211 protein-coding genes, 2 tRNA genes, 4 pseudogenes, 2 riboswitches and 3 other annotated features (2 of these 222 running past the window's edge) are annotated in these 230686 nt (G+C 35.5%); of the genes and pseudogenes, 165 read left to right on the top strand and 52 right to left on the bottom strand.

Annotation, left to right across the window (positions count from 1 at the left end; all coding sequences use genetic code 11):
* The 8 genes from K412_RS0102215 to K412_RS0102180 all read left to right on the top strand — a co-directional run.
* Positions 1-626: the 3' portion of a glycine-rich domain-containing protein gene (locus K412_RS0102215; RefSeq protein WP_024831592.1), read on the top strand. Its footprint begins 244 nt before the window's first position; the window shows 626 of its 870 coding nt (coding positions 245-870); the start codon falls outside the window, past its left edge; its stop codon occupies positions 624-626.
* A gap of 11 nt (positions 627-637) precedes the next feature.
* On the top strand, positions 638-931 hold the full coding sequence (locus tag K412_RS0102210) for a hypothetical protein (RefSeq protein ID WP_024831591.1): 294 nt from the start codon (positions 638-640) through the stop codon (positions 929-931).
* Positions 932-934: 3 nt separating this feature from the next.
* On the top strand, positions 935-1051 hold the full coding sequence (locus K412_RS21630; RefSeq protein WP_081741717.1) for an XkdX family protein: 117 nt from the start codon (positions 935-937) through the stop codon (positions 1049-1051).
* Between the two features lie 94 nt (positions 1052-1145).
* The gene (locus tag K412_RS0102200) at positions 1146-1850 is read left to right on the top strand and encodes a hypothetical protein (RefSeq protein ID WP_024831590.1); all 705 of its coding nucleotides are present in this window, start codon (positions 1146-1148) and stop codon (positions 1848-1850) included.
* A gap of 211 nt (positions 1851-2061) precedes the next feature.
* Positions 2062-2427, top strand: coding sequence for a hypothetical protein (locus K412_RS0102195; protein WP_024831589.1), 366 nt, complete (start codon positions 2062-2064; stop codon positions 2425-2427).
* On the top strand, positions 2408-3103 hold the full coding sequence (locus K412_RS0102190) for a peptidoglycan-binding protein (protein ID WP_024831588.1): 696 nt from the start codon (positions 2408-2410) through the stop codon (positions 3101-3103). The genes K412_RS0102195 and K412_RS0102190 overlap by 20 nt, the downstream gene beginning before the upstream one ends.
* Positions 3103-3429, top strand: coding sequence for a hypothetical protein (locus tag K412_RS20295; protein WP_034847086.1), 327 nt, complete (start codon positions 3103-3105; stop codon positions 3427-3429). The genes K412_RS0102190 and K412_RS20295 overlap by 1 nt, the downstream gene beginning before the upstream one ends.
* Positions 3430-3550: 121 nt before the next feature.
* Positions 3551-4306, top strand: coding sequence for a DNA adenine methylase (locus K412_RS0102180; protein WP_024831587.1), 756 nt, complete (start codon positions 3551-3553; stop codon positions 4304-4306).
* 285 nt (positions 4307-4591) lie between these two features.
* Here the strand turns inward: K412_RS0102180 and K412_RS0102175 are convergent, their stop codons facing one another.
* Entirely contained in the window at positions 4592-5305 is a 714-nt protein-coding gene (locus K412_RS0102175; protein ID WP_024831586.1) for a toll/interleukin-1 receptor domain-containing protein, read from the bottom strand.
* Between the two features lie 447 nt (positions 5306-5752).
* The gene (locus K412_RS0102170; RefSeq protein WP_024831585.1) at positions 5753-7432 is read right to left on the bottom strand and encodes a hypothetical protein; all 1680 of its coding nucleotides are present in this window, start codon (positions 7430-7432) and stop codon (positions 5753-5755) included.
* A gap of 347 nt (positions 7433-7779) precedes the next feature.
* On the opposite strand from K412_RS0102170, the gene K412_RS0102165 reads away from it, so the two are divergent.
* From K412_RS0102165 to K412_RS21625, 4 genes are all read left to right on the top strand, one after another.
* Positions 7780-8607, top strand: a complete 828-nt coding sequence (locus K412_RS0102165) for a hypothetical protein (protein WP_157833805.1) — start codon at positions 7780-7782, stop codon at positions 8605-8607.
* 338 nt (positions 8608-8945) lie between these two features.
* A complete protein-coding gene (locus K412_RS0102160) occupies positions 8946-9164 on the top strand; it encodes a hypothetical protein (RefSeq protein ID WP_024831583.1) in 219 nt (72 codons plus the stop codon).
* A gap of 149 nt (positions 9165-9313) precedes the next feature.
* The gene (locus K412_RS0102150; protein WP_024831582.1) at positions 9314-9919 is read left to right on the top strand and encodes an accessory gene regulator ArgB-like protein; all 606 of its coding nucleotides are present in this window, start codon (positions 9314-9316) and stop codon (positions 9917-9919) included.
* Positions 9900-10043, top strand: a complete 144-nt coding sequence (locus K412_RS21625; protein WP_081741716.1) for an AgrD family cyclic lactone autoinducer peptide — start codon at positions 9900-9902, stop codon at positions 10041-10043. The genes K412_RS0102150 and K412_RS21625 overlap by 20 nt, the downstream gene beginning before the upstream one ends.
* A 32-nt stretch (positions 10044-10075) precedes the next feature.
* On the opposite strand, the gene K412_RS0102140 is transcribed toward K412_RS21625, so the two are convergent.
* The gene (locus tag K412_RS0102140) at positions 10076-11371 is read right to left on the bottom strand and encodes a sensor histidine kinase (protein WP_024831581.1); all 1296 of its coding nucleotides are present in this window, start codon (positions 11369-11371) and stop codon (positions 10076-10078) included.
* On the bottom strand, positions 11362-12075 hold the full coding sequence (locus tag K412_RS0102135) for a LytR/AlgR family response regulator transcription factor (protein WP_024831580.1): 714 nt from the start codon (positions 12073-12075) through the stop codon (positions 11362-11364). The genes K412_RS0102140 and K412_RS0102135 overlap by 10 nt, the downstream gene beginning before the upstream one ends.
* 488 nt (positions 12076-12563) lie before the next feature.
* On the opposite strand from K412_RS0102135, the gene K412_RS0102130 reads away from it, so the two are divergent.
* On the top strand, positions 12564-12746 hold the full coding sequence (locus K412_RS0102130) for a hypothetical protein (protein ID WP_024831579.1): 183 nt from the start codon (positions 12564-12566) through the stop codon (positions 12744-12746).
* 374 nt (positions 12747-13120) lie between these two features.
* Here K412_RS0102130 and K412_RS0102125 read toward each other — a convergent pair whose 3' ends face one another.
* The 5 genes from K412_RS0102125 to K412_RS0102105 form a co-directional block, all read right to left on the bottom strand.
* Complete coding sequence (locus K412_RS0102125) at positions 13121-13915, bottom strand: DUF2971 domain-containing protein (protein ID WP_024831578.1); 795 nt, start codon at positions 13913-13915, stop codon at positions 13121-13123.
* Between the two features lie 161 nt (positions 13916-14076).
* Positions 14077-14559 (bottom strand): hypothetical protein, encoded by a 483-nt coding sequence (locus K412_RS0102120; RefSeq protein ID WP_024831577.1) that lies wholly within the window; start codon positions 14557-14559, stop codon positions 14077-14079.
* Between the two features lie 35 nt (positions 14560-14594).
* Positions 14595-15038 carry a cell wall hydrolase gene (locus tag K412_RS0102115; protein ID WP_024831576.1) on the bottom strand — a complete coding sequence of 148 codons (444 nt, stop codon included), beginning with the start codon at positions 15036-15038 and terminating at the stop codon, positions 14595-14597.
* A gap of 218 nt (positions 15039-15256) precedes the next feature.
* Positions 15257-16018 carry a 5'-methylthioadenosine/adenosylhomocysteine nucleosidase gene (locus tag K412_RS0102110; RefSeq protein ID WP_024831575.1) on the bottom strand — a complete coding sequence of 254 codons (762 nt, stop codon included), beginning with the start codon at positions 16016-16018 and terminating at the stop codon, positions 15257-15259.
* Between the two features lie 105 nt (positions 16019-16123).
* Positions 16124-16855 carry an ATP-binding protein gene (locus K412_RS0102105; RefSeq protein WP_024831574.1) on the bottom strand — a complete coding sequence of 244 codons (732 nt, stop codon included), beginning with the start codon at positions 16853-16855 and terminating at the stop codon, positions 16124-16126.
* 115 nt (positions 16856-16970) lie between these two features.
* Between K412_RS0102105 and K412_RS0102100 the strand changes: the two genes are divergently transcribed.
* The 9 genes from K412_RS0102100 to K412_RS20290 all read left to right on the top strand — a co-directional run bounded on the left by K412_RS0102100 (position 16971) and on the right by K412_RS20290 (position 23690).
* Positions 16971-17684, top strand: a complete 714-nt coding sequence (locus K412_RS0102100; RefSeq protein WP_024831573.1) for a Crp/Fnr family transcriptional regulator — start codon at positions 16971-16973, stop codon at positions 17682-17684.
* A 98-nt stretch (positions 17685-17782) separates the two neighbouring features.
* On the top strand, positions 17783-18652 hold the full coding sequence (locus K412_RS0102095) for an SPFH domain-containing protein (RefSeq protein WP_024831572.1): 870 nt from the start codon (positions 17783-17785) through the stop codon (positions 18650-18652).
* Positions 18653-18668: 16 nt separating this feature from the next.
* Entirely contained in the window at positions 18669-18854 is a 186-nt protein-coding gene (locus K412_RS0102090; RefSeq protein WP_024831571.1) for a type II toxin-antitoxin system antitoxin, read from the top strand.
* A gap of 176 nt (positions 18855-19030) precedes the next feature.
* Positions 19031-19645 carry a nicotinate-nucleotide adenylyltransferase gene (nadD, locus tag K412_RS0102085; protein ID WP_024831570.1) on the top strand — a complete coding sequence of 205 codons (615 nt, stop codon included), beginning with the start codon at positions 19031-19033 and terminating at the stop codon, positions 19643-19645.
* A gap of 11 nt (positions 19646-19656) precedes the next feature.
* A complete protein-coding gene (yqeK, locus tag K412_RS0102080) occupies positions 19657-20232 on the top strand; it encodes a bis(5'-nucleosyl)-tetraphosphatase (symmetrical) YqeK (RefSeq protein ID WP_024831569.1) in 576 nt (191 codons plus the stop codon).
* 20 nt (positions 20233-20252) lie between these two features.
* The gene (locus K412_RS0102075) at positions 20253-20756 is read left to right on the top strand and encodes a LytR C-terminal domain-containing protein (protein ID WP_024831568.1); all 504 of its coding nucleotides are present in this window, start codon (positions 20253-20255) and stop codon (positions 20754-20756) included.
* Between the two features lie 32 nt (positions 20757-20788).
* Positions 20789-21133, top strand: coding sequence for a ribosome silencing factor (gene rsfS, locus K412_RS0102070; protein ID WP_024831567.1), 345 nt, complete (start codon positions 20789-20791; stop codon positions 21131-21133).
* 161 nt (positions 21134-21294) lie between these two features.
* Positions 21295-22911 carry an ABC-F family ATP-binding cassette domain-containing protein gene (locus K412_RS0102065; RefSeq protein ID WP_024831566.1) on the top strand — a complete coding sequence of 539 codons (1617 nt, stop codon included), beginning with the start codon at positions 21295-21297 and terminating at the stop codon, positions 22909-22911.
* Positions 22912-23141: 230 nt separating this feature from the next.
* Positions 23142-23690, top strand: coding sequence for a GerMN domain-containing protein (locus K412_RS20290; protein WP_034847084.1), 549 nt, complete (start codon positions 23142-23144; stop codon positions 23688-23690).
* A gap of 78 nt (positions 23691-23768) precedes the next feature.
* Here K412_RS20290 and glgP read toward each other — a convergent pair whose 3' ends face one another.
* The gene (gene glgP, locus K412_RS0102055; protein ID WP_024831565.1) at positions 23769-26330 is read right to left on the bottom strand and encodes an alpha-glucan family phosphorylase; all 2562 of its coding nucleotides are present in this window, start codon (positions 26328-26330) and stop codon (positions 23769-23771) included.
* Positions 26331-26508: 178 nt separating this feature from the next.
* Between glgP and K412_RS0102050 the strand changes: the two genes are divergently transcribed.
* From K412_RS0102050 to guaA, 13 genes are all read left to right on the top strand, one after another.
* Entirely contained in the window at positions 26509-26925 is a 417-nt protein-coding gene (locus tag K412_RS0102050) for a putative ABC transporter permease (RefSeq protein ID WP_024831564.1), read from the top strand.
* Between the two features lie 178 nt (positions 26926-27103).
* Complete coding sequence (locus K412_RS0102045) at positions 27104-28144, top strand: phosphodiester glycosidase family protein (RefSeq protein WP_024831563.1); 1041 nt, start codon at positions 27104-27106, stop codon at positions 28142-28144.
* 15 nt (positions 28145-28159) lie between these two features.
* Positions 28160-29206, top strand: coding sequence for a hypothetical protein (locus K412_RS0102040; RefSeq protein WP_024831562.1), 1047 nt, complete (start codon positions 28160-28162; stop codon positions 29204-29206).
* Between the two features lie 80 nt (positions 29207-29286).
* Complete coding sequence (trxA, locus tag K412_RS0102035) at positions 29287-29613, top strand: thioredoxin (RefSeq protein WP_024831561.1); 327 nt, start codon at positions 29287-29289, stop codon at positions 29611-29613.
* Between the two features lie 158 nt (positions 29614-29771).
* The gene (locus K412_RS0102030) at positions 29772-30212 is read left to right on the top strand and encodes a DivIVA domain-containing protein (RefSeq protein ID WP_024831560.1); all 441 of its coding nucleotides are present in this window, start codon (positions 29772-29774) and stop codon (positions 30210-30212) included.
* A gap of 88 nt (positions 30213-30300) precedes the next feature.
* Positions 30301-30581: a binding site (T-box leader), on the top strand.
* Positions 30582-30662: 81 nt separating this feature from the next.
* The gene (locus K412_RS0102025) at positions 30663-31142 is read left to right on the top strand and encodes an Lrp/AsnC family transcriptional regulator (RefSeq protein WP_024831559.1); all 480 of its coding nucleotides are present in this window, start codon (positions 30663-30665) and stop codon (positions 31140-31142) included.
* Positions 31139-32302: an aminotransferase class I/II-fold pyridoxal phosphate-dependent enzyme gene (locus tag K412_RS0102020; protein WP_024831558.1), complete on the top strand. Its 1164-nt coding sequence runs from the start codon at positions 31139-31141 to the stop codon at positions 32300-32302. Before K412_RS0102025 ends, K412_RS0102020 begins: the two co-directional genes overlap by 4 nt.
* On the top strand, positions 32286-33158 hold the full coding sequence (locus K412_RS0102015; RefSeq protein WP_242835501.1) for a Cof-type HAD-IIB family hydrolase: 873 nt from the start codon (positions 32286-32288) through the stop codon (positions 33156-33158). The genes K412_RS0102020 and K412_RS0102015 overlap by 17 nt, the downstream gene beginning before the upstream one ends.
* A 68-nt stretch (positions 33159-33226) precedes the next feature.
* Positions 33227-34349 (top strand): peptide chain release factor 2 gene (prfB, locus tag K412_RS0102010; RefSeq protein WP_117385186.1). Its coding sequence is split into 2 segments (ribosomal slippage): positions 33227-33301 and positions 33303-34349, totalling 1122 coding nucleotides; the frame shifts between segments, so codons are not numbered across the junction.
* 16 nt (positions 34350-34365) lie between these two features.
* Positions 34366-35112, top strand: coding sequence for a nickel pincer cofactor biosynthesis protein LarB (gene larB, locus K412_RS0102005; protein ID WP_024831555.1), 747 nt, complete (start codon positions 34366-34368; stop codon positions 35110-35112).
* A 69-nt stretch (positions 35113-35181) separates the two neighbouring features.
* Entirely contained in the window at positions 35182-36516 is a 1335-nt protein-coding gene (gene larC, locus K412_RS0102000; protein WP_024831554.1) for a nickel pincer cofactor biosynthesis protein LarC, read from the top strand.
* Positions 36503-37447, top strand: a complete 945-nt coding sequence (gene mnmL, locus K412_RS0101995; protein ID WP_024831553.1) for a tRNA modification radical SAM protein MnmL/YtqA — start codon at positions 36503-36505, stop codon at positions 37445-37447. Before larC ends, mnmL begins: the two co-directional genes overlap by 14 nt.
* A 128-nt stretch (positions 37448-37575) precedes the next feature.
* Positions 37576-39099, top strand: coding sequence for a glutamine-hydrolyzing GMP synthase (gene guaA, locus K412_RS0101990; RefSeq protein WP_479691920.1), 1524 nt, complete (start codon positions 37576-37578; stop codon positions 39097-39099).
* A 392-nt stretch (positions 39100-39491) separates the two neighbouring features.
* Here guaA and K412_RS22270 read toward each other — a convergent pair whose 3' ends face one another.
* From K412_RS22270 to K412_RS0101975, 3 genes are read right to left on the bottom strand one after another with little or no spacing between them, the layout of a single operon-like run.
* Entirely contained in the window at positions 39492-39650 is a 159-nt protein-coding gene (locus K412_RS22270) for a hypothetical protein (protein WP_157833804.1), read from the bottom strand.
* Entirely contained in the window at positions 39610-40494 is an 885-nt protein-coding gene (locus K412_RS20285; protein WP_024831551.1) for an IS3 family transposase, read from the bottom strand. Before K412_RS20285 ends, K412_RS22270 begins: the two co-directional genes overlap by 41 nt.
* Positions 40494-40787 carry a helix-turn-helix domain-containing protein gene (locus K412_RS0101975; protein ID WP_024831550.1) on the bottom strand — a complete coding sequence of 98 codons (294 nt, stop codon included), beginning with the start codon at positions 40785-40787 and terminating at the stop codon, positions 40494-40496. Before K412_RS0101975 ends, K412_RS20285 begins: the two co-directional genes overlap by 1 nt.
* Positions 40788-40882: 95 nt before the next feature.
* Here K412_RS0101975 and istB point away from each other — a divergent pair, with 95 nt between their 5' ends.
* Entirely contained in the window at positions 40883-41926 is a 1044-nt protein-coding gene (gene istB / locus K412_RS20280) for an IS21-like element helper ATPase IstB (RefSeq protein ID WP_024831549.1), read from the top strand.
* Positions 41901-42284, top strand: a complete 384-nt coding sequence (locus K412_RS21620) for a transposase (protein ID WP_278244545.1) — start codon at positions 41901-41903, stop codon at positions 42282-42284. The genes istB and K412_RS21620 overlap by 26 nt, the downstream gene beginning before the upstream one ends.
* A gap of 362 nt (positions 42285-42646) precedes the next feature.
* Here the strand turns inward: K412_RS21620 and K412_RS0101965 are convergent, their stop codons facing one another.
* On the bottom strand, positions 42647-43864 hold the full coding sequence (locus tag K412_RS0101965; RefSeq protein ID WP_024831548.1) for an IS256 family transposase: 1218 nt from the start codon (positions 43862-43864) through the stop codon (positions 42647-42649).
* 483 nt (positions 43865-44347) lie between these two features.
* On the opposite strand from K412_RS0101965, the gene K412_RS22265 reads away from it, so the two are divergent.
* Both K412_RS22265 and K412_RS22260 read left to right on the top strand, forming a co-directional pair.
* Positions 44348-44671 (top strand): hypothetical protein, encoded by a 324-nt coding sequence (locus tag K412_RS22265; protein ID WP_082394901.1) that lies wholly within the window; start codon positions 44348-44350, stop codon positions 44669-44671.
* 80 nt (positions 44672-44751) lie between these two features.
* Positions 44752-44988, top strand: coding sequence for a hypothetical protein (locus tag K412_RS22260; protein ID WP_054749829.1), 237 nt, complete (start codon positions 44752-44754; stop codon positions 44986-44988).
* A 115-nt stretch (positions 44989-45103) separates the two neighbouring features.
* Here K412_RS22260 and K412_RS0101950 read toward each other — a convergent pair whose 3' ends face one another.
* The 3 genes from K412_RS0101950 to K412_RS0101940 all read right to left on the bottom strand — a co-directional run bounded on the left by K412_RS0101950 (position 45104) and on the right by K412_RS0101940 (position 48468).
* Complete coding sequence (locus K412_RS0101950) at positions 45104-45481, bottom strand: S8 family serine peptidase (protein ID WP_024831547.1); 378 nt, start codon at positions 45479-45481, stop codon at positions 45104-45106.
* A 149-nt stretch (positions 45482-45630) separates the two neighbouring features.
* On the bottom strand, positions 45631-46389 hold the full coding sequence (locus tag K412_RS0101945; protein WP_024831546.1) for a CPBP family intramembrane glutamic endopeptidase: 759 nt from the start codon (positions 46387-46389) through the stop codon (positions 45631-45633).
* A 159-nt stretch (positions 46390-46548) separates the two neighbouring features.
* The gene (locus K412_RS0101940; RefSeq protein ID WP_024831545.1) at positions 46549-48468 is read right to left on the bottom strand and encodes a glycosyl hydrolase family 28 protein; all 1920 of its coding nucleotides are present in this window, start codon (positions 48466-48468) and stop codon (positions 46549-46551) included.
* A gap of 149 nt (positions 48469-48617) precedes the next feature.
* On the opposite strand from K412_RS0101940, the gene K412_RS0101935 reads away from it, so the two are divergent.
* From K412_RS0101935 to K412_RS0101925, 3 genes are all read left to right on the top strand, one after another.
* The gene (locus K412_RS0101935; protein WP_024831544.1) at positions 48618-49463 is read left to right on the top strand and encodes a helix-turn-helix domain-containing protein; all 846 of its coding nucleotides are present in this window, start codon (positions 48618-48620) and stop codon (positions 49461-49463) included.
* A gap of 73 nt (positions 49464-49536) precedes the next feature.
* A complete protein-coding gene (locus K412_RS0101930; protein ID WP_024831543.1) occupies positions 49537-50337 on the top strand; it encodes a GNAT family N-acetyltransferase in 801 nt (266 codons plus the stop codon).
* A 369-nt stretch (positions 50338-50706) separates the two neighbouring features.
* Positions 50707-51477, top strand: coding sequence for a DpnI domain-containing protein (locus K412_RS0101925; RefSeq protein ID WP_024831542.1), 771 nt, complete (start codon positions 50707-50709; stop codon positions 51475-51477).
* A gap of 101 nt (positions 51478-51578) precedes the next feature.
* On the opposite strand, the gene K412_RS0101920 is transcribed toward K412_RS0101925, so the two are convergent.
* Positions 51579-52292, bottom strand: a complete 714-nt coding sequence (locus tag K412_RS0101920; RefSeq protein WP_024831541.1) for a Pr6Pr family membrane protein — start codon at positions 52290-52292, stop codon at positions 51579-51581.
* Positions 52293-52567: 275 nt separating this feature from the next.
* On the opposite strand from K412_RS0101920, the gene K412_RS0101915 reads away from it, so the two are divergent.
* From K412_RS0101915 to K412_RS0101885, 7 genes are all read left to right on the top strand, one after another.
* The gene (locus K412_RS0101915) at positions 52568-53692 is read left to right on the top strand and encodes an ROK family transcriptional regulator (protein ID WP_024831540.1); all 1125 of its coding nucleotides are present in this window, start codon (positions 52568-52570) and stop codon (positions 53690-53692) included.
* A 260-nt stretch (positions 53693-53952) separates the two neighbouring features.
* Positions 53953-55464, top strand: a complete 1512-nt coding sequence (locus K412_RS0101910; protein WP_024831539.1) for a sugar ABC transporter ATP-binding protein — start codon at positions 53953-53955, stop codon at positions 55462-55464.
* Position 55465: 1 nt separating this feature from the next.
* Complete coding sequence (locus tag K412_RS0101905) at positions 55466-56479, top strand: ABC transporter permease (protein WP_024831538.1); 1014 nt, start codon at positions 55466-55468, stop codon at positions 56477-56479.
* 78 nt (positions 56480-56557) lie between these two features.
* Positions 56558-57556, top strand: a complete 999-nt coding sequence (locus K412_RS0101900; RefSeq protein ID WP_024831537.1) for a sugar ABC transporter substrate-binding protein — start codon at positions 56558-56560, stop codon at positions 57554-57556.
* 190 nt (positions 57557-57746) lie between these two features.
* Positions 57747-58787 carry an NAD(P)-dependent alcohol dehydrogenase gene (locus K412_RS0101895; RefSeq protein WP_024831536.1) on the top strand — a complete coding sequence of 347 codons (1041 nt, stop codon included), beginning with the start codon at positions 57747-57749 and terminating at the stop codon, positions 58785-58787.
* A 256-nt stretch (positions 58788-59043) separates the two neighbouring features.
* Positions 59044-60378, top strand: coding sequence for an AAA family ATPase (locus K412_RS0101890; protein ID WP_024831535.1), 1335 nt, complete (start codon positions 59044-59046; stop codon positions 60376-60378).
* On the top strand, positions 60378-61136 hold the full coding sequence (locus K412_RS0101885) for an RloB family protein (RefSeq protein ID WP_024831534.1): 759 nt from the start codon (positions 60378-60380) through the stop codon (positions 61134-61136). Before K412_RS0101890 ends, K412_RS0101885 begins: the two co-directional genes overlap by 1 nt.
* 142 nt (positions 61137-61278) lie before the next feature.
* Here K412_RS0101885 and K412_RS0101880 read toward each other — a convergent pair whose 3' ends face one another.
* Positions 61279-62910, bottom strand: a complete 1632-nt coding sequence (locus K412_RS0101880) for a C40 family peptidase (protein WP_024831533.1) — start codon at positions 62908-62910, stop codon at positions 61279-61281.
* A 475-nt stretch (positions 62911-63385) separates the two neighbouring features.
* Between K412_RS0101880 and K412_RS0101875 the strand changes: the two genes are divergently transcribed.
* The 5 genes from K412_RS0101875 (at position 63386) to K412_RS0101855 (ending at position 69130) form a co-directional block, all read left to right on the top strand.
* On the top strand, positions 63386-64561 hold the full coding sequence (locus K412_RS0101875) for a Gfo/Idh/MocA family protein (protein ID WP_024831532.1): 1176 nt from the start codon (positions 63386-63388) through the stop codon (positions 64559-64561).
* A 13-nt stretch (positions 64562-64574) separates the two neighbouring features.
* Positions 64575-65858, top strand: coding sequence for an MFS transporter (locus tag K412_RS0101870; protein ID WP_024831531.1), 1284 nt, complete (start codon positions 64575-64577; stop codon positions 65856-65858).
* A 2-nt stretch (positions 65859-65860) separates the two neighbouring features.
* Positions 65861-66880, top strand: a complete 1020-nt coding sequence (locus K412_RS0101865) for a Gfo/Idh/MocA family protein (protein ID WP_024831530.1) — start codon at positions 65861-65863, stop codon at positions 66878-66880.
* Between the two features lie 246 nt (positions 66881-67126).
* Positions 67127-68506, top strand: a complete 1380-nt coding sequence (locus tag K412_RS0101860; protein ID WP_024831529.1) for a sensor histidine kinase — start codon at positions 67127-67129, stop codon at positions 68504-68506.
* On the top strand, positions 68507-69130 hold the full coding sequence (locus K412_RS0101855; RefSeq protein WP_024831528.1) for a response regulator transcription factor: 624 nt from the start codon (positions 68507-68509) through the stop codon (positions 69128-69130).
* Here the strand turns inward: K412_RS0101855 and K412_RS0101850 are convergent.
* A complete protein-coding gene (locus tag K412_RS0101850) occupies positions 69122-69763 on the bottom strand; it encodes an AAA family ATPase (protein ID WP_024831527.1) in 642 nt (213 codons plus the stop codon). The genes K412_RS0101855 and K412_RS0101850 overlap by 9 nt on opposite strands.
* A gap of 63 nt (positions 69764-69826) precedes the next feature.
* The gene (locus K412_RS0101845) at positions 69827-70828 is read right to left on the bottom strand and encodes an AvrD family protein (protein WP_024831526.1); all 1002 of its coding nucleotides are present in this window, start codon (positions 70826-70828) and stop codon (positions 69827-69829) included.
* Positions 70829-71059: 231 nt separating this feature from the next.
* On the opposite strand from K412_RS0101845, the gene deoC reads away from it, so the two are divergent.
* Positions 71060-71758: a deoxyribose-phosphate aldolase gene (gene deoC, locus K412_RS0101840; protein WP_340139732.1), complete on the top strand. Its 699-nt coding sequence runs from the start codon at positions 71060-71062 to the stop codon at positions 71756-71758.
* Between the two features lie 144 nt (positions 71759-71902).
* Here the strand turns inward: deoC and K412_RS0101835 are convergent, their stop codons facing one another.
* Positions 71903-72871, bottom strand: coding sequence for a hypothetical protein (locus tag K412_RS0101835; RefSeq protein WP_024831524.1), 969 nt, complete (start codon positions 72869-72871; stop codon positions 71903-71905).
* A 29-nt stretch (positions 72872-72900) separates the two neighbouring features.
* Positions 72901-73530 carry a Fe-only nitrogenase accessory AnfO family protein gene (locus K412_RS0101830; RefSeq protein ID WP_024831523.1) on the bottom strand — a complete coding sequence of 210 codons (630 nt, stop codon included), beginning with the start codon at positions 73528-73530 and terminating at the stop codon, positions 72901-72903.
* 439 nt (positions 73531-73969) lie between these two features.
* Here K412_RS0101830 and nifH point away from each other — a divergent pair, with 439 nt between their 5' ends.
* From nifH to purD, 21 genes are all read left to right on the top strand, one after another.
* On the top strand, positions 73970-74791 hold the full coding sequence (gene nifH, locus K412_RS0101825) for a nitrogenase iron protein (RefSeq protein WP_024831522.1): 822 nt from the start codon (positions 73970-73972) through the stop codon (positions 74789-74791).
* Positions 74792-74939: 148 nt separating this feature from the next.
* Positions 74940-75266 (top strand): P-II family nitrogen regulator, encoded by a 327-nt coding sequence (locus tag K412_RS0101820; protein WP_024831521.1) that lies wholly within the window; start codon positions 74940-74942, stop codon positions 75264-75266.
* Positions 75267-75278: 12 nt separating this feature from the next.
* Positions 75279-75653, top strand: coding sequence for a P-II family nitrogen regulator (locus tag K412_RS0101815; RefSeq protein WP_024831520.1), 375 nt, complete (start codon positions 75279-75281; stop codon positions 75651-75653).
* Between the two features lie 20 nt (positions 75654-75673).
* Positions 75674-77266: a nitrogenase component I subunit alpha gene (locus tag K412_RS0101810; protein ID WP_024831519.1), complete on the top strand. Its 1593-nt coding sequence runs from the start codon at positions 75674-75676 to the stop codon at positions 77264-77266.
* Positions 77266-78630, top strand: coding sequence for a nitrogenase component 1 (locus K412_RS0101805; protein ID WP_024831518.1), 1365 nt, complete (start codon positions 77266-77268; stop codon positions 78628-78630). The genes K412_RS0101810 and K412_RS0101805 overlap by 1 nt, the downstream gene beginning before the upstream one ends.
* Positions 78631-78670: 40 nt before the next feature.
* Positions 78671-80023: a nitrogenase iron-molybdenum cofactor biosynthesis protein NifE gene (gene nifE, locus K412_RS0101800; RefSeq protein WP_024831517.1), complete on the top strand. Its 1353-nt coding sequence runs from the start codon at positions 78671-78673 to the stop codon at positions 80021-80023.
* A gap of 20 nt (positions 80024-80043) precedes the next feature.
* On the top strand, positions 80044-82698 hold the full coding sequence (locus K412_RS0101795; RefSeq protein WP_024831516.1) for a nitrogenase component 1: 2655 nt from the start codon (positions 80044-80046) through the stop codon (positions 82696-82698).
* A gap of 21 nt (positions 82699-82719) precedes the next feature.
* Positions 82720-83028, top strand: a complete 309-nt coding sequence (locus tag K412_RS0101790) for a 2Fe-2S ferredoxin (protein WP_024831515.1) — start codon at positions 82720-82722, stop codon at positions 83026-83028.
* 34 nt (positions 83029-83062) lie between these two features.
* Complete coding sequence (locus K412_RS0101785) at positions 83063-84019, top strand: homocitrate synthase/isopropylmalate synthase family protein (protein ID WP_024831514.1); 957 nt, start codon at positions 83063-83065, stop codon at positions 84017-84019.
* 20 nt (positions 84020-84039) lie between these two features.
* A complete protein-coding gene (locus K412_RS0101780; protein WP_024831513.1) occupies positions 84040-84864 on the top strand; it encodes a beta/alpha barrel domain-containing protein in 825 nt (274 codons plus the stop codon).
* A gap of 1 nt (position 84865) precedes the next feature.
* A complete protein-coding gene (gene modA, locus K412_RS0101775; protein WP_024831512.1) occupies positions 84866-85681 on the top strand; it encodes a molybdate ABC transporter substrate-binding protein in 816 nt (271 codons plus the stop codon).
* A 338-nt stretch (positions 85682-86019) separates the two neighbouring features.
* Positions 86020-86697: a molybdate ABC transporter permease subunit gene (modB, locus tag K412_RS0101765; RefSeq protein ID WP_024831511.1), complete on the top strand. Its 678-nt coding sequence runs from the start codon at positions 86020-86022 to the stop codon at positions 86695-86697.
* Complete coding sequence (locus K412_RS0101760; RefSeq protein WP_024831510.1) at positions 86697-87761, top strand: sulfate/molybdate ABC transporter ATP-binding protein; 1065 nt, start codon at positions 86697-86699, stop codon at positions 87759-87761. The genes modB and K412_RS0101760 overlap by 1 nt, the downstream gene beginning before the upstream one ends.
* 71 nt (positions 87762-87832) lie before the next feature.
* Positions 87833-88120 carry a zinc ribbon domain-containing protein gene (locus tag K412_RS0101755; protein WP_024831509.1) on the top strand — a complete coding sequence of 96 codons (288 nt, stop codon included), beginning with the start codon at positions 87833-87835 and terminating at the stop codon, positions 88118-88120.
* 182 nt (positions 88121-88302) lie between these two features.
* Positions 88303-89280, top strand: coding sequence for an AEC family transporter (locus tag K412_RS0101750; protein ID WP_024831508.1), 978 nt, complete (start codon positions 88303-88305; stop codon positions 89278-89280).
* A gap of 173 nt (positions 89281-89453) precedes the next feature.
* The gene (gene purE, locus K412_RS0101745) at positions 89454-89966 is read left to right on the top strand and encodes a 5-(carboxyamino)imidazole ribonucleotide mutase (RefSeq protein ID WP_024831507.1); all 513 of its coding nucleotides are present in this window, start codon (positions 89454-89456) and stop codon (positions 89964-89966) included.
* Positions 89967-90053: 87 nt separating this feature from the next.
* Positions 90054-91517: an amidophosphoribosyltransferase gene (purF, locus tag K412_RS0101740; RefSeq protein WP_024831506.1), complete on the top strand. Its 1464-nt coding sequence runs from the start codon at positions 90054-90056 to the stop codon at positions 91515-91517.
* 35 nt (positions 91518-91552) lie between these two features.
* Positions 91553-92575, top strand: a complete 1023-nt coding sequence (purM, locus tag K412_RS0101735) for a phosphoribosylformylglycinamidine cyclo-ligase (RefSeq protein WP_024831505.1) — start codon at positions 91553-91555, stop codon at positions 92573-92575.
* On the top strand, positions 92569-93192 hold the full coding sequence (gene purN / locus K412_RS0101730) for a phosphoribosylglycinamide formyltransferase (RefSeq protein WP_024831504.1): 624 nt from the start codon (positions 92569-92571) through the stop codon (positions 93190-93192). Before purM ends, purN begins: the two co-directional genes overlap by 7 nt.
* A 30-nt stretch (positions 93193-93222) precedes the next feature.
* Positions 93223-94767: a bifunctional phosphoribosylaminoimidazolecarboxamide formyltransferase/IMP cyclohydrolase gene (purH, locus tag K412_RS0101725; RefSeq protein ID WP_024831503.1), complete on the top strand. Its 1545-nt coding sequence runs from the start codon at positions 93223-93225 to the stop codon at positions 94765-94767.
* A 71-nt stretch (positions 94768-94838) separates the two neighbouring features.
* Positions 94839-96098 carry a phosphoribosylamine--glycine ligase gene (gene purD / locus K412_RS0101720; RefSeq protein ID WP_024831502.1) on the top strand — a complete coding sequence of 420 codons (1260 nt, stop codon included), beginning with the start codon at positions 94839-94841 and terminating at the stop codon, positions 96096-96098.
* An 85-nt stretch (positions 96099-96183) separates the two neighbouring features.
* Here purD and K412_RS0101715 read toward each other — a convergent pair whose 3' ends face one another.
* Complete coding sequence (locus K412_RS0101715; protein WP_024831501.1) at positions 96184-97434, bottom strand: methyl-accepting chemotaxis protein; 1251 nt, start codon at positions 97432-97434, stop codon at positions 96184-96186.
* Positions 97435-97676: 242 nt separating this feature from the next.
* Here K412_RS0101715 and K412_RS0101710 point away from each other — a divergent pair, with 242 nt between their 5' ends.
* The 3 genes from K412_RS0101710 to K412_RS0101700 all read left to right on the top strand — a co-directional run bounded on the left by K412_RS0101710 (position 97677) and on the right by K412_RS0101700 (position 101791).
* Positions 97677-99050 carry a beta/alpha barrel domain-containing protein gene (locus K412_RS0101710; protein WP_024831500.1) on the top strand — a complete coding sequence of 458 codons (1374 nt, stop codon included), beginning with the start codon at positions 97677-97679 and terminating at the stop codon, positions 99048-99050.
* A 111-nt stretch (positions 99051-99161) separates the two neighbouring features.
* Positions 99162-101090, top strand: coding sequence for an aconitate hydratase (locus K412_RS0101705; RefSeq protein ID WP_024831499.1), 1929 nt, complete (start codon positions 99162-99164; stop codon positions 101088-101090).
* A gap of 29 nt (positions 101091-101119) precedes the next feature.
* Positions 101120-101791, top strand: a complete 672-nt coding sequence (locus tag K412_RS0101700; protein ID WP_024831498.1) for a GntR family transcriptional regulator — start codon at positions 101120-101122, stop codon at positions 101789-101791.
* A gap of 92 nt (positions 101792-101883) precedes the next feature.
* Here the strand turns inward: K412_RS0101700 and K412_RS0101695 are convergent, their stop codons facing one another.
* From K412_RS0101695 to K412_RS0101685, 3 genes are all read right to left on the bottom strand, one after another.
* Positions 101884-102981, bottom strand: a complete 1098-nt coding sequence (locus K412_RS0101695) for a hypothetical protein (protein WP_024831497.1) — start codon at positions 102979-102981, stop codon at positions 101884-101886.
* Positions 102969-103451 (bottom strand): RNA polymerase sigma factor, encoded by a 483-nt coding sequence (locus K412_RS0101690; protein WP_024831496.1) that lies wholly within the window; start codon positions 103449-103451, stop codon positions 102969-102971. Before K412_RS0101690 ends, K412_RS0101695 begins: the two co-directional genes overlap by 13 nt.
* A 199-nt stretch (positions 103452-103650) precedes the next feature.
* Positions 103651-103726, bottom strand: a tRNA-Glu gene (locus K412_RS0101685).
* A gap of 139 nt (positions 103727-103865) precedes the next feature.
* Here K412_RS0101685 and K412_RS0101680 point away from each other — a divergent pair.
* From K412_RS0101680 to K412_RS0101595, 17 genes are all read left to right on the top strand, one after another.
* Positions 103866-105272: an RsmF rRNA methyltransferase first C-terminal domain-containing protein gene (locus tag K412_RS0101680; RefSeq protein WP_024831495.1), complete on the top strand. Its 1407-nt coding sequence runs from the start codon at positions 103866-103868 to the stop codon at positions 105270-105272.
* A 31-nt stretch (positions 105273-105303) separates the two neighbouring features.
* Entirely contained in the window at positions 105304-106044 is a 741-nt protein-coding gene (locus tag K412_RS0101675; protein WP_422784873.1) for a pseudouridine synthase, read from the top strand.
* A gap of 14 nt (positions 106045-106058) precedes the next feature.
* The gene (locus K412_RS0101670) at positions 106059-107228 is read left to right on the top strand and encodes a class I SAM-dependent methyltransferase (protein ID WP_024831493.1); all 1170 of its coding nucleotides are present in this window, start codon (positions 106059-106061) and stop codon (positions 107226-107228) included.
* Between the two features lie 101 nt (positions 107229-107329).
* Positions 107330-107701, top strand: coding sequence for a carbohydrate-binding protein (locus K412_RS0101665; protein ID WP_024831492.1), 372 nt, complete (start codon positions 107330-107332; stop codon positions 107699-107701).
* 212 nt (positions 107702-107913) lie between these two features.
* Positions 107914-109161, top strand: a complete 1248-nt coding sequence (locus K412_RS0101660) for an adenosylhomocysteinase (RefSeq protein WP_024831491.1) — start codon at positions 107914-107916, stop codon at positions 109159-109161.
* 129 nt (positions 109162-109290) lie between these two features.
* Complete coding sequence (locus K412_RS0101655; RefSeq protein WP_024831490.1) at positions 109291-110595, top strand: amidohydrolase; 1305 nt, start codon at positions 109291-109293, stop codon at positions 110593-110595.
* 99 nt (positions 110596-110694) lie between these two features.
* Positions 110695-110985 carry a hypothetical protein gene (locus tag K412_RS0101650; protein ID WP_024831489.1) on the top strand — a complete coding sequence of 97 codons (291 nt, stop codon included), beginning with the start codon at positions 110695-110697 and terminating at the stop codon, positions 110983-110985.
* Positions 110986-111062: 77 nt separating this feature from the next.
* The gene (locus K412_RS0101645) at positions 111063-111404 is read left to right on the top strand and encodes a hypothetical protein (RefSeq protein WP_024831488.1); all 342 of its coding nucleotides are present in this window, start codon (positions 111063-111065) and stop codon (positions 111402-111404) included.
* Complete coding sequence (locus tag K412_RS0101640; protein ID WP_024831487.1) at positions 111397-111966, top strand: 5-formyltetrahydrofolate cyclo-ligase; 570 nt, start codon at positions 111397-111399, stop codon at positions 111964-111966. The genes K412_RS0101645 and K412_RS0101640 overlap by 8 nt, the downstream gene beginning before the upstream one ends.
* Positions 111967-112575: 609 nt before the next feature.
* The gene (locus K412_RS0101630; protein ID WP_024831486.1) at positions 112576-113886 is read left to right on the top strand and encodes an SGNH/GDSL hydrolase family protein; all 1311 of its coding nucleotides are present in this window, start codon (positions 112576-112578) and stop codon (positions 113884-113886) included.
* 171 nt (positions 113887-114057) lie between these two features.
* Complete coding sequence (locus K412_RS0101625) at positions 114058-114669, top strand: TetR/AcrR family transcriptional regulator (RefSeq protein WP_024831485.1); 612 nt, start codon at positions 114058-114060, stop codon at positions 114667-114669.
* Positions 114666-115547 (top strand): ABC transporter ATP-binding protein, encoded by an 882-nt coding sequence (locus tag K412_RS0101620; protein WP_024831484.1) that lies wholly within the window; start codon positions 114666-114668, stop codon positions 115545-115547. The genes K412_RS0101625 and K412_RS0101620 overlap by 4 nt, the downstream gene beginning before the upstream one ends.
* A gap of 5 nt (positions 115548-115552) precedes the next feature.
* Positions 115553-116356, top strand: a complete 804-nt coding sequence (locus K412_RS0101615) for an ABC transporter permease subunit (RefSeq protein WP_024831483.1) — start codon at positions 115553-115555, stop codon at positions 116354-116356.
* A gap of 28 nt (positions 116357-116384) precedes the next feature.
* Positions 116385-117179 (top strand): ABC transporter permease subunit, encoded by a 795-nt coding sequence (locus tag K412_RS0101610; protein ID WP_024831482.1) that lies wholly within the window; start codon positions 116385-116387, stop codon positions 117177-117179.
* Positions 117180-117298: 119 nt separating this feature from the next.
* Complete coding sequence (locus tag K412_RS0101605; RefSeq protein WP_024831481.1) at positions 117299-118228, top strand: alpha/beta hydrolase; 930 nt, start codon at positions 117299-117301, stop codon at positions 118226-118228.
* 145 nt (positions 118229-118373) lie between these two features.
* The gene (locus tag K412_RS0101600) at positions 118374-118814 is read left to right on the top strand and encodes a recombinase family protein (RefSeq protein WP_024831480.1); all 441 of its coding nucleotides are present in this window, start codon (positions 118374-118376) and stop codon (positions 118812-118814) included.
* A gap of 158 nt (positions 118815-118972) precedes the next feature.
* A complete protein-coding gene (locus tag K412_RS0101595) occupies positions 118973-121495 on the top strand; it encodes a fibronectin type III domain-containing protein (RefSeq protein ID WP_024831479.1) in 2523 nt (840 codons plus the stop codon).
* Positions 121496-121680: 185 nt separating this feature from the next.
* Here the strand turns inward: K412_RS0101595 and K412_RS0101590 are convergent, their stop codons facing one another.
* A complete protein-coding gene (locus K412_RS0101590) occupies positions 121681-122982 on the bottom strand; it encodes an IS30 family transposase (RefSeq protein WP_024831370.1) in 1302 nt (433 codons plus the stop codon).
* A gap of 197 nt (positions 122983-123179) precedes the next feature.
* Here K412_RS0101590 and K412_RS0101585 point away from each other — a divergent pair, with 197 nt between their 5' ends.
* The 7 genes and pseudogenes from K412_RS0101585 to K412_RS23020 form a co-directional block, all read left to right on the top strand.
* Positions 123180-124793 (top strand): fibronectin type III domain-containing protein, encoded by a 1614-nt coding sequence (locus tag K412_RS0101585; RefSeq protein WP_024831478.1) that lies wholly within the window; start codon positions 123180-123182, stop codon positions 124791-124793.
* A 24-nt stretch (positions 124794-124817) separates the two neighbouring features.
* The gene (locus K412_RS20270; RefSeq protein ID WP_024831477.1) at positions 124818-132719 is read left to right on the top strand and encodes a S8 family serine peptidase; all 7902 of its coding nucleotides are present in this window, start codon (positions 124818-124820) and stop codon (positions 132717-132719) included.
* A 54-nt stretch (positions 132720-132773) separates the two neighbouring features.
* Positions 132774-133232, top strand: coding sequence for a DUF2691 family protein (locus K412_RS0101575; RefSeq protein WP_024831476.1), 459 nt, complete (start codon positions 132774-132776; stop codon positions 133230-133232).
* A gap of 989 nt (positions 133233-134221) precedes the next feature.
* On the top strand, positions 134222-135457 hold the full coding sequence (locus K412_RS0101570) for an IS110 family RNA-guided transposase (protein ID WP_034847062.1): 1236 nt from the start codon (positions 134222-134224) through the stop codon (positions 135455-135457).
* A gap of 109 nt (positions 135458-135566) precedes the next feature.
* Positions 135567-136232, top strand: a complete 666-nt coding sequence (locus K412_RS21615; RefSeq protein WP_081741712.1) for a DUF4474 domain-containing protein — start codon at positions 135567-135569, stop codon at positions 136230-136232.
* A gap of 28 nt (positions 136233-136260) precedes the next feature.
* Positions 136261-136506 (top strand): annotated as a pseudogene (locus K412_RS23025) (DUF5104 domain-containing protein); the annotation flags it as partial.
* Between the two features lie 107 nt (positions 136507-136613).
* Positions 136614-136766 (top strand): annotated as a pseudogene (locus tag K412_RS23020) (hypothetical protein); the annotation flags it as partial.
* A gap of 730 nt (positions 136767-137496) precedes the next feature.
* On the opposite strand, the gene K412_RS0101555 reads toward K412_RS23020, so the two are convergent.
* Both K412_RS0101555 and K412_RS0101550 read right to left on the bottom strand, forming a co-directional pair.
* Positions 137497-137919: a hypothetical protein gene (locus K412_RS0101555; RefSeq protein WP_014314080.1), complete on the bottom strand. Its 423-nt coding sequence runs from the start codon at positions 137917-137919 to the stop codon at positions 137497-137499.
* A gap of 29 nt (positions 137920-137948) precedes the next feature.
* Positions 137949-138374: a hypothetical protein gene (locus K412_RS0101550; RefSeq protein WP_024831472.1), complete on the bottom strand. Its 426-nt coding sequence runs from the start codon at positions 138372-138374 to the stop codon at positions 137949-137951.
* 336 nt (positions 138375-138710) lie between these two features.
* Between K412_RS0101550 and K412_RS0101545 the strand changes: the two genes are divergently transcribed.
* From K412_RS0101545 to K412_RS0101535, 3 genes are all read left to right on the top strand, one after another.
* Positions 138711-139331 carry a response regulator gene (locus tag K412_RS0101545; RefSeq protein ID WP_024831471.1) on the top strand — a complete coding sequence of 207 codons (621 nt, stop codon included), beginning with the start codon at positions 138711-138713 and terminating at the stop codon, positions 139329-139331.
* Positions 139332-139342: 11 nt separating this feature from the next.
* The gene (locus K412_RS0101540; protein ID WP_024831470.1) at positions 139343-141181 is read left to right on the top strand and encodes a sensor histidine kinase; all 1839 of its coding nucleotides are present in this window, start codon (positions 139343-139345) and stop codon (positions 141179-141181) included.
* A gap of 62 nt (positions 141182-141243) precedes the next feature.
* Complete coding sequence (locus K412_RS0101535; protein WP_024831469.1) at positions 141244-141645, top strand: fascin domain-containing protein; 402 nt, start codon at positions 141244-141246, stop codon at positions 141643-141645.
* An 89-nt stretch (positions 141646-141734) separates the two neighbouring features.
* Here K412_RS0101535 and K412_RS0101530 read toward each other — a convergent pair whose 3' ends face one another.
* Positions 141735-143249: a recombinase family protein gene (locus K412_RS0101530; protein WP_024831468.1), complete on the bottom strand. Its 1515-nt coding sequence runs from the start codon at positions 143247-143249 to the stop codon at positions 141735-141737.
* A gap of 122 nt (positions 143250-143371) precedes the next feature.
* Here K412_RS0101530 and K412_RS0101525 point away from each other — a divergent pair, with 122 nt between their 5' ends.
* A complete protein-coding gene (locus tag K412_RS0101525; protein WP_024831467.1) occupies positions 143372-143569 on the top strand; it encodes a hypothetical protein in 198 nt (65 codons plus the stop codon).
* 109 nt (positions 143570-143678) lie between these two features.
* On the top strand, positions 143679-144755 hold the full coding sequence (locus K412_RS0101520) for a recombinase family protein (RefSeq protein ID WP_024831466.1): 1077 nt from the start codon (positions 143679-143681) through the stop codon (positions 144753-144755).
* Between the two features lie 333 nt (positions 144756-145088).
* Here K412_RS0101520 and K412_RS0101510 read toward each other — a convergent pair whose 3' ends face one another.
* The 3 genes from K412_RS0101510 to K412_RS0101500 all read right to left on the bottom strand — a co-directional run bounded on the left by K412_RS0101510 (position 145089) and on the right by K412_RS0101500 (position 149540).
* A complete protein-coding gene (locus tag K412_RS0101510; RefSeq protein WP_024831465.1) occupies positions 145089-146300 on the bottom strand; it encodes a cofactor-independent phosphoglycerate mutase in 1212 nt (403 codons plus the stop codon).
* Between the two features lie 29 nt (positions 146301-146329).
* Entirely contained in the window at positions 146330-147799 is a 1470-nt protein-coding gene (gene gltX, locus K412_RS0101505; protein ID WP_024831464.1) for a glutamate--tRNA ligase, read from the bottom strand.
* A gap of 139 nt (positions 147800-147938) precedes the next feature.
* Positions 147939-149540 (bottom strand): spermidine synthase, encoded by a 1602-nt coding sequence (locus K412_RS0101500; RefSeq protein ID WP_024831463.1) that lies wholly within the window; start codon positions 149538-149540, stop codon positions 147939-147941.
* A 377-nt stretch (positions 149541-149917) separates the two neighbouring features.
* Here K412_RS0101500 and pta point away from each other — a divergent pair, with 377 nt between their 5' ends.
* The 8 genes from pta (at position 149918) to K412_RS0101460 (ending at position 157608) form a co-directional block, all read left to right on the top strand.
* Entirely contained in the window at positions 149918-150913 is a 996-nt protein-coding gene (gene pta / locus K412_RS0101495) for a phosphate acetyltransferase (RefSeq protein WP_024831462.1), read from the top strand.
* A 44-nt stretch (positions 150914-150957) separates the two neighbouring features.
* Complete coding sequence (locus K412_RS0101490; protein ID WP_024831461.1) at positions 150958-152151, top strand: acetate/propionate family kinase; 1194 nt, start codon at positions 150958-150960, stop codon at positions 152149-152151.
* Positions 152152-152296: 145 nt separating this feature from the next.
* On the top strand, positions 152297-152794 hold the full coding sequence (locus tag K412_RS0101485; protein WP_024831460.1) for a YceD family protein: 498 nt from the start codon (positions 152297-152299) through the stop codon (positions 152792-152794).
* 43 nt (positions 152795-152837) lie between these two features.
* Complete coding sequence (gene rpmF / locus K412_RS0101480) at positions 152838-153020, top strand: 50S ribosomal protein L32 (protein WP_004622625.1); 183 nt, start codon at positions 152838-152840, stop codon at positions 153018-153020.
* Between the two features lie 149 nt (positions 153021-153169).
* Entirely contained in the window at positions 153170-154486 is a 1317-nt protein-coding gene (locus K412_RS0101475) for a DUF512 domain-containing protein (protein WP_024831459.1), read from the top strand.
* Between the two features lie 56 nt (positions 154487-154542).
* Positions 154543-155868 (top strand): ribosome biogenesis GTPase Der, encoded by a 1326-nt coding sequence (gene der, locus K412_RS0101470; protein WP_024831458.1) that lies wholly within the window; start codon positions 154543-154545, stop codon positions 155866-155868.
* Between the two features lie 72 nt (positions 155869-155940).
* On the top strand, positions 155941-156582 hold the full coding sequence (gene plsY / locus K412_RS0101465; protein WP_024831457.1) for a glycerol-3-phosphate 1-O-acyltransferase PlsY: 642 nt from the start codon (positions 155941-155943) through the stop codon (positions 156580-156582).
* Positions 156583-156612: 30 nt separating this feature from the next.
* Positions 156613-157608: an NAD(P)H-dependent glycerol-3-phosphate dehydrogenase gene (locus K412_RS0101460; protein WP_024831456.1), complete on the top strand. Its 996-nt coding sequence runs from the start codon at positions 156613-156615 to the stop codon at positions 157606-157608.
* A gap of 89 nt (positions 157609-157697) precedes the next feature.
* Here the strand turns inward: K412_RS0101460 and K412_RS0101455 are convergent, their stop codons facing one another.
* Entirely contained in the window at positions 157698-158405 is a 708-nt protein-coding gene (locus K412_RS0101455) for a C40 family peptidase (RefSeq protein ID WP_024831455.1), read from the bottom strand.
* A gap of 2 nt (positions 158406-158407) precedes the next feature.
* A riboswitch (cyclic di-AMP (ydaO/yuaA leader) is annotated at positions 158408-158580 on the bottom strand.
* A gap of 224 nt (positions 158581-158804) precedes the next feature.
* Between K412_RS0101455 and spoIVA the strand changes: the two genes are divergently transcribed.
* The 3 genes from spoIVA to K412_RS22870 all read left to right on the top strand — a co-directional run bounded on the left by spoIVA (position 158805) and on the right by K412_RS22870 (position 161252).
* Positions 158805-160073, top strand: coding sequence for a stage IV sporulation protein A (gene spoIVA, locus K412_RS0101450; protein WP_024831454.1), 1269 nt, complete (start codon positions 158805-158807; stop codon positions 160071-160073).
* 463 nt (positions 160074-160536) lie between these two features.
* Positions 160537-161121 (top strand): accessory gene regulator ArgB-like protein, encoded by a 585-nt coding sequence (locus tag K412_RS0101445; RefSeq protein ID WP_024831453.1) that lies wholly within the window; start codon positions 160537-160539, stop codon positions 161119-161121.
* Positions 161118-161252: an AgrD family cyclic lactone autoinducer peptide gene (locus K412_RS22870; RefSeq protein WP_014314060.1), complete on the top strand. Its 135-nt coding sequence runs from the start codon at positions 161118-161120 to the stop codon at positions 161250-161252. Before K412_RS0101445 ends, K412_RS22870 begins: the two co-directional genes overlap by 4 nt.
* Before the next feature lie 14 nt (positions 161253-161266).
* Here the strand turns inward: K412_RS22870 and K412_RS0101435 are convergent, their stop codons facing one another.
* Entirely contained in the window at positions 161267-162559 is a 1293-nt protein-coding gene (locus K412_RS0101435) for a sensor histidine kinase (protein WP_024831452.1), read from the bottom strand.
* Positions 162560-162924: 365 nt separating this feature from the next.
* Between K412_RS0101435 and K412_RS22450 the strand changes: the two genes are divergently transcribed.
* From K412_RS22450 to K412_RS0101415, 4 genes and pseudogenes are all read left to right on the top strand, one after another.
* Positions 162925-163071, top strand: a complete 147-nt coding sequence (locus K412_RS22450; protein ID WP_198527695.1) for a hypothetical protein — start codon at positions 162925-162927, stop codon at positions 163069-163071.
* A gap of 199 nt (positions 163072-163270) precedes the next feature.
* Positions 163271-164542 carry a glycosyl hydrolase 53 family protein gene (locus K412_RS0101425; protein WP_024831451.1) on the top strand — a complete coding sequence of 424 codons (1272 nt, stop codon included), beginning with the start codon at positions 163271-163273 and terminating at the stop codon, positions 164540-164542.
* Between the two features lie 122 nt (positions 164543-164664).
* Positions 164665-166308: a recombinase family protein gene (locus tag K412_RS0101420; protein WP_024831450.1), complete on the top strand. Its 1644-nt coding sequence runs from the start codon at positions 164665-164667 to the stop codon at positions 166306-166308.
* Positions 166296-166580, top strand: a pseudogene (locus tag K412_RS0101415) (sporulation stage IV protein A); the annotation flags it as partial. The gene K412_RS0101420 and the pseudogene K412_RS0101415, both read left to right, overlap by 13 nt.
* 100 nt (positions 166581-166680) lie before the next feature.
* Here the strand turns inward: K412_RS0101415 and thiT are convergent.
* Entirely contained in the window at positions 166681-167214 is a 534-nt protein-coding gene (gene thiT / locus K412_RS0101410; protein WP_024831449.1) for an energy-coupled thiamine transporter ThiT, read from the bottom strand.
* 96 nt (positions 167215-167310) lie between these two features.
* A riboswitch (TPP riboswitch) is annotated at positions 167311-167421 on the bottom strand.
* A 206-nt stretch (positions 167422-167627) separates the two neighbouring features.
* Between thiT and uvrA the strand changes: the two genes are divergently transcribed.
* From uvrA to K412_RS0101355, 11 genes are all read left to right on the top strand, one after another.
* Positions 167628-170459 (top strand): excinuclease ABC subunit UvrA, encoded by a 2832-nt coding sequence (gene uvrA / locus K412_RS0101405; protein WP_024831448.1) that lies wholly within the window; start codon positions 167628-167630, stop codon positions 170457-170459.
* A 268-nt stretch (positions 170460-170727) separates the two neighbouring features.
* Positions 170728-171351, top strand: coding sequence for a DUF47 domain-containing protein (locus K412_RS0101400; protein WP_024831447.1), 624 nt, complete (start codon positions 170728-170730; stop codon positions 171349-171351).
* Positions 171344-172342, top strand: a complete 999-nt coding sequence (locus K412_RS0101395) for an inorganic phosphate transporter (RefSeq protein ID WP_024831446.1) — start codon at positions 171344-171346, stop codon at positions 172340-172342. The genes K412_RS0101400 and K412_RS0101395 overlap by 8 nt, the downstream gene beginning before the upstream one ends.
* 318 nt (positions 172343-172660) lie before the next feature.
* A complete protein-coding gene (locus tag K412_RS0101390; protein ID WP_024831445.1) occupies positions 172661-175003 on the top strand; it encodes an ATP-dependent Clp protease ATP-binding subunit in 2343 nt (780 codons plus the stop codon).
* A 198-nt stretch (positions 175004-175201) separates the two neighbouring features.
* The gene (locus K412_RS0101385) at positions 175202-176500 is read left to right on the top strand and encodes an ABC transporter substrate-binding protein (RefSeq protein WP_024831444.1); all 1299 of its coding nucleotides are present in this window, start codon (positions 175202-175204) and stop codon (positions 176498-176500) included.
* Between the two features lie 44 nt (positions 176501-176544).
* Positions 176545-178428 carry a sensor histidine kinase gene (locus K412_RS0101380; RefSeq protein WP_024831443.1) on the top strand — a complete coding sequence of 628 codons (1884 nt, stop codon included), beginning with the start codon at positions 176545-176547 and terminating at the stop codon, positions 178426-178428.
* Positions 178406-180022 (top strand): response regulator transcription factor, encoded by a 1617-nt coding sequence (locus tag K412_RS0101375; protein ID WP_024831442.1) that lies wholly within the window; start codon positions 178406-178408, stop codon positions 180020-180022. The genes K412_RS0101380 and K412_RS0101375 overlap by 23 nt, the downstream gene beginning before the upstream one ends.
* A gap of 333 nt (positions 180023-180355) precedes the next feature.
* Positions 180356-181705 (top strand): ABC transporter substrate-binding protein, encoded by a 1350-nt coding sequence (locus K412_RS0101370; RefSeq protein WP_024831441.1) that lies wholly within the window; start codon positions 180356-180358, stop codon positions 181703-181705.
* A 106-nt stretch (positions 181706-181811) separates the two neighbouring features.
* Positions 181812-182732, top strand: coding sequence for a carbohydrate ABC transporter permease (locus tag K412_RS0101365; protein ID WP_024831440.1), 921 nt, complete (start codon positions 181812-181814; stop codon positions 182730-182732).
* On the top strand, positions 182719-183546 hold the full coding sequence (locus K412_RS0101360) for a carbohydrate ABC transporter permease (RefSeq protein WP_024831439.1): 828 nt from the start codon (positions 182719-182721) through the stop codon (positions 183544-183546). The genes K412_RS0101365 and K412_RS0101360 overlap by 14 nt, the downstream gene beginning before the upstream one ends.
* Before the next feature lie 626 nt (positions 183547-184172).
* Positions 184173-186608, top strand: a complete 2436-nt coding sequence (locus K412_RS0101355; protein ID WP_024831438.1) for a glycoside hydrolase family 94 protein — start codon at positions 184173-184175, stop codon at positions 186606-186608.
* A 106-nt stretch (positions 186609-186714) separates the two neighbouring features.
* Here the strand turns inward: K412_RS0101355 and pnpS are convergent, their stop codons facing one another.
* Genes pnpS through pstB form a run of 4 tightly spaced genes read right to left on the bottom strand, consistent with a single transcriptional unit; the run spans position 186715 to position 190729 of the window.
* Positions 186715-188511 carry a two-component system histidine kinase PnpS gene (pnpS, locus tag K412_RS0101350; RefSeq protein WP_024831437.1) on the bottom strand — a complete coding sequence of 599 codons (1797 nt, stop codon included), beginning with the start codon at positions 188509-188511 and terminating at the stop codon, positions 186715-186717.
* Between the two features lie 39 nt (positions 188512-188550).
* Positions 188551-189267 (bottom strand): response regulator, encoded by a 717-nt coding sequence (locus K412_RS0101345; protein WP_024831436.1) that lies wholly within the window; start codon positions 189265-189267, stop codon positions 188551-188553.
* A 24-nt stretch (positions 189268-189291) separates the two neighbouring features.
* The gene (phoU, locus tag K412_RS0101340; RefSeq protein ID WP_024831435.1) at positions 189292-189957 is read right to left on the bottom strand and encodes a phosphate signaling complex protein PhoU; all 666 of its coding nucleotides are present in this window, start codon (positions 189955-189957) and stop codon (positions 189292-189294) included.
* A gap of 13 nt (positions 189958-189970) precedes the next feature.
* Positions 189971-190729, bottom strand: coding sequence for a phosphate ABC transporter ATP-binding protein PstB (gene pstB, locus K412_RS0101335; protein ID WP_024831434.1), 759 nt, complete (start codon positions 190727-190729; stop codon positions 189971-189973).
* A gap of 280 nt (positions 190730-191009) precedes the next feature.
* Here pstB and pstC point away from each other — a divergent pair, with 280 nt between their 5' ends.
* The 5 genes from pstC (at position 191010) to K412_RS0101310 (ending at position 196593) form a co-directional block, all read left to right on the top strand.
* A complete protein-coding gene (gene pstC, locus K412_RS0101330; protein WP_024831433.1) occupies positions 191010-191942 on the top strand; it encodes a phosphate ABC transporter permease subunit PstC in 933 nt (310 codons plus the stop codon).
* A gap of 24 nt (positions 191943-191966) precedes the next feature.
* On the top strand, positions 191967-192821 hold the full coding sequence (pstA, locus tag K412_RS0101325; protein WP_024831432.1) for a phosphate ABC transporter permease PstA: 855 nt from the start codon (positions 191967-191969) through the stop codon (positions 192819-192821).
* Between the two features lie 44 nt (positions 192822-192865).
* Positions 192866-193333 (top strand): pyridoxamine 5'-phosphate oxidase family protein, encoded by a 468-nt coding sequence (locus K412_RS0101320; protein WP_024831431.1) that lies wholly within the window; start codon positions 192866-192868, stop codon positions 193331-193333.
* 203 nt (positions 193334-193536) lie between these two features.
* A complete protein-coding gene (locus K412_RS0101315; protein WP_024831430.1) occupies positions 193537-194478 on the top strand; it encodes a PstS family phosphate ABC transporter substrate-binding protein in 942 nt (313 codons plus the stop codon).
* Between the two features lie 84 nt (positions 194479-194562).
* Positions 194563-196593 carry a methyl-accepting chemotaxis protein gene (locus K412_RS0101310; RefSeq protein WP_024831429.1) on the top strand — a complete coding sequence of 677 codons (2031 nt, stop codon included), beginning with the start codon at positions 194563-194565 and terminating at the stop codon, positions 196591-196593.
* A gap of 61 nt (positions 196594-196654) precedes the next feature.
* Here K412_RS0101310 and K412_RS0101305 read toward each other — a convergent pair whose 3' ends face one another.
* Positions 196655-197074: a chemotaxis protein CheW gene (locus K412_RS0101305; RefSeq protein ID WP_024831428.1), complete on the bottom strand. Its 420-nt coding sequence runs from the start codon at positions 197072-197074 to the stop codon at positions 196655-196657.
* 70 nt (positions 197075-197144) lie between these two features.
* Positions 197145-198347, bottom strand: coding sequence for a bifunctional glutamate N-acetyltransferase/amino-acid acetyltransferase ArgJ (gene argJ, locus K412_RS0101300; RefSeq protein WP_024831427.1), 1203 nt, complete (start codon positions 198345-198347; stop codon positions 197145-197147).
* Between the two features lie 190 nt (positions 198348-198537).
* On the opposite strand from argJ, the gene K412_RS0101295 reads away from it, so the two are divergent.
* The 12 genes from K412_RS0101295 (at position 198538) to K412_RS0101235 (ending at position 208201) form a co-directional block, all read left to right on the top strand.
* Entirely contained in the window at positions 198538-199203 is a 666-nt protein-coding gene (locus K412_RS0101295) for an HAD family hydrolase (protein WP_024831426.1), read from the top strand.
* Positions 199204-199254: 51 nt separating this feature from the next.
* Positions 199255-199469 (top strand) — a binding site (T-box leader).
* A 73-nt stretch (positions 199470-199542) separates the two neighbouring features.
* On the top strand, positions 199543-202182 hold the full coding sequence (alaS, locus tag K412_RS0101285; RefSeq protein WP_024831425.1) for an alanine--tRNA ligase: 2640 nt from the start codon (positions 199543-199545) through the stop codon (positions 202180-202182).
* Positions 202183-202216: 34 nt separating this feature from the next.
* Positions 202217-202561, top strand: coding sequence for a histidine triad nucleotide-binding protein (locus tag K412_RS0101280; protein WP_024831424.1), 345 nt, complete (start codon positions 202217-202219; stop codon positions 202559-202561).
* A 181-nt stretch (positions 202562-202742) separates the two neighbouring features.
* Positions 202743-202919 (top strand): 30S ribosomal protein S21, encoded by a 177-nt coding sequence (gene rpsU, locus K412_RS0101275; RefSeq protein WP_004622093.1) that lies wholly within the window; start codon positions 202743-202745, stop codon positions 202917-202919.
* A gap of 41 nt (positions 202920-202960) precedes the next feature.
* On the top strand, positions 202961-203404 hold the full coding sequence (locus K412_RS0101270) for a GatB/YqeY domain-containing protein (RefSeq protein WP_024831423.1): 444 nt from the start codon (positions 202961-202963) through the stop codon (positions 203402-203404).
* Positions 203405-203566: 162 nt separating this feature from the next.
* A complete protein-coding gene (locus tag K412_RS0101265) occupies positions 203567-204031 on the top strand; it encodes a CYTH domain-containing protein (RefSeq protein WP_024831422.1) in 465 nt (154 codons plus the stop codon).
* A 31-nt stretch (positions 204032-204062) separates the two neighbouring features.
* The gene (locus tag K412_RS22615; RefSeq protein ID WP_024831421.1) at positions 204063-204314 is read left to right on the top strand and encodes a YkgJ family cysteine cluster protein; all 252 of its coding nucleotides are present in this window, start codon (positions 204063-204065) and stop codon (positions 204312-204314) included.
* A gap of 12 nt (positions 204315-204326) precedes the next feature.
* Positions 204327-204905 (top strand): DJ-1/PfpI family protein, encoded by a 579-nt coding sequence (locus tag K412_RS0101255; RefSeq protein WP_024831420.1) that lies wholly within the window; start codon positions 204327-204329, stop codon positions 204903-204905.
* 48 nt (positions 204906-204953) lie between these two features.
* Positions 204954-205694: an elongation factor P 5-aminopentanone reductase gene (gene ymfI / locus K412_RS0101250; protein WP_024831419.1), complete on the top strand. Its 741-nt coding sequence runs from the start codon at positions 204954-204956 to the stop codon at positions 205692-205694.
* Between the two features lie 148 nt (positions 205695-205842).
* Positions 205843-206622 carry a hypothetical protein gene (locus K412_RS0101245; RefSeq protein ID WP_024831418.1) on the top strand — a complete coding sequence of 260 codons (780 nt, stop codon included), beginning with the start codon at positions 205843-205845 and terminating at the stop codon, positions 206620-206622.
* Between the two features lie 80 nt (positions 206623-206702).
* Positions 206703-208046 (top strand): MFS transporter, encoded by a 1344-nt coding sequence (locus tag K412_RS0101240; protein ID WP_024831417.1) that lies wholly within the window; start codon positions 206703-206705, stop codon positions 208044-208046.
* Positions 208047-208124: 78 nt separating this feature from the next.
* Positions 208125-208201: transfer RNA gene (locus tag K412_RS0101235), tRNA-Val, on the top strand.
* A 385-nt stretch (positions 208202-208586) separates the two neighbouring features.
* Here the strand turns inward: K412_RS0101235 and K412_RS0101230 are convergent.
* Complete coding sequence (locus K412_RS0101230) at positions 208587-209813, bottom strand: IS256 family transposase (RefSeq protein ID WP_024831416.1); 1227 nt, start codon at positions 209811-209813, stop codon at positions 208587-208589.
* A 108-nt stretch (positions 209814-209921) separates the two neighbouring features.
* Complete coding sequence (locus tag K412_RS0101225; protein WP_024831415.1) at positions 209922-211220, bottom strand: hemolysin family protein; 1299 nt, start codon at positions 211218-211220, stop codon at positions 209922-209924.
* A gap of 407 nt (positions 211221-211627) precedes the next feature.
* Between K412_RS0101225 and K412_RS0101215 the strand changes: the two genes are divergently transcribed.
* On the top strand, positions 211628-212635 hold the full coding sequence (locus K412_RS0101215) for a sodium:calcium antiporter (RefSeq protein WP_024831414.1): 1008 nt from the start codon (positions 211628-211630) through the stop codon (positions 212633-212635).
* A gap of 2 nt (positions 212636-212637) precedes the next feature.
* Here the strand turns inward: K412_RS0101215 and K412_RS0101210 are convergent, their stop codons facing one another.
* Entirely contained in the window at positions 212638-213030 is a 393-nt protein-coding gene (locus K412_RS0101210) for a DUF4363 family protein (RefSeq protein WP_024831413.1), read from the bottom strand.
* Positions 213031-213035: 5 nt separating this feature from the next.
* Positions 213036-213722, bottom strand: coding sequence for a DUF421 domain-containing protein (locus K412_RS0101205; protein ID WP_024831412.1), 687 nt, complete (start codon positions 213720-213722; stop codon positions 213036-213038).
* 320 nt (positions 213723-214042) lie between these two features.
* Here K412_RS0101205 and K412_RS0101200 point away from each other — a divergent pair, with 320 nt between their 5' ends.
* The 3 genes from K412_RS0101200 to tyrS all read left to right on the top strand — a co-directional run bounded on the left by K412_RS0101200 (position 214043) and on the right by tyrS (position 216890).
* The gene (locus K412_RS0101200; RefSeq protein WP_024831411.1) at positions 214043-214663 is read left to right on the top strand and encodes a potassium channel family protein; all 621 of its coding nucleotides are present in this window, start codon (positions 214043-214045) and stop codon (positions 214661-214663) included.
* A 12-nt stretch (positions 214664-214675) separates the two neighbouring features.
* Positions 214676-215332 carry a potassium channel family protein gene (locus K412_RS0101195; protein WP_024831410.1) on the top strand — a complete coding sequence of 219 codons (657 nt, stop codon included), beginning with the start codon at positions 214676-214678 and terminating at the stop codon, positions 215330-215332.
* A 331-nt stretch (positions 215333-215663) separates the two neighbouring features.
* Positions 215664-216890: a tyrosine--tRNA ligase gene (gene tyrS, locus K412_RS0101190; protein ID WP_024831409.1), complete on the top strand. Its 1227-nt coding sequence runs from the start codon at positions 215664-215666 to the stop codon at positions 216888-216890.
* An 83-nt stretch (positions 216891-216973) separates the two neighbouring features.
* On the opposite strand, the gene K412_RS0101185 is transcribed toward tyrS, so the two are convergent.
* On the bottom strand, positions 216974-218353 hold the full coding sequence (locus tag K412_RS0101185) for a TrkH family potassium uptake protein (protein WP_024831408.1): 1380 nt from the start codon (positions 218351-218353) through the stop codon (positions 216974-216976).
* A 220-nt stretch (positions 218354-218573) separates the two neighbouring features.
* On the opposite strand from K412_RS0101185, the gene K412_RS0101180 reads away from it, so the two are divergent.
* From K412_RS0101180 to K412_RS0101170, 3 genes are all read left to right on the top strand, one after another.
* Entirely contained in the window at positions 218574-218771 is a 198-nt protein-coding gene (locus K412_RS0101180; RefSeq protein WP_024831407.1) for a hypothetical protein, read from the top strand.
* Between the two features lie 12 nt (positions 218772-218783).
* Positions 218784-219053 carry a spore coat protein gene (locus tag K412_RS0101175; protein WP_024831406.1) on the top strand — a complete coding sequence of 90 codons (270 nt, stop codon included), beginning with the start codon at positions 218784-218786 and terminating at the stop codon, positions 219051-219053.
* Between the two features lie 260 nt (positions 219054-219313).
* Complete coding sequence (locus tag K412_RS0101170; RefSeq protein WP_024831405.1) at positions 219314-219691, top strand: UDP-N-acetylglucosamine 1-carboxyvinyltransferase; 378 nt, start codon at positions 219314-219316, stop codon at positions 219689-219691.
* Here the strand turns inward: K412_RS0101170 and K412_RS0101165 are convergent.
* A complete protein-coding gene (locus tag K412_RS0101165) occupies positions 219646-220077 on the bottom strand; it encodes a response regulator (RefSeq protein WP_024831404.1) in 432 nt (143 codons plus the stop codon). The genes K412_RS0101170 and K412_RS0101165 overlap by 46 nt on opposite strands.
* A 246-nt stretch (positions 220078-220323) precedes the next feature.
* Here K412_RS0101165 and K412_RS0101160 point away from each other — a divergent pair, with 246 nt between their 5' ends.
* Genes K412_RS0101160 through K412_RS0101135 form a run of 6 tightly spaced genes read left to right on the top strand, consistent with a single transcriptional unit; the run spans position 220324 to position 226373 of the window.
* Entirely contained in the window at positions 220324-220920 is a 597-nt protein-coding gene (locus K412_RS0101160; protein ID WP_024831403.1) for an RNA polymerase sigma factor, read from the top strand.
* Positions 220921-220940: 20 nt separating this feature from the next.
* Entirely contained in the window at positions 220941-222080 is a 1140-nt protein-coding gene (locus K412_RS0101155; RefSeq protein ID WP_024831402.1) for an anti-sigma factor family protein, read from the top strand.
* Between the two features lie 15 nt (positions 222081-222095).
* The gene (gene polA, locus K412_RS0101150; protein ID WP_024831401.1) at positions 222096-224786 is read left to right on the top strand and encodes a DNA polymerase I; all 2691 of its coding nucleotides are present in this window, start codon (positions 222096-222098) and stop codon (positions 224784-224786) included.
* The gene (gene coaE / locus K412_RS0101145; RefSeq protein ID WP_034847041.1) at positions 224773-225384 is read left to right on the top strand and encodes a dephospho-CoA kinase; all 612 of its coding nucleotides are present in this window, start codon (positions 224773-224775) and stop codon (positions 225382-225384) included. The genes polA and coaE overlap by 14 nt, the downstream gene beginning before the upstream one ends.
* Positions 225381-225968, top strand: a complete 588-nt coding sequence (locus tag K412_RS0101140) for a lytic transglycosylase domain-containing protein (RefSeq protein ID WP_034847038.1) — start codon at positions 225381-225383, stop codon at positions 225966-225968. The genes coaE and K412_RS0101140 overlap by 4 nt, the downstream gene beginning before the upstream one ends.
* 57 nt (positions 225969-226025) lie before the next feature.
* Positions 226026-226373, top strand: coding sequence for a hypothetical protein (locus tag K412_RS0101135; protein ID WP_024831398.1), 348 nt, complete (start codon positions 226026-226028; stop codon positions 226371-226373).
* Between the two features lie 70 nt (positions 226374-226443).
* On the opposite strand, the gene aroF is transcribed toward K412_RS0101135, so the two are convergent.
* The 3 genes from aroF to K412_RS0101120 form a co-directional block, all read right to left on the bottom strand.
* The gene (aroF, locus tag K412_RS0101130) at positions 226444-227457 is read right to left on the bottom strand and encodes a 3-deoxy-7-phosphoheptulonate synthase (RefSeq protein WP_024831397.1); all 1014 of its coding nucleotides are present in this window, start codon (positions 227455-227457) and stop codon (positions 226444-226446) included.
* Positions 227458-227556: 99 nt separating this feature from the next.
* Positions 227557-227812 (bottom strand) — a binding site (T-box leader).
* A 72-nt stretch (positions 227813-227884) separates the two neighbouring features.
* Positions 227885-228631, bottom strand: coding sequence for a type 1 glutamine amidotransferase (locus K412_RS0101125; protein ID WP_024831396.1), 747 nt, complete (start codon positions 228629-228631; stop codon positions 227885-227887).
* 2 nt (positions 228632-228633) lie between these two features.
* Entirely contained in the window at positions 228634-230037 is a 1404-nt protein-coding gene (locus K412_RS0101120) for a Mur ligase family protein (protein WP_024831395.1), read from the bottom strand.
* 171 nt (positions 230038-230208) lie between these two features.
* Between K412_RS0101120 and murA the strand changes: the two are divergent.
* Positions 230209-230686 (top strand): annotated as a pseudogene (gene murA, locus K412_RS20265) (UDP-N-acetylglucosamine 1-carboxyvinyltransferase); its annotated part runs 455 nt beyond the window's last position; the annotation flags it as partial.

Genomic DNA, 230686 nt, shown 5'->3' with positions numbered 1-230686 from the left:
CATATACAGGTGGCGGTGGTGGTGCAGGAGGATACACAAAAACATATACAAAAGTGTCTACTCCTGAAACCGCAAATATTTACATTGGTTCGGGAGGAACTGCAGGTCAGGCCGGAGGCTCAACCTCGTTTCCCGGACTTACTCCAGCTTCCGGCGGTAATGGTGCAAATAGCAGTAATGGAGCAAATGGTGGCAGTGCTGGTGGAGGTGGCATGATTTTATCATCTAGTACATGGTCTGCGGGTGGTGTAGCAGGTTCTAATGGTGGCAATGGTACTCCCGCATATTATATTAATGGTTCTTCTGGAGCAGGTTCCAATGGTACGGGACAAGGTACACCTACTACAGATTTTTGGGGTAGGATACATGCCGGAGGTGGAGCTGGTGGTGCAGGAGGTAATACTTCAACTGGTGTAGGAGCGTCTGGAGACCCCGGAACATCATCTTTTACAGCTGGGTCTGGAAATGCTGGTCAAACGGGTAGTGTAGGAGTTATGGGATGTTCTGGAGGTAATGGAGGAGGTGGCTACGGCGGCGGTGGAGGAGGCGGTGGCTATGGAAGTAGTACTAGAGGAACTGGTGGAACTGGTGGTTCAGGTATAGTTATCGTAAGATGGGGTTATTAGAGGAGGGTATCATGGAAAATTTAAGATGTGCGATACTAGCACAGGATGGAATAACTGTAGAAAATATAATAATAGCTGATCAATCTTTTGCTTACAGCATTGGTGCAATTATGTGCGGGAATACACCGGTTGGAATTGGTGATACATATCAAGACGGTTATTTCTATAGAGATGGAGTAAAACTTATTGCAGAGAAAACAGAAATTGAAAAGCTACAGAAAATGGTTGATACATTAATCTTGGATAATCTTAATATGCAGGCACAAATTGACACTCTCATCACATCAAATTTACAGGAGGGATAAAGTATGTTTGAAAGGTTGAGGTACTTATATAAGGAAAATGAACTAACTGAAAAGCAGCTGGATATTGCAGTAAGTAAAGGATGGATAACTGAAGGACAGAAGGCGAAGATTATAGGATAAATATGTAAAACTCTTCAACTACATGGAAATTAATGTTAAAATAGGGAGATAGAATATATATACGTTCTCTAGGTAGGAGGTCAATGGAGGAGAAATGAATCTTGTAAAGATATTCGGAAAAATAGCAAAAAGGTTTTTTGTGCATATAAAAAGCCTAGGACTGGTTACCTCAATACTTATTTTGTTTATATCTATACCACTTGTTATATGGAGGATACATAGTAGCAATGCTGATAATTATTTAGCTGAATTTTTAGGTGTTCTGGTTACAATATATTTTATAGATTTTTTGGCTTCAGAAAGATATAGAAGACAAGAAAGTAAAGTTAAAGATATAGCAATACAGTATATGGAAATGTACTGTGAGAATATGGAAGGACTATTAGAAAGGTTATTAGCAAAGGGTAATATAAGCAAGCCTAATGGAAGAATTAATATTTTAAGTATGAAAAATGGTGAAATAGGTAAAATCATAACTAAAGAGGGCTTTTGGGAATCAGACGTTGAAATTTCAGTAAGTGATATTACCTATACAATCAAGAGAAAAGAATTGTTTGATAAGATTATATATTATGCTAACGAAGGAAGTAATAAAATAATATCACACTATAACAATCAAATAGATGTGGAAATACGGGATCTACTACACCTAATAGAAAGCTCGCCGGAATATTATATATTAATTAATAATTTTGAAACAGCTAATATACCTTTATTAACAGCACACTATATTTGTTCGTTAATAGATATGGTAAAGGGGTTGAGAGTTATTAATGAAAAGAATCACGCTGAACTATAAGGCCTTTTTGTATTCTTAGTTAATACGATTGAGAAATATTAGATAGAATTAGGCGAACTGCTATAAAAATTTAAATGTAAAGTTATCATTTTTTTGTTACCTTGAACCAAATTTATATGGATGTATTAGCATGTTAATATGTACAAAGAGGATTACTCAGAAATGGGTAGTCCTTTTACTTTACTCAAAACATCTTTAAGGAGGACATAAAATGAAAGATTTTATTATCAAATATTGGATGCAAGTGCTGTTTGGAATTGCATCGGGAGGGTTGGGAGCGGCGTATAAAATATTGTCAAAACGTATACATAGGCAATCATGTGATCAAAAGGCTCTTAAAGAAGGTACACAATCACTTTTAAGAAGTGAAATAATAAGGTGCTATGACATGTATATTGACCGTGGACATATCTCTATACACGGTCTGGAAAGCGTTTTAGCAATGTATGATGCGTACCACAAGCTAGGGGGTAACGGAACAGTTACAAAGCTTGTAGATGAATTAAAAGAATTACCAGTGAAGACTAAAAGACAGATCGTTAAAGGAGATGAGAACTATGCCCCAAGTAAAATTTAAGTATCTTGATGAAACCTCGGTTTATCCAAAATTAATTGTAGCAGTCAACACGCTGTGTGTAGCAAAAGGCAGGGATTGTCTCTGTACATCAGGATTCAGGAGTGTGGAGAAGCAAAAGATTATAGCAAGGCAGGTACTTGCTGACAATCCAGGGAGCAAACAGCGGGCTGACGGCTCTGTGTACAGTAAAAACGGAGAGTGCCTTGCTGCAGCTTATGGTAAAAGTAATCATTGTTACTGCATTGCAATGGATATAGGAGACAGCTGGTTCAAGTCACTTGGAAACGATGAACTGAAGAAATATGGACTTGTTAAGCCGATGAGCTATGAGCCATGGCATGTGCAGTTGATTGAACATAACGGTATAAGTCTGTCCCAAAAGGAAGCAATCAGAAACAGTGTATTGAGAGGAGTGAATATAGGAATGAATATAAAAACATTTCAGAGCATGACAGGACTAAAAGCAGACGGCATTGCTGGCCCTATAACAAAGGCAAAAGCAATGGAAGTATTGATGTGTTGTCAGGATATCTTGGGAAACAATTTTAATACTGCTGAAGAAGTTATAAAGGCTACCCAAACTAAGCCTGAAGAGTGGACACCAAAACTTAAATCAGAGAAGTACTTTGCGGCCTTTGTGATGAACATAGTAAAAAGATTGGGAGGGATGGCATAATGCGAGAGTTTCTATTAAACAATTGGTTTATTATTGTGGTTGGCATTTGTCTAGTTGAATACATAGTCTATTTGGCTGTAAAACGCCGTTGGATAAAATTAAGGGAATTAGCATATAATTTAATTCTTCAAGCTGAAAAAGCCATCACAGGTACAAAAATGGGGCAAGAACGGTTTGGTTTTGTGTTATCTCAATTATACAGTATGATCCCGACTTGGCTTAGATTTTTTATACCTAGAAGTCTACTTGAGCGAAAGCTTCAGGAATGGTTTGACCTGATAAAAGACAGCTTGGATGATGGCAAAGTAAATGGTACAGGGCATTAATTCATTAAACCTTCAGGGTTAACTCCTGGGGGTGACTTTTTATAATAGGGTGTTAACAACTATAGTACTACGATAAATTTCCACGGCATCCCTAACAATAACTTTGGAGGGATTTTATTTTATGAATAGTTTTATTGGATGGATAGGCGGTAAGAAACTTTTAAGGAAGGAGATTGTAAAACGGTTTCCGGATAATTTTGATAGGTATATAGAGGTGTTCGGAGGAGCTGCCTGGGTGTTATTCTACAGCGACAAGCATGCTGAAATGGAAGTATATAATGACTACAACAGTGACCTGGTTAATTTATATCGGTGTATTAAATACCACTGTCAGGAGCTGCAGCGGGAGCTTTCCTGTATGCTTAATTCCAGGGAGCTCTTTGAGGATTTCAAGGCCCAGTATAATATCAGAGGCATGACGGATATACAAAGGGCAGCAAGATTTTTTATGCTTATAAAAACGAGCTATGGTTGTAACGTGAGCTCCTATGGATGTATAAAAAGAGATACTTCAACGTCTGTAGAGTATTTAAACCGGATTCAGGAACGACTGTCTAGGGTAGTTGTCGAAAACAAGGACTTCGAATCATTGATAAAGGTTTATGATAAGCCTTCAGCTCTTTTTTACTTGGACCCGCCTTACTACGGCACCGAAAAGTATTATCAGGCACAGTTTGCCCAGGAGGATCATGAGCGACTCTGTAAAGTACTTAAGAACCTGAAAGGCAAGTTCATATTATCATATAATGATTGTGGATTTGTCCGGGAGCTATACAAGGACTTTATAATAGAAGGTGTTGAAAGGAACCACAACCTTACTTCAAGGTATTCAGATGGAGATAGGCGGTATGGGGAAGTTATAATTAGGAATTATTAATTAGTTGAACTGCCCTCAGTATTTGAGGGCAGTTCAACTAATATCAAAACATATTTAGTTTTGTGATTATAAACATCATTGGCAGTTCATAAAATAGTTCGAACTGCTGAGTTTGCTTTTACTAAACTTGTCCATTGCCTACAACGTCCGGCGGCACTTCCTTTCAAGCGAGCTATAAACTCTCAATTTCAAACTACCTTTTCTGCAGGGTTAGTGCAGCCGTTATGCCAAACCGCTCGTTATCGGCAGTGCTATTCATCCATAGAGTTTGATTTTTTATATCGTTTATGTAGTAACCAATTCCGCTATTTTAGCCGCAACATCTACCATTGATTCTTCAATAGTACTTAAGCCACTTCGCGAGCCAAGTAACGGACTAACTTCACGTAAATTCTCAAAAGTCGTATTATGTACAATAGGGATAAGCAAATCACGAGCTAGCAAAGCTGAAAGTTCTTTATCTGCTATTCCTTCTCCCTCAATACGTTTAAGAAACGAAGGTGTAACCAATACAATACCGACACGAGATTTTGCCAACCCTTTATCAATTTCACGAAGTAAAGATGAACCTAAAGGAACATCCTTTTCACTAAACCAAATAGTTACACCTTTTGATTCAAGTAAATCGTGTAATTCTTTAGCTGCGCCTTTACGGTCATCCCAAGCGTGACAAAGAAAAACATCTCGTAAATCTGGTAATTTCGAACGCTTCTCAACATTTTCACGCACAGGGGTAAGTGTTCGAATTTCCGCAGGAGTATATAAAATAGTAGAACCAACTGAAGACCAACGTGCTTTAGTCTTAGTTTGTCCGCCATAACTACTACGACTTGTAGAAATGTTTGATGATGAAGAATACGGTGATGATGAAGAATACGGTCCAGAATATGATGGATAAGGGTTGTAACCTCCATAACGACCTCCCCCTCCACATACTGGGCAGTTTGCCCTTCCACTTGCTGTGCGATGACCGTTAACTGGTGCTGTACATCTTGACATAGTTTTATTCCCCCTATATTTTTTTATTGAAATAATTAATCTATAATAACTGATATAATCCAAAATAAGCACATAGAGCCACACATCCCACGTTTCAAAATATAAATAAACGGTACTCCGGTTCACAGTTGGTAACTTTCAGGTAATGCTCATTGCACAATTTAAAAAGCTTATTTAACCCCTTAAAAAGCTTATTTAACCCCTAGGCTTTTTATAGCTGGGTCTTTCTGAAATATGAGATCAAGTAATCGATTACTCAAAATAAATACATTGCTTTCTCATTGACCAAGATAATTACACGTTATGCAAATTTCGACAATTCCTATTCTACATAAAAATACGAGATTTCTTGTAGTGTAACCCCTAAATCAATTCTTTATATTATGCATCCGTTCTTATTTGCCATTTTTCCCTGAAATGGTTCAAAAGATATATTTGTTTATCAAATTACAAAATTTTTGCGTGGCTACAGTATTTTACGCCATCTATTTCAAGGGGAGTAAATTCAATTTGTTTACCGATTTTTAATCCCTTTTCAATATTTAATATATTATCTTTTAATAATAGATATTTTTCACCGTTTTCACATATAACATATGTTTTATCTTCAAGCAAAAAGTTTATAGTGCCTATTAATATTACGTCGGCCTCGAAAATATCATCTTTATTATCCTTTATTGTAACAAGTCTTGAAATCCACTCACCAGTTAAATAGCTTCTTTCTCGATCAATCTTTTGAGAATTCTTTTCGTAATGTGTAGCTATATTTTGTGAAACACAATATGCATAATCGAGAGAATATACTGTACCCTTTTTTTTAGAAGATGAGTCGACAGTTCTTATTATGCTCTGATTATTATTTTTATCAATGAATTTTTGTAGCTGAAGAGATTTATACAGATATCTAAATTTAAATGTTCCTTTATTTGCACGAAGTCTTTTTTCAATATTGTCTAAAAATTCTTGATCCCTATCGCCATAACGTCCTTTCGTTTCATTACCTGCTTCTGTTAAAGCAGCTATAGCATCTTGTTTATCAATTTTACTTTTATTTTTTGAGTCACATATTTTCATAGCTATATCTGCATAATAAACAAAGTATCTCATAACGCCATTGGATCCAAAGATTAATTGTTCAATAGAATCACCAAACTCATTCGATTCATGCATTTCAAAAATGTTGTTTGCATGTAACTTACAATTTATGGAATAATTCTCCAAATATCGGTCTACTAATTCTATTACTTTATTTCTAAACTTTTTGTAACCATCAATATTATATATGTTTTCTTTTAGAACTATAGGTTGTCCAAACTTAACATTTTTCAACTTATCAGAAGCAGTATGAGGGTAAACAGCAATTTTAATTTCGGATTCTTTTAAAGTTCTAAGTTGGTTCATTAAAATTTCAAAGTACGAATCCCCCTCTTCATTAAAAAACTTTGTAGACAAAGAACCAGCTTCATCAAACAGAAATAATATCCTATCTGTCCCTTCTCTTAAAATCCATTCGTATGCTTTTTCCAGATCAGCAAAACTAACATCTTTGCGTTCAGTAATTTCAACTAATTTTTCATTATGGTAAGAAGCAGATGCTTTAATAAGCTGATGCTCCAATCCACATTTAGTATCCAACTGTTTTAATATTTTCTCCTTATACTGCTCAACATCTAACTTCCGAACTTTTTCTTCAATTTTTGATAGAACACCATAATTAAAGTAGGTACTTGGCAAATTTACTATACCTTTATGTATATTCGCAAAATTCTCTTTATCCGCAAATTTCTTATACATTTTTGAGAGTTCTGAAATAAGCTTTTTAATTATATTTTGATATATTGTACGAGGGTCTTTGCTATCAGAAAAATCACTCAATTTAATATATATAGGAATGATTAAAGGTTCTCCATTTATCATTGATTGCAATAACTGATAATCATAAATAGCATGATTCGCACGTAAATACATTGTCTTGCCAGTTCCCATCTCACCTTTTATGATACTGCTTTCAAAACTAAATGGATCACCTAGTGCATCTAATGGATTAACAAACATTTTTATTACTTCTTCTAAATCAAACTTATCTGCATTTATAGTTTTAAAAGGCCTTTTATTAAATATATCCATTTTTACTCCTTAAATTATCAATAGTTCTAATTTACGTATTATTTCTAACATCCCATTATATGTCCATAATAAATATTTGTAATATTCTTAATATTCTACTATATTTTGTAAAAACCTTCTAATTTATATATTTATTCTAAGAATATTTACCAAAAAATTAGATCGCAATAGTCTAATATAAGTCATTTATATTCCATTTTTTAGCATTATATTATAAAATAAGTAGTAGTAAATAACAGTTTGAAATCTCGGTGCAATGTTAAATAGGAATTTATTGTTCTAAATAAACTGTTGGGGAGATAAATATGCAAAGTATATTAAATAAATTTCGTAGGAACATACGGAGAATGCAAGTTAAGTTGCACTATATTCGTTCTAAATTCGATGTGGTGATACAAGACAAAATGCCACATATAAAAGTAAACGAGAAGAATGAAAAAAGCGTAAAGTGGATATTGAGATTATTAACAATAATCGGTATCGCATCGTCTGTCATTGCTTTTTCAACTTGGTATCATTCAATGCTTTTCTCGATAGCTCTATTTTTTATAGATCAAATTTTTGAACAAATAATCTTTATACATACGATAATGTTGGTTCAGCCTTTGCCCCAAAATTGGGATGGTAACAAATGGACAGGGATGATAATGGCAACTAATGAGCGAGATTTATTTCTTGGGTTTGGTTTTTCTGATAAGTTGGTAGGAAACGATTTTTTTAATACCCTTTTTGCTTGGAATGAAAACGAAAATACAAATGATGATAATATTCAACTAAGTTTAGTACAAGAGGATAAAGAGAACTATTCAGTATATATATATCCAACTGTTCAACGAACATTTATAGAAAGAAACTATAAAGTATACGAAAGAAGTTTTGACAAAAGGAAGAATGCAGGTAAGGAATTAAATGTATTGGTGGCACAAATGTGCTTTTGCAAGGTGTTTCCTATGTCACCTACTTGTGCTTATAATTGCTTAAAAGGGAATAGTCAAAATATCTATGTACAATTGTTCGATACATCGCGTGTAAAGGAAGCTGATCCATTAACATATCATAATGTAATACTTGGAGACCAAAGATCAATTCTATTTAAGAACATATTGGTTTGTAGCCGTAGTAAGTTAGATAAAGAAAAAAATCCAATGGAATATTACTTTGTTCCTAAATACTAAATTCCAATTTTAGTTAAGATTATTTATATAAAACAACTTAAATTAGCTGCATATTTAAAAAGTATGCAGTATTTGTTTACTCGCAAATGTTAGTTCGCATAAGCCTGAAATAGCATGCAAACAAAAAACGAGCCGAAGCCCGTCTTTTGTGTAATCAAGAAATTTTCAAATTTTTGATGTGAATCAAGAAATGATAATAAAATTATACAATATATTACAAAATAATACAATACATATAACTTTATTGAATTTATCAATAGCCAATATATTAGTTGAATATTGTATTTAATTACATTTAATGTTAAATTATATATAAATATATATACGAGGATGATTTTATGATATGTAAAAAATGTGGGAGCCAAAATATTCAAGCTATTGCCAATACTCATGGTAAGATTAAAAAGAGAGGTTGCTTAATGACTCTAGTACATATTTTTCTTACAATTATGACACTTGGTTTATGGATAATAGTTCCACTGATCCGGGGAGGTTCAAAAGGGAAAATTACAACTACTACAGATTTTATATGCATGAATTGCGGGACTAAGCAGTAAGATTTTCTGATATTCCCCTGGCAGATTGTCAGGGGAGGTTGATGTTGAACATTGGTTGGAAAATGATTAACAAAATACAAAATAATGTTTTAAAAAACAATAATCGACAAATAATCCCTTATGGTATAAAATAATATAGGGTGATTTTAATGTTAGAAAGTATTACAAAAAGTATTACTAATGAAATTGTTCAAAGTTTACCTGAATATCAAGATAAGGCCGAACGTATTGAATACGGTCTTTATATGGCTTTGAGTGATACTCCTAAAGTATTAGCCTTGATACTTATCTCTTTGCCCCTTAATCTATTAACACATGTACTGGTAGCCATAGTTACCTTTGGGATGCTTCGAGTTTTTTTAGGAGGAATACATTCAAAAACTCAGATACAATGCATTATTACCTATCCTATTTTCATATATGGTAGCATTTATTTATCTTTAATGTTTAACATTCCGCATATCAATTTGGTAGGCTTTCCTATTGCTATAATTCTATCGTTTATATATGCTCCTGCTGATTTGCCATGCAAACCTGTTCGCTCTAAATATCACAGAAAGAAACTAAGGATTTTCGGACTGACATCATTATTGATACTATTTTCAATATCATTTTTTGTACCTAGTGAATTTAGCAATCTTATTTGTTTGAATTCTTTAATTGTATCCCTGATGTTGACACCAATTGTTTATAAAATAACGGGCAATACGTTGTCTAATCAAGGAGGTGGAAATCATGAAGATAAGACCACATAAAATCAAACTATTCGTTCTTTTAGGGATAACAATGATTAGTTTATTCTTTTCAACTGCTTCAGCAAACGGATGTTGGCTTTGGTCTATGCATCAAAGAAAATGCCCGGAGTCATTAATAAAATAATCAGAAAAAATGCTAAGAATCGGAAAAAGGCTTTATGAGCCTTTTTCAATCTTTAGCATTTGAACGAATTGCATTGCATTTTCATCAAAATTTATATTATTCAATACGTTTTTATATTTTTGAAGGATTTTATCTACTATAGATAGACCATGACCTCTATCAGTACCAGTTTTTGATGAATATCCATCTATTTTTATTTTGTGCATCACAGGAGACTGTTTACAACTATTTTTAATAGTTATGTCTATACTAGTATCAGAACTTATAACCAATACTTCAACCTGTTTCATATCACTTTCGGAGGCAGCTTCGATTGCATTGTCTAGATAAATACCGATAATTTCACACAGGTCGGATATCTTTATATTATCTATTGAGTCAATAACACCAATAGTATTTAATTTAAAATCTACTTCACATTTTTTTGCTCTATCCATCTTTGATGATATTATAGAAAAAAGTCCTGCATTCCTTAAGTTAAATATTGCTGTATTTATATTATTATCACTTGATGACGTTATCTCTTGTAAATAAGAATATGCTTCCTGACTTTTTCCCATCCTCAACATACCCTCGATGACAGACAAATGATTGTTCTGGTCATGCTTGAATCTTCGCAAATCTTGAAGGGAAGTAGACAGTGATTCATTATAAAATGCTTGTTGCTTTTGCTCTTCCATTTTAAGTTCATATTTACTAAACCTAGATATGTATATAAGCGTAGATAAAAAATAAGCAAGCGATGATATCAAAGCAGCAGTAAAAGTAATCGGATTAAAACTTGATACATAGTGGACACCAAAATTTAATGCCATTATTACAAAAGTAAGTAAAAGTAAAAATGCTATTGGATTAAGATTTTTGGCTTTACCAATGTTTTTTATGTAAGGAGTAAAAACTACAATTAGTGTAGTTAACAAGTTTATTAGTATATTAACTAATAAAAAAGTTTTAAAATCCGTTTGGGTATCTTCAACAGTAACTTTAATAATCGTTGGAACCAAAAAGTTTGATATGCCCATGATTAATGATATAAAGCAAAATGATAAAATTACCTGTAACCATTCTGCCTTTAAAAGAAATTTTATAAGCACAACACTTAAGACTAGTAATAAAATTGGTTTTATTAGCTGAATACTCTGTGAGAAGTTAATATATTTAGTCCATAAAGATGATACAGAACCGTTTAAAATACCAAAACTAAAAATAAAACAAATCAATTTTGATTGTGTAATGTTTATAACAAAGGTTGATTTAATAAAATAAAATATTAGCCATGCTGTGACCATAGCGAAAAAAGTATTAACTAATAAAACGCCTACAAACATAAAAAGTCCCTCCAATCTTTTAAATTATTATAGTATTTGGGGCCTATATTACAGTTAACTCCATTAGTTAGTGTCAGAATCTTACTTTTCATATCTAGACAATGAATATATTCGATATTGACAAAAATAGATCTATGACAACGTTTAATTCGGGGATCGTTTATTCTTGCGGCAAGTTCCTCTAACCCTTCATATGTGGAATAAATATCATTTTTAGTATATATATAAGTTTTTGTTTGAATTCGTTCTATATAATAAATATCGTTGATAGAAATAAAAAAAATTTGAGAATTACATTTTATATCTATACACGACCTTAGCCCCTTAGATTGCTCTCTTGATATTTTTACTAGTGTTGTTTCCAATGCTGACCAACCTGGCTTCGTTATAAAATTAAATGCTTTTACGCTAAAAGCCTGTTGCATATATTCCAGGTGACCGGTCATAAATATTATTTCACAATTTATTCCTTCTTCACGTATAAGTTCAGCAATGTGCATTCCAGTTGTGTTTGTTCGAAGATTGATATCAATTATACAGACGTTGACAATACTTTTTTTGACTTTATCAATAAATCTATCTGGTGAATCTGTTACAACAATCAATTCTCCTTCAATATTATTTTTTTCTAAAATACATGGCAGATTCTTTTCATAATCCGAAATAATTTTCGGATCATCTTCTAAAACGGCAATGTTTATCATGTTAACCTCCAGTTACTATCCCCATACAAGGTAATATAAGCACATAAAAAATAGAATTTTATATAATTTTGTAGAAATATATGTATGGAAAAATTTGTACCAATTGTTATAATATTATCGTAACATTTAATTATATACTTTGACAACAATATTTGGTAAATATTTTTATTAAATTACATTACTCTTTCATTAAAACATTCAAAACACAATTTTAATAAAAATTTATTAGGGGAGGTGATAACTTATCAGGAAAATTGCACTGGAAAGGGAGTTAAAAAAAGAGAGTTTACTACACGGCGAAGTATAGGATAAACTCTCTTTTAAGCACACCCCATATCGAGGTATGTGCAAGAAATGTACGAATAGACATACATTTCACATTTAATTTTACTGTAGAATTTTACCTATGTCAAAAACAATTTGGCACATTATTTATGTTATATTTTTGCACATTCCTCCAAATTTAAAATTTAGGAGAGAAAAGTATTATGAATGGCAATCAACAAAATACAGAAGCAATAAAAGCATGGGATGAATATTCATCTGCATATAATGAATTATCCGATAAAATGACAGATAAAGATATCGAAATAATTCATCTTAGAAATGTTGTTAACTCACTAGAAAGATACATGGTTTTATGCCGTGAAATTTGCCCATCCAAACTTTAAAATCGTATTTAATTACTTATTGAGTAATTTAAAAGTTGTCAAATACTCAACAAAATGGGTTAAAACAAATAATTATAAAGTGCAGTAGTATCAAGTGGTTCACAATAAATTGAGTAAAACGCGATTTTACGGCCTTCTAAGCCGTAGGTCTTGGGTTCGAATCCCCATGGGCACGCCACAATTTGTCTAAAAACTCGCTATGTTAGCGAGTTTTTTGGCGTTCTCAGGCTATTTTCAAAGAATATTTTTCGTACTTTTTTTAATTTTAGAAAAATCAAATCACAGGATGTGATTTTGAAAAAAATCATTGGTACAATTTTATACGGGAGTACAGGTATTAAATCAAAAAGCTTTATGTTTTGCAACAACCACTTTTACTTTGAATAATTTAAATTGTCATAAATGTTAGAATGGCGTATTGTGAAGTTCGTGTTATTGTGGCTGTTTATAATATCAAGAAGTCTTTTGATTTCTTTTACCTCGTAATTTTTCATATAGGGCGAAGCCAGTATCTCTAGAATGATTTTAGAAGGATCTACTTTAACTTTTATCCCTTCTGAGGGGAGATTTTCAAGCCCAAAATGAAACCTTTGCCTCACTTTGTCAGCAAGAATGGTTTTATCAGGGTAAGAGGAAACAGAGGTTGAGTCTTTACTTTCCTTATAAAGAATAATTCTGAACTCATTTTCGTAAATAAATTCTTTTCTTTTATTTTTAAAAGGAAGAAGTTCATTATAAATGTAGTCGGTATTGTTTTCCTTGTCAAAATCTATATAGTTTACTTGTGACATAATCATTTTATATCCCTCGGGAATAACCAATGAATTTGCCAGCTTTTCTATAGTAGTATTGACTGCAATTCCAAAGCCAGCTTTTGAATATAATTCCCACATTGCAGCAGATTCGGTATCATTGATATGCCAGCAGCTTATTGCAGCTTTTTTTCTTTTTTCATTGAAAATTTTTTGGAATTCAAGTATTATATCATCTTTGTTTTTGGCAGTGCTGTAATCTTTGAAATTTTCTATCATACTTTGAAAAGTTTGCTTGGGTATTGCACCTTCATATTTATCTTTAAAACTGTCTGCACGTGCAAAATATAACTCGCCGTTAATCAATGTCAGAAATTTTATCAAGTCATAGTATCTCCAGAGTTTTTGATCTTTCACTTTACCCTCCAAAAAACATTTATATATTCATATAATGCCAATAACAGTCATTATAGATACATAAAATATAAGGTACAAATTGAATATTGAGTATGTATTATCAATATACAATTTGTACCTTGCATTATTCTAATCAATGAAGTGGAGTATTTTACTTTAGATTAAAGGTAAAATGTAACAAATTTAATGGTAAAGAAATCACAAACAACGATATCATCGGTTTCAGCCTGCCTTAATACAAGATAGTTAGCACCAACAGCAAGCAATGTGCCGAATTTATCTATAAGCGTTCCTGTTCCGATAAGAAATTCTACCCTAACGGTTTTACCTATCTGTGTTCTTAAGAATCCGTTCATATACTCAATACTTTGAGTTGTCATCGGCTGGGCTTCGGTTGTAGGGGTAATGGGTGCTAATGGATTTAGCTGCTGATTTACAGTTGGAGGTTGTGTCATTGGTTGGTTTTGAGTATTCATAAATGGTATTGTCTGACTAGTCGATGTAGAGCCCATAGCTGTAGAGCCATAAGGGCCGCCTGTAGGTATTCCGGTAGGAAAACTTCCGGGGTTTATCATATTGTTATTCTGCCGGTCGTCAAAATAGCAATCCGGTATGTTGTAATATGGAGTATGTGAGCTTTTCATTTACTTTACTTCCTTTCTTTAAGATTCATTGAAATTTAGGTACGTGCATATTTTTGAGTTGGAATATAGTAACAGTGCTGTTTTATCCTAGTCAAAAACGTTCCGTTTTCACCGGGAGGGAAAAAGGAAGTACAAGAGGGCTTGAACGGATTGAAATACCATAAAGAGTTTACTACAGCACCAAGAGTGTTCCCTGCCATAGCCCAATCGGCTATATCGTAATGTATTTGCAATGGAGTCATATTATATATGTTTTGAGGGTTATATTGACCATTAACGACTTCCATTACACAAGTAAACTGGCGGGGCTGAAAAATAGCAGCTCTGATATTGCCATGAACTAGTCTGTAAAATTCGCCATAAGGGACAGTTACTCGGTTCATAACGACAGAGGCGACCCCTCTCATACCATCGTCTCCTTCGCCTTCAGCTTCACATCGTATTAATCTTGCAAGTAGTTCTCGGTCTGATAATGGCATATTAAATCACCTAAAAATAATTTTCTTAATTCACATTAGTATTATATTAAGATTATGTGATTGGTGTTACATAATATCTAGATATAATTTATTTCAAATCCAGATACTATACTGAAATGTGATATATTTAAAAGAAGTGGTATATATTATGTAAAACAAATACGTTAATTAATTTTATGAAAAAGAGAAAACAAAAGCCGGTTTAATCCGGCTTTAATTTATGCAATTTCTGAAACAAAGTGTTCTATAATTCCTCTGGTAAAATGAGAGGCTGCCTCTTCAATAAATCTGGGGAAGTTAATATTTGCATGCTCATCTGCTTTGTCGGAAATAACACGGAATATAATATAATCTACACCATGTTCGTAACAAACCTGAGCCACAGCTGCACCTTCCATTTCGATGCACTTTAGATTTTCTATTTCTTGTGTAAGGCTTAAAACCTTGCTGCTGTCAGCAATAAATTGGTCGCCACTCGCCACAGTACCTGTTACAATATTTGGAGTAGAGATATTAAACTCTTTTAATATGCTTTCATCTACATCTGTTTTTAAGCAAGTAGATACATAAAACTCAGCAGATTTTTTACCCAGCGACACCATATGAGAGGGAGCAATAAATGTTCCCACACCTAAAAGAGGTATTTCGAATTTGCTGAATCCAGGCAAGGAGCTTGCATCCATGTCATGCTGAACAAGCTTGTCCGCAACAACTATATCGCCAATTTTTAGATTTTTGTCTGCACCTCCGGCAACGCCAGTAAAAAGAACAACATCAACCTTAAAAGTTTCTATAAGTGTAGTAACGGTTGAACCTGCTGCGACCTTGCCGCACTTTGAGAAAACTAGAACAACGTCTTTACCAAATAGTTTACCGATATAATATTCACGCATGGCAATAATTTTTGTTTCGTTTATAAGCATGCTTTCTGCCAACAGCTTTATCTCCTGTTCCATAGCTCCAATTATTCCTATAAGCATAAATAATCCTCCTATTTATAAATTAAAAGGCCTGCAGGCATACAATTTGCCTACAGACCTATTATAATGGAAAAAATATTCAATTTAAACCACCAATTCCACTAATTAACTTTGCAGTACTTCTCCGTTAGTACCTATTGTTACAATACTCCAAGGAAGCATTTTTCCAGAATTAATCAAGGCAGTTTTAACCGCATTTACAATTCCTCCGCAGCAAGGGACTTCCATTCTGAGAACTTTCACACTGTTAATGTTATTATTTGCAATAATTGCTGTAAGTTTCTCGGAATAATCACCTTCGTCCAACTTAGGACATCCTATAAGAGTAATTCTGTTTTTCATAAAATCCTTGTGAATGTTTGCATATGCATATGCTGTACAGTCGGCTGCAATCAGCAGATCACAGTTGTCAAAGTATGGTGCGTTTACCGGAACCAGCTTGATTTGACATGGCCACTGCATAAGCTCTGATACTGCCGGAACTGAAGCTGCGTTTGTTACAGGTTCTGCTGCTGGAGTTTTCTTTATTGCCATGGCTCTTGAACCAGGACATCCCCCATGCATGTGGTGCTGTACCGAGGGAGTTTGTTTAGCAGCTTTCATTGCTATATTCTTTTTGACAAGTTCTTCATCGTAAGCATCTGCTTCACGTTCTTCAATGGTTATTGCATTTGTGGGACACTCGGGCAGGCAATTGCCAAGTCCGTCACAGTAACTGTCGGATATAAGCTTTGCTTTGCCGTTTTCTATAACCAGGGCACCTTCATGACATGCAGTGACACACAGCCCGCATCCGTTGCATTTTTCTTCATCTATCTTTATAATATTTCTCTTCATAATATAATCCTCCATAAATATAGATTTTATTTGATTGCCGTCTAAATGATTATGTAATGATTATAAGGTATAATTATACTATGTTCGGTATCTGGGGATACAAAAGGAGGAAGCTATGATATTAAACAAAGGTGAAATCGAAAATATAACGGAAGTTCTTCTCAATTGTGAGCTGTTTGAGAACTTTAGTAGTGAAAAAATTATATCAATCCTTGAATGCTTCAACCCTAAGATTTATAGCTATAATAAGGGGGATTATATTGTAATGGCAGGGAGTAGATATCATGGGATGGGTATACTTCTTGAGGGTAACGGAGTTGTGACAAAGGAAAATGCGGCAGGGAACCGTGTAATGATGAATCTTATCAAACCGGGAAGTATTTTTGGTGAGGTCATAGCATTTTCCGGTACGGAAAAGTGGCCTTCAAACGTTCAGGCTCAAACCAATTGCCGTGTAATGTTTATAGAAAATGAAATGATATTAAATCAATGCAGTGAAGCTTGTTCTCATCATTCACAGCTTATAAGGAACCTTTTGAAAAGCGTTTCTACAAGAGCAATTATGCTTAACAGAAGAGTAGAATATCTTTCAATGAAAGGAATTAACTCAAAAATTGCAAGCTTTTTACTTGAATACATGGAAAAGGCAGGCAGTAACACTTTTAGACTTCCCGTAAACAGAAATGAAATGGCGGAATTCTTAAATATATCAAGACCTTCCATGTCAAGAGAAATGGGAATAATGAGGGACAAGGGGATTATTGAATTTCATAAGGAAGCAATAAAAATAATTGATGTTGAAAAATTAATACGCATGATTGAAGAATAATTTTTGTATGGAAAATATTGAAATTATAATATTAATATGATATCATTTAGATATCATATTAATATTAATTTACTATTTTTTTAGGGGGTTTGATGATTATGAAAGAGATTGATGGAAAAACTGCTTCGGGAGGTCCCATTCTTCTGTTGTCCATTCTTATTCTTATTTTGAGCGTAGTGACTTTTGGAATAGGAGTAACTAAGACCACTACACTGTTAATTGCACTTAGCGTTGTACTGTTTACGGTATTTATATTTATACTCCCGGGATTTTTTACTATTCAGCCAAATCAAGCCATGGTTTTGATTCTTTTTGGAAAGTATGCGGGAACTATTAAAAAGGAAGGTTGGCACTGGGCTAATCCTTTTTATTCAAAGAAAAAGATTTCATTAAGGTCAAGAAACATAAACGGTGAAAAGATAAAGGTTAACGATGAAATGGGTAATCCTATTGAAATAGCGGCAGTAATCGTGTGGAGAGTTGAAAATACCGCTGAGGCTATATTTGACGTTGATAATTATGTTGACTATGTAAATGTTCAGAGTGAGTCTGCTTTGAGACATTTGGCAGGAATGTATCCATATGACAATACCGAAGATACTCACACAATTTCATTAAGAGGAAGTACTGATGAGGTTGCAGAAGCACTTAAAAACGAACTTCAGCAAAGACTTGGAAAAGCAGGTGTAATTGTAGAAGAAGCAAGGTTGTCTCATTTGGCATATGCACCGGAAATAGCTGCAGCAATGCTTCAAAGACAGCAGGCGGCTGCCATTATTGCAGCAAGACAGAAAATTGTTGAGGGTGCTGTTGGAATGGTTCAGATGGCGCTTAATAAGCTCAGTGAAAATGAAATAGTGGAACTTGACGAAGAAAGAAAAGCTGCAATGGTTAGCAACTTATTAGTGGTATTATGTGGAGAGAAAAATACGCAGCCGGTAATAAACACCGGAACATTGCATAATTAAAAAAGGCGATGGTACTATGGCGGAAAAAAAGACAATTTTGCTTAGGCTCAGTCCTAAAATGTGGGAAGAAATATCGAAGTGGGCTGATGATGAATTTCGCTCTGTAAATGGTCAAATAGAATATATAATCAGTGAAGCACTTCGTAAACGAAATAAATCAGCCTCGAAAAAAGATTCCGACAAGGAAGAAGCTGATGATTGATTAAGTTAAGAAAAGAAAAGGGCTGTTGAATTCTATTTGGTGACAGCTCCTTTTCTTGTGTAATATTTTCTAGATAAACTTTTACATTTGTAATAAACAGTTAAATATTTTATGCTATAATGTAGATTATATTGCAGCAAAATAATAACAATATATATTCTGAAAGGACGTTTAATTTGGATAATGGTAAGAAAATAGGTATTTGCGGAGGCACATTCGATCCTGTGCATGTTGGACATTTGGCAGTTGCTGAGATGGTACGATGCGAATTTGCACTTGATAAGGTATTATTTATACCATCGGGAAAACCGCCTCACAAAGATATTGCTTCAGTAACTGATCCTATTCACAGATTGAATATGGTACAATGTGCAATCAGTACCAATCCAAATTTTGAAGCTGTTTCTATTGAAATAGAACGTCCAGGGTACACGTATACGGTAGATACTCTTAAACAACTGCATGAACTTTATCCTAAGGGGACGGAGTTTTATTATATAATTGGTGCGGATGTTGTAATGGATCTTCTGAAGTGGAAAAGTCCGGAAGAGGTATTTAAACTAACAAGTTTTATAGCACTAATGCGGCCCGGTTTCCATGATGAAGAATTTAAGACCCGATTAAATTATTTAAAGAGTGAATATGGCGTTAATATTATAGGGTATGAAGCGCCCTTGATTGAAATTTCATCAACTTTTATAAGAGATAGAGTAAGAAATGGTAAATCTGTTAAATATTTTATAACCGAGTCCGTTGAGCGCTATATAAAAGAAAATAATTTGTACATTTAAGAGGATGAAAAATGAATTTTAGTGAAATGGATATGCTGCTTAAAAAGTCCCTGAAACCAGGCCGGTACATTCATTCTGTTAATACTATGAAAGTTGCTGTAGAATTGGCTCAACATTATGGTGAGGATGTAGAAAAGGCTAAAGTGGCAGGACTTTTGCATGATTGTGCAAAGAATCTTGAAGATAATGAAATAAAACAGTATTGTATTGAAAATCACATAGAACTTACTCCTATTGAGGAAAAGCAGTTATTCCTCATGCATGGAGCAGTAGGAGCTGTACTGGCAAGGGAAAAGTACGGTGTTGAAGACTCTGATGTATTAAATGCTATTAAGTATCATACTACCGGATTTGCGGAAATGAGTACAATGGATAAAATAATTTTTTTGGCCGATTACATTGAGCCGGGAAGAAATCACAGTGATGTAGAGGAAGCCCGGAATTTGGCATTCATTGATTTGGATCGTGCTTTGATTAGTGCTTTTAACAGTGTAATAAAATACGTTATTAGCCATAATGGCTTAATTCATCCATTTACTATTGAGGCAAGAAACAGTATATTATTATTGAAACAAAAAAACGAGTAAAAATAGTTTTGGAGATAAAAATGGGGAAATTTATTAAATTCGTATTTTATGCAGTAGGAACATTTTTACTACTATTTTCATCAATTATAGTAGGAGTAAATTTTTATAAAGATTCAGGTGTTTTTGATAAAAAGGTTGTTGAAGTAAAAAAGCAACCTGTTAATTCTACACCTGCATCAAAGACACCAGGGAAAATCGTAGTGGATAGTAAGCCTGTTGAGGGTTCTGCTAAAGATTCGGCAGAAACTACAAAGAAGAGCGGAAAAACCAGAGTACAGGTTGTTAACTGTACTGGTAAAAATGGTCTTGCAGGAGAGGTTAAGACTATGCTTGTGGCACAGGGATTTGAGGCAACTGCAGAAACGGGCAATATTCAAAGTACGTCTCAAATAATTGTAAGGAAGAAGGGCATAAAGACTGGTGCAATAAGCAACATGCTAAAAATATCAAAGGTTTCAGAAGAAATACAGGCTGAGCCTTATTTTGATATTACGATTATACTTGGAAATGATTATAATCCCTAATATAAAACAATCAGAAGATGAGGTGCAAAATATTGGATTCAAAAACATTGGTAGACAAAATCGTTGCGGTTATGGAAGATAAGAAGGCAAAGGATATAAGCATAATTGATATTCATGATATTACTATTATTGCCGATTATTTTGTTATATGCAGCGGTACATCCTCCACTCATATAAAGGCTATAGCCGATGAAATAGACTTCAAATTGGCTGAAATTGGGCTGGAGGCACACCACAAGGAAGGATATGATTCTGCAAGATGGATTCTGATGGACTATGCTGATGTTGTAATACATGTTTTCCATCAGGAAGACAGAGAATTTTACAATTTGGAAAGGTTATGGTCTGATGGAGAAATGACCAGCATTAGATATTGAACATTGTAAAAAATTGTGCTTTAATATTATTGGGAAAAGCACTAACTATGCTTTTCTTATTTTATGCTGTTTTTTACAAGTAAAATAAACCATTTAAAATTATTAATATTTATAATAAAAGGATGGGATATTTATTTATCCTGCCTGGAAACGGAGATAAAATGATTAGTGCAAACGGTGTCTCGCTAAGGTATGGGGGACGTGCTTTATTTGAAAATGTAAACATTAAATTCACCCAGGGAAACTGTTACGGATTGATTGGTGCCAATGGTGCAGGAAAATCAACCTTTTTAAAAATACTTTCCGGCGAAATTGAGCCTAATAAAGGTGAGGTTTCAATTACTCCAGGGGAAAGAATGGCTGTTTTAAAACAGGATCACTATGCATATGATGAATTTGAAGTGCTTAAAACAGTTATTATGGGTCACAAGCGGCTAATTGAAATTATGGATGAAAAAGAGGCCCTTTATGCAAAGTCTGATTTTACTGAAGAAGAGGGAATAAGGCTTTCTGAGCTTGAAGCAGAATTTGCTGAACTCAATGGATGGGAAGCAGAATCCGATGCTGCAACGTTATTAAACGGATTAAACATACCAGAAGAGTATCACTACAAACTAATGAAGGATCTTGACGGTAATCAGAAGGTAAGAGTTCTGTTAGCTCAGGCTCTTTTCGGAAATCCTGATATACTATTGCTGGACGAGCCTACAAACCATCTTGATGTAGCTTCAATTACTTGGTTGGAAAATTTTTTGGCTAACTTTGAAAACATAGTTATTGTAGTATCCCATGATAGACACTTTTTAAATCAGGTGTGTACACATATTGCAGATATTGATTTTGGCAAAATTCAGCTTTATGTAGGAAACTATGATTTCTGGTATCAGTCAAGCCAGTTGGCACTTCAGCAGGCAAAGGATGCAAACAAAAAAACTGAAGCAAGAATAAAGGAATTGCAGGAATTTATTCAAAGGTTTAGTGCAAATGCTTCTAAGTCAAAGCAGGCTACTTCACGTAAAAAGCTGTTGGAGAAACTTACTCTAGAAGATATAAAACCTTCATCAAGAAAGTATCCTTTCGTAGATTTCAAGCCGGATAGAGAAGCCGGAAACGATTTGCTTATGGTTAACGGTCTTTCAAAAGAGATTGAAGGGGAAAAGCTTCTTAATGATTTTAACCTTATAGTAAACAAGGGCGATAAGATAGCATTTGTAGGAACATATGGAAATGCAAAAACTGCATTGTTTAAAATTCTTATGGGTGAGATGGAACCGGATAGTGGTGACTTCAAATGGGGAGTTACAACCTCTCAGGCTTATTTTCCAAGGGATAATTCCGAATTTTTTGATGGTGTTGACCTGAATCTTGTGGAGTGGTTGAGACAATTTTCAAAGGATCAGACAGAGACATTCCTTAGAGGATGGCTTGGCAGGATGTTATTCTCGGGTGAAGAGGCTTTGAAAAAGGCTTCAGTTCTCTCAGGAGGAGAGAAAGTTCGGTGTATGCTGGCAAAGATGATGCTTTCTGGTGCAAATGTACTTATTCTTGATGAGCCTACAAACCATCTGGATTTGGAATCTATTACTGCACTGAACAACGGCCTGATTAACTATAAGGGAACAATTCTCTTTGCTTCTCATGACCATGAGTTTGTTCAGACAATAGCAAACAGAATAATTGAGATAACACCAAAAGGAATTATTGACAGACAAATGACATATGATGAATATCTTGAAAATGAAGATATTGCAGCACTAAGAAAAGAAATGTGGTCCTAAAAAATCAATTAGAAAATTCACATAAAAAATGTCCAAGGGTTAACTTAGCCTTTGGACATTTTTGACTCTATATGTATTCTTAAATTGTTCAATAGATAAAATATCCCATTGAAAAATAGTCCATAATTTTCATGAATTAAGTAAGGTAATATTTTGTTGTCAAATATACTTTTAAAAGTCCATAATTTGTTATAAAATAAAATTATTGACTTTAGAAAAAGGAGGATTATATGAAAATAAATAGTAAAAAGACATTGACCATACTTCTTACTGTGGTTACTTTTTGTATCTTTTTATTATCTGCCTGTTCGGAATCTCAGGATGCTAGCTCTTTGAATGACGGAAATAAAGTTGTAAAAGAAATGGCAGGTTCAGAACAGATTAATATCAGATTGTACAAATATGATGTAGGGGTTACAGATGAACCCGCTGAAACAGAGCTGTTAGTTTTTGAAAAGGATAGGTTAGAGAAAGACACGTTAAATGTTTTAAATGAAGTTTTTTCTTCGGATGAGCTGAGCTTGCTCAATGCTACAATTGACAAGGAAAACAAGTGTATAACTGCTGACCTTCCTGAAAAGGTGGCAACTTTGCTTGAATCAAGTAAACAAGTAGCAGATGCTTTAACCTATGAGTTTGTTGTTACTCTTCAAAATATTCCGGATATTGAAAAGGTAGTATTGACTATACAAGGTAAAAAAGATTGTGTAGGTAAATACTATGATTTTAAAGGGACATTTGTTAAAACAGGGGAAATTACTTTTAAAAAGGATACGTGAAAATAAAAATACATAACATAAAAACAGTCTGATGTAAGCTTAATAACTTATATCAGACTGTTTTTGTATAAAATCAGTTTATACAATCCATTTTATTAGTCCGGTATCAAATCTGTTTATTAAATGTTCATGCTTTGGCGTTATACGGAAGGTATAGCCATATTCTCCTCCGTCATCTATTTTAAGACTTATGGAATACCTATAGGTACCGTCACCTGTTTTTTCCTCACAGTGCATTTCTGCAGTTTGAGCATTTACTATTTTCCCATTTGAAAGGGTGCCATAGTATACCTCTAAAGTTACGTTTGATGGGTCTATATAGCCAAGGCAAACAGTTGATGAGAGATATATTTCATGACATGAATCAGTTTTGTAATATTTGAGGTCTCCAGCAGATTTTTCTGCAAAGATCTGTACGTTAGGCCAGTTTGAAGCTAAATGGCTCCTAAAGCCGCACATAGACCTTGCAAGACTATAATCATCCGCACATATTTTTAAACTTCCTGTTATCGCTGGGACATACATTTGTGTGGTATATTCCTTTACCATTCTGTCAGTGCTGTAATTCCATGCAAGTGAGCCTATTGAGTTTTTCATAATGCGTACCCACTCAGTAGGAATACCCTTTTCATTAACATTGTAGAAAAGGGGTATAATTTTCTGCTCAAGTGTATCATAAATAGATTCGCTGTCTGTATTGTCTTGTATGTGTTCATTGTCAAATTCGGATTCATCACCAATTACCCAACCGTTTTCACCGTTGTAGCCTTCACACCACCATCCGTCCAGTATACTAAAGTTTATAACTCCGTTGATACAAACCTTTTGGCCGCTGGTACCGCTGGCTTCAAGAGGCCTTCTGGGATTATTCATCCAAACGTCTACACCTTGCACCAGATTTCTGGCTACTGTCATATTATAGTTTTCAAGTAGGATTACCTTGCCGTAAAAGCCTTCCATTTTAGCAATATCATTTATATTCTTAATAACGTCATGGGCAGGACCGTCAGCAGGGTGAGCCTTTCCTGCAAAAATAATTTGAATTGGCCTTTCTGGGTCGTTTAGTATCTTCTGAATTCTTGCCAGATTTCTAAAAATCAAGTTGGCACGTTTGTATGTTGCAAATCTTCTGGCAAAACCAATGGTAAGTGCCTTTGGATCCAAAAAGTTGTCTACTTGTCTTACTGCTTCCATGGATTCTCCGTTGGCAAGTTTTTGCTTCTTCAATCTGTCCCTTATAAAGTTTATAAGCTTGTTTTTAAGTTCAACATGAGTAGCCCATAATTCTTCGTCAGGTATATTATTGATTCTGGCAAAGGTCTCTTCAGAATAAATTTTCTTTTGCCAGTCTTGCTCTAGATATTTATCATACAGAGCTTTTATTTTTGGAGAAAGCCATGTAAGGGTATGAATTCCATTTGTAACATAGGTTATTGGAACATCATCCTCAGGTACTTCAGGCCATACGTCACCGAATATTTTTCTTGATACTGCGCCATGAAGTCTGCTTACACCATTTTTTCTACCTGCAAGAGTAAGTGCCAGAACAGTCATGTTAAAATTCTGGTCTTCTGGATATTTAAGACCCAGCTCAAGAAAATCATATCTGCTTATACCCAGTTGTCCCCAGAAATCTCCAAAGTATTTATCCATCATAAATAGAGGAAAAACATCATTTCCTGCGGGAACTGGAGTGTGAGTGGTAAATATTGTGGAATTCGCCACTACCTCCTTTGCCTCGTTGAAATTAAGATGTTTTTCATTAATCAATTTTCTTATTAATTCAAGTCCCATAAAGGATGAGTGTCCTTCGTTCATATGATATACATTTGCCTGTATGCCAAGGGCATCAAGTACACGTATACCGCCTATACCAAGAAAAATTTCCTGCTGAATTCTTGTTTCCTGATCTCCGCCGTACAGTCTGGATGTCAATGACCTGTCAGCGGGACTGTTTTCAGCAACATCTGTATCCATAAGATAAAGGTTTATCCTGCCGATTTGTACTTTCCAAACAATCGCATACACAGTGCGGCCTGCAAAAGTTATACTTATGCGAACCTGTTCACCATTGGAGTTCAGGGCAGGCAGCATGGGAAGCTGAGATATATTTAAATCGTTAAAGCAGGTTTCCTGCCAACCGTCTTTATTGATTCTCTGTCTAAAGTAACCTTGTTTGTAAAACAGTCCTATTGCTGTAAATGGTATACCCAAATCGCTTGCCGACTTGCAATGGTCTCCTGACAAAACACCTAAACCGCCGGAATATATGGGAAGGACTTCGCTTAATCCATATTCGGCAGAAAAATATGCTACTTTTTTATCTGTATGTTCTGGATAATTTTGTGAAAACCAGGTATTACTTTCAGACATATAGCTGTCAAAGGAAGCAACTACTTTATCAAGGCGGCTCAAATATTCTTCATCAGAAAGTTTAGATTGAAGTTTTTTCTGACTTACTTCCTGTAAAAAACGGACAGGATTTTTGTCTACCTTTTCCCATAAATCCAAATCAATTTCTCTATAAAGGTCAATAGCCTCCGAATTCCATGTCCACCACAAATTATAAGCGATATCATTCAATCTCTTGAATTTTTCTGGTAGGGTAGATATTACGTTGATTTTACCGACTAGATACATACTCATCCTCCTAACCTAAGTACTGTTTTCCAGAAATGCTTTTTTGTAATCATAACATATTGAAAACCTTAATGGTAGTATTTACAAAAAATTAACCTTCAATTATATGGAAAATAATACATGTGCAAAAGTACCAAAAAGAGTAAATAAAATATCTGTTTGTGAAAATAATAATAGCATGATTAAGAGATTTTTTATTTATGGAATAGTTGGCTGGAGCATGGAAATAGTCTGGACAGGGCTTTATTCCTTAACACATGGCAATGCCAGTCTTGAAGCTTATACCAGCCTATGGATGTTTTTTATATATGGAAGTGCTGTTTTCCTGGAGCCTATACATGATATAATCCAAAGTTGGAATATATTTTTGAGAGGTATCATTTGGGTTGTCATAATATGGGGAATAGAATACTCTACAGGTAAAATATTGCTGAATATACTTCATGTATATCCATGGAGATATTATGGCAGATTTGCTGTAGAAGGACTTGTGCGAATCGACTATGCACCTGCATGGTTTATAGCTGGTCTGCTTTTTGAAAGGGTTCATAAAACCCTTGATAGAATCTTAATTAAGGAAAGAACTAAAAATTAATATTACATTTATATTAAATGTTTGAAAATATTACACTTGCACATTATAATATAAAATTAGTATAACTATAGTATACACAATATGTGTATACTTTTTTGTTGTGAGGGAAATTATTGGGAAAGTGGGGTTCTCAGGCTAGGAACATGATTTTTAGCTTGAGTTTATTCTAGGGGGACTAATGAATTACGATACTATTTCTTTAAATGAAAAGCAGGTAAAGACTATACAAAAAAAGTCTGCCAAAAAGAAGAAAAAGAAAAAAGGCAAGCTTAGAAGCCTTTTGGGTTTTCTAATTTTTGAGTTTATATTTCTGACAATAACAACACCGCTACTCATATTCTACGGACCCTTTGACAATGTAAAAAGAACAGCCACGGGAATGGTCTGGAATTCAATGACAAAACAGTTTATTGCAAAAACCTTTTTGTCCGACAATGCTATTGCAAAAATACTTGGTGACGGATATGCAATCTCAAATGTAAATACTGAAGATATAAAAATGTTGAACTTCGGTATAAAACATAACAATAACCTTGAATATTTTGATGTTGAGAGCAGAAATTTTAAGGGAAAAATGATTATAGTGGATGACCCTACACGAATCAAGGTAGGATATTCAAGTAAAATGCCTCGGGCTGGGGAAACAACCAGTAGTATTGCAAAGCGGAACGGTGCTGTAGCTGCCATTAATGGCGGAGGCTTTATTGATACTGGCTGGGCTGGTACAGGAGGCGTGGCACTTGGATTTGTAATAAGCAATGGTAAATATATAAGCGGAAAGCTGACAAATAACTATACAAAAAGGGATACCATCGCTTTTACTAAAGATGGTATGTTAATTGTAGGAAAACATTCACAAGCAGATTTGGCTAAATATAATGTTAAAGAGGGAATAAGTTTTGGTCCGCCGCTAATTGTAAACGGAAAGCCTACTATCAGTAAAGGTGATGGCGGCTGGGGAATTTCACCAAGAACTGCAATAGGCCAAAGAGAGGATGGCTCTGTAATGCTTCTGGTTATTGACGGAAGAAGCCTCAAGTCCTTTGGAGCAACTTTAAGAGAGGTTCAAGACATCATGCTTGAACATGGAGCTGTTAATGCTGCAAATCTTGATGGAGGTTCGTCAGCTACTATGTACTATGACGGAAAAGTTGTAAATACTCCATCGGATGCTTTAGGAGAAAGAACAGTAGCTACGGCATTTGTTGTAATGCCTTAGAAAAGGAGAAACTTTGTGAAAAATATAATTAAATGGTATAAATGGATACTCCTTGCAGTAATATTCCAGTTTGGAGTATTATTGTATATGAATAATGTTTTTTTAGCCACAGATATAAAAGTAAGTGTATCTGAGAACTCGGCTGTAAAGCAAAAACCTTCCACAGGTGAGTTTAAAGTTCCCGAAGGAGCACAAATGATTAGCTTGTCCTTTAATGCAAAGTTTGGCGCATATTTGGACGACGGGAAACTTCACATAGTCGATGTAGATAAAGGGAAGAGTAAAACTGTAGCAGGAACGGGAAAAGACAAGATTACCTATTTCCGCTGGCTCCCTGACAGAGATATGGTAATTTATTCTTCAGATACAAAAAACGGTCAGAAGGGTACAGTTCAGATTTCCACATATGAAGCTGATTCAGAAACATCGAGAGATTATCCTGAACTGTCAGGACTTCCTGCAAAAAGCCAGGTAAAAGATATTGAACTTTCACCTTACACAAATATGGTTTATGCAAAGATACAGACTTCAGACACCAGAGCAAGGATAATCAGGTTTAATGTAATGGGACAATACGCCCGCATAATGACTGTAGATTCCAGTATCATCATAAAAGAGTGTACCTATACAAATAAGCTTGTTTATCAGGAAAAGGGAAAACAGATAAATATATATGACGGAATAAAGAAAGCAAACAGCAGAGTTCCCATTAACTTAAATAACGTTACAGTTTTGGGAATCGATTTGAATGACACTTTATATATCGGTGCATTGGACGATAATGGTCTGGTAACTCAGATTTATTCACAAAAGATAGAGGACAATAGTGAGCTAACTGAAAACTGGACAAAAATAAGCATGAAGGAAGCCGCATATCCTGAAAATATTATTGTCACAGGAAATGGAAACCTATATATTAATAATAAAGACGAAAACAGGGTTATAAACCTGAAAAATGACCTCAAGGCTTCCTATAGAGGTGAGTTTATTGAGATATTAGAAGGTGTACTTGTATCAAAAGATGAAAATAAAGTAAATATTACTTCATTAAAGGAATACTAAAATAACTATGTTTATTTCCTGAAGAATAGGGTATTATTAAATTAAGTTTTAAGAATTATTTATTGATGGAGGAATAATTTATGTCAGATAAAATTATTAATATTTCCAAGGAATCATTTGAATCAGAAGTTTTAAAATCAGATAAACCGGTAGTTGTTGATTTTTGGGCATCATGGTGCGGCCCTTGCAGAATGGTTGCTCCCATTATGGAAGAACTAGCAAACGAATTTGATGGCAAAGCCCGTATAGCAAAGGTAAATGTTGATGAAGAGGGTGAGCTTGCGGCTCAGTTTAGAATAATGAGTATTCCTACTGTAATGGTATTCAAGGGTGGGGAAGCAGTTGAAAAGATAGTTGGTGCAAGGTCAAAAGACGAATTTGCAGAATTAATTAATAAACACTTATAAAAATTATAAATGCAGTCCATTGAAAACACGCTATTTTATTTTAGGGCGTGTTTTTTTGTTTTATAAAAAAATAGTAGATAATAAAGGATGTTTCATGTTATTATGGAATAAATACCAATATACACAGTATTTTCCATGAAGCAGGAGGGATAAAATCTATGTCAGGAGAAAAAATATTTTCAACTTCATTTTTTGGTTACAACAAAAAAGATGTTAATTCTTATCTTGAAAAAATAAACAAAGAATACGAAGATAAACTAAAGATAAAAGAAAGAGAAATTGTTGATATAAAGACTCAATACAGAGATATAAAGAATAAGTATGATGAAATCAGTACAAGTCTGTCTGAGATAAAAGAAAACCGTGAAAGAGTAGCAAATGCACTGATTACAGCACAGGAGCAGGCTAAAAATATAATTGAAGAAGCCAAGAAAAAAGCTATTAGTGAAAAGAAAAAGCTAGAGCAACAGGTAGAGAAGGAAAAAGAAAAGCTTGTAGATATTAAGAAGGAACTAAAGATTCTAAAAGTTGAGGTTGTTGACACTCTGAAAAAATATGAAGGTCAACTTTCGGATTTTATCAAAGAAGAAAAAGCTTGAATATTGAAATAAACTAAACTATAATTTATCTAATAGCTTTTATAAGAGTAAACTTTTTTAGTTTGATAAATATAATATATTAATAAATTAAAATACTGTGAATGGGAAGAGTAAGTATTCATCAGATTTAAGAGAGCCGGCGGTCGATTACTACGGCAGGTGAGAGTCCGGTACTGATATTACTGAAGGCAGCCCAGGAGTTGCTTTTCCAACGTAGAGTATATAAAATATTCTGTTAGTAGAAAAAGACGTTGAGGCCACGTTACAGGCTTATAGTGTAAGCAATAGATTTTTATGTTGCCGCACTTTATTGAGAGAATGCATTGTTGCATTAATTAGGGTGGTACCGCGGAAACCTTCGTCCCTGTTTATACAAGGACATAGGTTTTTTTTATTGCTAAAAATATTAAGCCGCTGGGCTTCTCAAAAAAAAGAAAAGGGGAGATTTTAATGGAAGAAATTTTAGAAATTTTAGAGCATAATAGTAAGGCTACTGCGGATGAGATAGCAGTTATGCTGGGTCTGCCTGTTGAAGAGGTAGAGGCGGCGATTAAGAAATATGAGACTGACAATGTAATAGTTGGTTACAGTACTTTGATAAATTGGGATAAAACTCAAAAGGAGAAGGTTACGGCTCTTATAGAAGTAAAGGTAACACCTCAGAGGGGACTTGGGTTTGATAAAATCGCCGACCGGATTTACAAGTATCCGGAGGTTACAGCCTGCTACCTGATGTCAGGAGGATTTGACCTTACAGTTATTATTGAGGGACGAACCATGAAAGAAGTGGCTTTGTTTGTATCAGAAAAGCTTGCACCTTTAGAATCAGTTCTTAGTACATCAACACACTTCGTTCTGAAAAAATTCAAGGATAAAGGTACAATTTTTGAGGAAAAGACTGTAGATAGAAGGGAGCAGATATTCCTATGATAATGAAGGACATGATTTTAGATAAAATTAAAAATGTGCCTCCTTCAGGAATCAGAAAATATTTTGATCTGATTAATGAAATGACAGACGTTATATCACTAGGGGTTGGAGAGCCGGATTTTATTACTCCATGGAATATAAGAGAGGCAGGCATATACTCTCTGGAAACAGGACATACACAGTATTCCTCCAATGCGGGCTTTATTGAACTAAGAGAGGAAATCAGTAAATATCTTAGCAGCAAATTTGAGCTCCACTATAACCCGGAAAACGAAATTTTAGTTACAGTAGGAGGAAGCGAAGGGATTGATGCTGCATTAAGGGCCCTTGTAGGCCCCGGTGATGAAGTAATAATTCCTGAGCCGAGTTTTGTAGCATATAAGGGATGTACTGGATTTACCGGAGCTACCCCAATTACCATAGAATTAAAGCAGGAAGATGACTTCAAATTAACAGCAAAACAACTAGAAGCAGCAATAACAGATAAAACAAAAGTTGTTATAATCCCGTTTCCCAATAACCCTACCGGGGCAATAATGGGTAAAGATGACCTTTATGAGCTTGTGCAGGTTCTGAAAGACAAGGATATAGTTGTTTTATCTGATGAAATTTACTGTGAACTAACTTATGAAGGGAAGCACACTTCCATTGCAAGTTTTCCCGAAATGAAAGATAGGACTCTTGTAATAAACGGATTTTCAAAGTCCTTTGCAATGACAGGATGGCGTCTGGGATATGCCTGCGGACATAAGGACTTGATTAATGAAATGAAGAAAATACACCAGTATGCCATTATGTGTGCTCCTACAACAGCTCAGGATGCGGCTATCGAAGCACTTCGGAACAGTGAAGATGATGTAATAATGATGGCAAAGGAATATAATAGGAGAAGAAGAGTTGCAATTGACGGTTTCAGAAAAGCCGGGTTTTCATGTTATGAGCCTAAAGGTGCATTTTACGTTTTTCCATGCATTAAGAAAACCGGACTTAGCTCAGAGGACTTCTGTGAAAAACTTCTTCTTGAGCAAAAAGTACTCGTAGTCCCGGGAACGGCTTTCGGAGAATGTGGAGAAGGCTATGTACGCGCATGTTATGCTTCGTCCATGGAGAATATAATTGAAGCAATGAGAAGAATTAAGGAGTTTGCTGACAAATATTGATTTGTGCAAAGATACAAAAGAGTCGGAGGATGAAATGTACAGGTTGGTGGCAATTGATTTGGACGGAACCTTGTTGAATACAAACAAGGAAATCTCAGAGAGAAATAAAACTGCTATACATATGGCAAAGGAAAGGGATGTAAAGATTGTAATATGTTCAGGAAGAGTATATTCAGGCGCAAGGATTTACGCTAAGCAGCTAGGCATTATGGATCCTATAATAGCATGCAACGGAGCAATTATTAGAGAGAATACAGATGGCAATGTGATTTACTCTGATTTTATGCATACAGAGGACTGCCTTAAAATACTTGATATTTTTCATGAGGACAACATTTATTTTCATGTATATGCCGGAGAAACCATGTTGACAGAGAGGCTGGATTATAATTCTCTAAAGTACTATGAAAAGAACAAAACTCTTCCACCAAAGGACAGGGTGGAAATTGACATAGTTACGGATATGGGGAAAAAGCTTAAAGAACTAGATGGCAAAGTACTTAAATTTGTTGCTGTTTCTGATGACTCTCAACTGTTAGCAACGGTAAGAAAGAAACTTTCTGTTGTTGAATCAGTTGACGTAACAAGTTCTAACTATAACAATTTTGAAGTTGTCAACAAGGGTGTAAACAAAGGAAAGGCTTTGGAACGTTTGGCTGAAGTTTTGAAAATTCCGTCTCAGGAAATGATTGCTATTGGGGATAATGAAAATGATATACCTATGTTTGATTTTGCCGGCCTTGGAATTGCAATGGGAAATGCTGAAGAATGTGCGAAAGAGGCGGCTGATTATATAACTGCATCAAATATCGAGGATGGTGTAGCCAAGGCAATAGAAAAATTCATACTTGGTTAAAAATAATAGCAGAAATTTGATATGTCGGATATAATAGAAGTATTACTTAATTTGAAAGGGATGATTAAATGCTTGAACTGGAAGAATACAAGCTTGAGCTTCAGGGCTTGAAAAGCAATTTAGAGGAAATGAGGGCTTCACTTTGACATCGCTAGAATAAGTGATGAGATAGCGGAGTTGGAGCATAAGGCTTCTGAGCCTGAATTTTGGAATGACATGGAGAATTCCCAAAAGGTACTTCAGAGGACAAAAAGTTTAAAAACTAAGATAGAAAGATTTAACAATATAACAACCCAGTGGGAGGATTTATTTACTCTTGCAGAACTGGGACTGGAAGAGCAGGATGAAAGCGTAATTCCTGAGGTAGGGGAAGGCCTTCAGCAACTAAAACACAATTTGGAATCGCTAAGACTTGAAACACTTCTCACAGGACCATATGACAAAAATAATGCCATACTTACATTGCATGCAGGAGCCGGGGGAACTGAAGCTCAGGACTGGGTGCAAATGCTTTTGAGAATGTTTACAAGATGGGGAGAAGCAAAGGGCTTCGAGGTAAAGATACTTGACTATCTTGACGGTGACGAAGCAGGTATAAAGAGCGTAACCATACACGTAATTGGGGAAAATGCCTATGGATACCTTAAATCTGAAAAAGGAGTCCACCGTTTAGTAAGAATTTCTCCTTTTGATGCATCAGGCAGAAGACATACTTCATTTGCATCTGCAGATGTAATGCCTGAACTGGATGATACCATAGAGATAAATATAAATCCGGATGACTTGAGAATTGATACCTATAGAGCCAGCGGTGCTGGAGGACAGCACATAAACAAGACTGATTCAGCTATAAGAATAACACATATACCTACAGGAGTTGTTGTTTCATGCCAAACAGAGCGTTCACAGTTCCAGAACAAGGATACTGCCATGAAAATGCTGAAAGCAAAGCTGTTTGAATTGAAAGAACGAGAGCAAAAAGAAAAGATAGAGGACTTAAAAGGAGTTCAGATGGAAATAGCATGGGGAAGCCAGATACGTTCCTATGTGTTCTGTCCGTATACTCTTGTAAAAGACCATAGAACCAATTATGAAGAAGGAAATGTTGATGCGGTCATGGATGGTGAACTGGATGGCTTTATCAATGCATATCTTTCAATGGAGAAATCTGATAATGTAGTGCAACCTTGATAGGAGACGTGAAAATATGAATTCAAATGATCTTAAAAAGTTGCTTGAAGATGTTAAAAACGGCTCTATTGATGTAGAACATGCGTATAAGGAAATTAAGAATTTGCCTTATGAGGACTTAGGCTTTGCAAAAGTCGATCACCATAGGGCTATAAGAAATGGATATCCTGAGGTAATTTACTGCGAAGGAAAAACCATTAATCAGATAGTGGAAATTGTTGAAAGGCTTATGGAGAAAAATAATAATATCCTTGCTACTCGTGCCTCTCGTGAGGTTTATGACGCTATCAGCGAAATCACATGTGATGCAGAATATCACAGAGATGCTAGGATTGTTGTTATTAAACGTAAAAAGATTATAGTTTCAGAAAAAGAAATTGCTGTAATCACAGCAGGAACTTCAGATATTCCTGTTGCAGAGGAAGCTGCAATTACAGCAGAAGTCCTTGGAAACAAGGTTAACAGGATTTATGATGTAGGTGTTGCGGGTATTCACAGACTTCTGTCTAAAATGGATGTGATTTCCCGAGCAAATGTAATCATTGTTGTGGCAGGAATGGAAGGTGCATTAGCTAGTGTTGTGGGAGGACTTGTTGACAAACCGGTTATTGCTGTTCCTACCAGCGTTGGTTATGGTGCAAACTTCGGGGGACTGTCAGCACTGCTAACTATGCTCAATAGTTGTGCCAGCGGAATCGGCGTAGTGAATATAGATAATGGATTCGGGGCAGGATATCTTGCAAGTAATATTAACAAACTTTAACTAATAACGGGACATATTCATGTGTCCCGTTTAACATATGATACTATTTATGTAAATTAGGAGGAACTAATGAAGGTTTTATATTTCGACTGCTTTTCAGGCATAAGCGGAGATATGACTTTAGGTGCGCTGCTTGACCTTGGAATTGACAAAACCGCATTTTTAACAGAGCTTAAGAAGCTAAAGGTTGATGGGTATTCTATTGAGATAAATAAGAAAGTTAAAAATGGAATAAGCGGTACTGATGTACATGTAATATTAGATAAAGCAGGGCATTATGAAAGGGATGAGGAGCATCAGTACGGAGAAATACATCATACAGACCACCATCACCACGGAGAGCATGAGCACAACCATGGGCACAACCATGAGCATAACCATGAGCATAACCATGAGCATAACCATAACCACCATTCAGAGAGAAATCTTGAAGACATTGAGCTTATTATAAATAAGAGTGAGCTGAGACCTAGAGTAAAGTCAATGAGTATAAAGATTTTCAGAGAGATAGCAAGGGCGGAAGCAAAGGTTCATGGCAAGGATATAAATGAAGTCCATTTTCATGAGGTTGGAGCTGTTGATTCTATTGTTGACATTGTAGGCTCATGTATATGCCTTGATATGCTGGGAATAGAAAGAATATTTGCCTCGGAGCTTCATGAAGGAAAGGGCTTTGTAAAGTGTGCCCACGGACTCCTGCCTATTCCTGTTCCTGCTGTAATGGAAATGCTGTGCAGTAGTAAAATCCCTCTTATCACAGAAGACATTCCCTTTGAATTGGTTACTCCAACGGGACTTGGTATTATAAAAATCATATCTTCGGGATTTGGTAAAATGCCTCCTATGTCTATTGAAAAAACCGGATATGGTATGGGCAAAAGGGAAACAGGCCGTTTTAATGCTCTGAGAGTAGTTATGGGAAGTCTGTACCAACAAGATATGATACCAAATGATGAAATAAGCATACTTGAAACAAATATAGACAATATGTCTCCCGAAATTATGGGTTATACAATGGAAAAGTTACTTGACAGCGGGGCTCTTGACGTTTATTACACTCCTATTTATATGAAAAAAGGCAGGCCTTCAGCAATGCTGACTGTACTTGTTAAATGCGGAGAAGAAAAAAAGATATCAGATATCATTTTCAGCGAAACTTCTACTCTTGGTATCAGGATAAGCCATTCACAAAGATTTTGTATGGACAGGGAGTTAGTAAAGGTTAATACTCAATATGGGGATGTTCGCGTAAAGGTTGCTAATCTTGGTGACATAATGAAGTTTGCACCTGAATATGAAGATTGCAGGAGCATTGCATTAAAAACAGGTATGCCCATAAAGGAAGTATATGAATTAGTAAGTGAAAAATACAGGCGGGAAGGTTACGACATTGCTGTACAATAAATTCTCTGATTACCTTAAAAAAAGATATGGCAAAAAGGTGTACAAGCTTCCGTTGAATCTTCCTGTTACCTGTCCTAACAGGGATGGAAGCCTCAGCTTATCCGGATGTATTTTCTGCGGTGAAGAGGGTGCTGGTTTCGAAAATCTTTCTAGTACTATGTCTGTATCACAGCAGCTATCACAAAATGCCAGGTACATAGGCAAAAACTATGGAAGTGATATTTTTATTGCATATTTTCAGAATTATTCAAACACATATCTCCCTTTTGAAGAATTCAAGAAAAATATCTCTGAGGCGTGTCAGGAAGGCATAGTAGCAATATATATTTCTACAAGGCCGGACTGTATTAACGATAGATATATGGAGTTTCTTGCAGAAATTAAAAAGGAAAAGGGTATTGATATTGTAATTGAACTGGGTCTTCAAACGGTTAATTACCATTCACTGAAATTTCTCCAAAGGGGGCATACTTTAGCACAATTTATAGATGCGGTTATAAGAATAAAGAAATATGACCTTGAAGCCTGTGCTCATTATATTACTGATTTGCCTACAGATAATATTGATGATGTTATAGAAGGTGCTAAAATTTTATCTGCTCTGGGGATTCAACAGGTGAAGTGCCATTCATTGTACATTTTGAAGGATACTGTTCTTGAAAAAATGTATGATAAAGGAGAAATAACTCCAGTTTCAATGGATGAATTCATTGACAGAACAATAGCTTTTCTTGAACACTTAAATCCTGAAATAGTTGTACAAAGGTTAATGGGACGGGCCCCGGAAGATAGGACTGTATTTTGCAACTGGTCAACAAGCTGGTGGAAAATTCATGATAAAATTGAAGAGAGAATGAAGGAAAACGGTAGTTATCAGGGAAGGTTGTTTAATTATTTGAACGGAAGTGCATTAGAAAGATTTAAGGACTAAATTTATCACTTTATGCTATGCATAAAAGATAAAATTCGATATAATATAAAAATACTGTGCCAAAAAAGTATTTTAATGTATAAAAAAATATTTTAAATAAAGAGGAGCGGTTAGTTTTGAACAATGAAATGGTCTTAGTTCTTGATTTCGGCGGACAGTACAATCAGCTGATTGCACGCCGGGTAAGGGAAGCAAATGTTTATTGCGAGGTAATTCCTTATAACGCATCTTTAGAACGTATAAAATCATACAATCCAAAAGGAATAATTTTTACAGGGGGACCTAATTCTGTTTTAGATGAAGGAGCACCAAAATGTGATCCCGGAGTGTTTGAACTGGGGATACCTGTTCTGGGTATATGTTATGGAATGCAGCTTATGAGCGTAATGCTGGGAGGTAGTGTAACTGCTGCAAATCAGCGTGAATATGGAAAAGTAGAAATTTGTGTAAATAATTCACAGCCATTATTCAAAGATGTGGAGGAAAACACAATTTGCTGGATGAGTCATACTTACTATGTTGATACTCCTCCTCAAGGGTTTGAAGTAATAGCAAAGTCAGCAAATTGTCCTACAGGTGCAATGCAGCATGTTGAGAAGAATCTCTATGCTGTTCAGTTCCATCCAGAGGTAATGCACACTCCTAAGGGAAAGGAAATGCTTAGAAACTTCCTTTACAATATATGTCATTGCAAAGGTGACTGGAAGATGTCTTCCTTTGTTGAAAACTCAATAAAAGCAATACGTGAGAAGGTTGGAGATAAAAAGGTATTGTGTGCATTGTCCGGCGGTGTTGATTCATCCGTTGCAGCAGTTTTGATTAATAAGGCCGTTGGAAAGCAGTTGACTTGTATATTTGTAGACCATGGACTTTTGAGAAAATATGAGGGAGACCAGGTTGAAGAGATATTCAGAAAGCAATATGATATCAATCTTATTCGTGTAAATTGCGAAGACAGATTTTTGCAGAAACTTAAAGGTGTTTCTGATCCTGAAACCAAGAGAAAGATTATTGGTGAGGAATTTATAAGGGTATTTGAAGATGAAGCTAAGAAAATAGGAAAGGTTGATTTCCTTGTTCAGGGAACAATTTATCCTGATGTTATAGAAAGCGGACTTGGTGATGCTGCCGTTATTAAGAGCCACCACAATGTAGGCGGTTTACCGGATCATGTTGATTTCAAGGAAATTATCGAACCTCTGAGAAATCTTTTTAAGGACGAAGTAAGAAAGGCCGGAGAGGAAATGGGAATTCCGGAAGATTTGGTTTGGAGGCAGCCATTCCCAGGCCCGGGACTTGCTATCAGAGTAATTGGTGATTTGACAAAAGAAAAGCTGGATATACTAAGAGATACTGACTACATTTTCCGTGAAGAAATAAAAGCAGCCGGACTGGGCAGAGAAATTAACCAGTATTTCACAGTTTTGACAAATATGAGAAGTGTTGGTGTAATGGGTGATGAAAGAACTTATGATTATACTTTGGCTCTTCGTGCGGTAACAACTACAGACTTTATGACAGCCGATTGGGCAAGAATTCCATATGATATTCTGGAAAAGGTTTCTACTCGTATTGTAAACGAAGTAAAACATATTAACAGAGTTGTGTATGATATAACTTCAAAGCCACCGGCTACTATTGAGTGGGAATAATCGCCGATGTCCAAGGGCAACCCACCTTTCCCTGAAAAGGGCAAAATGGGCTTCCCCCAAAAACAAAAGAAATAAATGAAGATGAGACCTTGAGATAAGTCATTTAGACTTGTTTCAGGGTCTTTTTTATTTATCTGTATGGAGTATCAAACCCTTGATATTAAAGCCGTTACGGCATTTTTGATAAGTGACCTGCCACCCGCCTTCCACAAAATGTGGAGAGCCTCTTGATTTTGGGAGCCTATTTTTGGGAGGGAAAGCGAGTTTGCCTTTTTTGATGGAAAAGAGGGAATGAGGGATTGGAGGGGGACAAAGAAAAAACCCCGAAGCCTTGGAATTACAAGGTTTTCGGGGTTCTTTTTTATTTCGTGATACATGAATGATACAAGTTTTTATTTTTCAGTAGTTTCAACCGTTTCATCTGATACCAATTTTTGAAGTTTATCAGCAACTTCACCATGCTTATTCGGATAAAGGTGCGAATAAGTCTGAAGGGTGGTTTTGTACTGGTCAACCTTTTTGGTAACACTTTGTTCGGAAATTATGCCCATATCGTACCTCCATTGGCGTCATATAATTATTAGCTGAATGAGGTCTTACATAGTTGTACCAGTTGATATATTGCTTAGTCATTTCATCTAATTGTTCAATGCTTTCAAAAGTATATCTATAGTAGAAGCAACTTTTGAAGGTATTATAGAGTCTTTCCATAGGTGCATTGTCATAAGGATAGCCAGCTTTGCTCATACTTTGAGTTACACCGTTATCCTTGCAAAAGTTTACAAACTCCCAAGAAGTATATTGTACCCCTTGGTCGCTGTGGAGAATTATTTCATTGCTAGGCTTTTCCTTTTTTAGAGCTTCTGTGAGTGTATCAATAGCAAGCTCTGTATTTATATAATCGCTATTGATTGATGCAATAGCTGATCTATCATATAAATCTATAATGGTACAGCTGTATCTAAACTTACCGTTAGGTTGGCGCATGTAAGTGAAATCAGTACACCAAATTCTATTCTTTTCATTGACAGTGAAATTTTGTTTTACGAGATTATCAAAGATTTTATGTTTCTTACAACTTTTATAGTCAGGCTTTTTTCTCATAATAATGGCAGACAAATTAAGGTCTTTATTCATATATTTATGGACAGTAGTAGTACTAAGATGTATGCCATATCTTTGCAAAAATATTTTCATAGTCCTGTAGCCGATGGTTCTATTATTGTTGTAATAGATATACTTTATCCTCTCGTTGATAATTGATTTTTGCTCGTAATAATCTCTTTTATTGTCTTTAAGATAGTTGTAGTAGCAATTAAGGCTTAGTTTGAATTGTCTGCATAACCATCTTAAACCAAATATTTCTTTATAATCGTCAATGAATCGATATACCACTAATCGATTTCCTTCGCGAAGAATGCCGCTGCTTTTTTTAAGAAATCTATTTCTTTTTCCTTCTCATGAAGAAGTTGATTAAGTCTTCTGATTTCCTTTGCGGATTCTGATTCTTCCTGTGATTTTTTAGTGGTAGTTTTATATTGGCATTCTTCACCATATTTTTTTATCCACCCGGTGATGGTGCTTTTTGCAATGTTGTAGTCAGCTGATAGTTCACTCATGGAACGATCACTAGCCATATAGGCTTTAACTACTTCAAGTTTAAAATCTTCATTGTAACGTATGGCCATAATTGGTCCTCCTTGTGATAATAGTTATTATATATTATCCGAACAAGGTGTTACAAATTTAGTTTACCACTACAATTGTCAGACTTTTTTCAAGCATGGCAGACAACATTCTTTCAATTATTGAAGGGATTGCATCAGCTATGGACACACTTTTCGGTTCAAACCTTGCTGATGCAGTCAGTGGGTGGCGTGGAACCCTTAAAACCATGACAACTGAATTGGTTGGTGATGCAAAGATCAAGATTGATCGCATGGATCCAAGCGCAGCGCATCTTGATCGCCTTGAATATGGCAAAGCGTTCAGCATGGGAAATGAGTTCGGCAAGAACCTTGAAAGCAAATTGAATTTTGGAAACATGTTCGGCGGCGCATCAGATGCTGTGGATCAACTCAAATATTCAAGTGAAACGGCTTCGAACACTGGTGCAATGAAAGACACCATGAAGTCATCTGAAGAAGATCTGAAATATCTGCGTGACATTGCAGAGCAGGAAGCCAAGTCAAAGAAATCAAGAGCTGTGGAAAATCAAATTAAAATGTCAGGATTTCCATATAAAAAGACACTTGACATGTTTGACTTTGATTTTCAACCTAGCATTAACAGAGAGCAGATCATGGAACTTGCGACCATGCGCTTTGTGGAAAATAAAGAAAATGTTGTTTTTCTAGGTACTCCTGGTGTTGGCAAAACACATCTTGCTGTAGCACTTGGAATGATTGCTGCAGAGCATAGATATTCCACTTATTATATTAACTGCCATAACTTAATTACGCAGTTGAATAAAGCCCATTATGAAAATAGACTTCAGGAACGATTGAAGAACTTTGCCAAATACAAGGTACTAATCATTGATGAAATTGGATATCTTCCAATGGATATTCAAGGTGCAAACTTATTTTTTCAATTAATAGCCAAACGATATGAAAGAAATACAACCATATTTACTTCAAATAAAGCTTTTTCAGCATGGAATGAAGTATTCTCAGATATAACTATTACCTCCGCTATTCTTGACAGAATTCTACATCATTGTCAAGTTGTAAGTATTAAAGGTGAAAGTTATCGTCTAAAGGAACGAAAGGAGATGATGACAGGAAGTACCACAATGGTAAATACATTATTTAAGACTAAGGAATAATTTTTTTGCCATAAAACAGCAAAATTTAAACGCTATAAAATTACAAAATCGAAACGTCATTGACAATCCTAACGCAATGAGAAGCTGGCAGAAAAACTGGGATGCCATCAGCCCTATATTCAAATTTTCTGCAGATGTCCGTAAGGTCATATACACTACAAATGCTATAGAAAGCCTAAATAGTACATATCGTCGTTTGAACAGCCAACGGAGTGTTTTCCCGAGCGGAACAGCCCTGCTGAAATCCCTGTATCTGGCAACCTTTGAGGCCACGAAAAAGTGGACAAATCAGCTCAGAAACTGGGGTAAGGTATATGGAGAACTGTCGATCATGTACGAAGGCAGATTACCAGAATAAACGATAAATGGCATATCAACAACCCAACAGAGGGTGTACTTGACATGCCATTCTTTAATTATTATATTTATTAATAAAGAGAACTCCATTTATATTATGGGTGACTCATCAAAAATTATCATAGAAAGCTGTATTTACAGAAAAACCTTCACACACTCTTTTCCAAAGTATTAACTCTCAAAAATTTAATACTATATTTCAAATTATTGCCAGATTATTCTATTTTTATGCATTATTTAGATTAAATCTGGCAATAATTATTTAATAATGGTATTTCTATGCTTATACCTGTATTTTGAAGGTCTAGCCCGTCCGGCAATGAGGACGAGCCCTTCAGGGCGGTGGGGGCTTTGCTCTATGTTTTAAATATAGTTATCCAGTCTCCCATCGTACATAATCATTAATTGACTCATGACCTGATCCCAATTCCGGTATCGTTGAGTCCATTTTTTTATTACATTCATTGATGCCAAATAAAGCATCTTTTCAAGAGAAGTATCAGAAGAAAAAACGGATTTTGTCTTAGTAACTTTTCTGAACTGCCGATGCAATCCTTCAATTATATTGGTTGTATATATTATTTTTCTTATCTGCTCTGGGAACTTGTAATATGGTGATAAAACTTCCCAATTGTTTTCCCAACTTTTAAATGCATATGGATAATCCTTGCCCCATTTGTTTTTCAGGTCTTCAAACCGGTTTAATGCTATTTCTTCACTGGGGCTTGTGTAGACAGTTTTAAAATCTTTTGAAAAAGCCTTCAAATCCTTATATGAAACATATTTAAATGAGTTTCTTAGTTGATGAATTATACACCCTTGAATTTCTGACTTTGGAAAAGCAGCTGCAATAGCTTCTTTGAGCCCTGTAAGTCCGTCCACACAGAATATGAGTACATCTTCTATACCTCTGTTTTTAAGGTCATTTAACACACCTAACCAGAACTTGGAGGATTCGTTCTCTCCAATCCATATTCCAAGGATATCTTTCTTACCTGAAATATCTACACCCATAACAACATAAGCAGCTCTATTTACTATTTGTCCATCAGTTCTTACCTTGTAATGGATAGCATCCATAAATACAAAAGGATAGATAGCCTCAAGGGGCCTACCTTGCCATTCTTTTATTTCAGGAAGGATTCTTTCAGTTATTTTACTAACCATTTCAGCAGAAATATCTATTCCATAAAGCTCTTTAACCTGATCGTGAATATCTCTGGTAGACATGCCTCGGGCATAAAGAGAAATCACCTTATCCTCAATTCCTGATACATCCCTTTTGTACTTGGGAACTATTTTAGGCTCAAATTCACCTTTTCTGTCCCTTGGAATATCAATCTGTACAGGACCGAATTCACTCTTTAGTTTTTTTGTTGAGTAACCGTTTCTACTGTTGTCGGTAATTTTATGTCTTGACTCATCTCGGGAATACCCAAGAGAAACATCCATTTCGGCTTCAAGCATTTCCTGAAGAACATCTTTAAATGCCTCCTTTAAAAAGGAGATTATTTCTCCGGGATTTTTAAAATCATTCTCCGCAATTATTTCCTGTACTAACTCTTTTGATAATACGCTCATAAAAAATACTCCTTTCTGGTTAATACTTAAATTCTTAACCAGAAAAGAGTATTTCCTATGTTTCATACACAAAATTATTTACAGCGTCCGTTTTATACATATGTTTGAGTTGTAACAGTTTCTTGATTCGCACATTAAGCCAATCTAATGTAATTGGTAAGCTTTTTTGCAAGTGAGCCGTTGCAACTGACGCATGTGTACAAGATGTGAGACTTTACTATTATTTCAAATGCATTTTTATGTCATGTTGCAACTGACGCATGTGTACAAGATGTGAGAAATTCATTTTTAATATCCATCATTTTTTTGAAGTTGCAACTGACGCATGTGTACAAGATGTGAGTTTTCATGTTTTCACGCTTTCCCTTGCCTATGCAGTTGCAACTGACGCATGTGTACAAGATGTGAGAAAGTCAGATTTTAAACATTTATAAATCTCTTTATGTTGCAACTGACGCATACTATGATTGTGTCTTTTACGGTATGTGGAACCTATTATCAGAAGTTATGTATCCTAACGATACTGCAATAGAATATCTGAGAACATTTATACACCAAAGGAGGCGGTTTCATGACCTCCCACATACAATAGGATACAGAGGACTAGATAAAAGGGTAAATAAACTAGCCGATGAAATGGGTGTGGAAATTTTCGGGCGTAAGCAGGCAGACAGCAGCAGTCCGTATTCTGCAATAGACAATAAAGGGAATCTCTTTCCACAGTTTCATTCGAAATCGATGACCCTTCCAGAACTCCAAATCCGGACTGTTCAGATTATTGGAATTGCTCATCAAAAGTTCAAATAGTAAAAAAAAGATTACTTACAAATTATCCGTTTGAAGTCGGAGATATAGGTAATACATATAATATTTCGTTACAGCACGGTTTGTCCGTATTCGGGAAAGGAGATGTATGGCTGACGTCTGTTAACCCGATTGGTGTTACAGGTGGTACTTTTAAAAACGGAGAATTCACTCTCTTGGATTTGGCAATAGTAGCAAGGCATTTGGGAGAAGAGCCTTTATCACTTCAACAGTATAATACGGATATAGTAATGACTCGAGCAATAGATGAAGATGATTTAACCGAAATCGCAAGATATATGCTCCTAAATCCTATTTAGATTCATGGCAGATATTCATGTAAGAAAAGTTTCTTAATTGATTTAAAAAGGAGTGTCTCGGGACTAATAAAAAGTAGTTTTGTGACACTCCTAACAATTACATTATCATATTCAATTAGCAAATGTGACAAATAAAGTTTGGTTCAGCATAAATGACATATGGGTGTTGAGTTAATTTCTTTATAGCATCATACACAGCCTGAACTGAGTTATTTTTCAGATGAAAAAGCCAGATGGATCCAAATGAATACTTTACAGAAGCAACTCCAAGTTCAGCAAGAGTAGCATCATTGATAAGTGTACTCTCATATCCGGTCTTTATTGATACAATTACTTGACCCGGTACTATTTCAGGACTGCTTGCGGTAACAGTACCTCCATAATTAATTGCTGAGGATGTGGTTAATCCACTTATTGCAAAGCAATTTTGACATAAAAGAACTACAAGCATAGTAACTAAAAGAACCATTGTGCAATATCTTCTCAAAGCCATTTACTTACACCTCCTTATGTTGTATTTGTCATAACCAAGTAGTTATTTATGTATCATATTTTAACATTAATACCACTCTATGTAAATTATTACTTTTATTCAAAAAATTAACAATATCAAACGACCCTAGTAATCATAATTGAATGCATCTAAATCCATGCCTTTCTTAAAAAATTAGTCCTAAGGATAATAAAAACAGCAATAACTATAGAAGCAATTACGAGATAAGCATAAATAGAATGATTTCTCGATTCACTGACAAAAAATAATTTTGAAAACAGGTTGTACGAAAAATGCAGCAAGGAAGCCGGCACGATATTGCCATTTGCCTTCTTGGTAATCCAGTAGTAAATATAGCTGTCAGCAAGACAGCCAATTAAAAACCAGTGTATTGGGTAAGTCATACTTCCAATTAGGTAAAAATGGTAATGCCAAAGGGACCAAATAATTCCTATGAATAAAGGAGTTAAAAATGGCGGAAAAAGACCATCTAAACGGGTTTGCATGAATCCACGCCAACCAATTTCTTCGGCGATGAGCGAATAGCCAACAATTAAAAATTGCAAAAAGCTAATTTCCCTAAACAAAGCAAATTGATTACCACTAAAACGTAAAAGAATCTGCATGATGACTATTTCAATGATAGGGATGATGAGTGCAAAAATGCAAAGTCTTCTATTATAATACGTGGTGAAGCAGCGTTTCAGAAATGCAACAAGTGAATCTTCACGCTCAAAAAAGGAAACGGTTAACAGTGCAGCTGATGTTGGAGATATAGCAGAGATGCCAAACAGTATGAAATATCCACTTCCAGAGTGTAAGGGGACAATACTCATGACTGCTAGACATATCAGCGGGATTGCAAAAGCAAAGATAATGTATATGAATATGGATTTATATTTATTCAAAACGCTCCTCCGCTTTCTTAAGTAGTGTTGGTACATGAGGATATTGCACCCTCCGCCTGTTACACATATTTTCACATAATCAACACGAGATAACAAGTTTTTTATGCGGTGTACTTGTTAGGTCATTAAAATTGAATCTCTTTAAGCTCGGAACCAAAATCAATCAATCTCAACTCCATTTACGACAATGCCTGTAGAATCCACTACTACGAATACTTGTCTTGCATCAGGAAGGGCAATTAAGGTTTGACAGTTATCAAAGACTATATCATCCGCATGACGAATAAAATAACCTGATGCTGGCAAAACCCCGAAACAGTTTGATTCTGGATATTGGTTGGCTAATTCATCGGGAATAGGTGGTACTTTTTTAACATTTCCTTGATAAATTACATTTACATTATTAAAGAAGATATTTTTTATAGAGTACCGTATTCCATCTTTTTCAAATCCTCCAAGATAAGTTCCGTAGCTTCGGCGTATATTTTCAGCTTCGATATTTTCAAAATAAATTTCATCAATACTTCCAATTCGGTGCTGACCCCAATCAGGAGTTCTTCCTTTGTCTCCAATTAATACAAAAAAGACACTTTCAACATTTTGGATAGTTATGCGCCTAAACCTCAAGTTTTTTATAAATCCACCATCAACACTTTGAATACAGATTGCACAGGTTCGTGTATCTTTTATAATGCAATCTTCACATAGACAGTTGGTAAATCCGCCATAACTGTAAGTTCCAAATTTGATACCATTTGCCATTGTACTAATGATGAATGTATTACGTACAACTACATTGTCACAACCGCTTTCATTTCCACTTTTAAAGCAAACGGTGTCATCATCTGACTTTAAATTGCAGTTTTCAATCAATACATTGTAACAGTCACAGATGTCAATACCATCACGATTCGGGTACCAACATGAATACACATTCAAATCACGAATATACAGATCATCACACTCGACAACTGGAATTGTCCACATACCGGCATCCGTCACATACAAATCACAAATAACGGCATTATCACATCCTACTAGCAGAATATTGCAGACCCGAAGACTTTCAGAACCATACGGCCCTGGAAAATCGCCACTTCCGTCAATGGTTCCTCCACCCATGATTCTGATATTTTCTTGAGTATCGCCATATATTAATGATTTCTGTGGCCCCTGTACCAGCATGTTCCAATTTGGATGGTCCTTACTAACCTTTGTGCTATATGCATCAATGTCCAGTACACCTTTTAAAACCGCATCTTTTTCAATATATAACGTTACATTCTTCTTCATTTCAATGCAGCCGGACAAATAAGTGCCACCCTTTAAATATACAACCCCTCCTCCAAGATTACTACATTGGTCTATTAACTTTTGCAATGATTCTGTCACTACTGTTTCACCGTCGGACTTTACTCCTAATTCTTTTGCATCAAATATGGGACAATCTTTTGCAGCTTCGTATACAGACTGAATAGGATTCCGATATATATGAATGCGATTTACATAAAGTACGCCACCGTGACTCCCCATAGATATGGAGTTGACATACCACAATTGCTGCATACACCTTGAATTATTTAATTGTCTTTCTCCATCAATGTATAAGGAAAAAGTTCCTGAAACAGTATCTACTGTAATGTATATACTGTACCAATTATCACTGCTATATTGACACAATTTCTTTTTTGTCATTCCATCATATGTATAGAAGAAAGCACCCTCTGTATCCAGTTGTATCAGTTTGGAGTTATTGTTCTTTGTATTGCTTCCGTACAATGTTACTATATTTACTCCACGAGTATTGTTATCCATCCTTACCCAAAGTGAAACCACAAGCTTTCCAGTAATGGGTTCAAAGCTTTTACTAATAAAGCTATTCTCTCCGTAAATTTTAACACTTTTATTGGCTTCATTGGGTAACGAAAAATTCTCTGAAAATCCCTCTATATTCCATTCTCTTTGTCCTTTACTACAATCGAAATTATTAAAATCATCCTGTAAGGAATAAGTGATATCAGACAACTTGGTGACATCTGTCTCTGGCACTTTGTATTTATTTCTAAACTTATGATCCATAAAGTATCTCCTTTTTATATTGATATATCAAATATACTATGTTTTTAACGAAATATCTTTGCATAAAATAGCTGATTTATTGCGTGAAGTGACTAATTTTGATAATATATTAAGTGAAATTGTTATATACATCGGAGAAGCAAATCTATATGCTCGAAAACTACTATTATGAACCAATTAGCTCTGAAGTATTATGTCAGCACAAAGTGACGACAGGGTGCCAAACTTTTCCTTATCACAGACATAACGGGTATGAGATATTCCTCTTTATCCAAGGAAACATTAAATACTACATCGAACATAATTGCTATCAATTGACTACTGGAGACTTATTTATTACACCTCCGTCAGAAATGCATCGTGTTGTCAGCCTTGATGATAATCTATATGAGCGTATTATTTTAAACATAAAACGACCTGTACTTGATAGACTTTCAACTCCAAAAACAGATCTATCCGCCAGCTTTAATACTACAAATTTGGCTCAAAACATTTTTGTTCGTTTAGAAAATGAGGATTTAAAGAAATTTATAAACCTGGCTAATGATTTATCTAGTGCTTTGGAATCAGACAACTATGGTTCTGATATACTAATCAATGTTTATTTAAGCCAACTTTTGCTGCTTGTAAATAATTGCTTTCGTCAATCATCCTTTTCACAACAAAGTATCATGCCTCCACTGATCAAAAATGTCATGCTGTATATTGAGCAGAATTTGACTACTGATATTTCATTAGAAAAATTAGCAAATAAATTTTATCATGATGGCACTTATATTAGCAGACAATTTAAGCACCACACAGGATTGACTCTTCGGGAATATATTCTTGACCGACGTATTGAGGAGGCGAAAAGACTGCTTTCCAATGGTGAAAATGTCTCTGAAGCCTGTTGCAAGTCCGGTTTTTCCAACTATTCTAATTTTATACGCAGCTTTACAAAGTTGGTTGGAATTTCGCCAGGAAAATACATGAGGCTTTCTAAAGCAATGTAAAGTACGAATATAGAAACCAGTAATACTTTAAAAAGGTGTGAAGTTTACATAATGAAAGTTGAGGAGTGTCCTAATGTATTATGTTTCTAAAGAAGATATGTATAAAATTGCTCCGATTTTTAATGGTTGGAGCAAAACAATGATATGGTCGTGTTTACAAGGGTATATGGGGAACGCATGGGCTGATGATATTCAAAAACCGAAATCAGCACAGATTATAATAGGTGATTTTTGCTTTTTTGCAGGTGTTCCCAATTTAGATTTGGTAAAAAATATTCCAGATTATTATACTACACCGAGTATTCTAATGGTTCCTGGCAGTAATGAATGGGGAATTCTTATTGAGGGTGAGTATAAAAATAAATGTCATAAATTTATGCGGTACTCATTCAAAAAGGAACCTGATGTATTTGATATAGACAAACTAAAAGCATACATTAATAGCCTATCGAAAGAATTTATCATTCAAAAGATAGATGAGGAACAATTTTATAATGTAAAGAGGGAAGAATGGTCAAAAGACTTATGCTCTCAATTTTCAAGCTATGAGCATTATGATAAGTTAGGACACGGTTTTGTTGTAACCCATAATTCAATTATTGTATGTGGTGCGTCCTCTTATACGGTATATGATAAGGGAATAGAAATTGAAATAGATACAAAAAAGGAATATCGTAGGAAAGGGCTTGCCATTGCATGTGCTTCAAAATTAATTCTAGAATGCTTAAACAATGGCATTTATCCGAGTTGGGATTCTGCGAATAGAGAGTCGGCAGCATTAGCTTTAAAATTAGGATATCATTTTGAAAGTGAATACGTTACCTACTCTGTAAAAAATGTAAAAATAGATAAAAGTTTGTATGAAATAACATAGGTAGGTAAAGGAAAGATGGCGTGATTCGCATTATTCACTACGTAGTACAGAATATAAAGAAGCTAAGCAAATTACCCCGGAATACTGGAGTAAAATTCCTGTAATACCTAAAAATAAATTGATTATTCGCGTGAACCTGTGTTAATTATAGGGAATACAAGTATTCTATTATTCAAATCTAATTAAAGGAAAGAATTTTATATTTATAAAATAATTTGATTCGAAACGCAAACCAAGGTGTTGTTATTGTTCAAAATGTGGAATATAATGTCAACATATCAAATGCAATAAGATATAAAGATGCAGAGAAACTGTTAACGATAAGAGCTTAAGATAAACTAATAAATAATGAAAGTGAGTTGAAAACATATAAATCTATATTTTGATACTACATTGGCTTCTGGATATATAAGTTCCTCTCAACGAATTAGACGAATGACCGAAGGATGGGTAAAAAGTAATATGTTTTGCCCACGGTGTGGCAATCAAAAAATTGAGCAATTTACAAATAATAAACCAGTTGCAGATTTTTATTGTCCAAATTGTAATAATCAATATGAGTTGAAAAGCAAAGGAAGCAGACTTGGCGATAGAGTAAATGATGGTGCATATAACACTATGATAGAACGCATAACCAGCAACACAAACCCTGATTTTTTCTTCCTTTGCTATGATCCTAAAAAGCATAAAGTTATATCGTTGGTTATTGTACCAAAACACTTTTTTGTTCCGGGCATTATTGAAAAGCGAAAACCACTTGCTGAAACTGCAAGGCGAGCCGGTTGGACGGGCTGTAACATTTTATTGAATGATATTCCTGAACAAGGACGTATTTTTATTATCCAAAACGGCGTTGTAGAAAACAGAGAAATTATTATTGATCAGCTAAATCGTACTCGTTCATTAGAAACAAGGGATGTTGAAGCAAGAGGATGGCTGTTTGATGTTTTAAATTGTGTTAATGCTATAGGTGATGATGTGTTTACAATTGATAAAGTTTATGAATTTGAGCCAATGTTATCAGCAAAACACCCTGAGAATAATAATATTAAGGCTAAAATTCGTCAGCAGCTCCAATTCTTAAGAGACAAAGGATATATTGAATTTTTAAATAATCGTGGACAGTATAGAAAAATATAATTTTTGAGGGTATAGTCAACCGCCAAAGACATTGACTAATTTTAAGCCATTTCTATGGCGGTTTTATATATCCATTGACCTATAGAGTTTGACTGTATAGGTTATAGGTTATTTGTAAAATAGCTAGTTGGTTTTATAAAATTAAATTTGATATTTTCGATGGAGATTTTGTCAACTAAATAAATAGCATATCCTAAAACAAGAAATCCCAGAATAAAAACGCCTGCATATTTTAACACATTAATCCATCCGAGAATGTCAACGTCAACAAAGAAATAAGGATATTTGCTTTGAACTATTGCAATCATTCCGCCTATTCTTGCTCTTACAATAAGAAATATGAAATAAGAGATTGGAATAGAAATCCAAAGCATGGGATCAAACCACCTGAAATTTTGTTTTTTGTCAAATAACAGCCAGTCCAAAACTGTCATTATAGGAACAAAATAATGTACCAGAATATTTTGCCAGTTAAGTACGCTATAGTTTACATCATGAGAAGTATACAAAGGAACCAGTACGAAGTGATAAATAATAAATGTCATTGAGATTGTCATGGTAACTGCACCCTTTAAGTGGGGAAAGACGCTGGTAGAACCTTTAATACCCTTAGTTTTGATATCAATCAGATTTTTTACTGCCAAAATGGAAAAGAACACGAAACACAAGGCATTACTCTGTATCGTATAGAAAATAAGCATGTAGGATGCAAACTTTCCACTGGGAATTCCAGAGTTCAAGTATAAACCTATTCCACAACCAAACAAAAACAAAATTCTAAAAAGTAATGCGAGCAATCGATTATGAATATACATAATTCTCACCTCTGCATTTCGACAAATTTTATTCTTTGACAGCGGTATTCATTTGTTTTTCTAAATTAATTATACCATAAAATGTACTAAAATCTATACAATATCTCATAAAAATACTAAATTCTTAATTTTTTATACCATTTACAGAAAATTACCAGTACAGAATGGTAAATTTTATGTTATAATCATGTTGACTACTATTGAAATTGAATAAAGTTTGTTATAATATTAACATTAATAAAAGACATTTATAAAAGTTGGGTGGTTAAAAAATTATGGCAACTAAGGTAAATAGCATTGAGGTAAAAAAAATAAACAGAAATGCCATATATAACTTTCTTTACAAACACGACCCCATATCTATTCAAGAGATTGCCTATACTTTAAATATGAGTCTGCCTACAGTAACTCAAAATATAAAGGAACTTCAGGAACGTGGGCTTGTAATAGAAACAGGTCTTTTTGAATCTACGGGGGGCAGAAAGGCTAAGGCTATTTCTTATAATAGTTCTGCAAAATACGCAGTAGGTTTAGATATAACACGTAATCATGTAAGTATTGTAATAATTGATCTTAGTGGTAAACTGCTAAAGAATTGTAGAATACAGTACCCTTTTAAAAATCAAAAAGAATATTTTAAGGGAGTAGGCGATCTTGTTACAAAACTGGTCAGTGAAACAGAAATTAATGAAGACAATATACTTGGAGTCGGTATAGCACTGCCTGCCATACTTTCCGATGACCGTCAGACTGTGAGCTACGCTACTGTAATAGACTTTCAGGGTGGTAGTATAAATGCTTTTCAGGAATTTATTCCATACCCTATTATTTTGAGTAACGATGCCAATGCAGGCGGTTTTGCAGAAATGTGGAGGGAAGATTCAAATGAGAATGTAGCATATCTTTCTTTAAACAATTCTGTGGGAGGCTCTATAATAATATCCAAAAATATTTATAACGGACAGAACCAAAGAGGCGGAGAGTTTGGGCATATGACTATAGTACCAAACGGAAGAGAGTGCTACTGTGGTCAAAAAGGTTGTGTGGATGCATATTGCTCTGCAAAGCTTTTATCAGATAGTACCAACGGAAATATTTCAGAGTTTTTTAGATTATTGAAGCTAAATAAAGAACCGCAAAGAAAGATATGGAATGAATATGTATCACATTTGATTATAGCAATAAATAATTTGAGAATGTTGTTTGACTGTAAAGTTATATTAGGCGGATATGCCGGAGCTTACATGGATGAATATATCGATGAATTAAGGCAAATGGTGGCAAAGTACAATACTTTTGAAGTGGACGGAAATTACCTTCATGCATGTAAGTACAAGCTTGAAGCAACCGCTGTAGGTGCTGCGCTTGCTCATGTTGATCAATTTATAAAGAACGTTTAAAAGCTATTCTTATAAGAGGCAGTAATATGTTTTTTGCATATTACTGCTTTCTTTTTTACATAAAATTCTGGCTTATTGTACACAATTACTAAATAGCAATAAAAAATATTTATAATTTTATGTTGACTTTTACTAAATATACGATATAATCTTATTAAAAGTAATTTATAAAAGTCTTATATAAATCGGTCGATGGAAGATGGGAATTGTAGTAATAAGTATTTAGGGTTTTTATACAAGAAAACTTATGGGGGAAGGAAATGAATAATAACATTAAGCTAAGAGTTTCGCAAATTGAAAAATCCTTTCCAGGGGTTAAAGCTCTTGATAAAATCGATTTTACTGTAAAAAAAGGTACTGTGCATGTATTATGTGGTGAAAACGGAGCAGGAAAATCAACATTGATGAAGATCATTAACGGGATATATCAGCCCGACAGCGGTGAGATATTCATTGATGAGAAACCTGTAAAAATCAATAACCCCATACAGGCCAGGAATCTTGGTATATCGATGATTTTTCAAGAAATGAACTACGTTCCAGAAATGACGGTAGAGGAAAACCTGTTTTTAGGCAACCTGCCAGTCAACAAATTTGGTAATGTAAACTGGAAAGAAGTTAGGACACGTACAAAGGAATTATTAAAAAGGGAAAATTTGCCTTATTTACCCACCACACTTTTAAAGGATCTGACGGTTTCAGATATCCAGATGTTAGAGATTTTAAAAGCTATATCATACAATTCTGATATTATTATCATGGATGAACCGACTTCGGCCATCACGCAAAAAGAAGTTGAAAAGCTCTTTAAAAAGATTGAAGAACTGAAATCCAGAGGAGTTTGTATCATCTACATTTCTCACAAACTGGATGAAATATTCCAGATAGCAGATGAAATAACAGTATTCAGAGACGGAACAGTTGTTGCGAGTCATCCTAAGGAAGAGCTTGACATTGAAACCGTAATTGCACTAATGGTTGGAAGAAAATTGACCAACACCTACCCAAAAGAAGAAATCGAAATCGGAGAAAAGTTACTTGAGGTTAAGAATTTAAGCAGCGGGAATGTCTACCATGACGTAAGCTTCCACTTAAATAAAGGTGAAATCATTGGTTTTGCCGGACTTATGGGAGCAGGAAGAACTGAAGTTATGAGATCTCTCTTCGGACTGGACCCTATTACATCAGGAACAGTTAATATCAAAGGCGAAGAAGTCAAAGTCAAAAATGTACGGCAGATTATTGAAAAAGGACTGGTAATGCTATCTGAAGACAGAAGAAGATACGGTATTATTCCGGTCAGGGCAGTAAGGGAAAATACAACATTGGCATTCCTTAAGAAAGTATTTTACGGATTCAGGTATCACAAGAAAGTCGAACAAAGCATTGTATCAGATATGTTCGAAAAAATGAGAGTAAAGACTCCTACTTTGGAAACACCTATTGCTTCATTAAGCGGTGGAAATCAACAAAAAGTCTTATTAGCAAAGTGGATGATAAGAAACCCTGACATTCTTATACTGGACGAACCTACTCGTGGTATAGATGTAGGTGCTAAATTTGAAATATACAAATTGATGACAAGTTTAGCAAAAGAAGGCAAAGGAGTAATAATGGTTTCATCCGAGCTTCCTGAGCTTATAGGTATGTGTGACAGGATTTATGTAATGTCAAAGGGTGCAGTTACAGGTGAAATAAAACGAAAAGATTTTTCCCAGGAGCTCATTATGAAATATGCTACTGGAACTTTAACATCAGATGAGGTGAGATAAAATGGATTTAAGAAGTAATAATCTATGGAATACGGCAAAAAAGAAATACAGTATTTTTATGGTACTGTTTGTATTATTCATAATTTGTTCATTTGCAAACCCAAACTTTTTAACAACCAGCAACCTGACAAATATCTCAAGACAGTTGGCAGTTACAACAATTCTTGCTTTTGGTCAGACAATATTGATAATTTCAGGAATGCTTGACTTGTCTCAAGGCTCCGTGTTAGCTCTTTCAGGTGTATTTGCCATATCAGCATATAAATCAACCGGTTCACTATTAATTGCTGTGTTGGTAGGTATAATTACAGGTGTTGTATGTAACTTTATTAATGCTATGATGATCAGTACTTTTAAGGCTCCCCCATTTATTGCAACATTGGCAATGTTGACAATGGCAAGAGGTGTAGCACTGCTTTATACAAAAGGACAAAACATTTTACAGCTTGATAAGTTTGTAGTATTCGGACAAGGTTCTATAGGTGTTATTCCAATACCTATAATATTCCTTGTAGCACTGGCCATAGTAACATGGTATATATTGAAACACACAAGGGTTGGACGTTCTCTTTATGCAGTTGGTGGAAACGAAGAAGCAGCTATTGCATCAGGTATCAACGTTCACAGAGTTAAGTATACTGCATTTATAATTAATGGTATTTTCGTTGGGTTGGCAGGAGTATTGTTCATGTCCCGTGTTAATGCAGGTCTTCCAAATGGTGCTGTAAACTATGAATTTACAGCCTTAACAGCGGCCATCATCGGTGGAACTAGCTTCTCAGGTGGTGTTGGAACTGCAACAGGTACATTGGCGGGTGCATTTATAGTAGGCTTCCTTGATAATATTATGAACCTCACCAGTGTAGATTCTTACATGCAGCAGATTGTAAGGGGTGCAATAATAGCCCTTGCTGTTATATATGATATTCAGTCAAAAAATCGTAGAACAAGAAGTACACTTGGAAGAATAGAAGACAAAGAAAATGCAAAAAACAATAAAGAAGCAAAGAAATAAACTTACTTCAAATTAAACAGCATTGCTGTTTAAATAATAAAAATTTATAAAAATCTATTAAAAAGGATGGAAGCACATATGAAGAAGAAATTAATTAGCGTACTATCAATGTCACTGGCAATTACTTTTCTGGCAGCATGTGGAACAGGTGCAAACAAGACTTCCGATTCAACATCTTCCGGCGGAGATGGTGGTTCAAAGAGCTATAAGGTAGCATATATAGCTCGTGCCCAATCTGACTCATTTGCAGCTTGGCTTGCAAATGCTGTAAAGGATGAAGCAAAGAAGTATCCTGATATTAAGCTTGATGTATTCGATGGTCAGGCAAATGACGATACTGAAAACTCAATGATTGAAAATGCTATTACAAACAAGTATGATCTGGTTATTGTTCAGCCAAATAATGGTGAAGCTCAAAGACCATATGTTGAAAAAGTAGTTAAGGCAGGTATACATGCAATAACAACTAATGCTCGTATTTCAGGAATTGAAGGAGCATCTTCAGTAGACGCAAATCCATATGAACAGGCTGCAGTAAATGCTCGTGCAGCATTAGAGCAGATTCCTCAAAATGCAAAAGTTGTAGTGCTAGATGGCCCTTCAGGAAACTTCCATGCTGATGAAAGACGTAAGAGCTGGCAGAAAGAATTCTTTGAAAAACGCCCAGATGTTAAAATTGTTGGTGAACAGATTGCAAACTGGAACAAAGACGAAGCTATGAAGTATATGGAAGACTGGATACAGTCAAATGACAAGATTGATGCAGTTATTTCAATGAATGATAACATGGCTGCTGGAGCACTTGAAGTAGTTAAAGATAACCCTAAGTTCAAAAACATGCTTGCATATGGTGTTGATGGAACAGCAGAAGCATTGCTCTTGATTCAGGAAGGCAGAATGACTTCAACTTGTATGCAGAGTGCATATGACCTTGCTACAAAATTACTTGATACAAGTAACAAACTCTTAACTGGTGCAGAAAAACAGATTGATACAGATATTGGAAACCCACTTGTAAATAAAGATAACGTACAGGAATATATAGAAATATTGAAGAAGTCAGGAGCTATTAAGTAATATTGTACTATTAAAAATGCAAAGGTACGTGAAAAAGTTTTTATTCACGTATCTTTGTATTGTATATTTAAATTATTAAGTGTGTAATTAAAAAAAAAAGAAAGTTAATTAAAGCATTTTATAAAAGTCGATAATAAAGTTGATTTAAAGATAAATTTAAGGGATAATTTATGGTATGGAGGTTTTTATTATGAAAAATAGAGCGGCTTATATGACCGGAATAAACAAAATAGAGATAAGGGACATCGAGGTTCCAAAACTCAGAGAAAAAGATGTGCTTGTAAAACTTGAGTATGTAGGAATCTGCGGTTCAGATGTACATTATCTTGAGCATGGAAAAATTGGTGATTTTATAGTAAACGGGGATTTCATACTTGGACATGAATGTGCCGGTACTGTTGTTGAAATTGGCAGCGGAGTGCAAAACTTACAGGTGGGAGATAAGGTTGCTTTGGAGCCGGGAATAACTTGCGGACAATGCGAGTTCTGTAAATCAGGAAGATATAATCTTTGCCCCGATGTTGAATTTTTGGCAACACCGCCATACCACGGTTCATTAATGAATTATATTGCTTTCCCGGAAAATATGTGCTTTAAGCTCCCTGAAAACATAACAACAAAAGAGGGAGCATTAGTTGAACCCTTGGCTGTTGGTATGCACGCAGCAAACCAGGGAGAAGTGAAGCTTGGAAGTTCAGTTGTTATTCTTGGAGCAGGTACAATAGGACTTGTTACATTGCTTGCATGTAAAGCAAACGGTGCAACTGACATTACTGTAGTTGACGTAATACCAAAGAGGCTGGAATATGCAAAAAAACTTGGGGCCACAAATACAATAAATGCAGCAGAAACTGACGTGTTCGCAGAGATAGACAAACTCACCAATAAAAAGGGAGTGGATATTGTTATAGAAACTGCAGGGTCTGCAAGGACTATTTCACAGACTCCATACATGATTAAAAATGGCGGTACAATTGTTCTTGTAGGTTTGGCTCCACAGGATATAATAGAATTCAACTTTGCAAAAATTATGGCAAAGGAAGCTACAATTAAATCCGTATTCCGTTACAAAAATATATACCCTACAGCTATAAAGGCTATATCAAAAGGTATTATTGACATAACAGGTATAGTAACACACGAATTTGATTTTGATGATGTTGCAAATGCATTTGATTATGTAATAAACAACAAGCAGGATGTTGTTAAGGCAGTAATTAAAATAGACTAATTTTAATCTTCTATAAATAATACTCCTAATTTATCCGTCGGCGAAAAACCGGCGGATTTTTTTGTAGAAAACTACTGTTACGTGGATATCACATCCTTGTATTTTTCGATTACTGGAAATATAATATAATAGATTAGTGTAAATTGAAAGTGTTTTTTGATTAAGTATTTACATTTAAATAAGCTTTCAACAGACTCACAAAAGAAACAAGTGCATTGGCTGGAAGGGCCGAATTCAATAAGAATGGAGGAAAATTATGCTATTAAAATATATTGTAAGCAATTATAAATCTATAGGTCACCCTGTTGAATTCAGTATGTTGCCTGTCCAAAGTATTAACGATGATAGATTTTTAAAAACAATAAAAACTAAAGCTGGCGATTGGAGAGTGCTCCGTAGAGGTGGGTTTTTTGGTCCTAATGCTTCAGGAAAGACGACATTTATCGAATCACTTAAATTTGCTAAAGATTTTATTGTTGAAGGTCAAAAAAGTGGGAAAAGTACAGGGATTGATCAGTTTAGAGGAAATTTTGAAGATTTAAAAAATATTTCTACATTTCAGTTTGTGTTTTATTTAAACGAGGAAGTGTATGAATATGGTTTTACATTAGACCGACGTCAAGTATACGAAGAATGGCTTATGGTGTTAACCGAAAAAGATTTTGCTCCTTTGTTTACTCGTGTCACTGAATTAAATGGAAAAACAGAGATCGATATAGGGCCGCAATTTGCACACAAAGACTTAAAGGAAAGAAAGCTAGCTGAAGCCTTAAAGGAAGGCATTCAGGAAAATCAAAAGAATCAGCTTTTTCTTTATAAGCTACATGATAACGGTATAAAAAAGGCGGAAGAAATAGTTAAATGGTTTAAAGGATTACAAATAATTTTTCCTCACACAAAAATACAAGGGTTGCCTATCAGAATGAAGGAAGATATTGATTTTAGAAGTTTCATTTCTGATAACTTAAAAAAATTAGATACAGGTGTATTTAATATTTCTGTGGTCAGTGATGAAATTGACTTTCCTGAACTATCTGAAAAATTAGATTTACCCAAAAAAATTATTGAGGACATAGAAGAAATTAAAAACGGAATCGTCAACTTAAATGGGAAATATTTCATTTTTTCAGAAAACAAAAACAAGAGAACTGTTTTTCTACAAATTAAGTTTGAACATCTTCTAAATGGTTCAACAGTAAAATTTGATATCGATGAAGAATCTGATGGAACTAAAAGATTGTTAGATTTGTTACCTATATTGTTTGCTATGGACAGAAAAAGTACAATGATTTACTTTGTTGATGAAATAGATCGTAGCCTCCACACTAAATTGTCTCAGCATTTGTTAAATGAATTTATTTGCAATTGCCAGGAAACATATAATCAGATTGTTTTTACAGCACATGATGTTAACTTGATAAATCTTAATGATTTTAGACAAGAAGAAATTTGGTTCATTCAAAAAAATGAATTCGGTGAATCTCATTTGAAACCTTTTTCAGATTTTGAAATCAAGCAAGGGCAAGATTATTTAAAGGGATATTTAAATGGTCGATTTGGTGCTGTTCCTATGATAAGGAGGGATTGTTAATGCTTAGTATTACGAGTCGAAAACCGCCTTTTAATGTTCAAAATCCTTATCGGGAAGTTCGGCCTACTACAAGTAAAATAATTTTTCTATCATTTGAAGGAAGTGTCACTGAAGAAGAGTATTTTGAAATTGTTTCAAAAATTTTTGATAAAATCAAAACTAAAATTCAGTTTATTTCAGTTGCTGAAGACGCTGTGAATACAAATTATAAATTCAGAACGCCTGAACAAAAATTGTTGCTCAGTAAGAGTCGTCCAAAGCAACTTTTGGAACGAATTGAACAATTCAAGGCTGAGAAAGAAGAAATATATCAATTTTCAAAGTATCCCGAAGATGAATTCTGGATTGTTACAGATGTTGATAATAACACTTCATCGATTTGGATTAATGAGTGGAATGATACTATAAAAAAGTGTGATGAAAAGCGCTATGGGTATGCGATTAGTAACCCTTTCTTTGAAATATGGTTGCTGCTGCACCATCTTGAAGCAACTGAGGAAGATAAATCATTTGCAGTCACGGACAACCAACCTTACAAGCCTACAAGTCATTTTCGTAACAGATTGCGAAGAGATGCTAAAGCACCAATGAAAAAAGATAAGCATATATCTTCGAAACATTACAATGAATTAAAAATCAGACAAGCTATTGAAAGAGCAAGAACACTACATATTAATTGCAATGACAAGTGGCCCAAGTACTTTGCTACAACAGTTTACATATTACTTGAAAAGATTATAGATATGATACCTGAATAAGGCTTATTGGTCTTTTGATAATTAGTAAACATACTTGATGGAAATTTGGTTAAAAATGCAATATATAACGTTGTATTAACTGAAAAAAATGACTAACCGGACCCATTTATTGTTGGTCTTAGGTTAGTCATTTTTAGGGTAATTAAAATATTCTAAATGCACAAATAAAATTCCTTGTCCAATAGGAAGAAGTTATATTTGTAATACGAACTCGTCCCTGACTTGACGATGCATCAATCATTTGGTTGCCGCCTAATGCAATACCCACATGTCCGTTGTATGTAATAATATCACCGCGTTTAATACTACTCATACTGGAAATCCTTCTATATCTACCATTTCCGGCCCATCCTCCCGAGGTCATATAACTTTGTTTGACTCCTGAATTCTTTAATACCCAGTAAACAAATCCCGAACAATCAAAGGTATTTGGCCCTTTTGCACCATATACATACCTGCTACCCAGTTTTGATTTTGCAACTGAAATAAGTCGCTCAACGCTAGGACTTACATAGCTTCCACCACTGTTTCCACCGGAATTGGTTCCTCCACCAGAATTACTTGAACCTTCTGAATTGTTACCGCTTGAGCTGCTTCCTGAACTGCCGGTCCATTTTCTTGCATTTGGAGATAAAAGTTTTGCTATAGTTTGTGAACCTACTTTACCGTCCTGTCCCAAACCATTTCTAGACTGGAAGTTAAGAACAGCATTATGTGTGTCGGAGCCGAAATAACCAGTTACACCTTTCAAATATCCAAGCTTTTTAAGGTATGTCTGAACTTTTGTTACATCCTCTCCGCTATCGCCTATATCCAGTGCATTTTCAGTTGCATCTGCAGACATAAGCAAATCTTTTGTAACCGGACCTATAAAACCATCAGAAATCAAACCGTTATTTTCCTGAAAACGCTTTACTGCAAGAACGGTATCATCGTCATACTTGCCGTTGGGTTTTGCAGTCAGATAACCAAGCTCGTATAATCTCTGTTTATATTGAAGTATTTCACTGTTTTCATCGCCCAAGTAAAAGGACATTGGAACTGCTTTTGCCGAATATAAAATTTCTCTTGTCTGCTTACCTACATTACCGTCATCGTAAAGACCGTTTCTTTTCTGAAACTCCTTTACAGCGGTGTCGGTATCTGTACCGAAATAACCAGTTGCTTTATTTATGTAGCCCAATTCATACAGACGTTCTTGAAGTTGCTGTACATCAGTACCTTCCGCCCCGAGATAAACTGTATACTCTTTTGCATCTTCTGAAAGCAAAAGCTCGTATGTTTTGGCATCAACTTCACCGGTTATAGGTAACTTATTTTTTCGTTGAAATAATTCTATTGCGAATTTCACCGGCTCTCCGAATTCTTCAGTTGGTTCATCAATTTCTAGATAATCCAACTCCATAAGTTTTTTTTGAATAACAGTTACAGTACTATCTTTAACTCCTAACTTTATAATATCTCCTTGTAAAGGATTCATAGGATTACTACCACGGGATGTTTTATTTAAAACAGTTGATTCAGACGTGGTTTTCGAATACTTCTGGGGTGTTGTTTTGTTAGGTACTGAAGCTGTGCTTTCCTGTTTACCTGTAGCAACGAATTTTGAGCTTGAGGTAGGCAGAGTAAAAGCAATTGCTGCCGTTAGTGCCAAGGCTGCTGCACCTGAACATGAAATAATTATATATTTATATTTTGAAGGATATTTATTTTTATAATTGCTAATTTTCTTAGGTATATCACTTATCAAACTTTTAATCTTCTTTAAGTTCATAATCTCTCCACTTCATTTTGAATTTACGAAATTTTCAAAAAAAGAAATGTATAAATAGGAACATAAAGATAAACAAAAGAATATCTGAAAGAATTAAAAAATAGAAGAATAGCCGTATATATGTATCAGCTGCATATATGTATCAAATATAAAGTTTTAATTTGCCCCTAAAAATACACGTCTTTTATTATGAATATTAATATTTTATCATAGTTTTAAAGAAATTTATATTAAAGTTACTTTACAATTACAAAAAGGTTACTTTCTTGTAGCTTTTTATATATAATTTCGTAAAATATGGCAGTTTGAATTGGATAAGGTTATATAAATGTTATAACTACCCAACTCAAATTGGTAACTTTATAATGATATACAATAACGGACCGTTATATTGCAAAATACACACAAACGCCGGTTACATTGAATTGGCCGTGATCAAACTAAGATACTATGAAGAATCGGAGGATTAACTATTATGAAAATTGGTATTGTAGGATGCGGTTATATCGCTAATTACTATGCAACAACACTACCGAACCACCCCGAGCTAGAGCTTGTAGGAGTAACGGATATTAATATCGACAGAGCAAAAAAGTTTGCAAAGTTTTATGGAGCTAAGCATTTCAGCACTGTTGAGGATTTACTGAAGGAGCAGGAGATAGCAATTGTTTTAAATTGCACAAATCCACACAGCCATTATGAAGTTTCAAGAGCAGTGCTTATGGCTAATAAACATGTATACACTGAAAAGCCTATGGGAATGGATTTTGATGAAGCATCAAAGCTGGTGAACTTGGCAAAAGAAAGAAAGTTATTTATTGCATCGGCACCGAGCATTCTTTTAGGAGAATATGCACAGGGAATAATGAAAGCCTTGAGAGACGAAGAAATCGGACATCCTATTCTTGCATACGCACAGCTTGACGACGGTGCTGTACATAATATGCGTTACTGGACTTGGATAAGCAGAACAGGAACTGAATGGCCATATGAAAACGAGTTTCGGGTAGGAAGTCTTTTGGAACATGCAGGGTATTGCCTTACATTACTTACTGCATTTTTCGGACCTGTTAAGGAAGTTCAGGCATACACTCGTTGCCTTGTACCAAATAAAATAAATAAAGACAGGATAGAAGACCTTGGGCCGGATTATAGCGAAGCATGCCTGGAATTCAGATCAGGTATGGTAGCAAGATTGACAATAGGCTCAGTTGCACCACATAATCATTCACTGATGATTGTAGGGGATGAGGGAGTAATTACTACTGATGATTTGTATTGGAATGTTCAACAAAAAGTATACATTCAGAAGAGGATAACTTCCGATTCCAAAAACCGTGAGAACTCACATGTATATTTAACGGAGAAGAAAGAATATGAATTTGAAAGACCCGAAGATTTTAAGTTCAGAAGCCAGGATGAAGTAAATGTGGACTGGGCAAAAGGAGTAGCAGAACTCGCGGATGCTATTTTACATAAAAGAAAATGCCGTTTGGATATGAGCCATGCACTTCATGTAATGGAAATAATTGATGTACTGGAAAATGCACGCAGCTTCAGTGGACCGCAGAAAATAAGGACTGTATTCGATCCTATAGAACCTGCAGACTGGATAAAAGAAGAAAAATTGCTAAAGGGCCTTACAGCTTAGAGAAGGGAGTGCTATGAAAAATACGAAAAATAATAATTTTATAAGATCAAGACTCTCTTTGCTAATGTTTTTACAATTCTTTATTTCAGGAATAACTTGTCCGATTATGAGTTTATACTTAATAAAATGCCTGAATTTTTCCGGGGATCAAACAGGAATTATACTTTCAGTATCGGGGATAACTACAATTTTATCATCTGTTATGGGAACGTTGATTGCAGATAAAATATTAACAGTAAATCGCCTTCTTGGAATTTGCCATTTGGTTGCTGCAGTATTTATGACTATACTTACGCTTCAGACAAGGTTTGAATTGGTGCTTGTTTCATATTTACTTTATACACTATCCTTTGGATGTACAAATGGATGCGTATCTGCAGTAGTATTCCATCATGAGGAGAATGCAAAGAAAAATTTTGGCGGTATCCAGATGTGGGGCTCTATCGGTTGGATAGCGGCCGGATGGCTATTTAGCTTTGTGTGGATAAGAGATCTCTCAGGTATTATGGCCATAAACAGGATGGCGGATGCATTAAAAATCTCAGCAGCCATTTCCTTTATACTATTTATGTATACCTTTTCTTTGCCTGTTAAAAAAATAAAGCCTGGCAGTCGAAAGTCTCTTGTACCGCGAGAAGCACTGGCCGTTTTTACAAAGCCACAAAATCTGTTTCTTGCGGCAATGGTTTTTATTACATTTACCTCATTTCAATACTATTTGTTTGGTATCGGACCTTATTTACAGCAGAGCAATTACGGAGAAGCTAATATTATGCCCTTGATGAGTGTGGCACAAATAGCTGAGGCTGTGGCACTTGGAGTTCTTGGATACTTTATAGTACGCAAGGACTTCAAAAAGGTGTTGATAATCGGTCTGGTAAGTAATTTGTGGAGATTTGTGGCACTGCTTATAAGTCCCGCTTTTCCGACTGTAGTATCTGCACTTGTTTGTCATGGTATGGCATCAGCCTTCTTTTTCACTGCATCGTGTATCTACCTTGACAGCCAATGCAAAGATAGTACGGCCCGGCCGGGAGTTCAGCAGATAATAATAATGCTTGCATATGGAGTAGGTGCGTCCTTAGGAAACTTGTCTGCTGGAAGGGCTGTAACAATGTTTGAAACAACTGTAGCGGGAGTTGTTAATTACTCCGCTTTCTGGAGTGTACCACTGATTGTCAATGCAGTTATGTTCCTGCCATTCATTTTAGTATTTAAAGATGGGTTAGAGGAAAAAGTATCAAAGAAAAAAGAAGTTGATGGTTTATCTAAAAAATTGTCTATAAAGGAGATATAAAAATGATTGGAGTAGGTATTGTAGGATGCGGAGCTATTGCAAGATATCGTCACGCTCCGGAATTTGCTACTAATCCATTATCTAAAATTATCGGTTATTTTAACCCTTCTAATGAAAAAGCAGAATTTCTTGCATTAAAATATGGAGGAAAGGTATATTCAGATTATGAAAAGATGCTGGAGGACCCGGCAGTGCAGGCAGTTTGTATATGCTCACCCAATAAATATCATGCAAAGATGAGCATTGCTGCCATGGAAGCAGGAAAACATGTTTTGTGCGAAAAGCCGATAGCTGTGACCATTGACGAAGGGAAAGAAATGTTGGAAGCTGCAGCCAGAACAAAAAAGTGTCTAATGATTGCCCATGACATGAAACTTGAGTTCGCCCACAAAAAAGCAAGAGAAATAGTTAAAAGCGGTGAAATGGGAAGAGTACTTAGTTTTCGAACCACTTTCGGACATAGAGGGCCGGAGTACTGGAGTGTAAATCAAAGCATGAATTCATGGTTTTTTGATGACGAAAGTTCATCGACAGGAGTTTTGGCAGATCTTGGTGTCCATAAATTAAACTTAATTGAATGGCTAATAGATGATCGTATAAATCAAATAAAAGCTTTCTCCGCTGTTAGGGATAAAAAGCGTGAAAATGGAGAATTAGTTGAAACTCCTGACAATAGTGTTTGTCTGTTGAGAACAAAATCCGGGATTATTGGTACATTGGCAGCAAGCTGGACTTATTATGGGGATATGGATAAAAGTACTGTACTTTATTGTTCTAAAGGCACCATAGAAATTTACAATAATCCTCGGTATCCATTGATTGTTACAAAGTCTGATAATGAGAAAATTTGTTATAATTTTAATAAACAGGAAACATCGGGTATTGCAGATAGTTTTTTGGACAGTATTGTAAACGGAACTATTCCGGCCATATCGGGAGAAGAAGGGTTGAGAGCGCTAAAGCTAGTTATGGCTTGTGCTGAAGCTCAAGCAAAGGATAAAACAGTGAATGTTTATGATTAGAAAATCAATCCAACAGAATAAGTTTTAATAGGTTAATGATATAATTAGTCTGCCCATCAGAAAATCACTTTATGATGGGTTGTTGTTTATAAAAAATAAAAAATACAATACAAAAAATGACAATTTTCATATATTATGCATGATATAATACTTTGACATAAAAAGCAAAAGATTTATATTTTAGAAGACACAGCTGCAATTAACACACTACATACTCCTTGCGGCTTTAAGCAAAGGGGGAATTAAATGACATTTATTATTTCATTGATTCTAATATGGATAATTTCAATTATTATATTAATTGTGGATTTTAAAAGTGAGTGTAACAGATGGCTCAGTTCTGCTGCCTTTTGTGTAGGGCTGCGTTATTTAGCAGACAGCATTAATGTACTTGCTGCACCTAATGTAAACAATCATGTTAAGCTAATTATTTGTATTCTTACGTCAATTTCTTTTGTATTTTACCCTTATACACTATTAATGTTCAGTTTAAGTTTAACATTAATATTCAAATGTAAGTATAATAAATTGCTGATGTGGATTTTACTTATTCCCGTTGTGTTGATTTACGTATTTCTTCCAATAAATGATTTTATGTATCCTACAATTAAGCCTTCATACAAGTATTTGACTCTATGGTCTACCTTTGGAATAATTTTGTCAAATATAATATTGCTTTTTGGATATTTTAAAACGGTTAGCATACTAAAAAAGAAAAACTTATTCCTAGTAGGTATTTTTATAATACCTACTACAATATTCGGATGGCTTATAAACTTTTTTCTTCCCATTCTTGGAATAAAAAATCTATGGAAATTTAATATAGTAGTAGTTTGTGTGGTAGCCGTTTTATACTGCCTGCTAGTTGTAAAATATGGTTTTCTGGGGATAAAAATAAAATTTGAAAAAAACCGTCTGGATAGCACTATGCAGTCAATCAGCTCAGGAACCCAAATTTTAACCCACGCAATAAAAAATGAGATATTAAAGATTTCTTTATGTACTAGGAATATAAATTCCTCGCAAACTTACTTTGATAAAGAGATATTCGATAGATATATCGGTGAAAATACGAAGAACATTACAGCATCAACAGATTACCTTATGACCTTAGTGACTAGGATTAAGGATTATATGCATGAGATAGAAATAAAAGAGGATTACCATAATTTAGCGGATATTATAGAGAACTCATTGAACCTCATGATAGTACATATTAAAGAAAAAAATATTTCAATTAAGCGTTATTATTCATATGGTCAATTTGGTACTGTACTATTGTGTGATGCCGTACATATACAGGAGGTTTTGAATAATATTTTGAAAAATGCAGTTGAAGCACTTCAACCCGGTGGAGAAATAGGTATTCATGTTGTTGAAAGCAAAAAAATCTTAACAGTTGAAGTTCGAGATAACGGACCTGGAATATCTCCAAGTAATCTTGCACGTATTTTTGATCCATTCTTTTCTACTAAGAAAAACAGCATGAATTTTGGTCTTGGGTTATCTTATTGCTACAACGTAATGCATAAGCACGGTGGAGATATAGAGGTAGAAAGTGATGGAAATAATGGAACAGCAGTGATTTTAAAGTTTTTATCAAAAAAGGTTAAAAAGGTGGTATAAATGAAAAAAATATCAGTCGCAATTGTTGAGGACGACCCTGTATGGGCAAGCTCTTTAAAAACTTTTTTGGACAATGAGGAAGACTTATGTGTTGTAGCTATTGCCTCCACTCAAAAAGATGCCATGGAAATGGCTGAAAACAAAGATGTGGATATTATTTTAATGGACATAAATTTAAGTGAAAACAACATGGATGGAGTATATGCTGCTGCAGAAATAAGTCAGACTAAAAATGTGAAAATAATCATGCTCACGTCCATTGAGTCTGAAGAGGTTATTAGAAATTCCTTTACTGCTGGCGCTGTAAACTATATACTTAAAAGCAATTATACGGAAATACCTTCGGCTATCCGTGCCGTTCACAATAAGGTATCACCCGTGGAGGTTTTATTAAAAGAGTACTCTAGAATGAAGGAGGAGGAACAGGTAGCTGCTTTGTCCAATGCGGAAAAAGAAATTCTTAATTTGGTACGGAAAGGTTACTCCCAATCAAAAATATCTGAAGTACTTTTTAAGTCACCGGGAACCATTAAAGCACAAATAAATAAACTTTTAAAAAAAATGAATGTTAGCAATTGTAAACAAGCTATTAAAAAAATTAATTCCAAGGGAATCTTAAAGTAATTGATTTTTAGGCTTGATACCGTAAATATTCATTATTTTTTTTAAACGTTCTTCCGTACTTCCGGTAATGATATAGTATTCTATCCCTATCTCCTCTAAGGCACTTATTATCATTTCATCACAAGTCTTACGGACTTTATCAGAATAATAATGATTGTCTTCTTGGGTAGCAGTTGATTCGACAGGCAAATGTATAAAGGAGTGATAGTTTCTTCGACAGTATTCCTTAAAAACATTACCAAGGCTTTTATAAAAGTTTTCATATATATTTTTATGAGTAATAATTCCTAAATTGTTTGCAAATAGATTGAAGCTAAAAGGTGTATAATTCAACGAATTAAGTTTAACTTGACCGTAAATGTAAGATTCTATTAATGTTCCGTCTACTATAAAGTTACCCTGTACTCGCTTTTCACTCATAACCTGCTCTAAAAAGCGATAGATACATATTTGGTAGTATTCAAATGGAGAGCATTGATCTATGGTTTTCCCGGGGAAATGTAAAGAAGTCACTTCTTCTAAACTTTTTACAGAAATCATAGGTACTGCCGTAAGTTCTCCCAAAGCTACAGCCAAGGTTGTTTTTCCTGTTGCAAATGTACCGGATATGGCTATACGCAAATCCTTGTTCATTTTATGACTATCCCCTTTGTAAATAAGATATCACACACATAATATTTTTAATGCACTGTAAAATCAGGACACTTTTTTATGTCCGGTATTATTAACTGATTCAGGAATTTCATGTGCAAGACTAACACTTACACTTAATGGATTCGAGGGGGAATCCACTACACATATAAAGTCGGCTATTCGCCAGATACTACCTTTCATACTGAGAATTTTCGATTTGCTGATAGAAACAGATTGCCTGAAGCTTTTAAGGGTGCTTATAGGCTTTTTATATTCAATGTTAACTTTTCTCATCCACAAGTTGTTGGAGCATTTACGTTCTATGTTATCAATCCGGTATATAAGTGCCTGCATCTGTTGAGATGCACAGGCAAACAGGTCTATGATAGAATAAATATTGTTGTCTGAAATTGCTTCCGTCTTTCTTATATTTACATTGGAATAAAGGGATTGGCTATTCTTATCAATGTAAATATTCGATAAATCATATATTTTATTCTTATCTACCAATTGTCTACAATAACCTGCAATAGTACTACCTGCACAGTTCATGCTGCTGTAGTAAATATCTTCCGTAGTTATACTGTTAATGAAATGTTCTATTTCAATGACAACATTAAATCCTGCAATTTCGTTTGAAAACACCGAGTTATAGCGGACATCATCGGTTTTGGAGGTGCCTAGGAAATTGGTGTGAATATCAATTTCTTCAAGGTTATATTCGGGATTACTGCCTGCTTTTATCGTAACTTTTTTTATCCACATATCATCAATTTGAGTGTTGTTTAGTTGATAAATATGGCTTACAAAGAGTGTATTTAAACAGAATGCAAACACCAAAATATCAAGTGTGCTTACATGTGGTTTTAAAACAGTTCCATTTTCTTTTATTGACCAGTTTTCAGGATATATGGCTGAACATTTAGCTGTTAATTCATTTCGGAAAAGACTAATTGAAATGTCATTGAAAAGGTGTTTGACATTCTTGAAGCCACTGCTGAAATATCTTTTGTCCTTGTCTCCTAAAAGTTCATCGATTGTTTCGTATACTTCGTTGGTTATCATGTTTTTCATCTCCTTACAATATAATGTTTGTAGATAAAATCGTGTTAGCTAAAAGCGATTTAGCAAGCATATTTTCATTATAATAGGTACAGGTTTTTTAGGTAGTTATAACTTTTTTATAACCCTTTGGTTTGAGAATTACGCAGGATTTTAGTTAGTTGTAACGAATATTAACATATATATAAAAATATACCAGTAATAAAAATTATTATATAATAGGAGGATTAAATGATTACTTCGAAGGAAATTGCAAAAATGATTGACCATTCCTTACTAAGGCCAGAGCTGAATGAATCTGAAGTTAGGCAAGGGTGCAGACTGGCAAAGGAGTATTCTACCGCCTCGGTTTGCGTAAAGCCATGTGATGTTAAAATAGCAAAGGAGGAGCTGAAAGGAAGTGATGTTCTGGTAACTACCGTAATAGGCTTTCCTCATGGTTCAAACAAGACATCTGTTAAAGTACAGGAAGCTATAGAAGCTATCAATGATGGGGCTGTGGAACTTGATATGGTACTTAACATTGGCAGACTTCTGTCAAAACAGTTTGATTATGTGGAAAAAGATATAAAAGCAGTAGTTGATGCAGCACATCAGAGGGGTGTGATTGTAAAGGTAATTCTGGAAAATTGCTATTTAAGTGATGAACTAAAAGAAATTGCATGTAAGATTTGCGAAGATGCAGGAGCTGATTTTGTTAAAACCTCCACTGGCTTTGGTAGTGGTGGGGCTACTCTAGAGGATCTTGAACTTATGCGAAGAACATGTAGTGAAAAGGTCAAAATAAAAGCTGCAGGAGGAGTGAGAACACTAGACGATGCTTTGTCAGTTAGAAGTAAAGGTACAGTAAGATTCGGTGCTACAGCAACCAAAGTTATAATGGATGAGGCGAAGCGGAGGGAGAAGGAAGGAACGCTGCAGGAAGCGAAATAAACTAGATCCCCAAAAAGTAATACAAAGGGGAGTGTCGCAAAACTACTGAGAATATTTATAAGCGAGCGTTCTATTGATACAATTTTACATGGTAAGAAAGATAAAACTAATTTTGTGACAGCTCCCTTTTAAGCAAATTTTTAATCAAATATAATTATTTTTTTTACATAGACTGCAACTAGAACAGTCTGTACATGAAAGTCCAGAATCGGGTTTCCCTCCGGAATTATTTATTATTGTAAATCTTGTTGTATTGATATCATATATTCGTGTTTTATCACTGCTAAATTTTACATAATGACCTTCAAAAGAAATTTCCAGAGGTATAAGAGAAAATACACCTTCTTCAAAAGGATCAGGTTTAACTAATGCTTTCATTGTTTCAAAGGAGCCGTCTTTTTCAAATATAGCTACATTGCTGTTGCTTGTGCAAAGTGCTTGTATATTTCCTCCTTCTGTGAAAACTAATGAATTGCAGTCGGCATTAATACCAAGAGTATTTTCATTGAAAGCTGTTAATTCTCCAATGCTAGTAGGTACAGTGATTTCATAGGCAGGCTCTACCGATTTCAGTTTTCCATTTTCATATAATGAAAATCCTATTCTTACCGGAAGAAGGCCGTGGTTAGTTTTTAGGATTATAGTTTCACCAGGCCAAAGGGTCATTGATTTTAGGTTTCCGCTTTCATAAAAGCAAAGACCAATTATTTTTGTCTTGAAGCTGCCAAAAGGAAAATGAAATTGGAACTCCTCACAAAGTTTTTCTTCATCCTCTTGGCTCCAGTATCCACTTAGCTTGCCATTCAACGGAAGAATCCGTTTCAGTTTTCCGCTTTCGTAAAAAGTAACAAGTTCTGCGGGAAAAGTACCTAAAGGAGTTTTTATTAAGGTTGAGGATTCTAAATAAATACTCTTAACTTTTCCGCTTTCATAAAAGGAAATGGATTGAGAGTATTTTTTACGCACTTCATCTTCACCATATTTAGGGATTAAATCGCCATATTCGGTTTTAATTACATTTTCTTCACAAAGTATACACTCTCTTATGCTTCCGTTTTCAAAACAAAAAGCACTGACAATACCTGAGAGATTTTCACGAATATTTGAGGACATGTTGACAACCTCCTTTTTATATGGAACATTTAATGTGAACAAACATTATTCAATATGGAAACCTTGTACTTGTTATCTTCGCTTACTTCTATTGAATAGCTAAGGTTCAATGTGGGAAGTGTGTTATCAAACCATGGTGGAACATGGGAGCATATCACATCAAGCCTGTAAAATGGGGTAGTTTCCAAAAAGGGCTTGAGAGCTTTTTTAGAAGAAACTTCAGGATGTTTGGCTTGCAGCTCCATTAGGTTTATGTAAAAAACTCCGTTTTCTTCTGTTTGAACAGGTGAAAGGGCAATATGCTTCAAATTGGCAGATTCAGATTTTAAGCTGCTGACTTCATTATATATATCATCCAGAACACTGCTTGTAATGTCTTTTGCCTCAAATATTGAAAAACCTTCCCTGTTAAATATGTTGTAGGCAAGACCTGACATTACTTTACCGACTATTATCTCACAGTCTTCCAGCCTTATAATAAGAACTTTGATATTTTTTCTAAGATCTGATAGGGACATATTTGTATTAATATAGTAGCGAACTTCATTAAGTAACTGCCATTGCGTATTATTCTTATGGTATATATTTATACAGGATCCTTTTTCAAAGGATGCCAGTTCTTCTTCTTCATTAACTATTACTGCAATTCTCTTTAACATATGTTTGAACCTCCTCAATTATTTTATTAGCAAATGCAAAAACGGGGCTGTCAAGCTTTTAGCTTGATACGCCCCGTTGCAGTTAGTATTATTATATGGTAAGAAGAAGAAATTATCAACTGTATCCTTGAACAATAAAAATGTGTTTGTAGAAAATATACAAAACAGTTTTAGAAATGTAGGCTAATATTGACGAATTCGTGTATTGTTAATATGAACATAAAGTTTTATACTCTTAGTAAGTTAAAAAAATTAATAAAAACGACGACGAAGTCTCATTAATTCACTATGAAGTGAATAATGGGACTTTTTTAGTAGAACTACATCAAAAAGTCAGACGATGAGGTCTTAAAACGTAGAGTGAAAGCTCAGTTTTGAGACCTTTTTTTTACAGTTTGAAATTAATGTACATCAGTACAGAAAAATGGGAGGTATTTATATGAGACAGGTAGCTATTTACGGAAAAGGCGGTATTGGAAAGTCAACTACAACTCAAAACCTGACAGCAGGTTTAGGGGAAATGGGAAAAAAGATTATGATTGTAGGCTGTGACCCAAAAGCTGATTCAACCAGATTGATTTTGGGAGGCCTAGCACAACAGACAGTTTTGGATACACTCCGAGAAGAGGGCGAAGATATTGATCTTGATTTAGTTATGAAGAAAGGGTTTTCCGACATTAGTTGTGTTGAATCAGGTGGTCCCGAGCCGGGAGTAGGTTGTGCAGGAAGAGGAATAATTACTTCTATAGGCTTGCTGGAAAGACTTGGTGCATACGAAGATAATCTTGATTACGTTTTCTATGATGTTCTTGGGGATGTTGTTTGCGGAGGGTTTGCAATGCCAATTCGTGAAGGGAAGGCACAGGAAATCTATATAGTTGCCAGCGGAGAAATGATGGCACTATACGCTGCAAACAATATATCAAAAGGAATTCAGAAGTACGCCAAGACAGGCGGTGTAAGACTTGGCGGTATCATATGTAACAGCCGTAAAGTAGACGGGGAGGCCGAGTTGGTGGAAGCTTTTGCAAAGGAGCTTGGCTCGCAAATGATACATTTTGTTCCCAGAGACAACATGGTTCAGAGAGCTGAAATCCATAAAAAGACAGTAATTGATTTTGATGCGGAATGTAATCAAGCGGATGAATACAGGTCTCTTGCCAAAAAGATAGACGAAAACAAGATGTTTGTAATTCCTAAGCCACTAAAGCAGGAAAGACTTGAGGAACTTTTGATGGAACACGGAATTATGGATATTTAATATTAATCACTAAGCATTATTTTTAATATGCTTGATGAGTTTAAAACTTTCCATGGTTCGTCTCCATTGAAAATTAAACTCATTATATCTCAAATTTGAAATGTTAGTGATTGAATTTAACAAACTAAAAAGAAAGGCGGATGAAATTATGATATTGGTAAGAGCAATTATCAGACCTGAAAGAACAGGTATAGTACTTTCAGAACTGCTGGCAGCAGGCTTTCCTGCAGTAACTAAAATGGATGTATACGGAAGAGGAAAGCAAAAGGGAATTGTCATAGGTGATATCCAGTATGATGAGATTCCAAAAGAAATGCTATTAATTGTTGTAAACGATGAAGACAAGGACGACGTTGTAAAAATAATTATGAGAAATGCCCGTACAGGAGAAAAAGGAAACTTTGGTGATGGAAGAATTTTTGTCAGTGAAGTTTTGGATGCATACACAATTAGTACTGCAAAACAAGGCTTATAGGAGGTGTTGCTTATGAAAGAGGTCATGGCTTTTATCCGTACCAACAAAGTAAACAGAACTAAGGAAGCACTTGCCAATGCCGGGTTTCCGGCCTTCTCCTGCAGGCCTTGCCTAGGGAGAGGTAAGAAAAGCCTTGATGCAACCGTTTTAAACTATATTATGGAATCTGGAGAATTGCCTGTATCAAAAGCAGGTGAGGCATTTACAGAGACAGCAAGACTTATTCCAAAAAGGTTCTTTTCATTGGTGGTAGAAGACGAACAAGTGGATTTGGCAGTTAAGACTATAATTAACGTAAATCAAACCGGGAATCCAGGAGACGGCAAAATATTCATAATACCTATTCAGGAAACTTATAAGGTAAGGACAGGTGAAAACCTACTTTAAATGACAAGGTGGTGAGACAAATGAATGTAAGAAATATTGTTTTGGATAAATATAGTGCAAAAGTCTATAAAAATAGAAAAGAACACATAATGGAGCTAACCGAGGAAACTAAAAATCAGCCTATAGCAGCAAATAGCCGTACTATTCCCGGAATCATAACAAACAGAGGGTGTTGTTATGCAGGTTGTAAAGGTGTTGTTCTCGGGCCATTAAAGGATGTTCTTGTATTAACACACGGGCCCATCGGTTGTGGATTTTATTCATGGGGAACCAGAAGAAACAAAGCAAAAACCGAAGACGGAAGAAATTTTATTGAATATTGCTTTTCTACGGATCTTCAAGAGCCTGATATAGTATTCGGAGGCGAAAAAAAGCTGAGACAGGCGATAAAAGAGGCAATTGATATTTTTAAACCAAAATGTATTATGATATGCTCTACCTGTCCCGTAGGACTTATAGGTGACGATATACATGCGGTTGCCGCAGAAACCGAGAAATTATACGGAATCACCTGTATGGCATTTAGTTGTGAAGGATACAAGGGCGTCAGCCAGAGCGGAGGCCACCATATTGCAAATAACACACTCATGAAAAAAATAATAGGAGTAAATGACACGCCTCCCAAAAACAAATATTCCGTAAACATTCTAGGGGAATATAACATAGGCGGAGATGGCTGGGAAGTTGAAAGGATACTTAAGCGTATCGGCTACAATGTAATATCAGTATTTACAGGAGACGGAAGTTTTGAAGCAATTCAAAATTCTCATATGGCAAACCTAAACCTGGTGCAATGTCACCGCTCAATTAACTATATAGCAGAAATGATGAAAACTAAATACGGTGTAGATTGGATTAAGGTAAACTTTGTTGGAATTAAATCAACCATACAATCTCTTAGGGATATGGCAACATATTTTGGAGACAAGGAACTTGCCGAACGTACTGAAGAGGTAATAGACGACGAACTTGCAAACATTGCAGAAGAAAAAGAATACTACTATTCGAAACTTAAAGGTAAAACTGCCGCACTATTTGTGGGTGGTTCAAGGTCACATCATTATCAACTGTTGCTTTCGGATTTTGGTGTTTCAACAGTTCTAGCGGGCTATGAATTTGCCCACAGGGATGACTATGAAGGAAGAGAAGTAATTCCTACAATAAAAGAAGATGCTGACAGCAAAAATATAGAACACCTCAATGTAGAAAAAGACGAAAAAAAATATCACGCATATCTTACTGACGAGCAATACCAACAGCTAAAATCAAAAATTCCCCTGGAAGACTATACAGGTATGATAAGACATATGGAAAACGGCAGTATCGTTGTTGACGATCTGAATCAGTTTGAGACTGATGAGTTCCTCAAACTGTTGAAGCCTGATATATTTTTCTCGGGAATAAAGGATAAATATTCACTCCAAAAGTCAGGAGTTCTGTCCAGGCAGCTTCATTCATATGATTACAGCGGCCCATATTCAGGCTTTAGAGGCTCCATTAATTTTGCAAGAGATATAACAATGGGATTGTATACCCCGGCATGGAGATTTGTTACACCACCTTGGAAAAACAGATCTACTCTTAAAGCTTCATTAGCAGGAGGTGAAGAATAATGCTTACAATGACTCCAAAAGAAATATCAGAACGCAGCAGTTTAAGAATAAACCCGTGTAAAACATGTCAGCCGGTTGGTGCAATGTATGCAGCACTTGGAGTACATAACTGTATGCCACACAGCCACGGCTCACAGGGATGTGCTTCATACCATAGAACATTTTTGTCAAGGCATTTCAAAGAACCTGCAATGGCTTCTACAAGTTCATTTACAGAAGGTGCTTCAGTATTTGGCGGCGGAAGCAATCTCAGAACAGGTGTCAAAAATGTATTTGATATATACAACCCTGACATTATTGCAATACACACCACATGTCTTAGTGAAACAATAGGAGATGACCTGACTGCTTTTATTCAGGATATGGATATACCGGAAGGGAAATATGTTGTCCATACAAACACCCCAAGTTATGTAGGTTCCCATATAAATGGATTTTATAATATGATGTCTGGATTTATAAACTATATGGCGGAATCCACAGGTAAATCTAACGGCAAAACTGCAATTTTCCCGGGGTTTGTAAATCCAGGTGACATCAGAGAGCTAAAAAGAATACTGAAGCTTATGAAAGTACCATTTACCATGTTCCCAGATCAAAGCGGGATAATGGATGCACCCATGACGGGAAATTACTCGATGTATCCTAAAGGTGGAACCACAATACCTGAAATAGTAGGTCTTGGCGATTGTGAAAAGGTACTTGCACTTGGGGAACTTACAAGTGAGGAGCCTGCAAATATATTGGAAAGAAAGTGCAAGGTTCCATATTCACTAATGCAACTGCCAATAGGAATTGAGGCCACTGACAAATTCGTTATGGAGCTTTCTCAGATAACAAATGAGGAAATTCCTTACGAACTTGAAGAGGAACGAGGACAATTAGTAGACATAATACTGGATGCACATTTCTATTTTCATGATAAAAAAGTTGCAATATTTGGTGATCCCGACACAGTACTTGGTCTTACTCGTCTGGTATTAGAAATGGGAATGATTCCTAAATACGTTCTGACAGGGACTCCAGGTGAAGCATTTGTAAAGTTGGCTAACAATCTTTTTGAGCAATATGGTGTAAGTGATTGTATTGCAAAAGCTTCAGGTGACTTGTTTGAACTCCATCAATGGATAAAGAATGAAAAGGTTGATCTGCTTCTTGGAACATCTTATGGTAAACAAATAGCAAAGGCTGAAGACATACCCTTTGTACGTGCAGGTTTTCCCATTCTTGACAGGTATGCTCATTCGTATTCACCAATACTAGGCTATAAAGGAGCATTGAGAATGGTGGAATTAATAGCAGGGGCCTTGATGGACAAACAGGACAGGGATGCAAGTGACGAGGAATTTGAAATAGTTATGTAAATCAAGACCAACTGAAACCTTTGAAGAGGGGGGCAAAAAAATGACAAAATCACTTATATTGGAAGAACGAAAAGACTTTATCAAATTCGGATTTGAAAAAACCGGGAAGACAGCTATCAAGTGTGAAAGCAACAGCGTATCGGGAGCCGTAAGCCAGAGGGCATGTGTATACTGCGGTGCAAGAGTAGTGCTGAACCCAATTACAGACGCATTTCATATTGTCCACGGTCCCATAGGATGTGCCAGCTATACATGGGATATCCGGGGAAGCCTTACAAGCGGAAGCGACCTTTACAGAAACAGCTTTTCAACAGACTTGACGGAACAGGACATTGTTTTCGGAGGAGAAAAAAAACTCAGTGCTGCCATTGATGAAGTTGTCAAAAAGCATAATCCAAAAGTGATTTTTGTCTATGCCACATGTATTGTGGGTGTAATAGGTGATGACGTGGAAGCCGTATGCAGACATGCAGAAAAGGAACACGGAACAAGGGTTATCCCTGTAAAGTCCCCCGGATTCTCAGGTAACAAATCCTATGGTTACAAAATGGCGTGTAATGCCATACTGGAGCTTTTGAAGCCTCATAACGATATTCCTAAAACTCATGGAGTCAATATCCTTGGAGATTTCAACCTTGCTGGTGAAATGTGGATAATCAAAAACTACCTTAATGAAATAGGTATTCCAGTAATATCAACAATTACTGGGGATGCCTGCTATGATAATATTATAAAGGCACCTTCGGCAAGGCTGAATCTTGTACAGTGTGCAGGTTCAATGACTTATCTGGCAAAAAAGATGGAAGAAAAAATGAATATTCCCTTTATAAAGGTCAGCTTTTTTGGAATAGAGGATACAACACAATCCTTAATCAGAATAGCAGAAGCAATAGGTACCGAAGAAAATATAAGAAAGGCTAAGCAATTTACACAATCACAAACTGACAGACTTATACCCATGTTAGAAAAATACAAAAGCCGACTCGAAGGTAAAAAAGCAGCAATATACGTAGGTGGAGGGTTTAAGGCAATTTCACTTATAAGACAATTTAATCAGATGGGAATTGAAACAGTTGTCGTTGGGACGCAAACAGGAAAACCTGAGGAATATGAGATTATTACTAATCTGGTTAGTGAAAATGCCGTGATTTTGGATGATGCAAATCCTGCTGAACTTGAAGCTTTTATGAAGGAAAAGGATGCAGATATTTTGGTAGGTGGTGTTAAGGAAAGACCCCTTGCCTATAAACTTGGAATTGCTTTTTGCGATCACAACCATGAAAGAAAACACGCACTTGCCGGATATGAGGGAGTAATTAATTTTACAAAAGAAATAAATCAATCAATAAATAGTCCCGTATGGGATTACATTAAGCAGAAAACTGAATTTTAAAATGGAAGGGGTGAATAAGTATGAGCAAAAACCTGGTAAACCTAACTGTAAATCCATGTAAAATGTGTATGCCTATGGGAAGTGTAAGTGCTTTCTACGGAATAAAGAAATGCATGACAATACTTCATGGTTCCCAAGGCTGCAGCACTTATATAAGAAGGCATATGGCAACACACTACAATGAACCGGTAGATATTGCTTCTTCATCTCTTACAGAGGAAGGAACTGTTTTTGGCGGTGAAGGTAATCTTGTAAAAGGACTTGAAAACATGATAGCCTTGTATAATCCAGAAATAGTGGGAGTAGCAACAACCTGCCTTGCAGAAACCATTGGAGAAGATATCAATAGAATAATAAATGAATTTTATGAAAAACATCCTGAAGCAAATGTCAGAATAATTCCAGTATCATCAGCAGGTTATTCGGGAACACAGTACGAGGGATTTTTCAAAGCACTTAGAGCTATTGTTGAAAATGTAGAAATGGATGTTAAAAAGAATAACAAGGTGAATATTATAACAGGTCTTATTTCTCCGGCAGACACTAGATATTTGAAGAATTTACTTGATTCCATGAAAATAGATTATATATTACTTCCTGACATATCTGATAATCTTGACGGAGAGTATAAAAAGGTATATAACAGACTGCCTGAGGGAGGAACCTCCATAGAGGAAATTTCGCTTATGGCCGGCGCAAAGCTGACAATAGAGCTTTCTACCTTTATTACAGGAGAAGACTCTCCAGCACAATACTTATATGAAACCTATGGGGTACCATTTGTGAGATGCAGTCTCCCTGTTGGACTACGGGATACAGATATGTTTATCCGCCAGCTTGTAAAGGCGGGAGGCACAATGAGTACTGAAATCAAAAGAGAGCGGGGAAGATATCTGGATTCAATAATTGATTCACATAAATACAATAGTGAAGGCAGAGCAGTGATTTTCGGAGAGCCGGATTTTGTATACTCCACAGTAAGATTGTGTACTGAAAACGGAATTATGCCTGTAGTAGTTGCCACTGGAGGGAAGTGCAGCTCACTTAGTAATCTATTAATAGAAGAAATTCAAAAAGCATCTGATTACGCATTTGTTGAAAAATTCAAAATAATTGATGATTGTGATTTCGATACTATTGAAAAATATGCTTTAGAATTTGGTGCTAACATAATGATAGGAAGCTCAGACGGCAGACGAATCGAAGAAAAACACAAACTACCACTTGTGAGGTGTACATTCCCCATTCATGACAATATCGGAGGACAGAGGGTAAGAATACTGGGTTATGAAGGCTCAATCACCCTTCTTGACAGAATTACAAATACTCTGCTGACGCAAAAAGAACACAGCTTCCGCAGCACTCTATACAAAAAGTATTACAAGTCAAACCTTGAATCAAAGTCCAATGTAAGCGAAGCTGTCTTACCTGCTGAAACCTCTTTAGAGGACATGAAAACTGTAAATCTAAAAAAATCAGCTGTTCATCCATGCTTTAACGGCTGTGGCAGCGGATACGCCAGAATACATCTTCCCGTAGCCCCAAAATGCAATATACAATGCAATTATTGTGTTAGAAAATATGACTGTCCCAATGAAAGTAGACCCGGAGTTACAACTGAAATCCTATCACCTGAACAAGCACTGGAAAAATATAAAATCGTAAAACAAAAGATGCCAAACCTTACTGTAGTAGGAATTGCAGGGCCGGGGGATTCGCTTGCGGACTTTGAAAATACCAGAAAAACATTGATACTCATAAGAGAATTTGATCCACAAGTAACCTTTTGCCTTTCTACAAACGGACTAATGCTGCCAATATATGCAGAAGAACTTGCAAAGTTAGGAGTATCACACGTAACAGTTACAATGAATGCTGTAAATGCAACAATAGGAGCAAAAATATATAAACACATTGATTATATGGGCAACAGGTATTTTGGAGAGGTTGGAGCTGCAATTCTTATGGCAAACCAGATGGCAGGATTAAAAAAGCTTTCGGCTCTTGGTGTGGTATGCAAGGTGAATGTTGTTATGCTCAAAGGAATTAACGAGTACCATGTTCGGCAGGTAGTAAAAAAAGCCAAAGAACTTGGGTGTGATATATCCAACATAATGCAATTGATTCCTGTAGCCGGAAGTGTGTTTGAAAACATGCCCCTAACAAGTAACAAGGAAATTATGGAGATGCGAAAAATCTGCGGAAAGATAATGCCGCAAATGTATCATTGTCGTCAGTGCAGGGCCGATGCTGTTGGTACTCTGGACAATGACCAATCAATAGAATTCAGAGGATGTACATCAGCAGAGAATCAAAAAAGTATGCTATTTGCAGTTTCTTCAAAGAGTGGCATACTTGTAGATCAGCATTTTGGCCATGCGACGGATTTTTATATATATGAATACACAAATAAAAGCATACGGTTCAGGGAAAAGAGAAGTGTTTCAAAATATTGCGATGGCTCCGAAAGTTGTGATGGAATGGGCAGCGGCAATAAAGAAGGAAAAATGGATGCCATTCTTGAGACAGTCAAGGACTGTAACGGAGTAGTGGCAATGAGAATAGGAGAAGTGCCTAAACGGAAACTTAAAGAAAAATCAATTGAGATATTTACAACCTACGACAGAATTGAAGATGCGGTAAAAAAGGCGGCTGAACAGTTATGTGTCCAGTAGGTTTCAGAAAGAGAGGTTTTTATGGTAAATCCGAAATATCATGTGTTTGTATGTGCAAGCTGTAGAATTAACGGAACTCAGAAGGGGTTTTGCCACACAAAAGGAAGTGTTGCACTGATTCAAAAATTTATGGAAGAAATAGATGATAAAGATTTATCAGGTGAGGTTATGGTAACAAATACAGGCTGCTTTGGAATATGCGATAAGGGGCCTGTTGTGGTAATCTATCCCGAAGGTACCTGGTACGGAAATGTTACAGAGGATGATGTTGAAGTTATAGTGGAACAGCACCTTGTTGGGGGAGATAAGGTTAAAGAATTAGTAATATAAGCGATATTAAATTAAAATCAGGGGGGAGCAAAATATGATAAAAATAACGGATATAACATTATGTACGTTTAATTTTAAGGCTGCCCCGGAACATAAAGTTTCTCAGCTTTACAGTCTGCTTCTGCAAACAGGAATCAGCTATATCGAAATTGATATTCCTTTATTTGAATTAATAGAAGAAACAGTAGACAAATCAAAAACTGTTCTCAGGATACATTATCCTACTCAAATAAATACATTTCCAGGGTTTGCAGGCTACGTATGCCGTTTAGGAAGTCTTGAAACACCCCTGAATTTAATATCGGAAATCCAAATAAATGATGTCAGAGAATTAAATCAAATATCAAAATACTCAGAAAATAAAAATGTCAGAATTATTGGGCTTGATGACCTTCTGATACATGATTATGTAAATACATTTGCAAAAATTAAAGAAATATTCAGTGGCAGGGTGGAGTTTTGCCCCCAGAACAGGTATTATTGCGCAACGTCACTTGCAGCTGAATGGGTTTTAAATAAAGGAGAAAACATTGCAGTAAGCTTTTGTGGATCTGGTGGATTTGCAGCACTTGAAGAATTAATAATGATACTGCGTATTGCAAAACGTCACAAGCCCAATATGGATTTATCGGTTTTCCGTAAAATAAAGGAACTTTATCAGGAATTAACCGGATATCAGATTGCCGGAAACAAGGCTGTTATTGGGGACCACATATTTGATGTTGAATCTGGAATACATGTGGATGGCATACTTAAAAAAAGCTCAAATTATGAGCCTTTCGAGCCAACTGTTGTAGGTATGTCAAGAAACATAGTAATAGGCAAGCACTCAGGAAAATCCGCTGTGGAAATGAAATTGAAAGAATACGGTGTTATTCCAAAGAGTGAAATAATATCAATATTGTTAACCCGAATAAGGGAGGAAAGCATACGTCTCGGTAGAGGCCTTAACGACAGAGAATTTATTTCTATTGCAAGAAAGTTTTCATAGACTGATTGGAGTTGATATATATGAAGGAAAAGAGATATATAATCGACACAACTCTCCGTGACGGAGAACAGACTCCCGGGTATGCATTCACTAAAGCTCAGAAGGTAAATCTGGCAAAGTTAATGGATGATGCGGGAATTTATCAGATAGAAGCAGGCATACCTGCAATGGGTAATTATGAAAAAGAAACAATATTAGAAATCATGAGTCATAGAAAAAATGCTTTGATTTCAACATGGAACCGAATGAGCAAAGAGGATGTAAATAATTCCTTTGACTGTAGTCCAGATATTATTCACATAACTGCCCCTATCTCATATATTCACATATATTCTAAACTGAACAAAAATAAAGCATGGTTAAGAAAGACATTGCAGGAATGTGTCTTTATGGCCAAAGACAAAGGCTATGAAGTAACAGTAGGATTTGAAGATGCTTCACGAGCCGATATTACATTCATAATAAGCATGGCAAACCTGCTGTCAGATATGGGAGTAAAAAGTATAAGATTCGCAGATACGGTAGGGGTCCTTACGCCAACAAGAACTTATCAGTGTATACGTGAACTAATAGAAAATGTTGATATTCCGGTGGGAATACATGCACATAATGATTTGGGAATGGCTTTGGCCAATTCGCTGATAGCAGCTAAAGCCGGTGCTTTATACGTAGATACCACAATTGGAGGTATTGGAGAGAGAGCAGGAAACTGTGATTTATATCAGTTCATAACAGCTGCCGGAGGGAGTTTTAACATTATGCCCAGTTATTTTGATGCTGCAAATGTAATTAAAGAAGCACAAAACTTGTTGTTTTCAGGGCTTAATAAAACGGAGGCGATTTGATATGCTAAAGAGCCAAAAAACCCTTAGTTTTTATATATGTATTTTCATATTGATATCAATTATCACAGGTTGTGGTACACAGAAGGTAAATGATACTGAAAAAAAGAGTGCTAGTACGGCAAATAAAGTAGAACTTCTTGTGTCTGCTGCTGCAAGTCTGGCAGGTGTTGCAAAGGATTTGACAGAGTTATATAAAATTGAAAAACCAAATGTAAATATAAAGTTTACCTTTGGTTCATCAGGTGCATTACAAACACAAATAGAAGAAGGAGCACCGTCGGATATTTTTATTTCTGCGTCCCTGAAACAAATGAATGCACTTGAGCAAAAAGGGTTACTCCTTGAAGACTCAAAAAAAGAACTTCTGGTTAACAAAGTGGTACTGATTTTGCCAAAAGACAGCAAGATAAAACTGACAAAGTTTCAAGACGTTGTATCTGACAGCGTATCCATGATTGCACTGGGTGAACCTGACAGTGTTCCGGTAGGCCAGTACGCACAGGAAGTATTCAAAACCTTGGGCATTTGGATGGAAGTAAAAGGCAAAGCTGTATTTGGAAGTGATGTAAGACAGGTACTTACATGGGTGGAGAACGGAGACGTGGACTGTGGAGTGGTGTATCAAACAGATACTATAGAATCTGAAAAAATAAAGGTTATTTGTGAGGCTCCAGAGGGTACTCATAAGCCTGTTATATATCCGGTAGCTGTTCTAAAAAACAGTAAAAACCAACAGGAAGCCGGTGAATTTATAGATTTTTTGACTACTGAAAAGGCGGCTGCTGTATTTAAAAAGAATGGGTTTGAAATAAAATAAGATTTGTATATGGGGCTGTTGAAAAAACTAGAAGTTTTTTGCTTTAATACCTGTACACCCGTATAAAATTGTATCAATGATTGCTTCCAAGATATTTGCAAGTGTTTCTAGCCGCTCATCATAGGATATTTTACCGTCGCTCACATTCATCGTCCATGATTCATTGTGTCGCTAAAACCTACATCGTGTAGGTTTTCCGGTAAAATAACCATGCTTCGCTGATAAACATATGCAAATATCTTTAACCAAGCTTCCATTGATACAATTTATACTCACGTACAGCTAGAAAAGATAAAAATTAAGTTTTGCAACAACCCTATATAAAGGAGGTGGAAACCATGGATTTAGCTCCTCTTTACATTTCACTTAAAGTTGCTGTTATTGCAACAGTCATAACTGTTTTTACGGGAATATTTTCAGCATATCATGTACTTAAATTAAAGAAATTTAAAGGATTAATAGACGGATTATTTACTCTACCCATGGTTTTACCCCCCACGGTTGTGGGCTTTTTTTTATTAATCCTTTTTGGAAGAAACAGTTTCATTGGTGGAGTATTGAGGCAGATAAACATAAGTGTGGTATTTTCGTGGACAGGAGCAGTTATTGCTTCTTCGATAGTTTCATTTCCGCTGATGTACCGTACCGCAAGAGGTGCATTTGAACAGTTTGATGCGAATCTTGTAAATGCGGCAAGAACTCTTGGAATGACAGAGTTGAAAATATTTTTTAGAGTTATTGTCCCAAATGTTTATCCTGGGCTAATAGCAGGAACTGTTCTTGCATTTGCCAGAGCATTAGGAGAATTCGGAGCTACCATAATGCTTGCAGGTAATATTCCGGGAAAAACTCGTACCATGGCTGTTGCAGTATATACGGCAGTTCAGGCAGGAGATAGGGAGCAAGCATACAAGTGGGTCTTAATAATATGTGTCATGTCCTTTGGGGCAATGGTACTCATGAATTTCTGGAATACCAGACAGGTCGGTAAAAAAGCTAAGAAGGAGGAATATTAATGGCACTCTTGGTGGATATAAAAAAAAGGCTTGGAAAATTCAATCTTAATGTTCAATTCACTTCACAGCAAGGCATATTGTCTCTCCTTGGTTCTTCCGGCTCTGGTAAAAGTATGACTTTAAAATGCATAGCGGGAATTGAAACTCCTGATGAAGGTCGAATAGTTCTTGATGATCGTGTTTTATTTGATTCTGAAGAGAAAATTAATTTGCCTCCTCAGAAGAGAAGGGTGGGATATTTGTTTCAGAACTATGCACTTTTTCCTAATATGACAGTAGAAGAAAACATCGGGGCAGGGGTAAAGTTACCCAAAAAAGAAAAAGAAAAATACATACAGGATAAAATCAAGATGTTTTTCTTGGAGGGTATGGAAAAAAAGCGCCCGTCACAGTTATCCGGAGGGCAGCAGCAGAGAGTTGCTTTAGCGAGGATACTTGCTTCCGAGCCGGATATAATCATGTTGGATGAGCCATTTTCTGCCTTGGACAGCTTTTTGAAATGGCAGCTAGAGCAGGAAATCATGGGGATTTTATCAAAATTCAACGGGAATGTGCTGCTGGTTTCCCATAACAGAAATGAGGTGTACCGTTTTTCCACTGATATAGCAGTAATTTCTGAGGGAAAAATAGAAACCGTAAATAAAAAGGAGGATTTATTTAAAAACCCAAAAACTGTTGCTGCAGCGCTTATGACAGGCTGTAAAAATATTTCTGCCATAAAGCGGTTATCAGATAATTCTTTAATGGCTATTGACTGGAACATGACATTGTTTCTTAACCGAAAAATACCTGATAAGATTAAATATGTGGGAATGAGAGCTCATTATTTCAAGTACTCGGAAAAAAGAGAAGGTACAAATATAATGTCCTGTGAAGTAGTAAAAGTTATTGAAAATCCTTTTTCCTATATTATAATGCTTAAAAATCTGAACAGAAGTTCTAATGAAAGCAATTCGTCAATCAGATGGGAAGTTGATAAAGATATATGGGAGGAAATTATTGAAAAGGGTTTGCCCATTAATTTGCTCTTCCCGGAGGAATGTATTTTACTTCTTACACCGTAGTTCTAAAATATATTAGTTATTAATTGTAATATATGGTATATTCTACTATAGAGTCTTATTTGGAGGTTACTATGGAGATTATATTATACTTATTCTTTGTTATTTTGTTTTTTGGCATACTGTATTGTGTAATCCAATCAGCAATAGATGGCTCGAAAACAGCCGAAGAAATCAGGATGATAAGAATGATATTGCAAAAACAGTATGAAAAATCATCAGAGCAGAATATACAATCGGATAATAATTATGAGGTTATGGATATTCCGTATAATGTCTGTCCGGCATGTGGAGCAACGTTGGCCTCGGAGGATAGTACTTGTCCGTCCTGCGGATTGAATCTGAACGGCAAAAACGGCTAGACAATATTAAATCAAAATTATATGATAACATAGGGCTAGTTGATAATTAAATTTTATCTTTTTAGCCTGTACTAAAGGGTATAAATTGTATCAGTGAAAGCAACATTGATACAATTTTATACGGAAGTGCAGTGCGGAATAGTAAACACCCCTATATATCATAATTTTGGAGGCACATTGCCGTGGAACAGATACAGATAATAACAAACCAGATTATAATTCTGACTCTTTTGGGATTAATAGGTTTTGCAGCAGGAAAAACCGGGTTTTTGCCTGAAAATTCTCACAAATATATATCTGCCTTGATACTGAAAATAACCATGCCGTTTTTGATATTTACGACCATGGGTAATTATACTTTTACCAGAGAAACACTGACAAATGGTCTATATATATTTATTTTCGGTGTTATTTTTATCCTTATTGCAGGATTGATTGCCTTAGGCCAATGTAAAATATTGAAAATAAAGGAAAAGACAAAAAACATATATATTGCCCAATCAATGTTCGGAAATGTTATATTTATGGCATACCCGTTATTAAAAGCAATGTACGGGGATATTGGAATTGTTTATGCTATATTTTTTAATATAGCTAATGATGCCATCCTTTGGACATTGGGAATCTATCTGTTTAACAAACATAACACTCGAAATTGGAGAGGTAATCTCCTTCACCTTATAAATCCCAATACACTTGCCTTTTTATGCGGATTAGTAATGATATTTTTAAAATTCCAGTTTAAAATAGAAAAAACATTTGCATTCCAAAAAATCTGGAGTGTATTCTATGAGGCCTTCAATGGACTGGGACACACTACTATTTACCTGTCCATGGTATTTATCGGATTGATACTTTCGGGCATAAGAATAACTGGCTTGGGTGACATAGTATCAAAGCTTAAATATTTTATATTATCACTGTTTAAGCTGCTTTTAATTCCTTTTTTAGCAATACTGATTTTTGCTATTACAAAGGGAGTTTTCAATCCATTTGTTGTCAGGATAGTTGTATTGCAACTGGCTATGCCTGCTTCAACAATTGTTTCGGCATTGGCACTTCAATATGATTCAGATTATAACGCAGCTACAGAAGGAATATTTGTTTCAACTATTCTCTCAATTTTTACACTTCCGTTAATAGTTTATCTGCTTGGATAAAAGATATTCCGAATATTAAAAGTGAACGTTAAAAAAACGTTCGCTTTTTTTGTTTAGATTAATTGACAATACAGTCTCTTTATTGGTAATATAAAAGCATAAAAAGACGAATTATTTTTACAAAAATATAAAAAATGTTCATAAAAATAAATAAAATGCAGGGGGCAGATGTTATGTGTATTTCCAAAGATGCAAAGGTAGCTGTTATCATGGGAAGTGATTCAGACCTTTCAGTTATGAAAAACTGTATTAAAATTTTAAAGGATTTTGAAATAGACTGTGAGGTAATGGTTTGTTCCGCGCACAGGACACCAGATAAAGCGTCAGAGTTTGCGAAAAATGCAGAGGCTAACGGTTTTGATGTTATCATTGCAGCAGCAGGAAAAGCAGCACATCTTCCGGGCGTATTGGCAGCTTACACACCGCTTCCGGTTATTGGAGTGCCGGTAAAATCCTCTACTTTAGATGGATTGGATTCACTGCTGTCCATTGTTCAGATGCCTTCGGGAATTCCAGTTGCAACAGTTGCGGTAGATGGTGCGGAAAATGCTGCATTGCTGGCAATACAGATTCTTTCAGTTGCATATCATGAATTAAGACATAAAATGATCGATTATAAAAAATCCCTCCAAGAAAAAGTAGAAAAGAAAAATGCAGAGCTTCAAAAAAAGCTTCTTGAAATATAATTCTAAAAATTTATAACCAAATAAAAATAGGAAAAGCGGTTTTGTCATAGGCAGCCGCTCATATATCTGGATAAAAAGGAGTTACCCATGTGTAATTTTGGTGATTGTTTGAAATGCAGTAATCCTGACTGCTTTGATGAAAGAATAGATAAGATGCATGAAGAATGTGGCGTATTTGGCGTATATTCAACGGATGCCAATGAAGTAGACGTGGCCGGGTTAACGTACTACGGTCTTTATTCACTCCAGCACAGAGGTCAGGAGAGTGCGGGAATAGCAGTAAGTGACAGAGAGACAATAGTTTTTCACAAAGACATGGGACTTGTTCCCGAAATATTTGACAAGGTAATGTTAAACCACTTGAAAGGTACCATGGCAGTCGGACATGTTCGTTATTCCACTACAGGAGCAAGTAGAAGAGAAAATGCCCAGCCTATAGTAGTAAGATCAAGGAACGGACAATTGGCACTGGCTCACAACGGCAATATAGTAAATGCATCTATACTCAGAGAACAGATGGAAAATAGTGGTACAATATTTCAAACAACCAATGATACCGAAGTACTTATAAATCTTATAACTAAACACAGTATTACATCAGAAACATTGGAAGAAGCTGTGGAAAAAATGATGATGGATGTAAAGGGTTCATACGGACTTATACTTATGGCTGCTTCTAAAATATTAGGAGTAAGGGACCCTTACGGAATAAGACCTTTATGTATTGGAAAAACTCCCACAGCCTATGTACTGGCTTCCGAATCATGTGCATTGGACGCAGTAAATGCTGAATTTATAAGAGATGTTGAGCCCGGTGAAATAGTAATAATTGAAAATAATGAAATCAGGTCCGTAAGACCGTTTAATAACAAGGATACAAAACTTTGTATATTTGAATTTGTATACTTTGCAAGACCAGACAGTGTTATAGACGGAGCAAGTGTTCAGCAGTCCAGGTATGAAGCCGGAAAACGACTGGCAATTGAACACCCTGTAGAAGCTGATGTGGTAATTGGGGTACCAGATTCTGGTATTTCTGCAGCGATTGGTTTTTCAAACCAAACAGGGATACCTTACGGAGAGGGTCTTGTTAAAAATAGATACGTAGGCAGAACATTTATTCAGCCAAGTCAAGGTATGCGAGAAGTAGCTGTCAGGATAAAGCACAATCCCATAAAAAAATCAGTTGAAGGAAAAAGGGTTGTTATCATTGATGATTCTATTGTAAGAGGAACAACAACCAGAAGAATTGTGCAGATTCTTAAAAAAGCTGGTGCAAAGGAAGTTCACATGCGAGTGAGTTCACCACCTATTAAATTCCCATGTTATTTCGGAATTGATATATCTTCCAGAAAGGAACTTGTGGCGGATAAACTTTCAGTTGAAGAAATCAGAGAAATGATATGTGCCGATACTTTGGGTTACTTGAGTTTGGATGGTCTTCTCAAAACACCTATTGGTTCAAAATTAGGCTTTTGTTCAGCATGTCTAGACGGAAATTATCCCATTGATGTTCCAGAAGAAGGAGATAAGTTCAGCTGCGGCTGTTAAATAGATATTAACAAATTTCTTTGGAGGTAAATTGCATGACCACTTATAGAGAAGCAGGTGTAGATGTTGAGGCAGGTTATGAAGCTGTAAGATTAATGAAAAATCATGTAAAGCGTACATTCAGGCCTGAGGTTATGACAGAACTGGGGGGCTTCGGAGGGCTTTTCAGTTTGGATAAATCTAAGTACGAACAGCCGGTATTGGTTTCAGGAACTGATGGAGTAGGAACAAAGCTAAAAATTGCGTTTTTGACAGATAAGCATGATACTGTTGGTATTGACTGTGTTGCAATGTGTGTTAACGATGTAGTATGTAGCGGAGCGGAGCCGCTGTTTTTTCTGGATTATGTTGCAGTTGGCAAGAATTATCCAGAAAAGGTTGCACAAATTGTAAAAGGGGTAGCCGATGGCTGCGAAATGTCAGGCTGTTCTCTTATTGGAGGAGAAACCGCTGAAATGCCGGGTTTTTATCCTGTTGATGAATATGATTTAGCAGGTTTTACAGTAGGAATTGTTGATAAAAACAAAATAATAGACGGTAAAAAAATCAAAGCAGGGGATAAATTAATCGGACTTCCGTCATCAGGAATTCACAGTAATGGGTATTCTTTAGTAAGAAAGCTTATAAACCCTACTGAAAACAACCTTAAAGAATATGTTGAAAAGCTTGGCTGTACTTTAGGCGAAGAACTTTTAAAGCCAACAAAAATATATGTAAAAGTAATTCTTGACCTAATTGAAAAATATGAGATAAAGGGAATATCCCATATTACAGGCGGAGGATTCATAGAGAATATTCCGAGAATGATTCCGAAAGGGTTGCGTGTTAAAATTCAAAAAGGTTCATGGCCTGTGCTTCCAATATTTGATTTACTCAGAGACCTTGGCAATATGGCTGATAAAGATAATTTTAACACTTTTAATATGGGAATCGGAATGGTTCTGGCTGTTGATGAACAAAAAGCGGATGAAATCATCAGTTATCTTGATTCCAAAGGCGAAAAGGCTTACCTTATCGGTTCAGTAACTGAAGGCGAAGCAGGGGTGGATATATGTTAAATATAGGAGTACTGGTATCAGGAGGAGGTTCTAACCTTCAGGCCATTATAGACAAAATAGAAAGCGGCTACATAAAAAATGTCAGTATAGTTACAGTAGTTTCTAGCAAGCCTGATGCATATGCTCTGGAAAGGGCTAAAAAGCACGGTATAAAAGGTATATGTATATCCAGAAAAACTTTTAACAACATAGATGAATATGACGAAGCACTGATAAGTCATTTTAAAGCACATGAGGTTGATTTGGTTGTAATGGCAGGGTTTCTTTCAATACTGGGAGAACGCTTTACAAAGGCTTATGAAGGTAGGGTAATTAACATTCATCCGGCTTTGATTCCCTCATTTTGTGGAAAAGGTTTTTATGGAATCATACCTCATCAGAAAGTAATTGAGTCCGGTGTCAAAGTTACAGGAGCCACAGTACATTTTGTTGAGCTGGAGGCTGATGCAGGCCCTATAATACTTCAAAAAGCAGTTTATGTTCAAGATGATGATACACCTGAAATTTTGCAAAAGAGAGTAATGGAACAAGCTGAGTGGGAAATATTACCAGAAGCAATACGTCTTTTTGCGGAAAACAGGTTGGTAATTGAAGGAAGACGAGTTAAGATAATTTAGTTTAAATAAATGGATTGGAGGATTTTTTTAATGATTAAGCGTGCATTAATAAGTGTTTCAGACAAAACAGGTATTGTTGAGTTTGCATCTGCCTTGGCTTCAAAGGGTGTAGAGATAATTTCCACTGGAGGTACTGCAAAAACTCTTTCAGAAGCAGGGCTAAAAGTTATAAACATATCTGATATAACAGGTTTTCCTGAATGTCTCGACGGAAGAGTAAAAACTCTTCATCCAAAGGTACACGCAGGACTTCTTGCAATAAGAAGCAATGAAGAACATATGAAGCAGATAAAAGATTTGGGCGTTGAAACAATTGACATGGTAATAATAAATCTTTATCCATTCAAACAGACAATTTTAAAAGGTAATGTTGAGCTGGAAGAAGCTATAGAGAACATAGATATAGGTGGGCCTACAATGCTTAGAGCAGCTGCAAAGAACTATCAGGATGTTACAGTTATTGTTGACCCTGCTGATTATGAAAAAGTACTTAGCGAAATGAATCAATCAGGAGATGTAAGTGTTAATACAAAATTCAGATTGGCATACAAGGTTTTTGAACATACAAGTCATTATGATACTTTGATAGCAAAATATCTGAGAGACACTCTTGGAGATATTGATTTCCCTGAAACTTTATCACTTACATATGAAAAGGTTCAGGATATGCGTTACGGCGAGAATCCACATCAAAAAGCAGTATTCTACAAAGAAGTTGGAGCAAACAAAGGACTTCTCCCAAGTGCAGTACAACTTCACGGTAAAGAACTATCCTTTAATAATATAAATGATACAAACGGAGCTATTGAACTGGTAAAGGAATTCGACGAGCCTACTGTTGTTGCAGTAAAGCACACAAACCCTTGTGGTGTTGGCAGTGCAGACAATATATATGATGCTTATATGAGAGCTTATGAATCCGACCCTGTTTCTATTTTTGGAGGAATTATTGCTGCAAATAGGGAAATTGATAAGAAAACTGCAGAAGAAATCAATAAGATATTTGTAGAAATAGTTGTTGCACCATCATTTACAGATGAAGCATTGGCAATTCTTACTCAAAAGAAAAACATTAGAATATTGAAGCTTGAGAATATTACTGACAAGATATCACCTGATTCTTACGATATGAAAAAGGTTGCGGGCGGTTTACTTGTGCAAAAATATAACAGTGAGCTGTTAAATCCGGATGAATTAAAATGTGTGACTAATGTACAACCTACAAAGGAACAGATGGAAGACTTAATTTTTGCAATGAAGGTTGTAAAACATACTAAGTCAAATGCAATAACTCTTGCAAAGGGCAAAATGACAATAGGCGTTGGCCCTGGTCAGACAAATAGAATTGTACCTACAAAGGTAGCTATCGAATATGCGGGAGATAGGTCACAGGGAGCTGTAATGGCATCAGATGCATTCTTCCCGTTCTCAGATTGTGTTGAAGCTGCTGCGGCTGCCGGTATTAAGGCTATTATACAGCCCGGTGGTTCAGTAAGAGACCAGGAATCCATTGATGCATGTAATAAATACGGAATTGCAATGGTGTTTACAGGAATGAGACACTTTAAACACTAAAAAAGCCTGTCACTTGTGCTGCAAAGGATGATTAACTCGTAGAACAAGAGGAAAGATACGTGGAGGTATATATGAAGGTTCTTGTAGTTGGAGGGGGAGGAAGAGAGCATACCATTGTGTGGAAGCTCGCACAAAGCCCTAGAATAACTAAATTATACTGTGCACCTGGTAACGGTGGAATTTCCAGGATTGCAGAGTGTGTTCCCATAAAAGCAATGGATTTAGACGGAATAGTAACGTTCTCTAAAGAAAATAATATAGATATGGTAGTAGTAGCACCCGATGACCCACTTGCAGCAGGCTTGGTTGACAAGCTGACAGAAGCAGGAATAAGGGCTTTCGGGCCTGTTAAGGCAGCAGCTATAATCGAAGGAAGCAAGGCATTTTCAAAGGATTTAATGAAAAAATACAACATACCTACAGCCGGCTATATGGTATTTGACAACTGCTCAGATGCATTGCAATATCTGGATACCTGTTCGGCTCCTATTGTAGTAAAGGCTGATGGACTTGCTTTAGGTAAGGGCGTTATAATTGCTCAGACCATACAGGAAGCTAAGGATGCCGTAAATGGTATGATGAATGATAAGATTTTCGGCGATGCCGGAAACAGGGTGGTAATAGAAGAATTTATTCAGGGACCTGAAGTTTCTATATTAGCATTTACAGACGGGAATACAATTGTCCCTATGGTTTCTTCTCAGGACCACAAGCGAGTTTTTGACAAGGACCAGGGACCGAATACAGGGGGAATGGGTACTTTTTCTCCAAGCCCTCTATATGATAAAAAGTTGGCTGAATACTGCATGAATGAAATATTCATACCTACGGTAGAGGCTATGAAAAAAGAAGGACGTAAATTCAAAGGAGTTCTATATTTTGGTTTAATGATAACTAAAGATGGTCCTAAGGTTTTGGAATATAATGCCCGTTTTGGTGATCCTGAAACACAGGTTGTTCTACCTAGATTAAAAACTGACCTTTTAGATATTTTTGAAGCAATCATTGACGAAAGACTAAATGATGTAAAAATTGAATGGGATGACAATTCAGCTGTATGCGTAATAGCTGCTTCCGGAGGTTATCCTGGCAAGTATGCTACAGGAATAGAAATAAAAGGCATTAGCGAAGCTGAAGCAAATGGTGAGACCATAGTGTTTCACGCTGGTACAACCTTCAAAGATGGTAAGTACTATACTGCCGGCGGGCGTGTACTGGGCGTTACGGCGGTAGAATCAACAATGGATAAGGCAATTGAAAAGGCATATGCAGGAATTGCAAAAATACAGTTTGAGGGTATGCACTACAGAAAAGATATTGGAAGAAAGTAGTCTTAGAGATACAACTTTATATATAAAAAATGGAGATTAAAAAGTATCATCTTTTTAATCTCCATTTTTATATTGATTTTTAAAATTATCTCAATTTATATTTCTTTAGCTTGTTATCCAACTGCTTAACCAACTGATTTAAGCTTTCTGATGCAACCTTCATATCATCAATAATTTTAAGCTGATTTTCGGTAGTAGCAGCAACTTCCTCGCTTGACGCTGCTGTTTGCTGAGACACAGATGATATATTTTCTATTGCACTGATAACTTCGCTCTTATCTGTTTGCATTTTAATAACTGCTTCGTTTACATCATTTATTTTAGAAACTATAAAATCAATAGCATTTGCAATATCGCTGAAAGAGCTGTTTGTCTTATCAACGGCAATATTTTGCTCCTGTGATACTTTTTTCATTATTTCCATTGAAGATATAGCCAAAGCAGATTCTTCCTGAATACTTTCCATCATGTTGTTTATCTCTTCTGTAGACTTTCTGCTCTGGTCAGCAAGCTTACGTACTTCATCGGCAACTACGGCAAAACCTTTTCCAGCTTCACCAGCTCTTGCAGCCTCAATTGCAGCGTTTAGAGCAAGGAGGTTGGTTTGCTCAGCTATGTTTTCAATTGATTCAACAAATAGGCCGATATCTTTTGTTGTATTTGTAAGCTTTTCAACAACAGCAAATATTTTTTCAGAAGTCTCATATGTTTCTTTTGACTTATCTCTCAATGTAGTAACTGCTTTGAGACCAACGGTATTCAAATCAATGATTTTGTTGGTTTCGTTTGTGATTCCGCTGTAGCTTTCATATACGAAATTAATCTGGTCAGAAAGCTTATCAACAACCTGAACACCCATTTGAGCTTCTGCAGCTTGTGCTGAAGCGCCTTTTGCTATTTCATCAATAGTCTTTGATATTTCTTCAATAGCGTTTGATGCATTTTCGGCAGTAGAAGTTACTTTTCTAGACGCCTGAGTTATAGATAAGGAGAGATTAAAAAAACTTTCTATCAATGAACGTATATCACTGATTACAATATTTACTACAGACGCTACAAATCCTAAAATACCATATTGTTTAGGCTCAATCATTCGTGAAAAATCTCCTGACTTGAAGCCATCAATATCTTTAGAAAATCTTTTTATAGTTTTTTTGTATTGTAATCCTGACAGAACTATAAAAGTTATACAAGATACAAGACATGCAAAGAAGGTATATACAGCAAATGCCGGTTTGCCACTGATAATACCGCCAATAATGCACAAAACAATACTAATTATAGCACCGATACCATATAAATTGGTGGAGCTATTTCTTTCCTCAGTTTTTTTCATAACATGAATCCCCCCGATTTAGGTAAATGTATTAAATTTTAAGTATATATTTTATTATACAACAATAATTATGAATTGAAAATTAAATTCCTACCTATATACAAAATACTTCACAAATAAACAAAATTAACCAACTTGACATGCGATGTATTATTGTATACAATTATACACATATACAAATATTCATTAATACATAAAAGCAATATCGTTGATTTTATATTTTTTTGCAGGAGGTTTGATAAATGATAGAGTTCAACAAAAAATCCAATACATTGGAACAAACTCAGTATAAGTATTCACTTCAGGACGTTTCAGAGCCCAATTTATATAGAGAGATATATAACTATGATGATGTTCCAAAGTGTGCTTTTAATCACAGAAAAGTACCTATGTACCCTGCCGATGAGATTTGGATAACAGATACTACTTTCAGAGATGGACAGCAGTCGCGTGCCCCTTATACTGTAGAACAGATTGTTAAGCTTTACCAATATCTTCATCAGTTGGGAGGACCAAAGGGCTTAATCCGTCAGACTGAGTTTTTTCTTTACAGCGACAAGGATAAGGAAGCTGTATACAAATGTATGGAATTAGGTTATGATTTCCCGGAAATAACCAGTTGGATAAGGGCTTCAAAAAATGATTTCAAACTTGCTAAAGAGATGGGAATGAAAGAGACCGGCTTCTTGGTAAGCTGTTCTGATTATCATATTTTCAGAAAACTTAAAATGACCAGAAAACAAGCTATGGAGAGTTATCTGAGTGTTATAAAGGAAGCTATAAGCGTTGGCATTAAACCAAGATGCCATCTTGAAGATATAACAAGAGCTGATTTCTATGGATTTGTTATTCCTTTTGCATTAGAACTTAGAAAATTAATGGATGAAAGTGGAGTTCCTATAAAGATTAGGGCTTGCGATACAATGGGATATGGTGTTTCATACCCTGGTACTGCACTGCCAAGGAGTGTTCCAGGAATAATTTATGGTTTAAGACATCATGCCGGTTTCCCAAGTGAATTGCTTGAATGGCATGGTCATAATGATTTTTATAAAGCAGTAAGCAATTCTTCAACAGCTTGGTTATATGGCTGCTCATCAGTTAACTGTTCTCTTTTAGGTATTGGGGAGAGGACAGGTAATACTCCTCTTGAAGCAATGGTATTTGAATATGCATCTCTCAGGGGAACAACTGATGGTATGGATACAAGAATTATTACTGAGATTGCAGAATACTATGAAAAAGAACTTGATTATGAAATTCCGCCTAGAACACCTTTCGTAGGAAGACACTTCAACGTTACACAGGCAGGTATTCATGCAGACGGACTTTTGAAGGATGAGGAGATATACAATATTTTCAATACCGACAAGCTGCTTAACAGGCCAATAGGGGTTGCAATAAATCAAACATCTGGTCTTGCAGGTATTGCATTATGGATTAATAATTATTTCAGATTCAGAGGAAACGATTTAATTGACAAAAAAGATGAACGAGTTGGAAAAATAAAAGAATGGGTAGATGCTCAGTACAAAGCGGGCAGAATTACCTCTATAAGCGATAAGGAAATGCTTAATGGCATTAAGGAAATTGCACCTGATATTATTCCTTCTTGAAAATATGATATATAACATATGCTTTTTTACGTAAAAATGATATTATATTAAACGGATGCAATTATTTGAAAAACGTATTGATTAACATTGAATTAGGGGGTATTTTTTATAATGGGTTTGAACTTGGCACAAAAAATTATAAAGAACCATCTTGTTAGTGGAGATATGGTTGCAGGAAGTGAAATTTCCATTAAAATTGACCAGACTCTAACACAGGATTCTACAGGAACAATGGCTTATTTACAGTTTGAGGCTATTGGAATTCCAAGGGTTAAGACTAAAAAATCAGTAGCATATATTGACCACAACACTTTACAAGCAGGTTTTGAAAATGCCGATGACCACAAGTATATACAGACAGTTACTTCAAAGCACGGTATATACTTTTCAAAGCCAGGAAATGGCATTTGCCATCAGGTGCAGCTTGAGCGTTTCGGCGTACCTGGAATGACACTGTTGGGTTCTGACAGCCATACGCCAACTGGAGGCGGAATTGGAATGCTTGCAATTGGAGCCGGCGGTCTTGACGTTGCTGTTGCAATGGGCGGAGGACCTTACTATCTTACTATGCCTAAGGTTTGTAAGGTTGAGCTAAAAGGAAAACTTAATCCATGGTCTACAGCAAAAGATATTATATTAGAAGTTTTAAGGGTAATGTCTGTTAAGGGCGGAGTAGGAAAGATTATTGAATATGCAGGAGAGGGTATAAAAACTCTTACTGTTCCTGAAAGAGCAACTATTACAAATATGGGTGCCGAGATTGGTGCAACAACTTCAATTTTCCCAAGTGATGATGTAACATTGGAATTTCTCAAGGCTCAGGGAAGAGAGCAGGATTGGGTTGAGCTATTGCCGGATGCTGATGCGGTATATGAAGAACATATTGTTATCGATTTGTCATCTATTGAGCCAATGGCAGCTAAACCGCATAGCCCTGACAATGTTGAAAAGATATCAACTATTGGAAAAATAAAAGTTGATCAGGTAGCAATAGGAAGCTGTACTAATTCATCATATATGGATATGATGAAGGTTGCTGCAATACTAAAGGGTAAGACTATAAATCCAAATGTCAGTCTGGTAATTGCACCTGGTTCAAAACAGGTATTAACTATGCTTGCTCAAAACGGAGCTTTAGCGGATATGGTTGCAGCAGGAGCAAGAATTCTTGAGTCTGCATGTGGTCCATGTATAGGTATGGGACAGGCACCATGCTCTGATGCAGTTTCACTGAGAACCTTTAACAGAAACTTTGAAGGAAGAAGCGGAACTACTTCTGCAAAAGTATATCTGGTAAGTCCTGAGGTTGCTGCAGCAAGCGCACTTACTGGTGTATTGACTGACCCTAGAGAACTAGGAGAAGCTCCCAAGATAGAAATGCCTAAAGAGTTTGTTATAAATGATAATTTGGTTATAGAACCAGCTCCGGAGGGAAGCAATGTAGAGGTTGTTAGAGGACCGAATATCAAACCTTTCCCAATAAATAAAGCACTCGAAGATAAAGTTACGGGTAAAGCTCTTATAAAGGTTGGAGACAATATAACAACTGACCATATAATGCCTTCAAATGCAAAACTGTTACCTTTCAGGTCAAATGTTCCTTATCTTGCTGAATTCTGTTTAACTCCTTGTGATCCTGAATTCCCTGCAAGAGCAAAGGAAAACGGCGGCGGATTTATAATCGGAGGCTCAAACTACGGACAGGGTTCAAGTAGAGAACATGCTGCTCTTGCACCATTACAGCTGGGAATAAAGGGTGTTATTGCGAAATCCTTCGCTAGAATTCATATGGCTAACCTTATAAACTCAGGAATTATACCAATGACTTTTGAAAATGAAGCAGATTACGATAAAATAGATATGAATGATGAACTTGCAATAGATAATGCTATAGAACAGGTTAAAAATGCCGATACTATAGTTGTTAAGAATCTTACAAAGAATACACAGTTTAATGTAAAGGTTACTTTGTCAGACAGACAGGTGCAGATGATTCTTGCAGGAGGATTGCTTAACTATACTAAAGTAAACAATGGTTAAAAAAATATGCCCTAAGGGGAGTAGTTAAAATGGCTAAGCTGGACTACGATGAAAGTGATAACTTAGTAAATTCATTAAGGGGAAGGGTTTTCAATCAAATTCGCAAGCAGATTCTGACAGGAGTTTACAAACCCGGAGACAGTTTGATAGAGCTGCGTCTCTCAGAGGAGCTTGGAGTCAGCAGGACACCTATACGCGAAGCTATCAGGCAGCTTGAACTTGAAGGCCTTGTTGTATCGATACCAAATAAAGGTGCAGTAGTAAAGGGTGTTACTGATCAGGATGTTGAAGACATATTTACTATTAGAACAATGATTGAAGGCCTTGCTGCCAGATGGGCTGCAGAAAAGATTACTGAGGAAGAGATTGGTGAACTGAAAGAAGCTCTTGAATTTGAGGAGTTCTATACTATGAAGAACGATGCAGAGCACCTGATGAAATACGATTCCAAGTTTCATGATATTATTTTCAGAGCATGCAAAAGCAGACCATTGATGCATATGCTGAGTACTTTTCATCACTATATACAAAATGCCAGAAACAATTCATTTGAAACACCGGGAAGACCTGCGAAAGCCCTTGATGAGCATCGTGCAATATTCGAGGCAATAGTCAGGAAAGACGGAGATACTGCTGAGAAATTGACAATTGAGCATATTAGAAATGCCAGCAGGATTTTCAATGAAAAGCATCAAAAATAAGAAAACGTACAAAAATCAGACATCAAAACCATTAAAGGGCTAGATGTCTGATTTTTTAGTTAAACTGTTGCTTTATATTTGGTTATACATCTTTATTTCATTTCAAACGTATGCGTATCGTACTGATTCCTGTCAAAAAAGCTATGTCCTCGAAGGATGACTTCTCTTGGAAGTTTATCAAATGCCTGCAGTGAAATCTTTTCAATATAGTGTGTGTCATCGATTGTCTCTATGCCTCCGCCTGAAGCCGCTCCGTTTGGAATAACCTCCCCATATCTGTCAAGAAATTCAAATAATATACCGTCGTTTTGAGCATATTTTTCTTTGTCAAGAACAGTGAACTCTACTTCCGCGTAGGTAGATACAGCAGAGCTCTTTAGAGTAATTTTGTCTACTCGTATGCCACATTTCTCGTAGATGGCGGGTTCTTTGCTGGTTATAATTTTTTTTGTTCCGGTATTTTTGAGTGTGACGGAGAGAGTCGTATCTTTTCTGCTGTCCATATCTAGTGTATACTTGCCGTTTTCTGTGACAAAAGGAATAGCAACACATTTAAATTCCACATCCGACGAAATTGAATCACCTTCATAAGGTCCATCAAGCATATATACAAGGGTACCGTCTTCTTTAAGCAGATAAGAGATAGAACAGTTAGCTTTACTGATAACTACGGATGTTTGAAACATAACTTTATTGTTTTTACGGGCGTAATCGGCAATAGTACCGGTTTGATTACTGAATATCGGTCCCATATTTTTGATTTCGTCCAACGGATAGGCATCTGGACCCAACAGAAGGAAATCGGGCGAAGATGGCTTGACATCCAGAACGATATAAACACTTTGCCCGTCATATACAGCCTCTCGTGCCGTAAAAGTTGCAATATTGGTATTGTTACCTTTTTGAGGGGGGAACTTTTGTACAATTGAGGAAGCTTCTGGTAAAACCTTTATATTATTTTTTCTTCCACTAAGGAAATCAAGTATTCCCCAGGTATTAGTAAAAGCTAAAATAGTTCCGGCAGACAGTATGCAGACAATAGTAATAACAGCTACCAGTCTAAAATATATTTTTTTCAAAGGTTTTGCGTCTTTTTTTGATTGGATACTGGTCAAAGTTTGATATACATTATTGACAAAGTCTTCATCAGCCTGACCGAAAGCATTCTTCAATTCATTCATGTCTCGCATGGCAATTGGACCTCCTCGGATAAAATTATTTTCAGTTCTTGTCGTCCCCGTAGCATACGTGATTTAACAGTGCCTTGTGGACATCGTAAAATTTGTGAAATCTCACCTATTGAAAATCCTTCAATATAGTGAAGAATAATGGGTATACGGAGCGTTTCATCTATACTGAACAGCGCATCATGCAGCTCTAAATTGGCATCCTTAGGCGCGACTCGTTCAGGTAATTCATTCAACGGTAATTCACGGCCTTTTTTTCTCTGAATATTATGGCATTCGTTGATAAGAATACGAACTACCCAAGTCTGCATAAAGCGCTCATCTTTAAGTTGATGGCGCTTTTTCCACGCCTTGTATAAACATTCCTGAACTGCCTCGTCTCGGTCACAGCTTTGTGGAAGCTGTGCATAACTTATGCGATACAGAGTTTGCATCATTGCCACAATCCGCGTTGAAAATTCGTCACTTGTCACTCTTTTATCCCCCCCTTGTTTATTCTTTTTATTTTGACCGGTCAGCTATTAGACGGCTAAGAACCGCTTTTGGTTTTCATATGTAAAAATATTTATTATTCTATATATTTTTACGTTCAAAGCATATTTCAGGGAAAATGACAGACTATTTACTTGAGCATATAAAAAGAAACTTTGCAAATTATGCAAAGTTTCTTTTTGGTGACCCATAGGGGATTCGAACCCCTGTTACCGCCGTGAGAGGGCGGTGTCTTAGGCCACTTGACCAATGGGCCATTTTTTAATGACAAAAGCTATTATAGCATGGTGATACCTATTTTTCAAGTACGGCTTACAAAATTTAATAAATTCTTTTATAAGTATGTGTTATAATAACACCTGTAAAAATTTAAACATAGGAGTTATATTTGCAATATGAAACTACCAATTGAATTTGTTGAGAAAATGCAGGGTCTGATGGGCGAAGAATTCGACAGCTACCTTGAATCATATAAAAAACCAAGATTTTATGGCCTTAGAGTAAATACTTTAAAAATTTCAGTAGATGAATTCTTAAAAATAGCACCCTTTCATCTTGAACCAGTACCATGGACCAAGGATGGTTTTTATTATCAAGAGGGAGATAATCCCGGGAGACATCCGTATTATTATGCGGGCTTATACTATATTCAGGAACCCAGTGCCATGCTTCCAGGTGCTGTTATAGGAGTAAAGCCGGGGGAAAGGGTTTTAGACCTTTGTGCTGCACCGGGAGGCAAAACTGTCCAAATGGCTGCCCAGATGAAGGGACAGGGTTTGCTTGTGGCTAACGACATTAACTCAGAGAGAGTTAAGGCGCTGGTTAAGAATATTGAGCTTGCAGGGGTAAGAAATGCTATTGTTTTGAATGAATCTCCCGATAAACTGGCTGTAAACTTTGAGAATTACTTTGACAAAATAATGGTTGATGCACCTTGTTCAGGTGAAGGAATGTTTCGTAAGGATGAAGATGCTGTAAAAAGCTGGGAAAAATTTAAATGTGAAAAGTGCTGCACAATGCAGTGGGATATTCTTCAAAAGGTTGATACTATGTTAAAGCCCGGAGGCATTATTTTATATTCGACCTGTACCTTTTCACCTGAAGAGGATGAGTTAATGATTGAAAGGTTCATGGATGAACACAAAGGTAGTTACGAGTTGCTGGAAATACCTAAAGTCGGTGGTATTGAGGGAGGCCGTATAGAGTGGTCAAAAGGAGGATATGACTTTGAAAAAGCTGCTCGTCTATGGCCCCATAAACTTAATGGTGAAGGACATTTTGCAGCATTGCTGAGAAAAAAAGATTCCCCAGAAAACTCCTATGAAAATGAAGTATTCAAATCGGATTATAAATCCCAAGCCATGAGGATAAAGGATATCAAGGATGTAAATCAATTTAACTCTCAGTTGGGTGAATTTGTTGAAAGTAACACCAACCTGAATCTAGACGGATATTTATTTCAAAAGGGAGCCAATCTTTATCATTTACCCGTTGAATGTCCTGATTTATCGGGTCTAAAGGTTGCAAAATTCGGCTGGTATCTTGGAGAAATTGGCAACAAAGGCTTTATACCTTCCCATTCCTTGGCAGTATCAATGAATATAAGGGAACTAAAGAATACTATAAGCTTCAAGTCGGATTCACGTGAAGTTAACAGTTATTTGAAGGGCGAAACACTGATTGTTTCAAGTGAAAAAGGTTATACTGGCGTTTGTGTGGATGATTTTCCACTTGGATGGGCAAAGCAAACCGGAGATATGCTTAAAAATCTATATCCCAAAGGGTGGAGAAAAATGTCCTAAGATACTAAATTCCCATAAAGAAGGAGAGTATATATTGAAACAACGATTGGATAAGGTTCTTTCAAATTTTGGTTTCGGTTCAAGAAATGACATTAAGAGTGCGGTCAGAAAAGGTCTGGTTACAGTTGACGGGCAAATTGTAAAAGACAGCGGAATTCACGTTGACCCTGAATCAAATATTATTGAAATGAATGGACAAAGACTGAATTACCGCAAGTTTATATACATTATGATGAACAAGCCCCAGGGGGTTATTTCGGCTACAAGCGACAGAAAACAAAGAACTGTTTTTGATATTCTTCCAGAAGAATACAAGTGTTTTGACCTTTTTCCAGCAGGAAGGCTGGATATAGATACGGAAGGCCTTGTACTTATGACAAATGACGGTCAGCTTTCCCATGAAATACTTTCACCTAAAAAGCATGTTCCAAAACAGTATTATGCAAAAGTCCTTGGAAGGGTTAATCAGAATGATGCAGAGGCTTTCAGTCGAGGAGTAACACTTGATGATGGGTATAAGACACTTCCCGCGACATTGGAAATATTAAAATCCAATGATGTATCAGAAATAAAACTCACAATTGTAGAGGGAAAATTTCATCAGGTAAAGAGAATGTTTGAGGCTGTAGGCAAAAAAGTAATTTATTTAAAGCGACTAAGTATGGGAAATCTTAAATTGGATGAGAATTTGAAACTTGGAGAATGTAAAGAACTTGGGGAAAGTGACATTGAACTGCTGAAGCAGGCAGTAATTATTGATAATAAAAAATAGTTGAGGTTAGAGATATGAATAAAAAAAGTATACAAAAACTGGTGCTCTTTCTGACAGGACTGGAGCAGAGAATTGTAGACAATTCAAGCTTTTTTAAGGGTATAGTTATAAAACTTAAATCAGGTACAAAGCAGTATGAAGCCAATATAATTCTAAAGGATAATAAGCTGTTCTTAAATTACAATGGCAGGACTGACAAACTGGAAATTTCCTGGCTTAGTGCTAGAGTCTCAAAGATTGCCGAAAGCTACGAAGCATTAACCCTTATTTATGAAGAAAGAGGGACTTCTATATTAATTGAAGCAGATGACAAAAATGTTAAAATGAGGACAAAAGATACTGAAACTTTAGAGTCCTCAAAAGGCCATAATGAAACCGCACAGATAGCAAACAGGGATTACTTTATTAAAGTGGGACCTGCGGATGATGTATTAAAGGCTATTGGTATTCTTGGGGATAACGGCAAAATAAGAAATGATATGATAAGAAAGTATAACCAGATTGACCACTATATCGAATTAGTTGACGGTATGCTTAAAACTTTATGCTCAAAATACGGAAGCTTAAACGTAATTGATTGTGGGTGCGGTAAGTCATATCTTTCTTTTGTTCTGAACTATTATATAAAGGACGTTCTGAAAAAGAACTGCTATTTTACCGGTCTGGATATTTCTAAAACTGTAATCGATGCATCACATAAAATTGCAGAAAGCCTTGACTACAAGAATATGGATTTCAAAATAACAGACATAAGAGATTATACTGCTGATAAGGACATTCATCTTGTAATAAGTCTTCATGCCTGTGATACGGCTACGGATGAAGCAATAAGTTTGGCTGTAAGGAACAATGCAAAGGCAATGGTTATGGTGCCTTGCTGCCAAAAGGAAATATTGAGCCAGTATTCTTTTGACATACTTCACAGCATTACAAAGCATGGAGTTCTGAAGGCACGTTTAGCAGATGTACTTACGGATGGGATACGTTTACTGATTCTTGAAGCACTTGGCTATAAGGTTTCAATTGTAGAATATGTTTCACCTCTGGAAACCCCGAAAAATCTTATGATAAGAGCTGAAAAAGCAGGAGGCATAAACTACAGCCTTCTAGATGAGTACAAGAAGCTTAAGGAGGTACTGGGGATACATCCTACTATTGAAAAACTCATAGAGCCATATTTTTAATTGAAAGTGGCAATTTTTGACAGATATAATTCCCATATAGTATAATGTTTGGTAAGTATTAGCTGTGATATTTATTGAAGATTCATCAAGGGGGGGACTACATGGCACAGAAAAATTATGAGAAGAATGGAGTTTTTTTATCAAAAAAAACTTTGTACAGCGGAGATAAAATAATTCTGAAATATAACGGGTTACTCTGCCAAGATGGAGCAGAGAATATATATGCTCATGTTGGTTTCGGAGAAAACTGGGAAAATAAATATTTTGTCACAATGGCAAAAGAAAACGGTGAATTTATTGCTGAAATTGATATAAAAGACGGTAAAACCTGTGGTATTTGTTTTAAAGATTCAGCGGATAATTGGGATAATAATTCCGGAGAGAATTATGTTTTTACAATATCTAAGAAAATTGTGAGAAAGAAAAAATTAACGAAAAAAAGCGATACAGCAAAAATAAAGCATAAAGATTAAATGATTTATCATATTTTGATTATTTTTGCAGGATATTTTGCAAATATATAGAATAGGATAAATCGGATGTATTTATTTTTATAAAATTCTTATAATTAAGTATAATATTATCCGGTGTTGAAAAAATATTTTATATGAGATTATGCTGATTGTACGGTAGTTTGTCTGTATAGTTACATACTGCAGGTAATAAAAAGATGGGGGTTAGGTTTATGAAAAGTGTTATCCGAGATATTTCTTTAGCAGATAAAGGAAAACAGAAAATTGAATGGGTAAGAAAAAACATGCCTCTTTTAAGAAGTCTTGAGGATGAGTTTAGGGAGACAAAGCCGTTTAGCGGAGTAAGAGTTGTAGTTTCAGTTCATCTGGAGGCTAAAACAGCTTATCTTGCAAAGTTGTTTGCAATCGGAGGAGGAGAGGTTTCTGTTACAGGAAGTAATCCGTTATCCACTCAGGATGATGTAGCAGCCGGTCTTGTAGCAGATGGCCTTGATGTATATGCATGGTACAATTCAACTAAGGAAGAATATGAGGAGCATTTAAATCTTGCTTTAGGATACAAGCCGAATATTATCATCGATGATGGAGGCGACTTGGTTAACCTGTTGCATACCAAGAGAAAAGAGCTTCTTCCTCATATTATGGGTGGCTGTGAAGAAACAACTACCGGGGTACTTCGCTTAAAGGCTATGGAAAAAGAAGGTGTACTGAGATTTCCAATGATTGCGGTAAATAATGCCAACTGTAAGTACTTATTTGACAACAGATATGGTACAGGACAATCGGTTTGGGATGGTATCAACAGAACAACCAACCTTATTGTAGCTGGAAAAAATGTAGTTGTTGCAGGATACGGATGGTGCGGTAAGGGTATTGCAATGAGAGCGAAAGGCTTCGGTGCAAGTGTTATCGTTACGGAAGTTGATCCTATTAAGGCTGCAGAGGCAGTAATGGACGGATTCAAGGTAATGAAAATGTCCGATGCTGCAAAAGTCGGTGATTTCTTTATTACTGTAACGGGTTGCCGTGATGTTATTACAGCGGAACATTTCAAAGTAATGAAAGATGGGGCTATTCTCTGTAATGCAGGACATTTTGATGTTGAAGTTTCCGTTGAAGAATTGGAAAAAATCGCTGTTGAGAAACAGATTCAGAGAAATAACATTACTGGATATAAGATGGAGAACGGAAGATGGATAAATCTTCTGGCAGAAGGCAGACTAGTAAATCTTGCTGCAGGTGATGGACATCCTGCTGAGATTATGGATATGAGTTTCGCTTTACAGGCCCTTTCAGCAGAATATATGCTAAGAAATTACAATAAGCTAGGAAACAAGGTAATTGATGTTCCTGCTGATCTTGATAAAAAGGTTGCAACCATGAAGCTAAAATCATGGGGAGTAAAAATAGATAAGCTTTCTAAAGAGCAAAAGGATTATCTTAACAGTTGGGCTGAGTAAAAATATCAAAATTGCATTATGAAAATTTATATTAAGCATATTAACCGACGTTTACATAAGATATCGGTAATATGCTTAATTTTTCATTTGTTTGTTTTAATTGGTTGATAATGCGAAAGGATGAATATTATGTTTGACATACTTATAAAAAATGCTGAATTAATAACTATTGATGAAAGTAAGCCATTGATTACTAACGGGCACATAGGAATTAAGAACGGGCGTATTGCTTTTATTTCCGACAGTCTCCCTGAAAATGCTGAAGCAAAGGAAGTAATTGACGGGAGAAGTAAGATTGCCATGCCCGGTTTGGTAAATGCTCATAGTCACAGTGCCATGACGTTAATGAGAAATTATGCAGATGATATAGCACTTGAAAAATGGCTTTTTGATAATATTTTCCCTGTTGAAGCAAAACTTACTGACAAAGGCGTATATTGGGGTACTATGCTTGGTATATCTGAAATGATTAAATCAGGAATTACTGCTTTTGCAGATATGTATATGTTTATGGATGAGGTTGCACGGGCTGTAACTGAAACAGGCATAAAAGCAAATCTCTGCAAAAGCCCAATACAGTTTTTCGAAGACGGACAGCTGAAAAGACTCGATAAAAGTCAGGGAACTATTGATTATTACAATAGCTATCATAATTCAGCAGAGGGAAGAATAAAGGTTTTTGTTGAAATACATTCTGTTTACATGTTTAATGAAAATACCCTGAGAAATGCAGCTAGGCTGGCTAAACAGTTGAATACCGGTATTCATATACATTTACTTGAAACTGTATCTGAGGTTGAATCCAGTAAAAAAGACTATGGTATGACTTCTATTGAGATATGCAGTGAAACAGGTGTACTTGACGTTCCTGTTATGGCGGCACACTGTGTTCATCTCAGTGACAGTGATCTTAGAATTATGAAGGAAAAGAAGGCAAGTGTTGTTCATAATCCAACCAGTAATCTAAAGCTGGGAAGCGGCATTGCAAGGGTTCCTGAAATGATGGATATGGGAATTAATGTATGTCTTGGTACAGATGGTGCTGCCAGCAATAATAACCTTAATATGTTTGAGGAAATGAATCTTGCGGCAATACTGCATAAAGGGGTTGCTATGAATCCACAGCTAATGAAGGCTCAAGATGTTCTTAGAATGGGGACTGTAAATGGTGCAAGAGCTATAGGCTTTGACGACACTGGTATATTATCAGAAGGGATGAAAGCAGATATAATTCTGGTTGACACTGACAAACCTCACTTCTATCCTAAAAATGACCCAATGGCAATGATGGTATATTCTGCACAGGCTTCTGATGTGGATACTGTTATGGTAGACGGAAATATTCTGATGAAGAATCGTGAATTTACACACATAGACGAAGAAAAAATAAAGTTTGAGGTAGATGCATTATCCAAAAGGCTATTAGGCAGATAAATTTTCCTTGTTTTTTGACACAATTTACATAAAGGGTATTTGCGATGGATGTCAAATATATATAGTTGGATGATTCAGATTTTTTATGGGGGAATAGTCATGGCAATTACAATTAGTTTGTGGACCACCAAGCATGGAGAATTAAACCGGTTTTTAGATAGTTTTTATGAAAAAGATATGGAGATAGATTGCTCACTTCGCAGATGGGTAAAGGACTTTTACAATCCGTTGGATTCAGTAGATATGATTTGTGCATTAATGGACAACAGCGAAAAGTATGATGTAGCTATGTATTTACATATGGATAACGGATACTTATACAGAATAACAAACTTAAACTACGAAGATGTTGTAAAGGGACTATTTGAATTGTATTATGTTCCTGCATAAAATGATATTAAGGTCTCATTTCATAACTGTTAAATTATGTTATAATATTAACATAATAGGTTTGGAGGTTAATTCAGATGAAGCAGGAATGCGACAATAGCAGTGGTTTTGATAACAGTTGCCTTACTTGGAACAATAGTGAGGTAACTAGTGTTGAAAGGGAAATGTTACTGGGAAATCTTAATTACATTAGCAGTAAGGTTATCAGTAATTGGACTAAAGGAGTGTTAACCATCCTTACCGTACTCATTCCCATAATAGGGCAAATTATAGGCCTGATTACGGGGATGGTATTTCTATATGATGAGGCTAAAGAGAAAAGGTCTTTTGGATTTGTACTAATAGCTGTTTCTATTATTACATTTTGCGCTTTGGCTTTTTTATGGTTAAAATGGAGAGGAATACTGAATTTTGTGTAATAAGACTGAAATGAGAAAGGAATATATTTCCTTTAGAAACAAAAATATAACTTCAGATGCCTTACATGAGAAATCAAAGGTTATAGCACAAAAACTGGATAAGTTGGACTGTGTTAAGCGGGCAAAAACCATAATGTGTTATGTTAGCTTTGGGAGCGAGGTTTATACTCATGACATTATTAATACCTGGATTTCTCAAGGTAAACAGGTATGCGTTCCTCGTGTTGTTAAAAATAAAGGGAAATCCATGGAGGCAGTTAAAATAAGCAGTCTCCATGAGCTTGAGCCGGGGACCTACGGGGTATTGGAGCCAACTTCCGGACAAAAAAATGTAGTTAGTCCTGATTCAATTGATGTAGTGATTGTACCAGGATGTGCATTTGATTTACATAAAAATCGTATGGGATACGGCGCCGGATATTACGATAGGTTTCTTAACTTAATATCAGATAGCTGCTTAAAGGTAGGAGTTGCTTTTGACTTTCAGATAATGGATGAAATACCCTGGGACGAACATGATATCCCTATGGATATTATAATTACAGAAGAGAGAAATATCTAAATAATCAAATTGTTGAAATTTAAGGTGCAACACAGAAGTTTTACTTGTTATAGGTTACTTCATATTGTTGTGCCTTTTGATTTTTAAGGACAAATTTTAAATTAGTATTCACTGAATATAAATATACTAGTATTCCTAACAGGGTTAGAGGTGTATTTCATATGGCAAAAGCTAAAACTAGAAAAGTGGTTAGCGTTTATAAAGGTAAAATAGATATTAAGGAATTTATTATAAAATTGTTGACTCGTAATTTGTAATATTATATGAGGTGAATATTTTTTTCATATAAAGGAGTACAATTTTTAATATTGAATTTTTTAAAAGTTAATATTAAAGTATTTCTTGGAAAATGAATTATCATTTGAATTGGGAGGTGGGACATTTATTTTAGGTTAAGCAGTACCGGTTTTTTTAATTACATAAACAACTAACATACTTTTGCTAACGATACACATCTTTCTTATAAAATTCTATAGTAATCTTTGTATTATTCCTGTATTCTACCGGTATTTCCTGACTTTATTTATAGGGGGGGATGCTGCAAATTATATTTCAAAATTAAGGTTTTAAGCTATTTTTTAGAAAATAAGAATATAGGAGTTTTTTAATATGAGAAAAATAACAATGACAAGAAAAACAGGGGCTTTTTTAGTTGTATTTTCACTTCTTTTTACATTATTTTTTAATTGTGTAGGAAGCACTAGCGTTTCTGCACTTGAGCCACCAGGAGTATATGGTGACTTCAACAATGACAGAAATGTGGATGCTTTGGATTTTATGAAATTCAAGCAATATTTGATGGAGCAGAATACTGATTACTACTATTATATGGATTTAAATGGTGATAGTGCATTGGATGCAATGGACTTTGCTATTTTGAAACAATATCTATTGGGTATGATTAAGACCCTGCCAATCAATTATACACCGTCGGAACCGGGTGTGTTGCTAGTTGGCAGATTTGATACCAGTGATCCTGCTGGACCAAAGTTTGCATGGAGCACTTCAACTATAAAGGCTAACTTTACCGGAACCACAATCAGTGCAACTATTAAATCATCAGGTGATAACTGGTTTAATGTAATAATCGACGGCATTGTAAAAGCACCTGTTAATGTTCCTGCCGGGACTTCTACAGTTACCCTTGCTTCCGACCTTCAAGACGGTATAATACATACAATTGAACTGGTTAGAAGAACTGAAGCTTGGATTGGTGAAACACAATTCTTAGGCTTTAAAATTATCGGAGGCGGCTTGTTGCCTGCTCCTTCACCTTCTTCAAGAAGAATAGAATTTATTGGTGATTCTATTACCTGTGGATACGGTAATGAAGGAACAAGCCAGTATCAGTCATTTACCAACAAAAATGAAAATGCGTATATGGCATACGGAGCAATAACTGCCAGACTTTTGAAGGCTGACCCGATAACTGTTTGCTGGTCAGGAAAAGGGTTGGTACAAAACTATGGTGGGGATCTTAATGAACTAATGCCTGAAGTTTATCCAAGAGTTCTTCCTTACAATACAACCCTCACTTGGGATACAAGTAAATGGACTCCTCAGGTAGTTGTAATCAATCTGGGTACAAATGACTTTAGTACTGGTTCTATTGATAAAACAACCTTTGCAGCGGCATACGAAAAATTTGTAACCCAAATAAGAGGACAGTATCCTGATGCCCATATCTATTGTGCAGTAGGCCCAATGCTGTCTTGGGATCAGCTTGCAAAGTGCAAGGATGCCATAACAAGTGTTGTTGACCAGAAAAATACTTCTGGGGATTCAAAGATTCATTTCATAGAATTTCCAGTACAGGTTGAATCAAACGGCTACGGTGAGGACTGGCATCCTAGTGTTAAAACACATGAGCTGATGGCAAACCAGCTTGCTGAAACCATAAAAGCTGATTTAGGGTGGTAATTTTCTCTAAATATAATAATTTAAAAAAGCATAATAACCGTAATGTGACTAGCCTGTAAGTACTCATATAGTGCGGTTGTTATGCTTTTTTTTGTATAATCATTGACCGAATCGGTTTATAATGATATTCTATTATCAACCGATTTGGTTGATAATATTTGAGGTGATATTTTGGATAAGTTTTTAAACCTACCTGAGGAGAAAAGAAAAAGAATTGTTGATGCAGCACTTAAATCATTTGGTGCAAATGGCTATAAGAAAACTTCAGTAAGTGATATAGCCAAAGGCGCTGATATTTCAAAAGCTATGGTATTTCATTACTTTGGGACAAAAAAGGACTTGTACCTGTACTTGATAAAAATGTGTACTGACATCATTATTAATGAAATAAAAAATGGTTTTGATTACACTGTTACTGATTTCTTTGATAGAATCAAGGAATCAGCCGAGATTAAGGCATCAGTAATGAGGAAGCATACTAGTATTCCTGCTTTTCTAATCAGTGCATATTTTGAGTCTGACCCGGAAGTAAAGTCAGATATTACATCCCTGCTTGCCATTGGAGATGACTATAGAGATAAAATCGCTTTTGAAGGAATGGATACTTCAAAATTTAAAGAAGGTATTGACCCCAAACTGGTGCTAAAAATGCTTATATGGATGGCTGAAGGGTACACTAGTCAATTGTCCGTTTCTACACTGGATTTAGATGCTATGCTAAAGGAATTTTATGAATGTATGGATTTGCTCAGGGACAATTTTTATAAGGAGGAGTATTTATGAGTGTCATTGAAATTAAGAATCTTACAAAAAGTTATGGCAAGGCCAGAGGCATAAATAATATTAATCTCAGCGTAGAAGAGGGCGAGATTTTCGGGTTTATCGGACCTAATGGAGCTGGGAAGTCAACCACCATCCGAACTCTCCTTGGTCTTATTTATCCCTCTGAGGGGAGTGCAACTATATTTGGTAAAAGCTGCATAAAGTATCCTGAGGTAAGAAGAGAAGTGGGGTATCTTCCTTCAGAGGTTTTTTATTATGATAATATGAGGGTAATAGATCTGTTAAAATATTCAGCCAGCTTTTATAAAAAAGACTGTACCACTAGAATTAAAGAACTTGCAGAAGCAATGGACCTCGATTTGAAAAAGAAAATAGAGGACCTTTCCTTTGGAAATAAGAAAAAGGTAGGTATTGTCCAAGGATTGCTTCATGAACCGAAGTTGATTATTCTTGACGAACCTACCAGCGGACTTGATCCTCTCATGCAACAGAAATTTTTTGAACTTATTGCAGAGGAAAACCATAAGGGAGCGACGGTGTTCTTTTCTTCACATATTCTAAGTGAGGTTCAGAAAATGTGCAGCAGAGTGGCCTTTATAAAAGACGGTAAGATTATAAAGCTTGAAAAGATGAGCACTCTTCAGGAAAACAGTTATAAGAAGTTTAGCATTGAAACTAAAGAAATAGTCTCAAAGGATGTATTTGATATAAAGGGTGTTAGTAAACTGGAAACTAAAGGTAACAATATTAATTTCATCTTTAAAGGCAATATTAACTTGATTATGAAAAAGATAGCTGATATTCAACTAAGGAATATTTCAATCGAAGAACCTGACCTTGAGGAAATCTTCATGCACTATTATGTAAAGGAGGATTGAGTTATATGAATATTTTTCTGCATGAGCTCAAATCCATGAGAAAAACTGCTACTATATGGACAATTAGTTTGATAGCTTTATCGGCACTCTATCTTTGCATATATCCTACTGTAGCTGCTGATGCTGAAGGATTTAAAAACCTCCTTGCCAATTATAATCCTGAAATAAGGGATATGCTTGGGATAAATTTAGATAATATTGCATCCTTATTGGGCTTTTATTCTATGGTATTTTCGTTTATAACACTTTGCGGGACTATACAGGGGATGAATCTTGGTATTTCCATACTTTCAAGAGAATCCAGGGAACGTACGGCAGATTTTTTGCTTGTTAAGCCTGTTTCCCGCAGTTCAATAATCAGTGCAAAGGTGTTTGCTGCCTTTACAACTATAGTTGCTACCAATTTTGGGTTTTATGTGGCAACATTTTGCATAGCCAATGCTGTTAAGACAGAAGATTTCAGCAATAAGCTGTTTTTTATGATAAACCTGACATTGTTTTTTATGCAGATTATTTTTATGTCAATAGGCATGGTTGTATCAGTATTTTTTAAGAAGCTGAAATCCATTCTTCCAATATCCTTTGGCGTGGTTTTTGGGTTTTACTTGATAAGTATTATTATTTCTTTAGGAAAAAGTGCCGATAAAGTGCGGTATATATCTCCTTTTAAATATTTTGATTTAGCCTATATTATTAAGAATGCCAGCTATGAGGCTACATACCTCGTTGCATCTGCTGTAATAGTAGCTACAGCTATTATTGCCAGTTTTATAATATATATAAGGAAGGATATCCATGCAGTGAGTTAACTGCTTGGGATTAGCTAAGGGAGGCTTTATGAATATTTTTTTAAGAGAATTGAAGGCAAACCTAAAAGCTTTGATTATATGGAGCGTTTGCATGGTTTTATTGATAATGGGGAGCATGGAAGAATTTACGGCTTACTCTTCGAGTGTGGGAGGTAGTAATGTCTTTGATAAAATGCCGTATTCCATAAAGGCACTTATGGGAATGGGCTCTTTTGATATAACAACAATGGCAGGATATTTCGCAATGTTGTTTGTATATATTGAGCTTGCGTCGGCCATACATGCAGTGTTGCTGGGAAGCGGAATAATAGCAAAAGAAGAAAGGGATAAAACCACAGAATTTTTAATGGTAAAACCTGTATCCCGTATAAATGTAATTACTTCAAAGTTTTTTGCAGCTTTAGTAAATGTGTTGATTATTAACCTGGTGAGCTTTGTCTCATCGTTAATGATGGTTAATGCTTATAACAAGGGTGAGTACGTTACAAAGAAGATTGTAATATTTTTTGTGAGTATGTTTATTGTTCAGATTGTGTTTTTGTCTTTAGGTGCAGCTCTTGCTTCTGTAATGAAAAAACCAAAAGTATCAGGGGCATGGTCAGCAGGAATACTTATGGGAAGCTTTATAATAGCTAAGATTACTGATTTGACAGATAAAGTGAATGTAATTAATGTCTTTTCGCCTTTTAAATATTTCAGTTACAAGGATATAGTTGACGGGAAGAGTATTGACGTTTCAATAGTAGTTTTATGTATTGTACTTGTGATAATTTTTGTAAGTTCAACTTATTTATTTTACAAAAACAGAGATTTGAAAGTTTAGAATTAGATGTAAATTTTAAAAAATATTGTACAAATAGGAGGAATATGTAAATATTTTGTAGAATCTACAAAGTGATATTAAAATCAATGTCATAACCTAAATACGGAGGCAGAAAAATTATGAATTATGAGACTGATTATAGGCAGTTTGTAGATTCGGAAGAACCGTTAAACTCAATCCAGGAGAGGGATTGGGCATTTTATGGACAATGTGGACTAGAGTATCCGTTTCTTTACGCTACACCAGACCCCAAGCGTCAGGATTACTTTGCAAGGCCATATAGTGAAGATCCGCTGCAAAGACTTGACATTCACCACTTAAAAACTCCAGAAAAAAAGAAACGACCAGTTATTTTCTATATACATGGAGGTGGCTGGACAAATGAAGATAAAAGTAATACAAGATTTGTAGCACATGACTGGATAAAAAATGGATATACGGTTGTTTCCATAAATTATAGGTTATCACCTAATGTAACACATCCTGCAATAATAGAAGACTGTGCTAAAGCTCTTAAGTGGGTACAGGAAAACATACATGAGTATGGCGGAGATCCTAATAGAATTTGTGTAGTAGGACATTCTGCAGGAGGACATTTGGCAGCTCTTCTTGTAACAGGAGTTAAATGGCATCAAAAATATGATATAGATATTAAAAAAGTTAAGTGCTGGATACCTTTAAGCGGTATTCATGATTTTAACCTTCCGGAAAATTACATGCCCCCTATGTTGAGTGCAGCAATAATCGCAATGTTAGGGGGAGATGATAATAAAGTTGAATGTTCCCCTGTTTCACATATAACTGGAAAAGAACCACCTTGTCTGATACTGCATGGAGGTGATGACTGGCTGGTTCCCAAAACAAATTCCATAGAATTACATAACAAGCTAGTTGAAAAAGGGGCTAAAGATGCAAGATTATTTATTGTCAAAGGCTATGCTCATTGCAATATGATACTTGGTTTTGAAAAACCTGGTCATAAACCTGCTGAATTAATTAATGAGTATCTTGATGAAATGCTTCCTACTTCAGAGGGAAAAAAGCTATAATACAAAAGAATTCTTACATGAAAAAGGCATACTAACTGTTAATCGGTTAGTATGCCTTTTTCATGGACAATTTTTATATTCTGAAACACTTGAATATAAATAGAATAGTATTTATCCAGATTAATTCAAAAATAGGGAGGATGCCATGCTTGGATTTAACAAACCTGATATCAATTATCATATAGGTATATATGTAAGGCAAAGCAGAGATGAAAATGAGGAAAATATTGAGACTATTGAAACACAGAAAAAGCTTTTGGCAGACTTTGTGAAAAAGAATAATTTTGGAACTATCTATAAAACTTATGTTGATGACAATGTTTCAGGTGCAGGCTTTGAAAGGTATGCTCTTGAAGAACTGAAAAAAGACGTAATGGCGTGCAATATAAATCTTGTGGTTTTAAAGGACTTGTCAAGACTGGGAAGAAACAATGCCAAAACCCTGCTTTTCCTTGATTTTCTGGAGGAATACGGAGTGAGAGTCATTACATCTGACGGCAGATACGATAGCCTGAAGGACAATGAAACCGTGGGAATAGATACATGGTACAACGAGCAATACATTATATCATGGATATATTGCTGAAATTGTTGAGGGGGAAGGGATGTAGGGATTTTAAACATTTGTAATGTGGAAATAAAATTATAAAGCAAAAACAGAACATAATTGAAAGGGGATGTAAATGATGGTAATATTATATAATCCATCGTTTGACAAAATTCATTAAAAAAGGAGATTATGTTATGTTTTTGCACAAAACGGGTAAGAAGATAATGGCTTTGCTGCTGGCAATGGCTATTGTGTTGTCCGGGATTATTATAGTTGGAAATCCTATAGCAAAGAAAGACTTTGTAAAGTTTGGAAATGAAGTTAAAGCGGTTACGGCAATGTATTACTATACTCAATATTATACCAAATTAGAAAATGGAGTAATTACTAGGAGTTACGTAAATAAGTCCGATATTCTGGTTCCGGACGGAACTTATCCGGACGACGGGGTGCATACCGACGGTTATTGGTACGTAAAGGGTAACAAGGCGACTTTTGAAGAAAAGTGGACGCAGAAGCAAAGTGCTCCCGTAGCTCGCGACTATGCTAGTACTGTAGTTATAAATAACAAAATCTATGTATTTGGAGGAGATAATGAATCAAATAGAGCTTCTGGTGATTTATGGGAATATGATCTGGAAGCAAATTCATGGACACAAAAGGCTAGCGGCCCTTGTTCTAGGTATGGGCATACCTCGGTAGCCATAAACGATAAAATGTATGTATTTGGAGGACACGGGGATTACGACTATTATCAGGACTTGTGGGAATATGACCCTAGCTCAAATAAATGGGTAAAAAAGGCAGATGCTCCTAGTGTTTTAGCTTTCCATTCAGCAGTTGTACTAAATAATAAAATGTATGTATTTGGAGGTAGTTACGCAAATGGTGTTGCGACTTTTTCAGATTCAGTTATGGAATATGATCCTGCTTCAAATAAATGGACAAAAAAAGCAAGTATGCCATTTGCTAGAACTAATAGAACAGCTGTTATAATTGATGGTAAAATATATTTATATGGGGGAAGTAATGGAAGTAATGGAAGTAACACTTATAATGAATTGTGGGAATATAACCCGGCTATAGATATATGGACAAGGAAAAAGGACGGTCCTATTGAAGCAGTGAGCCAACTGGGAGTGGTACTATACGGGAAAATGTATATATTTGGTGGCTTTTCATCCGGGTATGCATTGAACAGTTTATGGGAATATGACCCGAAAACTGATACATGGACACAAAGAAAGTCGGGTGCAATCGGTCGTATAAATAACTCTGTTGCAGAGATTAACGGAAACTTATATATGTTCGGCGGTGTTGGTAATGGAAATCATTACAATGACTTATGGGAATATTCCATAAACTATTTTCCTGTTTTTGAAGCTATAACTCCAAAACAAAATGAAGTATTCTCCGATGCAGACACAAATTTTGTTCCTCAAATTAGTGTTTCTGATAAAAACAATGATACTTTAACGTGTAAATACTACATAGATTCTGAAACAACACCAAGGGATACTCAGTCTGTAAATAACACTACAGAAACCAAGCCAGTATCATTTAATCCAATTGACATGAGTTCACTGTCAGAAGGGGCTCACGCAATAACCTATGAGGTTACAGATGGCAGGACTACGATGCCTTTTACTCAGACTATTAATTTCAAAGTAGACAAGTCTGCTCCAACCCTTGGAGAGATTGCGTGTTCGTCGACAACTGATTCAATAACAATTACCGGCTCTGCCACAGATGGGATATCCGGACTTGCTACAGAACCTTACAGATACACGATTGGTTCTGAGTTATCTTCATGGATTGGCTCTGGTACATACACTTCTCAGAATAATTTGATACCAAATACTCAATATCCTACAAAGTTTGAGGCAAAGGATGCAAAGGGACACATTTCAACCAGTTTACAGAATGTGTACACTAAGGCTACTGTCCCCAAACTTGAAGCGAATAAACCATCGTCTTACACTCTTGATGTTGAAACTACCGACAATAATTCGGATTCTACACAGTATCAAATCAGTGTAAACAACGGCAGTCAGTATGTAACCCAAGAAGGAACTCTTACTGCTGCACCTGCTTGGATTACTCTTACAAACAAAAAGGTTACTGTTTCAGGCTTATCCCCTGAGCAAACCTATACCTTTACTGCAAAAGCAAGAAATGCTGAAAATATAGAAACTGTTGCTAGTCCTTCCGTAAGTGGGACAACCCTTATTGCACCTCCTGGTTCACCAGTAAATATTATTGCTACCGCCACAGATAAGACTATAACTGTCTCATGGGATGCTTCAAATGGAGCTATAGGTTATGAACTTGAGGTTGACGGAACAGTTGTAAATACTGATACTGCCACTGTATATACACATGTTGGTCTTAATCCCGGAACACCTCACACATATCGGGTCAGAGCCAAAAATGCAGGAGGCCCCGGCAACTGGAGTGCACCAATCACAAAATCCACACTTCCCGCTTCGCCGGATATACCTGTTAACCTTAATGCAGTACCTTTGAGTACCTCCGTTACGGTTACTTGGAACAATGTCTCCGGTGCAACCGGGTACGATATAGAGGTGGACGGAGTACTGGTTAACAATGGCCCAAATACAAATTACATTCATAACAGTCTAACTCCGGGAACGTTAATTGAAAAGTTAAATTCCACTGTAAATTTTAATTCCACAATGAAGAGTAAATTCCACTAAATCAAGTCTTTGAACTATATTCTTTGTGCCTGAAATATAGTATAATAAGCATACAGAAAATTGCTCTGAAGAAAAAATTGCATGGCAAACAGCCGACTGGAGGATTTTTTGTAAAACTAAATTCCACTCGGAATAGAGTTGATATTGAGGTTTCTATCCGCAGTTTTAACTCTTGGTTTGTGTTTCTATTTCAGCAGTTTTGGTTTTAGGATGATATCGTCGCAGGATATCTCTCTTAGTCCGAATGCATTTAATGCATGTTTTTCCAGTAGCAATTGAGCCAGTTCTAATGGGGTTCTACCATTTAGACTGGCTCTTGCTGTACTGTTAATATGATTTGCAAGTCTTGTTACATCCCATTGCGTCAGTTTATCAAAGGATGAGCCTTTGGGAAGAACAGAACGTATATATTCGTGGTTCTTTTCTATACCTGGTTTTTGCCACGAAGCCATAGGATCACAAAAAAATATGGATGTGCGTATGGTATTATCAATCCCACATTCCAGTCCTTCTGGGTTTGAAAATTCCGTACCTCTGTCTGTTAAAATAACTGGAAATGTGTTGTAGAAGCCGATAGGAGACATTTTTTCTTCCAGATGGTCAAATGTTTTTTTAACAGAAGTTGCTGTCTTATCTGGCAATAGATAAATTAACATCAATTTGCAGCTGCGAAAGAATAATGTAAGTAGTACTTTTCGGCTACCCTCACAACCGACTACTGTATCCATTTCAACAACATTCGTCTCTGGATGGGCTTCCATATATTTCATGAAATCATTATAAGTTCGTCCTTCAAAAATCCCTGTATCTTTGGCTTTTGGTCTGTCTTGTTTGCGAGGCTTATACTTTACTTTTCTGGGGAGATCAATGTTTTTCACAGATAACACACCAGATGCAATATAATTATAAATTGTTTTTTCAGAACATTTTATTTCGGGATGATTTTTAAGTATTTGGTACGGAGTCTGCCCCTGCAAAATTAAAGGTGTGACAATTGCATCCATCTGATTAAGTGAATCTTCAGATATATTGATTCCATTTCTAGATTCAACAAGGATAGTCTTATATTGACGATTAGCCTGAGTTGCTTTGTAGAAATATTTATCAAGCCTGCATCCAGCTTTTTTAGAACAACCGTTACAAACAAAAGGAGCCTTTAATACTTTACTGCATATTTCATTTTTAAACTGGTCACAATGGGTATTACAAGCATTACATGTTCTGCATTGCTTCTTACAAGCAACAGTACGTTTGCAGACATTTGTAAGGCCACATTTACCACGATGAACACAATGATTATGGGATACAAAATTGTTTCTAGAAGTAAGAGAACGGTGTTTCTTGACTTCCTTTGAAACAGTAGTAGGGTCTTTGCACAAATATTTCGCAATCACTTTAAAAGGTAAATTGTTGTCTAGTGATTTTTCAATAAAAATCCTATTATCAAGGGTGAGATGTTTTTGGTTTCCTGGTATTAAATTAGACATAATTAACTCCTTTCACTGCGGATTGGGAAACCAAAATTAATTATACATGAAGTAGTGGAATTTACGTAAGACTAAATTCTACTCTAACTTTTTAAAAGTGGAATTTACTTTTTCATTCAACACTAACTCCGGGAACCCATCATTCATATCGGGTAAGAAGCATTAATCCGGGAGGAAAGAGTGAATGGAGTGGGTATGTGAATACTACCACACTTCTTGATACAGTCCCTGTACCAGTAAATATTTCAGCAACTCCGGCTCTAAACAGTATAACTATTATCTGGGACAAGGTAAGCGGAGCATCAGGCTATGAGATATCAGTAGACGGAGCTGCATTTGACAATGGTACACGAACTACTTATACCCATAGCAGCCTTGCACCGGGAACACAGCATGTTTACCGGGTAAGAGCAAAGAAGAGCGGGATAACAAGTGAATGGAGTGCCGCAATTGTTTCTGCTACACTTACAAATGAATTTGGAACCCCTTCAAATTTAAAGGCAAATGCAGATAATACTTCAATCGTATTGTCATGGAATCAGGTTGCCGATGCGACCGGCTATGAAGTGGAAGTTGATGGTGTGGTTACCGACAACGGAGATGAAACCTCCTGTATACATAACGGATTACTGCCAAATACTACCCACACCTACAGAGTAAGGGCGAAAAGTGACACAGAGGTCAGTGAATGGACAGAACCATTGACAATTAATACATTTTTACTCCAAACCCCTCAAGGTTTATCAGCAACTTCAGAAGAAACCTCCATGACAATTAATTGGCAGCCGGTTGAGGGAGCAACAACCTATGAACTGGATTTTGACGGTTCTGTTATAACAGGTATATCAGAAACAACATATTCAGCCAAAGGTCTGGATGCAAATTCACAACATGAGATAAAAGTCAGGGCGATTAGTGGAGATGGTACCAGCAACTGGAGCAATACCTTAATTAAGTCTACAAAATTTACTTCCGGCAATGTACCAAAAGTATCAGCTATAGCTAAAAAGACTTCAATATCAATCATGTGGAATAAAATTGACGGTGCTACATCCTATGATGTTGAAGCAGACGGAATAATAACCTCAAATGTAAATGCAACAACATTTACGAGTAAAGGACTTCAGACTGGGACAAAGCACGTATATCGTGTAAGAGCCAATAACAGTTCCGGGGCAGGAGAATGGTGTAGTCTGTTTACTGTTTCAACACTTCTCCAAGGTCCGGCTATACCTTCAAATGTGGTATCCTCCTCTAACATGACGTCGATACTTGTTAGTTGGGATAAAGTAACAGGTGCGGAGGAATATGAAATTGAGGTTGACGGAACAATCATTGACAACGGTACAGGAACAAGCTATTTACATAAAGGACTTTCTCCCGACACAACCCACACCTACAAAGTAAGAGCCAGAAGTGTTTCAGGCTGTAGTGAATGGAGTACCCCAATGATAGTAAAGACCCTGAATTCAGTACAGACATATGAAATTACTTCATTGACAGGGGAAGAATTTGACCTGATTTTATCCGGTTCAGACATTCAGGATTTAAACAAATATACATTTTCAATTCATTACGATACTAACGATTTTGATTTAATCGACCTTTGTGGCTTCACTCCAAAGACGGACACACAGGAAGGGGATATTTACGGCACTGATATTACCGTAAAACAGGTAGCTCCCGGAACAATAGTATTTGTTAAGAACGGCTCCGCACAGTCCTGGCAGGTATGGTCAGGTATTGTTAATAGTATAAGGCTCAGGGCAAAGCATGACGGCCCGGCTCAAATTACCTACACCATACAGTAAAGGATAAAAAGGGGTGACACTTAAGTGAAAAAAATACGAATTGCAATATCCAGAATTCTTGTTATGGCCTTTTTCATAACGAATACTCTTGTATATTTACCGTCATTAAGCTTTGCAGCAGGAAATAATAATGAAAAAGCTGATAAAAAAACAGTTGCTATGGTTCACCATGAAAAAACTGAAATTCTGGTTAAATATAAAAACAGCGCAAATCAGGACAAGGTTAAAAATAACCTGAAAAAGAAAGTAAAGCTCAAAAAGCTCAATGTAACAAAGAAATATGAAAAAAACAAAATTGACTTACTGGAAATAGACACAAAGGATGATATATCACAAGTAGTTGATGAGCTAAAAAAAGACCCTGACGTTTTGTATGCACAGCCAAACTACAAACTCGATATAATGTCTGCTCCATCCGACCCGATGTTTGAACATCAGTGGGGTCTTCAAAACAACGCTCGGGAAACAGAAGGGCAGCTGGGGAGAAACGGCGTGGATATAAATGCATTAAATGCATGGAATCTGACTCAGGGCTCTTCCTCCGTTGTAGTAGGACTTTTGGATACAGGTGTTGATATCAATCACAATGACTTGAAAGACAACATATTTGTAAATTCCAAGGAAATTCCGGGCAACGGAATAGACGATGATAATAACGGATATATAGATGATATTAATGGTTGGGACTTTGTAAATTCAGATAAAACCGTGTTTGATGATGCAACATTAGACTTTCACGGAACACATGTTGCAGGAATAATTGCAGCAGAAGCAAACAGTGAAGGAATATGCGGTATTGCACCAAAAGCAAAGGTATTGCCATTAAAATTCATTAACGGAAACTGGGGCTACACCTGTGATGCAATAGATGCAATAGAATACGCAATGAAAATGGGTGTCAAAATAATAAACTGCAGTTTTGGTGGTACTGATGACAATTTTGCACTAAAGGATACCATGGCAAACAGCGGCATCCTGTTCATATGTGCTGCAGGAAACAGGGGAGCAGACGTTGCAGTATCCCCGGTATATCCTGCATGCTTTGACATTCCAAATGTGTTATCAGTTGCTTCCATAGACAGCAAAGGAGTACTTTCGCCATATTCAAGCTATGGCAACAAAATACATGTAGCGGCTCCGGGAGTAAATATTCTAAGTACTACACCCGGAAACACATATGATTATTTCACCGGAACATCGGCAGCCGTTCCTTTTGTGACGGGCATAGCAGCACTTTTACAAAGTTATGTGCCAAATTTGACCATAACACAGATTTCCCAACGTATAAAAGAAAACGTGGTATCCTGCACAAACTTGAAAGAAAAAGTCTCCGCGGGAGGAAGGGTCGATGCCTATGCTGCCTTGACAAACACAAAGCCGGAACCTGATACATACGATGGTCCTGGAAATGACAATAACACTGTTCCGGCAGGCCAACAGGGCGGTAATATTGATACTTGGTATACTATGGATCAACTGGCAAAAATAAAGGAAAAGCTCCATTACGGGGAATCAGGTGTGAATCCCGCATCGGGAAACTTCTCGGTTACAGTAAACGATATGAGTGTCCTTGCTCCTGGTTTTCAGGTAAACATATCACGTACCTACAACTCCAGAAATGATGTCAGCAAAGAATTTGGAAGAGGCTGGACCTTTGGTTTTTCAGGAAAAGTTGAGGGAACGGGAGTAGTCGATGTTTCACTCCCAAACGGAAGTGTTGAGAGATTCAGGCTAAACGGCAATGTATATGAGCCAGAGGAATCCAGAAGTAAATTTGCAAAAAATGCAGACAGTACATATACATTAACTACACCTGACCAATATAAGTACACCTTTAATACAAATCGTTATCTTGTAAAAATGGAGGACAGAAACGGCAATGCCATAAATATAACAGTTGATGGCAGCGGAAAAATAACCAAAATAACCGACACTGTGGGCAGGACTTATGCTGTCAGCTACGGAGCTAACGGACTTGTTCAAAAAATCACTGACCCGGAAAACAGGGTGGTAGTATATGAATATGACAATAATAAAAGACTGTCAGTGGTTACAGACCCTATGGGCGGTAAAATGAGATATTTTTATGATTCATGGGGATATCTGAATCAGATACAAGACCATAACGAAAAGGTAGTTGAAAAAATCACATATAATCATGCAGAGGGTGAAAACCAGCACAAGGTATCAGAGGCAACAGATTCTTTGGGAGATACAGTTAAATATGCCTATGATATGACAAATAAAAAAACTACCATTATCGATATAAATGGAAGGGTATCCTCCTATTGGTTTGACTCCTCCTTCTATACTATCCGAGTGCAGAACCCTGACGGAAAATCAAGCTATACGGAGTATTTTCAATATGGAGGTAAAAACAAATATGGCGATATAAAATCTCAAACTGACTGTAATGGTAATAAAACACAGTATGAAATTGATGATAGAGGTAATGTAACTAAAATTATCAATCCTGACGGAAGTACATATTTAAAAGAATATGATGAAAAAAACAATGTAACAAAAGAAGTGGATGAGTGCGGGAAAATAACCTACAATGTGTACGATGAAAACAAGATAAACCTTATAAAGAAGGTACAACCCCTTAACGGGACAGATGTATACGACGGTACAGACGATACAGGTTTTGCAATAACCTCTTACCAATACTATACTGCGGAAGAATCGGGTTCATTGGCAAAAGGATTATTAAAAAGTGAAACTGATGCGGAAGGTAATACAACCACATATACCTACAATACTTACGGCGATGTAGAAACTGTATCTGACCCGGAAACAGGAAAAGTTACAACTTATGAGTACAACCAGATTGGATGGAAAACCTCCGAAACGACACCAAAAGGCTACAGAACTGAATTTACCTACGACAAAAACGGCCAGTTAATTAAGACTACAATAGTAAGTTCAAAAAATGAGACTCAAAGAACTGTGTATGATCTATTGGGAAGAAAAATGCAAGAAATTACCCCAAACCAATACGATAGTACTAAGGACAACGTAGAAACTAATACATACGTTGACAATACGGTGGGGACAAAATACGAATACTTTGACAGTGGTAAAATAAAGGAACAAATAAATGCATTAGGAGATAAAACAAGCTTCACTTACGATGTATACGGAAACATTCTTACCGAAACAAAACCCAACGGTGCAATTTACAGATATGAGTATGATGTTCTGGACAGACCACTTAAAATATACTTCAGAGATAATTCATCAGTATCTGAAATATTACTTACCCAATATAGTTATGCAACTTTGGAAGATGGAAAAACACAGAAAACTGAAACAAAATTTCTTGATTCCAAGGATAAGGCTGTCACAGTTTATACCTATGACTATGCTGACAGGCTTGTAGAACAGCAGAATCCGGATGGAACCAGGCTCAGGACAATATACAACGCAAACGAAACAATCAACAGGCAGATTGCAGCTAATGGAAGCAGTACATACTTCAAATATGACGGACTAAACAGATTGACAGAACAGTGGACTCCATTTGAAGTATCCAACGGAAACACACTGTACACCTATAGCAAAATCGAATATGACAAAGCCGGAAGAAAAACTGCGGTGAAATCAGGCAAAGACAAGGTACTTCTTTGGTCAATACCTGAAAGTCTTGCAATAACAAACTATCGGTATTACAAAAACGGTAACGTTAGTCAAACAATGGATTCTGAAGGAAGAAAGACGGAGTACCTATATGATGACGATGGAAACGTTATAAGAGAAAGTGTATATACTGATGCAGCCAATAAGTTAGTAACAGATTATACTTACAATTACCTTGGGAAGTTGGAAAAAAAGGAGCAGCATGTAAAAGCAGGAGACCTGTACGGAAAAGACTTTGACGACACAACGGACACAGTACTTACAACCTCCTATACCTATGATAAGAATGGTAACAGAAAAACCGTGACAGCCCCCAACAAGGTAACCACCACATTTGAATATGATGAACTTGACAGACAGCTATCTCAAAGTGAACCCGGAGTGAGTGAAAAGGGTGTGGTCGTCACAATAACTAAATCCACAACCTACGACTGGGAGGGAAACCTGCTTACTGTAACAGATGCTAAGGGCGGTATTACAAAGTATGAGTATAATCATAGAGGATTACTGATTAAAGTAACAGATGCCCAAAATGGAGTAACAGCGTACGACTACGACCTTGCAGGAAGAAAAATAGCAGAAGTAACACCAAAAAACTATGATAGCACAAAAAGTATTTATAACATGAGCAGGATTGAATATGTCTACGATGAAATGGACAGAGTCATAGCAAAAAAAGACATATATATAGACCCTGTTACACACCAGTGGATAACCATATACACAAAAACCTGCAAATATGATAATTCAGGCAATCTCATAAAAGAACTCGATGCTGCGGGATATGACTCAGGAGTAGGAACAACACTGGAAGAAAAAATAAATTCAGGTTATGGTACCGAGTATACATACAATCTGGCAAACCTGGTAATAACGTCAAAAGACCCGGTAGCAAAGGAATATGATCTTGCATTTACTTCCAGAAGTGAATATGACGGATTGGCAAGAAAGATATCTGAAACCAATGCAAACAAAGTGGAAACCCGGTACACATACAACGATGCAGGGGATATACTTTCAGTAAGTCTGAAAAAAAATCCTTCGTCTGAACCAAAGGTAATAAAGCATTCTACCTATGACCTTGCAGGCAGAATACTGGCACAGACTGACGGGAACGGCAATACCACTACATTTGAATATAACGCTCTGGGGAAAGTCAGAAAAACAGTTGCACCGGGAGACAGCACCATCCCGTCAATAATGGTAACAAGCCAGTACGACGAAATGGGACAACTGAAGCAACAACTAAACTCAATGGGAAAGGTTGACCTCTATACCTACGATAATCAGGGGAGACAGCTTTCCCATACAGAGAAAAAGTCCGATAATACCCAGGCCATAACTACATATTCAACCTATGACTTAAATGGAAACAAATACTCGGAAACTGACGGGAATGGGAATGTAAAGACATATAACTATGACAGTTTAAACAGACTTCTAGCTGTTGAAACAACGGTAGGTGGCAGGGAAAAAACAACTACTTGGACATACGATGCCAACGGAAACAAAACCTCTGAAACCGACTGGCTTGGTAATACAAGTACCAACATCTATGATCCATTAAACAGGTTAATAGAAAAAAAAGATCCCTACACTACAATACAAAAGTTAGAGTACAACAAAAACAGCAAACAAATAAAATCAACAGATGCATTGGGCAACGAAACCATATACATATACGACAAAAACAACAGACTCATTGCAACTATAGACCCAGAGGGTCATACAACAAGTCAATCCTATGATGATGTTGGTAATATCATAGCCAAAACAAATGGCAGAAATATTACCACAACATATAGATTTGATGAATTTAACAGGTTGACAGAGGTAATTAACCCCAAGTCTGAGAAAACAACCTATACCTACGACTTGAACGGAAACAAGTTAACTCAGACTGACGGAAACGGAAACACAACCTACTATGAGTACAATGCTGCAAATAAGGTTATTAGGAAAATAGACCAGGGTGGAAGAATAGGGACACCGGGGAAATATACATATCTGGATGCTAAAACAGAAAAGTACACCTATTTTGCAGACGGCAGCCTGAAGACAAAAACTGATAGAAACGGAAAACAGACCATATATTCCTATGACATACATGGTAGACTTACCAGAAAAGCCATAGGAGAAACTGCAATCAGCTATACTTACGACAACAATGACAACCAACTTACAATGACTGATAAAACAGGTACAACTACGAGAACCTATGACGAAGAAAACAGGGTAATAACCAAAAAAGCACCGGGCTTTGGTACAACAACTTATACTTATGATAATCCTGAGGGAGAAGGTTTGTATTCTGAAACTACTGAGGATTTCAAGAACAACCTGACAAAAAAAGTATACGACAAAGTAGGAAGACTTTACCAAGTAATATCGGAGGGAAAGACCACTACATACAAATATTACGGCAATGGAAGCAGAAAAACCGTAATTTACAACGACGGAGCAAAAGAGGAATACACATACTACAAGGACGGACTAAATAAAACTCTCACTAACAAAAAAGCCGATGGAACGGTAATAGACACCTATAGTTATACCTATGACGAAGCTCACAACCAGACTTCAAAGACAGACCGAAAAGGAACTACAAGCTACATCTACGACAGTCTCAACAGACTTGAAAAGATAATGGAGCCAAACGGCAGGACAACCAACTATACCTTTGACAAGGCAGGAAACAGGCTTACAGAAACTATACTGGCAGGTGCGGCCTCTGTAACCACCACATATACCTATAACGAGCAGAACAGACTTGTATCAACAGTAAAGAGAAGTGGCACCGAAACAATAACCGACACATACAGGTATGACAATAACGGTAACACAGTTTCAAAAACCACAGAAATAGTAAAACCGGTTGCTACGTCAACATCAGGAGGCTTTAGTCTGGAAAAGTCAGGTCAGAGTATGGCAAGCAATGTAACCTACTATCAGTTCGATGTCTGGAATCAGTTGATAAAAACCACAACAGGTAAGAAAACAGCAACCTATTCTTATAACGGAGAAGGCTACAGGGTAACCAAGACCGAAAATGAGCGTACCACAAACTACCTGTATGAAGCTGACAAGGTAGTACTGGAAACAGACGTAGAAGGCAACGAGACAGCCAGAAACATATATGGTTTAAATCTCCTGACAAGAACTGCACAAAATGATACAATGAACTATATGTACAACGGTCACGGAGATGTAACCGCACTAATAGGGGAAAACGGAGCAATCCAAGCAACCTACTATTACGACGCCTTCGGAAACATAACAGAGCAGACGGGGGACGTCAATAATAACATAACCTACGCAGGCTACCAGTACGATAAGGAAACAGATCTCTATTACCTGAATGCCCGCTACTATGACAGTAAAACAGCCAGATTCCTAAGTGAGGATACTTATACTGGTGACCCTAACGATCCGCTGAGCTTGAATTTGTATACGTATTGCCATAATGAGCCGGTGATGTATTTTGACCCGACAGGGCATACATATGCTTATTTGACAGATTTAGCTAAGTCAGTTGGTGGGAATGCAAAATGGGATTCTAAAAAAAGAGTTGCTGTTGTAACAGTTAATGGAATAACAAAGGAATTAAAAACATCAGACTATAAAAATGTAAATGGAAAAATAGTAATTGATAATGAACAATTTGATAAAATGTTTACCAAAAGTACGAATTCCTATGTAACATACTCTATTGATACAACCGTTAAAAATGGAGATATAAAAGGAACTCAAATGGTAAATGTTAATGGAAATAATCAAATTATTTCATCACATAACCAAACAAATAACTATTATAAAGATACTAATAAGCCAAATCAGAAAGGGAATGCAACTAAGGGGACGGGTAATCTTAATGTTAATAATGCAGCCAAGATCCCAGATACATATACAGAGAAAAACGGAGTTAAAACACCAACTAGTAGCTTGCCATGGAATGGGGAGCCAGGATCTACAGGGACACTTTATAACCCCGATGGAAGCGTTAAGCAAGAAAGATGGTATAAGCCAAATACAGAACCTGATGTAGATATAGACTATAATCATGGTGGTACTGGACATACATTCCCGCATGGTCATGAGTATGATGAAAATGGTGAAAGAGGTGATCCGATACCTTTATTAATAAAACTACTACCTGCATTAAAAGAGGGTGCTATCCGAGTAGGGGATGCTGTTGAAGCTAGAGTGAGCCCTATTATAATACCAAAGCCTTTAATTGATATTTGGATGCGGTCAATGCCTGAGTATAAACCTAAAGATTTGGTTTGAGATTTTTTTAGCACTTTGCAAGTAAAAATTAATAATGACGGGAGCAAATAAAAAATGATTGCATTAGACATTAATGTGAAAAATGAAAAAAATAATTATCTTTGTAAAATTTTCAGTGGAGTAGATGTACTTCAATATGAATGGGAAATAATTTATGAAGATTTTCAATTTTACGAAAATGGTGAAAGAAAAGAAAAACTTTTTGAGATAGATATTTTAAGTGGAGAAGAATTCCTAAAATGTATTTCAAGAGATAAATATTACATGATATTTGTTGATATAAAGGCGTATCCTATAAATTCTAAAAGAGCTGAAATTAATAATTTCAAAGATTTTTTAGAAAGTAAATGTGAAATTGTATTTCTTTGCACCGATTCTGGATTTATAGAATTTTACTGTAAAGACAAGGACATATTAGACATAGTATATAACAATTGTATAGATAATGAATTTGAAAATGTACAATATAGGTCTATCACAGATGTTTCAGAAAGGAATCTTGTTGCGTGGTAGAGCAAAGAGGGGATGGCTTTTGAGGACTGTCTTATAATATACTATGGGAACAGATTAAACGCTACAATAAACCTATTTGCCCACCTCCAAAATCTTTAAACACAGGGCATGAGCAATTTTACGACCACCAACCCGACACACAACAGGTCATTCCGACCACCTATATGAACTCACTCAAACCGCCGGCACTGCCGGCGGTTGTTCTATGGCACAGGTCGCTTGCGACCACGTGCCTTTATCCAGCACCGAAATCATAGGGGAGACAGCATAATTTGATCGGAAAAGTGCTGAAAGGAACAGTCGTTCAAATTGCCCTCAAATACCTTTTCAGTCATAGCAGAGGTATTTGTATCCTACAGCAGATTGAAAATCGGAAACAGGGGTAACACGTCGCGACACAGGGGTAAGCATTTCGCAGTTGAAGACGGTGGTTAAAAACCAACTCTTTCAGAGAAGACAGCCCATTGGCAAAGATATAGAAAAGTTGCTGATTAGAGTCTAGCAAAAACATCTACAAAAGCACCCACAGTTCATGGTGAACCCCTCCTTGTCAGGCTTTTTTATCTGTGGTAAACTGGGACGCGACCGGGGGTTTAAGGGGGAAAATTACTTCCCCGAAATCTTAGCAAAAAAAGCATATCAAAATAAATGTTAGGCAGAGAAGAATAAACGATAAATGTTTTTCTTCTCTGTTTTTGTTTTGTCTCTTTCTTAAAATCTACTTGCAATCATTTCTAACCAGAGTTAACATCACACACAATTGAAATTTGTACTTTTGCGAGTGCTTTTACGAATAGTAAAAGCTCACGCAACAAAAGAACAGAATAAAGGCTCGTGAGCCTAAAATCACGTAATCTGTCACATTTGGATTAGATAGGTTGCCGCCCCCTTGCGAGGGTTGGGCTGATGACAGAAAGTATGTCAACTGCTCAATCTAACGCTCTTAAATTGAGGTTGCCGGTATGAGAGATGGAGACAAAATATAGGAGATGATGGGAATATACAAAAAAAGAAACACCTGCTTTATCGGAATTGACATGCATAAAGACATGCACTGCGCAGTCATTATTGACTGTTGGATGGATAAAATGGGAGAAATCAGCTTTGAAAACAGACCATCGAAGTTTCCCGCATTCATCGAAAATGTCAGAAGAATATGCGGTTCAAAGGAAATAGTATTTGGGCTTGAAGACACAAGAGGCTTTGGAAGAAACCTGTCGGCTTACCTTGTCGGCAGAAAATTTGATGTAAAGCATGTAAACCCAGCACATACAAGTGCAGTAAGACTGGCGAATCCAATTGTTCACAAGGATGACTCCTATGACGCTTATTGTGTTGCAAGAGTTTTGCGTGATATGGTAGATAGTCTGCCAGATGCAAAGCATGAGGATATTTACTGGACAATACGGCAAATGGTAAAAAGGCGTGACCTGCTTGTGAAGAATAACGTCATGAATAAAAACACGCTTCATAATCAGCTAATGTACTCATATCCAAGCTACAGAAAGTTCTTTTCAGAAATTGACGGAAAAAGTGCCCTTTACTTTTGGGAAAACTATCCGTCACCCATGCACATAAAAAATACCACTCCTGAAAAGGTTTATGAAGCATTAAAGGCAATTAATCAAAGCTTGAAAATGGAGAGAATACTCCAAATACATGCTCTCATTGAAGCTGATGGAGATACTCGGAAAGACTTCCAAGAGGAAAGAGATTTCATCGTTAAAAGCCTTGTGAAAAGCATTAAGAATAACCTTGAGCAGATACATGAAATTGATATTGAGCTTGAAAGAATAATCCCTCTGACAGGCTACAAATTAAGAACAATGCCCGGAATTGATATTACAACCGAAGCTCAAATCATTTCTGAAATCGGGGATATCAACCGTTTTCCCGACTCGGATAAGCTTGCTCAGTTCATGGGTCTGGCTCCGGTAAAATTCAGTTCAGCAGGAAAAGGCAAGGATGAACGCTGCAGAAATGGAAACAGGGCATTAAACGCAATATTCCACTTCTTAGCGATTCAGATGATATCAGTATCAAAGTGCGGAACTCCGAGACATCCTGTGTTTAGAGAGTACTTTGAGCAAAAGGTTACGGAAGGTAAGAACAAGCCACAGGCATTGGTCCGTGTGGCGAGAAGGCTTGTAAGAATTATTTACGGCATGATGAAAACAAAGACGGAATACAGACCATTTGAGAAGGCTGATAGAACTAATTTTTAAAAACAAGATTTAAACACTTGGGAGTAATTTGCTTTTTTTGATTGAGGATATGGAACGGAGATAATATAATAGTTATAGCTCTTGTAGTGAGGGGGCGGGGAATGGTGAAATAGATTTATCCAAACTTAAGCCTGAAGATGTAACAAGAACTATTGCAGAATACTTAATTGAAAATCCAGCCGCAGTTTATGCAACTCAACATGGCTGGTTTAAAGACCTGTTTTATGCTGCAGGATTTGTCAGAGATGATAAAGGCGTTTACCACGCGCGACAAGATGCTTTACAGCAATATGGAGGGTACAATTTCGTTTACGATATAATCTTTGATTATGCCACCAGTATGAAAACGCAACCTTTCGAGTTTACATACGATGATCAAGATTACAGATTCTGGGCATGGAAAGGAGACTATTTGAATTTAGGAGCCGGAGCGGAGTTGGGTTTATATAAAAGGTTATCAGTATTCGAAAATGAAACAGACCATTGGCTTGTTGATACGAACCTTGCGTTGCCAATGACCCTGACGTTGAATGATAATAAAGGAAACCTAATTGCTTCGTATAACCCGTCAGAGCCTCAGTGGTGGATAACAGCGTTTAATCCTTACAAGCAGGATGTTAATGCAAGGGACTTAAGAGTTACATATACTGTTGATTTTTCAGGGAACAAAGAAAATAAAGGAATGTTTGATGCATTTTATAAACAGTATGCTGGACAAAAAAACTCCCCATGGACATTCGATAAGAAAAATTATACGGCGATGTTAAACTTTTAGGAGGGCTAATCATGAAAAAAAATTATTAATGTTTTTATTACTTGCAAGCATGCTGTTATTATGTTCATGTAAAGACGGATTTGGTAGAGTGAAAGTCGATGATAGTGATAAAAAAGCAGATGCTCGAATGGAACAATTGATTGAAGCAATAAAGCGCGAAGATAAAGTTGCTTTAAAAGCGATGTTTTCCAAGCAGGCTTTGTCCGAAGCCGATGACTTTGACGGAAATTTAAATACTTTATTCAACTATATTCAAGGTGAAATCCAATCTTGGAAAAGTACAGGCGCCTACTCTTTTCCTGAAGAAAAAATGCTGACGGTAACAGTAATCACAAAAAAGAAGCCCAATCAACATATGTTTTTACCACCAGTAAACAAGAATATCATGTTGCAATATATGAGTATACAATCGATACTGCCAATCCAGATAATGTGGGTTTATATTCACTTTGTATCATAAGTGCGAAGGATAATAAAGATTCTGAATTTGTTTATTGGGGAAACCGCAAAGCGGGGATTAACATCGGACTATAACGAAGATACAATAATATCTTATGAACTTTTTACCGATAAAACAACAAAATATAGCCATAGCCGTCAATCGACATTCAGCCAATGGATGGCTATGGCTATTTACACAGATTCTTATGCAAATTTTGAATTACTGCCAATTACCCGGTAAACCAATAAAACGGTAGCCGGGTTTTTTATGTCCGATTATGTTGAATTGAAAAAACTGATGTTCTGGGAGTAGTGGAATATATCGGATATATGTTGGGTGCCAAATGCTTAGGTGCAGCTTGCTCCGGCACCTGAAAAACTGCTTGAAATGTGGAGTTTCTGGTAGTTCCGACCACCTAATGGCATAATGCATTCATTTCCGACTACCTATACCAAATGCTTACAGCCCGCATTTCGGCTGATGTGATCCGAGGGAAGGTCGCTTGCGACCACCCCTCTTTAACCTGCATGGTTTTCGACCCCATGGTTCACCCCACAAATTGAGTTGACGAAACACATTTTTGGTCTGCATTTTTAATGATAAGACCCTTTCGCAGAAAGCCGCCAAACCCGGTTTTCATTTTTGTCGAATGGGCAAACACCTTATGGCGGTTAACAAAACGCGACACAGCCGCACACGGTGGCTTATGGCGTTGAGCATTCAAGTGCCGGATAACGAGTGTATTTTCGAAAATGTAACATGCAGCTTCCGTAGATTGCCGGTAACGAACATTTTAATCGGCTTGCACCCCATGGTTCGAGGTTATACAGCAGTTATAAAAGGGTCCCATTGTATAACGTGTGTACCGTTTATAAGAAGCTTAATTTGATATGTTGAGGTTCCCTGATTAAATGCACGACCCATCCAGTATGTATTGTCATCTGATGCGGGCTGAGGACTTCCTTCACCGCCGAATACATTTCCGCTTGAAACCTGGAATCCTGCTATGGACACTGTATCCTGAGTATCAGGATCAATAGGGTTAACCAGCCATGAAACATAATCTCCCGCAAAGCATCTTGTGCTAAGTTCCAGAGTGCCTTCATTAGCACTTCCGACTTCGGCGCGATTATCTATCATAAATATTCCTCTTGTATCCCCGCTTAGTACTCTTGAAGTATCAACTGTTATTACTATCTTGGTTTGCGCTCTTATTTGGGCTTTTAAAACAATAGTTTCAGTCATTTTTTGTGACCTCCTTTATTTAAAAAATATTATCCGTTAACATTCAGAACAGGATTAATTTTTAATGTTACAGGGTTTTTGTTGCTTTCAGTGATAATTATATTGATTGGTGTCTGATTGCTTCCCTGATTTTCTGCTCTTCCTACCCAAACGGTGTTTGTAGTATCTGAGGCCTTTGGGCTTCCGCCGTATCCCCAAGCAAGTGACTGATCGAAGCTTGTAATAGCAACTGAATCGTGAGTATCGGGATCAATCGGTAAAATTCTCCAGCATATGTAGTCATTAGTGTTGCAATATGTATCCAGACCAGCGGTCCCCTCGTTATAGCTTTTAGGAGCCCTGTCATCAACCATATAGATTCCTTGGGTTGAACCTGTTCTTGCTTTGGCAGTATCGACGTAAATAACAATTTTTACATTACAATCCGATGGGGATGGTGTTAAAGCTTGTGTCATTTTAGACTCTCCTTTCAGTATTGGACTAAATTGTCATAAATGATATCATTTGTTGAGCTAATTATATGTCATTATATGTGACGTGTCAAGAAATATTTTCCATTTAATTTTAGCGTGCTACAAGCAGTTATTGTATAGTAATAATGACATTTATAATATACAAATAACATGGAATTATTAGGTGATAAATGTCATAAATAATGAAAAATATATTGCTAAAAAACATAAATTGTATTATATTTGAATTATTAAAGAATATTTTTCTATATTTTTAGTTGGTAAAATGTCAAAATACGGTATAATAATTAAATAAAATATGGCGGTGAGGAGGCCGGTATGGAAGATAAATTCAAAATAATTATTATTGATGATGAACAGGGAGTTATTGATGCAATAAAAGCAAATCTTTCATCCGAATACATAGTTGATGGGTTTGTGACTTCAAAGGAAGGAATCGATGCAATAAAGGAAAATAATTACGACCTCTTGATTTTAGACTATTTTATTGATTCCATGGATGGAAAACAAGTAACCGAAAAGATAAGAAAAACAGATGATGAGCTTTATATTATGCTTCTTACCGGAAGGGCCGAAGAAGCTCCTGGTTTGGAAACACTTAAAAATCTTGATATTCAAATGTATTGCGAAAAGACAGCAAACTTTGAAGAAATACTGATTATGATTGAGTCTGCAAGAAAATCTGTAGAGCATTCAAGAAAAGAAGGAAGCTTTGGTATTCGTCTAAAAAGGCTGAGAAGAATCCATAATATCAGTCAAGAAGACCTTGGCAAATTTTTAGGAGTAGGTCGTACGGCTATAGCTAACTGGGAAACCAATCAAACTGAGCCTACAGGGGAAAACATAAAAAAACTTGCAGAACTTTTTAGAGTAACCACGGACTATTTACTTTGCTACAAGGCTAATTTCGGAGATACCCCTAATCTGTCAAAAAAATAGAGGTATGTTTTATGCTTGAATCAATAATAAAAATCTTAATCTATTTATTCTCTGCAGGAGTACATTTAGTACTCCTAATCAGAATAAAAAATATAAAATATTCAAGGCAGCTGCATCGTATCTGTGCCTTGAATATTTTAATCCTATTTATGTGGACGATACTTGCAGTGTCAAATATTATCATAGACACTATTACAGGTTATAGGATATGCAGCATATACTTTGCGGGTTCAATCTGTGTATTTTTTCTCCCGGCGACTCTTATTATGTTTTGCATACTCCTTGTAAAGAACAAAATCAGCTCTATTGTAACTTATATTCTAATTTGCATACCACCTGTAACGAGCACAATAATGCTTGTTACCAATAGCTTTCATAAGCTTTTTATAAAGGAAATTTCAGAAGATGTTAAGACTTTGGTATTCGGAAGCTATTACTATGTTCATTGTACATGGCAATTGATTTATTCGACTTTTGCGGTTTTATACCTTATATATTTCAGTCTCAAGTACACAAACTGCCTTACAAGACAAATACTCCTTGTAGTTTCAGGTATAATTATGCCTATAGCAGTGGATTATGTGGTATATTTAAACTATTTTTCAAACCTTCCTATTTCATTACCTGACAGTATACACACCCTGAGCTATTGCTTTACAACGGTGTGCTTATCAATTGCAATAAAGAAATATAAGTTTCTTGATACACTTCCCATTGCAATAAGGAGTATTGTGGACTACATAAGTGATTCATTTGTAGTTATAGACTATAAAAACAACATTTTGGAAATGAACAATAACTTTAAAAACGAGTTTGGCTCAATAATAAAACAAAATGAGAGTGATTTTTATAAAGTAATGCAGGATGAGAATTTTAATAATCTCAAAAATCAAATATCTAAAATTACTGCCAACAAGGGAGGATCACATCAGAATACAAGAATTGAGCAGGAATTCACAATAAATGATGTTTGGCGTTACTTTGAAATTGAAATTATACATGTATATGCTCATGAGCAATACATTGCAATACTTATTTTATTCCGTGACCTGACAGAGCATATACAGGTTATAAAACTGATGGAAGAGAATGCAAAGCAGATGATTGAAAAGGCAAGACTGATTTCTTTGCATAATCTTATAGGTGGTATTTCTCATAATATGAAATCTCCGCTGATGTCATCTTCAGGAGGCATTCTTGCTCTTAAAAACCATACCCGCAAGCTAGAGAGTCTAATAACTGATTTGAATAATAATGGGGAATACTCTGAATATTTGGATATTGTATCAGATATGAGAAAATGGGAGGATACAATAAAAAATTACCTTGTTTATATGTCAGACATGATTACTGCAGTTAAAGAACAAGCTGCCAGTATGATTGGAACCCAGCATAGAAAATTTACAGTAGGAGAATTATTCTCAAAGATTGAATTACTTTTGGATTTTGAGCTTAAAAAGTCCAATTGCAGCCTAAACAGTGTTTTAAATGTTAATGAGGATACTTGTATAGAAGGAGACATTTCATCATTGACACAAATTCTGGGAAATGCTGTCATAAATGCTACGCAGGCATACAGTGATGGTGGTGTCATCAATTTGCAGGCAGACGCTAAGCCAGAAGGAGTTCTATTTACAATACAGGATTTTGGAAAAGGAATTCCATCAGATATAAAGAATCGAATTTTTAATGAAATGGTTACAACTAAAGGCAAAGATGGTTCAGGTCTCGGACTGTATTTTGCGAATATTGCCGTAAAGAGTCAATTCCGGGGTTCTATATCCATTGAGTCGGAAGAAGGCAAAGGAACTACAGTATTTATAACAATTCCCATAAAAACGTCTATTTGATAAACCTTATAAAACTTGCTATAATTATACAAAATTTATAGTTTTTTAGGGAGGAATATATTATGTCGTTTATGGGAGCTAGGGTAGCTGTTAAAGCAAGTAACGGCGAATACTTATGTATTGAGAAAAATGATGCTTTATTAACATCAAGTAGGTATGATGAAACCAGACAAGATATTATATTTACTGTGCCGGCAGCCTTGAGCGGTGCATACATACAAACACATACCAGAGATTTGCTCAGTGTTGCTGATGATGGGCTAGTAAGAATTAAATCCAACAATGAGGCTATTACTAATAACGAAACATTTGATTTTATTTGCCTTGGCATGAATAAGGTTGCAATAAGAGCACACAACGGAAAGTTTGTAAGCTATAAGAGAGATAATAATAGAAAATTATATGCAGCAAGCAACACAATAGGTCCTGATGAAATCTTTGAAGTTATAGTGGTTTTTAGATAATTAAGAAATTAATAAGCATAGCAGCCGACTAATAATATTTCTTCGGTTGCTATGCTTGTTTGCATGGGAAGTTTCAAAAACTAATAAGTCTAAATAAGAGGAAATATCCTCAGCAAAAAATTATCATTTCTACAATCCTTGCTTTTGAAGTATTCAACTTTTCCTAAAATACTTTTAAGTAAGATATTTTTATCTTCAACGCTTTTTAGATTATTATATATTTTCATTATTTTTGAAATACCACTTTGAATCTTTGTATTGCAAGGGTTTTGACTAAGTACTTTTTTCTGTAGTTTGTCTATGTTAGAAATAGATTGCCGGAGTTCATTAATTCTTGTATTAACAGAAATAAGTCTTTGATTAAAATCCTCTACAGAATAAACACCTTTTTCCAAAAGATTATAAACATTCTCTTTTTGTAAATAAGCTTCTTTCATCTGTTTTTCAAGCATAGCATAACTAGCCTTTAAAGCATCCTGACTGCTAGTATTCTTCTGAGGCTCTTCTGATAATTCAAATAAATATTCTTTTAGATATTCATTAAGGCTTGACAGCACACAGTTCTCAATATATTTAAACTTACTGCTTTTATTACCGCATTTATTAATACATACAAGATGTGGCTCTGAATTATGGTATGGTCTATACCGCATTTTAGCCCCGCAAACTCCGCAAACAATTATTCCGGCTAAAGTATTTTGTAGACAGGAAGATTGTTTGGTGTGAGTTTTATTGTTATTTTTCATGATGTTTTGTGCTTTTTGATAAATAGTTTCTGAAATCAGTGCAGGATGTTTTCCTTCTGCAAGAATCCAGTCCTGTCTTGGTTGAACCTTTTTGCTCTTTTTTGGGGGCATACGATTAATTGAGGTTTTTCTCCAAGCTATTTTTCCAGTATAAACAGGATTTTTTAAAATAGCTGTTACCGCCTGACAAGTCCAATTATTATTTTTATTTGTTTTAAGCCCCATACTATTAAGTCTTTGTGCAATAATCTGACTGCCCACGGATTCATTTACATACCATCCGTATATACACTTTATAATTTCAGATTGCTGTGGATGAGGCTCCAAAGTACGTCCCAATTTCTCCTGCTTTATAATATATCCAAATGGAGGGTATGGAGAATTGTAGTTGCCGCTGTTTACAGAATGAATAACTCCTCTTTGAAGGCGCTTGTTAATCATTTTGTATTCCTTACGGCTCATGAATGCTTCAAATTCACTATATTCTTCGTCAAACTCATTTGAAAGGTCATATTCCTTGTCCGGGGTTATAATTTTAGTATTTGTATTTTTAAAGGCCTTAAGAATAATTCCTTGTTCTTCCATATCTCCGCGGCCAAGCCTTTGTAAATCCATTACCAGAACAGCATCGTACACTCCGGCTTCAACGTCCTTTAGAAGTTCAAGCATGGCAGGTCTGTAAAGAAGACTTTCTCCTGTAACAAGTTCTTCATAAATTTTTGCAATAAATAAATCTTTCTTTTTTGCAAAATTTAATAAATCTTCTCTATGCTTTGAAAGTGTTTCACCTTTTCCAAGTTCCTTTTCCATTCTCTCATCTTCTCTTGATTTTCTAAGATATATGCAGGTCTTTACCATTTTAAGATACTCCGTTGAATTAATATATATAAATTTTATGCTAAAAGAGTTCTTGTTAAAACGTTGAAAAATGTATAAGGGACAGACCGTGGAAAATAGACTTGTAGTAAGGAGGAGTATTTATGTCGGATAAAGTAATAATTACACCAGATATTACTCCTGAAGAAAGGTTAAAGAGACTTAACAATGTTGGAGATGTTGTATCCCGTATAACAGGATACAAGTGTAGATATGTGACTTTGGAAGAAGCAGTGAACAAGGCGAACAAGACGAATAAAAAAAGTAAAAAAATAAAAAACAGTACACGTATATATCCATGATGTAAGGTACAACGAGCGGTACATTAGAGACATATCGAAAAAAATAAGAGCCAATCTCAGGTTTAAAATTGAGCAAGGTGAGTACATAGGCAATGCACCATTTGGGTACGTGAAATCGGTAAATGAAAAAAATAAGCTGGTTATAGACAGTAGAAATGCACCTGTGGTAAAGGAGATATTTAGTTTATACCGAAAAGGCTACGGTTATGCTGCCATAGCAAATATGCTTAACCAAAAAGGATATCCGTCGCCTTCATCTAAAAATTCTGAGATACCTATAACCCCATGGAATCAGGTTGCAGTTCAGAGAATCTTATGTAACCGAGTATATATAGGGGATACGGTTCAAGGTGTCAGTGAAAAAATAAGCTTTAAAAACAAAAAAACCAGAAGACTGCCATTTGAAAAATGGATAATAACAACTAACACACACGAACCCATAATATCCAATGAAGAATTTGAAGAAGTTCAGAAATTGAGAGCTAAAAAAAGGTCAAACCAAGGATATAATCGTAATGTAACACATCTCCTGAGTAACTTTGTCTATTGTGGCAAATGTGGTAAAGCAATGTATGTTCGAGTCAGAAAAGATAGGCCGGTAGGCTATATATGCAGCTCCTATTCCAAAAAAGGCTGCGAAGTGTGCTCAAGCCACTATGTTACAGAAGAGAGTATTATTGACATATTAACAAAAGAACTGCTGGAACTTCTATCAAATAACGAGCTGATTGATAACTTGAATATAAATTATAGCAGTGAAATAGCAGAGAAGGAACGTATTTTGCACAGTATAAAGAGATTTGAACAGCAGATAATCCAAAAACAAAAACAGCAGGATATTCTGTACAATGACAGGCTTGAAGGAAGAATTTCGGAACAGTTGTTTTGTAGGATGAACCAAAACCTTGAAACCCGTATTTCAACAATAAGGCAGGAAATAGAAAAACTAAAGGAAGAAGAAACAAAGCAGTTAAATAAAGAACAACTGATTAAAAATTTTATTACAAAAATAAAAACACATGGAATTACCAGAAATATAATTGAACTAATGGTTAACAAAATAACAGTATATGACAGTAAAGACGTACTACCCGAAACAGGTGCAACCTTGGAAAATACAGAAAACGGCTGTATAGTAATCGAATATAACTATAGTAACTGGAAACAGCAGACAGATAGAAAATAGTACAAAAATGGGGATGGCGCAAAATTAAAAATTTATATTGTTTAACCTGTACTTGGAGTATAAATTGTATCAATGGAAGCTTGGTTAAAGATATTTGCAGATGTTTGTAGGCGAAGCATGGATATTTTACCGGAACACCTACACGATGTAGGTGTTAGCGACACAATGAATCATGGACGATGAATGTGAGCGACGGTAAAATATCATATGATGAGCCGCTAGAAACTTTTGCAAATATCTTGGAAGCAATCATTGATACAATTTTATACGGAAGTACCGTGTTAAAGCAAAAAACTTTCTGCTTTGTAACAATCCCCGTTTTTGTATATTACATCAAAAACTTCCCTTTATAAACAAATCCATTAATTTGTAACCATCTTCAACAAATACACCGGATTTTTTTGCTTCAAATTCGTCATAGCTATTAGCCGATGATTGAATTTCATTAGTACTGTCGAAAATAATAAAAGGAACCGGCTCGGAGGTATGAGTACGTAAGCTTAGAGGTGTTGGGTGGTCAGGAAGCACCAATACACGATAATCAAACTTGCTTATTCCTTCAAGTATAGGTTTTACAATCTGTGAATCCAACAACTCTATGGCCTTGACTTTGTTTTGGATTTCATGTCTGTGTCCACATTCGTCTGGAGCTTCAACATGTACGTAAACAAAATCTTTTCCGTCTTCAAGGGCCTTAATAGCTGCATTGGCCTTACCGATAAAATTTGTATCAATATTACCTGTGACACCTTCTACATCAATAGAATCAAGTCCTGCACAGATTCCGATACCTTTAAGTAAATCTACTGCCGATATCATTGCTCCGGTTTTTTGGTATTTATCATGGAAAGAAGACAAAGCAGGTTTCTTTCCCTCGCCCCATAGCCATATAGAGTTTGCAGTTCTCAGTCCACGGGCTTTTCTTGCCTGATTTACAGGATGGTCTTTTAGGATATCATAACTCTTCTTCATTAAATCAAGCAACAGCCCTGACTCTTCCTTTGGAAGATAATCAGTAATCTTTTTATCAGAAATATCATGGGGAGGAGTGCATCCAAGGCTTGTCCTGCCGTTATTCCATACCATGCAATGTCTGTAACTTATTCCAGGGTAAAAACTTATGTTCTCGGTTTTAAGAGCATCATTTACAGCCTCTATCAGAACCTTAGACTCAGCTGTTGAAATTTCATCTGAACTGTAATCAATCATTGTTTTATCCGAATACTCGAATTCATCTTCTGACAAGTGTACAAGATTGCACCTTAATGCAACATCAGTAGGCGACAATTCTATTCCCATGCTTACAGCCTCAAGAGGTGAGCGACCAGTATAATACACTTTTGGATTATATCCCATTACCGACAGGTTGGCAGCATCACTGCCGGGGGCAATACCTTCGGGAACAGTACGAACAAGTCCTACGGTACCTTTTGAAGCCAACATATCAATTGTGGGTTTTTTTGCATATTGCAAAGGAGTTTTGTTATCAAGTTCAGGCATGGGATAATCGGCCATACCGTCACCAAGAATCACAACATATTTCATATTATCAAATCCTTTATACTTAATATTATTTATGCATTGGTACCTAAAGCCGCCTTTAATTTTTCAATACCAATGCCAATTCTTTTGAGTGTTTCTTCTTTTCCTAGTATATCAGCAATTTCAATAGCTCCGCCCGGTGTAACGGCCTTTCCGGAAACAGCTGTTCTTATAGGCCAAAGCATTAAGCTATTTTTAATTCCAAGAGCTTCTATATGAGCAAAAATCTTTTCGTGAATACTATCAGCATTCCAATCATTTATACCTTCCAGAATCGGATAAGCAGAAGTTAAATTTTCCAGTGAGTTCTCAAGAGTTGTTTTACTCTTCTTATGAACATACATCTGAACATCGTAATCCGGTAATTGGTCTAGAAAATCAATTGTTTCCGGGATAGTTGTTAAAACCTCTGTTCTTATCTGAAGGAGTTTGCTGAGTTTAAATGTATCAATATTTTTATTTGATATGGCTTTCTCATAATATGGAAGAGCAAGCTTGTGGAACTCCTCTACAGGCATTTTTCTGATATACTCACCATTCATCCATGTCAGCTTGTTAATATCAAATATTGCAGGAGCCTTACTGATACCTGAAATATCAAAAACTTCTTCAAGCTCTTTCAAAGAGTAAATTTCCTGGTTTGTACTTGGACTCCAGCCTAGCAATACAACATAGTTTACAATAGCTTCAACCAGATAACCCATTGAAACTAAATCTTCAAATGATGGGTCTCCTGCTCTTTTACTTAACTTCTGCCCGGAAGCCTTGAGAATAAGAGGAACATGCACATAAGTTGGAATATCCCATCCAAAAGCTTTATACAGAAGGTTGTATTTGGGAGTAGAAGAAAGGTATTCGTTACCCCTGACAACATGTGAAATTTCCATCTGATGGTCATCAATTACATTTGCAAAGTTGTAGGTAGGAAGTCCGTCAGTTTTAATAAGAATCTGATCATCAAGTTCTGTGTTATCAACGGTAATTGTACCGTAAACAGTATCTTCAAAGCTTGTAGTACCTGTATCCGGCATTTTTTGTCTTATAACATATGGCACGTTATTTCTAAGATTTTCTTCAATCTCTTCTTTAGAAAGCTTCAAGCAGCAACGGTCGTATCTGTGGCCGTGTCCTTCAGCATCTTGTTTTTCCTTTAATTCTGCAAGTCTTTCCTTGGTACAGAAGCAATAGTATGCACCTCCAAGTTCAACAAGCTTTTTAGCATATTCAAGGTACATGCCCCTTCTTTCACTCTGAACATAAGGGCCATAATTACCGCCAACATCAGGGCCTTCATCATGGGTTATTCCGGCAAGCTTGAGGGTCTTGTATATAACGTCTACAGCCCCTTCTACAAAACGCTCCTGATCGGTATCTTCTATTCTCAAAATGAATTTACCATTGTATTTTCTTGCAATAAGATACTCATATAGTGCAGTCCTCAAATTTCCTATATGCATATAGCCAGTAGGACTAGGTGCAAATCTGGTTCTTACATTTTGCATAAAAAATCTCCTTTCAATTGAAATTTATATAATTTTTAGAAAACATATTAAAAAACCTTTCGTCCATATGTAGGACGAAAGGTAATCTTCCGCTATAATATTATATTATTTTAAATAAAAGTGTGTCAAGGTGAATTATCTATCTAAGCATGTCAAACAAACCTTTAAATCCCTTTTCTTTAAAATTAATCATTTCTTTCAAATCAGAAGTTTCGTCTTGAACCATAGAATTCAAAAGTTTCTGTCCTAATATGTCCACTGGTGCTACTTCATCTGTAAATACATGACTAGAATCAGTAACCTCATTTAGATTTTCAATAACATATTGAAAAACCTTTTTTAAAGGGTTAGAGGTATTCATATTGCTGGTATTGTCAAATAAATTATTCACCATATCTATATCATTTGATGCAAACAGCAATTCGTTTGTACTTGTTTTTAATTCACAAGTATAAACCTTTTCAAAAATACTCTTGACAGTCTCACTTAAATACTGGTTTATAGGATTATCACCTTTTGCCTTCATATTAATATTAAGAATAATTACACCACCGGGCTTCAAATGCTCTGAAACTTTTGAAAAAAACTCTTTTGTGGCCATATGAAAGGGGATAGTTATATCATGATAGGCATCAATCATTATTACGTCATACATGCCGCAATTTTCATCGGAAAGAAAGGTTCTGCCGTCAGTCTCGTAAATAGTTGCCTCGTCATCCTTTAAATCAAAATACTTTTTTGACAAATCTACAATTTTAGGGTCAATTTCAACAGCATCTGTCTTAACATTGGGATAATATATTTTTGATTGTTTTGCGTAAGTACCGGTGCCGTTTCCCAGTATCAAAAGGTCCATCTTGTCATGGTTTTTAAAATTCTTTATGAATTGAGGTGCCGCCAGCGCATAGTCATAATACATTCCTGACAGCTTATTGTCCTTTCTGTATACCGACTGTACTCCAAAAGCAACATTAGTGGAAAGGTATACTGAATCCTTGTCTTCTGTTACCTGTAAATAGTTGTACACAGATTCGTCTTCAACAACACAATCCCTCCAGAAAGCATATGAATTGGAAAGTGGCATAAATAGCAAAGCAAAAATAATTATTAATGTCAAAGCAGTTTTAACCGATTTAATTTTATTCATTATAAAATAAGCAAGGCAGATAAAGTTTAAAACAAGTGCAAAAATCAGAAAGGTTTTACTTGTACCAACTGTAGGTATAGTAACAAATGTTGGTAAAAACGTCCCAATAATACTACCTATAGTGTTCATAGCGTATATCTTCCCGGTAGTTTTACCTGTATTTTCGATATCTGTAACACCTAGCTTTACAAGATAAGGAGAAACCATTCCAAGTCCAATCAAAGGAACAGAGAAGAGGACCAGACAGGAGATTGCAGAGCCTGTAATAAGTAGGTTCTGGGGAAGAAACATAAAAAGCAGACCGATTATACCAACAACTATATATTTGCCTACAAAAGGAATTATGGCAATCCATATAGCGGCTGCCCATATTATAAGATAAAGTCTGTTCATACTGTTGTGCTTGTCCGCAGACCTTCCGCCCAAAACGTTTCCTACACTCAGAGATATCATAATCAATCCTATAATAACGGTCCATATAATCTGAGAAGTCCCGAAATACGGAGCAAGAAGTTTAGAAACACTTAATTCTACTGCCATTACAGACATTCCGCAAAAGAATGATGTGGAATATAAGAGTAGCTTTTTTTTCATTGGTTATTAACCTTACCTTTCGTAATGGTATGTGCTTTAAATTATTTGGCACAATAAACATGTACTTTTTTAATATAAGTTTATAACAGTTTTTAGGGTTTGTGAAATAGAAAATTAAATAGCAAATTTTTTCTTGTATACAATGAACAAGTTGTATATAATAAAAGTGGTGCTAATACTTGTTTTCAGGTATTAACACCAGGTAATAATAATAAATTTTTACTAAAATTGTATAATATAATTATGTCAAAGTGCAATATGAACTTTATTGAATTGAATTGCCTTATTTACAAGACTTTCAGTTTGATGATTTTAATTGGGCCGTGGTGAGATGCCCTTGTTAGTATTGCGTAAGAATGAAAGGGGACTTTTGGAACATGAACTTTTTAGAGCAAATTGTAAGCAGAGCGAAAAAAGATATCAAAACAATAGTACTTCCAGAAAGCAATGATATCAGAACTTTGAAGGCTGCTGCAATGATTCAGGAACAAGGTATTGCCAATATCATACTTGTAGGTAACAAGGATGATGTAAAGAAACTTAGTGGTGACCTGGATATATCAAAGGCAAAAATTGTTGACCCTGCAAACTTTGAAAGATTTGATGAGTATGTAAATACTCTGTACGAACTTAGGAAGGCAAAGGGAATGACCCTTGAAGAGGCGAGAAAAATATTATCTGAAAATCCTTTGTACTTCGGAATTATGATGGTAAAAATGGGCGAGGCTGACGGAATGGTTGCAGGAGCAATTAACTCAACTGCAAACACTTTAAGGCCGGCTCTTCAAATATTAAAGACAGCACCTGGAGCAAAACTTGTATCAGCATTCTTTGTAATGGTTGTACCTGACTGTGAATATGGCGAAAATGGAGTATTCATATACGGAGACAGCGGACTTGTGGAAAATCCAAATGCAGAAGAACTTTCAGAAATTGCAATAGCTTCTTCAAAATCATTCAAGAGCCTTGTACAGGCTGAGCCGGTTGTTGCTATGCTCTCATATTCAACATATGGCAGTGCAAAGAGTGTACTTACAGAAAAGGTTATTGAAGCTACTAGACTTGCAAAAGAAAAAGCTCCTGACCTTCAACTGGACGGAGAATTGCAGGCAGATGCTGCTATCGTTCCTTCAGTTGGAGCATCAAAAGCACCGGGAAGCAGTGTTGCAGGAAAGGCCAACGTTTTAATATTTCCTGATCTTAACTGCGGTAATATATCCTACAAGCTTACACAAAGACTTGCAAAGGCAGAAGCATATGGCCCTATTATTCAAGGTATAGCAAAACCTGTTAATGATCTTTCAAGAGGATGCAGTGCAGAAGATATAGTAGGTGTTGTTGCAATAACTTGTGTACAGGCACAGAATTCTTAATATAAAAAATACGATTAACGACTATTAGGGGAGATGAACAAACAATGAAAGTTTTGGTTATCAATGCAGGAAGTTCTTCATTGAAATATCAATTAATCGATATGACAAACGAAACAGTTCTTGCAAAGGGGTTATGTGACAGAATAGGGATTGACAATTCCTTTATAAAACAGTCAAGGGGTTCTGAGGAGGCTGTTGTTTTAAATAAAGAACTAAAGAACCACAAAGATGCCATAGAAGCAGTTATTAGTGCACTTACAGATGATAAGATAGGCGTTATAAAGAATATGTCCGAAATATCAGCTGTAGGACACAGAATAGTACATGGTGGAGAAAAATTCAACAGTTCAGTAGTTATAGATGAAAAGGTTATGGCAGCGGTAAGAGAGTGTATAGACATAGCTCCCCTTCATAATCCTCCAAATATAATAGGTATAGAGGCTTGTCAACAGATTATGCCTAATATACCTATGGTAGCTGTATTTGATACAACTTTCCACAGCTCTATGCCTGATTACGCATATCTTTATGCATTGCCATATGAATTATATGAAAAATATGGTATAAGAAAGTACGGTTTCCATGGAACATCCCATAAGTATGTTGCAGAAAGAGCTGCTGCAATGCTTGGTAAGCCATTAAGTGACTTAAAAATAATTACATGTCATCTAGGAAACGGTTCAAGTATTTGTGCAGTAAACAAGGGCAAGTCAGTTGATACATCAATGGGCTTTACACCATTGCAAGGACTTGCAATGGGTACAAGAAGTGGTACAATTGACCCTGAAGTTGTTACATTCCTTATGGAAAAGGAAAATCTAGATGTTAAAGGTGTAAGCACTCTCTTAAATAAAAAGTCAGGTGTTCTGGGTATATCTGGTGTAAGCAGTGACTTCAGAGATTTACATGCTGCAGCTGATTCAGGAAACAGCAGAGCTGAATTGGCAATTGAAATTTTCAGTTATGGTGTTAAGAAATTCATCGGAGAATATATTGCAGTTATGAACGGTGTTGATGCAATCGTATTTACAGCCGGTGTAGGTGAAAATAATTCCGTTGTAAGAAATATGATTGTAAGCGATATGGATTTCTTTGGTATCAAAATAGATGAAGAAAAGAATAAGCTCAGAGGACAGGAAATAGATATTTCTGCTGCAGATGCTACTGTAAGAACTCTAGTAATCCCAACTAATGAAGAGCTTGCAATTGCAAAAGAAACAGTAAAATTTATAAAATAATTTTTGATATATTCAATATAATATATATGTAAAAACAGGTAACAATAATAACGCAATTAATAATATAATTTTACCGAAATTGAATTATTGACAAAAGCTGTATTAGTTAGTATAATATCAGTTGTCGGTTTTCAAGAGGTTACTTATGAGAGTAAATGTGTCTGATATTATTAAAACTGAAGGAGCAGGAATAGATATCAATTTTGTTGATGATTTGCCTGAAATACGGAAGTATGATACTTCAGTAGAGTTTAAACCTTCTTTTAAGTTTACAGGGCGCATAGTTAATTTAGGTGGCCTGTTAAAGTTAAGTGGTGAGCTTCATTATGAGTTTAGTGCAAATTGCCTCAGGTGTCTGAAGCGTTTAGATATGACAGAAGATATTGAGGTTGAAGAAAGCTTTGTCGAGGTTTCAAAATCCGATGATGTTGATGCATATACATTTGAAGGTAATGTTGTTGACATTGATAAGCCACTTATAGACAACATTATTCTTGCAATGCCCATGAAAATTGTATGCAGTGAAGACTGCAAGGGGTTATGCAGGACTTGTGGAACCAATTTAAATATTAAAAGTTGTAAATGTGATGAGCGCGAGATAGTAGACCCAAGGTTGGAAATACTTAAAGATTATTTCAAGTAGGTTTCTACTTAGATGGTTGCATTATAGTAGGGAGGTGTTATTGATGGCAAATCCAAAGCGTAGATGGTCCAAGGCAAGAACAGGTAAAAGAAGATCCCAGTGGAAGCTGGCATCACCAACTCTAGTAAGCTGCCCACAGTGTCATGTTTTCAAGCTGCCTCACAGGGTATGTGGTGAATGTGGATATTATGATGGCAAACAGGTAGTTAAAGTAGAAGCTAAATAATAATATGTCATTAAAGCAGCAGGATGATATCTTGCTGCTTTTTGATTTTTTAAAATAATTTGATTATTTTTTTAGCAGATGCAAATGATAGTATAGAGCGAAAAATATTCGCTTGTTTATGAAAAAATTAGTAGGATGGTGTTATAGCATTGCACAACAAAATTAAAATATGTATGGTTCAACCTGGGAGTATAGCAGAAGAAGCTGGGGTTGAAGCAGGAGACTTCCTGTTGTCCATAAACAAGCAGAATATAAAGGATATTTTTGATTATCGGTATTACCAGGCTTCTGAGGAATTACTTTTGGAAATTGAAAAGCCTGATGGTGAGATATGGGAAATAGAAGTTGAAAAGGATGAAATTGAAGATTTAGGACTTGAATTTGAGGATTCACTTATTGATGGAGCTAAGAGCTGCACCAACAAGTGTATTTTCTGTTTTATTGACCAACTTCCCAAGGGAATGAGAGAAACAGTATACTTTAAAGACGATGATTCAAGACTTTCTTTTCTTACCGGAAATTATGTTACTCTGACTAATATAAAAAATGAAGAACTTGAGAGAATTATTCATTATAGAATGTCACCTATAAATGTTTCTGTTCATACGACGAATCCTGATTTAAGAAAATTCATGCTTGGAAACAGGTTTGCCGGTGATGTTATGGACAAAATAAAGATGTTAACTGATAACGGTATTGAAGTTAACTGTCAGATTGTTTTATGCAGGGATATTAATGATAAAGATGAGTTGGATAAAACCATTGGTGACTTGTGTCAGCTTTATCCTGCTATAAACAGTGTTTCAATTGTACCAGTAGGTATTACCAAACATAGAGAAAACCTTTTTGAATTAAAGCCATTTGATATGGAGAGCAGTGCCAATGTTATAAAGCAGGTACATAAATGGCAGAATAAACTATTGAAAGAGAAAGGCTCCAGAGTTATTTACTTGTCTGACGAGTTTTATATTAATGCGGGTATTGATATTCCAAAATACAAGGAATATGAGGGATTTCCACAGATTGAAAATGGCGTTGGAATGGTGGCATTGCTCAGACAAGAAGTAAAGGAAGCCCTTAAAAACAAGAAAAACCACATAAATTCTATTCAACGAAAGGTAAGTATAGTAACTGGTAGACTTGTATATAAAAATATATTACAATTGGTAGATGAAATAAAAAATGTATATAATGGTTTGGAAGTCAATGTTTATGATATAGAAAATGATTTCTTTGGCCCTTACGTAACTGTTACGGGGTTACTCACAGGCCAGGATATTGTAAAGCAGCTTAAAGGCCGTGATTTGGGACAGGAACTTTTAATAAGCAGGAATATGCTGCGGGCCGGAGAACATGTTTTTCTAGACGATTATACTGTTGAAGGTATTGAAGAAGAGCTTAGTATTCCAATCCGTATAGTGGATAGCTCGGGTAGTGATTTTGTAAATGCATTGATTGGAAACTAGTTATTTTATATAAATATATTAAAGTTGGTTGTTAATTTTACGTGGAGGTGTAGTATTTGGGTAAACCTGTTGTAGCAGTCGTTGGCAGACCGAATGTTGGTAAGTCTACTTTTTTTAATTATCTGGCAGGCAGCAGAATTTCTATTGTTGAAGATACTCCTGGTGTAACAAGAGACAGGATATATACTGAGATAGAATGGAGAAATAAAAAGTTTACATTGATAGACACGGGAGGAATTGAGCCTTATTCTGAGGATATCATCATGCAGCAAATGAAGCGTCAGGCAGAAATTGCTATTGAAACAGCGGACGTTATTATTTTTATGGTTGATGCAAAAGATGGTATGACGGCTACCGACAAGGAAGTAGCAACCATGCTTAGAAAATCCCGTAAGCCAATTGTGCTATGTGTAAATAAAGTTGATAGAGTTGGTGCACCGCCTCCGGATGTATATGAATTTTATAACCTGGGTATGGGTGATATGCAGATAATTTCATCTGTTCATGGCCTTGGTATGGGTGATCTTCTTGATGCGGTTTTTGAGCATTTTCCTGAAGATATTGATGCTGAAGAGGATGAGGATGTTATAAAGGTAGCCGTTGTGGGAAAGCCTAATGCAGGAAAATCCTCATTAATAAATACAATTCTTGGTGAAAACAGAGTTATTGTAAGTAATATTCCGGGGACTACAAGAGATGCTATTGATACTCATGTGGAAAAGGATGGACAGAAGTACACTTTTATTGATACAGCCGGAATAAGAAAAAGAAGCAAAATCAACGAAGCTATTGAAAAATATAGTACAATTAGGTCTTGGACTGCCATTGAACGTGCAGATGTATGTCTTATTATGATTGATGCCGAAGACGGTGTAACTGAACAGGATACAAAGATTGCAGGTTATGCACATCAGCAGGGAAAAGCATCAATTATAGTTATAAATAAATGGGATTTGATTGAAAAGCAGACAGGCACACTTGAGGAATACAGAAAAGTAGTACATGAGAAACTTGGATTTATGACATATGCACCGGTTCTATTTATATCTGCTAAAACCGGACAAAGGGTTAATAAAATTTATGAGCTTATCAAATTTGTTGCCGACCAGGCATCCTTCCGTATTTCTACAGGAATGTTGAATGATCTTGTAAATGAAGCAGTTGCAATGGTTCAGCCTCCTTCAGACAAGGGTAAGAGACTGAAAATATACTATATGACTCAGTCTGGTATAAAGCCACCGTCATTTGTTGTATTTGTCAATGATTTGGAATTGTTCCATTATTCCTATGAGCGATATTTGGAAAATCAGCTGAGGAAGAATTTCGGATTTGAAGGAACTCCTATAAGATTTATCCATAGGCAACGTGAAAAAGAAGATTAGTCTTAGCATTGCAGACAGATTGGAATTATATCTTTTTAATGATTTTTAGCCGTTAGGCTTATGGAGGGAAAGATGGGTCTTTTTTTAATAAAGATTTTATTGGTTATAATTATAGGATATCTCCTTGGAAGCTTGAACACTTCCATTGTTGTGGGAAAAATTTACGGAACTGATATACGTAAGCATGGCAGTGGTAATGCTGGAATGACAAATACATTGAGGACACTTGGGAAAACTGCAGCTGTTCTTGTAATAATCGGAGATATTATTAAAGGAGTTTTATCATATATTATTGGTAACTTGATTATTACTTCTATACCTGATGATTCAATTAAATTGTATATTTCAGGGATGGGTGGTATGGTTGGTGGTATTGCTGCTATAGCAGGTCATAACTGGCCAATATACTTCGGGTTTAAAGGCGGAAAGGGTATTCTCACTTCATTTTCAGTAGTAATGATGATGGATTGGAAACTTGGCCTTATTCTTTTGGGTTTGTTTGTTATAATAGTAGCTATTACCAGATATGTATCACTGGGATCAATATTGGCATGTGTAGCTTTTCCAATAGCTGCTGCTATAAAAGGTAACGGTTTGGTTTTTATTATTTTTGCGGCAATACTGTCAATATTAGCGATTGCCCGTCATAATGGGAATATTAAGAGACTTTTGAATGGAACAGAATCAAAAATCGGTGAAAAGAAAAAAGTTTGAATATAACTTTATTGATATAGGGAGGCAAACATGAATAGAAATATAGCAATTGTTGGTGCGGGAAGCATGGGTACAGCAATGGCAGTATTGTTATCTAAGAACGGTAACAAGGTTAGATTGTGGTCACCTATGGTAGAAGAAATAGAAATGTTAAAGAAAAACAGGGAACATATTACACGATTGCCTGGAGTTAAAGTTCCTGAAAGTGTTGAATTTACCAATGATATTAAAGAGGCATGCAAAGAGGCAGAAGTAGTTGTGCTGGCTGTTCCGTCACAGACTACAAGGCAGAACTGTAAAACTCTTGCTGGCATTATATCAAAGGATACTATTGTTGTTACCTGCTCTAAGGGAATTGAAAATGAAACTTGTAAGTTGCTTGCAGAAATAATGAAAGAAGAACTGCCTAATAACAACGTGGCAGTATTATCAGGACCAAGCCATGCAGAAGAAATAGGAAGGGATATACCTACTACTGTAGTAGCTGCTTGTGAAAAAATAGAAATTGCTGAGTTCCTTCAGGATTTGTTTATGACTCCGAATTTCAGAGTTTACACAAATACCGATGTAGTAGGGGTTGAACTGGGAGGAGCACTTAAAAATATTATTGCATTATGTGCTGGAATATCAGATGGCCTGGGATATGGTGACAATACAAAAGCCGCTCTTATGACAAGAGGAATTGCAGAAATATCCAGATTGGGTGTAGCCATGGGAGGGCATGCTGACACTTTTTCGGGCCTTACGGGAGTAGGCGACTTGATAGTTACATGTACGAGTATGCATAGCAGAAATAGAAGAGCCGGTATTTTGATTGGGCAGGGAAAGAGCGTACAGGAGGCATTGGATGAAGTAAATATGGTAGTGGAGGGTGTAGCAACTACAAAGCCTGCATATGAGCTGGCCAAAAAACTTGGTGTTTCAATGCCTATAACTGAACAAGCATATAAAATACTTTTTGAAGGTAAAGACCCCAGAAGTGCTGTAGGAGCATTAATGACAAGAGATAAAAAAACAGAAATGTAATGTTGATGATAGGGCTGCCATCCAATTCTTATTGGAAGACAGCCCTTTTTAGCTAAGAAAAAAACTGCTCAAAAAGAGCAGCCACAAAATTATACTATAACTCGTTTTGCTTTCATGAAATTGTTTGCATAATACCCGGAAGTCATATCAGAAATTATAACTTTTCGTGTAGAGCTTCCTGATGCCGCATGGATAAATTGTCCGTTGCCAATGTATATCCCTACATGGCTAATACTGTTGTGACCTCCATCTGTGTCAAAGAAAACTAAATCACCTGCACTCAGGTCTTGACTTGAAACACTACTGCCTTGGGTTGCCTGCTTGGAAGCTACCCTTTCTAATGAAATATCAAAGTGCTTAAAAACATACTGTACAAATCCTGAGCAATCAAAGCCCTTAGGAGTTGTACCTCCATAAACATACTCTGTACCCAATAAAGTTTTTGCAAAATTCACAATCTGCTCTGATTGGTCAGCAGAATTTTCAGACTGCTTGTCTGATGTTTTGGCATCAGAAATTTTGGAAAGAACAACATATTGACTGAAAGCCCAACCTGTTTTACCATCTGATGTTTTTACTTTTAACCAATCACCAGAACTTTCAAGAATACTGAGCTTGTCCCCTCGGGTCATACTTCCTAAGACCTTTGAAGTTGTTCCGGGTTCACTTCGGAGATTTAGAACAGATGCGGAAACTGTTCCAGTCTGAATTTCATCAGCAAAAGATGAAAATGCAAACAATCCCAGGCACAACACAATGGTTGCTGCACCGGAAATCATTCTCTTTAGTTGTAACATTTTAGCCTCCTATTTATGGCTTCCGAAGTTAGCTGTCGGGTTCGGGTAATAGGACGCCCTACGAAAAAGACAAATATGATTATATGTATGTACACTTACTAATTATCTTTTTCAGATTAGCCCCAAAATTGGTTCCTCCGTACCTCATTTAATGAGGATTCAGCCTTTATATAAAAAAATTATATCGTGGAATGTTTGTTAATGTCAATTCCCGTCTTGTGAAAATAGGTTGTCGTGATTTACATCAGTCGTCCCAACGTTTTCAGTATATAAACACATTTTTCAATAAATTTATTTTTTTGTAATAATAACTGTTTTCGGACATATATTTAATATTGAAAAAGACAATATACATAGTCCGTAACGGGACGTGTAACAATATAGGGGAGGGTTCTAAAGGTGGATAAATTCAACATATACCAGCAAATAGCTGAAAGAACTCAAGGGGATATTTACATAGGAATTGTGGGACCTGTAAGAACGGGAAAATCAACTTTTATTAAAAGGTTCATGGAATTGTTGGTTATCCCAAATATAGAGAACACATATCAAAAAGAGAGGGCAATAGATGAACTTCCGCAAAGTGCATCCGGAAGAACTATAATGACCACTGAACCTAAATTTATCCCCAATGAAGCAGTAGAAGTTGTTATTGACGAAAATGTGCAGATTAAAGTAAGAATGATTGACTGTGTGGGTTACATGGTAAAAGGTGCAATGGGACATTTGGAGAATGATGCACCGAGAATGGTTTCAACACCGTGGTTTGATCGTCAGATACCTTTTGAGGAAGCAGCTGAGCTTGGTACTAAGAAAGTAATCAATGAACATTCAACCATAGGTATTGTAATCACAACAGACGGCTCAATTTCTGAAATTCCAAGAGAGGATTATGTTGAAGCTGAAAGAAGAGTAATAACAGAGCTAAAGGCTATTAATAAACCTTTTGTAGTGATTATTAATTCAACAAATCCCAGGGATTCAGAGACACTGAAATTGCGTGACGAGTTGGAGCAAAAGTACGGTGTAACCGTAATTGCAATGGATTGTCTGCAGATGAGAATTGATGATGTTGATACGATTATGGAAAAGGTTCTGCACGAGTTCCCTATCTGTGAAATAGGTATAAATATACCGAGATGGGTGGAAGCTTTGGATGATTCTCATTGGCTAAAAGCAGATATTATTGACTCAATCAGGAATACTTTTAAAGCAGCTACGAAAATACGTGCAATAAAGGACGCTCTGCCTTCTTTTGAACAATATGAATTTGTCAAAAGGGCTGCTATAGATAAGGTAAGTCTAGGAGAAGGCACTGTATTAATCGATTTATCGGCTGCTGATGGACTTTTGTATAAGATTTTAAGTGAAGAGTCAGGAATAGAAATAGAGGGTGAGCATAAACTTATAAGTCTTATAAAAGATCTTGCAAGAATAAAGAAGGAATATGACAGAGTAGAATATGCCTTACATGAAGTTAAGGTTAAGGGGTATGGTATGGTCTCACCGCATATGGAAGAACTCACGTTGGAAGAACCTGAGATTATCAAGCAGGGTAACAAGTTTGGGGTAAAACTTAGAGCAAGTGCTCCTTCAATACATATTGTTAGGTACAAACAGAAGTGTAATCTTAACAAGAGGAGGTACAGGAACAACAAAACCGCGTGATTTTAAATTTAATGTTCAAATTCTTATAGGGGTTTCATAAGCATACAGCCTGCAAAAAAGAGTCTTTGCAGGCTGTAATTTTGTGCGCGAATAAATGTAGCTTGACTTAATCAATTTCAGATTGTAGCATGGTTTTAAATACACTTAATTATAAAAAAGTAACAAAATAGATTAAATGCAAAAAAAATAAAATTGATATACAGTAGCAAAAGGATTAGAATACAGCTTAATGATGAAGAAGTAGAAAGAAATATGTATAATTTAGGACAAATTATGGCATGGTTATAAAAAATTATACGATGCATAAGCAAATAAATGTAGCATTTGGCACTTAATTTTAATATTATGGAATATATGCTCTTTGTCATAATGAGTGGTATTGCATATCAATATTGGGAAAAAAATATCGACAAAGAAAGAAAAATAGTATATAATGGTGTAAAATGTAAGTGGTGGTGATTGGGTGCTAGAGGAAATAACAAAGAAAATCACTAATGAGATTGTTTTAAATATTCCGGGAATCTCAGAAGAAAAAGCTGAGCAAATTGATTATGGTTTGTATATGGCTTTTGCAGATGGTTTGAAATTACTTGCAGTGTTACTTACAGCTTTATTTCTGGGACAATTGAAGTATGCGGTAGTTGCTGTAATAGTTTTCTCATTAAACAAATCCTACTTAGGAGGAGTACATGCAAAAACGCAAATTGGATGTGTAATCACTCACTTTTTATTTATATTCGGTACTGTATATCTGGCACAGATTCTTAATATTAAATTCTTAAATATAGTTTTATTTGCTATATCAGGGATTTTGACATTTTTATACGCACCTGCAGATCTGACGTCAAAACCAATTGTAACTGAGAAAAGAAAAAAGGAGTTAAGGATAAAGGGTAGTATTTTATTAGCAATATGCTTTGTTATTACACTTATAGTTCCTGACATTTACTCAAATATCATTTCAGTAATTACACTAATATCAGCGGTTAATATTACACCTATAGTGTATAGATTAACAAAAAATAAGAGGGGTGGGATAATTACATGAAGGGTAAAATTAAATTACTGGTACTAACTGTTCTATCTCTAATCGGAGTATTTGCAGCTACTGCGTCTGCAGGTGCATGCTGGTTTTGGTCTTATTATCAAAAAGAATGCCCAAAATCATTACTCAAGTAAGCAAAAAGAGGCTATTAAGCCTCTTTTGCTATTCTAATAACTTGTGCGAATACCATTCTTTTTTCATCAAATATAGTAGAACTTGAAATATTTTTATATGAAGCAAGTATTTTATTTGCAATGACTAACCCGTTTCCACGTCCTGCTCCCTTTGATGAACTTTTCGTGTTTGGTGTTTTAACGCATTCGTTTTCTATTCTAATTGTAAGACTCTCATCTGTACTTAAAATTTTCATATCAAGCTTAAGTTTTCCGTTACTTAAAACCTCCTCCAATGCATTGTCAAGATAAATGCCTATTACTTCACATAAATCAGAAATTTTAATATTGGGAATAGAATCAACTTCTCCGATGGTATCCAAGTTAAAACTAATTCCAAGGCTATTGGCATAGTTTACTTTAGAGGATATTAATCCGAATAGTCCGGCATTCTTAATGTTATATATAGCGGTATTTCCTATACTTTGACTTGTTCCTATTATTTCTTTTAGATATGAAGCAGCCGCTTCATACTTGTTCATTTGGTGCATAGCATATAAGACAGAAAGGTGATTCATTTGATCATGTTTTATACGTCTTAAATCATGAAGTGTATTGGCAAGAGATTCATTATAGAATTCCTGCTGTTTTTGTTCTTCTTTCTTCATTTCGTATTTATGATAGATGTTTATATACCAAGCCGAGAAGAAGAAATATGATAAAGATGAAATAAGTACAATAACAAACGAGACAGGGTCAAAGTGAACTACGAAATGCATTCCAAGAAAAGAGGCCATTATCAATATGGTAATAAAAAGTAAAATGCCTATGGGAGTATGGTTTTTTATATTTCCGATTAATTTAGCATAAGGTATAAATTTAATAAGAACCAGAGCTAGGCAGTAAATAATCAAATTCATAATAAAAAATAAAAATAGATTATTATTTATTGTCTCAGGTGTTGCATTAATACCTACAGAATAAAAAATCAATGGTACGGTGAAATTTCCTACTCCAACAAAAAGTATAATCAAACAAAAGGATAATACCGATTTTAGCCATTCAACACGTAATAGGTACCTAATTAGTATTACATTGAGAATTGTCAATAGAATAGATTTTAAAAATTGCAAATTACTGGGTATGGGAAGTACACTCATCCATAAAGTAGACAAAACTCCGTTTAGTACACCATTACAAGCAATAAATGCAACTAAAAAATTCATTTGTACTTTTAAATTAAAATTATTTTTAAGAAATAAGTAAGTTATGTAGGCAGTTATCATTGCAAAAACTGTATTTATTAACAGCTGACCAATTATAAACACTATATTTCCCTCCAAGCTCGGAATCCTTTGATAATAAATTTTTTATTTTAATCAATGAGTAATTTCCAATACACCTATCCTAATTTACATTATATTATGTTTTTCTCATTAATGATATCATTTAATGTAAAAAAAATGCTGTTTTAAAATGTTTATATTCCTTTTTCGAGTATTTTGTTCAAAAATAATTCATTTCAATAATAACACATTATAACATTTAAATATATGCTATAAAAATAGTTTTTATCTGTTTTAGTCACAAATGGTTGTAGCTGTCGGAAATACTTAACGGTTTTTATATTTAAATCATAAAAAAGCTTTTAACTAATAAATTATAACAGACAGAAAATACATTGGAGGTTAAAATGGCTTTTAATGAAGAGGCGGTGAAGCTTGTGATAGTGGAAGTTAAACTACATATCAACCAGCGACTGTTTGAACAAGGGTATATAACCGAAGAAATGTATACAAAAGCAAAGGAAATAATTTTAAAAGATAGCGTTAAAATATGAATTATTGAAATGCCTTTATATTTAACCAAGCTTCCATTGATACAATTGTACTCATGTACGGTTAGAAAAGATAAAAAATAAGTTTTGCGATACCCCCTTTTTTATTAGAGAAATAATGAAGGTTGTAAATATATTGCATTAATTGGTATAATATACTTAATATTACACTAATAGTAAGAAGTATATTGGGGGAATTTAAATGAACACTTTTAAATTAAATAAATTGATTGTTGTCCCTCTTTTAGTTTTGATGATAGTATTGGGGAATTTTTTTATAAATAAAAATATGGTTTCAGCAACTACTTCACAGTTTTTATATGGTGACGTGGACGGAAGTGGAGAAGTAAATTCAATTGATTATGCACTAATAAAAAGCTACTTACTGGGAAATATAACTGACTTCCCTGATGCTAACGGGAAAAGTGCTGCTGATGTAAATGGAGATGGTAGCATAGACTCGTTGGATATTTCTTTAACTAAAAGTTTTATTTTAGGAATTATAGAAAAATTTCCTGCAGAAACTCCTACGAGTATGTTTGCAAAAGGTGCTGATATAAGCTGGCTCCCTCAGATGGAGGCAAATGGTTATAAGTTTTATAACAAAAATGGCGTTCAAAAGGATTGTTTACAAATATTAAAAGACTATGGAATTAACTCAGTGAGAATAAGAACCTGGGTTAATCCTTCCACAGATAAATGGAACGGACACTGTAGTACTAGTGAAACAATAGCACTGGCAAAGAGAGCCAAAAACCTTGGTTTCAAGATTATGATTGATTTTCATTATAGTGATTCCTGGGCAGATCCGGGAAAACAGACAAAACCTGCAGCATGGTCAAAACTGGATTTCAATGGTTTAATGAAGATGACGTATGACTATACATATGATGTAATGACTCAACTTAAGAATAATGGAATATTACCTGAGTGGGTGCAGGTTGGTAATGAAACCAACAATGGAATGCTGTGGGAGGATGGAAAAGCATCAAATAATATGAAAAACTTCGCATGGCTAGTAAATTGTGGATATGATGCTGTAAAAGCCGTAAGTTCACAAACCAAGGTAATTGTACATTTATCAAATGGATTTAATAATTCGTTATTCAGGTGGATGTTTGACGGCCTTAAATCTAATGGAGCAAAATACGATGTTATCGGAATGTCACTATATCCTGAGAAAGATAACTATACTGCTCTTTCAAGCCAATGCCTCTCGAACATGAAGGATATGGTATCAAGGTATAATAAAGAAATAATGATATGTGAAATAGGAATGTCATATGACTACGCTTCAGAAAGCAAAGCATTTATTGCTGACATGATAAGCAAAACTAAGTCTTTACCAAAAAATAAGGGGTTGGGTGTATTCTATTGGGAGCCGGAGTCATACCCGGGAATGAACGGTTATACTAAAGGCTGCTGGAACTCAGATGGTAAACCAACAATTGCATTGGAAGGGTTTTTAAATTAGTATATATGAAATTCAAAAATTGCACCGGAAATCGGTGCTTTTTTGTTGGGAAACAATTGACAAATATTATTCGGATAATATAATGAAAAGTAACAAACAGAAGTGTAAACGAGGTGTGTAAAATGGATTTGTACACTATAAGAAATGAACTGAACACGGGTAAAACAATATATGATTTAAATCTGAGAGTTACTTATTATGCAAGAGTATCTACTGAAAAGGATGAACAGGTTCACTCACTGAAAAACCAGATAGAATATTATTCAGATTTTATTAAAAGAAATCATAAATGGACATATGTAGATGGATATATAGATGAAGGTATAAGTGGCACAAGTGTAAATAAAAGAGATTCTTTTCTCAAAATGGTTTCGGATGCTAAATTAAAAAAATTTGATTTTATTATTACAAAAGAGATTTCTAGATTTTCAAGAAACACCTTGGACAGTATAAAATATACTCAGGAGCTGCTGTCTTATGGAGTAGGTGTTCTTTTTCAATCTGACAATATAAATACATTAATGCCGGATGCAGAGTTGCGATTGACAATAATGTCCAGTATAGCTCAGGATGAGGTTAGAAAAATATCTGAGAGAGTTAAATTCGGTTTTAAAAGAGCCATAGAAAAGGGAGTAGTACTTGGAAATAATAAAATATGGGGCTATAGGAAAGATTCCGGCAAACTTGTAATTGATGAAAAGGAAGCTGAGATAGTAAGACTGATATTTGATATGTATGCCACACAAAACATTGGAATACGAGGAATAAGTGCAAAGCTTGACAATATGGGAATCAGAAATAAAAACGGTAATCCCTTTTCTTTTTCCACTATTAAGAGCATACTTACAAATCCCAAATATATGGGATATTATTGCGGAAATAAAACACACAAAATTGATTATAAGCTTCATGATAGAAAGTATCTTGACCAGACAGAATGGGTTATGTACAAAGATGAAGAATCGGTTCCTCCCATAGTATCTGAAGAAATATGGCAAAAGGCAAATTATATATTAAAAAAAAGAAGTGAAAAACAATCAGCAGAAGACAAGACCAGCTACCAAAACAAGTACCCATACAGCGGAAAAATAATATGTAAAGAACATAATGTTCCTTATTACAGGACACTTTATCGTTATAGCTCAGGTAATAAGGAAGTATGGCAGTGCAAAAGGTATGTTGAGAAGGGGAAAGAAGGTTGTACGTCTCCATCTATATATACATCCGAGTTGGACATAATAATAAAGAAAGCATACGATGAAATAATAGTTAACCGTTCAGAAATTATACATGAAATGGTTACCATGTATTCAAGTCTTGGTACTCAATCTAAGATAAAAGAAGATATTTCAAAGATTAAAATTGAAATTAATCAAATACTCAAAATGAAAGACAAGTTATTGGAGCTAAGTATAAACGGCAGACTGTCTGATGATGAATTTGAAAGAAGAAACAATCGATTCAATGAGGATATTGATAGACTAGGTATAAGGTTAAAAGAACTAGATGAGGAGGAATTGAGAAATAAAGAAATAACGTATTCCGTTGAAACCCTACGAAAAGTAATTGCCAAGGAAATTAATTATGATGATGGACTGGACAATAAATTAATAGAGTCATTGTTAGAAAAGATTGAAGTATATAAGACAGATAAGAAAAACGAAATAGATTTAAAAGTGTACTTTAAAGTTTTGACAAAACCCTTTGATTATAAAATATTACGTGATGGAAAAAGTACTTCTGTTTGCTCCATGCAATACATATGATAAGGGCTGATATTGAAACAGAAATTGCTCCTTTGGTTGGAACCGAAAAGCAGTCAGAAGAGTTGGTTTCATATTTGCTAAAAGAATTTGAAAACGATACCGGAAAGCTGTGGGAGTCAAACATATTTGGAAAGTCTCTCCATGAACTCGTAAATGAAGGCTTGCAGAACAAGCTTTTTAGAATGCCGGAGGATGCACAGCTCAAACTTCAGGAAACCTTGCAGAAAATAATAAATGAGGGCAGTGGCGGATTAATATGCATTATACTGTAGCTGTAGCTCACATTAAACATAAATAAAACATAAATAGCAAAAAAGATGATTCGGTAAAAAGGATCATCTTTTTTGCTATAGTATCAATTATTCAAACAGGCTAAAGGCTGCTCTGCCTGTTAATATATTTTCCTAATGGTTTATAAAGAGCACACAAAATAACAGATGTTATTATAAATTCAGGAACCATGTACTGAGCGTTATAAATAATAGAATAAAGGTAGATGTTCATTCCCTCAGGAGCATATGTATACCATAGAATAATACCGGAAAGAAAGTGAAATGCAAATCTGCCAATCATTGCCAAAGCAGTACTTGAAATTATGGCAAACAAATTTTTTTTAAATATTCCGGCAAGACCAAGGCAGCCATAAGCAAAAATATAGTCAAGAAATATACCAAGTGGATGATATGAAAATTTAGTTCCAAGAGCAAACTGCAGAAAACCGTAAACAAGACCTACAATAATACCTCGTTTTGTACCCCAACGAATTGCAAAAATAATTATAGGTACCATACTTCCCAGTGTTACAGAGCCACCATAGGGCATTTCATATTTAATAAAACTCAGAATCTGTGCAAGAGCAATTAAAACTCCTGCCTCCACCAATATTCGGTTAGACATTGTTTTCATAAATATATAATTCCTTCCTCAGTGTAATATGTTTTAGAACTCCTTATGCTTAAAAGATTAGCAAATAAAAAATGCCATACCTGATTGAAAACGCAGAGTATGACAAAACAAAATTCCTACGCTGGCATTACCCAGATCAGGTACATGGGTTTTAAGTAAAACATACTTATCTCAGCCGGATTATTTTCCAGCTCCCCTTTAATATTCAATTTTGACCAAAGAAATTATAACAGATAGTTAAAAAAGTAGCAACATAAAAATTCGGCTTATTATTATGAAAAATATTGACAAATATCGAACAAATGTTTGCATTTATTTTGGGATTTGATATAATAGTAAAAGCGGTATAATTCATTAAGGATATAATTAACCATAAAGTTAAAATATAACATTTGTAGAAAAAGGTGTATTGTATGATTAGAGATAATATTTTTATAAAAGGTGCACGTGAGCATAACCTAAAAAATGTTGATGTTGAAATACCAAGAGATAAATTTGTTGTCATAACCGGATTAAGCGGTTCAGGTAAGTCTTCTCTTGCTTTTGATACTATTTATGCTGAAGGCCAGAGAAGGTATGTTGAATCATTATCATCCTACGCAAGGCAGTTCCTAGGTCAGATGGACAAGCCAGATGTAGACTATATAGACGGGTTGTCTCCGGCAATATCAATTGACCAAAAGACAACCAGCAGAAACCCAAGATCTACTGTAGGAACAGTAACGGAAATTCACGATTACCTTAGACTTTTGTACTCAAGGATAGGAATTCCCCATTGTCCCAAGTGTGGCAAGGAGATTTCTCAGCAAACTGTTGACCAGATGGTAGATCAGATAATATTTTTTGAAGAAGGAACCAGAATACAGTTGCTTGCTCCTGTTGTAAGAGGTAGAAAAGGAGAATACCATAAGCTTATAGAGGATGCTAAAAAAGATGGTTTCGTGAGATTGCGTGTGGACGGGGAAATAGTAGACATAAATGATGAGATTAAATTAGATAAAAACAAAAAACATAATATTGAGATAGTTGTTGACAGACTTGTAGTCCGTGGTGATATTCGGAAAAGACTTACTGATTCATTGGAAACAGTACTTCGCTTAAGCGGGGGGATAGTAATTGTTGATGTAGTGGGGAAAGAAGATATACTGTTTAGCCAGAACTTTGCATGCAGCGATTGTGGAATTAGCATAGAAGAACTTGTACCAAGGATGTTTTCCTTCAACAATCCTTTTGGAGCATGCCAGACATGTACCGGCTTGGGAACTCTTCTGAAGGTAGACCCTGATCTTGTTATACCTGACAGATCCTTGTCACTTACAAATGGTGCAATTAATGTCACAGGCTGGAATATCGAGAGCGAGGATGCATATGCTAGGATGTTGTTCAACGCATTGGCGAAGCATTATAATTTTGATTTGGACACTCCGTTTAATAAGCTTCCAGGGAAAGTAGTAGATATAGTACTTTACGGGACAAAAGGCGAAAAAATAAAAGTAGATTACGAAAGAGAATACGGCAAAGGATCTTATATGGCTGAATTCGAAGGAATTATCAATTCTATTGAACGCCGTTACCACGAAACCCAGTCAGAAGGCATGAAACAGTATTATGAGCAGTTCATGAGCCATAATCTGTGTCCGGATTGTAAAGGTGCCAGATTAAAACCTGAAAGTCTTGCGGTTACAGTAGGAGGTAAAAATATACACGAAGTATCTTCCATGGCTGTAGCAGATATAAAAGATTTTTTTGACAATCTCGAGCTTAGTGAAAGAGATAAGATGGTAGCAAGCCAGATTTTAAAAGAGATTGAGGCAAGAATAGGCTTTCTTGTTGATGTTGGTCTAGACTATCTTACACTTTCAAGACCGGCTGGTACTTTATCCGGAGGTGAAGCACAGAGAATAAGGTTAGCCACTCAGATAGGCTCTGGCTTAATGGGAGTGCTTTATATTTTGGATGAGCCAAGTATCGGATTGCACCAAAGAGATAATGAAAAGCTTCTTAAAACCTTAGAGCGGCTTAGGAACCTTGGAAATACACTTATTGTTGTAGAACATGACGAAGATACCATGTATGCAGCAGATCATATCATTGACATGGGCCCCGGAGCTGGAATCCACGGCGGACATGTTGTTGCAGAGGGAAAACTGGAGGATATACTGAAATGTGAGGATTCCCTGACAGGACAATATTTAAGCGGACGTAAAAAAATAGAAGTTCCACAGGTTAGAAGAAAGCCAAATGGGAAATGGCTTGAAATTGTAGGTGCAAAGCAGAACAATTTAAAAAACATTAATGTAAAAATTCCACTTGGAGTGTTGACTTCTGTTACAGGTGTTTCTGGTTCAGGAAAAAGCACATTGATAAATGAGATTTTGTATAACAGCCTTGCCAGTCAGTTATACAGAGCTAAAACCAGACCGGGTAATCATGGAAAAATAAAAGGTATAAAAAATATTGATAAGGTTATAAATATTGACCAATCACCAATTGGAAGAACTCCAAGGTCAAATCCGGCAACCTATACAGGGGTATTCGATCTTATAAGGGAGGTATATGCTTCCACCAATGAAGCAAAAATGAAGGGATATAAAACTGGAAGATTCAGCTTTAATATAAAAGGTGGCAGGTGTGAAGCCTGCAGTGGAGATGGAATTATAAAGATTGAGATGCATTTTCTTCCTGATGTATATGTACCATGTGAGGTTTGTAAGGGGAAAAGGTATAACAGGGAGACACTTGAGGTTAAGTACAAAGGTAAAAGCATATCAGATGTACTTAATATGACAATAGAAGATGCCCTGGAATTTTTTAAGAATATTCCAAAAATACAGAGAAAATTGCAGACATTATATGATGTAGGATTGGGGTATGTGAAGGTTGGTCAACCTTCTACAACTTTGTCAGGAGGCGAAGCTCAGAGAGTAAAGCTTGCTACTGAGTTATCCAAGAGAAGTACGGGAAATACACTGTATATTTTGGACGAACCTACAACCGGTCTTCATGTAGCTGATGTCCACAGGTTGATAGATATCCTTCAAAGATTGGTAGATGCAGGTAATTCTATAGTAGTTATTGAACACAATCTTGATGTTATAAAAACTTCTGACTATATAATTGATCTTGGGCCTGAGGGCGGCGACAAAGGAGGTACCATTATTGCGCAGGGTACCCCCGAAGAAGTTGCAAAAGTAAAAGAATCATATACAGGACAATACCTTAGCAAAATTTTAGATAGTAAGTAATTTGAATTTACCTAAATATTTTCAAGGGCAAGTACTTTGACGCACTTGTCTTTGGAAATATTTTTTTATTATTACCCAAAAGAGAAGGCTTGTTTATAAAAAATAATATAATAAAAATATATAAATAAAAATTACATTATATATACAACTGTAGTAAATACTAAGAAGGTTTGTTAATTCTATGTTAACTTTGTTGTAAATAATTTTGCATTGCTATATAATTAAATAGTAAATATGTTATATTTTGTCGAAAGAAGGTAGTTTATAAATGTTTAGAATTACACCTAAGGAAGAGAAATTTTTTGACTATTTTATTGAGACATGTGAGATTATCTGCAAAGCAGCATCACTTCTTGAGGATTTAGCTACAAACTATGTTAATGTAAATGAAAAGATCTCAACTATTGAAGGTACTGAGCATGCATGCGATAGTAATGTCCATAAAATTTTAAATGAGCTTAACCAATCTTTTATTACCCCCATTGATCGTGAAGATATTTTTACAATAGCAAAAGAACTGGATAACATTACAGATGACATTGAAACTGCTGCACACAGATTTAGCATGTATAATGTCAAGACAGTAAAACCTGAAGCTGTTACCATGACAAAATTGATTGTCAGAGCAACAAGCGAGCTGAAAAATGTAATGATTGAAATGAAAAATATGAAGAAGAGTAAACAACTCCAGAATAAAATAATTGAAGTAAACAATGTTGAAGATGAAGCAGATACTATTTTTAGAGATGCAATGGCAAATCTGTTTATAACTGAGCATGATGCAGTAGAAGTTATAAAGTGGAAAGAAATATTTGAACTTCTTGAAAATACAATAGATGCTTGCGAAGATGTTGCGAATATAGTAGAAGGGGTTGTTATGAAAAATGCTTAGTGTTTCATTAGTCGTAGTTGTTGTACTGGCACTAGGATTTGATTTTATTAACGGATTCCACGATACCGCAAATTCTATCGCTACTTCAGTTTCAACAAGAGTTTTATCTCCTCGTACAGCAATATTGATGTCTGCAGTACTTAATTTTGTAGGTGCATTAATGAGCAGTAAGGTAGCACATACTATCACCAATGGTTTGGTTGATGGTAGCATGATTAAAGTGCAATATGTAATTATAGCAACTTTAATAGCTTCAATAATATGGGATTTAATTACATGGTATTTTGGTATACCCAGTAGTTCATCACATGCGTTGATAGGTGCTCTTGTAGGATCATCAATAGCGTATTCAGGCGGGTTAAGTATAGTAAAATGGCAAGGAGTACTGGACAAGGTTGTTATACCTTTAGTAACATCTCCGATAATAGGTTTTGTAATAGGCTTTGTATTTATGTCGTTTCTATACAAGATACTCCGTCCTTTTTCTCAAAGATTTGTAAACAAATGGTTCTCTAAATTGCAAATACTTTCAGCAGCATTTATGGCATATTCTCACGGAAATAATGATGCTCAGAAGTCTATGGGAATAATAACACTGGCATTGGTAGGTGCAAATTTAAATAATGGCCATACAGAAGTTCAACCTTGGGTTATGCTTGCATGTGCTATTTCAATGGCACTTGGTACATCAATAGGCGGTTGGAAAATTATTAAGACAATAGGTGTTAATATGATAAGGCTTCAGCCAATTGGCGGTTTTGCAGCCGAAACTGGTGCAGCAATCGTTATTGAAACAATGACTCATTTTGGAGCACCTGTAAGTACAACACATGTTATATCAACATCAATAATGGGTGTTGGAGCTTCTAAAAGATTATCTGCTGTAAAATGGGCACTAGCAAGAAATATAGTATATGCTTGGATATTTACAATCCCTGTGTCAGCAATAATCGGAGCATTTATAACAACTATATTTAAATTCTTTGCATAATAAATTGTTAAAAAATGTACTTATTTCTAAATAGAAATGGTTATAATTATAGCATCAATAAACCTGAATTATTGTCGTATAGATTAGATATAAGGACTATAATTCAGGTTTTTTCGTCATCTAAACTACGGACTATATAATGCAAAAATTAAAAAATAAAGCAAATCGGTTAGACCTCAAAAAATACTTGTGTTATACTAGTAAAAAACTAGTATAGATTAAAAAAGCAGTATAATAATAAAATATTGGACATTTATGGAAATAATATAGTATATAAATTAGAGGGAATATACTGGAATTATAAGAAGAGGTGATTAAATGATAAAATGTTCCATTTGTAATAAAAATATTGCAGTAGTGTTTGTAACAAAAATTATAGACGGGAAGCAGATTCAGGAAGGCTTGTGTGTTAGTTGTGCAAAAAAGCAGAATTTACAGCCCATAGATCAATTGCTGTCACAAACCGGTATGACAGAATATGAGCTTGATAATATAAGTAAACAAGTAGGAGATATGCTTGAAGAGATGGATGGATCTGAAATAATGGAAGCAATGCAGGTAGACCCTGAAAACATTAATCAGGCAAATCCCTTTTTTAGTATATTGAATAAGGCATTTCCAAAGGCAAATGACGTTGAAGAAAGTAATTCAAAGAGCTTCCACCCAATGGGTCAGGATAAAGATGGGGATGATAAAGATAAAAATTCTACTAAAACAAAGGCTCAGGATAAAAAGGCTGGTAAAAAGAAGAAATATCTTGAGATGTATGGAACAAATCTTATAGACAAGGCTAAAGAAGGAAGCATAGATAAGATTATAGGTAGAAGTCGTGAAATTGAAAGAGTTATTCAGATATTGAACAGAAGAACTAAAAATAATCCTGTTTTAATAGGAGAACCCGGTGTAGGTAAAACTGCTATTGCAGAAGGACTAGCAATAAGAATTGCTGAAAAAACAGTTCCTGTAAAAATTCAGAATTCTGAGGTTTATCTTCTGGATATGACTAGCGTTGTTGCGGGAACACAGTTCAGAGGACAGTTTGAAAGCAGAATGAAGGGAATAATAGAAGAAGCTAAATCCTTTGGAAATATAATTCTTGTAATAGATGAACTTCATAATATAATGGGCGCCGGTGAAGCTGAAGGTGCAATGAATGCTGCCAATATTTTAAAGCCTGCATTATCCAGAGGTGAGATTCAGGTAATTGGGGCTACAACTCTGAATGAATATAGAAAGCATATAGAAAAAGACACTGCTTTGGAAAGGAGATTTCAACCTATAATTGTTGATGAACCATCCATTGAGGAAAGCATAGAAATTTTAAAAGGTATTAAACACTACTATGAGCAATATCACAGGGTTAAAATAAGTGATGAGATAGTAAAGGCCGCAGTAAATTATTCTGAGAGGTATATTACCGACAGACTTTTGCCTGACAAAGCAATAGATGTAATAGATGAAGCAGGTTCTAGAGCCAATCTGAAAAATACAAAACTAGCTGAGCTAGAGACATACAAAGAAGAACTGAAAAGAGTTCAAGAGGAGAAAGAATCTGCAGTTTCAGCAGATTCAATAGAAGATTATCAGAAGGCAGCAGATTTAAAGGTCTATGAGTGCAAGCTTACTGAGCTTATTAAAGACATAGAGGATACCAGTAAAGATGTTGAACTTACCGTAGAAGACATAGCTGCAGTAATAGAGGCATGGACTAAAATTCCTATTCAAAGGCTCACTGAAGGTGAAGCTGAAAAACTGATGAGCCTGGAAACGCGTATTCATCAAAAGGTGATTGGACAGGAAAAAGCTGTAGAAGGCGTAGCAAGGGCAATAAGAAGAAGCAGATCAGGGTTTAAAAAGAAGAAAAAACCATCTTCTTTCATTTTTGTAGGTCCAACTGGTGTTGGTAAGACTGAACTAGTACGAGCACTTTCAACGGAACTGTTTGGAAGTGAGGAAGCAATGATAAGGCTTGATATGTCTGAATACATGGAAAAGCATACAGTTTCAAAGTTAATTGGTTCACCACCGGGATATGTTGGATATGATGATGCAGGTCAATTAACAGAAAAAGTAAGAAGAAGACCATATTCGGTAATATTATTGGATGAAATCGAAAAAGCTCATCCTGATGTATTCAATATGCTGCTTCAAATTCTAGAAGACGGAAGGTTAACAGATAGCCATGGTAAAACTGTAAACTTTGAGAATACAATTATTATCATGACATCAAATGCAGGAACTAATTTAAAATCCGGTGGCATAGGTTTTTCAAATAATACCTATACTGCCCTTGAAAGCAGAGTACGAGATGTAATAAAGGAAACTTTCAGGCCGGAATTCCTCAATAGAATAGATGAGATAATTGTATTTACTGAACTTGGAAAAGAAGAATTAAAGAAAATAATCGATTTAATGTTGGAAGAAGTTTACCATGAAGCTGGCGAAAAGGACATCAGAGTAAATGTTTCCGATAAGGTCAAAGAATTTATATTGGAAAAAGGCTATGACCCCAAGTATGGTGCAAGACCTTTGAGAAGAACAGTACAGAACTATATAGAGGATCGTCTTTCGGAAGAGTATTTAAAAGGTACAATAAAAGAAGGTTCACTTGTAGGGGTTGACTTAGATGAAAATAATGAAATAATATTAAAAATTATTTAGCATTTTTTATTATAAATAGCGGCAGGATTTATACTCTTGCTGCTATTTTAATGTTGATAAATTTATTGCAATATATACCCAATAGTATTTATAATATATGTGAAATAAAAAATAGGATTCTCCTGAATGATTGTGTTATCCTCGTTCTTAACAGTAGACAAAAAATGGCTATATAAAATAAGAATTGGAGTGAAACAAATGAAACACTCAAAAAAACTTTTATGTTTAGCACTATTTACGCTAGTCAGTGTTATGTCAGTTTCTTGCGGCAGTGACAATTCCTACGTTTCAGATGCTGCTCGTAATAGCAATACTCACACTGAAACCAGTACAATAAGCTTAATGACAAGCTGGGGCGGTGTTGATAGCAAAGCTGGCTGTTTGACGGATTTGCTGGACAAATTTGAAAACGAAAATCCTAATATAAAAGTTTCAAATCAGTCTATTTTTGGTGATGAATATTTGCCTACTCTTAAAACAAGGTTTGCTTCAGGAAATGAACCCGATGTTTTTGGATTATGGCCTTGCTCTGATATAAAATATATGATAAGAGCAAATAAGCTTGCTGACCTGACGGACATGCTTAAGAATGACAGCGAATGGATGGGAAGCTTCAAGGGTAACTACTTTGACTTGACTACATACAATAACAGAATATTTGGTATACCTTTTGAACTTGTATTTGAAGGTATGTTCATCAATAAGGATTTATTTCAACAATATAATGTAAAAATACCACAAAATTACCAGGAACTTAAAAATGCAATAAATATATTTAATAAGCATAACATAACCCCTATTGCCTATAACGCTACTGCCGAAGGTTCATATATATATCAGAATATGATTGCCAGCCTCGGAGGAAACGAAGGAGTAGAAAAGTTCATTGTTAATAATAAAATAAATAAATATTACATAGATGCAATGAAATATATGAAAGAGCTATATGAAATGCATGCATTTCCTAATGATTTAATATCAATTACAAGTGAAGAAAGAAACAATCTTTTTATAAAGAAACAGGCAGCTATGATAGTTCAGGGCTCATGGTTTGCAGCGTACTTTGGTAAATTTGATACAACAGTTGAAATGATACCGTTTCCGTCCATGGGAAATGGGAGAAGTAAAATACCGGCAGGGTTAGGTGGGGGAACCTTTTACATAAGTAAAAGTGCTTGGAGTACACCAAAAGGAAAAGAAAACACTGTAAAACTTTTGAAGTTCCTTACGTCAAATGAGACATCTGATTATTTATATAAAGAAGCCGGTCTATTCAGTACATTAAACATAACAATGGAAACTCCCTATAATGCATTAGCAAAACAAAGTATCGGTGTTTATGAAAACACTCCTGAACAGGATCGGTGTGCCATACCTGATCATGTAATTGATAGAAGCACTTGGGAAAAGGTTATTGTTAAGGAGTTTCCAAATTATCTAGATAATAAGATTTCTGCAGAAGAAATATGGGAAAAAGCTTTGAATAGATTACAATGATTTAAATTGCCTTTTGTTATTACTGCTTAGGATATGGTGAAATAATGATAAATAAAATTACTTCAAGTATGTTTGCAAAAATACTTAGGGGTTCACAATTTTACAAAAACATATCAATAAAGAAGAAATTACTACTTGTAGTAAACCTACAAATTTTAATACCTCTTATATTTGTAGGCTTTTTTGCGTATAAGAGTTCTGAAGAGATTATAAATAGTAAATCTCTTTCGTACTCTAACGACGTATTAAGCTCTATTGGGCTAAGGCTACAGGATACGGTAACAAATTTGACCAACATTTCCGGTGACATAAGTATGGATAAAAACATATATGATGCACTAATCAGTTATGACACAGGTAATAACAATAATAACTTAACGGAAATGAGTATTCATGAAATAGATTCTCAGTTAACAAACCTATTTATAACGGTAAAGGGAAATAGACCGGAAATTAATTCTATATGTATAGTAACTGACAGTGGTTTAGTTCTGCCGAGACGTTATCCAAGTACTGATTCGGAGTTAAGATCAGTAGTGAACAGAGAATACTCTAAAATGAGTGAAAAAGCTGATGAAGTTACCAGAAAAGCAGCTTGGTTCTTTGAAACCTCATCAGGAGTTGTTAAGAATGCGTATTTAGTAAAAAAGGTATACAACAGGGATGATTATACTGAAATAGGAATGTTGGTAGTCCAGATAAAAATGGACTCTTTGAAAGATGTATTAAAGGGACTCGAGTCTGAAGTAATGCAAAATACTACAATTCTCACGCCAAAAGGCGATATAATTGTATCAAAGAATAAACAAGCATTAGAGAGATATAAATCCGTTATAAAGGATACACCGTATGATAAGGATTCTTTCATAGATCAAGAAAATGATATATTTGTTGCTTATACCTATTTAAAAGATAACATTAATTGGAGAATAGTAACATTTATTCCTTTAAATGAACTATATTCTGACGTAGATAAATTGAGAAACAGGATAATTGTGCTCTGCCTTGCATCTATTATTATACTGTCTATAGTCAGCATTTACATGTCATTTGATATGATAAAACCTATCAACAGATTGGTAAAGGCAATGAAAAATATGAATATAAATAATATATCAGATAGCTATATTGAGGTTGACAGAAGTGACGAGCTTGGTTTCCTTCATAAGACCTTTAATAATATGGCTAAAGAGATTGACCATTTGGTTACATGGATTTACAGAGAACAGATTACCCGCAAAGAGGCTGAACTCAAAGCATTACAGTCTCAAATAAATCCTCATTTTCTCTTTAATACACTGGAATCAATAAACTGGATGGCACAATTAAACAATGTCCCTGAGATAAGCGATATAGTATCGGATCTTTCGGCATTACTTGAAGCCAGTATAGGAAGGGATGACAGGCTTATTCCTATAGAAGAGGAATTTATGTACATAGATAAATATATATCCCTCTTAAAGCGAAGATTTGAAGATAAGATAACTTTAAAAAAAGAAATAGACCCTCAGGTTCTATATATAAAGATTCCAAGACTTTTGATACAACCCTTAATCGAAAATGCTGTATATCATGGAGTGGAAAACAGCAGAGGAAAAGGTGTCATTATGCTTAATGCCAGAATTCAGGGAGATTTACTTATATTAGAAGTAATTGATAATGGCAACGGAATATCTAAAGACGATCTAATAAAGCTAAATAAGAGCCTTGAAATGGATAATGACACATACTTTAAATCTCTTAGGGAGAAAAAAAATAAAAGTATCGGTATCGATAATGTAAATAGAAGAATAAAGCTATTCTATGGTGAAAAATACGGTATCAAAATAGAGAGCAGTGTTAACATATTTACTAAAGTAACGGTTTCTTTACCACTTCAAACATTCAATACTAAGGAGAGTTATTATGTACAAGGTTCTAATAATTGATGATGAATCCATAATACGAAAAGGAATCAAGAACATTATTAATTGGAAACAGCTTGATTGCGAGGTTTGTGCAGATGCCTGTGATGGTATCGAAGGAATTGATTTGATTAAAAAATATCTGCCGGAAGTGATTATAACAGATATTCGCATGCCTGGTATGGATGGTCTGGAAATGATCAAGCAGGTAAGGGAAATTGTTCCCAATTCAAAAATAATAATACTAACGGGGTATAGGGATTTTGATTACGTACAGAAGGCTATTAAATGCGGAGCATTTGATTTTCTCCTTAAACCGTCAAAAATTGAAGAACTGACTACTGTATTGACAAAGGCAGTTAAGGAATTAAATGAGCAAAAGAGCAAGCACAACGAGATTGCGCGTTTTAGAATGCTTTTTGAGCAAAATATTCCCGTACTCAGAGAAAAACTTCTATATGATATTATATATGGACTTAACACAAGCGAAAATGAAATATACGAAAAAATGAAGCTCTTCAACATATCAATACGAAATTTTGTTTTAGTTGTAATGGAAAATGATTACAACGATAAATCAAATAGTTCTCTGTACGACAAACATCTTTACCAGTTTGGTATTGTAAAATCTTTTGAAGAAATATTTGCAGAGAATTATGAAGTGCTAAGTATTATGCTTAACAGTAACAGGGTAGGATTTATAATACAGAAATCTGATAACTCACCTTTGGATATTGAAAAGGTAAGTGAAAAATGTGCCTATCTACAGGAGGTAATAAATAGCGGATTCGGTTTTACTGTCACAATAGCAGTTAGTTCAAATGGAAAAAAAGCTATGGAGCTTCCGGACAAACTAAAAGAGTGTCTGGGGTCATTGGATTACAAGAGTTATATGGGAGATAATTCTATTATTCAGTACAGTGACTTAAACTCATTTTTCAGATATGAAGACTATTCCATATTGGACAAGTATCAAAAACAACTTATTGAAAACATAAAATCGGGAAATGAGGTTGGAGTAAGGGAAAATACAAAGCTTATATCTGATTATCTAACAAACAACAATATAAATATACACTATATGCGAAATTTTTATTATACAACGTTATCTTCAATAAATAATATTAGAATATCCGTTTCATCAGTAGATACTGACAAAAGATATTCAGAGGGAGAGGATATAGCAAGTCTTATTAAGCTTATAGAAAAGACAGATAAAGCAGAAGAACTTAATTCTCTGCTGGAAGAGGTATCCTTAAAAATCGCATCTAAAGTTAAAAGTTTTAATAATAAAAGTATAAAACTAATATTGCGCAAAGCAATAGACTATATACAAGACCATTACAATGAACAGGTAACTCTTAACGAAGTAGCAGAAAATATATATGTCAGTACTTTTTATATTAGCAGGATGTTTAAAAAGGAGTTGGGAAAAAGTTTTGTAGATTACCTTAATGATGTTAGAATTGATAAAGCAAAGGAACTTCTAAAGGATGTAAGATATAAGACATATGAAGTTGCAGAGAAGGTTGGTATCTCTGATCCCCACTATTTTTCAAAGCTATTTAAGAAATATTCTGGAATGACGCCGTCTGAATACAGAGACAGTTTATTTTAACTTAATCATATTAATAGGTGTTTAATATTGACCTTTAATGGAAATAATTGCACGTAACCATATTTTGTTAACAGACAAGAATAGAACAAAAAAATATAAAAATGATAAAATTCGCCAAAAAATACATATAAAAGACACGTATTTATTAGAGTACGTGTCTTTTATAGTGTAATTTATTGCTATACATATATAGTCAAAATATTAAAACATAAAGCAACATTATCTATTTAGAAAGAAAGTCTATTTTTATAGAATAAATGTTGCAAAGTGCTTTAATGGCACTAATGTAAGCATTTCAATATGAATTGCTAAATCAAAAAGGAGGATTTTAAAATGTTTAAAAAGGTAATAGCTTCTGTTTTAACAGGTGTTATGGTGCTTGGTATGGCTGCCTGCGGAAACACTGAGTCAGGTGACAGTACTGCTTCTGCATCAAGCTCAGCAGCTAGCACTAGCTCAGTAGCAGCTACTTCTTCACCAGCTGCTACATCAACAGACTTCACAAAGGCTTCCGGAACAATAGTAATGTGGAACTGGGAAAACCAGGATCAGCTTAAGGAAGCAATAGCTGATTTTAATACCAGATATCCAAATGTAAAGGTTGAATCAGTACCGGTTGCAAGTGCAGACTATGTTAAGAAAATACAGACTGCAGTAGCAGCAAAAACAGCTTTACCGGATGTAATTAGAGGAGAAGTTGGTTTCAGAGGAACTCTCTTCGACATGGATATTTGTGAAGATCTTTCACAAGCTCCATACAACTTTGATAAGTCAAAATTAGCTGAAAAGGCATTGCCACTTGTTACAAATGACAAGGGACAGATATTGGGAGCTCCAACACAGTTCAACCCATCAGGTATTGCTTACAGAAGAAGTATGACAAAGAAATTATTCAATACTGATGATCCTAAAGAGTTGGCAGACAAGTTTAAGACTTGGGATAATGTAATTGCTGCTTTCAAGGATGCTAAGATAGATGGCAAGAAGGTATATGCGTTCAGATCAGTAAGAGATATATTCCATATAGTTGACGGATATAATCCTCAAAACCCAATTCAGGATGGAACAATCAAGTTTAACGAAGTTTACCTTCCTACTTTCCAGGTTATCGAAAAGTTGTGGAAGGCTGGCGTTATCAACAAATATGACATGTGGGCTCCTAACTGGACTGCATCATTTGCTAAGAGCGAAGATGTATTTTCAGCAGCAGCACCTTGGTTCCTCAAGTATGTTATAGAACCAGCAGATCCTAATGGTAAAGGTGACTGGGGAGTAACAGTTGCTCCAGGTGGAATGTTCAACTGGGGTGGAACTGCACTGTCAATCTGGAAAGATTCAAAGGTTAAGGAAGCAGCTTGGGGTTACATAGCTGACCAAGTACTCAATGAAAACGGTGTTAAGAACGCATTCACAACTGGTATGAATATTACTCCTGTTAAAGAATTCATGGATAAACCAGGTTTCTTTAGCCAAAAAGAAGAGTATTGGGGTGGCCAGGATGTAGGACAATTCTACATGGATAATATGGATGCTGTAAAGGTTAAGGCCCTTGGTAAATACGATAATTTCCTCGAAGCTAACTTCGTAAAAGGATTACAGGAAATCAAAAAAGGAAAAACAGCTCAAGAAGCAGTTGACTTCATGATTGCTGATATGAAGAAAAATGTTCCTGAACTGAAGTAATTTCGGAATTATCTGAATGTTATTGATGATTTAGGAGAGGGTGAAATTCCCTCTCCTTGATTATTTTAATGTTTGTACTTTATCAAGCACACGGGGGTGGTTAGTAATGAAAAATCTCTCAAAGAAATCAGCACCTTATCTTTTCATGGCACCTTACTTCCTGCTTTTTATAGCATTTTCGTTAATTCCTATATTATTTACGCTGTATATGAGTCTTAATGAATGGGACGGATACACGGATATAAAATTTGTAGGATTAGCAAATTACCAAAGAATGTTTGAAAACGGGGAGTTTGTACTAGCTTTAAAAAATACTGCGATTATCATGTTACTATTGATACCATTACAGTTGATATTTGCAGTAATTATTGCCTATATGATTAATTCAAAACTTGTTAGACACAAAGAAATTTTTAAAACTGCAGTTTTTACTCCATATCTTGTTATACCTATAGCTGCGGGATTGTTGTGGGCATTCTTTTTCGATGGAGGTTCATCAGGAACAATCAATGCAATCTTAATGAAACTCCATATTATTAAAGATCCTGTTGAATATCTTGCAGACCCGAAATTGGCTAAAGTGGTTATTGCAGTTATTATGATGTGGAGATACACAGGATATTGTGTACTGTTCTTTATAGCCGGTTTTGTATCAGTACCGGAAGAGTTATTTGAGGCTGCACGTGTTGATGGAGCCAGAGCATGGCACAATTTCTGGAATATTTCTCTTCCAATGATAAAGCCTATAATAATATATATGGTTATTACATCCCTTATAGGTGGTTTCCAAACCTTTGATGAACCAAATATTATTTATACCCAGGGAAATTATCAAACCGGACCATACTCAGGAGGACCTGATAATACAGTAATGACTTTGGTAATGCTTATGGGTAAGGGTGCGTTCCAGAACTCACAGTATGGCTATGGTAGTGCTGTTGCATATGGAATGTTTGTAGTAATAGCAGTATTCTCATTTATTTCATTAAAGCTTATGAATGGGGGGGATAAAGATGGAGCAAACTAATAAAGTTTATTCCTTTATTTTATATATATTTCTCACTGTTTGTTCAATAATTGCTATAGGTCCTTTTTATCTTATGGTAATAATGAGTACATATGATACAAATGCTCTTTTTACCGACCTTCATTTATTGCCTGGAAACAACTTTATGGTTAATATAAAGGATGTATTCCTGAATGCTGGATTTGGCAGATACTATTTTAACAGTATATATATTGCTGTTTTAACAACAACTTTGACAGTACTTGTATGTGCTATGTGCGGATATGCACTTGCAAAATTTAACTTTAAACTCAAAAAGGCAGCATATTATGCAATTTTGATTACTATGATGCTTCCTACTCAGCTTGGTTTGATAGCATTTGTAACTGAAATGAACAAGATTGGTTGGACTGACTCACACTTGTCACTTATCATTCCAGCAGCAGCAAATGCATTTGCGGTATACTGGATAAGACAATATACAGTTCAAGGTGTTCCCACAGAAATAATCGAGAGCGGAAGAATGGATGGGTGTACTGAAGGTGGCATATTCTTCAAGCTGGTTGTGCCATTTATTAAACCGGCTCTTGGTTCACAAGCATTGTTGTCATTTATGGCATCTTGGAACAATTATCTGTTACCGCTGGTATTAATCAGTGATCAAAAGAAATACACTGTAACTCTTGGATTATCAACACTGGATGCGTTGTACAGAGCAAACTATGGTGCTAGAATAGCAGCCTTAGTTATAGGTACAATACCTATGTTCTGTATATTCCTGGCATTCTCAAAATCACTTATTCAAGGTATTACTGCCGGGTCTGTAAAAGGCTAAGGGTAGTTTTATGTACAGACTTCTACTGTACATTCGATTTTAGAAGTTTTTTGTTTCGCTTGCCTTATGATATATAGGTATTAAGCGTGTTTGAAATAAACTGGTTAAATTACTCTTTGAGCAGATATATGACTGCTCAAAGAAAATTAACTAGGATAATTTAAATGTGGATTATTACAATTAAGCCATGACAAAATATTGCACATTAAAGCAAGTTGTTCTATTCAAGTTTTTCTTAATTTGAATAAAATATAAATAGATTAATTTTCTACAAAAAGTTGCATTATTAAACTTTTTGTGAGGAAAAGTGGCATCGGCAATTATACAATACTAAAATTGAAAGTATTGTTTCACTTGTTGTTTATAAACAATATATGTTGTAAAGTAATTTTAAAAAGTAGAAACAGGCGGGGGAAAGAATTGAGAAAGATAAGCTAATGTTCAAATGAATGTCTCTAAAAAGGAACCCCCGTCTTTTTGATTCTCTGAGAAAATATAAATTGCAAATTTCTTTATTTATTGTTCTAAGTATAAAATAATAAAATACTGATTACTTGGAGAAATATGTTATAAATTCTAACAGGATTTCTTATAAAATAATTAGACAGTTGAAAGGGGTTATAATTTTGAAATACGGTTTTTTTGATGATTCAAATAGAGAATATGTCATCACAACACCTAAAACACCTTATCCTTGGATAAATTATCTGGGAACTCAGGAGTTCTTTTCTTTGATATCAAATACTGCAGGTGGCTATTGCTTCTATAAGGATGCGCGTTTGCGCAGAATAACCCGTTATAGATATAACAACGTCCCAATAGATATGGGAGGAAGATACTTCTATATAAATGATAACGGTTCTCTTTGGTCACCGGGATGGTCTCCTGTTAAGGCTGAGTTAGATTCATATGAGTGTAGACATGGATTGGGATACACCAAGATAACCGGAAGCAAAAATGGTATCAGTACAGAGGTATTATATTTTGTCCCGTTAAATTTTAATGGTGAAATTCATCGTGTAAGAGTTAAGAATACAACATCTGATAAAAAAAGTGTTAAGTTATTCTCATGTATTGAATTTTGTTTATGGAATGCATATGATGACATGACAAATTATCAGAGAAATTTAAGTACTGGTGAAGTTGAAGTTGAGAAATCAGTAATTTATCATAAAACCGAATACAAAGAAAGAAGAAATCACTTTTCTTTTTATTCTGTTAATGCTGAATTAACAGGATTTGATACTGACAGAGATCAGTTTATCGGTTTATATAACGGCTTTGATGCTCCTCAGGTACCTGTTAGTGGTGAGCCTAAGAATACCATAGCTCACGGATGGGGCCCAATGGCTTCACATTGCATAACGGTTGAATTAAATGCAGGTGAAGAAAAGGAATTTGATTTCATTTTGGGTTATGTTGAAAACGATGTAAATGACAAATGGGAAAGCAAGGGCGTTATAAATAAAAAGAAAGCATATAAGATGATAGAAGAAAAGGGTAATCCAGCAGGTGTTCAGTCAGCTTTTGAAGAACTGCAGGATTATTGGAGTCAGCTGTTTACACAGTACAAACTGGAGCATAAAGACGAAAAACTGTCCAGAATGGTAAACATTTGGAACCAATATCAATGTATGGTTACTTTTAATATGTCGAGAAGTGCTTCATATTTTGAAACAGGTATCGGAAGAGGTATGGGTTTCAGAGATTCAAATCAGGATATATTGGGATTCGTACACCAAATACCTGACAGAGCAAGAGAAAGAATACTTGATATTGCTGCAACCCAATTGGAAAATGGCGGTGCATATCATCAGTACCAGCCACTTACAAAGAAGGGTAACAATGAAATCGGTGGTAATTTTAATGATGACCCATTGTGGCTGATTGCTTCTGTTGCTGCTTATATAAAAGAAACAGGGGATATGGACATACTAAAGGAAAATGTTCCTTTTGATAACGATGAGAAGAAAGCTGCTTCTCTGTTTGAACACTTAAGAAGATCTTTCTATCATGTTGTTAATAATCTTGGACCTCATGGACTGCCACTTATAGGAAGGGCAGACTGGAATGACTGTTTGAATCTTAACTGTTTCTCAACAACTCCGGACGAATCATTCCAGACAACTACAAGTAAAGACGGTAAAGTTGCAGAGTCTGTTTTGATAGCAGGAATGTTTGTTTATTATGGTCCTGAGTATGTAAAGCTCTGTAAACTTAATGGTCTTGAAGATGAAGCTGCAAAGGCTCAAGTTGAAATTGATAAAATGATAAAGACTGTTAAGGAATATGGTTGGGATGGAGAATGGTTCATTCGTGCTTACGATGATAATGGTGAAAAGATAGGCAGTAATGAAAACGAAGAAGGTAAGATATTCATTGAATCACAGGGTTTCTGCTCGATGGCGGAAATTGGTTTAGAAGATGGTTATGTGGAAAAAGCTCTGGATTCTGCAAGAAAGTATTTGGATACTCCATATGGACTTGTACTTCAGAATCCGGCATATACAAAATACTATGTGAATATGGGTGAAATATCTACATACCCTGCAGGATATAAAGAAAATGCGGGCATATTCTGCCACAACAATCCATGGATAATTGCTGGTGAAACAGTTATAGGCAGAGGAGACAGAGCTTTTGAATATTATTCTAAAATAGCTCCTGCATATACTGAAGAGATAAGTGATATCCACAAAACTGAGCCTTATGTTTATTCTCAGATGATTGCAGGTAAGGATGCTAAGAGACCGGGAGAAGCAAAGAATTCATGGCTTACTGGTACTGCAGCATGGAACTTTGTCGTTATTTCTCAAAATATACTCGGAATAAAGCCTGATTATTTAGGACTGAAGATTGATCCGTGTATACCAAAAAGTTGGGATGGTTACAAAGTTACAAGAAAATTCAGAAATGTGATTTTTGAAATTGCCATTAGCAATCCTGAACACGTTTCAAAAGGAGTTAAGAAGCTTGTTGTAGATGGCAATGAGATTGATGGTAATATAATTCCTGTATTTGATGATGGAAAGACACATAAGGTTGAAGTTGTAATGGGATAATTTCCTTAAATTAAAATAGATTCCTCAATATGCAAACAAAGCAGCCTTCTATTGTACAGGCTATACAATAGAAGGCTGCTTTGCTATTTAAGTTTCAAGATTTAACTTACAATGGCAGTTTAACTACGAATTCTGTTCCCTTACCCGGTTCACTTATAATATTAATGTCGCCGCTGTAAAGATTTACTATATGTTTTACAATAGACAGTCCAAGTCCTGTACCGCCCATATTCCTGGAACGCCCTTTATCTACTCTGTAAAATCTTTCAAAAATTCTTGAATGGTGTATTTTAGGAATTCCTATACCTGTATCTTTTATAGAAATTATTGTATTTCCATTATGTTTTTCTACTTTTATATCAACTTTGCCATTTTCAACATTATACTTAATAGCGTTATCAATAAGGTTAATAAGCATTTGCTTTATTCTGTTTCTATTGGCTATAACCTGAATTTGAGAAGGAGTTGAAGAAACTTCCAGAGTAATATTCTTTTTGTCTGCTGAAGATTTTAAAATAAGAACAACTTCATCAATTATCTGTCTCAAATCCATTTCTATTATTCCCTCATCTTTTTGCATAGCCTCTATTTCTGATAGTTGTAAAATATCGTTAATGAGAGTATAGAGCCTTTCGGCTTCAATATCAATAATGTCAAGGAATTTTACAGCTACTGAGGTATCCTCAATAGCACCATTTTTTAAAGTTTCCACAAACCCTCTTATTGAAGTGAGGGGAGTTTTAAGCTCATGGGTAACATTTGATACAAACTCAGTACGTATTTGCTCCAACTTTCTTACTGATGTTATGTCATTTAGTGTAATTACCGCTCCTGCGATTTGGTTTGTACCATCCGATGATTTGATAGTGTTAGTATAAATTCTATAGATTTTGTCTATACCCAGTGAGGGAGAGAACAGCACAATTTCATCAATTAAAGATGAATCATTTTTAATTGTTTCACGTAACAATGAATTAACTTTGGAATTCCTTGTAATATCTATAAGGTTTTTGCCGATAATTCCAGGTCCATACTGAACATCGAATATATCGCAGGCTGTAGTGTTTACAATAATAATTTTTGAGTTGATATCTATAGCAATTATGCCATTTCTCATACTATTAATAACTGTATCTACCTTTACATTTTTATCCATTATGCCGCTAAGAGTCTCATCAAGTTTATCAGCCATTTCATTAAAGGTTAAAGCAAGCTGACCAATTTCATCCTTATAATTAGCATCAACTCTTTTTTTGTAGTTACCTCCGGCTATTTCCTTAGAAGTATTGATTAAGTTTTGAATTGGCTTAGTTATGTGACTGGATAATTTAAATGAAATAAGTAATGTAAGTAACAAGCCCGCAAGGATTCCAAGCAAAGTATAATATAAAAATGCTTTATTTATAGCATTAAGCTGATATAAAGGAACAGAAATTCTTACAATTATGCTATGCTCATTTATTGGCAAAGCGACGTACAAGTAAGGCATTTCCATGGAAGAACTAAACCGTTGGTCTTTTCCTGTTTGACCTTGGATAGCTTCCTGAATTTCCTTTCTGTTTAAATGGTTTTCCATTGTATCGATATTTGAGTCTGAGTCACCCAGGACTTTTCCCTGAAAGTTAATAATTGTTATTCTGGTAACTAAGGGGAAATTTTTATCTTTGTCTGTTCTGGAATTAAGAAGATATGCGTAATCTTTTGCAAACTTATTATAGTCTAATTTTCTTTTTACGGATGCCTTTTCTAATATATCATTCCTTAATAGAACAGCGATACTTTCAATATTGTTTTGAACTTCCAGTTTGTAGAAATATCTGGCCATTGCAGAAGTAAAAATTCCTGCAATAGTAATACCAATTATTACAAGCATAACAGAGTAGTGAATTATTCTTTTTCTCATTTACTTTCAGGGCACCCCCATTAGCGATTAATTATTAATCTAATTGGCTGAATCAGGGATTTTATCAGTAAAACGGTAGCCAATTCCGCGAACAGTTTCAATATAAGTGGGATTTTCATCATTATCTTCAATTTTCTGTCTCAAATATCTTATATGAACATCAACTGTCCTGGTTTCACCGTAGTAGTCAAAACCCCATATTTTATCCAAAAGATGTTCCCTAGATAAAACCTTACCCTTGTTAAGAATCAGCATTTTAAGTAGTTCGAATTCTTTCAGCGGCATTTCCAGCAGTCTGTTACCTTTGTATACTTCTCTTCTGTTACAGTCAATTGTAATCTCACCGTGAGACAGGACTTCGACTTTTGGCTCAGTAGTTATATTCACTCTTCTAAATAAGGCTTTAACCCTGGCAACAAGTTCCCTTACGCTGAAAGGCTTTGTAATATAATCATCGGCCCCAAGTTCTAATCCCAATACTTTATCAAACTCTTCACTTTTTGCTGTTAACATAATTATTGGAATAGTTTTTGTATTGGGGGTTTGCTTTAGGTGTCTGCAAACTTCCAGCCCATCTATACCTGGGAGCATTATATCCAGAATAAATAAATCCGGTATATTTTCCGAACTATATGCCAATAAATCTTCTCCGTTATCAAAAACATTAACCTTAAAGCCATTTGCCTCAAGGTTATATTTTATCAATTGCTGAATATGCATTTCATCTTCTACTACAAAAATAACCTGCTTTGACATTTTGTCACCCCATAAAATATAAATTTACTCATTTTTCCGGGCTAAATGCTCGTGGGAACCCGTTACATTGAAAACAACCCATTCTGCAATGTTGGTAGCGTGGTCTCCTATTCTTTCCAGATACTTTACTACAAACATGTAATCAGTTGCCTGTTCAACAGTTTCAGGGTTGTTCTTCATTATATTAATTAGCTCAAGAACAATTTTTGAAAATAAATTATCTACCTCATCATCGCTGTCACAAACCGCTTTAGCAAGAGCAATATCCTGTTTTACATAGGAATCAATTGATTTTGTAACCATTTTCTTTGCCAAATCAGCCATAAGAGGTATATCAATCAAAGGCTTAACTTGCTTTAAATCAGCCATTCTGATTGTCAATTCGGCAATATCTGCCGCATGATCTGCTATTCGCTCCATGTCGGTTATTATTTTAAGAGCTGTGCTTATTGTTCTAAGGTCCTTTGCCAGCGGCTGCTGTCTTGCAATCAGATTAATACATATTTTTTCTATTTTGCTTTCCATATCATCAATGGTATCATCACTTTCAAATACCTGTTTAGCGAGACTCACATCCTGCTTCTTGAAAGCGATAACTGAATTTTCAATAGATTCCTCAACCATTGCTGACATTTTAACCATAAGACCGTGCAAATGTTCCAGTTCTTTGTCAAATGAATTTCTTACCATTATTAATCACCTCTTAACCAAATCTTCCTGTAATATAGTCTTCAGTTCTCTTATCTTTTGGATTACTGAACAATTGGTTTGTACTGCCAAATTCAACTACCTCCCCATGGAGGAAAAATGCTGTTAAATCTGATATTCTTGCTGCTTGCTGCATATTATGCGTAACTATTACAATAGTATAATTTTGCTTCAATTCTTCAATTAAATCCTCTATTTTAAGAGTAGAAATCGGATCAAGAGCTGATGTAGGTTCATCCATCAAAACAACTTCAGGCTCTACAGCTAAAACCCTTGCGATACAAAGACGTTGCTGCTGACCACCTGATAAACCAAGTGCATTCTGCTTTAATCTGTCCTTAATCTCATCCCAGAGGGCACTGTTTCTGAGGCTTTTTTCAACTATTTCATCCAGTTTGGATTTGGACTTTATCCCATGAATACGCGGCCCATAAGCAATATTGTCATAAATAGACATTGGAAATGGATTAGGTTTTTGGAATACCATTCCAATATTTTTCCTTAACTCAACTATATCATATTCCTTATAAACATTCAAACCGTCGAAATAGACATCACCGTTGATTCTGACTGATGCTACAAGATCGTTCATTCTGTTTAGAGTTTTCAAAAAAGTAGATTTACCGCATCCGGAAGGGCCTATAAAGGCAGTAACCTTATTGCTGGGAATTTCCAATGAAACATTCTTTAACGCCTGCATATCTCCATAGTAAAGATTTAGATCCTTAGTAACAATTCTATATTCGTTAGTCATGTTATCATTCCTTATACAAAAAATATTATTACTGGTACAAATTAATAATATCAATATATTTTTAATGCAGGTTTAATTCCTTGTTAATTCGATGTTAACAATGTATATATATTTTATTATTAACATAAATGCTGAAATATATAAATTTTGTTTATATAGGACAAAACTAATGATGAAATTGCTCAAAACAACTTAACATTATATTAACACACGTTTAACATGAGTTTGCTTTCGGTGAATTACTCCAAATGCTATTATAACATTATTAGGAGGAATGTATATGACAGATACGACAAATAATTTTCAAAATAAAAAAGCTGTAAACAACAGGATTAAAAGAATGAGGGCATCAAATGTAATAGCCAGAAGCATCCTGTTTTTGTTTGCAATAGTTACAATATTAACTACTATCGGAATCATCGTTTCACTTTTAAAGGATTCTATTGGTTTTTTTTCAAATGTATCAATTACAGACTTCCTTTTTGGACGGAAATGGACACCTTTATTTAGCAACCCCAGTTTCGGAGTACTGCCGTTGGTAATGGGAACATTAATAATAACACTAGTATCAGCGGTTATATCAATCCCTATAGGCTTGTTTACTGCAATATACCTCAGCGAGTACGCCAATAAAAGAGTAAGAAAGGTTATAAAGCCTATTCTGGAGGTTTTGGCAGGAATTCCTTCAATAGTATTCGGATACTTTGCATTGACCTTGATTACACCTTTACTTAAAGCATTTATACCACAGACAGAAATTTTCAATGCACTCAGTGCCAGTATTGCAGTTGGTATTATGACCATACCTCTGGTTTCTTCACTGAGCGAGGATGCATTAAGAGCTGTTCCAGACAGTTTAAGGCAGGGGGCACTTGCTTTAGGTTCAACTAAAATGGAAACCTCCTTGAAAGTAGTGGTTCCGGCTGCAATATCGGGAATTTCCGCATCCTTTGTTCTTGCAATTTCAAGAGCTATAGGGGAAACAATGATTGTAACAATTGCTGCTGGAGCAAGGCCGAACCTTACATTTAATCCTTTAGAGAGCATGCAGACCATGACTTCATTTATAGTACAGGCCAGTCAGGGAGACAACCCTCATGGAACAGTAGGCTACTATTCATTATTTGCGGTAGGCCTGCTGCTGTTTATTATTACATTGGGACTTAATATTCTTTCTCATTATATGGTTGAAAAATACAGGAAGGAATATTAAAAGCATAATAGCGGAGGTGATTATATGAATCAGATTAAGTATAGGAAAATGAAAAATTCTATTTTTCACGGAGTAATATTTTGTATAACATTGATAGGAATAGTAGTACTCGTTATTCTGCTGGCTGATATTATCATGAGAGGTGTACCATATCTTACAAAACACTTTTTTACTAACTTTCCGTCCCGTTTTCCAAAAAAAGCAGGAATACTGCCAGGCATATACGGAAGTATATACATTATATTGCTAACGATACTTTTTTCAGTTCCTATAGGGTTGGGGACAGCAGTATACTTAGAGGAATACGCGAAAAAGAATCGCTTTACCAAATTTATAAAAATAAATATATCAAATCTGTCAGGTACTCCGTCAATTGTATACGGTTTACTTGGACTTACTGTTTTTGTAAAAACACTTGGTTTAGGAAAAAGTGTTTTAGCAGGAGCATTAACCATGTCGTTAGTTGTATTACCTATAGTAATAGTAGCATCTCAGGAGGCCATTAAAGCTGTACCACAGTATTTGAGACACGGTTCCTATGCCCTTGGTGCTACAAAGTGGCAGACCATCAGAAAAATAGTTATACCGGCGGCACTTCCCGGAATATTTACAGGTGTCATACTATCCGTATCAAGGGCGTTGGGAGAGACTGCACCGCTTATTATGGTAGGGGCGGCGACTTATGTTTCAAAACTTCCTGAAGGATTAAACTCAATATTTACAGCATTACCTATGCAAATCTATTATTGGATGGGGCTTCCCAAAGAACAGTTTAAGGATTTGGCTGCTGCAGGTATTATAGTGCTTCTGGGAATTCTTTTAACAACAAATGCAATTGCTATTGTTCTGAGGAATAAATATCAAAAATCCATAGAATAATTGATATAATATTTAATAAGATATTTGTAATTTAGGAGAAAAGAATGAGAAGAAGAGACAGACAAGTTACTGAATTGACTGAGATAATTGAAATTATAGAAAGATGTGATGTTTGCAGAATTGCTTTATCAGATGATAATATGCCGTATATTGTGCCTATGAATTTTGGTTACGAGGTTGTGGATAGTAATATTATTATATACTTGCATTGTGCAAATGAAGGAAGAAAGCTTGACATATTAAAAAAGAACAATAGGGTATGTTTTGAAATGGATTGTAAACATAGGTTGGTAACCGGAACAAATGCATGTGACTGTACAATGGATTTCGAAAGTGTTATAGGAGATGCTGTTGTATATATAGTAGTAAATAATGAAGATAAAATTCATGGTTTGAACCTTATAATGAAAAAATACACTCAAAAGAATGACTACACATATGACGAAAATCACCTTAAAGGTGTAACGGTTTTAAAACTTGTTTCAACAGGATTTACTGCAAAAAGAAAATAGCTTTAACTGACTGTACGTTGCGGGCTTTTATAGGTCCGCTTTTTATATGGCACTAGAAATATGTGTTAATATTTCTTAATAATGAATTAACATTAATTAACCAAATCACAATATGGACTTTAAAATACCATAATATAATAGAATCATAATAAATTCCATTAAATTGCGAAAACTAAGCAGGATACAATTTGGGAGGTATAAAAATGGTTAAATTAGTAAATATCAAAAAAGTGGTTTCATTAGCGTTAGGGGTAGCCTTAACTTTATCATTAACAGCTTGCGGGAGCGGCACTAAAAATGATAATGTTGGGAACGCCAATCTAAGCGGGAAGATAGTTATAGACGGTTCAAGTACCGTTTATCCGGTAACATCAGCTGTCGCTGAAGAATTTCAAATCGAGCAGCCTGAGGTTGAAGTATCGGTAGCCATGTCAGGAACTGGCGGTGGTATGAAAAAGTTCACAGCAGGGGAAATTGATATATGTGATGCTTCCAGAAAAATAAAGCCGGAAGAAGAAGAAGCTTTAAAAGCAAAGGGCATAGAATATGTAGAACTTGAAATTGCATATGACGGAATTTCTGTTGTTGTTAACAAAGATAATACTTGGGCTGAATCTATTACTGTTGATGAACTGAATAAAATCTGGGGCAAGGATAGTAAAGTAAAAACATGGAAAGAAGTAAATCCTGCATGGCCAGACGAGCCTATAAAACTATATGGACCGGGTACGGATTCAGGTACATTTGAATTCTTTACCGAAATGATTAATAAAAAGGCAAAGGAATCAAGAACTGATTACACTCCAAGTGAAGACGACAATGTTCTGGTACAGGGTATTGCAGGTGACAAGGATGCAATGGGTTATTTCGGGTTTGCTTACTATGAAGAAAATCAGGATTCATTAAAAGTGTTGAAAATTGATTCAGGAAAGGGACCTGTTGAACCAACTATAAAAACAATTAAAGATAAAACCTATAGTCCTTTGTCAAGACCATTGTATATTTATGTCAACAAAGATAAGCTTAGTAAATCCCCTCTTAAAGAATTTGTAAAATTCTATCTGGATAATGCTGAACAATTAACTCAAGAAGTAGGATATATACCTCTCGAAAGCTACGATGCCGAAAAAGCCAAGATCAAATAAGTATAAATTAAGATAAACGTGGCACTTTTAAATAAGTGCCACGTTTTACATAAAAGCCGAAATATCTCCAAAGGGGAATGGAAAATGATTGTGACAAGAATATGCAGAAAAATAAAAAACATTAATATAAGACTTCGTATACAACTTCTTATAGTACTTATAACGGTAACACTTATTCCAATAATTGCAGTAAGCACTACAACTTATATAACAACCATAGGAAAAATAAAAGAACTTTCATTAAACAATCTTAAATCTGATTCCTATAACACTATGAACAATATAGAAGTAAAAATAAAAAGTTTGGACAGTACCATTAAGGGAGTAGCTTCTCAGCCCGACTTTTTAGTTGGACTTGAAATGGCCAACAGTATTAATGCTAAAATGGATACAGCAACGTACAGCGGGATTCAGCTTTCAATGAAAAATGTAGTAGAAGGCTCAGAAGGACTTATTGATACAATGTACTTGTGCAATAAAAGTGGAAAAGTCATTGCTTCGGCTGCCAAAAAAACCAAAACATCGGGTATAGTAAAATTCTACGATATGCAGCTTTTTGAAAGAATAAAAACAGATACAAAGAATGAAGTTATAGTAGGAAATTGCATTATATTAAAAGAAGCGAACAAAGAGGTAATACCAGTTACGAGAGCAGTCAAAAGTCTTGCAGGATTCAGCGGAACAATAACTGCATTGGTGGACTATGATAAATTCTTCAAACTTGACAATAACAAAATAAAAAGCGAAATTATTATATTGGACAGTGGGTTTAAAGTTTTTTTTGGCACGGACAACAGTAAAATAAACAGCAAAAACCCAATTAAAGGAGCTGTATATAATGAAAGTATTACTTATACGGATTCTGGAATAAAAAAAATAGCCCATTTGGAGAAATCAGGTCTTGCAAATTGGATAGTATGTGCTCAAATGAACTATAACATAGTTATGCAGCCTGTAAAGCAATATATTCTTATTCTTATAATAGTTTTAGTATTATCTCTTCTCCTTGCCACAATTATCTCCATTATTTATTCTAAATATATTTCAAACCCTGTAGTTGAACTTACCACACAAATAAAGAAAATTGAAGAAGGCTTTCTGGAAGTTGACTTTAACGAGAAAAGCAATATATTAGAAATAAACAGTTTAAGAAATGCATTCAAAAAAATGGTAAGTAATCTGAATACACTTATATCCGGTATCAGTTCAGCATCAAGGGAAATAGATGAAATGTCCGCTCTTATGTATAGTGAGGCCAGTGAATCATTTGAAAAATCAGAATACACTCTAAAATCAGTTTCAAACATAAATATCAATATAAAGAATCAAGCAGACAATACAAGTTATGCAGCAGCGGAAATAAAAAGTCTGGCAGAGCAGATTGCTACAACAAGGGAACACTCAAACAATGTCTACAACTTTCTTGACGGACTCAACAATTCAGCGGAAAGGGGTAAGAGCCAAATGGATAAGCTGGAGGCAAATTCAACACTAAATCTTCAAAGTATAAGTAAAATGAATAAAATGATAATCGGACTTCAGGCACAAATGCAACAAATAAATACTATAACTGCTACAATTCAGAGTATAGCTAAACAAACACAACTGTTGTCACTTAATGCCAGAATAGAGGCTTCGAGAGCAGGAGAGTCAGGAAAAGGATTTGCAGTAGTGGCTGAAGAAATTAAGGAACTATCTAACCAGACGAACTCACAGGCAGGGGTAATAAGAAAAATGATTGAGAGTATTGTACACAATTCAAATAACCTTAGCATGAGTTTTGAAGAGGTAAGTACAGGAACAGACACACAAAACAGCTGTATAAATGAAACTAAAGAGTGCTTTCTGGAAATCAAGAAGAATATAGACAATATAAATACTCGCCTTTTTAATATAACTGATTATTTGCATGAAATGGATAAGCAAAAGGATAATCTTGTATTGCTGGTAGATCAAATTAATAATGCTGCCGAAGAGATAGCAAATAGTTCTGACGATGTGCATCAGTACACTAAAAATAATATTAGTTCCGTAAAAAAAGTCCATGAAAAATCAAACATATTTAAGAACTTATCCAAAAAGTTGAATTCATCTGTAGGGTTATTCAAAGTTTAAATTTCGATAGGTTATAAAAATACCCGGTTTGATAATGTCAAACCGGGTATTTTTTAATGTATTATTTAACTTCAAACAATTTTTCAAGATCAAGAATAAGTACTATACGACCGTCTCTTTCAATAACACCGCTGAAAAATTTGCCTGAAATGCCTGAAATAAGTTCAGGAGCAGGCTTTACTTCCGTATCTTCTGCACTGAATATTTCCATTACTTCATCAACGAGGAGACCAATGTTTGATTGATGATTCAATATGATAATTCTAGTATTGTCATCAGACTCTTTTGGCGCATATCCAAACTTCTTTCTTAAATTAAAAACTGTATGGACTTTTCCTCTTAAGTTAATCAATCCATCAATATATTCAGGTGTATCAGGAACTTTGTAAATATCTGTAATTCTTTCGATTATATTTACGTTATTTATACTAATTGCAAATATTTCATTGTTTATCTTAAATAAAACCAACTGTGTAGACATTTTACAATTACCTCCCCCTAAAAGTTCTTGTATAGACATTATATCAATAATACTAAAATTCGGCAATCGTTTAACTTCTGTAACTTCCGTTTATCTTAACATAATCATATGAAAAATCACAAGTCCATATTCTGTCTGACACATTTCCTTTTTTAAGATTTATTTTAATAACAATTTCTTTTTTCTTGAGTATCTCTTTTACAGCAGATTCATCAAAATTAGCGGCTGTTCCATTTCGACAGACAAGAATATCTCCTAAATAGATATCTGTAAGATTAGGGTCAAATGAAGCACCTGAATATCCTACTGCCGTAAAGATTCTTCCCCAGTTGGCATCTTCACCGAAAATAGCAGTTTTAACTAATGGAGATTTAGCAACTGCACTTACAACCTTATAGGCATCGTTTTCATCACCGGCACCGTCAACTTGAACTTCAATAAGCTTTGTAGCTCCTTCACCGTCTTTAGCTATTAGCTTTGCGAGATAAGTACAGACAAACATCATTGCATCAACAAATTTTGAATACTCATAGTCTTCCTTTACAATGGCATCATTATCTGCAAAACCGTTAGCTAATACAAAAACAGAATCACAAACACTGGTGTCTCCATCTACCGAAACTCTGTTAAAAGTCTTTTTTACACATTGCTTAAGTGCTTTATCCAGAAGGCTTCTTGATATATTTGCATCTGTTGTGATTATACCTATCATAGTAGCCATGTTAGGATGAATCATTCCTGAACCCTTTGCAATACCGCCAATGCGAACGGTTTCACCTTGAAGTTCTATATCAACGGCGATTTCCTTTGGCATCAAATCAGTAGTCATAATGGCTTCTTCAGCATCTGACCCGCCTTGAGAGCTGAGAGCATTAACCGCTGAACGTATACCTGATCTTATGGAAGGCATATTTAGCTTTGTACCTATTACTCCGGTAGAATTAACAAGAATATCCTGAGCATCACACTGCAAAAGTTCGGCAGTTAACTCGGCCATTTCCTTTGCATCCTTGTACCCTGTTTCACCAACACAGGCGTTGGCATTTCCACTGTTGATTACAATAGCTCTAGCAAAACCATTTTTAATATGTTCCATTGAAACCTGCAGGGAGTGTCCTTTAACAACATTGGTTGTAAACACCCCTGACGCAACAGCTGTATCCTCAGAACAAACTATAGCAAGATCTTTTCTGTTATTTTTCTTTGTTCCACAGGCAACTCCTGCGGCTTTAAAGCCTTTGGGAGCAGTAACACCACCATCAATAATATTCATGTGAACCTCCATGTGCCTATTAAGGCTCTATTTAAATTTAAATACAAATAATAACATCTTTATTTTAAGTTGATTATACATAATTATGCAGAATGAATCAATTAAATTTGGTATATAATCATTTTAAATTGAGAATGTTGTGCTATAATAGTCCTGCCGCTAATCTATGCAATTTTATCGGAGGAGAAAAATGGAATACAAAGCTATATTGTTTGATTTGGACGGAACACTTATAAACTCACTGGAAGATTTGGCTGACAGTGCCAATGAGGTCTTAAATAAATACGGATTCAAAACTCACCCCACGGATTCATATAAAAAGTTTGTAGGAAACGGAGTACGGAACCTGATAAAAAACGCTGCACCCAGCGGAACAGATGATAGCGTCGTTGATATGATACTCCAGGATTATCGTATAATATACAACAAAAATTATGTAAATAAAACAAGAGCTTATGATGGAATACATGAGATGTTGGATAATCTAAAAAAAGCAGGGGTAAAAATGGGAGTTTGCTCAAACAAACCTCACAAACCCACAAATGAAATTGTTGAAAAGTTATTTGGATGTGAGTATTTTGACGTAGTCTTTGGTGAGAGAGATGGAATACCACGTAAGCCGGATCCGGCTTCACTGACAGAAGCGGCTGAAAGTTTGGGAGTTGCACCGAGTAAGACAATATATGTTGGAGATTCAGGCGGTGATATGGAGTCGGCTAACAGGGCAGGCATGCTGGCAGCAGGTGTATTATGGGGATTCCGGGAGCAAGAGGAATTAATAGCATGCGGCGGAAAGATATTGCTGTCTTCGCCTACTGAACTGGTAGACTTTATAACCGGCACTAACAAGGATTAATTTTACTGCAATCCTTGACACTGGAATATAAGATTGTATATAATTTTATCAAGAATGGCAATGAAGGGAAGAAGTAGTTTTATGTTTTCTGACTAAAGAGAGAGAACGGTTGGTGCGAGTTCTTGCAGAGCATTTTACGAAGCAGTTTCCGGAGCTTCTGTCCGGTAAAAAGGATGGACGTACCCACGGCGTTATTGTGGATTGACTAAGAGCCCCCGTTTGGGGGAATTAGGGTGGTACCGCGTGAGATATCTCTCGTCCCTTTATTTGGGGATGGGAGTTTTTTATTGAAAAAACTTTTTAAATTTAAGACCAATATATTTGAAAGGACGAACATAAATGCAAAAACTAGGATTGAATGAATTAAGAGAACGTTATCTAAAGTTTTTTGAAAGTAAAGGACATTTAAGGCTTCCCAGTGCATCTTTAGTTCCTAGAAATGACCCTAGCCTCTTGCTTATTAACTCAGGAATGGCACCGTTGAAACCATTTTTTACAGGACAAGAAGAGCCTCCTAGAAAAAGAGTAACAACTTGTCAAAAGTGCATAAGAACACCTGATATAGAAAATGTAGGAAAAACAGCCCGCCATGGTACTTATTTCGAAATGCTGGGTAATTTTTCATTTGGAGATTACTTTAAAAACGAAGCTATTCCATGGGCATGGGAATTTGTAACTGAAGACCTTAAAATGCCTGTTGACAGGTTATGGGTAACAATTTATGAGGACGATGACGAAGCTTTTGATATATGGCATAAGGTTGTAGGTTTGCCTGCTGAGAGAATTGTTCGAATGGGCAAAAAGGACAACTTTTGGGAGCATGGTACAGGCCCTTGCGGTCCTTGTTCGGAAATATACTTTGACAGAGGGCCTGAAAAAGGCTGTGGAAGCCCTGACTGCAAGGTAGGTTGTGAATGTGACCGTTACGTAGAATTCTGGAACAACGTTTTTACACAGTTTAACAGAGATGAACAAGGTAACTATACAAGACTTGCTCATCCTAATATTGATACTGGAATGGGCCTTGAAAGACTTGCATGTATTTCACAGGATGTTGACAACCTCTTTGAGGTGGATACTGTGTGGAATATACTGGATTATATATGTAAAACAGCAGGAGTTGAATATAAAAAGTCTGAGAAAACAGATATATCCATACGTGTAGTCACAGACCACATTAGAAGTACAACAATGATGGTTTGTGATGGAGTTTTGCCGTCCAATGAAGGCAGAGGCTATGTTTTAAGAAGGCTATTGAGAAGAGCTGCAAGACATGGCAGACTTTTAGGAATAAACAAGCCCTTCCTTTATGATGTAGCTATGGTTGTAATAAATGAGTCTAAGGAAGCTTATCCTGAGCTTGCTGAAAAGGCTGAGTATATTAAAAAGGTTATAAAAATAGAGGAAGAAAGATTTGAAGCAACTGTTGATCAGGGAATAGTTATTCTCAATGAATTCATAGATGAAATAAAAGCAAAAAAGCAGGAAGTAATACCAGGTGAAATGGTATTCAAACTCCATGATACCTATGGATTCCCACTTGATTTGACCAGGGAAATTGCAGAAGAAAACGGTCTGGGGATAGACGAAGACGGTTTCAAAAAGGAAATGGATGCTCAGAGGAAGAAAGCAAGAGATGCTCATAACAGCAAAGACACATCAGCGTGGTCTGACAGTGTTTTTGACAAACTGGATAAAAGTCAAAAAACAACTTTCCTTGGGTACGAGCAAACAGAATGTCAGTCAAAAATACTGTACCTTGTAAAAGATGGGGATATCGTTGATAACGCCCAAGAAGGTGACGAAATAACAGTTATTCTTGACAAGACTCCTTTTTACGCTGAAATGGGTGGTCAGGTAGGTGATTCGGGAGTTCTGAGCAACCAAAATGGCCTTATAAGAATTTCAAATTGTACAAAAACTGCTGATGGAAAATTCCTTCATACGGGAGTCGTTGAAACCGGTCTTGTGGAAACAGGTAGTACGGTTACTGCTTCAATAGATGAGAAAAGAAGAATTGCCATAAACAGAAATCATACGGTTACTCATTTACTGCACAAAGCACTGAGAGCTGTATTGGGAGATCATGTTCATCAGGCTGGTTCTCTTGTAGAACCCAATAAACTGAGATTCGACTTTAGCCATTTTTCAGCAATGACTTCTGAAGAACTAAAAAAGGTTGAGGATATGACAAATGAAGCTATTCTCAGCAGTATGGAAGTTGATATAAGGGAAATGCCTATTGATGAAGCTAAAAAACTTGGCGCAATGGCTTTATTTGGCGAGAAATACGGAGATACTGTAAGAGTTGTAAAGGTAGAGGATTACAGCATTGAATTGTGCGGAGGTACTCATCTGAAAAATACTTCTCAGGCGGGTCTTGTTAAAATTCTCGGTGAAAGCGGCGTAGCGGCTGGTGTAAGGAGATTGGAAGCTCTTACAGGAGAAGCTGCAATAAGATATTACAGAGAGAGAGAGAACTTGCTAAACGAAGTTGCACAGGCATTAAAAGCAACTCCTCAGGACAGTATTAAAAAAGTAGAAAGCCTTGGACAGGAACTTAAAAATGCTGAAAAGGAAATAGAACAGCTTCGTAACAAACTGGTAAGCGGTGAAGCAGAAAGTGTACTTGCCAATGCCGTTGAAGTAAAAGGTATAAAAGTGGTTACAGCACGATTTGACACTATGGATATGGAAGGCCTTAGAAATACTGGAGATATGTTAAAAAGCAAACTTGGTTCAGGTGTGGTAGTTCTTGGGTCAGGTTATGGAGATAAGGTAAGCTTTGTTGTAACCGCTACAAAGGATGTTGTGGCCAAGGGAATACATTCAGGAAATATTATAAAGGAAGTTGCAAAAACTGCCGGAGGTGGCGGTGGAGGACGTCCAGATATGGCACAGGCAGGTGGTAAGGACTTGTCTAAAATAGATGAAGCATTGAAGATTGCTGTTTCTATTGTGGAAACACAAATTAAATAAAATTAAAATGCAAAAACAGTAAAGGAGTTATGCTATGAGCGATTGTATATTTTGTAAAATAATAAAAGGTGAGATTCCTTCAAAGAAGGTTTACGAAACAGAGAAGGTTTACGCTTTTTATGACATCAAGCCAGAAGCACCGATACATGTGCTGATAGTTCCAAAAGTGCATATTTCTTCACATAACGAACTTAATCCAGAAAATGTTGATGTTATGAAAGATATTCATCTAGCTGCAAATGAAATTGCAAAAGAACTCGGTATTTCCGAGAGCGGATACAGATTGATTAATAACTGCGGAGAAGCTGCAGGACAAACTGTTTTCCATTTGCATTATCATTTGGTAGGCGGAACCTCAATGGGCTCCAAAATACTGTAGAATTATGTTTAGTAAATAAGTCGTTTTATTTGTATCTTTTATTAAATATATATTGACACTTTTTTGAAAATTAATATATAATATAGTGTGTGCTGTATTTAGCTTAATTCCCTACAGTATGTGATAAGGTACTACGGCTTATTTCCCGGCACAATTGTTACCATCGGAGGGAGGGAAGTGTGTGTCTGAAGTAAGAGTTAAAGAGAATGAGTCTTTGGATAGTGCTCTCAAAAGGTTTAAAAGATCTTGTGCAAAATCAGGTGTTTTAGCTGAGGTTAGAAAGAGAGAACATTATGAGAAGCCTAGCGTAAAGAGAAAAAAGAAATCTGAAGCAGCAAGAAAAAGAAAATTTAAATAATTTATCTTGTGACAATAGTAAGACTATAGGAGATATTTATTATGTCACTAAAAGAATTGCTTGTTCAAGACTTAAAGAATGCTATGAAGGATGGTAATGATGTCGCAAAGACAGCTATCCAGATGGCAAGGTCAGCAGTGCTTCAGGTTGAAAAGGACACTAAGGTTACCCTTGACGATGATGGTATAGTTGAGATTATTACAAAAGAAGTAAAAAAGAGAATGGATACTTTGCCTGACTTTGAAAAAAGTAACAGACAGGATCTTATAGATAATCTTAAGGCAGAAATTGAAGTTTTGAAAAAATATTTACCACAGCAGTTGAGTGAAGGCGAGATAGAGGAAATTGTAAAAGAAGCTATTTCTTCTACCGGAGCTACTTCAGCTAAGGAAATCGGAAAGGTAATGCAGGCAGTAATGCCTAAAACCAGAGGCAAGGCTGACGGTAAATTAGTTAACCAAATAGTAAAAAAGTTATTAGAATAAGAAAGAGTCCGGTATATACCGGACTCTTTCTTGCGTGCGCCTGTAATATAAGAAATTTTGCAATAGAAATTAAGTGTATGTTTTAAAAGTACTTTGGAAACTATTGAAAAAGTTGAGCTCGATTATTATAATTATTTGTAGCTTAAAGGAGAAGTAGCTTATATGTCAATAGAAATTGAAAAGAAGTTTCTTGTAAAAAGTGATGACTATAAGGCTTGTGCAAAGCCGGTTTTATTCAGACAGGGGTATTTGAGTACGTCTATTGGGAGAACTGTACGGGTAAGAAGATATGACGATAAAGGATATATAACGGTAAAAGGAAAAACAAATCACTGCACCAGATTAGAATATGAGTACTGTATTCCAACTGACGATGCCGATAATATGCTTGATAATTTATGTTTACAGCCTATAATAGAAAAGGTAAGACATTTTTTGGTATATAAAGGGCATGAATGGATTGTAGATGAGTTTCTTGGGGCTAATAAAGGTCTTGTAGTAGCGGAAATCGAACTAAATAATGAAAAGGATAGTTTTGAAAAACCAGACTGGCTTGGAAAAGAAATAACTTCTGATGTCAGATACTATAACTCAAACCTGGTTAATAATCCCTATAACACATGGTAAACAGGTTAAAGTTTAAGAAAAGAGATTGAAAATGGAATGTAGAAAATATTGTGGGGCTTGCTGTATAGCTCCTTCAATATCATCACCTATACCCGGTATGCCAAAAGGTAAGCCTGCTGGGGTAAGATGTGCCCAGTTGAATAGTGATAATAGCTGTAGAATTTTCGGGTTACCGGAAAGGCCTCAGGTGTGTTCAAGCCTGAAGCCTTCAAGAGAAATGTGCGGTGAATCCAGAGAATATGCTTTAAAATATTTGCTCAAGCTCGAAGAGTTAACAAAATAAGGAGGTATAGACATGGGTAAAATATTAGTATTTATGTATAACGATATGGCAGATTTTGAAATTTCATATGCTACGCATTTGTTAGGACATGAATTATCAAAAGAAATAGTTCCATGCGCATATGAAAAAAATACTATTAAGAGTAAAGGCGGCTTGTTGTTTACGCCAGTAGTTACTGTTGCCGAAGCAAAAGTAGATGATTATGAAGGATTTTTGATTCCCGGAGGTTGGAATCCAGTTGTCAAAACCAAAATCCTTGATTTGATAAGAGATTTTTATACAAGTGGGAAACTCGTTGCTGCAATCTGTGCAGGTCCCAGATATCTTGCAAAGGCAGGTATATTAGATGAGGTTAAATATACTACGTCAATAGTTGAATGGACACAAGCCAGAAGAGAAGCATTTAACAATGAAGATGACCCATTTCCAAGGCAAAACTTTATTGATACAAGAGTAGTAAGGGATAAAAATGTCATAACTTCAAAAGGTATATCTTTTGTTGATTTTTCTATTGAAATAGCAGATTATTTCGGTATGTTTAAAAATCCTGATGATAAGAAAGCTTTTTTTGATATGATTAGCGGAAAGTAGCTTACTGTTATAAAAAAACTAACTAAATGAATTGAGGCAATTTATATAATGAATAAGCAAAAAACTGTTCTTGTAACAGGTGCTTCAAGAGGAATAGGCCATGCCATTGCTAAGAAATTTGCCCAAAACGGATTTAACGTTGCTATAAACTTTAACGTAAATAGGACGGCAGCTGAAAATCTGGAAAGGGAGTTAGCTAGGGAGCAATGTAATGTAATGACTGTAAAGGCGGATGTAAGCAGTCAGGAACAGGTTCTTGAAATGGTTCAAAGTATTAATTCACATTTTGGCAATATTGATATACTAATTAATAATGCAGGTATAGCAGGGCAAAGACTATTCACAGACATTACAACTGAAGAATGGGACAGGATGTTTGACATTAATGTAAAAGGAATGTTCTATTGCTGTAAAGCAGTTCTTCCTCATATGATAAGAAGCAAATGGGGGAAAATAGTTAATATATCATCTATATGGGGGTTAACAGGTGCATCCTGTGAAGTACATTATTCTGCTTCAAAGGCAGCGGTTATAGGACTGACACGGGCATTGGCAAAGGAAGTAGGCCCGTCTAATATACAGGTTAATTGTGTTGCCCCCGGTGTAATTGATACTGATATGAATTCAGAACTTGATGCCCAAACATTGGATGAGCTGAAGGAACAAACCCCTTTGGGAATAATTGGAACGGGTACTGATATTGCAGAAACAGTGTTCTTTCTGACCTCAGACAGTGCTAAGTTTATAACGGGGCAAGTAATAAGCCCAAATGGCGGTTTTCTAATTTAACTAAAATAAAGATTATTAATTATAACAAATTACTCTTGAATTTATACAATGCTGAGTATATACTAGCAAGTGTCTGTTTTGTTAGTATTGGACACAAAATTATTACTTATAAAATATTATGCTGCCTTGGCAGCTTGGAGGATAATAAATGGGGAATTCTTCAGGAGTCAAAACTTTTTTTGAATATCTTCCGGAAAGTATTAAGTTTCACAAATTAAAAAAAGAGGGGCTGGCACGATTAATATTTGTGCTTGTCCTTTTTTGCCAATTAATAGGTAAATACGCATTATACAAATACGCCCAAATGTTCCCTATAGAGGAAATTGAAGAAATCTATAACAATTTGGCATCATTTTCATCAACTGCTTCTACAGACATATATCAGCCGTCTATACATATTTTGTATGCTTTTTTAGTGGCACTTGGTGTATCACTTTTGTCCAAGCTTGTTTCAAATTTGTTCTTATCTGTTTATATGTATTCTTACTTATCAGAACAAAAGGGGAAGGACAGTGGATTTAAGGCAAGCTTTTCAGGCGTTTTCAAGTATATTGGCCGAATCATATCCTATAATGTTATTTTTGGGCTAGTAGTAATGTTTGGCTCTATGTTTTTTGTTATTCCCGGTATAATAGCTTATGTAATGTTTGTTTTTGGTTTCTGCTATGTATTGGACTTGAAACTGACCATGGCGGATGCAATGACTGCCAGCAGTGAAATTACAAAAGGAAAGAAAGCTCAGATTGCGGGTATACTTGTAGCTTATTTTGTAGTATTTAAGTTACCTGTATTTCTTTTGGTAGGAAACTCTATTTCAGGTGTGTTTATTGGAGCTTTTCTGACAACAATAACTAATCTGATTCTTCAACGATTTATTGTAAAAATATATATGGATTTGGAATATAAGGTAGAAGCAACCCATAGGTAATAGAACTGTCACACTTATATTTGCACTAATTATTTATAGCTTTATTCATACTAATGTTCTTTGATGGGGGAGTATTTTCCATGGTTTTAAAATTTAAAAGACCAAGGCTTTATGGCGATGTTTCAGATGAAAATTATGAGCTGAGCCGTAGACGGTTTATTCTTGAGGGCTGCCTTTCAAACGGTATTTATACCCTCACAGCAGGTGCGTTTTTGGCTGGGTATGCAAAATTTCTAGGCGCATCCGATCAAATAATTGGCCTTATTGCAGCTATACCATTATTGGCCAATATTCTACAGATGTTCAGTCCAATATTTTTGGAAAAACTTACTAGTAGAAAGAGTTTGATTGTTAATACCTGCTTTTTATATAGGTCATTGCTTGGACTGATGATAGTTATTCCGCTTTTAACACAGAATACATCTGCCAGAGTGCTTTTGCTGGGAGGCATGTATTTTGCGGCGTATCTTATTTTCAGTTTTTCTAACCCTGCAGGCGGAAGCTGGATTATTAGTCTGGTTCCCGAGAGATACAGAGGCAGGTATTTTGGGCTAAGGGATACCTTTATAATTTCATCAGCGGCTGTTCTTTCACTATCCATGGGCAGAATACTTGATGTATTCAAAGTGTCTGGAAGGGAATTTCTAGGCTTTATTTTTGTTTTTTCTATAGTATTGCTTTTAGTTATGATGAATATTTATGTACTTAGAAAAATTAAAGAACCTGAAATAGTACCTATTAGCCAGAATGTGAATATTAAGAGTTTGTTTACCTTGCCTTTAAAAAACAAGCAGTTCCGTCCGGTTATCTTTATAAATGCAGCATGGAATTTTGCAGGACAGATTGCACTGCCTTTTTTTTCTGTTTATATGGTAACAGGTTTAAAACTGTCATATACCTTTATAATGTTTGCAAACATTCTCCTTTCAGTAGTACAGGCTTCTACAGCAAAGCTTTGGGGCAAACTGGCTGATAAGTTCAGTTGGGAAGTTACTACTGTTATTTCTATAGGTATGTTAGGCTTATGCCACCTGACTTGGGCTTTTGTAACTAAAGAAATCTGCTATGTAATTATACCTTTTATTCAGATAGTAGCCGGAGCAGGGTGGTCAGGAGTTAACATATCATTATTTAATATTCAGTTTAAGCACGCACCACAGGAAGGACGTACAATTTTTGTAGGATTTAATGCTGCGGTTGCGGGACTGGCCGGCTTTACAAGTGCATTTTTGGGAGCATTTCTCGTAGGAGCCCTGGAAAATGTCAAAATTAACATTGGGATAACCGTACTCAACAATATGTTGATATTATTCGGATTATCAGGTACACTTGTAATTCTGTGTGCAGTTATTTTTGCCTATAAATTTAAGAGCAATAGTGGAAAAAAGGATAGTGGAGAATATGATAATAATCTGGCAGGATAATAGTTCCGTATGTCTATAAAATAAAAATTACAGGTACTTGACAGTAGATGAAAATATATGGATAATAGTAGTACAAATGACGGATTAGCTCAGTTGGTTAGAGTACTACCTTGACATGGTAGGGGTCACTGGTTCGAGCCCAGTATTCGTCACCAGAACTGCTTGTTTTTGCAAGCAGTTTTTTTTTGTGACTTTTAGGAAGTTTTCATAAAAACAGCTGTATTATACGAGATAAATCAAAAGGGGCTATTGCAAAACAAATTCTTATCTTTCTTAACCAGTACTGAGAGTATAAATTGTATCAATAAAAAGCTTGGAAGCAAAATTGATTTAATTTTATACGGGAGTACAGTGTTAAAACAGTAAGTATTTTTGTTTTGCGGAGTGTGTGAAATAATCTCTGTAAATAGCTTTCTATGATAATTTTATTAGAGTTGTGAAGGCCAGATGCTGGCTTTCATAACTTGTCTACAATATAATAGTAAATTAATGGCATGTCAATAGCACCCTTCCAAAAGGGTGTTTTTGATTGTCCTGATTTTATTGCAGAAGCCTGCCCTCATACATGATGGACAACTCACCGTAGACTTTACCCCAGTTACGGAGAGTCATAGTCCACTTCTTGGTTGCCTCAAAGGTTGCTAGATATAGGGCCTTTAAGAGGGCTGTGTCACTTGGAAATACGCTTCTTTGACGATTCAGACGACGATATGTGCTGTTCAGGCTTTCTATAGCATTGGTTGTGTAGATTACCTTGCGAACATCCGTAGAAAACTTGAAAATCGGGCTTAGGATATCCCAGTTCGTAGACCAACTCTTCATGGCGTTAGGATAACGGTCCTGCCACTTGTCCGTAATTTGCATCATACGCTCATATCCGGTCTCCTCTGTAGGGGCATGGTAGATTGTCTTCAGGTCATTAGCAAACTCCTTCTTATCTTTGTCTGCAACATATTTTAGTGTGTTTCTTACCTGATGGACTATGCAGCGTTGATACTCTGTTTCCGGAAAAGCTACAGCAATGGATTCCTTGATGCCACTCAGGCCATCTGCACAAAGTATAAGAATATCCTTGACTCCACGGTTCTTCAGTTCATTTAGGACACTAAGCCAATATTTACTGCTTTCATTTTGGCCTATCTGAATGCTTAACACTTCCTTTTGGCCTTCTTCATTGATTCCAAGAATGATGTATGCAGCCAGCTTCTTGATGACATTGTTGTCCCTAACAGAAAAGTGCACAGCATCTATGAATACAATTGGGTAAACGCTGGATAGTGGACGTTGTTGCCATTCCTCAATTTCTGGAAGCAGTTTGTTTGTGATATCGGATACCATGCCTTCACTAACTTCAAATCCGTAGATTTCTTCGATCTGGTCAGAGATCTGGCGAGTTGTCAAACCTCTTGCATACATAGCAATGATCTTTTGGTCAATGCTTGAGATATCCTTTTGACGCTTCTTCACGATTTGTGGCTCAAAGGAACATTCTCGATCTTGTGGAACGTCAATTTCCATCTTACCATATGTACTTTGTATTGATTTGGATTTTTTTCCGTTCCTGTAATTGGTGTTATTGGAACGTTCGTATGGTTCATAGCCTAAATGCTGATCCATCTCGGCTTCCAACATGCTCTGAATGGTACCCCCTAACAAGTCTTTAAGTGCTTCCTGGATGTCTTCTGCAGTCTTGATGTCATACTCTTGAAGTAGGGATGCAATAATGTTCTTTTTTCCTTCGCTCATCGAATTCTTTCTTCTTGCCATAAAAAATAGCCTCCTATGATAATTTGATTTTATCATAGAAAGCTGATTTTACAGACTTTTCTTCACAGGCTCGTTTTGCGATAGCCCTACTTAAAATACTTTATTTTATTAAACTTTACATACTTTAACCTTTGAAACTTTCTTTTGCTTAACTTCTTCTACTTTAAATAATAATTCTTCATATTCAATTACTGGTTTGTCACCCTTTTCAGGAATTCTTCCCAATTGACCTGTAATAAATCCGCTAAGGGTTTCGTAATCATCAGGAAGATTAACACCCAGTGCTTCCTGCACTTCGTCCAAGCTAACTGAACCTTTTATTACGAATGTATTATCATCTATTTTGTCTATATATTTTTCAACTTCGTCGTCTTCGTCGAAAATATTTCCGACAATTTCTTCAATCAAGTCTTCTAATGTAACGAGACCTGCTGTTCCTCCATACTCATCAATAATGATTGCTAAATGATTTTTATTTTGCTTAAGTTCTTGAAAAAGTTCGTCAGTTCTTTTTGAAGCTGGAACGAAGTAAGGTGACCTGATAAAATTCCTTAAATTAAAATCTTCTTTCTCATTGCCTTCAGACAAGTACTGGATTAGATATTTGGAATGCATTACACCAATGATATTATCAATGCTGTCTTCATATATCGGTATCCTTGAATACTTTTCACGATTGAAAAAAGAAGTAACTTCAGTGATAGTTGAATCAACAGGAAGAGCAGCTATATCGGTTCTGTGTGTCATTATTTCCGAAACAGTCTTATTGTTAAACTCGAATATATTGTTTATCATTTCTTTTTCAGTTTCTTCAATAGTACCTTTTTCTTCACCAACATCAATCATCATACGTATTTCTTCTTCGGTAACGTTCTGTTCTTCAGTGGAATAGGGATCAACACCAAAAAGTCTCACAAAAAAATTAGTAGAGGTGGTAAGAAGTCTTACAAATGGTGATGTAACTGAGGATAACATATTTAATGGCTTAACTACAAAAAAAGAAATTGACTCAGCTTTTTTCATAGCTAATCGTTTAGGAACCAATTCACCAAAAACAAGAGTAAAATACGATAGTATAATTGTTATGACAATTACCGCGGTGGTTTTTAATACGTTTTCAGGAATTGGGATTTCAAAGGCATTAACTATATTTACTAATCTATCAGCGAAGCTTTCTGAAGCAAATGCACTTGCTAAAAAACCTGCCAAGGTTATACCTATTTGAATGGTTGCAAGAAATCTACTTGGTTCGCCAAGCAATTTCTGTAAAAGTTTAGCTTTCTTGTCGCCATCTTCAGCCATAAGTTTAATTTTATTATCATTCAAAGATATTAAAGCAATTTCTGATGCTGCAAAAAACGCATTCAGTACAATCAAAATTATCAAAAATAAAATTTCAGTAAGCAATTTTTTTATCCTCCAAATTTACATAGTAACCTTAAAAAATCAAAAAAAGTCATAGAACACACTTGGTAAATCGCGCGTCTTATGGCCTTGGATAAAAAAATCGTTTCTTATTAACATAAACTTGTAACATTAATGTGTTACTATCCACATCCGCTGGATCATCATCCATTATTTTTCACCCCTAAAAAATATTCTATGATGCATAGCCTACTATATAAACATATATGATGTCAAGATGTAAGCTATTACTCATATCACTGTTGGAACCCAATATAAGCAATTTATCACAAGTATTATAGGGTTGACTTAAGATTTCGCTGGATACTTAATGTTAGTGTTAAATTTTGTAAACACAGCATATAAATAATTGAAGGGCATTGTCCTAAAAAAAGAGAAGAGAGAGAGCTATGCTAAATAACATACTGATTTTATTACTTAGTCTTGGTATAATCCTTACAGGATGTGAGCTGTTTACAAATGGAATTGAGTGGTTGGGTAAAAAGTTAAGGCTTGGAGATGGAGTTGTAGGAAGCATTTTTTCTGCTGTGGGAACCTGCTTGCCTGAAACATTGATACCAGTAATTGCCTTGCTTTTTTCAAATAGGCATAAGGACTCCGTTGAAATAGGAATCGGAGCTATTGTGGGAGCACCTTTTATGCTATCAACTCTTGCATTTTTTATAACGGGTTTAAGTGTAATAATTTTTTCAGGAAGACGACAGACAGGAAAAAAGCTGAATACGGATTTAAATATACTTGAACGTGACATTTCATTTTTTGTTATTGCTTACACAGGAGCTATTTCAGTATCTTTTTTTTCAATAGGTTTTATTAAGAATATAGCTGCAATATTGCTCATAGGTGCATACGTTTATTACGTTTATAAAACAGTAAACAATGATAAGGCAAGTAATGAAGAAATCGATGACCTAATATTCTCGCGAACATTCAGGATTAAGGAAAGCTTAGTTATTATTTTGTTACAGATTGCTGTTGCTCTCTTCTCAATCATAGTTGGTGCAGAGATGTTTGTAGGAAATATTGAAGCTATCTCCAGGACTTTGGGTGTTTCTACACTTGCCTTATCAATTATAATTACTCCTATTGCAACAGAGCTCCCGGAAAAATTTAACAGTGTTATCTGGATAAGCAAAAATAAGGATACACTTTCCCTTGGGAATATATCGGGTGCTATGGTATTCCAAAGCTGTATACCAGTTGCAATAGGAATACTCACAACGAATTGGAAACTTGACATAATAACATTGGTAAGTTCTCTTCTGGCATTGTCCTCCACTCTTGTAACATACATCTGGATAAAAGTTAAAAATAGCTTAACACCTTTGCCCCTTTTAACAGGGGGAGCATTTTACGCATTATTTATTGGAATTTTGATACTGAGAGGGTTTAAATAATATCACATAATATTTTTAAGAGTAAAACTTTCTTTTACAGGAATGTGATTAATATACTCTTTTAACGCTTCCAATTCTGCCAAAGCAGAAGAATAATCCTTGCTTTCAACATATTTTTTTGTTTTTGTATATGAATTATCAATATTATCAATCTCAAAATGGTCTAATAGGATAGACCAACCGAATTTTGTTTTATCCCAATCAGATGCAAAATTCTGTAGGAGCTTTTCGGCAGAGTCCCATTGCTTAGATTGTATAAATAAGCCCGCTGAGTTTACAGTTTTTTCAAGTTTTTCGCAGGAGCGGTTCAGATAGCACAGAGATAGAACTCCTGAAACGATTATAATCAAAACTAAACTAACAACTATAGTTAATGTTTTTACGCTGTTTGACATATCTTTTAGCTCCTTTTATTTTTTTCTTTTTCCTGACAGAATAACTGACCATCTGAACCAACACATGCAAAAAAAACATCTTTTGTGCTTTTAATATTCATCTTTTTTAATTCGCTTTCCAGCTTGGCTTTGCTGAAATTGGCAAGCTTTAGATTTTCTTCTATGAGATCACCGTCAATAATGATTTCAATAGCAGGTGCTTCATATTTGCCTGAAATATTTAGGTCTTCACGAATTATCGTGGATTTTCCGGCTTTTGGTATGACACTAAGCTGACCGTTGGTTTCCAATATTGCGTATTCCACATCTGCTATATTATAAATATCTTTATTTCTCAGTTGCTCTAACAGGTCATTAAGAGTGTACAGTTCTTGACGGAAAACTTGCTCCATAATTTTACCGCCTGATATAAGAACGCTTGGACGTCCACAGAAAATAGTTCTGGCTTTGGTACTTTTGAGTGAAATAAATGATATAAGTATTTGTGCAGCCAACATTGTAAGTATAGGTATTATTCCATTAACCAGAGGTATACCTGTGTTTTGCATAGGCACTGAGGCCAACTCTGAAATCATGATTGCAACAGCAAGCTCAAAAGGCTGTAGCTGTCCAATCTGCCTTTTTCCCATAATCCTCATTGCAATGATTACGACAATATAAAGTATCAGGGTTCTTATAAAAACAACGAGCAATTAAATACCTCTTTTCGTGTGATTTTATATAGATTTATTATTTTTATTAGCCAAAAAAAAATACATGGTATTTAAATTATAAATGATGTATAAAATTTCAAGAAATATTGAGATAATAAATGATAATCAGCAAATATTGGCTCTATTTGGTACGATGAAGATGTAATTTTTATATTTAATGATTTTTTGCGGATTAATAAAATATTTAAATAGTGTTATAATTGTTTGGTATTCTTTACTATGGGGCATTACGTATGGCATTTACTACCATACCTATGATGCTCATTATTTTTATCTGGATTTTTAAGTAGGAGGAAATCATGCAGGTAGTTATAATAGGGTGTGGAAAGGTTGGAGCAAAGTTTGCACAGGTTCTTTCTGAGGAAGGAAATGAAGTTGTAATTGTTTCAAACGATGCAAGAGCTTTCAAAAATCTTCCCCATGATTTTGATGGAGTGACCTTGACAGGAGTACCTATTGATCAGGATGTTTTAAAAATGGCAGGAATAGAAAATGCTGACGTATTAGTGGCAGTAACTGAAGATGATAACGTAAATATCATGGTTTGTCAGGTTGCAAAAGAAATATTCAAGATACCCAAGGTTATTGCTAGGATTTATAACCCTGCACGTGAACATGTGTTTCATCAGTTCGGTCTGGAAACTATTTGTCCAACCGACATTACTGTAAATGTAATGAGGGCAATGCTTGAGTCAAATGCTGATGTCAGTACACATAATATTGGAAATACCTCTGTATTATTTAAACATATAAATTTGGCAGATGGCTATATAGGTAAAAGGGTTGACCAAATTAAGCTTAAACAGAGTATGATTTTTGGTGTTATGCGGTCGGGACAATTTATATTGGCTAATGCAGTAGGTCGGTTAGCTAAAGGTGACATATTAGTTGTAGCAGACACTACCCACAAGAACAATTAGGAGATTGAATAAATGTATATAGTAATTGCCGGTGGAGGAAAATTAGGATTTTATTTAATAAAAACTCTGCTTCCGTATAAACATAAAATAGCGGTTATTGAAAAGCAGAAAGAGCTCTGTGAAAAGATTGCAAATCAGTTGAATGTTTGTGTAGTAAACGGAGATGGAACAAATATTGAGCATTTAACTGAATGTAATGTAGAGAAAGCGGACATATTTATTGCAGTTACGGGAAAGGATGAAGAAAACCTCATTGCATGTCAGCTTGCAAAAAGAAATTTTGGCATAAAGCGTACTATAGCAAGGGTAAATAACCCAAAGAATATAACTGTCTTTGAAAAACTTGGTGTGGATATTGCTGTAAGTAGTACTTCTATAATTGCCGATTTAATAGAACAGGAAGTTGATTACTCGGGAATGAAAACACTTATGAAATTGAAAAACGGAAGAATTTCACTGAGTGAAATTTTGCTATCTCCGACTTCTCCTGTAAAAAACAAAAGATTAAAGGAAATAAAGATTCCAAGGGAATGTGTTTTAATTTCAATTATAAGAGAAGATAATGTAATAATACCAAATGGTGATACCCTTTTAATGGAAGGGGACCATATATTGGCTGCTTCGTCTATACAGGACCAACAAGAATTAAAAGACTTTTTTCTTGGATAATTTTTATTGCATACTAATGATTTCATATGTTAGAATTGTAAAAAGAATATCTAAAACAGCTATGATTAATTACAGTAACTGTCTGCAAATGTACTTTTAGAGAACAGTCTGGTGGGTGAAAAGATTGGAGTACGCAGATGAGTGAATTACAGATTATGAGCTGCTATTTGCCGGGTTTGCCCGTTACAGCATCAATAAGACATTTTTAGAAAAATTTTTTCTAAAATGTGAATTAAGGTGGTACCACGAAGCTCTTCGTCCTTATACTGGACAAAGGGCTTTTATTTTTATATATATTTAGTTTTAATAAGAAAAATAAGGAGTGGATAAAGTGAGCAGTGTTTTTGATGTATTAAAGGAAAGAGGATTTATTGCACAGATTACCCATGAGGAAGAAGTAAAAAAGCTTTTAAGTGAAGAAAAGGTCACTTTCTATATCGGATTTGATCCAACTGCAGACAGTTTGCATATAGGACATTTTTTACAGTTAATGGTTATGGCTCATATGCAGCAGGCGGGACATGTACCTATAGTTCTTATAGGTGGTGGTACGGCCATGGTTGGAGATCCTACAGGTAAAAATGATATGAGAAAAATGATGACTAGGGAAATTGTTAAACAGAATGCTGACAGTTTCAAAACTCAAATATCCAAGTTTATTGATTTCTCCGATAACAAAGCAATTATGGTTGACAATAGTGAGTGGCTTATGGAGTTGAACTATGTTGAATTCCTTAGAGAGGTGGGCGTACATTTCTCTGTAAATAGAATGCTTACTGCAGAATGTTTTAAATCAAGAATGGAAAAGGGACTGACTTTCCTTGAATTTAACTACATGCTTATGCAGAGCTATGATTTTCTTGTTCTAAACAAAAAATATGGTTGTAAGATGCAGTTAGGCGGCGATGATCAGTGGTCAAATATTCTTGGGGGAATCAACCTTGTAAGAAAATCAGAGGGTAGAGATGTTTACGGAATGACCTTTAAACTTCTTACTACAAGTGAAGGTAAAAAGATGGGCAAAACTGAAAACGGCGCAGTTTGGCTTGATCCTGCAAAGACGACTCCATACGAATTTTACCAATACTGGAGAAATATAGCTGATAATGATGTTGAGAATTGTCTTGCTCTAATGACATTCCTTCCTATGGATGAGGTAAGAAGACTTGGTTCATTGAAAGATGCGGGAATAAACGAGGCAAAAGCAGTTTTGGCTTATGAGGTTACTAAGATTGTACACGGTGAAGAAGAGGCAAAAAAAGCCAAAGAAGCCGCAGAAGCAATATTTGGAGGAAAAGGCAAATCAGATAACATACCGTTTATTGAAGTTAAAACTGCTGATATTGAAGCCGGTATAAAAATAGTTGATTTGTTGATGATTGCAGAACTTACTCCTTCAAAGAGTGAGGCAAGAAGAGCTGTTCAGCAGGGAGGGGTACTTCTGAACGATGAAAAGATAACTGCTTTTGATTACACGGTTGGTACAAATGACCTTGTTAACGGTGAAATGATGCTTCAAAAGGGCAAGAAGAACTTTGTAAAGGTAAAGATTGTTTAGTTTATAAATAAAAATAACCGCTTGTATCAGTCATAATTTTAACTGATACAGGCGGTTATTTTATGTTGACTGATTATATGAGACTATCCTACAAGAATCTTAGCTTCAGGATAAACAATGTCGGAATTCCTTTTAGAGGACTTTAGAGTCAATGCTATGGCAAAAGACAGAGGGCCAACTCTTCCAAAAAACATTGTGAGAATAATGAGTGCTTTACTGGCAGTATTCAGTAAGGGCGTTAATCCAAGACTTGCTCCAACTGTTCCAAAGGCTGAAGTAGTCTCATACAGTATATCCAAAACATGAAATTCACCTTGAATTGAAACAATAGCAATGGTAATTATTAATATAAGTGCAGCACTTAATCCGGTTATTGACAGGGCTTTATTTACCGTATACTGGTTTAGCTTTCTTTTGAAAAGAATTACATCTCCGGAGCCTTTTATTTGTGAAAACATAGTAATGATTATAACTCCAAAGGTAGTAACCTTTATACCTCCTCCTGTTGAACCGGGAGCAGCGCCTACAAACATAAGGAAAACTGTGAAGACCTTTGAAATCTCTTTCATATCTGCAAGATTTATTGAATTCAAGCCTGCACTTCTGGCGGCTGTGGATTGAAAGAAGGCCGCATTGATTTTTTCAATTAAGCTCATAGGTCCCAGGGTTTTAGGATTATTATATTCGGTTGCAAAGATAAATAATGTACCTAAAATCAAAAGCAGAGAAGATATAACAAGCACCAGTTTTGTATGAAAAAGAAGAGTCTTATTTTTTCTGAACTCATATAAATCTCTCCAAACCGTATATCCAAGCCCGCCAAATATTATCAGTCCTGAAATAGTATATATTACTACAGGGTCGTGATTAAATGGCGTAACGCTAAGAAATTTACCTTCAATGGCACCGCTTGTTATGTCAAAACCGGCACTGCAGAACGATGAAATAGAGTAAAAAATACTCATGTATAAGCCGAATGTACCAAATTGGGGCACAAATCTCAAAGCCAAAATTAACGCTCCTATTGTTTCAACTATCAGAGTTATAGTTACTATTTTTCTTACAATTTTCAGGACTTCATCATACCTGAAGGTATTAATGGATTCCTGCGCAATGAGCATTCCTTTTAACCCAACTTTTTTCTTTAATAATAACGAAAAGAAGGTTGCTAAGGTGATAATTCCCAAAGCCCCGGCTTGAACCAATGTTAATATTATTATTTGACCTGCAATGGACCAGTGAGTATGGGTATCGTAAACTATCAGACCTGTTATGCATGATGCCGAGGTAGAAGTAAACAGAGCATTTATAAAAGGTGTCCATTCTCCTGATTTGGAGCAAAAAGGCATTGATAAGAGAACTGCTCCAACGAGTATCAAAACCATGAAGCTTAAAACCAAGAGCTTTTGTGGAGCCATATTTAGCAAATTATGCTTATTTTTCTTATTTTTTCTAATTTTCATAATTGTACCCGCTTAATTATTTTTTGATAATTTAATCATGTCTAATTAAATAGACTACCATATATCACCTATTATTTCAAATATCATCTTTGGTTTGAGATTTTCCTCCTGATACGATTATTATTAATTAGGAATATGATAATTATATTTGTATAAAATAACATTTGAATTCGACTTATATTAAGTTGAATAATTTTACGTGATAAAAGGGAGGATGGACATGCCACTTACAAGTAAAGAGCTGATGCTGATTCAGGATAATATCAGTATGTGTGAAAACAACATAAAGTATTTACAAGGTTGTGCACAGCTGGCAAATGACAGCCAAATAAAGAATCTTTGCAACCATTTGGCTAGTGAAGAGAAGAATGGCTTACAGCTTTTGATGAAGCACATAAACACAGCAGGTCAACAATAGGAGGTATAGAATATGGCAGAATTAACTGATAAGGAAATACTGGCATCAATATTAAATGAAAGAAAACTTGCTGCATCATCATTAACAAATTTGATTCTGGAAAGTTCCAATCCTACACTTAGAAACGATGCAAAAAGTATATTGACCAGAACCTTTGATGAACAGAAACATGTTTTTGATATGATGGCTCAAAAAGGCTGGTATTCAGTACAAAATGCAAACCAACAGGAGATTTCACAAGCACAGCAAAAGGTTAAGGGTATAGAATCCCAGATTGGATAAAACAATACAAGGCAGGCATTAGCCTGCCTTGTATTGTAAAATAAACATGAGTAACACTTTATTCACATACGCATAAACTGATATTGCAGGGATAGAGGTTTATATACGCATTTTAATTTTTTATATAGGGCTATTATAAGCTTCATATATTTCGAGATAAAAACTTATTATAATTAACTTCATTAACTTTAAAATAGGAGTGAAAAAAGTGACATTACAAATATCAACAGTGTCCCGCAATGACGGAGGTGTTTTTTATTATGAGCAAAATAATAGTCACGGGAGGTAAAAAATTAAAAGGTGAAATAGAAATTGAAGGTGCAAAAAATGCTGTTTTACCAATACTGGCTGCTACGATTCTTAACCGTGGTGAGAATGTAATCAAGAATTGTCCTATGTTTAAGGATGTAGAAGTTATAATTGAAATTTTAAGAACTTTAGGTTGCAAAGTAAAAGTAGAAGATAATGCTGTAATTGTAGATTCATCAACATTATCCTCTACAAAGGTTACTGAAGATCTTGCCGCAGAAATGAGATCATCAATTATATTAATGGGTCCTTTACTGGCCAGAGAAGGAAAAGTGACTATAAGCTATCCTGGTGAGTGTGTTACTTTGGATTCAAGTAATTTGAGTTGACTTATCATTTTTCGGAATTGTATAGCTTTTCTTACCTTATTTACTACCACCATTCTGTTAATCTTATTAATTGGTTTTGGAATAAAATCAAAAATATCGTAATTCAATGCTTTTTCAATTTGATCCATTTCTAAGTTTGATGAGATTATTACCGGTATTTCCCTATAAGAATTCATTTTACAGAATTCCTCAAGAAAACCAAACCCATCCAAAACAGGCATTATCAAATCCAGTATTATAACATCAACATTCCTGCTTTCTACTATATCCAGAGCTTCTCGTCCATTAAGGACTGAAACTATATTAACACGTTCTTTGTAAAGATAATTTCTTAGTATTGCATTGTCCAGGATATTATCATCAGTTACAAGAATAGTACTAATCATAGCAGACTCCTTCTTATGTATTTGTATTTTGATTCCAGTACAGTATTCGATATATAATGCAAAAAACCTCCAATAATATAAATTAAAATAAAAGGTTGTATATATTATACAAAATGATAATTTAAAGTTACAATTTTGTTGTAAATTATTATGATATAATAATTTTGATAGTTGAAGACTTGCAATCTTGTAGGCTATTGGGTACAATGACATTTCAGATCTATAATAAAAGTAAGGATCTAAAATATGGAAAAAATAAATGAAAACAACTTGTTGCAAAAGGCACAAAGCGGGGATATAGGGGCATTTGAAGAGCTTATGTCTGTATACTATTCAAAGGTATACAATATTTGCTATAGGATGCTTAATAACACCGAAGATGCATATGAACAGGCTCAGGAGACATTTATAAAGGCTTTCAAGTACATAAAAGACTTTAAGGGAAATTGTGCCATATCTACATGGCTTTATAGAATTGCAACCAATGTATGTCTGGATTTTATTAGAAAGAACAAGAAAAAGAAAACAGTCTCCATAGAACAGAGCACCTTTGAGGATTTACAACTGAAAGACAGTCTGGTTTCGAATATTCCGGGACCGGAAAAAGTAGCAGAGACTAATGCACAGAGAAAGGCTATAAAAGAAGCCATGGATAAAATGAACGAAAAAAATCGTTTGATTATCATTCTTCGTGATTTTATGGGTCTCAGCTATGACGAAATATCAGAGACAATGAAAATCCCTGTGGGCACTGTAAAATCAAGAATCAGCAGAGCCAGAAAAGAACTAAGAGAATTACTATGCAAAGATAAGGAACATTTATTTACCGATTACGTCAAATAAATCAAAAGGAGGGGTAAGAAATGGATTTCTGCAAAGAATCAGATTACTATATATCATTATATATGGATGATATGATGGATGAGACAACTAAAAAAGAATTTGAAAAGCACATGAATGAGTGCAGCAAATGTTCTAAAAACTTCAAGGAAACTTTAGCTTTGGCAGAGTTGTGCAGAGAAAGTGGCGATATAATGTTGCCACAGAATTTTTCGACTTCCCTCCATGATAAATTGGTAATAGTTGCGGAAAATGAAAAAGAAAATAAAGGCAGGTTATTTATATATAATAAAAAGTTAATTGCAGGGCTGTCCACGGCTGCTGTGCTGGTAATATCTTTATTGGCGTACAGCCTGATTCCCCATACAGATTTAAACAGGCAGTCTGCTGATATTTCAGCAGGTATAACTGCATCTAGTTCTGGCGAGGATATTGAAAAGGATTCTGCAATTTCCACAAAGGAATCAGTACAGAACTTTGCCCTGGAGGACAATAGTAATGAAAACCAACCAATATCCGATAAACTAACAGTCGATGACAATAGGAAAATAGAGAATAATTATTCAGAAAAAAGAGTTTTTGAGGAAAAAAGTAAACATAAAGAAGTAATAAAGTCAAATCAAAGTACAAAAAAAATAGATGTAGAATCAAAAGAGAATACAGAGTCAGTATTCAAAACCAATATTTCTGAAAATGAAACTGCTTATACACTGCAATATTTTTCAAATACAGCGGAAATGACTTTAAGTTTGGATACCCAGGATAAAGAAAATAAAAATGAAGGCTTAAAGGGTTTAATGTCAGAGCTGGGAGGAAAGGAGCTAACTGCTGACGACAAAGCTATAGTTATGATGGAGCAAAATAACTATGTTGATTATGTTATTCCTTTGGACTCATTTACAAAAATTCAACAGTTGGCTAATGATAAATATAATCTGGAGATTAGCATAAAGCTACCTGTAACACAAGAGAATATTACTGAACAATATAAAGAACTTGAGAAAAAGAGAGATGAATTGGTGCAAAAAATCAGTAATATGGACATAAAAGGTGATGAAACATTGACCATGGAAAAAGAAATAAATGATTTATCGCAAAAGATGGATGAGATTGTAAAGAATAGTGGTATGATAACTGTAAGAATATTTTTTGCAGATAAATAATTAGCGGAGGCACAAATGAATTCGGAAGACAAAATTTTAGTTGTAGACGGAAACAGTATACTTAACAGAGCATTTTATGGACTTAGCAGAGCAGCCATGCTTACAACGTCTGAGGGTTTATATACAAATGCGGTTTTTGGGTTTATAAATATACTTTCAAAATATCTTCAGGATGAAAATCCAAGATATGTTTGTGTAGCTTTTGATTTAAAAGCTCCTACATTCAGGCATAAGGAGTATGACCAATACAAAGCTCAGAGAAAGGGAATGCCAAATGAGTTGGCAGTTCAGGTTCCACTGATAAAACAGGTTTTAGATGCAATGAACATTGCAAGGGTCGAAGTAGAAGGGTTTGAAGCTGACGATATTTTGGGAACAGTTTCTTTGTATGCCGAAAAGCAGGGAATGGAAGCAGTACTGCTAACGGGAGATAGGGATTCATTGCAGTTGGCTTCTAACCATACAAGAATAAAACTTCCTGTAACAAGAGGAAATAAAACCGAAACAGATCAATACGATTATGAGAAGGTTATAGAGAAATACGGTGTAACACCAAGACAGCTTATAGACGTAAAGGGGCTTATGGGTGATACCTCGGACAACATTCCAGGAGTACCCGGTATCGGCGAAAAAACAGCCCTTGATTTGATTAAGAAGTTTAACTCTTTAGAAGAATTATATGAAAACATAGATAAAGTAGAGAAGAAGGGCGTTCGTGAAAAACTGGAAAATAACAAAGAACTTGCTTTTATGAGTAAAAGACTGGCTACTATATACAGAGAAGTACCCGGAGTTGAGAACCTTAATGACTATGCAAGAGTAGAGATTGACAAAGAAAAACTTTACAGTATTTTCAAGCGTCTTGAGTTTAAAACATTAATCGAAAAGTTTGGTCTGGAAAATACTCCTTTTATTGAAGCAACTGAAGCTTTAAAAATTGAACATGTAGATGTTGATTCCATAAGTGAATTACAATCATATATAAATGTAATTAAACTTAGCGGTAAAGTAGCAGTATATTATCACGTAGATCCTTCCGGCAGTTATATGGATGATTTATGTATTTTTGCTTGCAATGAGCAATACGCTCCTGCAAATATTGTTTTCTCTGAAAAATTAACTTGCCAAGCGGCTATTAATGAACTGCGTGAAGTGTTTGAAAGTAAGGACATTGAAAAATACGGACATGATTTGAAAAACTTATACAAGTATCTCAAATCTCACGGAATAGAGCTTGAAAATGTAGTGTTTGATACTTTTATAGCAGCATATATACTTGAACCTACCAGAAGTACTTACACAATTTCTGAGCTTTCTGAAGATAAGCTAAAACAAAGTATCACCCCAGTTGAAGTTTTATATGATAAACATGGCAAAAGACTTGACCAGGGACAGGATGTAAGTTCATCGGAGGTTTGTGCTGCTGCGATAAATGCCATATTTGGGCTGACTGAAAAGCTGCGTCCAATTATAAGGGAGAATGGCCAGGATGAACTTTACTATAAAATAGAACTTCCTCTTGTTGAGGTACTGGCTGATATGGAGTTAAGGGGCTTCAAAGTTGATGTAGAAGGTCTGAAAGCATATTCAAAGGAATTGGATTCAAGACTTGTAATACTTGAAAATGAAATATACATGCAGGCCGGGGAGACCTTTAATATTAATTCTCCAAAACAGCTGGGTGTAATACTTTTTGAAAAACTTGGACTGCCTGTGGGAAAGAAAACGAAAACAGGATATTCAACAAGTGCGGAGGTACTAGAACAGCTTTCCTACAAGCATGAGATAGTGGAAAGAATTCTCGAATACAGACAATTAATGAAGCTCAAGTCAACATATGCAGATGGACTTTTGGCTGTACTAGAAGAGGATGGTAAGATTCATTCAAACTTTAACCAGACAGTAACGGCAACGGGAAGAATCAGCAGTACTGAGCCTAATTTGCAAAATATACCTGTTAAATTGGAAATGGGAAGAAAAATACGAAAGGTATTTATTCCCACCAATCAAGATTATGTACTATTGGATGCCGATTATTCACAAATAGAGCTAAGAGTACTTGCGCATATAACAGATGATCCTGCAATGATAGAAGCTTTCTTAAAAAACGAGGATATTCATACAACTACAGCATCAAAGGTATTTGGAATACCCCCGGAAGGGGTATCACCTCTTATGAGGTCAAGAGCGAAAGCCGTTAATTTTGGAATAGTTTACGGTATTGGTGATTTTAGTCTATCAAAAGATATAGGGGTAACGAAAAAAGAAGCCAGAAAGTATATAGACGACTATCTAGACAAGTATTCCAAGGTTAAGGAGTATATGAGTGATACTGTTGAAAAAGGCAAAGAATTTGGGTTTGTGACCACCCTTTATAACAGACGAAGGTATCTTCCTGAGCTAAAATCCAGTAATTTTAACATGCGTTCCTTTGGGGAACGTGTTGCAATGAATACACCTATTCAGGGAAGCGCAGCAGATATTATCAAAATATCAATGGTAAAGGTTTACAATGAACTAAAAAAGAGAAAGCTTAAGTCAAAACTTATTCTTCAGGTTCATGATGAATTGATTGTGGAAACAGAAAAATCCGAATTGGAAGAAGTATCAAAATTGCTAAAGGATTGTATGGAAAATGCCGTACAACTAAAAGTGCCTTTAACAGTAGATGTAAAACATGGGGATAGTTGGTATGAAACAAAATAGAAAATCAATTATTTTAGGGGTAACAGGTGGAATAGGAAGCGGAAAAAGTACAGTAAGTAGTATACTCAAAGAACTTGGTGCTGTAGTAATTGATGCAGATGTAATAAGCAGAGAGGTGGTAGAGCCTGGGAAATTGGCTTTAGAAGAGTTGACACAGGAGTTTGGTAAGGATATACTTGATGATTGGGGACAGCTTAAACGCAAGGAACTAGCGGCCCTAGTGTTTAATGATGAAAACAAACTCAGGGTCTTGAACAGTATTGTGCATAAATATGTTGCCAAAAAAATAAAAGAAAATGTGGAAGAGCAGCTGCTAAAACAGACAAAAGTTATTGTTATTGATGCACCCATTCCTATAAAAAACGGTTTTCTTGATTTATGTGATGAGGTTTGGACAGTATTTTCCTTAATGGAAGTAAGGATTGAAAGAATCATGAAGAGAAACGGTATGACCTATGAGGAAGCTGTTTCGAGAATACAATCCCAGATTTCAGATGAGGAATATTTAAGTATTGCGAATAAAGTTATCAATAATAATGCTGATGTGAAACTCCTTAGAAAAGAAGTGGAAATTCAGTTTGCAAGGCTGTTAAGGTGATTTTTTTGAGGAAAAAGAAAAAAGGCGGTATAAAAATATTAGGTGTGCTAATCACACTTGTTATCATAGCAGCAGTAGGAATAGCTGCTTCAAGGTATGTTTTAGAATACTTATATCCTTTGGAATATACGGAGTATGTTGAGAAGTACGCCCGGCAATATAATCTTGATAACTATATGGTTTATGCGGTTATAAAAGCAGAAAGCGGATTTAATTCCCAGGCTGTTTCTCCTAGAGAAGCCAAGGGCCTCATGCAGATAATGGACAGCACGGGGGAGTGGGCTGCTGAAAAGGCAGGAATTAATAACTTTGAAAAAAGTATGCTCCTTGAACCCGAAACAAATATAAAAATTGGCTGCTGGTATTTGGCGAATCTGTTAAAGCAGTTTGATTATGATACGGTGGTTGCATTGGCTGCTTACAATGCAGGTAGCGGAAACGTGTCAAAATGGCTGAAAGATCCTGAAAAAAGTCATGACGGAAAGAGCCTTAGTATTATACCTTTTGAAGAAACAGAAAATTATGTTTCTAGGATACAAAAATACTATAAAATGTATAAAAAGCTTTACGATGTTGACAAATAGTGATATTTTTATAGTGTAAGGAAAAATGTACTATCTAATTTAGGAGGTGCAAGGGTTATGAGTTCACTTCTATTTGAAAGAGATTTGCTATATCCTACACAAAATGTTGTTGATCCCGGAATACTTCATGTAAAGCTGTTAAGTCCTACAAACTCCAGAATACCTGTTATTATTGAGTCAAAATCAATGCATTCCGCGGTTGATAATATAAAAACTATAGTTGATATTTTACAAAAAGAGATATTCGACAGAATAAACATAAAAATTTTTGAAAACACGTTGATGTACTTGAAACTAAATGAATTGGATAAGCTAAATTGCGGTGGCGTTGACTGTATACAGGTTATTTTTAAAGAGGACAATGATTTTACTTATGAACCAGCTGACTTAGAATACATAATATAGATAATATAAAAATACAATAAATGAAAAGGAAAGCTCTGATTTTAACAGTAGCTTTCCTTTTTTGGTAGGATTAAATTGATCTTTGTACTGCCTGTGCTACCAATTTCAATTCCTCCATAAGGCTTTTAAATCTCATAGGCCTTAGAGACTGAGGACCGTCACATAAAGCACATGGTGGATTGGGGTGAACCTCAATAATAAGACCATCTGCGCCTGTAGCAATTGCTCCCTTTGCTAGGGCTGGGACATATTTCCAGTTACCTGTAGCATGACTTGGATCAACTACAACAGGAAGATGAGAAACATCTTTTATTGCTGGTATTGCACTCAAATCGAGGGTATTTCTAGTCATTGTTTCAAAAGTACGTATACCCCTTTCACAAAGAATAACGTCATGATTACCCTCAGCTATTATATATTCAGCAGCCATAAGCCATTCTTCAATAGTTGCAGACAGCCCTCTTTTTAATAGTACAGGCTTACGGGTCATGCCTACTTCACTTAATAACCTGAAGTTCTGCATGTTTCTTGCACCTATTTGAAAAATATCTGTATATTTGTTTACAAGTTCTACATCTCTAGTGTCAACAACCTCAGTAACAATTTTAAGTCCGGTGGCTTCACGACCTGCAACCATTATTTTAAGGCCATCTTCTTCAAGTCCTTGGAATGCATATGGAGAACTTCTGGGCTTAAAAGCACCGCCCCTTAAGATTTTAGCTCCACTTTCCTTTACACTGATTGCAGTATCAACAAAGTCTTTCTCGTTTTCAATAGCGCATGGCCCGGCCATTACAACAATCTCTTCGCCGCCTATTTTTACTCCACCCACATCTATAACTGTCGGTGTATGCTGAAGTTCATTACCTGCAAGTTTATACGGTTTCATAATAGGTACAAGGGTTTCTACACCTTGCATCTGGGATATAGAGTGAATATTAAGAAGTCTTTTATCACCGATTGCCCCAATTACTGTTTTTATATCTCCGTGAATGGGATGGGTTTTAAAACCCAAATCAAGCAGCCTGCTTTCAACGTTTTCAATGTCCTTTGCTGTTGCACTTTGCTTCATTACAATAATCATAACTTAACCCTCCACAAATAAAATTTTTAATACAAAAGTCTCAAGTAAACTAGTTAGCATTTAGGGTTTTAGTAAATAAAAAAGCCCTCATCCCTATAAACAAGGGACGAAGACTTATAGCCTACGCGGTACCACCCAAATTGGTAAAAAACCCACTCAATCATGTACGGGAAAAGAAAATAAATTTTCCGATACACTTCTTCCTGTAACGGGAAAGACCCGGTATGACCTACATAAAAGGTTCAGCCAACTGTTCATGGGAGAACTTCGAAAATACTATCCTGCAATGCTTCCACCAAATCATTGCTCGCTTTGAAGACTCATATAGTTTACTTTTCCCACTCATCACATTTACTTACAAGTATTGTATTAAAATTATAGTAACATGCAATTTAATCAAAAGTCAATAATTTTTTATAGGTTAAAACTATTTTAATATCCTTTGAATCATGGTAAATCTTGCGGCATTCTCAAAAGCATCTTCCAACTGATTGAGGCCATCAAATTTATCATACTTTTGCTTTAAGGCTAAAGATATCAGATGGTCCGCCAGAAGGGGATTTTTTGGCAGTAGACTTCCATGGGAGTATGAGCAATAAACGTTTTTATAGACAGCGCCTTCAAATCCATCCGTACCATTATTACCATTGCCGAAAAGGACTTTACCCAAAGGACGAACACTTTCCCCCAGATAGGTACGCCCAGAATGATTCTCAAATCCAACGATTTTGAGAGGTGAGCCATTATCTGAAATTAGTTCACTTTCAAATACAATATTTCCTATCATTCTTTCCTTGCTGCCTATTGTCCATAAATCAATTGCTCCGAGGTATTCCAACTCTTTTCCGTCCCAGGTCTTATAGTATTTTCCCATAAGCTGATATCCTCCGCAGATACATAGGAATACCTTGCTGCCTTCTACTGCATTTTTAATTTCCGTACCTTTTTGGGTCAGCACATCCTTTTGGATAATCTCTTGCTCGTAATCCTGACCGCCTCCGAGAAAAACAATATCATACTCTTCAGAATCAAAACTGTCTCCGATAGTGACATTGGTTACTGATACATCTATGTTGCGCCACTGAGCACGCCTTTTTAGAGCAAGTATGTTTCCCATGTCTCCGTAGGTGTTTAAAAGATCAGGGTATAAGTGACAAATTTTTAATTGATACATATCTATTTCCAGAACTCCTTTAAGTTAAACTTTTTCTTTAAAATGCCTCTGATATCTAACATAGCTGTGTAAGTAGGCAGAATATAAAAGCATCCGCCGTCAGCAACAGCTTTTAGTCCTTCATCAATAACCCTGTGATAGTCTTTTATAATTCTGATTTTCTTTGTATCTAGGCCGCTGTATTTAAGACGTACAGCCATATCTTCACCGCGTATACCCGAGGTTATTAGATTGACGATTCTGTCACTTGCAGTATTCAAGTGCTCAAAATCAACATCCCACAGCCAGGAAATGTCTGTTCCATCAGCCAACTTGTCATTGATAAGAAAGGCTATATTAAGTGGTTGACTGTCAAGAGTCAGGAAGTTAAGCACCTGATTAAACCCTGTAGGATTTTTCACAAGGATTAATTTTATTGATTTATCTCCAACATTAATGGTTTCCATTCTGCCGAAGCCGCATTCAAAGGATTCCATAGACTTCTGCACCGTTTCATGACTGTATGCAAGTGAGAGTCCACATGTTGCGGCAGCCATTGCATTATATACATTATAGAGACCGGGAAGATTAATCCGGGTTGTATGTTCTGCCTCGTCAGCGGATAATGCCTTTGAACACTTCCACTTGATAGTTGTATAACTGCTGCCGGCTTCTTGAATACCAATACATTCAAGGTCTGCCGCAGGTCTTGAATATCCGCATTCCGGGCAATAGAATCCGCCTAAATGACCGTATACATGGTTTTTGTACTGGTATTTTCCTTTACAGAAAATACAGAACATGGCATCAGTATTGATATTTTCAGAATTCTGTTGACTGGCAGCTTCTCCAAAACCATAATAAAATACAGGCTTCTCAGTTTCATGCCCAAGTGATGCACACATTGAATCATCGGCATTGAGTATAAGGGTAGTTTTTTCATCCAGCCTGTCCAATCCCGATTTAACAGCATTCAGTGTAGAATAGAGTTCTCCGTATCTATCCAACTGGTCTCGGAAAAAGTTGGTAACTACTACAGACTTTGGTTGAAGATGCTTTGTAACTTGATTAAATGCTGCCTCGTCACTTTCAATGAGAGCTGTCTTGTGCTTAGGCTTTCCCAAAGGAGAAACTGCTTGTATAAAAGTAGTAGTTATACCACTTAATAAATTTGCACCAGATTTGTTGGTTATGTAATCAACATTATTGTTTTTAAGAATTTCTTCAATAATTCTGGAAGTAGTTGTCTTACCGTTAGTTCCTGTAACCATGATTACCTCAAAGTCTTTTGCTATTGACTTTAGAATATCAGGATATAATTTGAAGGCAACTTTTCCTGGTAAGGTGGTACCGCCTTTTTTTAATATTCTGAGTATTCTTATGGTTAATTTTGATAATATTATTGTAAATATTTTCCTAAAGTTCATATATTCTCCTAAGTAATTTTATAAGCCAAAATTTAATAACTTTTAGTAAACATTATATCATCTTGAGTTTGCATTTAAATATACTATTTTGATTTTTAACAAATTTCTTAAGTTTTATATCGCATTGATGGGTAATATTACATTATGGTATAATTATTAAAACATAGTGCCAACAAAGTAACACAGTCAGGTGGTTGTGAATTAGGCCCAAGACCTATAGATTTACATTTGAAAGCATTGAGAAGCCTTGGTGCAAAAATAGATGATAGCGGCGGTTACATATTATGTGAATCAGACGGACTCAAGGGATGCGACATTTACCTTGATTATCCTAGTGTAGGTGCAACTGAAAATACCATGATAGCTGCTGTATATGCACAGGGGGAGACTATTATCAGAAATGCAGCGAAAGAGCCTGAGATAGTAGATTTGCAGAACTTTCTGCAAAAAATCGGTGCAAAGGTAACCGGAGCAGGGTCAAGTGTAATACGAATTAAAGGACTTGAGAAAAAACCAAACAATGTTGAGCATACTGTAATTCCAGATAGAATAATTACTGGTACATATATGGTTGCAGCTGCTATTACAGGCGGAAACGTAACAATAAAGAACATTATTCCGGAACACATTATATCTATTGCTTCGGTTT

It is taken from the genome of Ruminiclostridium josui JCM 17888, from assembly GCF_000526495.1.
Lineage (GTDB): Bacteria > Bacillota > Clostridia > Acetivibrionales > DSM-1351 > Ruminiclostridium > Ruminiclostridium josui.
This window is presented reverse-complemented; position numbering and strand designations above follow the sequence as displayed.

Bases quoted from the DNA above. Each gene is read 5' to 3' on its own strand.
- K412_RS0102030 (WP_024831560.1), top strand. From the start codon at position 29,772: ATGTCAGGAGAAAAAATATTTTCAACTTCATTTTTTGGTTACAACAAA.
- K412_RS0101195 (WP_024831410.1), top strand. From the start codon at position 214,676: ATGTATATAGTAATTGCCGGTGGAGGAAAATTAGGATTTTATTTAATA.
- K412_RS0101850 (WP_024831527.1), bottom strand. From the start codon at position 69,763: ATGAACAAGGATTTGCGTATAGCCATATCCGGTACATTTGCAACAGGA.
- K412_RS21630 (WP_081741717.1), top strand. From the start codon at position 935: ATGTTTGAAAGGTTGAGGTACTTATATAAGGAAAATGAACTAACTGAA.
- K412_RS0101865 (WP_024831530.1), top strand. From the start codon at position 65,861: ATGATTGGAGTAGGTATTGTAGGATGCGGAGCTATTGCAAGATATCGT.
- purN (WP_024831504.1), top strand. From the start codon at position 92,569: ATGTTAAATATAGGAGTACTGGTATCAGGAGGAGGTTCTAACCTTCAG.
- K412_RS0101780 (WP_024831513.1), top strand. From the start codon at position 84,040: ATGAAGGAAAAGAGATATATAATCGACACAACTCTCCGTGACGGAGAA.
- K412_RS0101645 (WP_024831488.1), top strand. From the start codon at position 111,063: ATGAAGCAGGAATGCGACAATAGCAGTGGTTTTGATAACAGTTGCCTT.
- K412_RS0101135 (WP_024831398.1), top strand. From the start codon at position 226,026: ATGAGTTCACTTCTATTTGAAAGAGATTTGCTATATCCTACACAAAAT.
- K412_RS0101930 (WP_024831543.1), top strand. From the start codon at position 49,537: ATGTATTATGTTTCTAAAGAAGATATGTATAAAATTGCTCCGATTTTT.
- K412_RS0102170 (WP_024831585.1), bottom strand. From the start codon at position 7,432: ATGGATATATTTAATAAAAGGCCTTTTAAAACTATAAATGCAGATAAG.
- K412_RS0101385 (WP_024831444.1), top strand. From the start codon at position 175,202: ATGAAACACTCAAAAAAACTTTTATGTTTAGCACTATTTACGCTAGTC.
- K412_RS0101420 (WP_024831450.1), top strand. From the start codon at position 164,665: ATGGATTTGTACACTATAAGAAATGAACTGAACACGGGTAAAACAATA.
- K412_RS0101240 (WP_024831417.1), top strand. From the start codon at position 206,703: ATGGTTTTAAAATTTAAAAGACCAAGGCTTTATGGCGATGTTTCAGAT.
- K412_RS0101555 (WP_014314080.1), bottom strand. From the start codon at position 137,919: ATGACTGAAACTATTGTTTTAAAAGCCCAAATAAGAGCGCAAACCAAG.
- K412_RS0102165 (WP_157833805.1), top strand. From the start codon at position 7,780: ATGCAAGTTAAGTTGCACTATATTCGTTCTAAATTCGATGTGGTGATA.
- K412_RS0102095 (WP_024831572.1), top strand. From the start codon at position 17,783: ATGAAAGAGATTGATGGAAAAACTGCTTCGGGAGGTCCCATTCTTCTG.
- K412_RS0102075 (WP_024831568.1), top strand. From the start codon at position 20,253: ATGGGGAAATTTATTAAATTCGTATTTTATGCAGTAGGAACATTTTTA.
- K412_RS0101760 (WP_024831510.1), top strand. From the start codon at position 86,697: ATGGCACTCTTGGTGGATATAAAAAAAAGGCTTGGAAAATTCAATCTT.
- guaA (WP_479691920.1), top strand. From the start codon at position 37,576: ATGGTCTTAGTTCTTGATTTCGGCGGACAGTACAATCAGCTGATTGCA.
- K412_RS0101160 (WP_024831403.1), top strand. From the start codon at position 220,324: ATGGAAAAAATAAATGAAAACAACTTGTTGCAAAAGGCACAAAGCGGG.
- K412_RS0101855 (WP_024831528.1), top strand. From the start codon at position 68,507: ATGAAAAAAATATCAGTCGCAATTGTTGAGGACGACCCTGTATGGGCA.
- K412_RS0101500 (WP_024831463.1), bottom strand. From the start codon at position 149,540: ATGAAAAAAAAGCTACTCTTATATTCCACATCATTCTTTTGCGGAATG.
- K412_RS0101700 (WP_024831498.1), top strand. From the start codon at position 101,120: ATGGCTAAGCTGGACTACGATGAAAGTGATAACTTAGTAAATTCATTA.
- argJ (WP_024831427.1), bottom strand. From the start codon at position 198,347: ATGAATATTATTGATGGTGGTGTTACTGCTCCCAAAGGCTTTAAAGCC.
- K412_RS0101810 (WP_024831519.1), top strand. From the start codon at position 75,674: ATGAATGTAAGAAATATTGTTTTGGATAAATATAGTGCAAAAGTCTAT.
- purF (WP_024831506.1), top strand. From the start codon at position 90,054: ATGTGTAATTTTGGTGATTGTTTGAAATGCAGTAATCCTGACTGCTTT.
- phoU (WP_024831435.1), bottom strand. From the start codon at position 189,957: ATGGTAAGAAATTCATTTGACAAAGAACTGGAACATTTGCACGGTCTT.
- K412_RS0101170 (WP_024831405.1), top strand. From the start codon at position 219,314: ATGAGCAAAATAATAGTCACGGGAGGTAAAAAATTAAAAGGTGAAATA.
- K412_RS0101270 (WP_024831423.1), top strand. From the start codon at position 202,961: ATGTCACTAAAAGAATTGCTTGTTCAAGACTTAAAGAATGCTATGAAG.
- purD (WP_024831502.1), top strand. From the start codon at position 94,839: ATGAAGGTTCTTGTAGTTGGAGGGGGAGGAAGAGAGCATACCATTGTG.
- K412_RS0101605 (WP_024831481.1), top strand. From the start codon at position 117,299: ATGAATTATGAGACTGATTATAGGCAGTTTGTAGATTCGGAAGAACCG.
- K412_RS0102195 (WP_024831589.1), top strand. From the start codon at position 2,062: ATGAAAGATTTTATTATCAAATATTGGATGCAAGTGCTGTTTGGAATT.
- K412_RS0101975 (WP_024831550.1), bottom strand. From the start codon at position 40,787: ATGGCCATACGTTACAATGAAGATTTTAAACTTGAAGTAGTTAAAGCC.
- modB (WP_024831511.1), top strand. From the start codon at position 86,020: ATGGATTTAGCTCCTCTTTACATTTCACTTAAAGTTGCTGTTATTGCA.
- K412_RS0101200 (WP_024831411.1), top strand. From the start codon at position 214,043: ATGCAGGTAGTTATAATAGGGTGTGGAAAGGTTGGAGCAAAGTTTGCA.
- K412_RS0102050 (WP_024831564.1), top strand. From the start codon at position 26,509: ATGATTAAGAGATTTTTTATTTATGGAATAGTTGGCTGGAGCATGGAA.
- yqeK (WP_024831569.1), top strand. From the start codon at position 19,657: ATGAATTTTAGTGAAATGGATATGCTGCTTAAAAAGTCCCTGAAACCA.
- K412_RS0101510 (WP_024831465.1), bottom strand. From the start codon at position 146,300: ATGAAATATGTTGTGATTCTTGGTGACGGTATGGCCGATTATCCCATG.
- K412_RS0102140 (WP_024831581.1), bottom strand. From the start codon at position 11,371: ATGTTTGTAGGCGTTTTATTAGTTAATACTTTTTTCGCTATGGTCACA.
- K412_RS0102150 (WP_024831582.1), top strand. From the start codon at position 9,314: ATGTTAGAAAGTATTACAAAAAGTATTACTAATGAAATTGTTCAAAGT.
- K412_RS0101120 (WP_024831395.1), bottom strand. From the start codon at position 230,037: ATGAACTTTAGGAAAATATTTACAATAATATTATCAAAATTAACCATA.
- K412_RS0101680 (WP_024831495.1), top strand. From the start codon at position 103,866: ATGAAACTACCAATTGAATTTGTTGAGAAAATGCAGGGTCTGATGGGC.
- K412_RS0101165 (WP_024831404.1), bottom strand. From the start codon at position 220,077: ATGATTAGTACTATTCTTGTAACTGATGATAATATCCTGGACAATGCA.
- K412_RS22270 (WP_157833804.1), bottom strand. From the start codon at position 39,650: ATGGGCATAATTTCCGAACAAAGTGTTACCAAAAAGGTTGACCAGTAC.
- K412_RS0102130 (WP_024831579.1), top strand. From the start codon at position 12,564: ATGAATGGCAATCAACAAAATACAGAAGCAATAAAAGCATGGGATGAA.
- K412_RS0101545 (WP_024831471.1), top strand. From the start codon at position 138,711: ATGGAAGATAAATTCAAAATAATTATTATTGATGATGAACAGGGAGTT.
- K412_RS0101630 (WP_024831486.1), top strand. From the start codon at position 112,576: ATGAGAAAAATAACAATGACAAGAAAAACAGGGGCTTTTTTAGTTGTA.
- K412_RS0102090 (WP_024831571.1), top strand. From the start codon at position 18,669: ATGGCGGAAAAAAAGACAATTTTGCTTAGGCTCAGTCCTAAAATGTGG.
- K412_RS0102175 (WP_024831586.1), bottom strand. From the start codon at position 5,305: ATGTCAAGATGTACAGCACCAGTTAACGGTCATCGCACAGCAAGTGGA.
- K412_RS0101920 (WP_024831541.1), bottom strand. From the start codon at position 52,292: ATGTATATTCATAATCGATTGCTCGCATTACTTTTTAGAATTTTGTTT.
- purH (WP_024831503.1), top strand. From the start codon at position 93,223: ATGATTAAGCGTGCATTAATAAGTGTTTCAGACAAAACAGGTATTGTT.
- K412_RS0101910 (WP_024831539.1), top strand. From the start codon at position 53,953: ATGAATAATAACATTAAGCTAAGAGTTTCGCAAATTGAAAAATCCTTT.
- K412_RS0101895 (WP_024831536.1), top strand. From the start codon at position 57,747: ATGAAAAATAGAGCGGCTTATATGACCGGAATAAACAAAATAGAGATA.
- K412_RS0101805 (WP_024831518.1), top strand. From the start codon at position 77,266: ATGCTTACAATGACTCCAAAAGAAATATCAGAACGCAGCAGTTTAAGA.
- pstC (WP_024831433.1), top strand. From the start codon at position 191,010: ATGACAGATACGACAAATAATTTTCAAAATAAAAAAGCTGTAAACAAC.
- K412_RS0101815 (WP_024831520.1), top strand. From the start codon at position 75,279: ATGAAAGAGGTCATGGCTTTTATCCGTACCAACAAAGTAAACAGAACT.
- coaE (WP_034847041.1), top strand. From the start codon at position 224,773: ATGAAACAAAATAGAAAATCAATTATTTTAGGGGTAACAGGTGGAATA.
- K412_RS0101665 (WP_024831492.1), top strand. From the start codon at position 107,330: ATGGCACAGAAAAATTATGAGAAGAATGGAGTTTTTTTATCAAAAAAA.
- K412_RS0102065 (WP_024831566.1), top strand. From the start codon at position 21,295: ATGATTAGTGCAAACGGTGTCTCGCTAAGGTATGGGGGACGTGCTTTA.
- K412_RS0101460 (WP_024831456.1), top strand. From the start codon at position 156,613: ATGAATAGAAATATAGCAATTGTTGGTGCGGGAAGCATGGGTACAGCA.
- K412_RS0101660 (WP_024831491.1), top strand. From the start codon at position 107,914: ATGAAAAGTGTTATCCGAGATATTTCTTTAGCAGATAAAGGAAAACAG.
- modA (WP_024831512.1), top strand. From the start codon at position 84,866: ATGCTAAAGAGCCAAAAAACCCTTAGTTTTTATATATGTATTTTCATA.
- K412_RS0101940 (WP_024831545.1), bottom strand. From the start codon at position 48,468: ATGGATCATAAGTTTAGAAATAAATACAAAGTGCCAGAGACAGATGTC.
- K412_RS0101180 (WP_024831407.1), top strand. From the start codon at position 218,574: ATGCCACTTACAAGTAAAGAGCTGATGCTGATTCAGGATAATATCAGT.
- K412_RS0101900 (WP_024831537.1), top strand. From the start codon at position 56,558: ATGAAGAAGAAATTAATTAGCGTACTATCAATGTCACTGGCAATTACT.
- K412_RS0101365 (WP_024831440.1), top strand. From the start codon at position 181,812: ATGAAAAATCTCTCAAAGAAATCAGCACCTTATCTTTTCATGGCACCT.
- K412_RS0101425 (WP_024831451.1), top strand. From the start codon at position 163,271: ATGAACACTTTTAAATTAAATAAATTGATTGTTGTCCCTCTTTTAGTT.
- plsY (WP_024831457.1), top strand. From the start codon at position 155,941: ATGGGTCTTTTTTTAATAAAGATTTTATTGGTTATAATTATAGGATAT.
- thiT (WP_024831449.1), bottom strand. From the start codon at position 167,214: ATGAAAACAATGTCTAACCGAATATTGGTGGAGGCAGGAGTTTTAATT.
- polA (WP_024831401.1), top strand. From the start codon at position 222,096: ATGAATTCGGAAGACAAAATTTTAGTTGTAGACGGAAACAGTATACTT.
- K412_RS0101650 (WP_024831489.1), top strand. From the start codon at position 110,695: ATGGCAATTACAATTAGTTTGTGGACCACCAAGCATGGAGAATTAAAC.
- K412_RS0102120 (WP_024831577.1), bottom strand. From the start codon at position 14,559: ATGAAAAGCTCACATACTCCATATTACAACATACCGGATTGCTATTTT.
- K412_RS0102110 (WP_024831575.1), bottom strand. From the start codon at position 16,018: ATGCTTATAGGAATAATTGGAGCTATGGAACAGGAGATAAAGCTGTTG.
- K412_RS0102105 (WP_024831574.1), bottom strand. From the start codon at position 16,855: ATGAAGAGAAATATTATAAAGATAGATGAAGAAAAATGCAACGGATGC.
- pta (WP_024831462.1), top strand. From the start codon at position 149,918: ATGAACTTTTTAGAGCAAATTGTAAGCAGAGCGAAAAAAGATATCAAA.
- K412_RS0101315 (WP_024831430.1), top strand. From the start codon at position 193,537: ATGGTTAAATTAGTAAATATCAAAAAAGTGGTTTCATTAGCGTTAGGG.
- pstA (WP_024831432.1), top strand. From the start codon at position 191,967: ATGAATCAGATTAAGTATAGGAAAATGAAAAATTCTATTTTTCACGGA.
- K412_RS0101395 (WP_024831446.1), top strand. From the start codon at position 171,344: ATGCTTAGTGTTTCATTAGTCGTAGTTGTTGTACTGGCACTAGGATTT.
- K412_RS0101670 (WP_024831493.1), top strand. From the start codon at position 106,059: ATGAATAAAAAAAGTATACAAAAACTGGTGCTCTTTCTGACAGGACTG.
- rpmF (WP_004622625.1), top strand. From the start codon at position 152,838: ATGGCAAATCCAAAGCGTAGATGGTCCAAGGCAAGAACAGGTAAAAGA.
- K412_RS0101870 (WP_024831531.1), top strand. From the start codon at position 64,575: ATGAAAAATACGAAAAATAATAATTTTATAAGATCAAGACTCTCTTTG.
- K412_RS0101880 (WP_024831533.1), bottom strand. From the start codon at position 62,910: ATGAACTTAAAGAAGATTAAAAGTTTGATAAGTGATATACCTAAGAAA.
- K412_RS0101360 (WP_024831439.1), top strand. From the start codon at position 182,719: ATGGAGCAAACTAATAAAGTTTATTCCTTTATTTTATATATATTTCTC.
- K412_RS20295 (WP_034847086.1), top strand. From the start codon at position 3,103: ATGCGAGAGTTTCTATTAAACAATTGGTTTATTATTGTGGTTGGCATT.
- K412_RS0101905 (WP_024831538.1), top strand. From the start codon at position 55,466: ATGGATTTAAGAAGTAATAATCTATGGAATACGGCAAAAAAGAAATAC.
- gltX (WP_024831464.1), bottom strand. From the start codon at position 147,799: ATGCAAAATGTAAGAACCAGATTTGCACCTAGTCCTACTGGCTATATG.
- K412_RS0101255 (WP_024831420.1), top strand. From the start codon at position 204,327: ATGGGTAAAATATTAGTATTTATGTATAACGATATGGCAGATTTTGAA.
- K412_RS0101245 (WP_024831418.1), top strand. From the start codon at position 205,843: ATGGGGAATTCTTCAGGAGTCAAAACTTTTTTTGAATATCTTCCGGAA.
- K412_RS0101525 (WP_024831467.1), top strand. From the start codon at position 143,372: ATGTCGGATAAAGTAATAATTACACCAGATATTACTCCTGAAGAAAGG.
- K412_RS0101600 (WP_024831480.1), top strand. From the start codon at position 118,374: ATGCTTGGATTTAACAAACCTGATATCAATTATCATATAGGTATATAT.
- K412_RS0102115 (WP_024831576.1), bottom strand. From the start codon at position 15,038: ATGCCATTATCAGACCGAGAACTACTTGCAAGATTAATACGATGTGAA.
- pstB (WP_024831434.1), bottom strand. From the start codon at position 190,729: ATGACTAACGAATATAGAATTGTTACTAAGGATCTAAATCTTTACTAT.
- larB (WP_024831555.1), top strand. From the start codon at position 34,366: ATGAATTCAAATGATCTTAAAAAGTTGCTTGAAGATGTTAAAAACGGC.
- K412_RS0101295 (WP_024831426.1), top strand. From the start codon at position 198,538: ATGGAATACAAAGCTATATTGTTTGATTTGGACGGAACACTTATAAAC.
- K412_RS0101935 (WP_024831544.1), top strand. From the start codon at position 48,618: ATGCTCGAAAACTACTATTATGAACCAATTAGCTCTGAAGTATTATGT.
- K412_RS0101615 (WP_024831483.1), top strand. From the start codon at position 115,553: ATGAATATTTTTCTGCATGAGCTCAAATCCATGAGAAAAACTGCTACT.
- K412_RS0101790 (WP_024831515.1), top strand. From the start codon at position 82,720: ATGGTAAATCCGAAATATCATGTGTTTGTATGTGCAAGCTGTAGAATT.
- K412_RS0101345 (WP_024831436.1), bottom strand. From the start codon at position 189,267: ATGTCAAAGCAGGTTATTTTTGTAGTAGAAGATGAAATGCATATTCAG.
- K412_RS0101455 (WP_024831455.1), bottom strand. From the start codon at position 158,405: ATGTTACAACTAAAGAGAATGATTTCCGGTGCAGCAACCATTGTGTTG.
- K412_RS0101535 (WP_024831469.1), top strand. From the start codon at position 141,244: ATGTCGTTTATGGGAGCTAGGGTAGCTGTTAAAGCAAGTAACGGCGAA.
- K412_RS20290 (WP_034847084.1), top strand. From the start codon at position 23,142: ATGAAAATAAATAGTAAAAAGACATTGACCATACTTCTTACTGTGGTT.
- istB (WP_024831549.1), top strand. From the start codon at position 40,883: ATGGCAGACAACATTCTTTCAATTATTGAAGGGATTGCATCAGCTATG.
- K412_RS0101280 (WP_024831424.1), top strand. From the start codon at position 202,217: ATGAGCGATTGTATATTTTGTAAAATAATAAAAGGTGAGATTCCTTCA.
- K412_RS22450 (WP_198527695.1), top strand. From the start codon at position 162,925: ATGGCTTTTAATGAAGAGGCGGTGAAGCTTGTGATAGTGGAAGTTAAA.
- K412_RS0101655 (WP_024831490.1), top strand. From the start codon at position 109,291: ATGTTTGACATACTTATAAAAAATGCTGAATTAATAACTATTGATGAA.
- K412_RS0101305 (WP_024831428.1), bottom strand. From the start codon at position 197,074: ATGTCTACACAGTTGGTTTTATTTAAGATAAACAATGAAATATTTGCA.
- K412_RS0101715 (WP_024831501.1), bottom strand. From the start codon at position 97,434: ATGAAAAAAACTGAGGAAAGAAATAGCTCCACCAATTTATATGGTATC.
- alaS (WP_024831425.1), top strand. From the start codon at position 199,543: ATGCAAAAACTAGGATTGAATGAATTAAGAGAACGTTATCTAAAGTTT.
- K412_RS22265 (WP_082394901.1), top strand. From the start codon at position 44,348: ATGTGGAACCTATTATCAGAAGTTATGTATCCTAACGATACTGCAATA.
- K412_RS0101965 (WP_024831548.1), bottom strand. From the start codon at position 43,864: ATGAGCGTATTATCAAAAGAGTTAGTACAGGAAATAATTGCGGAGAAT.
- ymfI (WP_024831419.1), top strand. From the start codon at position 204,954: ATGAATAAGCAAAAAACTGTTCTTGTAACAGGTGCTTCAAGAGGAATA.
- K412_RS0102025 (WP_024831559.1), top strand. From the start codon at position 30,663: ATGGAAGAAATTTTAGAAATTTTAGAGCATAATAGTAAGGCTACTGCG.
- K412_RS0101215 (WP_024831414.1), top strand. From the start codon at position 211,628: ATGCTAAATAACATACTGATTTTATTACTTAGTCTTGGTATAATCCTT.
- K412_RS0101175 (WP_024831406.1), top strand. From the start codon at position 218,784: ATGGCAGAATTAACTGATAAGGAAATACTGGCATCAATATTAAATGAA.
- K412_RS0102190 (WP_024831588.1), top strand. From the start codon at position 2,408: ATGCCCCAAGTAAAATTTAAGTATCTTGATGAAACCTCGGTTTATCCA.
- K412_RS0101590 (WP_024831370.1), bottom strand. From the start codon at position 122,982: ATGTCTAATTTAATACCAGGAAACCAAAAACATCTCACCCTTGATAAT.
- K412_RS0101155 (WP_024831402.1), top strand. From the start codon at position 220,941: ATGGATTTCTGCAAAGAATCAGATTACTATATATCATTATATATGGAT.
- K412_RS0101370 (WP_024831441.1), top strand. From the start codon at position 180,356: ATGTTTAAAAAGGTAATAGCTTCTGTTTTAACAGGTGTTATGGTGCTT.
- K412_RS0101530 (WP_024831468.1), bottom strand. From the start codon at position 143,249: ATGGTAAAGACCTGCATATATCTTAGAAAATCAAGAGAAGATGAGAGA.
- K412_RS0101570 (WP_034847062.1), top strand. From the start codon at position 134,222: ATGATGGGAATATACAAAAAAAGAAACACCTGCTTTATCGGAATTGAC.
- larC (WP_024831554.1), top strand. From the start codon at position 35,182: ATGAAGGTTTTATATTTCGACTGCTTTTCAGGCATAAGCGGAGATATG.
- K412_RS0101375 (WP_024831442.1), top strand. From the start codon at position 178,406: ATGTACAAGGTTCTAATAATTGATGATGAATCCATAATACGAAAAGGA.
- K412_RS0101490 (WP_024831461.1), top strand. From the start codon at position 150,958: ATGAAAGTTTTGGTTATCAATGCAGGAAGTTCTTCATTGAAATATCAA.
- K412_RS0101595 (WP_024831479.1), top strand. From the start codon at position 118,973: ATGTTTTTGCACAAAACGGGTAAGAAGATAATGGCTTTGCTGCTGGCA.
- K412_RS0101380 (WP_024831443.1), top strand. From the start codon at position 176,545: ATGATAAATAAAATTACTTCAAGTATGTTTGCAAAAATACTTAGGGGT.
- K412_RS0101185 (WP_024831408.1), bottom strand. From the start codon at position 218,353: ATGAAAATTAGAAAAAATAAGAAAAATAAGCATAATTTGCTAAATATG.
- glgP (WP_024831565.1), bottom strand. From the start codon at position 26,330: ATGTATCTAGTCGGTAAAATCAACGTAATATCTACCCTACCAGAAAAA.
- trxA (WP_024831561.1), top strand. From the start codon at position 29,287: ATGTCAGATAAAATTATTAATATTTCCAAGGAATCATTTGAATCAGAA.
- K412_RS22615 (WP_024831421.1), top strand. From the start codon at position 204,063: ATGGAATGTAGAAAATATTGTGGGGCTTGCTGTATAGCTCCTTCAATA.
- K412_RS0101875 (WP_024831532.1), top strand. From the start codon at position 63,386: ATGAAAATTGGTATTGTAGGATGCGGTTATATCGCTAATTACTATGCA.
- K412_RS0101310 (WP_024831429.1), top strand. From the start codon at position 194,563: ATGATTGTGACAAGAATATGCAGAAAAATAAAAAACATTAATATAAGA.
- nifE (WP_024831517.1), top strand. From the start codon at position 78,671: ATGACAAAATCACTTATATTGGAAGAACGAAAAGACTTTATCAAATTC.
- K412_RS0102160 (WP_024831583.1), top strand. From the start codon at position 8,946: ATGATATGTAAAAAATGTGGGAGCCAAAATATTCAAGCTATTGCCAAT.
- K412_RS0101830 (WP_024831523.1), bottom strand. From the start codon at position 73,530: ATGTTAAAGAGAATTGCAGTAATAGTTAATGAAGAAGAAGAACTGGCA.
- K412_RS0101620 (WP_024831484.1), top strand. From the start codon at position 114,666: ATGAGTGTCATTGAAATTAAGAATCTTACAAAAAGTTATGGCAAGGCC.
- K412_RS0101820 (WP_024831521.1), top strand. From the start codon at position 74,940: ATGATATTGGTAAGAGCAATTATCAGACCTGAAAGAACAGGTATAGTA.
- K412_RS0101845 (WP_024831526.1), bottom strand. From the start codon at position 70,828: ATGATAACCAACGAAGTATACGAAACAATCGATGAACTTTTAGGAGAC.
- nifH (WP_024831522.1), top strand. From the start codon at position 73,970: ATGAGACAGGTAGCTATTTACGGAAAAGGCGGTATTGGAAAGTCAACT.
- K412_RS0101610 (WP_024831482.1), top strand. From the start codon at position 116,385: ATGAATATTTTTTTAAGAGAATTGAAGGCAAACCTAAAAGCTTTGATT.
- K412_RS22870 (WP_014314060.1), top strand. From the start codon at position 161,118: ATGAAGGGTAAAATTAAATTACTGGTACTAACTGTTCTATCTCTAATC.
- K412_RS0101695 (WP_024831497.1), bottom strand. From the start codon at position 102,981: ATGCGAGACATGAATGAATTGAAGAATGCTTTCGGTCAGGCTGATGAA.
- K412_RS0101860 (WP_024831529.1), top strand. From the start codon at position 67,127: ATGACATTTATTATTTCATTGATTCTAATATGGATAATTTCAATTATT.
- K412_RS0101210 (WP_024831413.1), bottom strand. From the start codon at position 213,030: ATGTCAAACAGCGTAAAAACATTAACTATAGTTGTTAGTTTAGTTTTG.
- K412_RS0101400 (WP_024831447.1), top strand. From the start codon at position 170,728: ATGTTTAGAATTACACCTAAGGAAGAGAAATTTTTTGACTATTTTATT.
- K412_RS0101125 (WP_024831396.1), bottom strand. From the start codon at position 228,631: ATGTATCAATTAAAAATTTGTCACTTATACCCTGATCTTTTAAACACC.
- K412_RS0101795 (WP_024831516.1), top strand. From the start codon at position 80,044: ATGAGCAAAAACCTGGTAAACCTAACTGTAAATCCATGTAAAATGTGT.
- K412_RS0102020 (WP_024831558.1), top strand. From the start codon at position 31,139: ATGATAATGAAGGACATGATTTTAGATAAAATTAAAAATGTGCCTCCT.
- purE (WP_024831507.1), top strand. From the start codon at position 89,454: ATGTGTATTTCCAAAGATGCAAAGGTAGCTGTTATCATGGGAAGTGAT.
- K412_RS0101890 (WP_024831535.1), top strand. From the start codon at position 59,044: ATGCTATTAAAATATATTGTAAGCAATTATAAATCTATAGGTCACCCT.
- K412_RS0101540 (WP_024831470.1), top strand. From the start codon at position 139,343: ATGCTTGAATCAATAATAAAAATCTTAATCTATTTATTCTCTGCAGGA.
- pnpS (WP_024831437.1), bottom strand. From the start codon at position 188,511: ATGAGAAAAAGAATAATTCACTACTCTGTTATGCTTGTAATAATTGGT.
- K412_RS0102100 (WP_024831573.1), top strand. From the start codon at position 16,971: ATGATATTAAACAAAGGTGAAATCGAAAATATAACGGAAGTTCTTCTC.
- K412_RS0102045 (WP_024831563.1), top strand. From the start codon at position 27,104: ATGAATTACGATACTATTTCTTTAAATGAAAAGCAGGTAAAGACTATA.
- K412_RS0101320 (WP_024831431.1), top strand. From the start codon at position 192,866: ATGAGAAGAAGAGACAGACAAGTTACTGAATTGACTGAGATAATTGAA.
- K412_RS0101755 (WP_024831509.1), top strand. From the start codon at position 87,833: ATGGAGATTATATTATACTTATTCTTTGTTATTTTGTTTTTTGGCATA.
- uvrA (WP_024831448.1), top strand. From the start codon at position 167,628: ATGATTAGAGATAATATTTTTATAAAAGGTGCACGTGAGCATAACCTA.
- K412_RS0101950 (WP_024831547.1), bottom strand. From the start codon at position 45,481: ATGGCTTTGAGAAGATATTGCACAATGGTTCTTTTAGTTACTATGCTT.
- K412_RS0101485 (WP_024831460.1), top strand. From the start codon at position 152,297: ATGAGAGTAAATGTGTCTGATATTATTAAAACTGAAGGAGCAGGAATA.
- K412_RS0101915 (WP_024831540.1), top strand. From the start codon at position 52,568: ATGGCAACTAAGGTAAATAGCATTGAGGTAAAAAAAATAAACAGAAAT.
- purM (WP_024831505.1), top strand. From the start codon at position 91,553: ATGACCACTTATAGAGAAGCAGGTGTAGATGTTGAGGCAGGTTATGAA.
- K412_RS0102200 (WP_024831590.1), top strand. From the start codon at position 1,146: ATGAATCTTGTAAAGATATTCGGAAAAATAGCAAAAAGGTTTTTTGTG.
- K412_RS0101785 (WP_024831514.1), top strand. From the start codon at position 83,063: ATGATAAAAATAACGGATATAACATTATGTACGTTTAATTTTAAGGCT.
- K412_RS0101390 (WP_024831445.1), top strand. From the start codon at position 172,661: ATGATAAAATGTTCCATTTGTAATAAAAATATTGCAGTAGTGTTTGTA.
- K412_RS0101885 (WP_024831534.1), top strand. From the start codon at position 60,378: ATGCTTAGTATTACGAGTCGAAAACCGCCTTTTAATGTTCAAAATCCT.
- K412_RS0101550 (WP_024831472.1), bottom strand. From the start codon at position 138,374: ATGACACAAGCTTTAACACCATCCCCATCGGATTGTAATGTAAAAATT.
- aroF (WP_024831397.1), bottom strand. From the start codon at position 227,457: ATGATTATTGTAATGAAGCAAAGTGCAACAGCAAAGGACATTGAAAAC.
- K412_RS0101835 (WP_024831524.1), bottom strand. From the start codon at position 72,871: ATGTCCTCAAATATTCGTGAAAATCTCTCAGGTATTGTCAGTGCTTTT.
- K412_RS0102180 (WP_024831587.1), top strand. From the start codon at position 3,551: ATGAATAGTTTTATTGGATGGATAGGCGGTAAGAAACTTTTAAGGAAG.
- K412_RS0101710 (WP_024831500.1), top strand. From the start codon at position 97,677: ATGATAGAGTTCAACAAAAAATCCAATACATTGGAACAAACTCAGTAT.
- K412_RS0102135 (WP_024831580.1), bottom strand. From the start codon at position 12,075: ATGATAAACATTGCCGTTTTAGAAGATGATCCGAAAATTATTTCGGAT.
- K412_RS0101705 (WP_024831499.1), top strand. From the start codon at position 99,162: ATGGGTTTGAACTTGGCACAAAAAATTATAAAGAACCATCTTGTTAGT.
- K412_RS21625 (WP_081741716.1), top strand. From the start codon at position 9,900: ATGAAGATAAGACCACATAAAATCAAACTATTCGTTCTTTTAGGGATA.
- K412_RS0101575 (WP_024831476.1), top strand. From the start codon at position 132,774: ATGATTGCATTAGACATTAATGTGAAAAATGAAAAAAATAATTATCTT.
- K412_RS0102210 (WP_024831591.1), top strand. From the start codon at position 638: ATGGAAAATTTAAGATGTGCGATACTAGCACAGGATGGAATAACTGTA.
- K412_RS0101265 (WP_024831422.1), top strand. From the start codon at position 203,567: ATGTCAATAGAAATTGAAAAGAAGTTTCTTGTAAAAAGTGATGACTAT.
- K412_RS0101230 (WP_024831416.1), bottom strand. From the start codon at position 209,813: ATGGCAAGAAGAAAGAATTCGATGAGCGAAGGAAAAAAGAACATTATT.